We start from the raw sequence: 230,686 nt of genomic DNA on the forward strand, positions 1-230,686 counted from the left end.
TCGTGGACAAAAACTTCCTATTTTTTCTGGATCAGGAATGCCACACAATAAAATTGCCGCACAAATTGTAAGGCAAGCAAAATTAAAAACTGATGAGGATTTTTGTTTTGTTTTTGCTGCTATGGGAATCAAAAAAGATGAGGCCATGTTTTTTGAAGATGCTTTTACCAAAGCTGGTGTAAAAGATAAGGTAGTAATGTATGAAAATTTGGCAGATGATCCAATTATGGAAAGATTAATTACTCCAAAATGTGCACTTACAGCTGCTGAATATTTGGCTTTTGAAAAAAATAAACACGTTTTGGTAATAATTACAGATATAACTTCTTATTCTGAAGCTCTTCGTGAAGTTTCTTCAATAAGACAAGAAGTTCCTTCTCGTAAGGGATATCCTGGATATTTATATTCAGATCTTGCAAGTTTATATGAAAGAGCTGGTATGATTGAAGGAGTTAATGGATCAGTTACTTTGATTCCTATTTTAACAATGCCAAATGATGATATTACTCATCCAATTCCGGATTTAACTGGTTATATTACCGAAGGACAAATTGTAATTGACAGAAGTTTAGATCAAAAGGGAATTTATCCTCCAATAAATATTCTTCCTTCTCTTTCAAGACTTATGAAAGATGGAATTGGTGAAGGATATACCAGGAAAGATCATGAAGATTTGATGAACCAATTATATGAATCTTATTCAAAAGTTCAAGAAATTAGAAGTATTTCTCAAATTGTTGGGGAAGATGATTTATCTGATGTTGATAAATCTTATTTGAAATTTGGAAAAGATTTTGAAAATAGATTTTTAAGCCAAGATTCTTATGATAATAGAAGTCTTGAAGAATCTTTGGATTTAGGATGGGATATTTTGAAAATATTACCTATTGAAGAAATCCACAGGGTAAGCCCAGAAAATAAAGAAAAATTCTTGGGAGTTAAAAATGACTGAAACTAAATTTGCTCCAACTAAGGCAAATTTGATGAAGGCAAAAAATCAACTTGGTCTTATCAAAGAAGGTTATGATATTCTTGATAAGAAAAGAAAAGCCTTGATTGGTCAATATAACGCCAAAATAAATCAAAGAAATGAACTCAATAAAGTTGTAAATTCATATATAAAAGATGTTAAAAAGAATATAAAAAAAGCTATAGTAACAACTGGGGAAGATAGGCTTAAATCTATTGCCTTATCAGTTCCCTTGGATGAATCAATTACTCTTAAAGAAAAAAAGTTTATGCAAACTAAAATTTTTGAGATAAATTTTGATGAAAAAAAATTAGACTTATCATATTCATTAAATCTAACAAGTTCTTTGTTTGATGAAGCTTTACTTTCTTTAAATAATTTGAAAGAGAAAGTTTATAAATTAGCTGAACTTGATACCACTATAAAAAATTTGGATACTGAGATTAAAAAGACTTCTAAAAAAGTAAATTCGTTAGAAAAAGTTCAAATTCCAAATTACGAAGCAATAATAAAGTCAATTTCAGGTCAAATTGAAGAAAGAGAAAGAGAAGAATTTTCCAAGACAAAAATAATTAAAAACAAAAAAATTAATAAGTAAAAGGTAGATGATTATTTCATCTCAGAGCGTAGACAAAGTAAGCTTAATAATTCAATAATGATTTAAAAATAAAATTACGCTAAAACCCATCTCGACTAAGTGAGTGAAACGAACGCATGGAGAGATCTCATGAGATTTCTCGACTCACTAGGTTCGCTCGAAATGGGTGAAAATTCAGTTTGTCAACAGTCTGAGATGATTATGTCATCTATCTTTTTTTATGGGTATATTTCTAATATAAGGACTAGGAGGGCTTATGGAAGATATAAAAAATGAAGTTAAAAAAGCTTGTTTGGAAATTCTAGAAAAATCTAAGGCCAAAGAAGGGGATGTTTTTGTTCTTGGTGGATCTTCTTCTGAAATTTGTGGCTATAAAATCGGATCACATTCTAGTGAAGAAATTGGGGAAATTGTTGTAAAAACTTTGCTTGAAATTTTAAATGAGAAAAAAATCTATCTTGCTGTTGGTGGTTGTGAGCACATAAATAGGGCCATTGTTGTTGAGAAGGAACTTGCTTTAAGAGATAGGTATGAGATTGTTTCGGTTGTACCACAAATTCATGCTGGTGGATCTTTTGCGACTGCTGCATATAAAAATTTTAATGATCCTATCGTAATTGAGCACATAAGTGGAGATTTTGGTATGGATATTGGAGATGCAAATATCGGTATGCATATAAAATTTGTTCAAGTTCCACTTAGGTTGGAAATTAAAAATATTGGCTTTGCTCATTTAACTGCCCTAAAATCAAGACCAAAATTAATTGGTGGAATAAGGGCGAGATATGAATAAAAAAACCTTGCAAATTTATTTTTGCAAGGATTTTTTTATTTGTTTTTAGATAAATTTATTTTTCTATTTTTTGTATTATTAAATTTTATCGTTTCATAATCGCTTGTGTCTTCTATGTCATAAGATGACTTTTGCATTGATGCTGATAGGGCAAGTCCTATATTTATAAAACAGATTAGTAAAAATGTTCCTCCTGATGAGAAAAATGGGAGGGGAATTCCTGTTACAGGCATAAGTCCTATAGTCATTGCTACATTTTCAAAAATATGGACAAAAAACATAGCGCAAATTCCTGAAACCATTAGAGAGATGAAAGTATTTTTGGATTTTTTGCTTATAATTAAAAGCCTATAAATCATAATAACAAAGGCAATTAACATAAGAAGAGCTCCAATAAAACCCAACTCTTCTGCAAGAACTGAAAATATAAAATCACTTTCTTTTTCAGGAATGTATCCGTATTGGGCTTGGGTTCCTTTCATAAAACCTCTTCCTGAAAACATACCAGAACCAATTGCAATTAGTCCTTGTTGTTGTTGCCAACCACTTCCTGATGTATCTCTTGATGGATCTAAAAAGTCGTGAATCCTATCTGCCTTATATCCTTCTAAATTTAAAAACAAAATTAAGGCTCCAACAATAGCTACTGACAAAAGTCCAATAATCCATTTCCAAGAAAGTCCCGCCAAAAATAGCATTACAGCTATAAAGAAAATATAAACCATGGCTGTACCAAAATCTGGTTGCAACAAAATAAAAATTATTGGTGTGAAGGCAAAAACTAAAGTTTTTAATAATCTTGATGGATCATTTATGTCATTTTTGTATTTTTCTAAATAAGCTGCTAGGGCAAAAATAATTCCTACTTTTGTAATTTCAGAAGGTTGGACTTGAACAGGTCCAAGAATCAACCATGAATTTGATCCCCACCTTTCAGCTCCTTGGCCTAGAAAAATTGTTAATATCAAAAGTAATAAGGAAACTCCATAAATAGGATAGGCCGCTTTTTTTAAAACATCCATGTCCATGGTACATATTAAAATTATAAATAAAAAACCTAGAAGGCTTGCAAAAATTTGACTTCTAATTGCTAATAAATTGCCAGAAAAGGCTGAGTAAAGGACAAAAAGTCCAAATATGCTCAAAAAAGCTACACTTAAAAACAAAAGCCAGTCAAATTTTTTTAAATCTTTTTTCTTAATATTAAACATTAAATCACTCCAATTCAAAATTAATTATATAATAGACGGAAAATTTCTTCAATTATTATTTTTTATTAAGGGTATAATGATAAAACGATAAGAGGTGATATTATTTTAAATAAAATTCAAATAAAAGAAGTAATAAGTAGGCTTGATTATATGTATCCTAATTTGGACAAAAGTTTTTTGGATTTTACAACTCCTTTTGAACTTTTGGTTGCTACAATTTTATCAGCCCAATGCACTGATGTTAGGGTAAATAAAGTTACAGGTCATATGTTTAAATTTAAAAATAATCCAGAAGATTTTGCAAAAATGGATATAAAAGAAATCGAAGAGTATATAAAAACTTGCGGTTTATACAAAAATAAGGCAAAAAATATTAAAAACGCATCTATAATGTTAATAAGAGAATTTGATGGAAAAGTTCCAGATAATATGGAAGACTTATTAAAACTTCCAGGAGTTGGAAGAAAAACTGCAAATGTTGTAATGAGCAATGCTTTTGGAATTGATGCGATTGCAGTTGACACCCATGTTCAAAGGGTTTCTAATAGGGTTGGACTTGCAAAAAGCAAGGATGTTTTAAAAACAGAAAAAGATTTGAGAAAAAATTTGCCAAAGGAAAAATGGTCAAAGCTTCACCATCAAATAATTGCTCATGGAAGAAAAATTTGTAAGGCTAGAAATCCCCTTTGTGAGGAATGTGATTTAAAAGATTTGTGCGAATATTATAAGGAGAGAAAATGATTAAATTATTTGCCATGGACTTGGATGGGACAAGTCTTGATAGTAATTCAATTTTAAGAGATGAAACAATTAAAGCCTTAAAAAAATTGGATGAAAACGGAATAAAATTTGTTTTTACATCAGGAAGAGCTAAACCATCTGTTGGATATTTAATGGGCTTAACAGGCATTGATAATCCTTTAGTTACAAACAACGGGGCCTTGGCCTTTATTAATAAGGAAAAAATAATATATGAAAATCCACTAAAACATGAAGAAGTTGAAGAGTTAATTAAATTTAGTGAAGAAAATAAATTTTTTTATCAATTTTATGACCTAGACACATACTATTCAAATAGAATTTGGCCTGAAAGATTTGATCACTTAGAAAATAATTCTTCATACGGAATGAACTATCAAGTAAATTTTTCCTTTTCAACTAACCCATTAAAAGAATTAGATTTAAGAAAAAATTCTGCTTTTAAATTTCAAATATTTCCAGATATAAATAACCCAGAAGAAGAAAAAAAAATTTTGGGAAAAGTTGACCTTATGGATCTTTATCCAACCACATCATCATATGGAATGATTGAAATTATGCAAAAAAATGTAAATAAATTTAATGCTCTTAGTGAAATTGGTAAATTTTTGGGTATAAGTAAAGAAGAAATGGCAGCAATTGGTGATCAAGATAATGACATACCTATGCTTAAAAATGTAGGCCTATCTTTTGCTGTAGAAAATGCAATTGATGAGGTTAAAGAAATTGCTGATTATATAGTATCTACTAATGATAATTTTGGCCTTATTGATGCTATAAATATAGTTTTGGAGAAAAATTCCCATGTTTAATGTAGTATTAATTTCACCAGAACATCCAGGAAATGTAGGAAATATTTCTAGAACTTGCGTTCTTACAGAATCAAGACTTCATTTAATAAGACCCTTTAAATTTGATTTTTCTGATAAAAGTTTAAAAAAAGCAGGAATCGATTATTGGGATAAGCTTGATTTAGTAGTTCATGATTCTATGGAAGAATTTTTATCATATGTTAAGGATAAAAATATCTACCTAATTGAAACTGGAAGTGATAAAAATTATGCAGATATTTCATACAAAGATGGAGATTTTATAATTTTTGGTAGGGAAAAAGAAGGAATTGAAAAAGAAATTTTGGAAAAATTTAAGGATAGAATTTATACAATTCCCATGACTAATAAATTAAATAGGTCATTAAATTTAGCAAATTCTGTAGCCATAGTTTTATATGAAGGACTTAGACAAAATAATTTTTTAATAAATAGGAGTGATTAAATGTTAGATGTAATAATAATTGGTGCAGGTCCAGCTGGACTTACAGCAGGGCTTTATGCAGGAAGAGCAAAGTTAAAAACATTAATTTTAGAAAAAGATATAGCAGGTGGACAAATTGCAACAACTGAGCATGTGGAAAATTATCCTGGATCAATGAAAGATGCTGGTGGACTTGCCTTATCAGATAGGATGGAAGAGCAAGCAAAACAATTTTGTGATATAAAATATCAAGAAGTAACAAAGGTTGAGCTTTTGGGAGATATTAAAAAAGTTTATACAAAAGATGAAGTTTATGAGTCTAAAGTTGTAATTTTATCAACAGGAGCAAGTCACAGAAAATTAAATGTAAAAGGTGAAAAAGAATTTGCTAATCTTGGCGTTTCATATTGTTCAACTTGCGACGGCCCATTTTACCAAGGGCTAGATATTTATGTAGTTGGTGGAGGAGAAGCTGCCCTTGAAGAGGCCCTATATCTTACAAAATTTGGAAAAAGTGTAACTATAATTCACAGAAGAGAGGGACTTAGAGCAAGTCAAACTGTAATTGATAGGTGCAAAGCAAACGAAAAAATTTCATTTTTACTAAACTATACAGTTGAAGAAATTAAGGGTGATAGCGAAGTTAAAGAACTAATTTTAAAAAATACCCAAAATAATGAATTAAAATCAATAAAAAATGATGATAATAGTCCAATTGGGGTATTTATCTATATAGGAAATATTCCTCAAACAGATTTATTTAAAGATCAAATAAAACTTGAAAACGGATATATTCCTACTGATGAGGATATGAAAACAAATGTTAAGGGAGTATTTGCTGTAGGAGATACTAGGGTTAAAAAAATTAGACAAATGGTAACTGCTGCAAGTGACGGTTGTATAGCAAGCGAAATTGCAAATTCTTATATTGAAAATGCTAATTGGTAGAACTAACTTGACAAAAAATCGTCAATTAGTAAAATGATAATGTAAAACACATGAAAAGCACTTAGGAGGAAATAATGACAACAAAAGTAGCTATTAATGGATTTGGAAGAATAGGACGTCTAACACTAAGAAGAATTTCTGAAGTAGAAGAAAATATTGAAGTAGTAGCAATCAATGACCTTATTGATAAAAAAGGTTTATTGTATGCATTTAAATATGATACAGCTCAAGGAAGATTCAACGGCGATGCTGAATTAACAGATGATGGATTTAAAATAAATGGCAAAGATATAAAAGTATTTGCTGAAAGAAATCCAGAAGATCTCCCTTGGAAAGAATTAGGTGTTGATATAGTACTTGAATGTACAGGATTTTTTACAGAAAAAGAAAAAGCTGAAGCACACATCAAAGCTGGAGCTAAAAAAGTTCTAATTTCTGCACCTGGAAAAGGTGACTTAAAAACAATCGTATTTGGTGTAAACCACGAAATCCTTGATGGATCAGAAACAGTAGTTTCTGGAGCAAGCTGTACAACAAACTGCTTGGCACCAATGGTTAATGTATTGAAAAATGAATTTGGATTTGTTTCAGGACAAATGTCAACAATCCACGCTTATACAGCAACACAAGCTATCCAAGATACACCAGCTTCTAAAAAAGATTTAAGAGGCGGAAGAGCTGCAGCACAAAATACAATCCCAGCATCAACTGGAGCTGCAAAAGCAGTAGGAAAAGTACTTCCAGAAGTTGAAGGAAAAATCGATGGATCTGCATTAAGAGTTCCAACAATCACAGGATCAATTACAGAACTTTATTCAGTACTTGAAAAGAAAGTAACTGTAGAAGAAGTTAACGCAGCAATGAAAAAATACTCATCAGATGCATTTGCTTATACAGAAGACGATGTTGTATCAAGCGATATAATTGGATACCCAGCAGGATCAGTATTTGACTCACAACTTACAAAAATAGTTGAAGGAGCAAACGGAACACAAGTTGTTAAAACTGTTGCATGGTATGACAATGAAATGGGATATGTATCTAACCTAGTTAGAACACTTGATTACTTAGCAAATCTTTAAGAGTTGAACAGGCGAGATATTTTCTCGCCTTTTTTTAGAGGAGAATTATGAATAAAAAAACTGTAAAAGACTTAAATGTAGACGGAAAAAAAGTTTTAGTAAGAGTAGACTTTAACGTTCCTTTATCAAAAGATGGAAATAATACAATTTCTGATGATACAAGAATAAAGGCTGCCCTTCCAACAATTGACTACCTATTAGAAAATAATGCAAAAGTAATTTTGATGAGCCATTTGGGAAGACCAAAAGGAGAGCCAAATCCGGAATTTTCTTTAAAACCAGTAGCTAAATGGTTAGAAAATCATTATGGAGAAAAATTCCACTTTTTACCATCAGATACAGTGGTTGATGAAAAAGTAAAAGAAGAAGTAGAAAAACTTGAAAATGGAAATCTTGCCTTACTTGAAAATACAAGATATGTAAAAGGCGAAACAAAAAATGATCCAGAATTTGCAAAAGAATTATCATCACTAGCTGATTTATTTGTAAATGATGCATTTGGAACAAGCCATAGAGCTCACGCATCAAACGTTGGTGTAGCAAGTAATCTTGAAAGTGCCGTAGGATTTTTGATTGAAAAAGAAATTGAAATTATGGGCAAGGCTCTAGAAAATCCAGAAAAACCATTTGTTTCAATCCTAGGTGGTGCAAAAGTTTCAGATAAAATTGGTGTAATTGAAAACTTAATTTCAAAAGTTGATTATATTTTAATCGGTGGAGGAATGGCATATACTTTCCTTAAAGCTCAAGGAAAAGAAATAGGAAAATCTCTACTTGAAGAAGATAAGATGGATTTATCTTTAGAATTAATCAAAAAAGCTGAAGCTAACAATGTAAAAATTCTCTTACCAAAAGATGTAGTAATAGCAGATGACATTAAAGAAGATGCTGAAACTGAAATAGTAGATATTGATGATATTCCAAAAGATAAAGAAGCACTAGATATTGGACCAAAAACAGCAAAAGAATATGCAGATATTATTAAAGACGCTAAAACTGTTGTATGGAATGGACCTATGGGAGTATTTGAAATAAAAGTATTTGCTAATGGAACAAACGAAGTTGCAAAAGCTTTAGCAGAATCTTCAGCTACAACAATTGTAGGCGGAGGAGATAGTGCTCTTGCTATTGAAGAAGCAGGATATAAGGATAAAATAACTCATGTATCAACAGGTGGTGGAGCAAGTCTTGAATTTTTAGAAGGAAAAACTCTACCAGGAATTGATTGTATAGATGAAAAATAAGGAGTAGAAATGCGTACACCTGTAATACTAGGAAATTGGAAAATGAACATGACTCCTAGCGAAGCTAAATCTTTGCTAGAAGAATTAGTAGAACTTGACCTTGATAAGAGTGTAGAAAAAGGTGTTTGTGTACCAGCAATAGATCTTTTACTTGCAAGTGAAATTTTAAAAGATTCAGATATTAATTTTGGTGCTCAAAACATGTACTTTGAAGAAAGTGGAGCTTTTACTGGAGAAATTTCTCCAAAAATGTTAAATGACATAAAAGCTGATTATGTAATCTTGGGCCATTCTGAAAGACGTGAATATTTTAATGAAGATGATGAATTAATCAATAAAAAAGTTCTTTCAGCACTTGAGCATGATATAGTTCCAATTCTTTGTGTTGGTGAAACTTTAGAAGAAAGAGAAGCTAACAAACAAGAAGAAAAAGTAAAAGATCAACTTAAAAAAGATCTTAAGGGAATTGAAGGATCAGATATAACAAAAGTTATAATTGCTTATGAACCAATCTGGGCTATAGGAACAGGAAAAACAGCTTCAGCAGAAGATGCTGATGATATGTGTGCTTTTATTAGAAACTATATAAAAGAAGCTTTCTGTGAAAATTGTGCAGAAAAAATTAGAATTCAATATGGTGGATCAATGAAACCAGCTAATGTAAAAGAATTATTAGCAAAAGAAAATATTGACGGTGGACTAATAGGCGGAGCAAGCCTTAAAGCAAGTGACTTTGAACAATTAATTAATCACAAAAAATAAAAATATAAGGAGATTTTATGAGCTTAATAACAAGTGTATATGCTAGACAAATTTTAGATTCAAGAGGAAATCCAACAGTAGAAGTTGAAGTTGTAACAGAAGACGGTGGTTTTGGTAGAGCAAGTGTACCATCAGGTGCATCAACAGGTGAATGGGAAGCTGTTGAATTAAGAGATGGAGACAAAGATTATTATTTAGGAAAATCAGTTCTTAAAGCAGTTGATAATGTAAATGAAATTATAGCTGAAGAATTAGAATTCACCTATGATGTTTCAGATCAAGTTGGTATTGATAGAGCAATGATTGAACTTGATGGAACAGAAAATAAAGCAAAATTAGGTGCAAATGCAATTTTAGGTGTTTCTCTAGCAGTAGCAAAAGCTGCAGCTGATGAACAAGGCGTTTCACTATATAATTATATTGGAGGAACAAATGCAAAACTTCTTCCAACACCAATGATGAATATCTTAAATGGTGGAGAACATGCTGATAACTCTGTAGATATTCAAGAATTTATGATTTTCCCACTAGGTGCAGAAAGTTTTTCACACGCTCTACAAATGGGTGCAGAAGTATTCCACAGCCTTAAAAAAGTTCTTTCAAACAAAGGCTACAATACATCTGTAGGTGATGAAGGTGGATTTGCTCCAAACTTAAAATCAAATGAAGAAGCTCTAGAAATTATTTGTGAAGCAATAAAAGAAGCAGGATATGAACCAGGAAAAGACGTTTATATAGCTATGGACTGTGCATCAAGTGAATTTTACAACAAAGAAGATGGAAAATATCATTTAGATGGAGAAGGAACAGTTAAAACAGAAGATGAAATGATTGATTGGTTAGAAGAATTAGTAGGAAAATATCCAATTATTTCTATTGAAGACGGTCTTGATGAAAATGACTGGGAAGGATGGGCAAAACTTACACAAAGACTTGGTAAAAAAGTTCAATTAGTAGGTGATGATTTATTCGTAACAAATACTAAAAAACTTGAAAAAGGAATTAAAGAAGGAGTTGCTAACTCAATTCTTATAAAGGTAAATCAAATCGGTTCATTAACAGAAACATTAAACGCTATTGAAATGGCAAAAGAAGCAGGATATACTGCAGTTGTTTCTCACAGATCTGGTGAAACAGAAGATACAACAATTTCAGACTTAGTTGTAGCTGTAAATGCTGGACAAATCAAAACTGGTGCTCCATCAAGAACTGATAGGGTAGCTAAATACAATCAACTTCTAAGAATTGAAGATGAATTATTTGATACAGCTCAATTTAAAGGCCTAAAAGCATTCTATAATATTAAAAAATAATATTATAATTAACAATAGAGGGGTAAAATAATACAAAGCCCCTCTTTTTAATTGTAATATTTAATTTTTTGTGATATTATTAAATAGTATGAAAACGGAGGTGTCAGATGACAACAGTATTATCAGTATTATTGATGATAGCTTCTGTAGTTTTGGTTATAGCTGTAACCTTACAAGAACCAAAAACTGATGGACTTGGAACACTAGCTGGCCAAGAAACAAACGTATTTGGTAGAAGCGCTCATAGATCAAAAAATGAAATGTTAGATAAAGTTGTAATTTTTGCAGGAGTTGTCCTATTTTTATTAAGTACAATACTACTTGCAATAAGCTAAGGGGTTTAGTAAGGATTTTTAATTTGTAAATCAAATTAAGAAGGCTTTTACTAGCCTCTTTTTTAATAGGAGAAAAGATGAATTTTAATGATTTAATTTTAAATATTGTAAACGATGAAAATTACAAACCGATGACTATAAAAGAAATGCTAAAGTATTTGGATTGTGATAAGTATATAAAAAAAGATGTAAAAAAAATAATAAAGAATATGGCTAAGGATAATGAAATAAAAATTAGCTCAAAAAAGAAAATTCATCCCTTAAATATTGAAGATAAATCTTTAATTGGAGAAATTTCTCTTGCTCAAGGCGGTTATGGATTTTTTATTTCAGATAATAAAGACTACAAGGATGTTTTTATTTCTCAAAAAAATCTTAATTCTGCAAACAACAAAGATAGGGTTAAGATTAAAATTATAAAAAATAAGGAATATGGGAAAAATGCTGAGGGAAAAGTTGTAGAAATTATTGAAAGAAGTGCAAATAAAATTGTAGGTCTTTATCAAAAAAACAAGGGATTTGGCTTTGTAATAAGTGATAATGATAGCTTTTCCACAGATATATATGTGGATGAAAAATATTCTAAAAAAGCTAAAACCAATGATAAGGTCGTTGTAGAAATTATAAAATATCCAAAAAATGGATCGCCTGAAGGAAAAATTATTGAAGTTTTAGGAAACAAGAATGATTCGAATATAGATTTATATTCTATAATAAGATCTCATGGACTAAAAGATGTTTTTTCAAAAAAAACAAAAAAAGAAGCTGTTTTTATAGAAAAAAATGTGGATTTAGAAAAAGTTAAAGATAGAAAAGATTTAAGAGATTTATTCACTGTTACAATTGATGGTAGAGATTCCAAAGATTTTGATGACGCAATTTCAATAGAAAAAGACGACGAAAATTATATTTTATATGTTCATATAGCAGATGTAAGCCATTATGTAAAAGAAAAAAGTGCAATTGATAAGGAAGCTTACGAAAGAGGTAATTCGACTTATCTTTATAATCTAGTTTTACCTATGCTTCCAGAAGAGCTTTCAAACGGAATATGTTCTTTAAACCCAAATGAAAATAGGCTTGCCCTTAGTTTAAAAATGAAAATTAATGACTTGGGCAAGGTAGTTGATTATAAAATATATAAATCTATAATAAAATCAAACTATAGGCTAGTTTATGATGATGTCAATGACTATCTTGAAGGCAAAGAGAAATCATATGAAGATGAAATTTTATTAGAAAAATTGAACTTGTTTGATGAATTATATAAAATTTTGAAAATAAAAAGAGAAAAAAGAGGATCTATTGATTTTAATTTTACAGAAAGTCAGATTGATGTCAGTGATGATGGTGACGTCTTAAATATTTCAACTCTTGAAAGAGGTCCTGGAAATAAAATGATTGAGGAATTTATGCTTATTTCAAATGAAACTATAGCAAGTTTATTTGCCTTTATGGATTTTCCTTCACTTTATAGAATTCACGAAAAACCAAAAGATGAAAAGGTTGAATCTTTCAAAAATATTTTAAATACACTAGGTTATAATATAAGAGGAAAAGAACTTCATCCAAAAGATTTTCAAGAAATATTAAAAGAAGTTTCAGGAAAAGATGATGAAAGTATAGTAAATATGTTAATGCTAAGGACTATGACCAAGGCAAAATATGTAAATTATAGGGACATCCACTTTGGACTAGCAACTAAATATTACACCCATTTTACAGCTCCTATAAGAAGATATCCTGACCTAATAGTGCACAGGCTTGTAAAAGATTTTGTTGATAATAAGCTTGGAACTATTAACCAAGCATCAATGGAGAAAAAATTAGCAAAAAATGCTGAGCACTTATCTATAACAGAAAGAAATAGTGAAGAATGCGAAAGAGATGTGGAGGATTTATATAAGTGTAAATATATGAAAAAATTTATTGGTGAAAAATTTGAAGGTATAATTTCATCAATTACAGATTTTGGTATATTTGTTGAGCTTGAAAATACCGTTGAAGGGTGTTTTATGTATAAATTTTCTAATAATCATTTTGAATATATTGAAAATAAGCTGACTTGTGTAAATACTGACAATAATAAAAGATATAAGATAGGTCAAAAAGTTTTAATAGAAGTTAAAAATGTTGATCTTGAGAAAAGAAATATAGATTTTGATTTGATGGAGGGGTTATTTGAAAATACTGGCAAATAATAAAAAAGCAAGGCACGATTATTTTTTAGAAGAAAAATATGAGGCTGGAATTGAATTAAAGGGAAATGAAGTAAAAAGTATTAGGGAAGGTAAAGTTTCAATAAAAGAATCTCACGTTGGAGATTATAAGGGAGAATTATTTATTTATAACATGAATGTTACCCCTTATAAACAATCTTACGAAAAAAATATTGACCCAATTAGAACTAGGAAACTTTTACTCCATAAAAAAGAAATTGATAAATTAATTGGAAAAGTTTCTCAAGCAGGCTATACAATGATAGTAAATAAAATTTACCTAAAAGAAGGCTTGATAAAGGCGGAAATTGCTCTTGCAAAAGGTAAAAAAATCTATGATAAAAGAGAAACGATAAAGAAAAATGATGCAGACAGAAAAATAGAAAGAGCACTCAAAAATTATTGATATTATGGCATATATAGAATTAAAAAATGTTTATAAATATTTTACAGTTGGTAAAAACAAAATTATAGCTAATAAGGACATAAACCTATCAATCGACCAAGGTGAGCTTGTTATAATTGTTGGAGCAAGTGGTGCTGGTAAAACTACCCTTTTAAATTTGATTGGTGGAATGGACACCTTGAGTGATGGTGAAATTATTGTTGATAAAAAGAACCTATCAAAAATGAAGGAAAAAGACCTTACAAGGTATAGGAGAGATGATGTAGGTTTTGTTTTTCAATTTTATAATTTAATTCCGAATTTAACTAGTATTGAAAATGTAGAACTTGCTAGTGAAATTGCAAAAAATAATTTGGATGCAAATGTGGCACTTGATGAAGTTGGCCTTTCAAATAGAAAAGATTCCTTCCCATCTCAACTTTCAGGTGGAGAGCAACAAAGAGTTGCCATAGCTAGAGCTATAGCCAAAAATCCAAAACTTTTGTTGTGCGATGAGCCGACAGGAGCCCTAGATTATAAAACTGGAAAATCAATTTTGAAATTACTTCAAGATACTGCCAAAAACCTAAATACAACTGTAATTATAATAACTCACAATGGTGCAATAAAAGATATTGCGGATAAGGTTTTCGAATTAAAAGATGGAATGATTGTAAATTCTTATAAAAACGAAAATCCAGAAAATGTTGAAAATATAGAGTGGTAAAATGAAAAAAAATAATTATTATAAGTCGATATTTAGGGATATTAAAAATACTAAGGGCAAGATATTTTCGATTTTTGTTATGATTGGTCTTGCTTCTATGGTTGTTGTCGCCCTTTTTTTGACAGGGCCATCAATGAGAAAAACCCTAAATAAAACTTTAAATAAAAACAAGCACCCTGATATTATTGTTAGGGCAAGTTATGGGATAAAAAATGAAGATAGGCTAATAATTGAAAAAGATGAGGATATTGATAAAGTTTCCTATAAAAAAAATCTGGACCTTTTTGCCAAAGATAAATTAATTTCTGTTAAATCCTACGACGAAAATCTTAGAAAATTAAACATAAAAAAGGGAAGAACAATCAAAAATTCCAATGAAATAATCCTTGATGAGCTATTAAAAAAAGACTATAAAATTGGAGATTATATTAGTTTTAAGACTATTGATGATGAAAAAATAGGTGATTTATTAAAAAATAAAAAGTACAAGGTTGTTGGATTTGCAAATTCTTCTGAATATTTGATGGATGATTTAAGAGACGTTTCCATAAAAGGTAAGGAGATGGTTTTTGCCTTTGCTTACATAGATAAGGAAAATTTTAAAAGCGATGATTTTAGTCAAGTTGATATTTCTTATAAAAAAACAAGAAATATGGATAAACTTTCTAATGACTATAAGGCTTATGTAAAAGAAAAAAGAGAAAATTTAAGAAAAGATTTTAAAAATCGTCCAAGCCAAGTTTTGAAAAAAACAAGAGATGAGGCAAATGCTAAACTAGATGAAAAAGAAAAAAAATTATCAGATGGAGAAAAAGAATTAAAAGAAGAAAAAGATAAGCTTATTGATGCAAATGAAAAATTAATTAAGGGTCTTAATGATTATAATAAGGCTGAAAGTGATTTTAATATTAAAATTAGAGATGGAGAAAATAAATTAGTCCAATCAAAAAATCAAATTGATAATGGACTTAAAAAATTAAATGATGGAAAAAATCTTTATAGTAAAAATTTAGAAACATTTAATGAAAAAATCAATGAAAACGAAGGAAAATTAAAAGAATCTAAGACTAAACTTGACCAAGCCAATGATGAAATAAATAAAAATTATGAAAAAATCAATTCAAGCAAAGATTTAATTGATAAGTCCTTTGCTGATAAAAAAGCTATGGTAAAAGATTTAGAAGGAAAAACAAGTAAAGAAAATTCTAATCTATTAAGTAATAAAAATAAAGTAAAAGAAATTGATTCTAAAATTGAAAATTTAAATATTAAATTAGAAAGTTTATCAAATCAAAGCTCAAATAATGAAGATGAAATTCAAGCTTTAAAAAAACAACTAGAAAAGCTAGATAAAGAAAAAAAAGATTTACAAGAAAAAATCATAGAAAGTGAAAAATCGCTTGAAAGTTTAAATCAAGAATATTCTTTTACAAAAAACAAGATTGATAAGGCCTATGACCAAGCTATGGCGCCTATAAATGAAAATTTGGAAAAATTAAATAAGGCAAAAGCAAGTTTGGATGAAAAAAATGCAATTTATAAAGAATCTAAAAAGAAATTTGACCAAGAAAAAACCAATGGATCTAATAAGTTAGATGATGCAAAAAAAGATCTTGATCAAAACGAAAAAAAATTAAATGAAGGCTTAGTTTCTTATAATAATGGGATAAGAAAATTAAATGAAGAAAAAATAAATGGAAGAGAAAAACTTGACCAAGCTTTCAATAAACTTTTAGAAAATCAAAAAGAGTTAGATAAGGCAAATAAAGAATATGAAAAAAATGCAAGTAAAGCCAAAAAGGATATTGATGACGGATATGAAAAAATCAAAAAGGCACGTGAAAATTTGGTTAATCTTGTAGATCCAAGCTATGAAATCGAGACAATATTTTTAAATAAATCTATAGATACTTATTATAAAAATAGTTTAAATATGGATGAATTATCAAAAGTTTTTCCTACATTTTTCTATTTTATTGCCCTTTTAGTTTCTCTTACTACAATAAAAAGATATATTGAAGAGCAAAGGATTCAAAATGGAACCTTGAAAGCTTTAGGCTATAGTAATTTTGATATTGGAAGGAAATTTTTTATTTATGCTTTGATTCCTACAATTTTTGGCTCAATTATTGGTGCTATTTTAGGAAAATATATAATTTGTAAGGTTATTTTTAAGGCTTACTCTTCGGGATTTGATGTTTTATCACTTTCTTATATAAATTCAAGCATGATTATTTTATTTACAATTTTCTTATCAGTTTTTTTAATTTCAATTACTGTTTATTTAACAAGTATAAGCGAGGTTAAAGAGCAAACTGCAGATTTATTAAGGACAAAACCTCCAAAAAAAGGATCAAGAATATTTCTTGAAAAAATTAAATTTATATGGATCAGGCTTTCTTTTATGACAAAAATTACCTTTAGAAATTTGTTTAGGTATAAGTCAAGAATGCTTATGACAATATTTGGCATTGGTGGATGTACTGCACTTTTATTTTTTGGTTTTGCAATGACTGATTCTGTAAAAGATACATCAAAGCTTCAAAGACAAGATATAACCCAATACGATTTTATTTCTATTTTTGATAAAAATGCAGATAAAAAGGACAAAAATTCTTACGAAAGTATTTTAAAAAATTCGGAGTCTATGAAAATTCTTTATCAAAAGGCTGATGTAGATAGTGAAAATGGAAATATGAAAGTAAATTTAATGGTCTTTGAAAATCCTTCTAAAGTTGATAATTTTATTAAAATCAGGGATAAAAATAAGAAAAAAATTAAACTTGATGGAAAAAATATAATAATTAGTAAAAATTTAGCTAATAAAATAAATTTAGAAAATGACTTAAAATTTGAAACTGATAATGAAAATGTAAAAGTTGGTGTAAAGGGAGTTGCTGAAAATTATATAGATGATTATATTTATATGTCAAAAGATGCTTATGAAAAAATCTTTTCTAAAAAATTTATAGTAAATGCCGATCTTGTTAGGGCAAAGAATAAAACTAGGGATAAAATTTTAAATAATAAGGCAAGTCTTACTCTTGTTGAACCAAATAAATTTTATGAAACTATGGATGTTTTGATGGCGAATTTAAATTTGGTAATTGGAATAATTACCCTGGTATCGATGATTCTTGCTGTTGTAGTTTTATATAATTTGACAAATATAAATGTAAGCGAAAGAAAAAAAGAACTTGCAACGACAAAAGTTTTAGGATTTTTCCCTAGAGAAACTACAGCCTATATTTATAGGGAAACTTATATATTGACAATATTGGGGATAATTCTTGGATATATTTTAGGTTATCTTATGTTAGTATATGTTTTAAATGTTGTTGCTCCTGATGGAATTTATATTTCTCACAAGACTCATTTATCATCATATATAATTTCAGCCTTTATAACTTTATTTACATCATTTTTAATAATGATAATAGTTCATTTTAAATTGAAAAAAATAAATATGGCGGAAGCAATGAAAGCAGGCGAATAAAAAGCATTCGAGCCTGCTTTTTTTATATGTTATAATAAAATAGGTGATTATATGAAAATAATATTTTTAAGACATGGACTTACTGAATCAAACAAGGATTTTAGATTTTCTACTCCACAAACTAGAATTTCAAAAAATGCCTATATTGATTTAGACAAGAGTAAAAAAAATTTGGAAAAATATAAAATAGATAAAGTTTATACATCAAAACTTATAAGAAGCCAAGAAACCGCAAAATATTTGGGCTTTGATGAATTTATTGAAGATGAAAGAATTAATGAATTAGATTTTGGTGATTTTAAGGGGCAAAAAGTTTTAGAAACTAGAGAAATATATAAGGATTTTTATGAAAAATTAAAGAAAAATCCTTATTCAACTAAATATCCAAATGGAGAAAGTATAGAAGATTTGATAAAAAGAGTCAATGATTTTATGGAAGAAAAATCTTCATTTGATGGAAGTATTTTGTGTATAAGTCATGGAATTGCAATAAGGTCATCACTTTTTACAGTTTTAAAAGATTTAGGAAATTTTAAAAACTTTTGGATAGATAATGGATCTCTTACAGTTTTTGATCTAAGTGATGATAAAAAAATGATAGAGTGTGTGAATTTGATATGAATTTTATTCATATTTCTGATATTCATTTATCAGACAAGCTTGATTTTGACTCATCTAATAGTAAGCTTATTAGAAAAATAAAATGGGATAGTTTTGAAAAAATTTTAAAGGAAAATAAGGACAAGGATTTTTTGCTTATTTCTGGAGATCTTTTTGAAAGAGATTTTTTTACTTTAAAAGATTATCAAAAATTATTTGAAATAATAAAAGATTTTTCAAAAGATGTTTATTATCTTTGTGGAAATCATGATTTTATTGATGGAAAAAATGAAATATTTTTTTCTGATAAACCAAATAATCTCCATATTTTCCCAAGTGAAATAATTGAATTTTTCGAGCATAAAAATGTAAGAATTTATGGGATTTCTTATAAGGATAGGATATTTGATAAAAGATTTAACTATAATCTAAGCTTAAATCATGATTATTACAATATTTTTATAGGCCATGGAGTGTTTAACCAAAATAATACAAACTATATGAATCTTGATTTGGAAAAAATTTCGAATATGGGTTTTGATTATATTGGCCTTGGTCATATTCACAAAAAAGAAAAATTTTCTGATAAAATTTTTTATGTAGGAAGTATTGAGCCTATGAGTTTTAAAGATAAGGGGGATTTTGGTTATAATTTCATTGATGAAAATGGGGTTAAATTCATAAATTCATCTCAAATATCTTTTAATGCTTTTGATCTTGATTTAAATGATTTCAAAAATTTCGAAGATTTTAAAAAATATTTAGGAGAAAAATTAGTAAAAAAATATAATTTTTTAACTATTAATTTATCAAATTATGATAAATTTCCTTTAAATGAAAAAATATTAAAGGATAATCTAAATTTGTCTTATTTAAAGGTTAATCTTATAAAAAATCAAAATTATTACAAAAATTTAGCTTTTGTTTATGATTCTACCATACTTGGAGATTTTTATAAGCATTTTGATAATTTAGATATGGATGGTCCAATAAATAAAAGGGCTTTAGAGATTGGTTTTGATGCGATTTTAAGGAGTAAGGATGAATAATATTTTTATTAAAAAATTAAATATGACATCTTTTGGTAAATTTCAAAATAAATCAATTAGCTTTAAAGAAAAATTCAACCTTATTTATGGAGATAATGAAAGTGGTAAATCGACAATATCTGATTTTATTGAGGGAATTTTTTATGGTTTTGATGAGGGAGATAAAAAAATTAGATTTTCCTACAAAAAAGAAAAATACAAACCTATAGGTTCTTTCAAATATTCAGGAAGTATGATTTTATCTTTTGAAGGTTGTGATTTTAGGATAGATAGAAATTTTGATGATGGATCATATAAGATTTATAATTTAGAAAAAAATACTGAAATCTCATCAAAAAAATCTAATTTGAATTATCCAGGAGAGTATTTTTTAAAATTAAATTATAGCTTATACAAAAATATCTTATCCAACTACCAAGTTCAAAAACTTGATAGGGACTCAAAAAAAGTAATAATAGATTTTTTGAAAAATCCATCAAAGGATTTGGTTTTTTCGAAACTTAAGGCTATTTCAAATATAGAAAAAAATCTTGAAACAATCGGAAGTCCAAGAGCCTATACTAAACCTTATGCAAAAAATATAAAGCTTCTAGAAGAAAAAAGAAAAGAAGTAGAAAAAATAAAAGAAATAAGAAAAAAATATAATCTAGATATAATAAAATTAAAAGAGCAAAGAAAAAAAATAAATGAAATAAAGAAAAATTTAGAAAGTTTAAAAGAATCTAGGGATAATTTTAGAAAGTACAGGGCAAATTCAAATTATATAGAAGAAAAATCCAGAAAAGATTCTTTAAAAATTATTGAAAAAAAATTGGAAAAATATAAAAGTTTTGAGGATATTAATGATTTTTATTTTGACAAAGTTGATAAATTACTGGAAGAAAAAGCAAACTTTTATCAAAATAAGGATAAGAAAACTTATTTTTTTCCTATAATATTTTCAATTTTATTTCTTCTTTTAGGACTTTTAAGTAAAAGATATTATATGATTTTTTTAATAATTCCAATTTTATTATTTTTTTATTTTAATAATAAAAATAAAGACATCAATGAAAAAGAAAAAATAAATGACTTAAATATTAAAATAAATAATGAATTTTCTAAAATTTCTATTTATTCTAAAACATCTTATGATAGAGCAAAAGATGCATATAAAGATTATGAAAAGTTAAAAATTGAAAGAGATAAAACTTTAGAAATATTAAATATTTTATCTAGTCAAGAAAAATATGAGAAAACTATTGATTTAAAAGATAGTAATTTAGATATTGTAGATATAGAAAATAAAATAAAATTTCATGAATCAGCTTATGACAAACTAATAGACGAAAACTTAAATTTAGAAAGGAAACTCTCAAGTGTTGAAGATATTATTTCAAGTGAAATTGACCTTATTGATGATATAAAAATTCTAAAGGAAAAAATATTAGATTTAGAAATTGAAATTAGAGCTTCTAATATGGCAATTGATATAATAAATTCTAACAAAGATGACCTATCATATAATAAAAATCAAATGTCTTTATTGATAAGTCAAATTATTAGGCAAATTTCAAGGGGAAAATATAAAAAAATTGACTTTGATGATGAGCTTGAGCCAGTAATTATCACATCAGAAAATGAATTAATTGGAATGGATAAGGTGTCTATTGGATTTTTTGATCAAGTAAATTTTTCATTAAGATTCGCTCTTTCCAATAATTTCTTGGATAATTCATTTATGATTTTTGATGATGCTTTTATTAATTATGATAATAATAGGCTAAGAATGGCCTTACTAAATTTATTAGATTTATCTAGAAAATTTCAAATAATATATTTTACCTGCCACAATAGAGAAAAAACTGTTTTTGATGGAGAAGGTATTGAAATAAATTTTATAAATATGGAGCAAATATGATATATGCGATAGGAGATTTACATCTTGACTATACAGAAAAAAAATCCATGGAAGTATTCGGTGAAGCTTGGAAAAATTACCAAGAAAAAATATTTACTAATTGGAATAAAATTGTAAAAAATGAGGATACAGTTTTAATTGTCGGAGATATTTCTTGGGCTATGAATATTGAAGAAGCTTACATTGATCTTAAAAAAATTGATGATTTAAATGGTGAAAAAATTCTATTGAAGGGAAATCATGATTATTGGTGGTCATCCTTAAAAAAATTAAATGATTTAGATTTAAAAAGTATAAAATTTCTTCAAAATAATTCTTTTTTTGTAGAAGGATATGATATTTGTGGAACCAGAGGATGGATTAGTAGGGATAACAACGAATTTACAGATCACGATGAAAAAGTTTTTAAAAGAGAACTTCAAAGACTTAAAAATTCACTTGATTTTAACAAGGAAAATAATAAAAAAATAGTAATCCTACATTATCCACCTTTAAATAGTGATAAGTCATTAAATGAATTTTTTGGAATTTGTAAGGACTATCAAGTAGAATATTTATTGTATGGACATTTACACGGCCCGGGACATAAACAAATTTTTGAGGGTATAGTAGATGATATAGGAATCAAATGTGTGTCAGGAGATTATATTGGTTTTATACCAGAAAGGATAAGTTAATGGATAGAGAATTAGAAATCAAGGTATTAAATATTGATATTGAAGAAATGGAAGAAAAATTAAAAGATAAGGGCGCAGAATTTTTGGGAGTAGAAATCCAAACAAATCACACTTTTGCTCCAAAAAATGATAAAGAATTTCCTAATGGATATTTAAGAATTAGGGAAAAAACTTTAAATGATAAAAGATTAGCCACAGAGCTTACTTTTAAAGAATCAGTTGATAATAAGGAAAATATTAGAGTAAATAATGAGTACACCACAACAATAGATTCAACCTCAAATATGATAAAAATTTTGGAAGAAATTGGTTTAGTTGAAAGATATGTAGGAGATAAAAAAAGAATATCTTATTCTTATAAGGGTCAAAGGTTTGATATAGATATTTGGTCAAAAAATGTTTATCCAGATCCATATATGGAAATTGAATTTACAAATGTAAATTTATTGGAAGAAATTTTAGATGAATTTGAAATAGATAGAAAAAATGTTACAAGTGAATCAATTAACGAATTAATAGAAAAACGTAAATAATAATTGACGAGTCTAAATTCGTTTGGTATAATTAAAAAAACAAAAAAAGGAGTGTCAAATGCTAAAGATTAAAAATTTATTAAGTGCAGAAGATTTGTTTAAAGATGATTTACTTGAAATAATTGATTTAGCAGAAGACATAATGAAGAGTCCTGATAAGTTTTCCAATTATTGTAATGGAAAGCTATTAGGGACTCTTTTTTTTGAGCCTTCTACTAGAACAAGACTTTCTTTTGAATCAGCTATGTTAAGACTTGGAGGAAGTGTTGAAGGATTTTCAAATCCTAAAGCTTCAAGCCAATCTAAAGGTGAAAGCCTACAAGATACAATTAGAACAGTAAGTCAATATGTTGATGTAATTGCTATGCGTCATCCTCAAGAAGGAGCTGCAAAATTATCATCAGAAACTTCAGACTGTCCTATTATAAATGCTGGAGATGGTGGACACCAACATCCTACACAAACTCTAACAGATATCCTAACAATTTCTACATATAAAAAGAGATTAGAAGTACTTAAAATTGGTATTTGTGGAGATTTAAAATACGGAAGAACTGTTCATTCACTTTTAAAAGTAATGACCATGTTTGATAACAACGAATATGTTTTAATTTCTCCTGAGGAATTAAAATTACCAAACTACATCAAAAAAAGTGTTTTTGAAAAAAACAATATAGAATATGTTGAAAAAAGATCTTTAGATAATTCTCTTGACGATCTTGATATTTTATACATGACAAGAATTCAAAAAGAAAGATTTTTCTCAGATAACCAATACACAAGATTAAAAGATTCTTACGTATTGACAAGAGATAAATTAGCAAATGCTAAAAAAGATCTTGCAATCCTACATCCGCTTCCAAGAGTAAATGAAATTGACAAAGATGTGGATGCTGATCCAAGAGCTTTATATTTTAAACAAGTTAAATGTGGAATGTATGCAAGAATGGCACTTATTATAAAATTATTGGAGGCAAATAATGCTTGAGATTACATCACTAAAAAAAGGAATTGTAATAGACCATATAAAAAGAGGATTAGGAATTAAAATTTTTAATCTTTTACACTTAGATGAAATTGAGGATGAAGTTGCCTTAATATTAAATGCAAGTTCTCCTTCTCAAGGAAGAAAAGATATAGTTAAAATTGCAAATAATTTTGATATAAATCTTGATGCAGTTGCAATTATAGCACCTGAAGCAACAGTAAATTTCATAGAAGATGAAAAAGTTGTTGAGAAAAAACAATTAGAATTACCAGAAGTAAGCAAGGGAATTTTAAAATGTCAAAATCCAACTTGCGTATCTACAACTGAAAGAAATATTGAAAGCAAATTTATCTTAATTGATAGAGAAGAAAAAATGTACAAATGTGCATATTGCGATCACATTTATGATGTGGAGGAATAATGAAGAAATTTTTTACAAATCTTGTTGCTGTTGATGATGTAAATATATCAAGAAGGGACATCTTTGTAGAAAACGGATTAATAACAAAAGAATTTGAAAAAGATGAGGAAACTGAGATTATAGACTGTAATGGTCTTGTCTTGGTTCCTTCTTTTGTGGACATGCATACGCATTTTAGAGATCCTGGATTTACCTACAAGGAAGATTTGAAAACTGGATCAATGGCTGCCCTTAAGGGTGGATATACAACTGTAAATTTGATGCCAAACACAAATCCAATTGTATCAAGTAAAGATGTCTACCAAGATATTATACAAAGAGGACAAGATTTAGATTTAATTGATATTAAACAAGTTTATTCAATAACAAAAGACTTCAAAACTGATGATTTAAGTCATTTAAATGATTTGCCAGAAGGTCTTTTATTTTTGTCAAATGATGGTAAGGGAGTAGACGATGATTTTTCAATGTATCAAGCAATAAAAATTGCTAAGGAAAATAATTTAAAATTTACCCTACACGAAGAATGCAAAGAAATTTCAAAATATGATTATGAAATTGCAGAAGATTTGATGACTTTAAGAGATGCATATCTAGCATATAAAATGGATGTACCAATTCATTTTTCTCATGTTTCTACAAAAGGAGCAATTGAAGCAATAAGATTTTTTAAAGATTTGGGTGCAAATATTACTTGTGAAGTAACGCCACACCATATTTATTTTTCTGATAGGGATGATTTAAAAGTAAATCCTCCAATAAGAAAAGAAAAAGACAAAAATGCCTTGTTGGATATGATAAAAAAAGGATATGTTGATTGCATAGCAACTGATCATGCTCCTCATACAAAAAAAGAAAAAGAAGAAGGAAAACCAGGATTTATTGGACTTGAAACTGCTTTTTCAACTTCATATATGACTTTGGTAAAAACTGGAATTATATCATTAAATGATTTAATAAGATTAATGTCTACTAATCCTTCAAAACTTTTAGAAATTAAAAAAGGAAAAATAGAAGAAGGATATATGGCAGATTTTACCCTAATAGATTTGGATAAAATATATGAATATAAAGAAGAAGATATATTGTCAAAATCAAAAAATTCATTATTTTTAAATCAAAAACTTCAAGGTGAAATTGTTAGAGTTTATAAGAAAGGAATTTTAAAATATGACCTTAATGGAAAGACTTTATAAAAAAATTGAAGAAAATGGATTTGTGTGTGTAGGACTTGATACTTCACTTGATTATATACCAGAAAAAATGAAGGAAAATAAAAGTATAAGTAAAAGTTTGTATGACTTTAATAAGGAAATTATTGATAATACAAAAGATGTTTGTGCAATTTATAAAATTCAAATTGCCTACTACGAATCCTATGGCATAGAAGGCATGCTTGCTTACAAAAATACTTTAAAATATTTAAGAGATAATAATTTATTATCAATTGGCGATGTAAAAAGATCAGATATAGCTCAAAGTGCAAGCCAATATGCCAAAGCTCATTTTTCTGGAGATTTTGAAGCTGATTTTATGACTCTAAACCCTTATATGGGCATGGATTCAATTTCACCATATCTTGAATTTATTAAAAACAAGGATAAAGGTGTATTTGTTCTTTTAAGAACTTCAAATCCAGGAGCAAATGATTTTGAATGCCTAAAATTAAAAGATGATAGCGAATTATTTTATACAATCGGAGACAAATTAAAAGAAGTAAATGATGAATTGATTGATGATTCAGGCTACGGTCCAATTGGCCTTGTAGTTGGTGCAACTCACAAGGAAGAGGTTGAAAAAATAAGAAAAAGATATAAGAATATGTTTTTCTTGATTCCTGGCTTTGGTGCACAAAAAGCTGATTCTTTAAATGTTTATAAATTATTAAATTCATTAAATGGAGGAGTTGTAAATTCTTCTAGGTCAATTCTTAAAAATCATTTGAATTTTGAAGATGGAGATGACAAGGTAGGTTTTTATGCTAGAGAAAAATGTATAGAAACTAGAAAGGAAATCCAAGATAATGGAATCTTATAGAGAAGCTTCTGTAATTTTTAATAAAAAAATAAAAGATGATATTTATTTTTGTAAGTTAAAAACAAAATTAAATGCAAAACCTGGCCAATTTTTCATGCTTAGATGCGATAGCTTTAGAAATTCACCACTTCTTTCAAGGCCCTTTGGTGTATGTGATCAAGATGATGGATCTATGTCTTTTTTATACCAAGTAAAGGGTGTAGGAACAAAAATTTTAAGTGATTTAAAAGAAGGATCAAAAGTGAAATTACTTGGTCCTTTGGGAAATGGATTTGAAATTAAAGAAGGGAAGAAAGCTGCAATAGTAGCTGGAGGAATTGGGATTGCTCCTCTTTTATTCTTGGCAAAATCACTTGATTTAAAAGCTGATTTTTATGCTGGATTTAGCGATGAAGAATATTTTACAAATTATTTTAAAGATTATGTAAATTCTACAACTGTAACTATTGATAGAAAAGATAAAATATTTATAACTGATAAAATTGATACAGAAAAATATGATGTAATCTATGCTTGCGGTCCAAATCAAATGTTAAAAACTTTGGCAAATAAAAATGATAATGCAGAGATTCAAATTTCAATGGAAGCTCATATGGCTTGTGGAATTGGTGCATGTCTTGGTTGTACTGTAGAAAATGTTCATGGTGATTTTATTAGAGTTTGCAAAGATGGTCCAGTTTTTGATTCAAAGGAGATTTTCTAATGAGTTTAAAAGTTAATATTTGTGGAATTGAATTTAATAATCCAGTCATAGCTGCAAGTGGAACTTTTGGTTTTGGAAAAGAATTTGCAGATTATATCGATATAAATAAACTTGGAGGAATTTCTTCAAAAGGATTAACCCTACATAAAAATTTGGGAAACAAAGGAATAAGAATTTATGAAACTGCTGCAGGAATTATGAATTCTATTGGCCTTCAAAATCCAGGAATAGAATATTTTATAAAAGAAGAATTACCTTTTTTGGAAACAAAAGATGCAGTTACTATTGCAAATCTTGGCGGACATAGTGTCGAAGATTATGTAAAGGGCGCATCCATGCTCGATAAAACAAGTGTTCCAATAATTGAATTAAATATTTCATGCCCGAATGTAAAAGAAGGTGGTATGGCTTTTGGTACAGATCCAAAAAAAGCTTGCGAAGTTATAGAAAAGATAAGGGAAGTTACAAAAAAAGTTTTGATGGTAAAACTTTCTCCAAATGTTGGAGATATTAAAGAATTTGTAAAAATTTCTGAAAATTCAGGAGCTGATTGTATATCATTGGTAAATACTTTTAATGCTCTTGCAATTGATGTCGATAATAAAAAAGCTGTTTTTGAAAATAAAACAGCAGGTTTATCAGGTCCTTGTATTAAACCAATTGCTTTAAGAATGGTATATGAAGCAAGTAATGCTACAAATTTACCAATAATCGGTATGGGTGGAATTTCAAATTACAGGGATTGTTTGGAATTTATAATGGCAGGAGCAAGTGCAGTACAAGTTGGAACTAGCAATTTTGTAGATTTTAATACGATGATAAATATAGTTGATGATTTAGAAAAATACATGCAAAGAGAAAATTTAAATTCATTAGAAGAGATAAGAAAAATTATTTAGGAGAGGTTATGGATAGAACAATTGAATTATTAAAAAAATCAGATGCGCTTTTAGAAGGACATTTTTTATTATCAAGTGGTAGACATTCAAGAAAATATATACAATGTGCAAAATTAATTGAAAACCCAGTTTATTGTGAAGAAGTTGCAAAAATTATTGCAGAAAAAATAAAAGAAGCTGATATAAAAGTTGACTTATGTGTTGGCCCTGCAATGGGTGGAATTATAATCGCCTACGAGGTTGCAAGAGCTTTGGGAGTAAATGCAATATTTACTGAAAGAGTTGATAATATAATGACTCTAAGAAGAGGATTTGAAATTAAAGAAGGAATGAATGTTATTATTGTTGAAGATGTTGTAACAACAGGAAAATCTTCTTTTGAAACTGTTGATGTAATTGAAAGTTTTGGTGGGAAAGTTAAGGCTCTTACATCTATTGTTAATAGGTCTGGAAAAGATGAAATCAATGGTTTAAAATTAATTTCAGCTACACAAGTTCAAATCGATACATTTGATCCAGATAATTTACCTGATGACTTAAAAGATAGCCCAGCAGTAAAGCCTGGCTCTAGAAAATAATATTTGCATTCTAGCAAAAGAATGATATAATAGCTGTAACTGTTTTGTTACAATTATTTACATAAGGAGATTAAATGATAGGAAATAAAAGATTTAAAATATCATTTTTATCTTTTTTAGCTATTGTTCTTGTGCTAGTTATTGCAACAGGTTTAGATAAATCATCTCTAGCTGCAAAAAACAAAGATAAAAGAGATAGTTTGATTACTGGAGTAAATGAAATTAGCAACGAAACCCTTACTTTAAAACAATCCAGGATAGAAAGATTTGAAAAATTAGAAAAAGATTTAGAAGAACTAGAAAATAATGGATCAGATAAAATTAGCAAAACATCAATGCTTTATTTGACAAATAGAACAAATTTAACGGCTGAAGAACTTGAATTTGGACTTAAAAATACAAAATTACAAGGTCTTGGTGTTGAATTTAAAAAAGCAGAAGAAAAACATGGCGTCAATGCTATTTTGTTAATGGCTATGGCAAAACATGAAACAGGTAATGGTCATTCATATCTTGCTAAGGCAAAAAATAATCTTTTTGGATTTAATGCTATTGATCAAGATCCTATAAATGCAGCAAATAAGTTTAAAAGTAAGGGTGAATCAGTTAATCACGTTGCAAAATTTTTAAAAGAAAATTACTTAAGTGAAGACGGAAAATTTTATAATGGTATATCTACAAAATCTATAGGAAAATTGTACGCAAGTGATCCAGATTGGTCAGAAAAAGTGGACTATATGATGAAAGAAGTTTGTAAGAATATACTTGAAGAAAAATAGACTAAATAAAATTTTAGTCTATTTTTTTATGGATTTTTAAAAAATTTTTTAAGAGATTAAAATAATTTAATATCTCTATTTAAAATATTTTGAATAAAAATATTATAGACTTTTCACCCTTTAATCTGTTATAATTTTTTTATGAATATAAAAGATAAATTAATTATTAAAATTGCAAAGTTTAGTAAAATATTACTTAAAATGACAAATCATAAGGCTACAAGTTTGCCGGGAAAAATTGCTTATAATTTAGATAATGATATTTTGAGTGCCTTAAGTGAAAATACAAAATTTATTTTTGTGACTGGTACAAATGGAAAAACCATGACAACCCATTTTGTTACAAATATCTTAAGAAAGCATTATAAACATGTTTTTACTAATGATTCTGGTTCAAATATGATTCAAGGAATTATCACCGTTTTGTTAGATGTTCCAAAAAATGAAGATACAATTGCAGTCTTGGAGGTAGACGAGGCTAACCTAGTTAGAATAAGCAAGTTCTTAAAACCTGACTATGTTATTTTGACAAATATTTTTAGAGATCAAATGGATAGGTTTGGGGAAATTTATAATGTTTATAAAAAAATTATGGATGGACTTAAAAATTGCGAAGATGTAACAATAATAGCAAATGGAGACTTACCAATATTTTCTTATGAGGATTTAAAAGAATTTAATCCGATTTATTATGGAATTAGAGAAGAAAATAAAAATAATGATAAGTACGAAAAGGATGCTGAATTTAATAGTGATGGAATATTATGTCCAAAATGTAATTCAATTTTAAAATATAGATTGGTTAATTATTCTTCATTAGGTGATTTTTCATGTCCAAATTGTGATTTTCATTCTCCTGAACTTTCTTATAATATTAGCCAAATATTATCCATGGATGCTAATTTTTCAAAATTTATAGTAAATGGTGAAAAGTATGAAAGTCAAATTGGCGGATTTTATAATATATACAATGCCCTAAGTGCCATAGCTTTGGCAAAAGAATTAGAAATTCCATATGAAAAAATATTTGATGGTTTAAAATTTCAAGAGCACGTTTTTGGAAGGCAAGAAGTAATTAACATTGAAAATAAAGAATTAATTATAAATCTTGTTAAAAATCCAACAGGTTTAAATCAAATAATAAATCTTATGCTATTAGAAAACGAACCAATCAGTCTTTATTGTCTATTAAATGATAATTATGCTGATGGTACAGATGTATCTTGGATTTATGATTCTTATTATGAAAGATTAAAAAAATTAAATATAAAAAGCATAAAAGTTTCAGGTACAAGAAAGAAAGATATGAAAAGAAGGCTTGAAATTGCAGACATATTTGATGGAGAAATAAAAGAATTTGATTTTGAAAATGAAATTTTAGAAAATATAAAAAGTGAAGAAACTGAAAAAATTTATATACTTTCTACTTATACAGCTATGTTGAGGCTAAGGGAGGTTTTAAAACTTAAATGATTATAAACATATGCCATTTATATGGAAATTTGTTAAATACCTACGGTGATGTCGGAAATGTAATGGCCCTAAAATATTTTGCCGAAAAAAAAGGCCACCAAGTAAATCTTGATGTAATAAGTTTAGATGATAAATTTGATCCTGATAAATATGATTTTGTATTTTTTGGTGGCGGTCAAGATTATGAACAGTCTATTGTAGAAAAAGATTTGGAAAATAAAAAAGAAAGTATTAAAAAATATATTGAAAATAATGGACTTTTTCTTGCAATTTGTGGTGGTTTTCAACTTATGGGTCAATATTATTATGATGCTTATAATAAAAAAATAGAAGGCCTTAAAATTTTTGACTATTATACAAAAAATCAGGAAGATGGAAATAGGTTCGTTGGAAATATTGAAATAAAAGATTTGTCAAATGGTGAGATTTATCAGGGTTTTGAAAACCATGGGGGAGTTACTTATCTAAAAGATAAAAACCAAGCTTTTGCGAGTGTTATTTCAGGAAATGGAAATAATGGAGAGGATTTAACAGAAGGATTTAGATACAAAAATACTTTCGCTTCATATTTACACGGTCCCTTGCTTGCACGTAACGATAATTTGGCAAATACTTTCATAGAAATTATAGAAAATAAGAAAAGATAAATAAATATATTTTAATTCACTTTATTAAACTATTGCACTGAATGTGAAAAGTTGATATAATGTAAATGAAAAGCAAAACATATTGTAATTATAGGAGTTTAAATGAAAAAAGATATTGAGATTGCTAGAGAAGCTGAGATCAAAGATATTGACGAAATTGCCAATTATCTAAATATTACTGATTATGAAAAATATGGTAAATATAAGGCCAAGATTAATCCTGTATTTGACAAAAATAAGGATTCAAAACTTGTTTTAGTAACTGCAATTTCTCCTACACCATTTGGTGAAGGAAAAACTACAATGAACGTAGCCTTGTCAATGGGTTTGAATAAGCTTGGAAAAAAATCTATTTCTGTTTTAAGAGAGCCATCATTAGGACCATCTTTTGGTATAAAAGGGGGAGCATGTGGGGCAGGTTATTCCCAAGTTATTCCAATGGAAGATATAAATCTTCATTTAACTGGTGATTTTCATGCAATAACGAGCGCAGTTAATTTGGTTGCTGCTATGATTGATAATCATATCTATCAAGGAAATGAAAAAAACATAGATCTAAACAATATAGTTTGGAAAAGATGTGTGGATTTAAATGATAGAGCCCTAAGAGAAGTTGTTGTTGGTTTAGGTAAAAAGACAAACGGAATTGTAAGACAAGATGGTTTTGACATAACTGTTGCTACAGAAATGATGGCAGTATTTTGTCTAAGTAATGATTTATTTGATTTTAAGAAAAAAGTTTCAAAAATGATTGTTGCCTATGATATTGAAGGTAATGCTGTTACTGTAGATGATATAAAAGCAACAGGTCCTGTTTGTGTTTTGATGAAAGATGCGTTAAAACCAAATTTATGCCAAACATTAGAGAATACACCAGCAATAATTCACGGCGGACCATTTGCAAATATAGCCCATGGTTGTAACTCAATTATAGCCACAAAAACAGCCCTTTCTTTATCAGATTTTGCCGTAACAGAAGCAGGCTTCGGTGCAGATCTAGGTGCTGAAAAATTCTACGATATTAAATGTAGAAAAGCAGACTTAAAACCAAATATGACAGTAGTTGTTGCAACTATAAGGGCTTTGAAATATCATGGAGGTCAAGATTTAAAAAATATTGACCAAGAAAATGTTGAAAGTCTTAAAAAAGGATTTAAAAATTTAAAAATTCATTTAGAAAATTTAAAGAAATTTTCAAAAAATATTGTTGTGGCAATAAATAAATTTGACCAAGATACAGAAAAAGAATTAAAAACTTTGGAAAAACTTGTAGAAGACCTATCATTAAAAGCTTTTGAATGTGATGTATATCACAAAGGATCAGAAGGATGCCTTGATATTTGTAAATATATTATAGAAAAAAGCCAAGAAGAAAATAATTTCAAAGTTTTATATGATGAAAATCTTCATATAAAAGAGAAAATTGAAGTTATTGCCAAAGAAATTTATAGGGCAAGTGGAGTTAAATATTCTAAAAAGGCCTTAAATGAAATTAAAAGAATAAATGATTTAAATTCAAATAATTTACCAATATGTATTGCAAAAACTCAATATTCACTATCAGATGATCCGAAAAATTTAAATCCAGATAGCGAATATGAGATTACAATTAATGATATTAAACTAAATCAAGGTGCAGGCTTCATTGTAGCCCTAACTCAAAATATTTTAACTATGCCAGGACTTCCAAAAAGACCTGCAGCATATGATATAGATATTGACGAAAATGGAAATATCATTGGATTATTTTAGGAGAAGAAAATGACAGATTCAAAATTACAAAGCAAAGAATTAGATGAATTTTTTGACGCTATATTGATGTTAAAAGATAGAGACGAGTGTTACAATTTTTTTGAAGATGCTTGCACAGCAAGAGAGCTTCAATCAATTTCACAAAGATTGCAAGTTGCAAAATTATTAAAAATTAGAAAAACATATAGCGAAATTGAAGAGCAAACAGGAGCATCAACAGCAACTATTTCAAGAGTAAATAGGTCCTTGCATTACGGAAGCGATGGTTATGATTTAGTTCTTGAAAAATTAATTGCAAATAATCTAAAAGAAGAGAAAAATAAAAAATAAATTTAAAATTAAAACGAATTTATCTATTAAGATAGGTTCGTTTTTCTTTTTAAATTTTTTAAAAAAATATCGAAAGAAAAAATATAAATTCATTTCAAATCTTAGATTAGTCGAACTCTTATGGTATAATTATAAGGATGAAAGGATGTGAAGAATGGACTTATCTAATTTAAATGATAAACAAAAAGAGGCAGTGTTACATGACAAAGGTCCCCTTCTTGTTGTAGCGGGAGCTGGAAGTGGAAAAACCAGAGTCTTAACTACAAGTATTGCATATTTGATTAAGGAAAAAAATGTAAATCCTGTTAATATTTTGGCTATTACTTTTACTAATAAGGCTGCTAATGAAATGAAAGAAAGAATATCAGATCTTTTAGATGAAGATGTTTCTCACTTGTGGATTGGTACTTTTCACTCTATTTGTGCAAGAATTTTAAGAATGAATATTAATAAAATTGGATATGACAATAATTTCACTATTTATGATACAAATGATCAAAAAACTTTGGTAAAAGAAATTATAAACGATTTTAATTACAAAGATGATATAAGTCCAAAAGAGGCCTTAAATGTTATAAGTTTTTGTAAAAACAAATCAATAAGTCCTAAAGAATTTTTAAATATAAATACATTTTATGCTAAGCAAGAAGAATATTATAATATTTACAATAATTATGAGAAGAAAAAATTTGAATATAATTCTCTAGATTTTGATGATTTAATATTAAAAACCCTAGATTTGTTTGCGACAGATTCTTATACTTTGAAATATTATCAGAATAAATTTGAATATATTTATGTAGATGAGTATCAAGATATAAACAAAAGTCAGTATGAATTAATTAAATTTATTGGAAAAGCTCACAATAACGTGAGAGTAGTTGGTGATGCTGACCAATCAATTTATAGTTTTAGGGGTGCAGATATTAATAATATTTTGGATTTTGAAAAAGATTTTAAGGATGCAAAGACCATAAAACTTGAAGAAAATTATAGGTCAACTTCTAATATCATTAATGTTGCCAATAAATTGATTAAAAACAATACTGAAAGAAAAGATAAAAATCTTTGGACAACAAAAAATGATGGCTCAGAAGTTTTATATAAAAAGTCATCCGTTGAATCCGAAGAGGGGAAATTTGTAATAGATGAAATTAATTCTTTATTAAACGATGGCTATAAGCTAAAAGATATGGCGATTTTATATAGGATGAATGCTCAATCAAGAGTTTTTGAAGAATATCTTATGAAAAATCTTCTCGATTATAAGGTAGTAGGTGGACTTAAGTTTTATGATAGAAAAGAAATAAAAGATCTTGTCTCCTACCTAAAAGTTTTGGTAAATCCAAAAGATGATATTAGTTTGAAAAGAATTATTAATGAACCTAAAAAAGGAATTGGCAATAAAACAGTAGAAAACTTAGAAAAAGAAGCTAGTAAATTAGGATTTTCATTAACAGAGCTTGTTTGTGATCCGTCTTTATTTTCTACTCTTCCTACAAAATTAAAAAGTGCCTGCGAAAAATTTTATAATCCATTGGCAGAAATTTTTGATAATTACAGGGATTATGACATTGTGGAATTGATAGAAGAGATACTTGATAAGAGTGGATACATAAAATCCTTGGAAGAATCTTATTCTGTAGAAAACAGGTCAAGGATTGACAATTTAAATGAATTTATATCCTCAGCCTCAGAATACCAATCAAATAATCCAGAGGATAATATTCACGATTATTTAGAAAATTTATCACTCTTATCAGATTTGGATAAAACTGAAGATAGTGATGACTCAATTTCACTTATGACTATTCACTCTGCAAAGGGACTTGAATTTAAGGTATGTTTTGTTGTTGGTATGGATGATGGATTATTCCCCTCAAAAAGATCTATTGATGAAGGAAATATTGAAGAAGAAAGAAGACTTTGCTATGTTGCAATAACAAGGGCTATGGAGAAATTATATCTTTCTAGCGCAGAAATTAGAAGGCAATTTGGCCAAGCTGTCTATTATAAACCTTCAAGATTTTTAAATGAAATTGAATCTTCAATAAAAAAAATAGACCAAGACAAAACACCTGCTTACTCGCCTTATGTAAAAATGAAAAGCAATGAATCCTATATGAGAGAAAAAGCAAGAGAAAGTGTCTTAAAGAAAAATACTGTTAAAGAATCATCAAAAGAAGAATTTCAAATTGGTGATAAAATTATTCATACAAAATGGGGGCAAGGCATGATAGTTCAAATAAAAAAATCACATGATGGAAATGAACTTGTAGTAGCATTTGATAAAAAAGGTTTAAAAAAGCTAAACCAAGATTATGCCCCAATAAAAAGGATTTAAGATGGATAAGAAAGATAAGATTAAAATAGATGAACTGATTGATAAAATTAATGACTTAAATTATCATTATTACACTTTGGATGAGCCAATAGTTTCTGATGGTGAATATGATAAGTTATATGATGAGCTTAGAAATCTTGAAAATAAAACTGGATATATAAATGAATTTTCTCCAACCCAAAGGATCGGTGGAACAATTTTAGATAAGTTTGAAAAGCACTTCCATATTTCGAGATTATATTCTCAAGATAAGTCTCAAAATATTGATCAGCTTAGAGATTGGGTTATAAGGATAGAAAAACTTCGTGATCAATACAACGAAACACACGATGAAAAACTTGATAAATTAGAATTTATTACAGAATATAAGTTTGATGGTTTAACTATTAATTTGACCTATGATAATGGAATATTACAAACTGCATCAACAAGAGGAAATGGAATAGTTGGAGAAGATGTAACCAAACAAGTTTTAACAATTCCTACAATTCCTACAAAAATTAAAGAAAAGTCTTTAATTGAAATCCAAGGTGAGGCAGTAATGCCCTTATCAAGTTTAAAAAAATACAATGAAGAAAATGAAATTCCATTAAAAAACGCAAGAAACGCTGCAGCTGGAGCGATTAGAAATCTTGATACAAGTCAAACGAAAAAGAGAAATTTAAAGGCTTATTTTTATCAAATTTCAACCAACAGTCTTGATTTTAAAACTGAAGAAGAAAAGTTGGAATTTTTAAAAGATCAAAAATTACCAGTCTATCCATACAAAAAAGTAATAAGAAAATTTGACGATATAGTAAAAGAAATAGATTTTATAAAAGAAGAAAGACACCATATAGATGTTTTGACAGACGGTGTAGTTATAAAAGTAAATGATGTAAAAACTCAAGAAGTTTTAGGTTATACAAATAAATTTCCTAGATGGTCAATAGCTTATAAATATGAAGCAGAAGAATATACAACAAAGCTTTTAGATGTGAGTTGGAATGTTGGAAGAACAGGTAAAGTAACCCCATCTGCAATTCTTGAACCTGTAGATTTTTCTGGAGTAACTGTAAGAAGAGCTACTTTAAATAATTACGATGATATTTTAAGAAAAAAAGTAAGAATTGGGTCAAAAGTATTTATAAGAAGGTCAAATGATGTGATTCCTGAAATTCTTGGTGTTGTAGATGAAAACCAAGAAAATACTGTAGAAATTAAAAAGCCAACAAAGTGTCCTTATTGTCACAGCGAATTAATAGAGGGAAATGTTCATATATATTGTCCAAATTCAATATCTTGTACGCCCCAACTAATGGCTAGGATGGTTCATTTTGCATCAAGAGATGCTATGGATATAGAAGGTTTATCAGAAAAAACTGTGGAATTATTTATTAATAAGCTTGGTATTAAAGAAATTTATGATTTGTATGATTTAAAATATGAAGATTTAATAAATTTGGAGTCATTCAAGGATAAAAAAACCAACAATTTATTAAGTGCAATTGAAAATAGCAAAAATTGTGAACTAAATCATTTTATATATGCAATTGGAATTCCAAATGTTGGAGTAAAAACCGCAATAGATTTACAGGAAAAATTTAAAAGTTTGGAAAATTTAAGAAATGCAAAAGAAGACGACTTAATTGAAGTTGAAGATATTGGTGAAAAAACTTCTCATGACATAGTTGAATTTTTCCACGATCCTAATATAAAAGATTCTATTGATAAACTTTTAGAAAAGGGAATTATTATTAAAAAAACTGAAGAAAAAAATACAAGTAATTCTTTAGTTGGGATGAAGATTGTTATTACAGGAAGTATTGAAAATTATAAGAGAAATGATATAAAAAAATTGATTTTAGATCATAATGGAGATGTTACATCATCTGTTTCAAAAAATACTGACCTTGTTTTGTGCGGAGAAAAACCTGGAAGCAAAAAAGATAAGGCAGACCAATTAGGTATTAAAGTTTTAGAAAATGATGATTTATACGAATTTATAAAAAAATTAGAGGAGTAATTATGGATAAAAGTGAAGTTACAAGGATTTATCGACTAGCAAATCTTGATTTATCCAACCAAGATATAGACAAAATTTCCGATAAATACAATACAATTTTAGACTTTATAGACCACATATTTGATGTGGATTGCGAAAATGTTAAAATGACAGAAATGTTAGATAATCATGATGCGATTTTAAGAGACGATGTTGTTGGAAAATCTCTAGATAGAGTTGATGCTCTTAAAAATGCAAAAGATACTGAATATGGTTATTTTAGGTTGGATTGGAAACTTTAAGGAGTAAATATGGATATTCAAAATACTATAAATAAATTTAAAAATAAAGAAATTTCAGTCTACGAAAATACAAAAAATGTTTTAGATAAAATTAAAAATGATGAATTTAATGCTTATATTTCTTTTAATGAAGATGATAGTTTAGAAAGAGCAAAATATTTAGATGAAAAATTAAAAAACGGTGAAGAGTTAGGAAAATTATTTGGTATTCCTGTAAGTGTAAAAGATAATATTTCTTACAAAAGTATGAAATTAACATGTGCATCAAAAATGCTTGAGGATTTTGAACCTGTTTATAACGCTACAGTTATAGAAAATTTATTAAAAGAAGATGCAATTATAATTGCAAAAACTAATATGGATGAATTTGCTATGGGAGGATCTGGAGAAACTTCATATTTTGGACCAATTAAAAATCCTCTAGATCAAAATTTAATTCCAGGTGGATCTTCATCAGGTTCTGCAGTTAGTGTCGCAAAAGGTGATGTATTAGTTTCACTTGGAACAGATACTGGTGGATCTGTAAGACAACCTGCAAGCTATTGTAATATTATTGGTTACAAACCAACTTATTCTCTTATGAGTAGGTACGGCGTTGTTTCAATGGCAAATAGCCTTGATCAAGTTTCATTGTTTGCAAAAAATGTAAGTGATTTAAGAGAACTTGCCTCTGCCACTCAAAGCCCGGATAAATTTGATATGACAGCATCTCTTGATTATTATAATTATGAAAAAGAAAATTATGATTTTTCTGGTAAAAAAATTGCTGTTATTAAAAATGAAAATAATGTATATAATTTAGAAAAAGAAGTAGAAGACGATTATAAAAAAGCAATAGAAATTTTAAAATGTATGGGTGCTAAAATTTGTCCAATAGATTTAAAATATTCTAAATATGCAAATGAAGTTTATAATGTTGTAATGAGTTCAGAAGTTTCAAGCAATTTGTCAAGATTTGATGGAATTAGGTATGGTCATCAAACTGACGAATATAAAAATGTTGAAGAATTATTTATTAAAAATAGGTCAGAAGGATTCGGAGAAAATGTTCAAAGAAGAATAGCACTTGGAACTATGTATTTATCAAGTGAAGATGATCAAAGAATTTACAAGCAAGGACTAAAATTAAGAACATTAATAGTTGAAGAATTTAAAGAAATATTTAAAAATTATGATTTATTAATTACTCCAACAACAGTAGATCTTCCATCAAAATTAGGTATCTATACTGATGATCCTTTAAAGGATTTTACATCAGATATTTTTAATGTGTGTGTAAACTTAACAGGATCATGTGGAATATCTATTCCAGTTAGAAAAGGAATATCAGGAAGTATTCAAATTATTGGAGATAGATTTAAAGATAATGATATAATAAATGCTTGCGAAACTTTCGAAAGGAAAAGAAATGAAAACTAGAACTATTATAGGATTAGAAATTCACGTTGAATTATCTACAAAAACAAAAATGTTTTGTTCCTGTAAAAATGAATTTGGAGCTGTACCAAACACAAATACTTGTCCAATCTGTTTAGGTCATCCAGGAACTTTACCTTTAATAAACAAAGAAGCTGTAAGATATGCAATAAAAGCTGGTCTTGCTTTTGATTGTGATATAAGAGAATCTATGAAAATGGATAGGAAAAAATATTTTTATCCAGACCTTGTGAAGGGATACCAAATAACTCAACAAGACGAACCATATGCAGTGGGTGGTCATATTATATTAAGTGATGGGGACGAAATAAGATTGAATTCAATTCACATGGAAGAAGATACTGCAAAGTCAAACCACGATGAAAATAATAACACCCTTATGGATTACAATAGGGCAGGACTTCCTCTAATTGAAATTGTAACAGAACCAGATTTAAAATCTGCAAAACAAGCAAGAGAATTTGTTGAAAAATTAGCTCAAACTTTAAGATTTTTGGATGTTTCTGATTGTATAATGGCAGAAGGACAAATGCGTTGTGATGTAAATATAAATCTTGAAAATCTTGAAAATGGTGAAAGAACTGCAATTTCTGAAATTAAAAATCTAAATTCAATTAAGGCTATTGAAGATGCTCTTTTATTTGAAACTGATAGACACAAAAAAATGCTTGAAAACGGAGAAGAATCTGTAAAAGAAACTAGAAGATGGGATGATGATTCTCAAACTACAATTTCAATGAGAACAAAAGAAACTGCTAATGATTATAGGTTTTCGATTGAAGCAGATATACCAAGAATTGAATTAAGCAAAGAATTTATTAATGAAATAAAAGATAATTTACCAGAATTGCCTGAGGCAAAAGCAAAAAGGTATATGGATGAATACAAACTTTCAGATTATGATGCAGGACTTTTATCAAATGATAGAAAACTTGCAAATCTATTTGAAAAGACAAATGATATAGTAAAAAAACCTAAGGAAGTTTCAAATTGGATTTTAACAGAGCTTTCAAGACGTTTAAATGAAAGTGAAATTGAGGCTGATCAAATGAATTTGTCTGTAGAAAATTTTGCGAAATTAATAAATTTAGTTTCATCAAATAAAATTAATAACAATGTTGGTAAAAAACTTTTAAGAGAAATTTTTGAATCAAATGAAAATCCAGAAAAACTTGCTAAAGAAAGAAACCTTCTTCAAATTAACGATGAAAGTTTCTTAGAAGATGTAGTAAAAGAAGTTTTAAGTGAAAATTCCCAATCTGTTGAAGATATTAAAAATGGAAAAGACAGGGCCTTTGGATTTTTGGTTGGTCAATGTATGAAAAAAACCAAGGGTAAGGCTAATCCTCAACAAGTAAATGCCTTATTGAAAGAAAGAATAGGAGAGATGTAAGAGCTGGCTTTGGCCGCTCTTATTTGTTATGAATATACTTATAGAAAATGTAAAAATTTTAACCATGGCAGATGGTGAAGAAATTAAAAATGCAAATATTTATATTGAAAATGACAAGATAAGAAAGATTACAAAAGAAAAACTAGATTTTACTTATGATAAAAAAATAGATGGAAGAAACTTTCTGGCTTTGCCGGGCTTTGTAAATGCTCACACTCATGTGGGAATGAGTTTATTTAGAAATTTTAGTGATGATGTAGAATTAATGACCTGGCTCAATGAAAAAATTTGGCCTTTGGAAGATAAATTGACGGCAGAAGATGTTTTTTGGGCTTCACTTTTATCTCAAGCTGAAATGATTATGACAGGAACAACAACTTTTGCTGATATGTATTATTTCGAAGATCAAACAATAAAAGCCTTAGAAAAATCAAAAATGAGAGCACAAATTTCAAGAGGACTTACGCTTGAAGATAAAGAAAATGCAAAAATCAAAGAAAATATTGATCTTTTTAAAAAATACGAAAATAGTCAAGATGGAAGAATAAATATAGCCTTTGGACCTCACGCAGTTTATACAACAGATAAAAACTATTTAAAGGAAATAAATAAATACGCAAAAAAATATAAGATGCCAATCCATATTCATCTTTCAGAAACAAAAGTTGAAAATGACGATTGTATGAAAAGATTTAATCAAAGCCCTACGGAAGTTTTTGAAGAATGTGGAATTTTTGAAAATAAAACAATAGCTGCTCATGGAGTCCACCTATCAGAAAAAGATCTTGAAATCTTATTAAAATATGACGTTAGCATAGCTCATAATCCATCAAGCAACCTAAAATTATCTTCTGGTTTTCTTGATTGTACAAGAATAATTAATAAGGGAATAAACCTTTGTATGGGAACTGATTCATCAGCAAGTAATAACAATTTATCAATGTTAAAGGAAATTTCTTTAACTTCCGTAGTTTCAAAATTCAAAGATCCAAAAAATTTAAAAGCATATGAGATTTTAAAAATGGCAACTATAAATGGGGCAAAGGCTCTAGGCCTTGATGATAAAATTGGAACTTTAGAAGAAGGAAAATTAGCAGATATTATATTAATTGATTTAGATAATCCTAACCATACTCCACAAAATAATCTTATATCTTCCTTGTGCTATTCAACATTTGATACAGACGTATCCTATGTAATAATTAATGGTGATCTTGTTTATGAAAATAAAAAATTTACTTATCTCGATTTAGATGAAATATTAAAAAAATCAGAAAAATCATTTGAAAATTTAAGGAAAAGATAATGATTGGTATTGACATAGTAGATATTAAAAAATTTAAAAATAAATTAGAAAAAAAAGATTTTGCGAGTAAAATATTTACTGATAATGAATTTCATTATTCTAAGTCAAAAGCAAATTCCTTACAAACTTTTGCTGGCATTTTTGCTGGCAAAGAGGCTATAATTAAAGCTTACAACTTTAATTTAGCTTACATATTAAGAAAAAAAATTGAAATTAAACATATAGATAATAAGCCTATAGTTTTTATTAATGGAGAAAAAACTATGGCAGAACTTAGCATAAGTCATGATGGAAATTATGCTATAGCAGTTTGCGAAAAAAATAAAGCAAATTTAAAAATAAACAAGGATATTAAAAAATTAATAAAAAATAGGCCAAGTAATTCTCATAAAGGAGATTTTGGAAAAGTTGCAGTAATTGGTGGAAAAAAAGGAATGGCTGGATCTGTTTTTTTATCTTCAAGCGCATCTTTAAGATCTGGTGCAGGTCTTTCTTATGTAATTTGTCCATCATCTATTTCAAACATTTTACAAATAAAGTCTACGGAATGTATAATAGAGGAAATAGCTTGCGATTATTTTTATTATGAAAAAGAAATTGCAGAAAAAATTTTATCTTTAATAAAAAATAAGGATGCTCTAGCTATTGGTCCTGGTATGGGCAAGGGTGAAAATCTTGATAAATTAATAAAAATAATTTTAGATAATTTTGATAAAAACATTGTAATAGATGCAGATGGAATAAATGCATTAAAAGAAAATATTGATATAATTGATAAAAAAAATAATCTTGTACTTACTCCACACGAGATGGAATTTTCTAGAATTTCAAATTTACCTTTATATTTTATAAAAAATAATAGAGAAAAAGTATCAAAAGATTTTGCAAAAAAACACAATATTGTTTTGGTTTTAAAAGGTAAAAACACCATTGTTACTGATGGATATAAACTTTACATAAATAATTCTGGAAATAGTGGTATGGCGACAGCAGGTAGTGGCGATGTTTTAACCGGAATAATACTTGCTAATTTATCAAATATGAAAGCCTTTGATGCAGCTGTTTTATCAGTTTATATTCATGGACTTGCTGGAGATATTTATGCATCAAAAAATTGTGAGGATTCATTAATTGCAAGTGACATTATTAAAAATTTACCCAAGGCCTATAAATTAATTAGGAGTTAATATGGAAGAAAATTACTTATTAGTAGATTTAGAAAAAATCTTGAATAATATAAAATCAATAAAAAAGAGAGCTCAAAAATCAAAATTTTGTGCAGTATTAAAAGCAGATGCCTATGGACTTGGATCTTTAGAAGTAGCAAATTACATAAAAAATTATATAGATTATATAGCCGTTGCTCAATTTAAAGAAGCTAAATATTTAAGGGAAAATGGAATTAAAACACCTATCCTTATCTTAGGTTATTTGCCTTTGGATAAGTACAAAGAATGTTCAAAACTTGGAATAGATGTTGTAATTTATGATCTTGATTATGCAAAAAAAATTAATGAAAGCTTAAATGAAAAAATAAATTGCCATATAGGCCTTGATACAGGTCATACAAGAATTGGTTTTAGAGATTTTGAAATAGAAAAAATAAAAAAATTAAAAGATTTAGAAAATCTTAATTTTATTGGGGCTTTTTCTCATTTTGCTACAGCAGATGAGAAAGATTTAACTTATACAAAAGAACAATATAAAAAATTTACATATATAATAGATCAAATTAAAGATGATTTTGATTTAAATTTAGTTCACATAGCTAACTCAGCAGCATCAATGGAGTATGATTTTAAATCTGATTTGTTGAGAGTTGGAATTTCTTTGTATGGAATTTATCCATCTGACTATATTAAAGAAATTTCTAAAATTAAATTAGAACAAGCTTTTGAATTCAAAGCTCAAATATCTTTTGTAAAAAATGTGGAGAAAGGAACAAGTATTTCTTATGGAAGAACTTTTGTAGCTGAAAAGGAAATGAAAGTTGCAACAGTTGCTGTTGGATATGCTGATGGATTTAAAAGATCATTTTCAAATATTGGGGAAGTTTTGGTAAATGGAAAATTAGCGAGGGTTGTTGGAAGAGTTTGTATGGACCAAATGATGATAGATGTAAGTGATATTGACTGCGAAATTGGCGATTATGTTACTCTTTATCCTGATATTTATAAGGAAGCAAAAAAAATAAATACAATCCCTTATGAACTTATGACTTCTATTTCTAAAAGGGTTCCAAGAATATATAAATCTAAACTTTTAGGAGAAAATGATGAAGGTTAAAAGAGGGGATTTGTTTTACGCAGACCTTTCTCCAGTTGTTGGTAGCGAGCAGGGTGGAGTAAGACCTGTTATTGTTGTTCAAAATGATATGGGAAACAAATATTCTCCAACTATAATTGTTGTTCCGGTTACTAGTCAATTAAAAAAATCTAAACTTCCAACTCACGTTTCATTAAGTGCAAATGAATTTGGCCTACCAAAAAATAGCGTTGCTCTCCTTGAACAATTAAGAACAATTGATAAAAGAAGACTAAGAGATAAGTTGGGATCTTTTGACAAATCTGTTATGTTAAAAATTGATGCAGCAATAGCAATTTCTGTAGGTATTGATTATTGAAAATAAAATTTAAAAATTTATTAATCACAATATTATTTTCTATTTTGATTTTTTTACTTATAAATACAAAAGAAAGTACATATGAAAATTTAGATGAGTTAGAAATTAACTACATTGATGTAGGTCAGGGTAATGCAGTTTTTGTAAGAAATAAAGATAAAAGTTTACTTATTGATGGTGGAAATAGGTCAAGTAGTAGCTACTATTACAATTTTATAAAAAATAAAAATCTAAAAAAAATTGATTATATGATTGCAAGCCATTATGATGAAGATCATATTTCTGGATTGATTTCTATTCTTGAAAATTTTGAGGTTATAAATGTTTTAGCTCCAGCTTATAAAAAGGAAACTAAAATTTATAATTCTTTTAAAAGAAGTTTATCAAATTCAAATGCGAAGGTAATTAATCCCAAACAGGGAGATAAATTTTATTTAGGAGATGCAAAGGTAGAGATATTTTGGCCAAAAGCTTATAAAAATGGCGTAGATAATGATAATTCTATAGTGGTAAAAATTTCCTATGGTAATATGTCGTTTATGTTTCCAGCAGATGCTAGCAAAAATGTTGAAGACCAATTGATTTATTCAGGATATAATTTAAAAAGTGATGTTTTGATGTTAGGTCATCATGGTAGTAAATATTCAACTTCAAAAGAATTTTTAAAAGAAGTTAATCCAAAACTTGCCATTATTTCTGTTGGGAAAAACAATAGGTATAAGCACCCTTCAACTGAAGTTTTAAAATTATTAAATAAGGAAAATATAAAAATTTTAAGAACGGACCTTGATGGGAATATAACAATAAAATGTGATGGAAATAAAATAAAAATAAATACAAAAAAAAGCAAGTCTAGAAAATCTTATCGATTTTCAAAACTTGCTTTTTATTTTTACATAACTCCAGCAATCATTTTTGCTAAATTATCAGAATCTCCACTTCCTGTAACTATAACTTGATCATCTTTTTTGATATCTGTTAATATATATTCCTTTACCTTTTCAAAAGTTGGAATATATTTAGCATTTTTACCAGTTTTTACTAAAGCATCAACAACGTCTTTACTTGAAATACTAGGGTCAAAAGCTTCACGAGCTGCAAAAATATCTGTAATAATTACTTCATCTGCATCATCAAAACATTCAACAAATTCATTAAATAATCTTTTTGTTCTTGTGTAGGTGTGAGGTTGCCATACACAAATTAATCTACCTTTAGTATGCTCAGCTAAGGCATTTAAATTCACTTTAATTTCAGAAGGATGGTGACCATAATCTAAAATAATATTACAATCATTAACATTTCCAATTAATTGCATTCTTCTTTCAAGTCCAGTATAAGCTTGGATACATTTTTTTATTGTTTCAATATCAACTCCTGTTTCAAGTGTTGCAATAATTGCTGCACAAGCATTATTTATATTATGTCTTCCCAAAATTGATAATTCAAAATGTTCTGTTTGTCCATTTTTCATTAATAAATCAAATCTTGGTTTACCATCTTTGTCAAAACTTATATTTGTTGCATTGTAATCAGCTTCAGGGTTATTTTGACCATAGGTAATCAATTCACCTTGAACTGCATCAATAACCAATTTATTATTCTCTTCATTTAAGTTTAAAATTGTTTTAGAATCTTTGCTTTGATTTCTCAAATAAAATTTAAAAGTTTCAATTATATCATTTATGTCTTTGTAATAATCAAGATGATCTTCATCAATATTTAAAATAATTCCAATTGATGGGTAATAATACCTAATATTTCCCTTGTATTCACAAGCTTCTGTTACTAATATGTCCTTATCACCAACATGAACATTTCCCTCAATTTCATCAAGATCTCCGCCTAATAAAATAGTAGGATTTTTTGTAGAATTCATAAGAATTTTAGAAATCATACTTGTTGTGGTACTTTTTCCGTGAGAACCAGAAATTGCTATTGAATTTTTGTAATTTTTCATCAAACTTCCTAAGAAAACACCACGAGTAACTACAGGTACTCCCAATTTTCTTGCAGCAATTAATTCTTCATTATCATCAGAAATTGCATCTGTGTAGATAACTAAGTCTGGATTTTTTATATTTTCTTTTTTTTGTCCTATTACATATTTAATCCCATTTTTATCTAAATGTTTACTTGTTTCAGAAATTGAAAGGTCAGAACCTGTAACATTATAACCATTATTACTTAATAAAATGGCAATTCCACTCATTGATATGCCACCAATTCCTATCATATGTATATTTTTGTATTTATGATCATTTATATTAAATTCGAACATTTATGCTCCTTTGTTTTTATTTTTTCGCCTATACATTATACCATAAAAGTCGAAACTTAACCATTTTTAAAAATTTTCAAAAAAAGGACTAAATTGACAGTAAACTTATAAAATGATAATCTTTATTTAGAAGTAAATAGTTAGAGAGGTTATAATGAAGTATATAATAGGAAACGATCATGGTGGAATAGATTTAGTTGATAGTGTTGAAGAAAAATTATTGGAACTTGGTCATGAAGTTGAAAAAGTTGGAACTTTTACAAAAGATTCTTGCGATTATACAGATTTTGCAAAAATTGCATGCGAAAAAGTTTTAAATAAAGAAGCTGATTTTGCTATTTTAATTTGTGGAACAGGAATTGGTATGAGCCTTGCTGCAAATAAATTTAAAGGAATTAGAGCAGCTTGCCTATCTGATGTATATTCTGCAAAAATGTGTAGAGCTCACAACAACAGTAATGTTTTGTGTATAGGATCAAGAGTTATTGGTTCTGAAGTTGCAAAAATGATTGTTGAAGTTTTTTCAAAAACTGAATTTGAAGGTGGTCGCCATCTTAAAAGAATTAATAAATTAAAAGAAATTGAGGAGAATAATTAATGTTTGATCAAAGAGATTTAAAAGCTGTAAATGCAATAAGATGTTTATCAGTAGCACAAATTGAAAAAGCTAACAGTGGTCATCCTGGTCTTCCAATGGGAGCAAGTCCGATGGCCTATGTTTTATGGAATAAAATTTTAAATGTTAATCCAAAAAAAAGTAATTGGCACAATAGAGATAGGTTTGTTCTATCAGCAGGCCATGGTTCTGCTATGCTTTATTCATTATTACACCTATCAGGCTATGATTTAAGCATTGAAGATTTGAAAAATTTCAGACAAATCGGTTCAAAAACACCGGGCCATCCTGAAAGAAAACACACAGATGGAATAGAAGTAACAACTGGACCTTTGGGCCAAGGAATTGCAAATGCAGTTGGTTTTGCAATAGCAGAAAAACACCTTGCTGCAATGTATAATAAGGAGGATTTAAATATTGTTGATCATTATACTTATGCAATTTGTGGTGATGGAGATTTAATGGAAGGAATTTCCTATGAATCTATGTCACTAGCTGGTCATTTGAATTTGAATAAATTAATTATTTTGCACGATTCAAATGATATTTGTCTTGATGGTAATCTAAATACATCATTTTCTGAAAATATTGAACAAAGAGTAAAAGCTCAAAATTGGAATTACATTAAAGTTTCTGATGGAAATAATCTTGAAGAAATATATAAGGCAATAATAAAAGCTAAAGAAAACAAAAACGGACCAACTTTTATAGAAGTTAAAACAGTTATTGGCTTTGGATCAAAAAATCAAGGAACAAACAAGGTTCATGGTGCACCAATAGGAAAAGAAGATTTTGCAGCAGTAAAAAAAGCCTACAATTGGGAATATGAAGATTTTGAAATTTCTGATGATGTTTATGATGTATTTAATGAAAATATTGTAAAAAACGGACAAAAATCATATGAGAAATGGGAAAATATTCTAAATTCATACAAGGAAAAATATCCAGAAGATTATAAAGATTATGTTGATGGATTTGAAAGAAAATTGCCAGAAAATTGGATTGATCAAGTTAAAAAATATTCTTCAAATGATGAAGGCCTTGCAACTCGTGCATCAAGTGGAGAAATCATCCAAGATTTAGCAAAAATTACTAAGAATTTCTGGGGTGGAAGCGCAGATTTATTTTCTTCAAACAAAACCAATATAAAAGATAGTGAGAGATTTTCTGATGAAAATCCACAAGGTAGAAATGTTTGGTATGGAGTTAGAGAATTTGCTATGAGTGTAATTGCAAATGCAATTGTAGCACACGGGGGAACTTTCCACCACGTTTCAACATTTTTTGTATTTTCAGATTATCTAAAAGCAGGACTTAGAGTTTCAGCTCTTTCACAAATTCCAGTTACTTACGTATTTACTCATGATTCAGTAGCTGTAGGAGAAGATGGTCCAACTCACCAACCAATTGAACAATTGGCTATGATAAGATCAATTCCAAATGCAATTATGCTTAGACCTGCAGATGCAAATGAGGTAAGACTTTCTTGGAAAATAGCTTTGGAAAGCAAAGATTCTCCAGTTGTAATAGCTCTCACTCGACAAGGAGTAAAAAATCTTAAAGGAACTGAAAATTTATCAGATATTTCAAAAGGTGCTTATATAATTGAAGATTCTGATAAAAAAATCCCAGATGGTATATTAATCGCAACAGGAAGTGAAGTAGAACTTGCAATAGATACAAAGAATGAGTTAAAGAAATCTAATATTGATGTTAGAGTTGTATCAATGCCATCAATGGAATTATTTAGAAAACAAGATCAAGATTACAAAGAAAAAATCCTACCAGAAAATATTAAAAATAGAGTTTCAATTGAAATGGGAACATCTTTTGGATGGAGTGAATTTACTGGAAATAACGGAATAAATATTTCAATAGATAGGTTTGGAATTTCTGGAAACTTTAAAGATGTAAAAGAAGAATTAGGATTTACAAAAGAAGAAATTGCAAAAAAATATATAAAAAGATTTAATTAATTTTAAATGGCTATTGCAAATTTATTTAATAAATTTGTAACAGCCATTTTATTTTTAAAAAAAATTAAAAAGTGATATTATATTAGTAGAGATATTTAAAAAGGAGTGATTATGACTATACCAACACCGCATATTTCAGCAAAAAGTAAAGACGAAATAGCAAACACAGTTTTGATGCCAGGAGATCCATTGAGAGCTAAATATATAGCTGAAAATTTCCTTGAAGATGTAAAGCAATTTACAAATACAAGGGGAATGTTAGGATATACTGGTTTTTATAATGGAAAAAAAGTTTCAGTAATGGGAAGTGGAATGGGAATTCCATCATCAATGATTTATTTTAACGAACTATTTAATTTCTATGATGTTGATACAATCATAAGAATTGGTAGTGCTGGAAGCATGCAAGAAAATATAAAATTACATGATATTGTTCTTGCAACAAGTGCTTGTAGTGAATCATCAATTAATGATAATTTATTTGGAAATATAAATTTTTCACCAACACCAGATTTTAACTTGTTGCTTGAAGCTTATAAGAAAAGTCAAGAATTAGGTTATACAACTCATTGTGGACAAGTACATTCTTCAGATCAATTTTATAGCGAAATGGATCCAAAAGTTTTTGAAAATTTACAAAGATATGGAGTTTTGTGTGTTGAAATGGAATCTTATGGACTATTTACTCTAGCAAGAAAATATGGAAAAAAAGCCCTTGGAGTTTTTACAATTTCAGATTCTTTAGTTTCAAATGAAGCTGACAGTGCAGAAAATAGACAAACTGCATACACACAAATGATGAAGCTAGCACTTGAAGTTGCACCAGAATAAGGAGACTTGATGTTAAAAAATATTATACTTGCAGCAGGCGAAGGAACTAGGATGAAATCTAGTACTTCAAAAGTAATGACTAAAATTTTAAATAGAGAAATAATTTCCTATATTGTTGATGCATGTGATTTCAAAAATTCAAAAACTATAATTATTGGTGGTAAAAATAAGGATTTATTGAAGGAAAAATATCCTGAACTTGAAATAAAGGAACAAAAAATAGGAGATGATTTTCCTTACGGAACAGCTTATGCTGTTAGCATGGCTATAGATTTAATTGATGACAATGATGATTGTTTGATTTTAAATGGGGATATTCCACTAATTACAAAAAAATCACTTGAAGATTTTATAAATTTTCATAAAGAAAATAATAACAACCTAACAGTTATGTCAACTAAGATTGACAATCCTAAAGGCTATGGAAGAATAATTAGAGATAATGAAAATTTTCAAAAAATTGTTGAAGAAAAAGATGCAAGTGATGATGAAAAATTAGTTAATGAGATTAATGTAGGTATTTATGCTTTTAAAGGAGAAGATTTAAAAAATTCTTTAAAAAAAATAGATACTAACAACAAATCAAATGAATTTTATCTAACAGATTGCATTGAAATTTTAAATAAAGACGAAAAAAAAGTAGAAGCTTACATGGCTGAAAATCCAGATCAATTTTACGGAATTAATAATAAAAAAGAGCTAGCTTATGCGGCTAAATTATTAAGGGAAAGAATAAATGATTATCATATGCTTAATGGTGTAATAATTGAAAATCCTAGTATAGTAAATATTGAAATGGGCGTAAAAATTGGAAAAGATACTATAATCTCAGGACCATGCAAAATTTTGGGAAAAACAGAAATTGGAGAAAATTGTATAATAGAAGGTTCATCTAGAATTGAAGATTCTATTATTAAAAACAATGTAAAAATTGACAATTCCGTAATTGAAAAATCTTTTGTAGATGATAATACTGATATAGGACCATTTTCACATCTAAGACCAAAAGCTAAATTAGGAAAAAATGTTCACATAGGAAATTTTGTAGAAGTTAAAAATTCTAATGTTGATAATAATACAAAAGCTGGACATTTAGCCTATATAGGAGATAGTGATCTTGGAAAAGATATTAATGTTGGTTGCGGAGTAATTTTTGTAAATTACGACGGTAAATTTAAACATAGGTCAAAAATTGAAGATAGAGCCTTTATAGGATCAAATTCAAATATTGTAGCACCAGTTCATGTAAAAAAAGAAGGATATATTGCAGCAGGTTCAACAATTACAAAAGATGTTGAAGAGGGAGTGCTTTCAATAGAAAGAGCTGATCAAAAAAATATACCTGGTTATGTAGAAAAAAAGAAAAAAAGAGATTTAGAAAAGTTAAAGGAGCAAAATTAAAAATGAGCGGATGTTCAAGTTCATCACATATTACAAGAGGCGATTTAATAGTATTTGCAGGAAACTCAAATCCTGAATTGGCAGAAGCTGTAGCAAAGTCATTGGGAATAGAATTAGGAAAGGTTGAAGTTAAAAAATTTGCAGATAGTGAAATAAATGTAAAAATAAATGAAGCTGTAAGAGGAAAAGACGTTTATATAATTCAACCTACTTCTTATCCTACAAATGATAATTTGATGGAATTATTAATCATGACAGATGCTTGCAAAAGGGCTTCTGCAAGATATGTGAATGTTGTAGTTCCATATTATGGATATGCAAGACAAGACAGAAAAACAAGGGGAAGAGAGCCAATTAGTGCAAAACTTGTAGCGAATTTAATAACAGTTTCAGGTGCTGATAGGGTTATTACAATGGATCTTCATGCTGGACAAATTCAAGGTTATTTTGACATACCACTTGATCATTTCACTGCAATTAGATTACTATCATCTTATTTTAAAGAAAAGGCTTATAATAAACCAGATGAATATGTAGTTGTAAGCCCTGACTTGGGTGGAGTTACAAGAGCAAGGAGCTTTGCTGATTATTTAAAATTAACAATAGCGATTATTGAAAAAAGACGTCCAAAACCAAATGTATCTGAGGTTATGAATGTTATAGGTGATTTTGAAGGTAAACATTGTATCCTTGTTGACGATATGATTGACACTGCCGGAACAATTTGTAATGCAGCGAATTATCTAAAAGAACACGGAGCAAAAGAAGTTTCAATAGCAGCAACTCACGGTGTATTGAGTGCTAATGCTTGTCAAAACTTAGAAAATTCTTGTGTAAAAGAAGTAATAATAACAGATACAATAAAATTACCAGAAGAAAAGAAAATTGATAAAATAAAGCAAATATCAATAGCTCCTTTATTAGCAGAAGCCATCAATAGAATCAACACATATGAATCAATAAGTGGTTTATTTGAGGATGGTAAATAGATATGTATTATATTGTAGGCTTGGGTAATCCTGGTATACAGTATGAGAATACAAGACATAATGCTGGCTTTATAAGCATAGATTATTTAGCTAGAAAATATAGTATAGATGTAAGAAAAATTAAATTTAAATCTTTGATTGGCCAGGGAGTAATTTCTGGCCATAAAGTTATGCTTGTAAAACCTCAAACTTATATGAATAATTCAGGAGAAGCTATAAGAGAAATATACAAATATTTTGATTTTGAACACGATAAACTCATAGTTATCTATGATGATATAGATATTGATTTTGGAAGCATTAGAATTAGAAAAAAAGGCTCAGCTGGAACTCATAATGGAATGAAATCAATAATTTATAATTTAGAATTTGACGATTTTCCAAGAATAAAGGTTGCAGTTGGAAAAAAACCATCTTATATGGATCTAGCTAATTTTGTTTTGAGTGGATTTTCAAAAGATGAAGCAAAAATTATAGAAGAAGAAGTTATTCTTGTGGGAGAATCAATTGAAATGATTTTAGAAGAAGGAATCGATAAAGCCATGAGTGTGTATAATTCTAAAAGGTTAGTTGAAGATAATGAATAGTCTTATTAATGAAATTTATAATATTAGTCAAGTAAAAGAAATTATAGAAAATTATAAAAATTTATCTCCTATTTTTTTACATGGATTGACTGATGAAAGTAAATCTCATATTTATGAGACGATTTTTCATTATACTAAAAAATGTTTGGTCATAGTTTGTGAAAACGAAAAAAAAGCCAAGCTTATGTGTGATGATATTAATTCTTTTGTAGAAGATACATGCATGTATTTTCCATCAACTGAAATAAATTATTATAATATTAAAAATCTTGAAAAAAACAATGAAATAAAAAGATTAGAAGTTTTAATTAGACTTATTAATGGTGAAAAATTTATAATAACTACAAGTTTAGATGGACTTAGAAATAAATTAACACAAAAAAAAATATTTGAAAATAAATCTTTTAAAATTGATATAGATAGTGAAATTGATTTAAGAAAAATAAAAGAATCATTTATTGAATTAAATTATGATTTTTCAAAATTGGTTGAGTCTAAGGGAGAATTTTCAATTAGAGGTTCAATTATAGATTTCTGGCCAATTGAATATGATAATCCAATTAGGATAGAGTTATTTGATACAGAAATTGATTCTATTAGATTTTTTGATAAAGATACACAAAGATCATTAGAAAATATAGATGAAATCATAGTAAGACCTACAAAAGAATTAATTTATGATAAGAATGATTATGATAATGTAATTAAAGAAATTAAAAATGATTTATCTACAATATCTGATGATGGGAAACTTGTAAAAATAAAAGATAAATATAGGCAAATTATTTCTTATCTTAAAGATAGCTTATATATAGCAAATGATGATTTGATTACTCCTTATAGAAAAAACAATTTTGATAGTTTTTTTAATTATATTGATAAGGATTCATTATTTATTTTTCAAGATTTAAATAGGTCAATAGATAATTTCAAAGATTATAAGGAAAAATTAGATCTAGATCTAACTAGTCAGATGGAAAATGAGGAAGTTTTTTCATCGTTTAAAAATATAAAATTAGATATCAAAGAAATTTTTACAAATATAAAATCTTATCCAATTATAAATTCTTCATCTCTTTTAAAAAATAATAATCTAATTAAGGCAAGAAAAATCATAGAATTAAAATCTATTGAACAAGAAAATTTCAATAAAAATATAGAAAATTTTGTTTTAAATATAAAATCAATTATAAAAAACAATGAAAAAGCTCTTATTTTTGCATCTGATGAAAAATCACTTGCAAATATTAAGAATATATTTGATGAAAATAACATCAATAGCTATGCCCTTGGTCTTGATAGTGATTTAAATAAGAATAATATTATTTTGGCTGAAAATTCAATATCAAGAGGCTATATTTTTACAGATTTTAAAATAAATGTTTATTCTCACAGAGATATTTTTGGAAAAGAAAAATATAGAAATAGAAAAAAAACCAAGAAATCTGTTAGTGCTAAGGATATAATAAATTATTCTGATATTGAAATTGGTGATTATGTTGTTCATGAAAATAACGGAATAGGAATTTATAAGGGGATTTCCCAAATAGAAGTCAATAACACAAAAAAAGATTATTTTGTAATTGAGTATAAGGGAAATGATAAGGTATTTGTTCCGGTTGACCAAATGGATTTAGTAAGTAAATACATTGGTAACAAAGGGGATAAGCCAAAAATTTCATCTCTTGGAAGCAATCAATGGAAAAAAGCTAAGCAAAGAGCAAAAAAAGCAGTAGATGAAATAGCAGATGATTTGGTAGAACTTTATGCTAAAAGATCAAAAGCCAAAGGTCATGCTTTTAGTAAAGATACAACTTGGCAAAAAGAATTCGAAGATTCATTTGTTTACGAGGAAACTGACAGCCAAAATAGGTCGATTGATGAAATAAAAAACGATATGGAAGATATAAAACCTATGGATAGGCTTTTGTGTGGAGATGTTGGTTATGGAAAAACAGAAGTAGCCCTCAGAGCTGCTTTTAAAGCTATTATGGATGGGTATCAAGTTTGTTTTCTTGTGCCTACAACAATTCTTGCTAGTCAACATTATTCAACAATGAAAGAAAGATTTAAAGATTTTCCTGTAGATTGTGCTCTTTTATCTAGATTTGTCAGCAAAAAAGACCAAGAAAAAAATATAAAAAATCTAAAAAATGGTAAAGTAGATATTATTGTTGGAACTCATAGACTTTTATCTAAAGATATTAAATTTAAAAACTTAGGCCTATTAATAATTGATGAAGAGCAAAGATTTGGTGTTAGACACAAGGATAAACTTAAGAAATTAAAAGAAAATATTGATGTTCTTACCTTATCAGCAACTCCAATACCAAGAACTTTACAAATGTCTCTTACAGGAATCAGAGATATGTCAACTTTGGATGAACCACCTGAAAGAAGGCTTCCTGTAAATACTTACGTTTTGGAATATGATGAATCAATTATAAAAAGAGCTATTGAAAAAGAGCTCGATAGAGATGGACAAGTTTATTTTGTATATAATAGAGTTTATAATATTGAAAAAATTTATAATCATTTAAAAGATTTAATTCCTGATGCTAATATAGAAATTGCGCATGGTCAAATGTCTGCAAAGAGCTTAGAAAAAATTATGGAAGATTTTGTAAGTGGTAAAACTGATATTTTGCTTGCAACGACAATTATTGAAACTGGAATGGATATACAAAATGTAAACACAATTATAGTTTATGATTCTGACATGATGGGACTTAGCCAACTTTATCAGTTGAAAGGTAGAATTGGACGTTCATCTAGGTCTTCTTATGCTTATTTTACTTATGCAAAAGGAAAAGTATTAACTGAAATAGGTGAAAAAAGATTAAAATCTATTAAAGATTTTTCTGATTTTGGTAGTGGTTATAAGATAGCTATGAGAGATTTAGAGCTTAGGGGTGCAGGAAATATTTTAGGCGAAAGTCAAAGTGGTCAAGTAGAAGCCATTGGATACGATTTATACGTTAAATTCTTGCAACAAGCCGTAAATAAGGCGAGTGGAAAAGAAATCTATAAGAACGATTATAATGACGTATACATAGATTTAAAAGTCGATGCCTACATTCCAGATTCATACATTGAAGATTCTAGTCAAAAAATTGAAATTTATACTAGAATCTCAAGAATTGAAAATTTAGATGATTATAGTTTATTAGTTGAAGATTTGATTGATAGGTATGGAGATATTCCTTTGATGGTAGATAATCTAATGTATGTATCATTAGTAAAATCACTTGCTGATCAATTAGGTTTTGATGAAATTAGGGAAGTAAAAAATGAAATAAAAATTTCTTATGATGATAGAAATAAATTTACTTTTGAACAACTTTCTCAAATAAATGAAGATTATCACAATGATCTTTCTTTTGACTTATCTCAAAATCCATCTTTCAAATTACCAAATAAAAATACCAAATTGTTAGACTGTTACGAATTATTAAAAGTTATAGAAAATGTTAAGGAGAAAAAATGAATAAAAAATTAATAGCCCTAGTTTTAGCAACAAGTTTTGCTTTAAGTGCCTGTGGAAATAATGCAGATAAGGATAAAAAAGATACTGGTTCAAATCAAACTGAAAGTTCAGAAAGTGCTAAAGGTGAAAAATTACCTGATGATGCAGTAGCAATAGTTAGTGGAGAAAAAATTTCTAAAGATGCTTATAAAGATGAAATGAGTTTTTACTCTGCTATGCTTGCTAGCCAACAACAACTTAAACCTTCTATTGTTCAAATGTTAATTCAAGATAAACTTATTGCAGACGATATGAAGAAAAATAAGGTAAAAGTTGAAGATAAGGAACTTAACGATAAATTTTTACAATACATTCAACAATTTGGTGGTCAAGAAAAATTTGATAAAATGCTTGATGATTACAATATGAGCAGTGATAAATTTAAAGAAACAATAAAAAAAGATCAAATTTATCAAAAACACAGAGCTTGGTTTGAAGAAAAACACCCAGTGGATGAAAAAGAAATAAAAAAATATTATGAAGAAAACAAAGATACTTTAGCTCAAGTTAAAGCTAGTCATATTTTAGTAGCTGATGAAAATACTGCAAAAGAAGTAAAAGCAAAACTAGATAAGGGTGAAGATTTTGCGAAACTTGCTAAAGAATATTCAAAAGATACAGCTAATTCAAGCAAAGGTGGAGATTTAGGATACTTTACAAGAGATAAGATGGTTAAAGAATTTGCAGATAAGGCCTTTGCTATGAAAAAAGGAGAAATATCTGATCCTGTTAAGACTTCTTATGGATTCCATATTATAAAAGTTGAGGATAAAAAGGATTCTCCTGAAGCGTTGAAAGAAGAAATTTCTAAAAAATTAAACGACAAAAAATATGCTGATTATTTAACAAAATTATTTAATGAAGCAAAAGTTGTAACAGAAGATGGTCCTCAAAAGAAAGATACAGAAAAAGATAAGAAAGCAACTAATAATTCTAACAAAGATGAAAAACAAAAAGAAAATAGCAATTCTAATAATTAGTCTTTTTTGTATTTTTTCAACATCTTGTTCAAAGGAATTTGATAAAGATAAATATGTAGCTGTTGTAGATAATGAAGGAATTTCGAAAAAATTATTTGAAAAAGAATTAAGCTACTATCAAAAATATTATATAGAAAAATATGGGGATACTTTCTTGGAAAAAAAATCTAAAAAAGGGGATTCTAATTATAAAAAATTAGAATCTGATCTTTTAGATTCTCTCGTTATTGATCAAGTAATGGTTAATGATCTTAAGAAAAATAAGGTTAAAGTTACTAAAAATGATTCTAAAGAAACTATTGATAAGCTAAGTGAAAAAATCTCTTCAAAAGACTCTTTAATTGAGAATATAAAGACATTTGGTGTAAGTGAAGATGAGTTTGATGAAATCACTTACCAAGACTCAATTAGAAAAAAACATTATGATTATTTTTTAAATAAAAATAATATAAAAGATTCCGAAATTCTCAAATATTTTGAGGAGAACAAAAATCTCCAAAAAAAATACAAGTATGATTGTTTGATTTTTGATGATAAAAATGAAGCAATAAAAATAAGGGAATCTATTAAAAATTCTGAGGATTTCAAGAAAAAAATGAAAACAAAAATTAAAAATTATGATGTATATAGGTCAGATTTTGTATATATTGATGATCCTTTGCTTAAAAAATCATCAATAATTAAAGTTAATGAAATGAGTAATATCTTTAAATTTAAGGATTCTTACGTAATTTTGATGATTAACTCAGAAAATAAAAATGAAAAAAATTTATTAATTGATGCTAAAGAAATTTTTTTAGAAAATGAATATAATAAATATTTGGAAAAACTTATAAAAAATTCAAATATCAAGCTTTTTATTTGATAAATGCTTGAAATAAATAAAATATTTATGTATAATTTAATTTAGAGTTAAGCAGAATAAGATTAAGATTGATTTATAAGGAGGATATATGAATAAATCAGAATTATTAGTTAATATCTCAGAAAAAAGTGGACTTAAAAAAGTTGAAGCTGAAAGAGCATTAAATGCTTTTATTGAAACAGTAACAGAATCACTTCAAAAAGAAGAAAAAGTACAACTTGTAGGATTTGGAACATTTGAAACTAGAGACAGAAAAGCTAGAGAAGGAAGAAACCCAAGAAAACCTGACGAAGTTATTAAAATTCCAGCTTCAAAAGCACCAGTTTTCAAAGCAGGTAAAACTTTAAAAGAAGCAGTTAACAATAAATAATTATTTTATTATATACTAAAACCCAGAATTTTTTCTGGGTTTTTCTATATTTATTTTATTTTTTTATAAAGCTTACTTGGATTTTCGGTCATATCAACTGTAATAGTATTAAAATTTTCATAATAAACCATACCAAGTTTAGCTGCTTTTTCTTTTCTAACATTCTTTTTTTCAGTATAATCTACGTCAACCTTATTTGATTTAGCCTGAGATGAATTTTCTGCTGCAAGATAGGAGGCTATTTTCAAATCATTTTCTGTTAATGAGTTAGTTTTTAAAATAACATGACTTCCTGGTGCATTTCTTACATGGAAGAAATAGTCGTTTTTACCTGCAAGTTTTAGAGTTATATAGTCATTTTGTCTTGAATTTTTTCCGACAAATATAGTACTATCATCAACAGTTTTAAATTGCATAGGTTTTGATTTTGTCTTATTTTTTTTCTTATTTTTACTTGTATTTTTTATAATTTTATTTTCAATTAACTCATCTTTTATTTCATCTAAATCGGTGATACTTTCGCTTCTTTCAATGAAATCACCCAATTGATTTAAGTAGTTTAGTAAATCCTCTTCTTTTGGAAGGTCAACTTTTGCAAAATCTATAGAATTTTTAATCTTTTTATATCTTTTATAATATGAATCTACATTTTCCCATGGATTTTTCCTATCGTCTAGGATTATTTTTATTTCTTTATTTTCGTTATAAAAATCATTGAGGATAATTTCTTTATCTCCTTTTTTTAACATATTAACATTTGCTGCTAATAGGTCACCTTTCATTCTATAAGAATCCATATTAGATTCTTTTGCAATATTTTTATTTAAAATACTTATTTTTTTATTTACGGTTTTAATTTGACTGTTAATTTTTCTTATTAAATTATTTTTAATTTGCCTTAACCTATCATTGGATTTGTTGCTTTCATAGAAAGTTTCTATAGCATGACTCATTGTTTCATAATCAATTTTTTCAAATCCCAAAGATTTTAATTCTGTAAAATAGAATTCCTTATACTTTCTATTATCCTTGTATAAAACAGGACTATATAAATTTTCAATTAGACTATTTCTTAGCTTATAAAGATTTTCATTTAATAATTGTTTTTCATCTTCACTTACAAGTCCCCAGTTAATTCTTGGATCTATATTTGACCTATAAATTAATTCTTTTGCAATAGTAGGAGAAAAGCCTAGGTAAGTTTGATATAAAAATTTTTGTGGATTTTGACTATCTGGTAAATTTTTGTCTAATTTTAATATATCATCAGAAAAATCATTATCTAAAATATTTATTTTTTCACTTTCAATAAAATTATAAGAAAGTCCTGGTAGTATTTGTCTAACAGATGACATTTTTAAATTTACTCTTTTTATAGAATCAATTATCTTATAATTTTCATCGGTTAAAATTATGTTAGAGTATTTTCCCATTATTTCGACAATTAATTTATTTGAAATATCAAAGCCCATCTCATCAACTGATGAAATATGAAAAATTATAACCCTATCTAGTTTATATTGGTCAATATCAATAATCTTACTTTGATTTAAATGCTTTCTTAAAACCATACAAAAATTTGGAGGACTTATTGGATTTTCATATTTTTTGTTTGTAATATGAACTCTCGCCTCATTATTGTTAGCGCTTAGTAATAATTTGTAGCTTTTTCCTACAGAATATATATTAAAAATTATATCGTTTTTTGAAGGCTGGCTTATTTTTTGAATTTTACCGCCCAGCAATAATTTTTTTATTTCATAAGTTATGGATTTTGTTACTAAACCATCAAAACTCATTAAATCACCTCTTTATTTTTTATATCTATATTATATCAGATAATAAACTTGAACTAAATTTTTCCATAAAGTAAAATAGTACTAATAAGGAGGCGTGATGAAAAAAGGATTTTTATTAGTAATATCTGGACCTTCAGGTGTAGGAAAAGGAACAGTGTTGCATGACCTTATGAATACGCAAAAAAACTTAGTTTATTCAGTTTCTGTTACAACTAGGAAAAGTAGACCTGGCGAGATAGAAGGGGTAAGCTATTTTTTTAAGAGTCATGATGAATTTGAAAAAATGATTGAGGAAGATAAATTTTTAGAGTACGCAAAAGTTCATGATAATTATTATGGTACACCAAAAGATTTTGTTGAAGAAAAAATCAATGAAGGTAAGATAGTTATTTTAGAAATTGATGTTCAGGGAGCATTAAATGTTAAGGAAAATATAGATAATGGAGTATATATTTTTCTAGCGCCTCCTAGCCTTAGTGAACTAAAAAATAGGATAGTTAACAGAGGAACTGAAACAGAAAGTGACATCAATCTAAGGATGAATAATGCAAGAAAAGAATTATCTTACATTAAAAACTATGATTATTTAGTTGTAAACGATCATTTGAATTCTGCTATAAATTTAGTCAATGAAATAATAAATGCAGAAAAGCACAGAGTTTTTAGAGAAGATATAGATTTTGAAAAGGAGTAAATATGAATAATCCATCTTTTAAAGAATTATCAGAAATAAGTTCAAGTAGATATGAAATTTGCATGATGGCAGCAAAAAGAGCAAGAAGAATTGTAAATGGTTCAGATTTATTGACCAAAGACAGCGAAGATAAACCAGTTACCCAAGCTTTACATGAAATAATGGAAGGAAAAGTTAAGAAAAATGATTAGGGGTAAAAATATTCTCCTTGGTGTAAGTGGGGGAATAGCAGCCTATAAAACTTTAGAACTTTGCTCTAGATTAAAAAAAGAAGGGGCAAATTTAAAAATAATTATGACAAAGGCAGCTTGTGAATTTGTAAGTCCTTTGTCTTTTGAAACAATGGGAAAATGTATTGTTTATTCTGAAATGTTTGAAGGTCATCATGACAAAGTTTATCATATTGAACTTCCAAAATGGGCAGATGTTTTTTTACTTGCCCCTTTAAGTGCAAATACTCTTGCAAAAATGACCTATGGAATTGCAGATAATATGCTTACAGCATCTATTTTGGCATGCGACAAAGATATTATTGTTGCACCAACTATGAATACAAATATGCTTAATAACGAAGCAACCCAAAAAAATTTAAAAATAATAAAAGAAAGAGGAGTACATATAATTAATCCTAATTCTGGCCTTCTAGCATGTGACACTAGGGGTGATGGAAGAATGGAAGAGCCTGAAAATATAGTTAGATATCTTGATTATTATTTTACAAAGAAAGATTTAAAGGGTAAGAAAATTATTGTTTCTGCAGGTCCAACAGTAGAATCAATAGATTATGTGAGATTTATTACAAATAAATCAAGTGGTAAAATGGGCTATAATATCGCCATAGAAGCTTTTAAAAGAGGAGCTGATGTAAAATTAGTATCAGGTCCTGTAAATCCTATGGATACATTTGGAATTGATAAAATTAATATTAGAACCAATAAGGATTTAAAAGATGCAATCGAAAAAGATTTTGATGATTGCTATGCTTTAATCATGTCAGCTGCACCTACTGATTATAAAGTCAGAGAAGTTAGTGATAAGAAAATTAAAAAAAATGGCGATAATTTAAAATTAGAATTGATTGAAAATATAGATATTTTAAAATATTTTGGAAATAAAAAAGATAGGCAAATTTTAATTGGTTTTGCTGCAGAAACAGATGACCTTATTAAAAATGCAAAAATCAAATTAGAGTCAAAAAAGGCTGATTATATTATAGCAAATGATCTTAAAAAGAAAGGTGCTGGATTTGATGTAGATACTAATATCGCATCAATACTTTCAAAAGACAAAGTTGAAAAACTTGATATAATGACAAAAAAAGAGTTGGCTAATAAAATTTTAGATCTTTTAGTTTAGGTGATAAATTGTATTGTTATGTAATACTTGATAGTAAAAGCAGATTTTTGGATAAATCTTTTACTTATCACATACCTGATAAAATTAAAAATAAAATAAAAAAAGGGATGAGGGTTATTGTCCCATTTGGCAAAGGCAATAAGAATACTATTGCCTTTGTTTACGATATAGTTGAAAATATTGATGATGATTTTGAAACTAAAGATATAGTAGAAATTATAGATTCAAAAGCTTTAGTTGATGATGAGCTAATAAATTTGGCTTTTTTTATGAATAAAAGATATCTTTCACCACTAAGATCTTGTATTAGGCAAGTTCTACCTGCTGGAAATATAAAAGAGATAAAAGAATATTTTTATAAAACAGAAAACTTAGATAAAAATGATAATTTATATCACATTTTTGAAAGCAAAAAATCCTTGGATGATCTTTTAAATAAATATGATATAAATAAAGATATTTTAGATAAATATAAGGATAAGGGCCTTATAGATTCATATTTTGATATAAACTCAAATCAAAAAATAAATTATCAAATCTTTGTAAGTTTAAAAGAAAATTTTGATGATAGTAAAATATCAAAAAATGCTAAAAAACAAAAAGATATTATAAATTATTTAAGAGAAAATAAGGAAGTTGAGTACAAAAAACTTTTAAGCAAAACTAAATCTAGTAAAAATTCTTTTGATGCTTTAGTTAAAAAAAATATCTTAAATATTAGAAAAATTGAAGTAAACAAGGCCTTGGTTAAGGATAGTGAAAGATATGATAAATTTATTTTAAATGATGAACAAAATTTAGCTTTTAGAAAAATAATGGAAAATCCAGATTCTTCATATCTTTTAAAAGGTGTTACTGGGAGTGGAAAAACAGAAGTTTTTTTACAAGTTGTTGAAGAAAATTTAAAAAAAGGGAAGGATTCAATAATCCTTGTTCCAGAAATTTCTTTAACACCTCAAACCATAGAAAGATTTCAAGGAAGATTTAAGCAAAAAATTGCAATAATGCATTCAAGACTTAGTCAAAAAGAAAGATTTCAACAGTGGAGAATGATAAAAAACGGTGAGGTTAAAATCGTTGTTGGAGCAAGAAGTGCAATATTTGCTCCATTTAAAAATCTTGGTCTTATAATAATAGATGAAGAACATGATAAAAGTTATATATCTTCTCAAGATCCAAAATTTCACACAGACGAATTAGCTTTGTTTAGGAGAGCTTATAACAAGGCAACTTTGATTTTTGCATCAGCAACTCCATCGATAAAAACTATGACAAAAACTTTGGATGGCGAATATAATTTACTTGAGCTAAAAAATAGAGTAAATGGAAAACTTCCAAAGGTTCACATAGTAGATATGAGAGAAGAATTGAAAAATTCAAACTATTCAATGATAAGCTCGCTTTTGTATGAAAAAATAAATGAAAAACTAAAAAGAGATGAACAGGTTATTTTATTTTTAAATAAAATTGGTCACAATTCATTTACTTTTTGCAGGCACTGTGGCTATGTTATTAAATGTGAAGCTTGTGATGTTTCGATGACTTATCATAAAAATGTATCAAAGCTAGTTTGCCATTATTGTGGAAGAACTAAAAATCAACCAACAATTTGTCCTTCGTGTGGATCAAAAAAAATCAAAGAATTTGGAGCAGGAACTGAAAAATTGGAAGAGGAGATAAAAGAATTATTTCCAAAAGCTAAAGTTATTAGAATGGATTCTATGACTGCAAAAGATAAGTCGACTTATAACTCGATGTATAAAAATATGAAGGATAATAAAGTAGATATACTCATAGGAACTCAAATGATTGCGAAAGGGCTTGATTTTGATAATGTTACTTTAGTTGGAATAATCAGTGCAGACTTATCATTAAATATTGATGACTATACTGCTTATGAAACAAGTTTTGAGCTTTTAACTCAAGTTTCAGGAAGAGCTGGTAGGGCAGATAAAAAGGGAGAGGTTATAATACAAACTTATAGACCTGATAATTTTGTAATAAATGCTGCAAGTAAAAATGATTACCAAGGATTTTATAATTATGAAATTGAATCAAGAAAAGCATTTGAATATCCGCCTTTTGTAGATTTAATTACTATAAAAATATTAGACAAATCAAGAATAAAATGTATGGATATTTCAAAAAAAATAAAATATTATCTCGATCTAGAATACGAAAAAGACAGAGAAATAAAAATAATTGGACCAAATCCATGTAAAATATCTCGCATTAATAACAAATACAGATACAATATAATTATAAAATTAAAAGATGAAAAATTAGAAGAAATTTCAGATTTTCTTATTAGGCTTAAAAATTATTTTATAAATAAAAGCAAGGATACAAGTATACTTGTTGCATTAAATCCAAGTGATATAAATTAAGGAGTTAAAATGTTTGATTTTTTTAAGAAAAAAAACAAAGATGAAGAAATTGATAGTGAAAAATTAGAAAAAGATTCTCCTGAAAATGAGGAAACTTCTGATCAATTAGAAGAAAACAATGAGAATGATGTGGAAGTAAATTTTTTAGAAAACGAAAAAATATCTAGTAATAATTTTGAAGAAAAAAAAGACGAAGATGAGGACTTAGGCTTTTTTGCAAAACTATCTAAGGGTTTGTCAAAAACTAGAGAGCAATTTTCATCAAATCTTAAAAATTTATTTACTGCAAATGTAAAAATTGATGATGATTTGTATGATGAATTAGAAGAAATATTAATTTCAGCTGATATAGGTATGCAATCTACAATTGAAATTGTTGATCAATTAAAAGATGAAATAAAAGAAAGATCAATTAAAAATTCAGAAGAAATTTTTCCTTTATTAAAAGAAATAATGGAAGAAAAATTAGATGAAAAAAATTTAGAAAATAAACTAAATGTTTCAAATGATAAGCTAAGTGTTATTTTGGTTATTGGAGTAAATGGTGTAGGTAAAACCACAACTATTGGAAAGCTTGCTTATAATCTTAAAAAAGAAGGTCACAAGGTTACTTTGGCAGCAGCTGATACTTTTAGAGCAGCAGCAATTGATCAACTTGACTTGTGGGCAAAACAATCTAATACACAAATGATTGCTCATAAAGAAGGATCAGATCCATCAGCTGTAATTTTTGATGCTATACAAGCAGCAAAAGCAAATAGTTCAGATGTATTAATTTGTGATACAGCTGGAAGACTTCATAACAAAAAAAATCTTATGAATGAGCTAGAAAAAATTAATAGAACAATCTCAACTCATGCTAATAATGCAAATAGAGAAAATTTACTAGTATTAGATGCAACAACAGGACAAAACGCTATAAGCCAACTTAGAGAATTTAAAAATGTTTGTGATATAAGTGGATTAATTTTAACAAAACTTGATGGAACTGCAAAAGGTGGCGTAATTTTCCCTCTTCAAGTTGAACTTGAAGTACCAGTTAAGTATATTGGAGTAGGAGAAGGAATAAATAACTTAGAAAAATTTGATTCAAAATCATTTGTGGAAGCAATGTTTGAATAAACTTGTAATATATTAAAATTTATGGTATATTACATAAGTACTATACACATCTTTGGATAGGTTTGCGTTGCTAATTTAAATTAGTTTAGAATCTAGGCGATAAAGATGGAAGAAATTAAACGGAGGTAAGATATATGTCAATAGTATCAATGAAAAAATTATTAGAAGCTGGTGTACATTTTGGTCACCAAACAAGAAGATGGAATCCTAAAATGAGTAAATTCATCTTCACAGAAAGAAATGGAATCTATATAATTGATTTAGCAAAAACTGCAGGTCAAATTGAAAAAGCTTACGAAGCAATAAGAGATATTGCTAGCGAAGGCGGAAGTGTTTTATTTGTAGGTACAAAAAAACAAGCTCAAGATTCAATAGAACAAGAAGCTAAAAGATGTGGTCAATATTATGTATCTAACAGATGGTTAGGTGGAATGTTGACAAACTTCAACACAATTAGAAATTCTGTAAACAAACTTAAAAAATATGAAACAATGGAAGAAGATGGAACATTTGATCTTCTACCTAAAAAAGAAGTTTTACAATTAAATAAAGAAATGGATAAATTAGAAAAAAATCTTGGTGGTATCAAAGATATGGAAGAGCTACCAGATGTATTATTTGTAGTTGATCCATCAAATGAAGAAATTGCAGTTCACGAAGCAAAAATTTTAGGAATTCCAGTTATATCAATTGTTGATACAAACTGTGATCCTGATGTTGTAGATATAGCAATTCCTGGAAATGATGATGCTATAAGAGCTGTAAAACTTATAACTTCACTAATGGCAGATGCTGTTATAGAAGGAAACCAAGGTAGCGAATTTGCTGTAAGCGAGGAAGACTTCGAAGAAACTGAAGCTGATGAAGAAGAATCTGAACAATTAGCTGAAGAAGATGAAGAAGAATCAATTGAGGAATAATTAGGAGGACATTATGGCAGTAAGTGCAAAATTAGTAAAAGAATTAAGAGAAAAAACTGGCGCTGGAATGATGGATTGTAAAAAAGCTTTGACTGAAACTGATGGTAATATAGATGAAGCTATAAAACTATTAAAGGAAAAAGGACAAGCAACTCTAGATAAAAAAGCTGATAGAATAGCTGCTGAAGGAGTTATTGGTTCATACATTCATAATGATAAAATTGGTGTTATTGTTGAAATCAATACAGAAACAGATTTCTCAGCAAATACTGATTCAGTAAAAGAATTTGCTAGAAACATCGCTATGCATATAGCTGCTTTAAATCCACTTTACATCTCAGAAGAAGATGCTGATGAAAAAGATGTAGCAGAACAAAAAGAAATATTAATCAAACAAGCTATGAACGAAGCAAATGAAAATATGCCTGAAGACAAAAAAGAAATGATAGCTCACAAAAAAGTTGAAGGCAGACTTAAAAAATATTTCAAAGATGTATGCTTATTAGATCAACAATATATTAAAAATCCTGATCAAACAATTGAACAATATCTAAGAGATACTGCTAATAGTGTAGGTGAAAACATTAAAATTAGAAGATTTGCTAGATTTGAAGTTGGTGAAGGTTTAGAGAAAAAAGAAGAAGATTTCGCTAAAGAAGTTCAAAGCCAAATGAATATTTAATAATTAAATTAAAAAGAAAGCCTCTTGGCTTTCTTTTTTTTACAAAGAATTCATATCTTTTTACTATGAATTAATTGAAAGAATTATTTTTTCTAATATAATGTTTATTACAACCGATAAAATAAGATTAAATTTTAAAAGGAGTTAGAATGACAATCAATAAAAACGCAAAAGAATTAATAGGTAATACACCTCTTCTAAAATTAAATTCTCTTAAAAAAGAGGGAAGAGCTGATATATATGTTAAAGTTGAAAAAAATAATATTGCTGGATCAATTAAGGATAGAATAGCTTTATATATGATTGAAGAAGCTGAAAAATCTGGAAAATTAAAAAAAGGTGATACAATAGTTGAACCAACTAGTGGAAATACTGGTGTAGCTTTAGCTGCTCTTGCAGCTGCAAAAGGATACAAATGTATTTTAACAATGCCAAGTTCTATGAGTATAGAAAGATCAAAACTTGCTGAAGCATACGGTGCAGAAGTTATAAGAACTACAGAAAATGCATTACAAGGGGCTGTAGATAAAGCTGTTGAGCTTTCTAAAAAAGATGGATACTTTATGCCAGATCAATTTTCAAATCCTGCAAACATCAAAGCTCATTACGAAACAACTGGAGTTGAAATTTTAAACGAAATATCTCCAGATGCTTTCATTGCTGGAGTTGGTACAGGTGGAACTGTAACAGGTGTTGGTAAGAGATTAAAAGAAAATAATGAAAATGTAAAAGTTTATGCAATTGAACCTGCTGAAAGTCCATTACTTTCTGGTGGAAAAGCTTCGGGTCATAAAATCCAAGGAATTGGTGGAAATTTTATTCCAAAAAACTTAGATTTTGATATTGTTGATGGAATTGTCGATGTAAAAGGTGATGATGCTATTAAAATTTCTAGACAACTCGCAAAAAATGAAGCCTTAGCTGTAGGAATTTCATCAGGAGCTAATGTAGCAGGTGCTATTGAAATAGCTGATAAAATTGGTGAAGGAAAAGTAGTTGTTACTGTTTTACCAGATACTGGTGAAAGATATTTATCAACAGAATTGTACAATTTAGATTAATATGACTTTTGAAGAATATAAAGATGAATTAGTTAAGGCGGCCTTAGCCAAAGATCCTGCCTTAACTAAGGCTGAAGATGCAATTAGATTTTCTCCAGGTATAAGAGCCTTGTTAGCGCATTACAAGGCTCATAAATTATATCTTGAAGGTGAGTTTTCTAAGGCGAACGAAATAAGCCTAGAAGCTAGAAAAGAAACAGGAATAGAAATTCACCCTGGAGCAAAAATAGGAAGAAGATGTTACATAGATCACGGAATGGGTGTTGTAATTGGTGAAACAGCTGAGATAGGTGATGATGTATTAATGTACCATGGAGTTACCCTAGGTGGTTTAATCAATGAAAGAGTTAAAAGACACCCAAGTGTTGGAAATAATGTGTTGATTGGAGCTGGAGCAATTTTATTGGGAAATATTACAATTGGAAATGACTGTAAAATTGGAGCAAATTCTGTAGTTTTAGAAAATGTACCAGACGATTGTACTGCAGTAGGTGCTCCGGCAAAGATAATTAAACATAAGCATAATTAAAAAAGAGCTGTTAATTCTGAATTTAAAATTATTTAAATTAACAGCTCTTTAATTTTAGAGGTAAATATGTATAAGAAGTTCAAGTGGTTTATTAAATACTATAAAAAATCATATATAATTGGAATTATATTTTTATTATTAAGTGATATAGTTTCTTTATTTTTGCCATATATAATAGGTAAATTAATAGATTTAATCTACACCAATTCAATTAATCTAGAAAATTTTATTAAAATAATTTCATTTACTATTTTTGTTATTTTGTTAAAATATTTGCTTGCCATGGGCCGGTCTTATAATGTTTTTAAGGCAAGTGGAACTATTGAATACTTAACTAGAAATAAATTAATGAAGAAATTTTTAGGCCAATCTCAAGAATTTTTTGAAAATAATTCTACAGGATCTCTTATGGGAAAATCTACTAACGATATTTCACAAATTTCAATAATGGCAGGTTATGGAACATTATCTTTAATTGATGCTACAATCCTTCCTTTAAGTATTGTTTTAGTAATGATTTTTGCCATAGATTTTAAATTGACTCTACTTTCAATTTTACCCCTGCCTTTAATAGCCTTTATATATTTTAGAATAGGGGATAAAATTTATGATAAATCTAAGAAGGTAAACCAATCTTTTGATAAATTAAATGATAGTGTTCTTGAAGATGCTGAAGGGATTAGACTTATTAGAGTATTTAATATTGTGGGAAATAGAAGAAAAATATTTTACAATAATGCTGATAAACTAGCTGAGAATAATATTATTCTTGCTAAATATCAGGCTTTTCTTGCTCCTGTTGAAAGAATAATTACATCCCTTACATTTATCATTGCAATAGGTTTTGGATCTTATCTAATGAGCATTGGAAAAATTTCTATTGGTCAAATAGTTTCCTTTACTTATTATTTGAACATGTTAGTTTGGCCTATGTATGCCTTGGGAGATTTTATTAATGTGAAACAACAAGCAAGTGCTGCTATGGATAGAATAAGTGAAACACTTGATTATAAAGAAGAGATTAAAAACTCAGAGAAAAATAAAAAAGTAGAATTTCCTTTGGATATTGAATTTGACAATCACAGTTTTAAATATCCAAGCTCAAAGGAAAATATATTAAATGATATAAGCTTGAAAATCAAAAATTCTTCTTCTTTGGGAATATTAGGAAAAACTTCGTCAGGAAAAACTACACTTATTAAACAAATACTAGACTTATACAAGGTTGATAAATCGACTATATATTTTAATGAAGACATTTCTTCAGATACTTCTTTTAAAAGTTTGAAAGAAAATATTGGTTATGTACCTCAACAACATATGATATTTTCAGATACTTTGAGAAATAATATTTTATTTGCAAAAGAAGATGCAAGCGATGAAGAATTAAATCTAGCAATTGATATAGCAGATTTTAAAAAAGATATTGATGAGTTTCCTAAGGGTCTTGATACAATAACAGGAGAAAAGGGAGTTTCTTTGTCTGGTGGGCAAAAACAAAGGCTATCAATTGCAAGGGCAGTTTTAAAAAATCCTGAAATTTTAATTTTGGATGATGCTATGAGTGCTGTAGATGCTAATACAGAAAAAAATATACTTACTAAGCTTAAAGAATACAGGAAAAATAAGACTACAATAATTATAGCTCACAGAATTAGCCAAGTTCAAAATTGCGACAATATAATTGTGTTGGAAAATGGAAAAATTGTTGAAATGGGAAATCATTATGAGCTTATGAAAAATGGAAAGTGGTATAAAAGTCAATATGAAAATCAAATTTTAGGTGATAAAAATGATTAAGACGAAAAATAAAGAAAATTATAGAAAATTAAAAATATATACTCTTAGTGAAAAGAAATTTTTATTAATTGGTTTTATTTTTTCATTTTTAAGAACTATACTAGAAATAATTGGACCTATGATAATAGGATATATTATAAATAATGTCTTAAAATCTGATATGGATAGGGAAAATTTTAAAAAAATTGCCTTATTATTAGTCTTATATTTTATAGTTTTCGTCTTATCTGGAATTTTACTAAATAGGTCCAGAGTTTATTTTCAAATTTCAGCCAATAAAATTGCTGCAAAAGTGCAAAAGGATGTTTACGACAAGGTATCAACTTTTCCAATATCATATTTTGACACCCTTCCTTCAGGAAAAATTGCATCAAGAATAACAAATGATACAAATAAATTAAAAATTATGTTTCAGCTCTTATTTTCTGATATTATAAATGCAGTTATATTAATAGTTGGACTTTATATCACACTTTTGTTTACAGATACTATAGCAGCCCTTATGCTTTTAACACTAATTCCCCTTGTATTTATTATATTTAGAAGCTATCTAAATAAAACATATGCTTATACAAAAGATATAAAGATTCATACAGCTGATATTAATGCCAAAATAAATGAATATATTCAAAATATGGAAGTTATTCAAGTTTTTAATAGGGAAAATTTTATTTTTAAAAAGTTTGAGAATGTAAATAAAAAAATTTACGATTTAAATATTAAATTATCTAAATTAAGATCTTATTCAGGCTATAGGGCAATGGATATAATTCAATTTTTGGCAATAATAATTGTCTTAATTTATTTCGGTCTTGGTTCAATTACAAAAATTTATCTTGTAAGCATTGGATCTTTGTATATGGCCATTGATTATACAACCAAGATTTTTAATAATATGAATACAATAATAATGAGATTTGGTGATGTTGAAGATGCTCTTAGTTCAGCAAATCATATATTTGAATTATTAGAAATGAAATCTATGGATAAATTGGAAGATAGAAAAATAGATCTTAACAAAGATATATATTTTAAAGATATATATTTTTCATATGACGATAATGATGATGTTATAAAAGGTCTTAGCTTTAAAGTAGAAAATGGATCATCAATTGCCTTTGTTGGTCAAACAGGTTCTGGAAAATCAACACTTATAAATTTACTTTTAAATTTTTATTCTCCAAGAGATGGAAAAATTTTAATTGGGAATACAGATATAAATAAAATCAATAGAGATAATTTGAGAAAAGATATGGCTGTAGTTTTACAAGATGCATTTTTGTTTAAAGCAAGCATAAAGGAAAATATTTGTCTAGGAGAAGAATTTTCAGATAAAAAAGTTATAGATTCCTTAAAAAAAGTGGGAGGACAAAAACTCATTGATAGGGGAATAGATAGTGAAATTTTAGAAAATGGATCGAATTTAAGTCAAGGTGAGAAACAATTAATTTCATTTGCCAGAGCCTATATCAGAGATCCAAAAATTCTAATTTTAGATGAAGCAACTTCAAATATTGATACAGAAACTGAAAATATTATCCAAGAAGGGATTAATGAATTAAAAAAAGATAGGACAACTTTTATTGTTGCTCACAGACTATCTACCATTAAAAATGTTGATAAAATAATTGTTTTATCTCATGGGAAAATTCTAGAAAGTGGAAATCACAACTACTTAATGGGAATAAATGGCGAATATAAGAAAATGTATCTAAAACAAATGAAGGAGAAATAAATTAAGAAAAAGTTTTTCGTATAAATATAGATTTATGATATAATTATTTATAGGATGAAAATCCTAATTACAGGAGGTGATAAAATGAATTTTAATCAAATTATTCTATCTGTCGCCTTCATAATATTAGCTTTTTTTATAGGCTATCTTTGTAGAAAAAAAATAGGTGAATCAAAAATTTCTTCTGCAGAAGATTATTCTGCAAGAATTATTGAGGAAGCAAACAGGGATGCTGAATCCCTAAAAAAAGACGCATTGATAAGTGCAAAAGATGAGATTTCTAAACGCAAAATGGAAAGCGAGCAAGAAATTAGCAAAAAAAATAATGAACTTGCTACAAAAGAAGGTCATCTTTTAAAAAAAGAAGAGAGTCTAGACAAAAGATCCTTATTATTAGATAAGAAATCTGATGAAATCTCTAGTGACCAAAAAAAGTTAAAACAAAAAGAAGACAGAATTGAGAAACTTATCGAAGAACAAGAGTTGAAGTTACAAGATATTGCAGGTCTTACAACAAATGAGGCTAAAGATATTTTACTTCAAAGCTTAAAGAATGATGTTGTTCATGAGCAAGCTAAAATCATTAAAGAGTTTGAAGAAAAAACTAAAAATGAAAGTAAAAAATTAGCTTCAGAAATTATAGCAACAACAATTCAAAGATATGCGGCTGATGAAGTAGCTGAAAGTACAGTTACAGTTGTATCATTACCAAATGATGAAATGAAAGGTCGCATAATTGGTAGAGAAGGTAGAAATATCAGAGCTTTTGAGCAATTATCAGGAACAGATATGATAATTGATGATACACCAGAAGCTGTAGTGATTTCTGCATTTGAACCAATAAGAAGAGAAATTGCAAAAGTAGCATTGGAAAGATTAATCCTTGACGGAAGAATAAATCCTTCAAGAATTGAAGAAATGCTAATGAAAGCAGAAGATGAAGTTGAACAAAGAATAATTGAAGACGGACAAAGGGCAATCGAAGAAGTAGGCATACACAATCTTCACCCACAACTTGTAAGACTTGTAGGAAAGCTTAAATTTAGAACATCTTACGGACAAAATGTTTTAAAACATTCTATAGAAGTTGCAAAAATCGCTGGAATGCTAGCACAAGAATTGGGTCTTGATGATAAGGATGCCAAAAGAGGAGGTCTATTACATGATGTGGGCAAAGCCATAGATCATGAAGTAGAAGGAACTCATATTTCTATCGGAGTCGAAGCTGCAAAAAAATATGGTGAAAATAAAAATGTAATAAACTGCATAGAATCTCACCATGGGGATGTAGAAGCTAATTGTATAGCTTCAATTTTAGTACAAGCATCAGATGCCATATCAGCAGCAAGACCAGGAGCAAGAAGAGAAAGCCTAGAAAATTATATTAAAAGACTAGAAAATCTAGAAGAAATTGCGAATTCATTTGATGGAATTGAAAAAACATTTGCTGTACAAGCTGGAAGAGAATTAAGGGTTATGATAAAACCAGAAAAAATATCAGACGATCAAATGGTTGTGATTGCTAGAGAAATCGCAAAAAAAATTGAAAATGAACTAGAATATCCTGGTCAAATAAAAGTTAATGTAATAAGAGAATCAAAGGCAATTGAATATGCTAAATAATTTAGAGAGGTTTAGACCTCTCTTTTTTTGAAAATAAATATTACAAAAAAGTCATATTTATATATTTAAATTGACAATTATTACAAAAGATTATATCATTATAGTAATAAGAGTATAAGGAGTTGTAAATGAGACAAAATAGTAACATAAATCTAACAAAAATAACAAGTGGTGCTTTAGTTTTGCTTCTTGCAAGTGGTGGATTATTTTCTAATTCTTTAGCTAAAGATAATAATTCAAATAATATTGAAAAGGTTATAGTTGAAAAAAATGATAAATTAGAGGACAAAAACCTAGACAAAACTAAAATATCTGAAGAAGAAAAGAAAAAATTGGATAAGAAGTCAGAAGAAATCTGCCAACTTGACCAAGTTAATAAAGAAAACACTCTTGAGAAGTCAACTATTCAAGATATGATTAATGATCTAGATAAGGATGCTGATAAAAAGATAGAAGAAAATGAAGCTGAGTATAACTTGCCTTTAGAAGCATCTGCTCCAGAAGAAAATAAAGATTCCATTCAAGAAAAAAATGAAAGCTTAAGTTTAGAAAAAGAAAACGATATAGATGAAAATATTAGCCTAAATAATACTAATAACTCTATAAATAATAATTTAGAAAATGAAAATACAAAAAATCAAGAAGTAAGTTCAGAAAACTTGGATGATAATAATGAGCCTGCTACTAAATTAATAGAAGACGAATCAAATGAAAAACCAGCCTTATTAGAAGATGATAAGTCTGTTGAAGATGATAATGCTTTGGAAATATCAGAAGTTAGCGAAAAAGAAAATGTTCAAAGTTCTCAACAAGACAAAAAAATTTCTGTGTCTACTTATCAAAGCAATGTTCAAAAACCTAAATATATTAATGATTATAGTAATAATAAAGAATTTCTTGAAATGTTAGCAAGTCACTCAAGTCTTGCAAAAGAATATAATATTTTCCCGGAAGTCATGATGGGTCAAGCTATTCTTGAATCAGGCTGGGGACAATCTGCGCTCGCAAAATACAATAAAAATTTATTTGGTGTGAAAGTTCCTTACTCTGAACGTGGAAAAGGAAAAGGTGTAGTATATAAAACTAATGAAGAAATAAACGGAAAAACAATTAGAATAAGTGATGAATTTAGAAAGTTTGATACTTATGAACAAAGCATTAGACAATATTTAAATTTATTAACAGGTAATTATTATAGTAGGTTCGGTGTAAATACTGCAAAAAATTATAAAGAACAAATTCAAAGAATAAAAGCCGCAGGCTATGCTACTGATAGTAGATATGTTAATTCAGTTCTTAATGTAATTTCTAGTTCAAACTTATCTGAAGTTGCTAATAGATATTTAGGTACAATAGTAGAAAAACCAAAAACTATATTAGTTAAGAATAATAACTTAAGCTCAAATTTAAAAGCTTCTAAAAAAGCTAATAATGTAAGTAAGACTGTTAAAAGATCTAATCCTATAATAGCTAAAAAAGAAGTTAATAATGTTTATTCTGTTTCTGTAAAGAAGACACCTGTTCTTAAAAATACACTTTCAACAAAAATATACAAGGCAAAAAATCTTGAAAAAACAAAAGTAATTGAAAATGTAAATAAAGAAGTTGGAGATAAAATTGAAATATCAAACCCTATTTCAACTACTAAAGTAGGAAAATCTTTAAGTTCTAATAAATCTTTAAAAGATACAGTTTCAAAAAAAGAAAAAGCTACTAAGCCTATATTACAATCCAAGTCTGATGATTTAGTAGAAAAAAGTAAAATAAATAAAGATGAAAATAAAAATAAAAATTACAGAAAAAATCAACAAGTAACAGAAAATATAGTCAAAACTAATAATTCATATAATAATATTGAATCTAATAATGTACAAACAGGAGTTGGATCTTTAAGTTCAGTCCTATTAACTTTATCAGCTTCAAGTATAGGTTTATTTTCTAGTAAAAAAAGATAATAATTAATTTATCGGATAAGGGTAAAACTTTATCCGATTTTTTATTTTTTTGTTTTATAGATTAAATAAAAAGAGAAAAGTGATTTATTTAAAATCTCATTCGTATATTTTAAAAAATATATAAATTTTAGCTATAGAATAGTATTAGTAAAAATATAAAATCGCTTAAATCGCAAATTAGAGTTTCAAATTATTTATAATTACATTTCATATTTATATATCAATTAGTTGGATGAAGATTTTTGGATAAAAAAGATATTTAAATACAAAATATTTTATTATAAAAATTTAAGGTTTTATAAAAAATGAATCCAATATAATTCTAGTTGAGAAGGGGTATTCAAATTCAAATTATTGCACAAAATAATAATTTTGTGCAATAATTGATGTTTTTCTTTTTTTATGCTAAAATAAAGCTAGCTTAAGAAAATTAGGAGAATTTTATGAAAAAAATCCAAACCCCTTTGATATTAAAAGACTATTTATCTTATCTTAAATCTATTAGAGGTCTTTCTAAAAAAACTATTAGCGAATATAATTATGATCTTATTAACTTTATTTCTTTTCAAATTTTAAGGAAATTTTATTTTGATGACTTAGATAGGTTTAATCAAGATTTAGAAAAATCAATTATAGATTCTAATAAAATATTTACTAAATCCTTTATAAATGATATTAATATTCAAGATATGTACGCCTATATTTCATATCTTGATAATGAACTTAATGATAACACTTCTACTAGGTCTAGAAAATTATCTGCTTTAAGATCTTTTTATAAGTATTTACACCAAGAAATTGAAATGATTGATAATAATATCAGCGAAAAACTAAGAAATCCTAAAATTCAGAAACGTCAACCGGTTTATTTAACTTTAAGTGAAACCGAGCATCTACTTTCTACTATAGCTAATGAAAAAAATGAATTTTTGAGAAATCGTGACATGGCTATTGTATTCACTTTTCTTACAACTGGAATGCGCCTTTCTGAGCTTGTTAGTGTAAATTTATCCGATATTAAAGATGATCATTTTTCTATTATTGGAAAAGGCAATAAAGAAAGAACTATATATTTGACGAAAAATTGTCTTGATTTAATTGATAATTATATAATGATAAGAAAAAATTATTTGAAAGATAAAAAAACTGACGCTCTATTTATATCTACAAGGAAAAATAGGATTTCTAATAGGGCTGTTCAATCTACAGTAGAAAAATATTTAAAAAAAGCAGGTTTTGATACTAGCATCTACTCTACCCACAAATTAAGACATACTGCAGCAACATTGATGTACAAATACGGAAATGTTGATATAAGAGCCTTAAAAGATGTATTAGGACATGAAAGTGTTTCAACTACTCAAATTTACACCCATCTTGATAATGAAGATTTAAAAAATGCTGTAAATAAAAACCCTTTATCAAATTTAAAAATCTAATCTAACTTGCCATAGTCAGATTAGATTTTTATTTTATTATATTTAATTAAGAAAAATAATCTTTAAAATTAAACTATTGAATTAATATCAAGAAAATTATTATCTATAAATTTTTCCAAAACTTTCATTAAGGCAAGCTTACCGTGGTATTTATTTAAGCCTCCTTGCAAATAAACTGTGTAAGGTTCTCTTAAGGGTCCATCACATGATAATTCAGATGTTGCTCCTTCTACAAAGCCACCTGATGACATTATAACTGGATCTTCATATCCTGGCATTTCATCTGCAACAGGAGTTAAATTTGCATCAACACTGCAAGATTCTTGAACTGCCTTACAAAATAATTTTAATTTTTCACTAGAATGCAATTTTATAGCTTGAACAATATCGCTTCTTGGATCATTTATTTTTGGTATTATTTCATAATTTAAATCTTCAAAAACTTTTGCAAATAAAAGAGCAACTTTTATAGATTCTATAGTAGTTTTACTTGAAAAATATAAGCCTTGTAAAACACTTCTTGTAGTTCCAAAACTTAAGCCTTCATCTTTACCGATTCCTGGAGCTGTAAGAGTATTCGAGCAGTATTCAACTAAATCTTTTTTTCCGGAAATATATCCGCCTGTTATAGCTATTCCCCCACCAAGATTTTTAATAAGAGATCCTGCCATAATATCTGCCCCTATTTCGATAGGTTCTTTTGTCTCTGTAAATTCTCCATAACAATTGTCGACAAAAATAATTGCATTTTCATTTATTTTTCTAATTTCATTAATTGCTTTTTCAATCTCTTCAATGCTAAAGGCCCTTCTATTTGTATATCCGGTAGATCTTTGAATCATAACAAGTTTTGTTTTATCATCTAATACATCTTTTATTTTGTTATATTGGATTTCTTGCTCATTTTTTAAATCTAATTTTTCGTATTTTATTCCTTTGGATATAAGATTTCCTTTTTTATTTCCTTCAATTCCTATAACTTGTTGTAAGGTATCGTATGGATCTCCATTAATAGATAAAATTTTATCTCCGTAATTTAAAAGAGAAAATAAAACCAAAGAAATTGCATGGGTTCCTGAAACTATATTTGGCCTAACTAAAGAATCTTCTGCTCTAAAAATTGTAGAAAAAATATCTTCAACTACATCTCTTCCTATATCGGCATATCCATAACCTGTTGCTGAGTTAAAATGTATACTCGAAAGATTGTTATCGCTAAAGGCTTTTAAAACTTTTATTTGATTGTATTCGCTGATTTTATCAAGCTCTTTAAATCTATTTTCTAAATCTTGGTCTATTCTTTCTACATAATTTTCTATATTTTTATCAATTCCATATAATTTATTGTAAATCATAAGTCTCCTTTATTATTTTATCCATTTTAGATAAAATTTCTTCATTTGATTTTTCATCCCTATAAAGTAAATGTGAAAAATCATAATCTAGGTATTTTTTCATCCAAGTTATTTGCCTTTTGGCATAACGTCTGGTATTTTTTTTGATTTCAGAAACAAGAGTATCAAATGAAATTTCATTTTCTATATAAGGAAAAAACTCTTTATAACCAATCGCTTGGAGGGATTTTGATTTTGAATCTAATTTATATTTATTAAGTAGATTTTTAAATTCATCTTCTAAATCCATTTCAAACATTTGTTCAACTCTTTGATTTATTTTATCGTAAAGTTTTGACCTATCTTTATAGTTTATAAAAAATAAAATTGGATTTATATTTTCATTTAGTTTTTTAAAACCTCTTCTTAAATCACTTGGTTTTTCTCCAGTTAATTCAAAAGTTTCAATAGCTCTTATTATTCTTTGAACTTCATTTTGATGATATTTTTTTGCCTCTATTGGATCAATTTCAATAAGTTTTTGATAAATATATTCATTTCCTTTTATATTAGCTAAATCAGTAAGTTCTTTTCTTAGATTTTCATCTTTTTTACTTGTTCCATAATTCAAGTCAAATAAAATAGAATCTATATAAAATCCAGTTCCACCTGCAATTATAGGAAGTTTTTCTCTAGAATTTATTTCATCTATTAATGTTCTTGCCATATTTTTAAATTCTTGTACGGAATAATCCTCGTTTGGATATTTGATATCAAGTCCATAATGACAAATTCCATCCATTTCAAATTCAGTAATTTTATTAGTCCCAATATCCATATCTTTATAAATTTGTTGGCTATCAGCAGAAATAATTTCTCCATTAAATTTTTTGGCAAGTTTAATGGCAAAATCACTTTTTCCCGATGCGGTAGGACCTGTAATAATTATAACTTTATTTGTCAAAATATTTCTCCAATTCATTTTCTTCGATCATTATGATGGTATTTTTACCATCATAAGTTTTAAAGGGATTATGGCAAGAATTTAATTTTTCAATACTTGCAAGAGCTTCTGACTTATTTATAGTATCACCTTTTCTAAAGATATTTTTATTTATAAGTTTTCCTATTTTTTCTTTAAAATATTCTTCATCTTCTAAATCAATATCAAGTAGGTCGTAGAAAAAATCATTATTTTCTGGATTTTCAAATACAAGAGGAACTGACCTAATTATAAGCTTATCAAAGGAGAATTCTTCTATATCAAAGCCAAATTTTATAAATAAATCTTTTTTTTGCATGTATTTGTTGTATTCTTCGAGGCTAACCTTAACTATTTTTTGCTCTAATAATTGTTGAGAAGATATAGTATCACTTTTGAAATTTTTCATATATTGATCAAATTTTATCCTTTGATCAGCTCTCCTATGATCAAGTATTAAGATTTTTTCATTATAAGTAAATAAGGAGTACCTATTAAAAATCGAGCAAGTATATGATAAATTAGAAATATCAATCTTATTAGTCTTAGTTTTTTCAATACTTGTAGAATTTTTTGGGACTTTATCTTCTATAAAATTAAGTTCATGTCCACTAAAAAAGTCATGTTCTTTATTTTGAATTTCCTTATTTACAGTATCTTTATTTTCAATTTCGTAAGATATATCATAAGAATTTTTTTCTTCATTAATCTTATTATAGGTATTTAAAATCTCACTATAATCATCATAAAAATTTAACTCTTTTTTATTAATATCATTTACTTTAAGCTCTTTTATACTAGAATTTTCATATAACTTTTCGCTTATATTTTCTTTTAACAAATCAATTAATTCATTTTCATAGGTAAATTTGATTTCTTTTTTATTTGGATGGATATTTACATCAATATTACTTGCATTTGTTTCAATAAAAATAAAAAATCCTGGAAATCTTTGACTTGGTATTAAGGCTTTGTATTCACTTTCAATAGCCCTACTTATATTTTCATTTTCAATAAGCCTATTATTTACGAAAATATACTCCATAGACCTATTTCCCCTATAATAATTAAATTTTGAAATATAGCCTTTTACCTTATATAAAGAATTTTCAATATTTATTTCAATAAGATTATCCTTTAAATTTTCATCTAATAACTTATAAATTTTATTTTCTAAGTCTTCATCTATTAAGGTTTGAAAAACAAGTCTATTATCTTTTATAAATTTAAAAGATACCTTATCATAACCTAGAGCTAGAGCTAGGATTATTTTTGAAATTTTATTTGACTCATTTATATCTGATCCTAAAAATTTTCGCCTTACAGGAAGATTTAAAAATAAATCATAAACTTCTATACTAGTTCCTATATTTGTAGCTATAGAATTAAAAGATATCATATTTCCATTTTGAAAAATTATTTCTTTACCAATTTCTTGATCTTTTGTTTTAGAAATCGCCTTTACATTGGCACAAGCAAGAATTGATGAGAGGGCTTCGCCCCTAAACCCTAGGGTAAACAAATCATATAGGTCTGAAAAATCTTTTATCTTTGATGTGGCATGTCTTTTAAAAGCTTTTTTAAAATCATCTTCTTCTATTCCAATCCCATCATCAGTTACTCTAATATAAGATTTTCCACCATTTTTAATTTCTACAATTATATTTTTTGCTCCTGCATCTATTGAATTTTCAACCAATTCTTTTACTATAGAAACAGGAGATTCAATGACTTCTCCTGCTGCAATTTTTTCTATAGTACTTTTGTCTAGTTCTATGATTTTCATCATATCTCCTTAATTTTATCTAATAATTTATTTAAAATATTTATAGCCTCTAATGGCGTTAATTCATTTATATTAATAGAATCGCTAAAGTTTTTGATTTTTTCAATTTCAATATCTTTTATATCATCAATTGAAGATTTAACAATTTTGTGGCTATCTTTGAATATTTCATCACTTTGATCAAGCTTATTCATAAATATTTTTGCATTTTCAATTATTTCTTCAGGTAAGCCCGACATTCTTGCAACTTCAATTCCATAGGACCTATCCGTTTGGCCTCTTGAAATTTTTCTCAAAAAAACCAAATTATCATTTTCTTCAAGTATATCGATTTTTAAATTGATAACATTATCAAGCTTATTTTCAAGTATTGTAAGCTCATGAAAATGAGTTGCAAAAACAGTTTTTGCTCTTTTCTTTTTACTTAAATAATCAACCAGGCTCATTGCAATAGATAAACCATCATCAGAGCTTGTCCCCCTACCTACTTCATCTAAAATTATAAATGATTTGTCTGTAGAATTTTTTAAAATATTGCTAACTTCATTCATCTCTAGCATAAAAGTTGATTCACCTTTTGATATATTGTCACTTGCTCCAATTCTAGTAAAAACTTTATCACAAATTGAAATGCTAGCCTCTGTACAGGGAACAAAAGATCCCATTTGAGCAAGAATTATTATAAGGGCCATCTGCCTCATATAAGTGGATTTACCTGCCATATTTGGCCCTGTAATTATTTGAATTAAATTATCATCTTCTCCAATATCTGTATCATTTGAAATAAATTCATTTTCCTTAAGTTTTTTCTCAATTACAGGATGTCTTCCATCTTTTATTTTTATGATATTATCTTTTGTAATTTTAGGTTTTGTGTAATTATTTTCTCTTGCAAGCTTTGATAGGGAATTTATGGAATCTATAATGGCAATTAATTTTGACAAGTATTGGAGAGTTTTTACTTGACTTAAAATAAAATCTCTTATTTCCCCAAATATTTCATACTCAAGGCTATTGATCTTATCGCTTGAACCTAAAATTAGATTTGAAAGCTCTTCTAGCCTTTCAGTTGTGTATCTTTCTTGATTTTTTAAGGTTTGTTTTCGAATATAGTTTTCTGGAACCAAATGTAGGTTTGATTTTGTAATTTCAATGGAATATCCATTATTTTTGTTGTAATTTATTTTTAATTTATTTATGCCAGTTTTTTCTTTTTCTTCATTTTCATATAAAAGCAAATCATTTTCTGCAGATAAAGAAGATTTTTTTAACTTATCTAAGTCATCATTAAATCCTTCTTTTATAATTCCACCTTCAGTAATAAGAACTGGTGGATCATTTACAATCGCTTTATCGAGAATGTCGTAAATATTTGAAACATCAGGAATATTTTTTGAAAAAGATACTATATCTTTATTATCAAGACCTTGCAAAAATCTTTTAAATTCCGGGATATTTCTAAGAGAAGTTTTCAATGATATAAAATCTCTGGCATTTGCCCTTTGATAAGAAATTTTTCCAATTATTCTTTCAAGATCAAAGATATCATCCAGAAAATATGAAACTTTACTTGATAGGTCAGGATTTAAAAAGAAAAATTCAACCAAATCCAGGCGCTTATCAATTTTCTCTTTTTCTATTAGAGGTCTTTCAAGCCATTCATTTAAAAGTCTTGAGCCCATAACTGTATCAGCCTTGTCTATCAACTTAAATAAAGAATTTTCCTTGCCTTTTTTGTCGATATTTGTGTGAAGCTCCAAATTTCTTCTGGTATTGGCATCTAATTGCAAATATGAAGATATATCAAGAATTTCTATATCATTTAAATGGGCAAGTTTTTCTTTGTGATAGCTATAAATATAATCAAGTAAATTAGATATAGCAATCAAAGAAATTCTTAAATTTTCTACCTTCTTAAAGTTTTTCATCCCCAAATTTGTATAGACATTTTGGGATAAGTTTTCATAGTCTTTACTATCTTCAATTTTATTAATTAATATATTCTTGTTTAAATTTAGGTAATTTAAAACTTTTTTATTTGAAAAGTTTGAATTTATAATAATTTCTGATGGAGAAATTTTTTCTATTTCATCAATAAGTTTATTAGCACTTATACTTGGATTATTTTTTATTTCAAAAGCCATCAATTTTCCAGTAGAAATATCTGAAAAACAAGCACCAAGACCAAATTTATTTTCAAATATAGAAAGAAGAAAGTTATTTTCTTTTTTATCAAGAGATTCCAAATCAACAATAGTTCCAGGACTTATAACTCTAGTAATTGCTCTTTTTACTAGTCCTTTAGCTTTTTTGGGATCTTCAACTTGATCACACAAGGCAACTTTAAAACCATTTTGAACTAATTTATTTATATAGGTATCTATAACATGGTGAGGAACTCCACACATAGGAGCTCTTTTATCGTGACCACATTCTTTACCAGTAAGAGCAAGCTGGAGATTTTTACTTATAGTTATAGCATCATCAAAAAATGCTTCATAAAAATCCCCCACCCTATATAGAAGAAGGGAATCTTTAAAATCATTTTTAACATCAACATAGTGTCTTAACATTGGTGTTAATTTATCATATTTAAAATCTGAATTCATTAAATCACATCCTTTGATTATTATATCATACGTAAAAATTCAATAGAAATAAGATTAGTGCAAAAAAATTATTGCTCCAATAAAAATTAATCTTAAATTTAAAGATAATTTAATATGAAACAATAAATTAAAATCTTAAAAGCATTATTTAATATTTATTTCTTGAATATTTTTTATCCACTTACTAGAATCTTTTTCTTGTTTATCTATTATTATAAAAGACCCCAAATCTTTTCTGTAATCCATATTAGCTTTATTATCAATCTTATAAACCAGTAAAACCCTATTAACTTCCAAGGCAGTTTCCATGCTCATATTAGTTTTGTGTCCAAATTCATCAGAAAACTCAATAGTATTATTTAAATTTGGGTTGATGTTTTCTTTTGTCAAGATTTTTTCAATAGAAACACCAGCCACTTTAAATTCTTCACCCTTGTTTGTTACTATTTTCATTTCACTTTGACCCATTTTTCTTATATCTTTTAAGGTCAAAGCATCAATCTCGCTATCTTTATTCTTAATAGTAATAATTTCCGTATCATATTCCAAAAGAGACCTATTTGAAATGTAAGATACAAGTTTAGAAAATAAAAATAAAGAAATTATAAGTACAATTATTAAAATGATAAAATTATATTTATTTTTCTTAAAAAGTCTTGAAAAATTTGTATTTTTTTTATTTCTCATTATTTTCCGGTTGAACCGATTCCACCCTCTCCTCTTTCACTAATGCATAGATCATCTACTTTTTTAATTTGGACTTTTTCATAAGCTTGAATAACCATTTGTGCTAGCCTTTCATTTTTTTTGATTATTTGGTCTTTATTTCCAAAATTATAGAAAAATAATTTTATTTCTCCCCTATAATCGCTATCAATAATTCCTGTAGAATTAGCAAGCATCAAATTTCTTTTTACGCCTGTTGAAGATCTTGGATAAATTGCAGCAAAATATCCCTCAGGAATCTCAACTTTTAAATCTGTTTCTATTTTTCCAACCTCACCTGGTCTAATAATAATATCTTTTTCATTTGCAGAATATATATCCATACCGGCAGAATATTCTGTTTTATATTCTGGTAATATACTGTTAGTTTTTATTTTTAAAATTTTATTTGCCATAACATCTCCTATTTAATTATCGCTTCTATTTTATCATATAATTGTTTGAATTTAAATTGAAATCCTTTCTATATTTAAAATTTTTTAAGTAGTATAATTGTTTTGTAGGAGGATAAAATGGAAAATATTACAAAAAGATTTTTAAAATATATTGCAGTTGATACAAGAAGTGATGAGACCAAAAAAAATATAATTAAACCAACAAGTGAAGGTCAAATTGAATTAGGAAAAATTTTAAAAAATGAATTAAATAATTTAGGCCTAGATGCTTATATTAATAATGAAGGATTTGTTTTTTCTTCTTTAAAAGCAAATACAGATAAAAAACTTCCAAAAGTTGGCTTTATTGCACATATGGATACTTCACCAGAAATGCCTGGAGGAATAAAAAATCCTCAAATTATAAAATATGAAGGTGGAGATATTAAACTAAAGGAAAATATTTATATAAAAGAAAAAGATTTTCCATTTTTAAAAGATTTAAAAGGAAAAATTCTAATTACTACAAATGGCGAAATGCTTTTGGGTGCAGATGATAAGGCAGGTATTGCTGCTATAATGGATGCTGTTGAGTATTTAATAAAAAATCCAGAAATTGAACATGGTGATATTAAAATAGCCTTTACACCAGATGAGGAAATTGGAACTGGATGTGATAGTTTTGATGTAGATTTTTTTGATGCAGATTTTGCCTACACCCTAGATGGAGGTAAACTTGGAGAATTGGAATATGAATCCTTTAATGCAGCTGAAGCGATAATTTCTATAAAAGGGAAATCTGTTCATCCTGGAACAGCAAAAAACACCATGATTAACTCTATAACAGTAGCAAAAGAATTAGACGACCTATTAGGTCAAAATAAAAGACCAGAGCACACAGAAGGATATGAGGGTTTCTATCATATGATCTCAATTTCAGGAAGTATTGAAGATACAAATTTAGTTTATATAATAAGAGATTTTGATAGAAAAAATTTTGAAAATATGAAAAACTTCCTAAATGATTGTGTTTACTTTTTAAATAAAAAATATGGAAATATAATTTCAATTGATATGTCTGATACTTATTACAATATGGGAGATATCTTAAAAGATCACATGGACATAGTTAATTATGCTAAAAAAGCTATGGAGAATTTGGATATAAAAGTTATAAAACAACCCATTAGAGGCGGAACAGATGGTTCAAAATTATCTTTTATGGGTCTACCTTGCCCAAACTTATTTACAGGTGGCTATAATTTCCATGGTATATATGAACTAATTCCAATAGAAGATATGAAAAAGTCATCTGAGCTTATTGTAGAAATAATAAAGGAAATAAGTAGAAAATAAATTGGTTAAATTATAAACGAATGGGTATACTATAATTGAGATTCTAATTTTAAAATTAAAAGGAGAAAAAAATGACTGACGAAAACAAAGTAAGCAATGAAAATCAATACAGAGGAGACGCTGAACTAGATAAAAAAACAAGAGAAGCAAACAAATCTGAAGGAAGCGAATCTTTAGATAAAAAAACAAATGCTGATCAAGAAAATCTAAGAAGTATAAGCGATGAAGCCGATGAAAACTCAAACGTTGGAGTAGAAGCAAGAAGAACAAGATCAGATTTTTCAGAAAATCCTTCAAAAGATAAATAAATAAGTTAGAGGCTGTAAGTTACGGCCTCTTTTTAGTTTTTATAAAAATCATTTCTCTTTAATTGTAATTAATCCTGAGCATTCAGATATTTTTTTAAAATGCAAATTAGGAAAATAAGATGTTAACTCATCAATAACAAAATAAATTTCATCTTTATCCCACTCATTTCTAAATTCATTCATACACTTATTATGTAGAGCACGATTTTCAAAAGCTATATCCCCAATGTATATGCATCCACCATCATATAATTGTTTTAGTAAATTATTCAAAAATATGATTTTATTATTATCACTTAGATGATGAAGTGAGTATGTAGCAATTATTGCATCATATTTATAATTTAGCAATGGATTTACCAGTCCATTAGAAATATCACCATGAAAAAGCTTGGCATTGGGCATTTTAGCTTGTGAAATTTCTATCATTTTTTCAGAAAAATCTTGACCATATATTGTACACTCTTGATCATATAATTTTGAAATTAAAGTTCCTGTACCAAATCCAATATCTAGGATATTTTTATAAGATTTATTTAATATACTATTATATATTTCATTGAGTATTTTTTTATATCCTGCAAAAGGATATGAGCTTTCATCATCAGATAGTTCGACACTTTTATCGTATTCATCAGCCCATAAATCAAAGCCTTTACTGTTTAACAAATTATCCTCCATATTAATTAAATTATTTTTATCATTATACTGATTTTTATAAATAAGATAAAGTTAATGTCATATTTTGGAATAAAAAATCCTCCTGATTAGTTTTATTTATCATAATCAGAAGGTATATAAAAACATTTTATTTATAAATACTAAATATTTAATATTTAAAACTATTCTTCAATTTTACGTCTTACCATGTCACCTTTTTTAAGTTCATGGTCAATTTTTATATAAACTATTTGCTTTGCCTTGTTGGCAACTTCAATATCATTTCCTTTGGAATCTTTCATTCTATCAATTTTAAAATTAATAAAATCAGGTGTATTTCCAAAAATTTCAACCTCATCGCCTACAATAAATTTATTTCTTTCTTCAAGTTTTGCAATTTTATTTTCCTTATCATAGTCAAGAACAACAGCTATAAAATCGTAATTTCTGATGTAAGATGAATTTTCATAAATTTGAGAATTTGAATCTGCCTTATTGTAGAAAAATCCCTTTGTAAAATGCCTGTGGCTTGCTTTTTTTATTTCATCCATATATTTTTTTGAAACTTCTTTACTATAAGTTCCATTGTAATAAGCATCTATTGCTTGCCTATAGCTTCTAATTACTGTAGCAACATAAAATACAGTTTTCATCCTGCCTTCAATTTTAAATGAATCAATTCCAGCCTCAATTAACTTATCAATTTCATCAATTAGGCATAGGTCTTTGGAATTCATTATAAATGTTCCGTTTTCATCTTCACCTATTGGATAGTATTCCCCAGGTCTTTTTTCTTCTTGAAGGGCATATTTCCACCTACAAGCGTGGGCACAATCTCCCCTGTTCGCATCTCTTCCTGTCATATAATTACTTAGTAAGCATCTTCCTGAATATGAAATGCACATAGCTCCATGAATAAAACATTCTATTTCTAAATCTTTTGGAACATTTTTTCTAATTTCAATAATCTCGTCAAGAGATAATTCCCTTGCAAGTATAACTCTTTTTGCACCAAGTTTGTACCAAAAATTTATAGTATGAGAATTTGTTACAGATGCTTGAGTTGATATGTGTAGGTCTATATTAGAATTTTCTTTTGCTATATTAAAGATACCAGGGTCAGAAATTATAAGAGCATCAACTCCAATTTCTTCAAGATATTTTATATATTCAACAATTCCATCAAGATCATTATCATGAGGAACTATATTCATTGTGATGTGGCACCTTACGCCATGTTCATGAGCATAATCAACGGCTTTTTTTAGCTCATCCTTATCAAAGTTTTTAGAATTTTTTCTAAGGCCAAAATTATTTCCTGCCATATAAACAGCATTTGCTCCAAATTTTATAGCAGCTTCTAATTTTTCCATATCCCCAGCTGGTGCTAACAATTCTACTTTATCTTTCATCAATTCTCCTTGTACTTAAACTAATACCATCTCCTATAGGTATTATACTCGTAACATAATCGTCTAAATTTGTAATATAAGACAAAAATTTTCTTAAATTTTTGACCATAGTAATATGTCTTCTATTTACAATATCATCATTTGTGATTTCTCCTCTAAAAAGAATGTTATCACAAACAATTACGCCATTTTTATTTAATAATTCTAATGATTTATTAAAATAATATTCATACTGAGACTTATTTGCATCTATAAAAACAAAATCAAAGCCTTGATTAATATTACTCAAGGCTTTTTTTGCATCCATATTTATTAAATTTATTTCTTTATTATATTTTTTAAAATTAGCTTTAGCTATATAAGCCATCTTGCTACTTTTTTCTATAGTTGTTATTTTTGCATTAGAATATTTTGAAAAAAGTAAGGAAGAATAACCAATAGCTGTTCCAATTTCTAAAATTTTTGTTGGTTTTATTATAGAAATTATAGTTTTTAAAAATTCTTTACTTTCTTTTTTCATTATAGGAATATTATTTTCAATTCCATAATTTCTTATTTCAATAAAATCTTCATCAATATAAATATCATTCAAATAATCAACAATATGATTATAATTAATATTCATTGCTCTCTACTTCTGTTAATACCGGTAAGATCATAGGATCTCTACCTGTTTGATTGTATATATAAGATTTTAAAGCTTCTCTTATTTGATATTTTATTTGACTAATAGCATGGATATCATTTTTTTGACATTTCTTCATAGTTCTCAAAACAATATCTTTTGAATTTTCAATTAAATCTTGATTTTCTTTCACATAGATAAATCCTCTAGAAACAATCTCAGGATTTGATAAAACTTTTTGACTATGTTTTTCTATTGTTAAACTTACAACTAATAGACCATCTTCAGATAAGTGCTTTCTATCTTTAAGAACAATATTTCCAACATCACCTATTCCTGAACCATCTACAAGCACATTACCTGCTTGAACTTTTCCATTTATTCTAGCTGATTTTTTAGTAAATTCAAATACATCACCATTTTGTCCAACTAAAATATTTTCTTTGTTCATTCCCATATCCATCGCTATCTCTTTGTGTTTTTTTAGTTGACGAGGCTCACCATGGGCTGGAATAAAGTATTTTGGTGTGGTTAATTGGTGCATTAATTTAATTTCTTCTTGGCAAGCGTGACCTGAAGCATGAACTTTTGCCAATGAATTATAAATAATATTACAACCAATTTTAGTTAGGTTATTAATTGTATTATTAATAGACATTTCGTTTCCAGGTATAGCTGAAGATGATAAAATTACAGTATCTGATGAATTTAAATGAACTTGTTTATGTTCATTATTTGCCATTCTTGTTAGAGCAGACAAAGGTTCACCTTGAGTTCCTGTTGATAAGATTACAATTTGATCATCAGAATAATCTTTAATATTTTTAATATCAATTAAGGTATTGCTTCTTATTTTTAAATATCCAAGATTACTTGCAATTTTTACGTTATTTATCATGGATCTACCAGATAAAACAACTTTTTTATTATATTTTTCAGCTGCATATATAACTTGTTGTACCCTATGAAGATTTGATGCAAAAGTTGCAACAACAATTCTACCAGGAGCTTGTCCAAATAAATTTATGAATGTCTCTCCAACTTTCATCTCACTCATTGAGCTTCCTTCAATTTCCACATTTGTAGAATCAGAGAACAAACATAATAATCCCTTTTTGCCAAGTGAAGCAAGTTTTTGTATATCTGTAGGTTCACCGTCAATTGGTGTGAAATCCATTTTAAAATCACCAGTAAACAGTATTGTTCCTATTGGAGATTTTACAGCTATGGCGCATGAATCTGGAATAGAATGGCTAACTCTTATAAATTCTGCACTCAAATTTCCAACTTTTACAGTATTATTAACATTAACCATCTTAAGTCTATTTGGATTTAAACCATGCTCTTTGAATTTGTTTTCTAATAATCCTTTAGTTAGTTTTGAACAATAAACATTTGTATCTATTGTTTTTAAGAGATAAGCTATAGCTCCAATATGGTCCTCATGACCATGGGTTATAAAAATACCCTTAAATTTCTCTTTATTTTCTTCAATATAGGTAAAATCTGGTATTACAATGTCAACACCCAACATATCTTCATCTGGAAATGTTAGACCACAGTCTATCATAATCATTTCGTTTTTGTATTCAACAACTGTACAGTTTTTACCTATTTCGCCAAGTCCTCCCAATGGAATAACTTTTAGTTTATTTTGCATTTTCATTTTTACTCCTTAAATCATTATCACATTCGGAGCAAACACCATATATTCTTAAAGAATAATAGTCTAATTCAAAATTATATTTTTCTTTTAAACTTTCTGCTAATTTATCATTATCTAATATTTTTTCTTCGACAATTTTGCCACAATTTGTACAAATTAAATGGTCGTGGTGGGCATCTTTTTGACTAATAAGCTCATAAGTGTTAACAGAATCCGTAAATTCTTGCTTGTTAACAATTCCTAAGTCTTCAAAAATGTTTAGAGTTCTATAAACTGTTGCTATACCAACTTGTTTATTTTCTTGATGAACAATAGAAAATAACTCTTCTGGTGTCAAATGTTTTGAATTAGAATTTTTTAGAGCATTGAATATTATTTGTCTTTGCTTAGTAAATTTGTGACCATTTTTTTCGAATATTTTTTTTAACTGTTCAATGTTCATATTAATCTTCTTTCATATTTTCGTATATTCTTATTAACTCGTCCAATTCTTTATCATTATCTATAGTTTTAAAACTAATAGCATCATCATTTTTAATAATTTCATAAATAAGTAAAAAATCTTCGTCTATTGGCTCTAAAACAGCATAATCTTTATCGTCTACTCCGAATGTATCTATTATATTAAATTCAACTTCTTTATTATTTTCATCTGTTAAAATTATCTTATCCATTATTTCTCCCATCTAGGTAGGTTTGTAAAATAAAAGAGGCGGCAATCTTATCTATATATTTTTTCCTATTTTTTTTATCAACTTTCATATCATTTAAGACTTGATCCGATTGCATAGTTGTCATTCTCTCATCTTGATATTTAATTTCAGTATCAGTGGCTTTTTTCAATAAATCGACAAAAGAAATCACCTTCATGGCTTGAGGACCTAAGGTGTTATTCATATTTTTTGGAAGTCCAATAACTATTAAATTTACTTCTTTTTCATCAATTATTTCTGTAAGCTTTTTAATATCTAAACTTGTTTTTTTTCTATTAATTGTAACATAGGCTTGGGCGGTGATAAAAAATGGATCGCTTAAAGCCACACCAATTGTTTTATCACCCAAGTCTATTCCCATAATTCTACTCATTTATATAATATTTTAATATTTCTTCAAGGATAGTATCTCTATCAACTTGTCTTATAAGTTTTCTTGCATTTTTGTGAGCTGTTATATAAGTAGGATCTCCACTTACTAAATATCCTATAATTTGGTTTGTAGGCTTGTATCCTTTTTCTTCTAAAGCTTCATAAACTTTAGTAAGAGTTTCTCTTATATCAACTTTTTTTTCCTCTTGAGGATTAAAACGCATAGTTTCGTTTAAGTTTTTGTCTGACATAATTTCTCCTTATATTAAATCATAAACTTTTTCTAAAGCTTCATCTAGCTTAGAAATGTCTTTTCCTCCTGCTTGAGCAAAATTTTTCTTTCCGCCACCGTTTCCGCCTGTTATTTTACTTACTTCTTTTACTATATCACCAGCACTATATTTATCAGTTAATGAATCAGAAACAGAAGCTGTAAATATAATTTTATTATTTTTTACAGTTGCAAATACAATGATTAAATTTTTATATTTATCTTTAATTCTTTCTTCAAAATTTCTTAATGTATCAAGATCTTCATTTTCAAATTTATGAACTAGTAGTTTTATGCCATTAGCATCTTTTACTTCATTTTCAATATCTTTGTAAATATCTTTTTCATTAAATTCTTTTAATTTTTGAATATCAGATTTTAAATTCTTAATTTCATCATTTAATAATTCAGCTTTTGATAAAATATTGTTTGGGTTAGTTTTTAAAGTTTTTGAAATTACATTGATTAATCTAAGATTTTTGTTTAAATATTCGTAAACTTTTCTTCCTGTTATTGCTTCAATTCTTCTTATTCCAGAAGCAGCTGAAGATTCTTGAATTATTTTAAACATTAAAACTTCAGATGTATTGTTGACATGGCAACCACCACATAATTCTTTTGAGTAATCACCTACCAAAACAACTCTAACCATATCTTTGTACTTATCTTCAAATAAACCAATAGCACCAAGTTTTTCAGATTCTTTATAGGACATTACTTTTTTACTTACAGGTAATTGTTGTCTAATTTTTTCATTGATTTCATCTTCAACATTTTTTATCTGATCATCTGTTAAAGAATTTGGATAAGTAAAATCAAATCTTAATCTATTTTCATCAACTAAAGATCCTGCTTGTTTAACATCACTATTTAATACATTTCTAAGAGCTTGGTCTAAAAGATGAGTTGCAGTATGGTTTCTAGTTATGTCTAATCTTCTTTCCTTGTCTACTTTAAATAAAGCACAACTTTTAGATATTTCGCCTTGGATAACTTCTACATAATGAATAATTACATCTTTTTTCTTTTGAACATTATAAACTTTTGCTTTAGCTGAATCTGTAATTACATATCCAGTATCAGCAACTTGTCCACCGCCTTCAGCGTAAAAAGAAGTCTTATCACTAATAATTATACCCTTATGACCTTCTTTTATAAAGTTTACTTTCTCTTTATTATCAAATAGACCAATTATTTTTGCATTTACTTCTAAATTATCATAGCCAAGAAATTCTGTTTTATTAAATTCATCAACATTTATTGATTCAAGTGACCAGCCAGCATCAGATTTTCTAGCATTTCTTGCTAAATTTCTTTGATTTTCCATGTGCTCATCAAAAGCTTCCGTGTCAACTTTTAAATTATTTTCTGTAAGAATTTCTTTAGTAAGATCAAGTGGGAATCCATAAGTGTCATATAATTTAAAAGCATCTTCTCCATTTAAAGTATCTTTTTTATTATCTTTTAAATCTTTTATATATTCATTTAAAATATCCAATCCACTATCAATTGTTTTTTGGAAATTTTCTTCTTCTTTTTCTATGACACTAATGATTTTATCTTTATTTTTTACTAATTCGTCATATTCAACCTTATAAGAATCTATAACATATTCAATAACTGATGATAAAAATTCTCCTTTTATTCCTAAAAGTTTACCATGTCTATAAGCTCTTCTTATTAGTCTTCTAAGAACATAGCCTCTTTTTTCATTTGAAGGCCTAATTCCATCTGACACCATAAAAGTCATAGCCTTGGCATGATCTGCAATTACTCTTATAGAAATATCATCTTTTTTATCTTCTTTATATTTTTTATTTGCTAATTCTTCAATTTCTTTAATAATATTTTGATTTACGTCAATTTCAAAAATATTATCTTTATTTTGAAGGACCATTGCCATTCTCTCAAGTCCCATTCCAGTATCTATATTAGGATGAGCAAGAGGAGTGTATTCTTTGTTAATATTTTTATTAAATTGAGTGAAAACTAGGTTCCAAACTTCCATAAATCTATCAGAATCATCATTTCCAGGTCTATTATCATTTTCATCAACAGCTTTTTCAATTCCCCTATCAACAAAAATTTCTGAATCTGGACCGCAAGGACCAACTTCAAGTTCCCAGAAGTTATCTTCTTTTCCAAATCTTAAAATCCTATCTTTTGAAAGACCTATTTCCTCATTCCAGATTTTAAATGCTTCATCATCATTTTCGTAAACTGAAACCCATAAAAGTTCTTTATCAATTTCAAGATTCTCAGTTAAAAATTCATACGCCCAATGAATGGCTTCTCTTTTAAAATAATCTCCAAAAGAAAAGTTTCCAAGCATTTCAAAATAGGTTCCATGTCTTTCTGTAATACCAACTCTTTCAATATCACCAGTTCTTATACATCTTTGAGAAGATGTGGCTCTATTATTTTTCATTTTCTTTTCACCAGTAAAATATTTTTTAAGAGGTGCCATTCCAGCGTTTATTAATAGTAAAGAATCATCATCTTCAGGCACTAATGAAAATGATTTTAATACTGTATGATTTTTTTTAGATCCAAAAAAGTCTAAATATTCTTTTCTAAGTTCGTTCATTCCAAGTTTTCTCATAAATTTCTCCTATTTATAGTTTTTCATTAACCATATCTTTAATAGTTATTGAATTGACTGCTTTATTGATTGCATCATCTATTTTTGCAAAAACATAGTAAGCTTCGCAGTCTTCATTATTGCAATTGTTTCTATCAGCAACACACTCACTTGAAGTCATTTCACCTTCAAGAATTCTTAATACATCTCCAACTGTAATTTCACTAGATTTTCTAGAAAGTTTATATCCTCCCTTGGCTCCTCTTGCTGATATTACCAAATTATTTCTTTTGAGTATTCTAATTAATTGTTCTAAGTAATTTTCTGGCAACTTTAAGGCATTTGAAATATCAGAAACTGAAATATATCCATTATCTTCATTTTCTGCTAAATAATGTATAGCTCTTAGACCATACCTACCCCTTGTTGATAATTTCATATTAACTCCTCAATTTACTACAATCATATCTTTCATAGCATCAAAATATTTATCCCCAATTCCAGATACATTTTTTATATCTTCAATTTTATTAAATTTATTTTTTTGTCTATATTCAACAATAGCATCCGCTCTTTTTTCACCTATATTAGGTAGGGTCATAAGCTCACTTTTGTCAGCTGTATTTATGTCTACTTTTTTATTATCATTTTGATTGATTGGACTTATTAATTGACTTGTCATATTATTTTCATTATTATCCTTGTCATTTACATTGGGAATAATAATTCTCATTTGATCTTCAAGCTTCAATGCTAAATTAATTTTATTTAAATCAGCATTTTCTGTAAGACCACCTGCATCATTTACCAAGTCTTCTAACCTATAATCATCATTTATTTCATAAACTCCTGGTTTATTTATCTCTCCACTTATATGTATTTTTTTAATAGTGGCTTTTTCATTTTTTTCTTTATTATCATTATTATTTATAAGTTTTGTTTGTTTTTTATCATCAAGTGATGAACTTATATTTTCAAATACAAGATCATCACTTTTTTGACTACTTACAAAATTATGAGATAAAACAATAACAATTCCAATTATCAAAGCTATAATAAGCTTATCTTTTTTATCAGTTTCCATAAATACCTCAATTAACGATAATTTATGACTCCCATAAATCTTCTATATTATAAAATTCCCTTTGATTAGATGAAAATATATGAACTATTACATCACCACAGTCCATCAATATCCATTTTCCTTCTCTTAGGCCTTCTACAGATAAAACATCAAATCCTTCTTTTTTTAGATTTTCTTCGATATATTCTATTAAAGCCTTATTTTGATTTATTGAATTTCCAGTAGCAAGGACAAAATAATCTGCTACTGATGATTTATTCTCAAGATCAATAACTTTAATATCATAGGCTTGTTTATCTTCTAAAGTTTTTACTATAACATCTAATTTACCCATTTTTCTTCCTTAATAAATAATTTCTAGCCTTAATTGTTAAAGGAAAAATAATTATTTTTCGATCAACTAAAGACTTTATGGTCGCATCTAAACTAAATAAAACCGCTGCATCCAAATCTTTAAAAGCAAGTTTTCTTAACTTATCTACACCTTCATAATCTCTTTTTTCTTCGCAAGCATCCGCTAGAAAAATTATTTTTTCAAAATTTGTCATATTCTCTCTACCAGTTGTGTGATATTTAATTGCATTTAAAATTTCAATATCATCTACACCATATTCATATTTAGCAACAATTGGTCCTAAAAATGAATGTAAGATTAATTTATTATCAATGACTTCATCTGAAAATTCGCAATATTTTTTATATTTTTTTAAATAATATTTTTCATTATACTTTGCACAATCATGAAGTAATGCAGCGGTTTTAATTTTTTCTGTATCTATGTTTGTATTTAATTTTAAAGCCATGTCTTTAACTCTTAGAACATGGTTAAATCTTTTCTCACCAATATCTTTTTTTAACTTATCCTCATATTTTGAAAAATCAAACATATAAATTCTCCTCTTCAATGATTTTTATTACATTATCATCTACAAGATATCTTATACTTTTATTATTTTTCACCAAATTTCTTATTAGTGTTGATGAAATATCTAATGATAAATTATCGATCAGATATATATTTTTATTATACTTTTTTATCTTATTAATTTTAGATAAGAGTGAAGAATTTTTACCACTTTCTCTTTTAAAAATAATTAAATTTTCATCAAGAATTTCTTGGTAGTTTTTCCATTTTTCTAAATCCATAAATGAGTCCTCGCCCAAAATAAAGAAAAACTCGTCATTAGGATAAGTAATTTTAAAATGATTTATGGTTTTATAAGTATAATGAATTTTATTATCTTTAAAATCATAATCATTTATACATAATTTAGTGTTGTTTTTGATAGATTTTTCTATCATTTTTAACCTTAAATTTATATTAGTTTTTTTATTTTCCAACTTATGGGGTGGATTTGAATTTGGAAGAATATAAATCTTATCCAAATTCATAAAGTTAATTACATTTTCCATAATGATCATATGACCAATATGGATTGGATCGAATGTACCACCAAATAAACCTATTCTCATTATAAATCTATCTTTTTATTTTTTTTGCTTTCTCTGTATATGGTAAAAATATTACCCAAATGAGAAACAAATTCACAATTTAGTTTTTCAATAACCTCATCAACAATTTCATCATTGTCGTCCAAGTTATTATTTAATATTTTTATTTTAATCAATTCTCTTTTTTCTAAAGCTTCATCAATTGCTTCAATAACTTCATCAGTTAGTGAATTTTTTCCTATATTTATAATAGGTTTTAAATCATGAGCTAAAGATTTTAAATAAGATCTTTGTTTTCCTGATATCATATTTTCTCCTATTCATAATAGTCAAAGACTATATCTCCGATAGCTACAGAATCTCCTTCTTGGATTCCCATTTCAATAAATTTGTCGAAAACTCCCATTTCTCTAAGATTTCTTTCAAAATACATTCTGCTATCGTAATCATCTAAGTTTACTTTTTCTAAAAGCTTGTCAATTCTATAGCCACTGCAAACATAAATTCCATCTTCTATTTCAAAGTTTAGTTCATCACTTGCAAGAGACTTATCATAAAACTCATCAAGATAAGCTTCATCAACTTCTTCATCAAGATTGTATTTTTCATCTTCAAAATCATATAAAACTTTTGAAACTTCATCAATCAATTCTTTTATTCCACTTGTTGTTGCTGCTGAAATTCTAAATATTTTATATTTATCTGCGTATTTTTCTTCAAATTTTTTGTAATTTTCATTATAATCTAGGTCAGACTTATTGAGAGCGACAATTTGATATTTATTATATAGATTCTCATCAAATAATTTTAATTCATTATTTATAAGTTCGAAATCTTCTATAGGATCTCTTCCTTCAAATCCTGAAATATCTACCAAATGAACAAGAATTTTACATCTTTGAACATGTTTTAAAAAATCATGTCCTAGACCTAAGCCTTCATTTGCTCCTTCAATTAGGCCTGGTATATCTGCAACTATAAATGATCTTTCCTTATCAATTTTTACTACACCTAAATTTGGATCAAGGGTTGTAAAATGATAATTTGCAATTTTTGGTTTTGCTTTTGAAATCACGGATATTAATGTGGATTTTCCAACATTAGGTAGACCTACTAGACCTACATCAGCCAAAATTTTAAGTTCTAAACTTATTTCTATTTTTTGACCTTCTTTTCCTTTTTGAGCAAATCTTGGTGCTTGTCTTGTGGATGATTTGTAATGAACATTACCTTTTCCACCCTTTCCACCTTTTGCTATTAGAAATTCTTCACCGTTTTTTTTCAAATCTTTTATAATTTTTCCACTTGTACTTTCTCTAATAACAGTTCCAACTGGCACAAATAAAATTAAGTCTTCGCCTTTTTTGCCAAATCTTTTTTTACCCATTCCGTCTTCGCCGTTTTCGGCTTTATATTTAGTTTTATATCTATATTCTTCAAGAGTTGATAGGGAATTTGTTGCTTTTATATAAATACTTGCACCATCTCCGCCATCACCACCGGCAGGTCCACCTGTAGGTTCATATTTCTCTCTACGAAAAGCTACTGCACCATCTCCACCTTTTCCGGCTTGAAGTTCAATTTTTGCATAATCTATCATTGTAAATTTCCTTTTTACAAAAAAAGCTTGCCCGTGGGCAAGCTGGTTCTCTATTAAGCAATGTCTTGCTTTGGATATACAGAAACTTGTTTTCTATTTTTTCCTTTTCTTTCGAATTTAACAACACCGTTGCATGATGCAAAAAGTGTATCATCTCCACCCCTTTTTACGTTTTCACCTGGGTGAATTTTTGTTCCTCTTTGTCTAACGATAATGGTACCAGCATTTACTGTTTGTCCATCAGCTCTTTTAACGCCAAGTCTTTTAGCGTTAGAGTCTCTACCGTTTTTTGAAGAAGATACTCCTTTTTTACTAGAAAATCTTTGTAAGTTTATGTTTAAAAACATCCTAAACCTCCCTATAATTTAAATTAACATATTCATTATAATTTGTGAGTAAAGTTTTTATACCTATTTCAAAATTATTTAGAATAATTTCTGATTTTTCATTAGGATTTTTTAGTGAAATTTTCATTTCATTATTATCATCAAAAAAATCAAATTCTATTTCATAATAATCTAAGGTATTTACTGCCGTATATGATAAAATTGATACTGCAGCACAAACTATATCATATCCATGCTGATCAAAATTTGCATGTCCTTTTATTACAAATCCTAATCTTTCTTCGTTTTTTATAAATAAAGTAACATCAATCATTAACAAGAAATATTGTTAATTTCAACTAAAGTATATGGTTGTCTGTGACCTTTTTTAGTTTTTGAAGCTTTTTTAGGTCTATATTTAAACACAACTATTTTTTTATCTTTAGCTTGATCTTTTACAGTAGCTTCAACTTTTGCATTTTCAACTGTTGGAGTTCCAACTTTTAAATCACTATCGTTTTTAACTAATAGTACTTCATCAAAGCTTACACTATCTCCTATTTCTGCATTAAGTTTTTCTACTCTAACAAGATCGCCTTCTGATACTTTATATTGTTTTCCACCTGTCTTAATTATAGCGTACATAGTACACCTCCTATTTAGATTCTCGCCAGTCAAGGTGATCAGTACCCATACTGAGCGGTTTACCATAATATATTACCAATAAATACAAGATTTGTCAACTTATATATCAAATATTTCCATATTTTCTATAGCATTATTTTCAAGCTCTTCTATATTTAATTTGCTTTCACTTTCTTTTATATATTTTAGTTTTGGTTTTGTAATTGGATTTGATGGAGCAAAAATTGAACAGCAGTCATCAAATGGTTCTATGCTTTTTTCATATGAACCAATAAATAAAGCCCTATCTATTATTTCTGTTTTATCAAGTGCTACTAAAGGTTTAAATATTGGAAGATTTGTCGCATCTTCAATTACTGCCATAGACTCAACAGTTTGACTTGCAACTTGTCCCAAGCTTTCTCCTGTAATTAAAGCATTGTAATTATTCTTAGCTGAAATTTTTTCACCGATTCTCATCATAAATCTTCTAGATAAAATTGTAGTTTGATTTCTTCTACAATTTCTATTTATAGACTTATAAATTTCTGCCATATTGACAGAATAAATTCTCATTTTTCCAGTATATTGGGATAGGATTTTTCCTAGATCCAAAGCTTTTTGTAAGGCTCTTTTTGAAGTGAATGGATAAGAATGAAAATGTAGGCAATCTATTTTCATGCCTCTTTTTGCCATCATAAAACCTGCAACAGGAGAATCTATTCCTCCTGAAAGTAATAAAAGGCCATTTCCACTTGAGCCTATTGGTAGTCCACCTATTCCTTCGTGCCTATTAGCATAAACATATGCATATTTTTTTATATCGATAAAAACCTTAAAATCAGGATTGTGTACATCTACTTTTAAATTATTATCCTTTGCGTAATTTTTTAAAATAAATCCCCCCATCATTTGTGAAAATTCTGGAGATTTTATTTCAAAGGACTTGTCAACTCTGTTAGTTATAACTTTAAAAGTTTTGTTTTTTATATCCATATTATCTAAAATTTCTTTTAGAGCATTTTCTATGGATTCTTTATTTTTATCGCATCTTTTAATTTCTGAAATATAAATTATGCCAAAAACTTTTTTTATTTCTTTTATTAGATTATCAAAGTTATTTTTATCGGCTTTTATATATAATTTTGAACTTTCAAGATACATATCCTCATAGCCAATATTATCTATATTTCTTTTAATATTATCTATTGCTGCTTTGAAAAATTTATTTCTATTTTTTCCTTTCAAAAATAATTCTCCAAAACTTACTGATAGTAAATCTTCCATTAAAACACCTTTCTTATTTCTTCTACGTATTGGTTTAATTTCTCTACTACAAAATCCAAATCTTTTTTACTAATTTCATGTGAAAATGAAAATCTTATAGATCCATCCATATATTTTTCATCCAAATTTAAGGCAGATAAAATTCTACTATTATTTCCTTTTGAACAAGCTGATCCGCTTGCTACAAAAATATCATCTGACTCTAGCATATGAAGTAGAACCTCAGATTTTATGTTTTTAAAGGCAATATTTAAAATATAAGGACTAGACTTTTCATTTGCAGAGTTTACATGAATATCTGAAATTGTATTTTCAATTTTTTCTCTTAAATAAGTATTTAAGTCTTTTATATAGGAAAAATCTTCTTTTTTATTTGATAATTCTAGGGCTTTGGCAAAGCTATAAATTGCAGGGGCATTTGTAGTTCCAGATGAGAAAATTTCTTGTCTTCCTCCAAATAATACGGGCTTTATTTTACTTTTAAATGAATTTTTTATATATAAGCCACCTATTCCTTTTGGTCCATGGATTTTGTGAGATGAAAAACTCATGGCATCAACACCCAATTTTTTTACATCACAAGAAATTTTACCTAAAGCTTGAGTTGCATCTATGTGAAATAAAATTTCTTTATTTTTTCTTTTAATAATATCTGAAATTTTTCTTATATCTTGGATACTTCCAGTCTCATTTTGGACATAAATAATTGAAACAAGCTTGGTTTCATTATCGATTAAGTTTTCTAAAGAATCTAGATCTATGAAGCCTTGATCATCATTTGAAATTAGCTTAACTTCTTTAAAAGATGAATTATCAAAAGCATCAATTACAGATGAATGTTCCAATTTTGTGGTAATAGCAGTATTTTTTTCACTTGCAAGAGAATTTATTATTATATTATTTGATTCAGTTGCACCCTTTGTAAAATAAATTTCATTTTCATTGGAATTTATATAAGTTGCAATTATTTTTCTTGCTTCTTTTACTTTGTTTTCAACATCCATACCAAAGCTATGTAGGGCTGATGGATTTGCAAAATAGTTTTTTTCAAAATCTTTTTCTATATCTATAACTTCATCATACATTCTAGTAGTAGCTGCATTGTCTAAGTATATCATTTAATCACATCCTTTAACTTATTTATTATATTATTACAAAGAAAATAAAGCAAATATAAGGTATAGTAAAAATATGTTATGTGTTAGATACCCTTTTTATGGAAAAAATTTAAAAAAAGATGAATGTATTTTGGATATTGAAACTACAGGACTGGACCCAAAAAGAGATAAGCTTGTAGTTTTAGGACTAATATATTTTGATTATAAAAAAAATAAATTTTATATAGACCAATATTTTTCAAAAAATGACGAAGAAGAAATTAAATTACTTCAAATTTATAAAGAAAAAATTAATGATAAAAAATTAATTACCTATAATGGAGAAATCTTTGATCTTCCATTTTTAAATATTAGACTTATTGAAAATAAACTAGAGCCAGTTTGGCCAGAAAATGTAGACATATATAAATTTATTAAATCTAAAAGAAAATTAATAGAATTTGAATCAATGAAGCTTAGTGATATCGAAAAAATTGTTGGAATCGAAAGAAATGATCCGTCAAGATACAAGGTTATAAGTAAGCTAAATGATAAGATTGAAATCAGAAATAATCCCTGGCCAATCTTAATTCATAATAAAAATGATTTGATTGCAACAGAGGCTATTTCAAATCTTGATGAGATAATAAATGATAAACTTTCATTTAAAATAAAAAATTATAAAATTCACCTAGACAGTGCTTACATCGATAAAGATATTGGTTATTTCGAATTTTTGTCAGATAAAAGTTTAGAAAGTTCATTATTTCAAGGAGAAAATTATTCATTTTTAATAAGAGAAACTCTTATTAAACTTAAAATAATGGTTTTATATGGAAAATTATCAAAAAATTCTTCAGGATTTGTTACTGTCAATAATTTTAAGCTTAAAAATAAGGGTAAATATGATATAAATAAAAATCTTATTTCTATAATGGAAGATGGGATATATTCGTGTGAAAATATTTTAAATATTATGAAATTTTTAATAGAAAAAAACCTAGATCTATAAGTCTAGGTTTTCTATTTGCCAATCAATTGGGCTCATTTTATTTTTTATTAAAAAGTCATTAGTTTTTGAAAATGGTTTTGAACCAAAAAATCCTCTGTGAGCTGCAAATGGTGATGGGTGGGCACTTTTTATTATTAAATGTCTTTTATTTGTAATCAAACTTTCTTTTGATTGGGCAAATTTCCCCCAAAGAAGAAAAACAATAGGTTTTTCTCTCTCATTTAAAAGTTTAATAATATTGTCAGTTAAAAAAGACCAGCCAATATCCTTGTGAGAATTTGCTTGATGGGATCTAACTGTTAAAGTTGAATTTAATAATAAAACTCCTTGATCTGCCCATTTTATTAAATTTCCATTGTTTGGAATATATAAGCCTAAGTCATCGTGCAATTCCTTATAAATATTTAATAAGGACGGAGGAGTTTTTACCCCCTTTTGAACAGAAAAAGAAAAACCATGAGCTTGACCTTGACCGTGATAAGGATCTTGTCCCAAAATAACAACTTTTACATCTTTATAAGGGACTTTTTTTAAGGCATTAAAAATATCATACATGCTTGGATAAATTGTATGATTTTTATATTCATGGATTAGATTTTTTCTTAAATTTAAATAATAATCTTTTTTCCATTCCTCTTTTAAAATCTCATCCCAATCATTTCCTATTTGAACTGTCATTTTTTTCTCCATCCATTTTCCCAAATCCTATAAAAATAATCAATAGGATTGATCCAGTTGTAACTAATATATCAGCTATATTAAAAACTGGAAAATTAAAAAATGAAAATTCTATAAAGTCTACGACAAATCCATGAAATAATCTGTCATAGAAATTTCCCAATGCACCCGAAACTATTAGCGATAAGGCTATATTTAATAGTTTTGGGTTGCTTTTTAAATTTCTAATGAAATAATACAACAAATATAAAACTACTGCTAGGGTTAGGATTATAAAAAATATCCTTTTATTTTGTAAAATCCCAAAAGCAGCTCCCCTATTTTCTACATAAATTAAATTAATAAAGTTAGTAAAAATGGGGTTTTCTATAAAATGAGAAATTGCATAGGCTTTACTAAGTCTATCTAGTATTATTCCAACTATTATTAAAATCGTGTAAATCATTTATACTTCCTATATTCTATGTCATAATTATCTTTTTTGCTTTTTCCTATAACTTTGTCAAATATAAATCTTCCTTCTTTTCTTATTGATATGAGAGAATTTTCTTCAATAATTTTTGATGGATTATCTATTATTTGAAAATTCACCTTAACTAAACGTCTTTTGATTAAAGTTTTAGCCTTGGATCTTGAAAGATTTACAAATTCGCTAACTATATTGTCAAGTCTTAAAGAAGAAATAAAGCCTCTTTTTTCAATATATTCTATTTTATTTTTAGATAAAATATTATCTTTTTTAAAATCAAGACTTACTCTTTCATTTTTAATTTTGGTCAAATTAAATTTTACAAAATCCTTGTCTTTATTTAATATTACAAATTCACAAAGCCCATCTCCAATATAAATATCCCCTATATCATTTCTTTCAAGCCCCAAATTTAAAAGAGCTCCAAGAACGTCAGGATGAGTAATATTATTTTGTTGAAATTCTAAAACACTAATATAGTCTTTAGATTCAATTTCTTTTGAATATGGATTTGCTACGAATATATTTCTTTCGCATTCTTTATTGCATGACAAAAAAACTATCTCTATATTATTAATTTTTGCTATATCATTTAATACAGAAAGCTCATAAGGATTTAGAAAAAAACTTGAAACTTCCTTTTTTGTATAAAATGATTTTTCTAATAAAGAGATAGCTTTTTTTATATTTGCCTTTACAGACTTATCTTCAACAAAATCTATATTATATTCTAATTTCATAAAAGATTTTTAAATTTACAATTGGTTGTAATTTCCATTTGAAATTTTATCTTCTACATAATTATCGATATTTACTCCCTTAGGACAAATTACAAAAATACCCTTTGATACTTTTTCAACTGTTCCTTCTAGAGCATAAACAGCACCAGATACGAAGTCTAAGATTTGTCTTTTCTTGTCAACTTCTAACATTTCAAGATTTAATACTACAACTTTTTTATCTAAAATATCATCAACAATTTTTGGACCATCTTCATCATAGCTTAAAGGTTCTTGAATAGAAATTCTAAAAGAACTTGCTGAGCTTTGACCAAAACTTCTATTATTTGAATTCATACTTACTATATTGTCTCCTCCCCTAATTTTTCTACTTTTGTTATTAGAAGAATAATCGTTTGAAAATGATGAGTAAGTATTTGATCTTTCATCTTCCTTACTTACTGAGCTATTAAAATCATAGGTAGAACTAGGACTATAAGTTTTTTCTGTATTATCGCTAGTTTTTGCTATTTCTTTTTGATCATCAATTTCTTCATCATATTCATCGTAATCATCGTCAATTCCTATAAATTCTTTAAATTTATCTAACATTTTTGTACATCCTTTTACCAAATATTTTTGACCCAACTCTAATTATATTTGCTCCCTCTTCAAGGGCAATTTTATAATCATGTGTCATTCCCATTGAAAGATATTTCATTTCAATATTATTATAACTTAAATTGGATAAATTATCGAATATTTTTTTAAGCTCTTTAAAGCAGTTTCTAATAAGATTATCATCTTCTGTATTAGGTGCCATTGTCATAAGGCCTTTTATTTTTATATTTTCCAATTTGCTAGCTTCTTTTATTAAATTATCGATTTCATCAACATAAAAACCTGATTTGCTTTCTTCTTTTGATACATTAATTTGAATCAAGCAATCTTGAACAATTGACAAAGATTTTGCTCGGTTATTTATTTTTTTTAAAATTTTTAATGAATCAACCGAATGAATTAAAGAAACTTCTCCAACAATTTTATTTACCTTGTTTGTTTGTAAGTGTCCAATTAAATGCCAATTTATATCATCAGGCATCTTTTCTTTTTTTTCTATTAATTCTTGTACTTTATTTTCACCAAAATCTCTTAGGCCATAGTCATAAACTTCCATAATTTTATCTATGCCATGAGTTTTAGTTACAGCCAAAAGCATTGCATCATAATTTTCTAAATCTTTTTTTAAATCATCAATATTTTCTTTTATAGTCATAGCACATCCAATCAATATTCACTTTTTTTGTCCCTATTCATCAAAACTTCTACTGAATCATTGGGATTTTTGTCTTCAAAAATAACCTTATATATTTCATTTGTAATAGGTAGTTCAATATTTTCTTTTTTTGATAATTTATAAAGAGCCTCTGTGGTTGGAATTCCTTCTACAACAGTTTTCACTTCCTTACAAGCCTCTTCCAAAGAATAACCCTTACCAAACAATATCCCACACCTATTATTTCTAGAATGCATACTTGTTGCTGTAACAATTAAATCTCCTATTCCACAAAGACCACTTATAGTATTCCTATCAGCCCCTTCACTTATGGCAAATTTATTCATTTCATAAATTCCCCTAGTCATTATTGCAGCCTTGGTATTATCTCCAAAACCTAGACCTGTTACCATGCCTATTCCAAAAGCTAGAACATTTTTAACAGCTCCCCCAATTTCAGCTCCAATAACATCTGTTGAAGTATAGACTCTTAAATAATCTTTTGTAAATAGATCTTGAATTATTATAGCTGTTTTTTCATCCTTACAAGCACAAACTAATGCAGTTGGCATTTTTCTAATGACTTCTTCAGCATGGCTTGGTCCAGTTAAAATAGCATAAGTACAATTTGGATTAAGTTCATAAACTATCTCAGAAACTCTTTTTAAAGTTGAAATTTCTATACCCTTTGAAAGGTTTATTAAAATTTTTCCATCAAGTCCATCTTTAATTTTACTCAAAACTTCTCTAATATTTTGAGTTGGTATAGCATTAATAATAATTTTATTTTCTAACAACTTATTTATATCGTTTGTAGCTTTAATATTTTCCCTTAATTTAATATCCTCGAAATACTTTTTATTAATGTGTAAATTATTTATATTATTTACATCATCAATATTTCTAGCATACATTAAAACTTCATTTTCATTTGACAGAAAATCTGCAATAGCACTTGCCCAACTTCCTGCTCCTATTATTGAAATTTTCATATTACTCCTCTAAAACATCTTCTTTTCTTGGTGGTTTATAATCCTAACTATATTTGCCCTGTGCTCAAATATAATAGTAAGGGCAACTAGACTGATTATTATAGTGAAAGGAGTGAAACCTTGAAAATAATAAGAAATAAATGGAGCTAATATACTTGCAGTCAAGGATGCTTTTGAAACTGTTCTTGTTAGTAAAAATATAATTAAAAAAACTATAAGTAAGCACAAAAATATTCTTATATCATATGCAAATAAAGCTCCAGCTGAAGTTGCAACTCCTTTTCCACCTTTAAATTTTAAAAATATTGAAAATATATGACCCAATACTACAAACACTAGGGCAGTTAATCCAAATCTTTGACCTAATAAAAATGTAGAAAAATATACTGCAACAAGACCCTTTGCCATGTCTAAAAATAAGCAAAAACAACCTGCTAAAGCTCCGAAATTTCTAAAAACATTAGTAGTTCCTGGATTTCCGCTTCCCATACTTCTTATATCTTTTTTAAAAAAAGTTTTTGCTATTATATAGGAAAAAGGAATTGAGCCGAGTAGATATGAAAAAATTGCAACTAAAACAAATTTCATTTTTCTTTCCTTTCTCTAATTTCAAAAGTAAAAGGTACGCCTTGAAGGCTATAATTTTGTCTAATTTGGTTTTCTAAATATCTTTGATAAGAAAAGTGCATCAATTCTTTATCATTTACGTGAAGTAAAAACTTAGGTGGGGCTGTTTGAACTTGGGATATATAATATATTTTAAGTCTTTTACCCTTATCTTGAGGAGGCGCTGTCATCATTATCGCATCTTGCAAGATTGTATTTAATACACCTGTTTTTATTCTTGTATGATAGTTACTATTTACTATTTCAATTAAATTTAAAAGATCTGTAATCCTTTGGCCTTTTAAAACAGAAATAAAAATTATTGGAGCATATAGGGCAAAAGATAATTTATTTCTAATTTCTTTTTCCATATTTCTCATAGTATTTGTTTCTTTTTCAACCTTATCCCACTTATTTACGGCAATTATTATTGCTTTTTTCTTATTGTGAGCATAACCTGCAATTTTTGTATCTTGTTCTGTAACTCCTACAGTTGCATCTATCAAAAATAAGCAAATTTCGGAGCTGTCTACAGCATCAAAAGTTCTTTGATTAGCATAATATTCAATATTATCACTAACTTTATTTTTTCTTCTAAGACCTGCTGTATCAATTAATACATAATTATTTCCATTGTATTTCCAGTAAGAATCTATAGCATCTCTTGTAGTACCAGCAATATCTGTTACAATCATTCTTTCTTCGTTTAATAAATGATTTACCAAAGATGATTTTCCTGCATTTGGTTTTCCAATAATTGCGATTCTTGTAGCATCTAAATCTGTATCAAATTTTGAAAAATCTATTGAGTCAACAATCTTATCCAATAAATCTCCAAGATTTTTTGAACCTTCTGCAGAAATTGAAATTAAATCGTCAAAACCAAATTGATAAAAATCATAAATATGATCTGGAATTATTGATCCATCAATTTTATTTGCAACTATTATAACTTTTTTATTATATTTTCTAATTTCATTAGCTATTTCATAATCATGAGGATTAATTCCTTCTCTTCCATCAACTACAAATAAAATCAAATCACTTTCTAATAAGGCTTTTTCAACTTGTGATTTGATTTCTACATTCATTAAATCTTTGTTTGATATATCAAGACCACCTGTATCAGCTAGTATAAATTCATGATTCAACCATTCAACCTTGTCATAAACCCTATCTCTAGTAACTCCATTTATATCTTCAGTTATTGCTTTTCTTTTTCCTACTAGTCGATTGAACAAGGTAGATTTTCCTACATTTGTCCTTCCTACTAATGTAACTATTGGTGCGTTCATTTTTTTCTCCATTTAATTTAAGATAAATAAATAGATAAAGTTAGCAAGGCTAACCTTATCTATATTAAGCTTTTCTTATTGTAATTATATCTTTATTTTCATATCCCTTATCCATTATTCTTAATATAAATATAGATAGGGCCAAAAATATAAATATAAATAAAACAGTAAGCAAGTTATTATCTAGAAACATATCTTTAAAAACAGTATTTGCCAAAATAGCTCCTGTAATCATCATAAAAACTGGAAATAAATAAGTGAAGTATGAAAGTTTATTAACAGTTTTTATATCAGAATCTAGATATACAAAATCTCCAGGATTAAGATTCTCATTGGTAAATGTAGTGTAATATGATGGTTTAATTTCACAACCACCACATGATGAACAAGAACCACATCCTGATTCTTTTTGTATCATTACTTTTACATTTCCATTTAAATTTTCTATAACTATTCCTTTTTTGCTAATAGTTTGCATGAATCCTCCCTTATTCTTTCACCTCTATGCTTAATTCATTTAAGCTCTTTTGATCAACTATGCTTGGAGCTTGAGTTAATGGGCAAGTTGCTGATTGAGTTTTTGGAAATGCTATTATATCCTTAATATTATCAGTTTTTGCAAATAGCATTACCATTCTATCAAGTCCATATGCAAGTCCTGCGTGAGGAGGTGTTCCGTATTGTAAAGCTTCTATAAAGAAACCAAATTTTTGTTCTATATCTTCATCAGATAATTTTAAAGCCTTAAATACTTTTTCTTGAAGCTCTTGATTGTTTATTCTTACTGAACCTCCGCCCATTTCATCTCCATTAATAACAATATCGTAGGCTTGAGTTCTTACCTTTTCAGGTTCTGTTAATAACAAATCAATATCTTCTTCATTTGGCATTGTAAATGGATGGTGTTGAGAAACGTATCTATCTTCTTCTTCGCTATATTCAAACATAGGGAAGTTTACAACCCAACAAAAAGCATATTCTTTTTCGTAAAGATTTTGATCTTTTGCAACTTTTCTTCTTAAAGCTCCAAGACCTTCAAGAACTGTTTTATCCTTATCAGCTCCAATTAAAATTAAATCATTATCAGAAATATCTAATTTTTCAACTAAACTTTCGATAATTTCATCAGTTAAGAATTTTTTTATAGATGAGTTTATATCATCCTTGTTGTTATATTTAATGAAACTAATACCTTTAAGACCATAATCTTTTACAAAATCTGTTAGTTTATCTAATTGTTTTCTTGAATAATTTGATGCTTGTCCTTTAAAATTGATTGCTCTTACAGAATGACCTTCTTTGATATTATCAGTGAAAACTTTAAAGTCAGAATATTTAAATATTTCTGAAATATTATTAATCTTATAACCATATCTTAAATCTGGTTTATCAGACCCATATGAATTCATAGCTTCTGAATAATCCATTCTTTGGATTGGTAATTTTAAGTCATAATCAGTAAATTTATCAAAAAGTGTTTTTAATAGGCCTTCATTTACTTTTATTACATCATCTTGATTAGAAAAACTCATTTCAATATCAAGTTGGGTAAATTCTGGTTGTCTGTTTGCTCTTAAATCTTCATCTCTAAAGCATTTTACAATTTGAAAATATCTATCCAAAGAACCAATCATCAATAATTGTTTCATTAATTGTGGAGATTGTGGCAAAGCATAAAATTTACCTTGGTTTACTCTTGATGGAACCAAATAATCTCTTGCTCCTTCTGGAGTTGGCTTTGTTAAAAATGGTGTTTCAACTTCTGTAAATTTATTTTCATACATATACTCTCTCATGCTTCTAACAATATCAGATCTTAATTTTAGATTTTTTTGAACTGATTGTTTTCTCATATCAAGATATCTGTATTTTAATTTCAAATTTTCACTTACATCGTCATTTTCTTTTATATAAATAGGAGGTGTTTTTGCCTTATCTAAAACATTTATTTTTTCAGCTACTATTTCAATATTTCCTGTAGGTATGTCAGGATTTTTGGATTCTCTTTCCCTAACTTCACCTTTTACTTCAAGAACATATTCACCTGCTACATCTTTTACAGTTTTATAATTTTTTTCATCTTCTTCACGTGTTACGATTTGAGTTATACCAGTTTTATCTCTAAGATCTATAAAAACCAAAGATCCAAGATTTCTTTTTTTGGCAACCCAGCCCATAAGTACAACTTCTTCTCCAACATTTTCTTCTCTAAGCTCACCACACATGTGGCTTCTTTTAAATTCCATACTACCTCCTAAATTAAAAATGGATTATTTTCTTTTTCAAATGCAATACTTGTAGATTCCCCATGTCCTGGATGAATTTTTGTATCGTCATCGTATATAAAAATTTTATTTTTTATTGAATTTATTAATGTATTAAAATTCCCACCTGGAAAATCGCTTCTTCCTATTGATAAATTAAATAAGGTATCTCCAGAAAAAATATCATCTTCTACTTTATAGGACATTGAATCTAAACTGTGACCCGGAGTTTTTATAGCCTTTATCTTATACTCAGAAAAAACTTCTCCATCTTTTAAATAAAAATCAATTTTTAAATCTAAATCACAATATCCTCTTGATAAATTATAATCTGGATCATTTGCAATATCTTTGCTATCTTCACTTGCATAAACTTTTACATTTAATTTATTTTTAAAATAATCAAGTCCTAATACATGGTCAAAATGTGTATGAGTTAACAAAATAAATCCTATATTAATTTTATTCTTATCTATATAATTTTCAATTTTTCCACCTGGATAAACAGGATCAATTAAAAATCCATTTTTATTATCATCATAAACCACATAACAATTTGCCATCATTGGTCCTTCTGTTATTTTTCTTACATGCATTAATACAACCTCTCACTATCTAATTGGATTGTCACAGGTCCATCATTTATCAAAGAAACTTCCATATGAGTTTGGAATTTTCCAGTTTTTACATCAAATCCATCATCTTTTAATTTTTGTATTAATATTTCATAATATTCTTCTGCCTTTTCGGCACTAGAAGAATTTACAAAAGAAGGTCTATTTCCTTTTCTAGCATCTCCATACAAGGTAAATTGGCTTACAATTAGTAATTCTCCACCTTCATCTTCTACAGATAAGTTCATTTTCCCTTGGTCATCTTCAAAAATTCTTAGTTTTTCAATTTTCTTTTTGATATAATCAATATCTTTTTCAGTATCAGAATCTCTTACTGCCACAAAAACCAATAAACCTTGTCCAATTTCTGAAATCAACTCATCAGAAACTTTAACACTTGCTTGTTTTACTTTTTGTACTATTGCTCTCATTAACTTTTCACCCTATAAATACTCTCAATCATTTTTATTGTCTTTAATTTCATAATAAGTTCATTTAATTTTTCTGTATTTGGCACCAAAACTGTAATATCTATTATTCCTTCGTGATTTTCATTACTTCTTACATTCATAGCTTCTATGCTTACATTTTCAGCTGATATTAATTTTGTTATTTCAAAAATAATTCCTGTCTTATCTTTTGTAGTAATTTGAATTCTAACTGGGAACATATCATTAGAATCATTTTGCCAATAAACATCAATTAATCTTTCTGGAGATTTTAAATTTGTAATATTTGGACAATTTCTAACATGAACACTTATTCCATTGCCCTTAGTTATATATCCTACAATTTTATCTCCTGGAACTGGATTACAACATTTTGCAAATTTAACATCTACTTGATCATCAAGATCGCTCACCCTTACTTCATTTGAATAAGATTTTTTGCTGTTTGACCTTGTAATATCAATTTCTTCAATTTGTTTAGGTAGCTCATCTTTGTATTTTTTAATTAATTTTTGAACTATTTGATCAGTATTAGTTTTTCCAAATCCAATCGATGCAAACATTTCATCTTCTGTCGGATATCCTAAATCATTTGCAATTTCTTCAAGCCACTCATCTTTGATGTCTCTTTTGTAAATTTCCTTATTTTTTCTAAGCTCTCTAAATAAAGAATCTTTACCGATTTCAATATTTTCTTCTTTTCTGTATCTTTTGAAAAATTGTTTGATTTTATTTTTAGCTTGGTTGGATTGGACCATATTTAACCAGTCTCTTGATGGTCCTTGGGAATTTTTGCTTGTAAGAATTTCTACAACATCACCTGTGTTTAGTTTATGAGAAAATGGAACGATTTTTCCATTAACCTTTGCTCCAACACATTTATTTCCAACTTCAGTATGAACTCTATAGGCAAAATCTATGGCACAAGAATTTACTGGTAAGGAATATATTTCTCCTTTTGGTGAGTAGATATAAATTTCTTTTGAGAAAAAATCACCTTTTAAGGTGTCAAGAAATTCCTTACTATCAACGTCCTTACCTCCTTCCTTTTGCCATTCCATAATTTGTCTTATGAAGGTAAGTTTTTCATCAAATTCTGTTGATTTACTTCTATTTTCCTTGTATTTCCAATGAGCTGCTATTCCATATTCACATTCATAATGCATTTGCCTTGTTCTTATTTGAACTTCAAATGGTTTGGAATCTTCGCCAAATACAGTTGTATGCAATGACCTATAGCCATTTGGTTTAGGTTGACCAATATAATCCTTAATTCTATTTGGAATTGGTCTCCAAATCGAATGAACTTTTCCTAAAACTTCATAACAATCTGCAACTGTATCAACTAAAACTCTAACAGCTGTCAAATCATAAATTTCATTAAATTCAATTTTATTTCTACTCATTTTTTTATAAATTGAATATAAACCCTTAGGTCTTCCAGAAATTTCATAATTAATTTTTGAAGTTGAAAGAGCCTTATTTAAAGTATCGATTATTTCATTTATATAGGCTTCTCTTTCTCTTCTTTTATTGTGAACCATTTGGGCAAGCTCATAATATTCTTCAGGTTTTTGATACCTAAAACATAGATCTTCAAGCTCCCACTTCATAGTATAAATTCCAAGTCTATGAGCAAGAGGAACATATATTTCCAAGGTTTCACTTGCGGTTTGCTTTTGTTTTTTTTCAGTCTTATATTCCAAAGTCCTCATATTGTGCAAACGATCAGCAAGTTTTATTAAAATAACCCTTACATCATTGCTCATTGCCAAGACCATTTTTCTTATGTTTTCAGCTTGTTTTTCTTCTCTTGTTTTATAATTTAATTTTTTAAGCTTTGTTACTCCATCTACCAAAAAAGTAATCTCTTCTCCAAAAAGATCTTTCATTTGATCTTCTGTAACTGGAGTATCCTCCAAAACATCATGCATTAAACCTGAACAAATTGTTTGATCATCTAATTGCATATTTGACAAAGTTTCAGCAACTGCAATAGGATGGATAAAATAATCTTCTCCAGAGTTTCTTTTTTGACCCCTGTGATGATATTCAGCAAAATCATATGCTTTTTTTATTAAATTAAGATCTGCATTTTCATTATTTTTTAAGATTATTTTCTTAAAATTTAAAAATTCTTTTTGAAAGTCTTTTGCCATAATATCACCTACCTTATATCAATCAATCTTAATTGTAAATTCTTTTGACCTCTAAATTCATTTATGTCTGGATAAAAGACAGCATCAATTTTATTTCCCAAAATATTTGAATTAAATTTATCATTTAATAATTTATATTCTTTTTTGGCGTTAAACATTATAGCATCAATATCACGACCATTTTTATTTAGGGTCATTTTCATGGTATTATTGTTTTTTCCTATCATGTTTAGATTTTTAATAATAAGATTTTTGTCTGCAAATTTCGCCTTTGGATTATCCTTACCAAAAGGTTCTAATCTTTCTAAACTTTGGGCAAATTCAAGTGAAAGTTTTTCAACTGGAATTTGAGCATCTATATTTATTATATTTTCAAAATCTTCCTTCTTTAATTTAGATTTTTCATTTAATTTTTGTCTAAATTCATTAACCTTTTCTTTTTTTATTGAAAGACCACATGCCATAGGGTGACCACCAAAAGATTCAAGTAAATCCTTTATTTCAAAAACTTCCTTGTAAATATTATAAGCTTCAATACTTCTACCAGAACCTTTTAATATTTCCTTATCACTTGACTCAGTCATAATTATAGTTGGCTTATTGAATTTTTCTTTAATTCTTCCAGCAATAATTCCACAAACACTTTCTTCAATATTATCTACATCAACAATAATAATGTCGTCTTTATAATATTTTTTATTTTTTATAATTTCTAAAGTTTTTTCAAGACCGATATTTGTCAAATCTTTTCTTTCATTGTTTAAACTTACAAGTTTTTTTGCATAGGTGTGGATTTTTTCTATATCATCTTCCATTAGCATATCTATTGCAAGTTTTGCAGTAGAAAGTCTTCCAGTTGCATTCATGCAAGGACCAATAATAAAACCTAAGGTGTATGCATTTACTTCTTTATTCCAAGAATTTTCTTCAACCAAGGCTTTTATAGCTAATTTTTCTGTATTATTAATTCTTTTTAAACCCTCTATTACAAAAATCCTATTTTCATCAGTTAATGAAACAATATCACAAACTGTTCCCATAGCAACATATTCCAAAAGACCATAAAGATAATCTAAATCTCCCTCAAGTTTTTGGTATAGGGCTTGCATTAATTTAAAAGCAACTCCAGCCCCACACAAATCATCAAATGGATAAGTATTATCTAATCTTTTTGGATTAATAACACAATCAGCTTGGGGTAAAATTTGCTTTATCCACTCCCCTTCTTCAACTTTTGAAACTTGGTGGTGGTCAGTTACTATAACTTTTATATTATTTTCTTTTAATTTTTTAACTTTATCGATAGCTGTAATGCCATTATCACAGGTAATTACAAGGCTAACCCTATCTTCAATTGCCCTATCAATCATCCTATCGCTTATTCCATATCCATCTATAATTCTATCAGGAATGTCATAGCTTATATCATCATAAAAATACAATAAACCATCAAGAAGTGTCATAGTCGAGCTTATTCCATCTTGATCATAATCTCCAAATATTCTAATAGATTCACCGTTTTCCATTGTCTCAATAATTATGTCAATGGCTTTTTTCATATCCTTAAATAAATATGGATCGTGTAGTTTATCTAGGCTTGGATTTATGAAACTTTCTACTAAATCTGCCTCTACTATATCTCTATTTGCAAGTATTAACGCTTCTAATTTGCTAATATTTTTATTTTTTAAATTTGATAAATAATTATTTTTTTTATTATATATATACCATTTGGTCATAATTACCTCTCTTATGAATAAATTATACCATTTTTAGAATCAATATAAAGATATAGATATAATCATAAAAAAATTATTATAAAAATGTAAAATTTTGATAATTTATAAATTATTTTGAAATTTATAAAAATAGAAATAAAATAATAAAAAATAATTTTATGGAGAAAAGAATGATAGATTTATTAAAAAGTTTTGAAAATTTATTGTGGGGATTTCCTTTAATGGTTGGAATAGTTGGCACAGGAATTTACATAAGTATAAAAACAAAGGCTATACAATTTAGAAAATTACCCTATGCACTTAAAAATACACTTGGAAAAATTTTTGAAAAACCAAGTGAACATCATAAAGGTGACATAAGTCCTTTTGGAGCCCTGGCAACAGCCCTAGCAGCTACAGTTGGAACAGGAAATATTGTAGGAGTTTCACTTGCTATAATTTTAGGTGGACCCGGAGCAATTTTTTGGATGTGGATTGCTGCTTTGTTGGGCATGGCCACAAAGTTTTCTGAAGTTACCTTGGCACTTGCCTATAGAGAAAAGAAAAACGGCCAATTTGTTGGTGGACCTATGTATTATATAGAAAAAGGTTTAAATAATAAAAAATTAGCAAAAACTTTTGCAATTTTTGCTGGAATTGCCGTTTTTGGAATTGGAGATTCTACCCAAGCAAATGCAATTTCAGGTGTCTTACACGATTCTTTTGGAATAAATACAATAATTACTGGTTTGGTTTTATGTATTTTGGCTGGAACTGTAATAGTTGGTGGAATTAATTCTATAACAAAAGTTACCGAAAAATTAGTTCCTTTTATGTCATTTTTATACATAATCGGTTGTTTGTGGATTTTATTTTTAAATAAGGTAAATATTTTGCCAGCTTTTAGGTCCATTTTCGTTGGAGCTTTTAATCCAAAAAGTTTAGGAGGATCTTTTGCAGGACTTTCTGTAAAAGCGGTTGTCTCTGCTGGTGTTGCAAGGGGAGTTTTTACAAACGAAGCAGGTCTTGGTTCATCTCCAATGGCTCACGCTTGTGCATCAACTGATCACCCAGTTCGTCAAGGTCTTTGGGGAATTAGTGAGGTTTTCGTTGATACAATTATTATTTGTACAATGACAGCCCTTGTAATTCTTTCTACAAATGTGGATATTAATGATACAAAAAATGCAGCAAGCCTTGTTGCAAGAGCATTTGCAACAGGATCTAGCCTTGGAAATTTAATTGTTAGTGTTGGCTTGAGTCTTTTTGCATTCTCAACAATTTTAGGCTGGGCCTATTATGGAGAAACTGCCCTAAGATATTTATTTGGAGAAAAAATCATAATTCCTTATAGAATTATTTATGTTATTTTCGTTTTTCTTGGAGCAAATATGGATCTTGGTCTAGTTTGGATTATTGCAAATATATTAAATGGTTTTATGGCACTTCCTAACCTCTTTGCCCTAATTAACCTTGCTCCAATTGTTGTAAAATTAAGTAAAGACTTTTTTAAAGATCCTGAAAAAATTCGAAAAAGTCCAGATGAATATAATTTTTTACTTAAAAATAATTAAAATAAAAAGCTTTTTTAGACTGTATTAAACAATCTAGAAAAGCTTTTAAATTTCTAATATTTTTTCTATACTATCAGTTTCTATAAGAAAATAAGAATATTTTTCATCTTTACCACTAATAATTAGGCAATCTGTTGTGCTAAGTTCTATTACTTCTCCAATAATTTTACTTTCTGTTAAAATTTTTGAACCTACTTTGAGATTTTTTTTGATAAATTTTTTATTCTTTTTCTTATCCAAATCATCTTTTAAAGAATAAAAATAAAACATCAAGGCTAAAATTATTAAAATTATATATTCTAATTTAAGATTCATATCCATATTTTTTGTAAAATTCTTTTTTAAATTCCAAAAACCTATCTTCCATTATAGATTTTCTAATATTTTCACACAATTTAAGCAAGAAATATAAGTTATGGTAGGTTAGAAGCCTTGCTCCTAAAATTTCATTTACATTAACTAGGTGTCTTATATAGGCCCTTGAATAATTTCTACAAGTATAACAATCACAATCATGATCAAGAGGCGTGAAATCTTCCTTATATTTTGCATTTCTTACTACAAGTCTTCCTTCTGATGTTATTGCAGTTCCATTTCTGGCAATTCTTGTAGGAAGCACACAATCTGCCATATCAATTCCAGCTTCAAAAGATTCAAATAAATAATCAGGACTTCCAACTCCCATGTTATATCTTGGTTTATCTTCTGGCAAAAGTGGGGTTGTATATTCTAAAAGTCTTATCATTTCCTCTTTTGGTTCTCCTACTGATAAACCTCCCAATGAATATCCATCAAAATCCATAGCACAAGTTTCTTCGACTGATCTTTTTCTTAAATCTTCAAACATTCCACCTTGAATAATCCCAAATAAGGATTGGTCTTTGTGGGAATTAGCTTTGTGATAATCAAGACCTCTTTTTGCCCATCTTATTGTTCTTTCTACAGATTCTTCTACATATTTATAATCTGCAGGATATGGTATACATTCATCAAAACTCATCATTATATCTGAATGGATATCATTTTGAATTTCAATTGATTTTTCTGGTGTAAATAAATGTTTTGAACCATCAATATGAGATCTAAATACTACACCTTTTTCTGAAATATCTCTTGTATCTGACAAAGAAAATACTTGAAATCCACCGCTATCTGTAAGTATTGGCCCATTCCAATTCATAAATTTATGAAGACCACCAGCTTTTTTCATGATATCCATGCCTGGTCTTAAATATAAATGATAGGTATTGCCCAAAATTATTTTTGCATCAATTTCTTTTAATTCTTCAACACTCATAGTTTTTACTGTAGCCTTTGTTCCAACTGGCATAAAAATTGGTGTTGGTATATCTCCATGGTCTGTGTGAATTATTCCACACCTTGCATTGGAATATTTATCTTTTTTTATTAATTCGTATTTTATCGGCATTTTCTCTCCTATTTCAAAAACATAGCATCGCCAAAACTAAAGAACCTATATTTTTTATCAACAGCATCCTTATAGGCATCCAAAATTATTTCCTTACTTGCAAGAGCTGATACAAGCATAATCAAAGTTGATTTTGGAAGATGGAAATTTGTTATTTGACAATCAATAACTTTAAATTCAAATCCTGGATAAATAAAAATATCAGTCCAGCCAGAATCTTCTTTTATTTCACCATTTTTCTTGTAAACAGATTCAAGTGTTCTTGTTGTTGTAGTTCCTGTCGAAATAATTCTCTTATTATTTTTTTTAGTTTCATTTATTAAATCTGCAGTTTCTTTGCTTATTTGATAAAATTCAGAATGCATTTTGTGATTTTTTACATCATCAACTTTTACAGGTCTAAAAGTTCCAAGCCCTACATTTAAAGTAATATAGGCTAATTTTACACCCTTTTCCTCAATTTTTTTAAGTAATTCTTTTGTAAAATGAAGTCCCGCTGTTGGTGCTGCAACAGATCCTGGATTTTTGGAATAAACTGTCTGATATCTTTCCTTATCCTTTAATTTTTCTTTTATATAAGGTGGTAAGGGCATATTGCCAAGCCTATCTAAAATTTCTTGAAAAATTCCATCATAAGAAAATTCTACAATCCTATTTCCATCTTCTTTTATATCAACTACCTCAAGACTTAATTCATCAGAAAAAATACATTTTGTTCCAATTTTCATCTTCTTTCCAGGTCTAACTAGAACTTCCCACTTATCTTTTTCGATATTTTCAAGTAAAAATACTTCGATTTCTTCTTCTTTTCCTTCTCTATGTCCGAAAAGTCTTGCAGGGATAACTCTTGTATCATTCATTACAAGAAGATCTCCTTCATTTAAATAATCTATAATATCATAAAAGTGTTTATCTTCTCTTTGACCCGTTTTTCTATCTACAACCATTAACCTAGAAAAATCTCTTTTATCAGCCGGGTGTTGGGCTATTAATTCTTCTGGTAAATAGTAATCAAAATCTTCTGTTCTCATCTTAATCCTCAAATTTCAATCCATAATGTTCATAAGCTTTTTTTGTAAGAATTCTGCCCCTTGGAGTTCTTGTCAAAAACCCAATTTGTAACAAGTATGGCTCATAAACATCTTCTATAGTAACATTTTCTATTCCTGTTGAAGCTGCAATTGTATCAATTCCAACTGGACCTCCATCAAAATTTTCATACATGGTAAGTACAATTTTTTTATCCATATTATCAAGTCCCATGTGATCTACTTCAAGGAGCTCAAGACCTTCACAAGAAGTTTCATAATCAATGACTTCATCTTTTTTAACAATTGCATAGTCCCTTACTCTTTTTAAAAGTCTATTTGCAATTCTAGGAGTTCCCCTACTTCTTCTTGCAATTTCAAACGCTCCCTTATCTTCTATTGGAATATTTAAAATATCTGCTGATCTTTTTACAATTTTTGTCAAATCTTTTGTATCATATAAGTTTAATGATAACAAAACTCCAAACCTATCTCTCAAAGGAGCTGAAAGCATACCTGCCCTGGTTGTAGCTCCAACTAAAGTAAATTTTTCCAAATCAATCCTAATCGATTGGGCATTTGGTCCTTTTCCTACAATAATATCAAGGGCAAAATCTTCCATAGCAGGATATAATATTTCTTCAACTGATCTATTTATTCTGTGAATTTCATCAATAAATAATACATCGCCCTTATCAAGATTTGTAAGAATACTTGCAAGGTCTGATGGTCTTTCTATGGCAGGTCCACTTGTTATTCTAATATTTACACCAAGTTCATTGGCAACAATGTTTGAAAGAGTTGTTTTACCAAGTCCTGGAGGACCTTGTAATAAAACATGATCAAGGGGTTCTTGTCTTTTTTTTGAAGATTCTATAAAAATATTTAATTTTTCTTTTGCCTTATCTTGACCTATATAATCCTTTAACCACTTAGGCCTTATGGTCATTTCCTTGTATTTATCGTTTATTTGCTCATTAGAGCCAACTATTCTCTCATTTTGATCGTACATAAGTCCATCCTAAATCATTCGTTTTAAAGCCTCTTTAATTATCTCTTCAAGGCTTAGGTCAGAATCTTTAAGTGAAGATAAAACTTTATCAATACTATTTCTTTGGTATCCAAGATTTACTAAAGCTTCTCTTGCTACTTCTATTTCATTATTAGATCCTGTAATCTTTGTATCTGAAATTGTTAAGTCTTCGTTTATCGCCATCTTCTTGACCTTATCAACAAGCTCAAGAATAATTCTTGATGCAGTTTTTTTGCCAATTCCTTTAGCCTTGGTCAAGGTATCAATATCATTATTTACTATAGCAAGTTTTATCTTATCTACATTTAAAGTTGATAAAACTGCTATGGCATTTTTTGGACCAATAGTTGATACACTCGTTAAGAGCTCAAAAACTTCAAGTTCATCTTTTGATGAAAAACCAAAAAGAGAAATATCATCTTCCCTTACATTCATCTTGGTAAAGATTTTAAACTCATTGTTTATTTCTAAAGTCTTTATAGTATTAAATGAAGAATTAATCAAATAACCAATATTATTATTTTCAATAACAAAACTATCTTCACCAATATATTTAATTTCACCTATAATATAACTAATCATTAATTCATCCTAAATTGTTCTTTAAATCTTTGACTAAAGGCGTGAGTAAGAGAAACTGCCAAGGCATCAGCAGCATCATCTGGTTTTGGAACCTCACTTAAATTTAGTAAAGTTGTAACTGTTTCTTGCATTTGTTTTTTATTTGCCCTACCAAATCCTGTTATTGCTTGCTTTATTTGTAAAGGAGTATATTCGTAAATTGGTAAATCATTTACTTGGGCACACAAAACTTGAATTCCTCTTGCATGACCTACAGTAATTGCAGTTTTAACATTTTGATTAAAAAATAACTCCTCAATAGCAAACTCATTTGGTTTAAATTCTTTTATTATATCATTTAAATTATTATATAAAATTTCAAGTCTTTCAGGTGTTTTTGTTTTTGCTGATGTAGTTATAACACCATTTTCTAGAACTTTATACCTATTTCCATTTACTTCTAAAATCCCGTAGCCCATAATAGCAATACCAGGATCAATTCCTAAAATAATCATACTAACCTTTCTTAAACTTACAATTAAAAAAGGGCTAATCGCCCTTTTGTTTTAATGATACCTATTTACAACTTCAATACAAAGTCCCTTCCAATAATAATTAGCGTACACATCAATAGCTACGTTATAAAGTAGACTTACTAGTTTGTCGTTTATTTCTAAAGCCTGCTTTAATGTTATATCCTCAGTGTAAATCATATCAATATCAAAAGCTAATTGTTTATTAGTGTTTACATCAAGATTTAAAACTTTTGACTTTAAATATGTATCAGAATAATTTTTAACACTTTTTCTAATTTTAGAAATCAATTCTTTGTTGTTATATATTTTTTTAAGATAATTTTCTTTTTCATCTTTTACATAAGGATTGTCCTCAGTGAAAATTTCATTTTCCTCAAATAAAAAAGACACCCCATAATAGTTAATAGCGAGGTACTCTAAGTCATCAATTAATTCTTTATCCTTGAATGCCTTATACTCACTTTTTAAAGTTAATAGAAATTCAAATCTATCTAAATCTTTACCTATTGATTTATCTAAGCTTATTATTATTTGATCTATATCAGATAAATACCAAAAATTCTTTTTTAAATTTTTTAGTATATAAGGTTTTATAAAAAATTTATTTTTTTTATAATTTCTAAAATTTTTATTATCATAAAGTGACATCAATGTATTAAGTGAAGATATATCCTCATTAATTAAATAATCATATTCAAGTTTTTCAATTATTGGTTTTTTTTCCGCACTTGATGTCATATTTTTTATCCCTCTTCTTAGTCTGTAAATAAATTTTAACATAAAATCAAATAAATTTATTTATATTTATTTATAGAAAAATAAAAATAGCTAAAACAAATGTATAATTTATACAATATTTCCTAAATTTTGTATAAATTATTTACAATCTAGCTATTTAAAATATTTCAATTTAATTTTATTCATCAAAAATTTTTTTAAAATTGATTAAAATTTACCTTCAAATCTCTTAACAAAAAATTATAATTTACATCTTTTCTTTCAACGTGAATTTTTGTTTTTTCTCTTAAATTTTTATCAGCGAAAAGTCTATTTATTAGCTCAAAACTTGGATTAATGGCATGAGCATTTCCTACTTTTTCAAACATAGAAAAATCACCGTTTGTATCTCCGTAAGCATGGGATTTTTCTAAGTCTATATTATATTTTTTTGTCAAAAAATCAATTGATTTTTTCTTATTCTTACTATCCCACATTGGTAGGATTTTTCCAGTAAATTTCTTATTTTCATCAAAAATATATTTTGTTGCTATTGTATCATCAGCTCCATAAATTTTTGCAAAGTCTCTTACCAAAAAATCTGGAGATCCAGAAATAACAAATATTTTATATCCTTCATTTTTATGAAATTCCAAGGCATTTTTGGTTATCCTATAAATTTTGCTTTTATTAATTTCAATCACTTTTTTTGCATATATATTTATAGTGTCCTTGTCAATTCCTACCAGATTTTTTTGATAAAGTAATGAAGCCTTATCTAAATAATCCTCATAAGGACCTTTTCTATCCTGATATTTTTGATAAAGAGGCCATACATTTTTAATCCAATTTTCCTTATCAAGAATTCCATCTTCTGTCATAAGAAAATAATGCTCTATCAATAGTGAATTTCTAAATAAGGTTCCATCAATATCAAAAAAAGCAGCCTTATTTTTTCCCATTTCTTTTTACCTTTTCATTTTCTTTATAATAATCTCTTACATCATCAAAAAGACCGATAATTCCTGCAAAAAGTATCCCTATAAATGCATTTGAAAGTAAAATCACACTAATCCAAGCCAAGTTAAGTCCAATTGCACTTGTCAAACTAAAAAATGCAATTATTCCTATAGCAAGACCTACAATTCCTATTATAAAAGATGGGTAAAATTTCACGATTTTTTCATCATTGTGTCTACTTACAAAATAAGTTAATCCTATTATTATTATAGATAAAATTGGCAAAACTATTAGTTTTGCAATATTATCTGCTACTAAGCTTATTAAACCTGCCATATTTATTCCTTTGTTAAATCTATTTTTTTTACTTTGATTTTTTCATCAATTTCTAAAATTACAAAACCTGCTTTATTATCTCTTGGAAGTGATGGAGAACCTGGGTTTAATAAATACATATCAAAATCCTCAAAATATTCATAACAATACATGTGAGTGTGACCAAAAATTACAAAATTACAGTCATAGTCCATAGCCTTTTGAATTAGTTGATTTTTTGAAAAATATACTCCTTCTCTGTGACCATGAACTAATAAAATATTTATTTTTCCTAGGGGGATTATTTGCTCAAAAGAATTTTTATAATCCCCATAATCGTTATTTCCTTTGACTGTAACATAATTTATACCAGTGTATTTAGAAATATTTTCTGCATCTTCTGTGTAATCTCCAGCATGAATCATTAAATCTATAGGATTTTTTTCTATATAGTCTAAAACTGAATAAAAATCTCCGTGAGTATCGCTTGTTACCAATATCCTCATTTAATCTTCTTTCAACAAAAATTTTTTAAACTTTTCTAAAGCCAAAGACCTGTGACTGTATAAATTTTTTTCTTCATCACTCATTTGACCAAATGTTTTATCAACTTCTTTGACTTTAAAAATTTGATCATAGCCAAAATCCTTGTCTCCATATTCTTTATCGCTTATTTCTCCATCAATCTTACCATCAAAATAGTAATCTTTTCCATCTTTATCAATAAAGCAAACACTTGTTTTAAAATAAGCATCTCTATTATCAAATTCTTTCAATTCATTTAATAATTTATTTCTGTTGTCCTTATAAGTCGGATTTTCTCCAGCATATCTGTGAGAATGAACACCTGGTCTTAAATCTAAAGATTTTACAAATAAACCAGTATCATCAGCTAAAGTCGGCATTTTTAAAATATCATACAAAGATTTTGCTTTTTTATAGGCATTTTCTTTTAAGGTCTCGCCATCTTCTACAACTTCAAATTTTTCTATATCAAAATCATTTGTAGTATAAATATCTACGCTTTCTCCTAAAATTTCTTTAATTTCCCTAACCTTATCCTTGTTAGATGTTGCAAGTACTATTTTCATTTTCACCTCTTAAATAATATTATCAAAAATTTTAAAAATAAGTCAATTTTTATCTAATGAATTATTATATTATTATCATTAAAAGATTTTTCCCATTTTTCTGCATATGAGCCCAAGCCTTGTTCAAACATTATTATATCAGTCGAATTTGATAATTGGATAGAAAATTTTGGATTTGGGTCAATAAGACCGTTTTTTATTGAATAAAACAAAATTTCATCAGGAGTTTGAACAGCTACATATTGGCTATTTGCAAGTTCAAAATAATCTTTCGCTTGACTATTGATATTTTTCACCTTATCAATTGTAAGATCTTTGTTATCTTGATTAATAAGGTCTTCCTTTAAAGTTATGTCAATAGAAAATGATTTTTGTTCCAAATTATCATCTTTTTCCATTTGATAAGTTGATTGTAATTGCCATAAGCCTAAATTTCTTATAAAACCAAAATTTGTAAAATCATATGATATTTTATCTTTATCTACTGAACTTATATTTTTACTTATTTGATCAAAAATAATATCTTTAAAAGTTTGTTTACTGTTGTCATCTCCTGTGAATTCATTTATTGTTAAAAAAGAATCTTTAGATATTTCATCAGTTCTTAAAACAGCATATTTATTTACAGGAAGTTTATCGCTAACAAGAGTGTAATCAAAAGAAACATAATCTTCGTTGACATAATTTATTTTTAAATCAATATCATCATTTAAAAACTTATATTTTCCCTTGTGTTTGCTATCATTTATGTGATTTTCAAGTTTTACAGGATATGCCATAATGGTGTTATAAGTTCTAGTTTTATTGTTTGGCTCACACTTAAGTCTCCAAAATTCCTCTTTTAATGGGAAGAATATATGTTCAGCTTTTTCAATTCTTGCCATTTTACTTGGTTCAATTCTTATGCAGTAGGTGTAATAATAATAATTTGGGTGAGATGAATTATTATCTACCCTCTCTCTTACTCCAATTAAAACGCTTATATCTTTTTCGATTTTTTCACCAGTTTTTGTAGTGCTTCTTTCTTTAGAAGCTTTTTTTGCGTATTTTTTTATTACACTTCTATTTACTGATTTATCGATTTTTTTTAAAATTACTGCACATTCATTTTGTAGATAAGCTATTTTGTTTTTTTCTAAAATAATAAAATCTTTTGAATACAATTGACCTTGACTAGCTGATAAAATTTTTACGAATGAATTTTTTGAAAAATCATAATCAACTGATCTGCTTTCTAAATATGACTTTAAATTTACAAATTTTGAAGAAAATTTTGGTGGATATGCATAATCATCATTTAAAGCTACCAAATTTTTGTCTATATATAACTTATCACCAACAGAAACATTGATTGTTTCACCCTTATTTGTGGATTTTTTTATTTCACTAACCTGCCAGGTTCCTTTTAAAATTGGATCTTCAACTGCAGGTGGCTCGATTAATTCAGTAACATCTTCAGGTCTGCCAAAGCTACAAGATGTCAAAATAAAAAGAAATAATAATAAAGTTAATTTTTTTAATTTAATCATAGCTTAACCCTCGGCAATACTACAGTAACAGATGTTCCAACAGTATATTTACTCTTTATAATTAATTTCCCATCATGAGCTTTTACTATTTCTTCACAAATTGAAAGACCTAGTCCAGTTTGACTTTTTGAAGAAGAACCTTTGAAAAATTTACTAGATACAAAAGAAATTTCGTCTTCTTTTATTCCTTCTCCGTCATCTTTTACTTCTATATTTACAAAATCTTCATCCCTGCTAATCATGACATCAATATGTCCTTCTTTTGAAGTAAATTTCATAGCATTATCTATAATGTTTATAAAAACTTCTTTCATTTTGTTTTTATCACAATGAACTAAAATTTCTTCGTAGGCAGTTTTAAACTCAAAATTAATTTTTTCATTTAAACTTCTCGGATAAAGTTGATTGTAGACTTCTTTAACTATATCAACAATATTCAAATCATCTTTTTCATATTGGAAAGATGAAGAAGAAAGTCTTGAGAAATTCAATAAATCTTCCACCATCAAAGATAATCTTTCACCTTCATTTTCAATGATAGTTAAACCTTGGTTTAACATATCTTCATTTTTTTGAATATCTTTTGATTGTAAGGTAATTGCCCATCCTTTTATTGAAGTTAGAGGAGTTCTTAACTCATGAGAAACTGAAGAGATAAATTCATTTTTCATATCTTCTCTTTTTACAATACTCTCGCTCATATAATTAAGAGTTTGTCCAAGTTCAGAAATCTCGTTTTTACCATTTTCACTGGCTCTAACCTTAAAATCTCCCTGAGCTAGTTTTTCACCAACTCTAGTTAATTTTTTAATAGGAACAATCCACCTTTTTGATGCATAGTAGGATACTATCAAAGTTATAAAGAAAATTATCAGACCAAAAAACAAAAATATAATCATTTGATTATTTACATTTTCTTTGACCTTTTTTGTTGAAGATATTAGCCTAATAATACCTATTTGTTTTTGATTATCACTTAGAGGATATGATAAGGCTATTACTTCTTCACCAGTTTTATCATTAAAAAGTTTTTGATAAGAATACTCTCCCTTGTTTGCATTTAACACGTCAGAAGTTTTAATCTTTTTACCAATTTTTGTAGAACCAAGTGAATCAAACAAAACATTAGAAGAATTATCCAAAATTTGCACCTGGCTAACATTATTTCTATAAAAAGAATTTTTATCTCCAATAACTATTTCTGAAAGATCATACCTAGACAAATAATTTGAATATAAAACTTGATTATATTTTGCTTGATTTAGCATAGCTCCTACAAGAGCAGACTCATAATAATTAGTAATAGACCTAAAGGAAAAAATTTCAAACCCAATAATAACTACAGTTACAAAAATCATTATTATTTTCATAATACTAAAAGTTATACTATTAAAATTAATTCCTAATAATGATTTTTTTTTCTTTTTTATCTCCATCTGTAGCCTGTTCCCCAAACTGTTTCAATATACTCAGGTTTAGCTGGATTTTCTTCTATTTTTGCCCTTATTCTTCTTATATTTACATCTACAATTTTTGTGTCTGTACTATAATTATCACCCCAAGTATCTTTCATTATTTCCATCCTACTCATAGCCTTTCCCTTATTTAAAATAAAGTTTTTTAAGATAGTAAATTCTGTTGGAGTAACGTCAATCTCCACATTATTTTTATAGAAATTTCTTGAATAAAGGTCTAATTTAAAGGCACCATCTTCAAGAACATTATCATTTTTCTCTTCCTTTTCCTCATCGCTATAATTAACTCTTCTCATCAAGGATTTTACTCTTAAAATAAGCTCTTGAGGATTAAAAGGTTTAATAATATAATCATCACAGCCTCTTTCAAGTCCCAATATTTTATCAATATCTTGACTTTTAGCTGAAACCATAATTATTCCAACTTTAGGATAGTTTTTTCTTATGCTATCGCATACTTCATATCCACTTATTCCTGGAAGCATTATATCTAAAATAAAAACTGAAGGTTCTTCTTCATCAGCTATTTTTAATGCTTCTTCACCAGTACCTGCTTCAACAATATCAAATCCAGCATATTCTAGATTTATTTTCATAAATTGTCTGATGTGCTCTTCGTCATCACAAATTAAGATTTTATCACTCATTTTCAAGCCTTTCCATTGCAATTCTACCAGCGCCAATTACTCCAGCGTCATTTAAAAATTTGGCTGATTTTATTTCTATTTCTTCAGATAAGTGGCAATAAGAATTAAAATTTTCAATAACCTCATCCCACCAATAATCCTTAGAATTTATAACTCCTCCACCTATTATTATAAGCTCTGGATCAAAAACATTTCTTAAACTTGTCAAAAACCATGCTAAATCACTTGTAAATCTTTCTATTACTTTTTTAGCATTCTCATCCTTATCAGATATTTTAAATATTTCTGCTCCACTTAATCTATTTCTTGTCAATTCCTCGTAATGTCTTACAAGTGCTGTTCCAGAGCAATAACTTTCTGCACAACCACTTTGTCCACAAGTGCAATATTCACCATTGGGATGGAGGATAAGGTGACCTAATTCAGCTCCTTGGAAGTGGCTTCCTGATAGTAATCCCATTTTTTCATTATAAACAGCTCCTCCAAGTCCTGTCCCAATAGTAATCATAACTATGTCTTTAAAGCCTTGGCCTGCACCAAGCCATTTTTCACAAATCAATGCAATATTTGCATCATTTTCAATAAAAACTGGAAGATTAGAAATTTTTTCAATTTCTTTTTTTAAATTAAGTCCAGTCCAACCGTCAATGTTACCTGCAAAAGTTACAACTCCGTTTTCTGAATCAATAAAACCAGGAGTTCCAACACCAATAGCTTCAATTTCGTCAGTTTTTAAAAAATCAATGATCTTAGAAATATTTTCTAATACCTTATCTTTTCCTTCCCTAGCACAAGTTTCAAGCCTATAAGTTTTTAAAATCTCACCTTTTTCATCAATTACAGCACCTTGTATTTTTGTTCCGCCTATATCTAGTCCTATTGTTTTAGTCATTATCCTCTCCTATAAATTCTCTAAGTATTGAATGATCATCTATAATTTTTGTATCTTCCATATGCACAAAATATGATAAAATATTTTGTAACCTATCAACCATATAATAATATTTTGAATATTTTGAAACTTGTTTTAAACATTCTAGTGCATATTTTTTTAGGGCATTATATTCGTATATTAAAGATGAATCTACATAAAAGTCTGCTCTGTTTTGATATGGAAAAATATATTTTTCTTCACCTAGCTTTACATTGTCCCAAGATTTTAATGTATCTAAAGTTTTATAACCTCTGTATTTGTTATCCCTAACTATTCTTCTAATTAGTCTAGTTTCAGTTGATGAAATCCTATTTGTAGAATCAATATTTATACCAGTTAAAACTGAAACGTAAATCTTATACTTATTTTTTTCTGGAATATAATCCGTAAGTTTTGGATTTAGAGCATGAATACCCTCTATAATCAAAACTGTATTTTCACTCATTATTATCTTTTTATTCGATAAGGTTCTGATTCCTTTTATAAAATTAAATGAAGGTAAAATCACTTCTTTTCCCTCTAAAAGATTTAATAAATCTTCATTCAAAGAATATAAATCTATGGCATCTATGCTTTCATAATCTTTATTTCCATTTTTATCAAGGGGTGTTTTACTCCTATCTACAAAATAGTCATCAGTTGAAATTACAAAGGCATCCTTTCCTAAAACTGCAAGTTGAATAGCAAGTTTTTTTGCAGTAGTAGTTTTCCCAGAAGATGAAGGACCAGCAAGCATTACTATATTCATATTGTTATCTATGATATCCTTAGCACACTTACTTAATTGATTATTATAATATGTTTCGTTTATATTAATCAAACTTTCAATTTTATTATTTTTTACCAGATTATTTAAATCACTGGCATAATTTATTCCCAATAAATTTGTCCATCTTTTTGATCTTTCATAAATTTTTGGTATATTTATCTGTTCCTTAAAATTTAATAGTTTTGAATTATAATTTTTTTTGTAGTTAATTAAAAGACCAGGATAATAATAAATCAACTCAAAATCTTCAATCCAAGAAGATTTTGGACATAAAAAATTAGTAAAAGAAAAAAACCTACCATCAATTTCATAAATACCAATATTTTGGCAATCTATACTATTTAGTAAATCAACTTTATCCAATTGATTATTGTCTTTGAAAATTTTTAAAGCCTCATCTTTTGAATAAGATTTTCTAGAAAAAGAAATATCCTCTTTTATTATACTATCCATTTCATTTTTGATTTTTGATATGTCATTGTGTAAAATTTTAAAGTTATTAATAGACAAATATAGGCAATTATTTACAGAGTATTCTACTTTTACTTTAATATTATTATAAATTTTTTTAATTGCCAATATGCACACTAGGGCTATACTTGATTCATAAGTAAGATTTGCTATATGACTAAATTTATCTATTAAATAAATCTTATCATTAGGAAAAATCTCATAATTTAAATCTTCTATCTTTTCATTTACATTTGCAAGAATATAATTTTTATAATTTGTTGGATATATTTCTTGAATAATTTCATATAAAATTTTTTTATCTGTTTTTATAATTTCATCATTAATTAAAACTTGCATTAAAAACTTCCTCTTTTAGCTTATTAATTTTATCAACTTGCCTTGAGATAAAGATTTTGTTTTCTAAATATTCTAAATTTTCTATTTTACCGAATACTAACTTGTAAGCAAGTAAGGCTTGGTTATTAAGATTTATCTTTTTATAATTTATTTTTGATTTGCTATATTTTCTATCACCTATAATTGGTGTTGAATTTTTATTTAAGGAATATCTAATTTGGTGAGTTTTTCCTGTAATAAGCTCACATTCTAGTAGGGTAAAATTGTTTTTACTCTCAAGAGGATGGAATTTTGTTATTATCCTTTTTCCCTCTTTATTATCTTTTACCATATTTTTATTTTCAAATTTACTTATATTTGTATCAATAGCAAAATCTTTTTTTAATTCACCTTCAACTATGGTTAGGTAATATTTGTTTATTTTACCATTACGAATGGCTTCATTTAAACTTCTTAAAGTTTTTGAATTTTTCGCTCCAATTATAAGGCCTGCTGTGTTTCTATCAAGCCTATTTACAATGCTTGGTCTAAATGTTAGGTCTCTGCTATTAACTTTATTTGTTTTATACAAATATGAAGTCATTTGGTCAACCAAATTTTTTCCATAATCACTTGCATTTGCAGCATGGGATAAAACTCCAGATTTTTTATCAATAATAAGGATATTCTCATCTTCATAAATTATATCAAGATCAAAATCACTTGCTTCAAAATTATCCTTTCTAACCCACTTTTGATAATCTTCATCTGTTATATACATTCTGATAATATCGCCATATTTTACAAAATCATCTTTTTTTGCTCTTTTATCGTTTATTTTAAAGTTTTTCTTTCTTATATTTTTTTGAATAATTGATAAGGATGCATTTTTTAAATATTTTCTTAAAAATCTATCAAATCTTTGATTTGAGTCATTTTCATTTATTCTAACTTCTATCATATTAATAAGATTTATTTACGTAAGAATCAATCATAGAAGTTTTGGCCTCATCTAAAAAACATTTTTTTTCTTGTAGTTTTTTTAATAGATTTTTATTTTTAGAATGTAATATCAACTTATCATAATCTTTAAGATATATTTCAAAAATCTCTCCTGTAAGTCTTTTAGATTTTAATTTTATATAATAGGCTTCTATATCCTTGTATTCAATTAAATCTAATAATTTTTCAGTTGCTATATCTTTTAAATAATAATAATTTTCCCTATTATTTATTTCTTGTTGATATTTTTTCTTCTTTTTAGAAATTAAATTTAAAGCCATTTGATTAGACCTTTTAGCCATAATATTGTAGTACTGGTAATTATAAACAGCTTGCAAAATTGTGGATATATTTGAAAATGGTTTTAAATCTAATTTGACCAAATATTCATAATTAATTTCTAAAAATTCATTTTTTCCGATTTTTTTCTCAGTTAATAAATCTATACTTTCCTTTCTCCATTTATTGAAAGTTTCTAATTTTTTTTCTTCATCTAACATAATATCAAAAAACCGTCTCGAGGAGACGGCTTAAATTTAATCTAATAATTTTGTTTCGTGAATTTCTGCATCAAGAGATTCAGGTATATCACTTGACTTACAATCTAGGCCAAGGTAGATGTCCACATTGCATTCTTTTGAAAGTTTAGTTAAGTCATCTGAAAGTTTCTCAATATTTTCACTATTTATATCAACTATATCATAGATACCATCAATATATATTTTTCCAATATCATAATCTCTTGCTAATATTCCAGCAATAAAACCTCTAAAAGATTCTACAGAATCAATGAAAAAGTTTGAGGCATCTATTAATCTTACAGAGTGATCTAATGAATAAATTTGATCATTATCACTGTCTACAAATACAATATTTGAGTTTCCTTTTCCTTTTTCGTCGTTAGCTTGGTCAATTAGCCATTTTGTTTTTCCACTTCCTGAAGGTCCTAATACTAAATAAATCATTTCATCTCTCCCTTTAATTTTTTATATTCTTTCTGGCAAGTTAAATCGCCCTGAAAAATATTATTTTTGTTCATATACTCTACAATTTCATCCCTAATAATCCACCAAGACGAATTCCAGTTGCAAAAAACGGTATCCTCTTTTGGAGCTCTTCCTACAAGTCTTTGAATAGCAATATCCTTATTAATGTTTCTTAAAAATAAGATTACATTATTTTGATAATCCTTTTTTGATGGCATAATAAATTCATTATTTTCGTACATTTTTTCAAGTTTTGTATTTTTTATTACGAATAAAGAATGAATTTTCACCTCTTTAATTCCAAGTACATTAATAATTCTAGAAGTTTCAATAATATCTTCGTCATCATCCCACGGTAGAGATAAAATAACGTGAGTACATATTCTAAATCCATACTCATTAATCATGTTACAAGCTTTAATAAAATCAGCCAAATCCTCACATCTATTTAAGATTTTTAAGGATTTATAATTTGCTGTTTGCAAACCTAATTCTATAACTATATCTATTCCAGTGTGATTTGAAAATTCCTTTAAAAAATTTAATTTTTTATAAGTTATACAATCACTTCTTGTAGAAATTGATATAGCTACAATATAATCTTTATTGCAAGCATTAATAACATTTTTAAATTTATCAAATTCCATGTAGGTATTTGAAAAGTTTTGAAAGTAGGCTATGAACTTTTTTGCTTTATATCTACTACCTATATATTCTTTATTAATTTCCAATTGTTTATCAACAGTCATAAATGAAGGCAGATTCTCAAAACTTCCTCCGCTTTCAGAGCAAAATATACAACCTTCTGTACTTTTTTCTCCATCTCTGTTGGGACAAGTTAAAGATAATTTTATAGGTAGTTTATATACCTTTTCTCCATATTTGGATTTATAATATTTTGATATAGGAAAATAAGGTAAGTCCCTATTCATCTAAATCACTATCTTCTAAATCACTTTCATATTCACTTACAATTTCATCAATTGTATCGTAATCCCAATAATGTGAAAATAAATGATAAATTTCATCAAGTTTATCTTCATCTTCTAATGCATTTAATTTTATTTCACCAGTTTCATCATCAACAAGCTCATACAATAAAATTATTAATTCGCTATTTTCACTGTCAACCAATGCTATATAATCATCATTATCTACAGAAAAAATATCTATTAAATAACATTGTCTGGGATTTTCATCAAGTTGCAATTCTATAATTGCTTTTCCTTCATTTTTTTCAAATTCAATTTCATGATTGTGAATTTCTAATTTTTTTGTCATTTTCACTCCATATTTTTATCTAGCTTAAACAAAACATCTTTTAATAAAGAAAATGTTTTTAATATATCTTTAAAATCACTAGCAGATGTTTTCATATCTACTTGTTTATATTTTACCCCAATTGATATCATATTAACATCAAATTTATAAAAAATAACATTACAATCTAAAGAATATTGTGTTTTTATTATCTTTAACTTACTTTTAAATAGCTGATCATAGGCATCATTGAAAACTTTCACTAAAAAATCATTTTTATTTTGCCAAGAAGGAATTGATAATCTATTTTTTAATTCCCCACCATTAATATCTGCTGCAAGTTTCGTTTTTTCAAGCATTTGTTTTAAACTATCTTCAGATAAAGACCTAAAAATCATAACAGCATTTAATTTATAACTTGAAGTCCTAGCTTTGGTTAAAACCGAAGAAGCAATGGTTGTTTTTGTATTGCTATCAACTGAATAGGTTCCATTTAAAGATAACTCAACGAAAGATGATATGTGCTCATAAGATTCTTTAGTCATAGGATAAAATTTTAAAGAATCAATTTTATTAATATCAAATTTTAAATTTGGTTCAAGCCTTAAATTTTTAGAAAGATATTCGCTTACAAATAAATTGAAAATATTTAGCAAATCATTTTCAAAATCTTTTTTACATGCAAGATCTACAAAACTATATGAAGGCATTTTTTCATTTTTTCCATTTCCTTCAACATTTATTATATCAAGATCAACTTTTGATTTAATTTTTCTTATAAATGTAATCAACACCTTGATAGTATTTTTTAAAAAATTATTGATATCATTGGAATAATCGTTGCCTATAAGATTGCCGAGGCCTATTCTATAAATACAATTTTCTTGTAAATATTCTTCTTCATTTATTTCTATTCTTTTTATTGGAATTTCTGCTGTACTTATAGTGTGAGATGCAAAACTTTCTGCAATACAATCTGATTCATTTAAATTCAAATTAATAATATTTTTAGACCTTAGTACAGATCTTAAGATTGAAAAATCTCTATTGTAGTCACTCATATAATTATTTGTTAATAAAATATCAAAATCGCCTACACTTTCTTCTAAGAGCAAACAAATATTTAAAATCCCACTTATTTCAGTTGGATTTAAATTTGTTTCAAATGAAAAATCTTCATCTTCTTTTACATTTATGAAAGAAGATGAATTAATTTTATCACTTATATTTAAGTGTAAAACAACTTTTGGATTTTCATTTTTAATATAATAGCAATCATTTATTAAAAGTATAGTTAATCTTTTTTCCTTAGCTTTTGACAAGACAAATTTTATAAGCGACTTTTTATCATCAATCACCTTGATATATTCACCTAAATCTTTTGCTATTGTTTTTAACTTATAGGAATAATTTGAGTTTTCCATATAAATTCCTTAATAATATTTCTTGACTTCAACCTTCTCTTTTATTTCGTTTGTTTTTTCTAAATATTTTTCTTGTCGTTTTATCATTAGAAGAGTGTCATGAATTCTATCTTTAATTTCATTCAATTCTGGAAGATATTCATCGTGAGTATGGTCAAGTTTTATAATGTGATAACCAAATTGAGTCTTTACAGGTTTTGAAATTTCACCTTCTTTAAGCTTATCAAGTGCATATTCAAATTCTTTTACCATAGCTCCTTTTGGAAATTCGCCCAAATCTCCGCCTTTACTAGCCTTATCTGTAGAATATTTATCAGCAGCATCTGAAAAACTTAAACCATCTTGAATTTTCTCTAAAATATCATTAGCTTTTTTTTCATCTTCTACTAAAATATGGCTTGCTCTGTAAGATTTTGGTTTTTTTACAACTTCTTTATTATTTTCATAATATTCTTTTATTTCATCATCACTTACTTTTATGCTATCAAATAATAAGTGCATAGCATAATTTTTTAACATATTTTCTTTTGTTATTTCAAGTTGATCTTTAAATTCTTTATCTTGGTCAAGATTATGCTCTTTTGCATCTATATACATTAATTCTTGGTTTACTAATTCATCTGCAATTTGATGAATACCTTGTGGATTCATAAATTGTTGACCACCTTGCATTTGAGAAATAAAAGCAATTACATCACTTTGTTTGATTTCTTTTCCATTTACTTCTGCTAATACATCTTTATTTTTTTCTGTCATTTTACCTCTCCAATAATTCTATTTTTTTAGGATATATTTTTATATGTTTGTCCTTATAAAGTCTTCCTATTGCTCTTTTATAGGCAGCTTTTGAAAAACCAAAAACCTTAAAAATTTTATCAGGTGAAGACTTATCACCTAAATTCAATTTTCCATCATTTTCTTCTAAATAATCTAATATTTTTTGACAATCATCATCTATTTCAAGATAAGATCTTTTTCTATTAGATAATTCAATTTTTCCGTCTTCTCTTACTTCTTTAACCCTAAGTTTTAAAAGTTCACCTTCAATATGAACTCCTTTTAACTCATTAATTCTAATTAGTGAATCATATTGGTTATTTATAGCGATAAAAGCACCAATGTGCTTATTTATAGAATAAATTCTTCCTTCTACAATATCATTTTCTTTTAAATTATGATCTGTAGATAAGAAATTTCTTATCTTACTTGTAAGAATTGGCATATTTTGATCATCAAAAATTATACCAACTGGATATGTCATATCCTTAATTATCCTGTAAGATTTTTCACTGGCTGGCATTAATAATTTTATCTTATCATGGTAAATAAAATATGCGCCATTTTTCTTAACATCTATACACTTAAGAGAGTAAATCTTTTCATTTTCTAATTCTAAATTTCTACTTGCTCTCAAGGTATTATTTTTATCATAATAGATATAAACTTTTATCTGATCGTTTTGTTTATAATCACCCAGATCATTTTTATCTATTACAGCATCTCCAAACTTGGTTTGAATGTATGCCTTGTTCTTGCTAATTCTTTTTATTTTTAATTTTTTTATAAAAATCACTCCTATTATTCAAAAACCCCATAGGTAAATCCTTCACCCAAAACTTCAGAAATTGAGTGAGTGAAAACAAATGCGTTTTTATCAATTTTCAATATGTCATCCTTTATCGATATGTATTTTCTAAATGGGACCACCGTAAGTATTATATCTCTTTTTTTGTGAGAATATCCACCTTCAGCTTTATATAAGGTAACTCCTCTTTTATATTTACCCAAAATCATTTGATTAATTTCATTGCTAAAATCACTTATTACAGTAATAGCTATTTTTCTACCCAAACCTTGGATGAAATAATTAAATCCAAACGATTGGATCACCACGCATAATACTGCATACAAAGCTACTTCTATTCCAAATTCCTTTATAGCAAGCATTACAACTAAAAAATCTATAGCAAATAAAGATTTTGCTAAACTTATTCTAAAATATTTATTGAAAATAGCTGCAACTATATCTGTTCCTCCTGAAGATGCATCATTAAAAAATATGCAACTTAGTGCGTAGGATTCAATACCTGCTCCAAATACTATATTAATAATCATATCATTTGATAAAATAGTATTTGGAAAATATTTTTCAAAAAACATTATGGCCAAGGATATTATGGTTGCTGATAATACAGTTTTTTTCCCAAAGTCTTTGCCCATCAAAAAAAATGCAAGAATAAATAAAGTAATATTTAAAAGCAAAGACCATTGCCCGACTGTTAAAATAGTAAACAAATTTGCCATTATTAGTGAAATTCCTGTAACTCCACCTGGTGCTATTTTATGTTGTACTAGAAAAAAATATAATCCGAACGCTAATAATATAGAATTAAACCCTATATTAAAAGTTTTTTTAAATTTTTTAACCATAATGTCTTTTCCTTTTGTAAATATTTATTTAAATTTTATCATATTTTTTTATTTTCTACAATAAAGGAAAAAACAATTTTTTAGAAATAAAAAGAGGTTATTGCAAAAGAAGTCTATGCTTATAAATTAATATAAATTATAAGACATAATTGCAACAACCCCTATTAAATTTATTTTGCCCAAGAAGGAATTATTTCTGAAAAATTATCATACATTTTTAAAATTTCATCAATTTCTTCTTCTGTTAAATATGATTTTTTCTTATCTCTTATATCTACCAAAGATTCTAATATATAATAAGCTTGATAAAAACTTAAAAGCCTAAAAAATTTTCTAGAAATCACATCACTATCGTTATATGAGTTCAAAACTCCTTTTGAAAAATCAGGATATTTTATAGCTATTTTGTTAATATTAACAAAATCACTTACACCATCACCTATTTTTATTTCTTTAAGACCCCTAATATCAATTTCATTTTCATCAAATATCCTAATATTCTTATCATTTATATTTTGATAAAGAGAATTTGATGCTGTATTTTTACATATATATTTATTTGAAGATAAATAATCAATTAAAATATAGTCATTATCTTTGATCTTGTTTAAACCATGCCTATAAAGTAAGAAATTAACTTTTGTATCTATATCCTTATACCAATCAAAGCCTTTATCTTCTTCAATTTTTTTGTCATGGATATTTTTTAAAATTTTTCCAAATTTAAGTCCTATTTTATAACTTTTATCTTTACTTACTCTGTCAAGATATTCTCCCAAAGAAATCTCATTTCTATATTCAAATATCTTGTAAGATTTGTTAATATCAGGCATAATACCAATTTCATATAAATCTAAAGTATCTAGCATTTCAATATTTTTAAGATAATTATTAATAATTTCTTCTTTTTTTAATTTGTCAAATTCATTAATTGCATATAAACCTAGTACATAGGATTTATCGTCTAATATTATTCTTATTTTATTGGACGCTATTTCATCAATTAAAGATATTTGATTAATTTTATCTGCAAAAAATTTGCTTCTTTTAATAATATCAAGAGATTTACCATTCATATTTTTATCCATTAATATTGATTTTCTATTGACTTCTCTACCTCTTTTACATCTTCTAAATCTAAAATAGTTAAGGCGAATTTTTCTTCATCTTTAAAATTAGAATTTCTAATTATATCTTTTACCTTAGGTAATTTTGCAGCTGATCCTGAAAATTCATCTAATCCAAGACCTAATAACAATTTTGTTGCTTTAGTATCTGAGGCAAACTGACCGCACATTCCAGTCCACTTTCCAGCCTTATGACTTTCATCTATTACGTGTTTTATTGATCTAATTACAGCTGGGTTAAAGTTATCATAGATATCTGAAATATTTTCATTTCCCCTATCGCAAGCTAAAGTGTATTGGGTAAGATCGTTTGTTCCTATTGAAAAGAAGTCAGAATATTTTATCAATTTATCTGCCATAATTATTGAAGCTGAAGTTTCAACCATAATTCCAAGATCAATATCTTTATTATAAGAAATTCCTTCTTTATCAAGATCTTTTTTCAAATCTTCTAAAATTTCTCTTGTTTGTTTAATTTCATCAGTCGAAATTACAAAAGGAAGCATTATTTTTAAATTTCCATATGCAGATGCTCTTAATAAAGCTCTTAATTGATCTTTGAATATATCTTGGTGGTCTAGACAAAATCTTATTGCCCTATATCCCAAAAATGGATTTTCTTCTTTTGGAAAATCATAATAATCAAGTCCTTTATCTCCACCAATATCTAAAGTTCTTACTATTAAAGGTTTTTCTCCAAGCATTTGTGTAGCTTCTTTATAAACCTCATATTGCTCTTCTTCTGTTGGAAAATGGTCATTTTCCATGTAAAGAAATTCTGTTCTAAATAAGCCTACTCCATCACAACCATGCTCGATTGCAACTTTTAAATCTTCAATATTTCCAATATTTGCAGAAACCTCGCAAACTTTTCCATCCAAAGTTTTAGCTTCTAGATTTTTAACTTTATCTAGTCTTTGTCTTTCTTCTTTTTCTTTTTCTATAATTTCATTGTATGATTTAATTTCTTCTTCACTTGGGTTAACAAATAATAAACCTTGGTTTCCATCAATTATTGCAAGTTCATCACCATTAATTTTTATAGAAACATCTTGCATTCCTACAAGAGCAGGGATATCTAAATTTTGTGCAATTATTGAAACGTGAGAAGTTTTTCCACCTAAATCGGTAGCAAAACCTAAAACTTTTTCCTTATCCATATTAGAAGTATCAGAAGGAGTTAATTCTTTAGAAATAACAATACATTCTTCATCAAGTTTTGATAAGTCTTTTGGAATTATATTTTTTATTTTGCAAAGAACTTGAAAACCTATATCTTTATAATCATCTGCTCTTTCTTTTAGATATTCATCCTCAAGAGCTGACATAACCATAACCATTTGTTCTACAGTTTCACTTGTAGCAAGTTCAGCATTTTTATTTTCATTTTTAATTTTTTCTTTGATTGTATCTGAGAAATATGGATCTTGTAAAAGTTCCTTGTGAGCCCTGACTATATTTAAAACTTCTTCATTTTTTTCAGATTTTTCTTTATTGTCAAGGTCTGTAAAATAAGATTCAATTGCATCTTCTACTTTTTTTGTGTGTAAATCTACTTCTTCATCACTGATTGTTATCTTATCAATAACTAATTCTTCTTTGTTAAATAGAAAAAGTTTACCTATAGCAACTCCACTTGAAGCTATGATTCCTTTTAGTTTATCTGTCATATTTAAACTTCCTTTCAATTATAAAAATATAGGGGTACAAAAAAGTACCCCTTAATTAATTATTCTGATAAGTTATCTATAAAATCAGTTAATTTATCTGCAAATGCTTCTTCATCTTCACCTTCAACTATTATACCAATTTCAGTACCTTTTGAAATTCCAAGACTCATAACATTAAATATGCTCTTTGCGTTAGCTTCTTTTCCATCTTTAACTAATTTTACATCACCTGGGTAATTTTTTACAAATTGAACCAATGATGCTGCTGGTCTTGCGTGAAGACCTGTTTCGTTAGTTACAACAATTTTTCTTTCTGCCATAATTGCCTCCTAAATTATTATATTATTATTTTAACATTTAAATAAGTTACATTCAACTAATGCTTTTTTGTGCTATCTCTTTCAATTAATTGTGCATCTAATACCCAATCATTTTCAAGTATATCTTCTTCGCCTCTTATTCTTTTGATCAAAGCTCTTATTCCAATTGCTCCTATATCATAATTTGGTATAGAAACAGTAGTCAATTTTGGTCTATATACTCTGGATATTTCAAAATTACCAAAGCCTACGACTGAATAATCTTCAGGAATTTTTATATTATTATCTAAACAATATGATATAAATCCAACTGCTGTTTGATCATTATAAAAGCTTATAGCACTTACATTTTCACTTTTAGCTTGAGATATAACCTCTTCTCCTATATTATACCCATCATCACTAGTTTTTCCATCAGCTTCTATAATCATAGATTTTAAATTATTTTCATTAATAAATTTTTGATATCCAGCAATTTTTACATCTGTTAAATAATTATGTTCTTTTAAAGTTACGTAAGCAATATTTTCATGTCCTTGTTCAAATAAATGCTTAACTAATTCATATTCTTCTTTTTCATAATCGATTTTAACAGTATTTATTTTTTTGAAATCATGCAATTTGTCTAATAATAAAAATGGTATTTTATTATCTCTTAATTTTACCAAAATTTCTGCAGATATATCTTCACTTATTACTACAATTCCTTCAACTTGTTTTGTTGACAAAAAGTCTATAGCATTTTCTAGAGCATTATCATCTCCATAAGTACTTGAAAGAATTATATCGTATTTGTATAAATGACCGATTTCTTCAACACCTCTTATTAGTTGAGCCATATATTCTATTCCTATATCCTCAACTATTACTCCTATTAGGTTTGATTTTTTCATTACCAAACTTCTTGCTAATTCATTTGGTTTGAAATCTAGTTTATTTATTGCATCTAGTACTTTTTTTCTAGCTTCAGGACTAACAGGCTTTGAATCGTTCATTACTCTTGATACAGTTGAAATTGAAACGCCTGCAAGTTTTGCTACATCTTTTATTGTCGGTTGTGCCATATAATCTCCTTATTAAACAATAATAAAGGCCATCTTCCGATGGCCTATCTACCTGATATTACGCTTTTAACTATGTCAAAAACATCCATAATTAATGATGCATAATCATTTATTGAAGCAATTCCTTCTCCAAATGTATCAGTTGTATCAACTACGCTTTCTCCAAAATAATTTACTGTATCTTTTACATCTACAGTTATATCACTTACATTAGAAATAGCTAGATTTGCGTTGGATATAGCCATCTTTAAATTAGGATCGGAAACTAATCCGTTTACATTTTCTACTAAAATATTTGCTTGATCAACTAAATTTGGTAATTTTGTTATTATATCATCTAAATTGTCTTGATTTTTATCTACTATTTTTTGAATAGATTGAACTAAGCCTGAAGCTTTTTTCAAAAATAGAGCAAGAAATATAATAGCGATTATGCCTACTACAACTAAGATAATATCTCCTATTAATCTTAAATTTAATGTAACCATTATCTACCCCTTACTTATTTTTTCTATCTTCAGCTCTTTTTACTTCTCCAGCCTTCTTTTTAGTATCTTCAGCTACTTCTTTTACTTCATCTTTTCCTTCTTTAACATCTTCAGCTGCTTCTTTTGCTCCATCTTTTGCAGCATCTTTAACGTCTTTAGCATCATCTTTTAGTTTTTCAACTTCTTTTTTTACATCTTTTGCGTTGTCTTTTAAATTTTCTTTAGTTTTATCAACAGTTTTTTTAACAACTTCTTTTCCTTCTTCAAAACCTTCTTCTATTGGTTGAAGTTGAGTGTAAGCTCTATCTTTAAAATCTACATAAGAATCTCTAGCATTTTCAACAAAATCATTAGTTGTATCTTTTACTTGGTTTACTGTATTTTCAACTGAGTTTTTTATATCTTTTCTTAAATTTTTACCAGATTTTGGAGCAAGTAACAATCCAGCGGCTACTCCTGCTAAAGCACCAACTAAAGCTCCTTGAGCTCTCATTCTGCTATCATGATTTTTCACTTTCCAAATTTCGTATTTAATTTCTCTTTGTTTTCTTTGCGCTTTACTTTCAATATAATCTGCTATACTCATTTTAAACTCTCCTTATTATTGTAATATTTATTCTTAATAAATTATACCCATGTATCGGATAAAATAACAAAAAAATAAAAAAATCCAAGGTGGCCCTTATATTTAATACCTTCGCGTAAGTGAAGGTGGGCTTGCTGTTTGAAATCTCTGACTTCCACTCAAAGGAGGCTTGCCATCAAAGTCAAAACTCCGCAATCCCTTATAAATGTTGTAGGTTTAAATTTGGACCTTGCTCCTTGGAATATCTTTATTATATAACATGAAAAGCATAATTGCAAATTTCTAAAGACTAAGTTAGTTCTTAGAATTTAAGTATTTATCGAAACTAGGTCTTGAAAAAATCGTTATTTTTTTACCATCTCTAAATCTTTTAAATTCGACTTTAAAGGCATGAAGCAAAAACCTATTCATATCATAATTTGACCCATAAAGTTTATCACCTAAAATAGGATGATTTAAATTTGATGAAGATAATCTTATCTGATGAGTTTTTCCTGTAAAAATTTTACAATAAACTAAAGTAAAATTATCGTAGGTTTTTAAAGTTTTAAAATAAGTTTTTGATTTTTTACCCTCATTTGAAACTTTCATTTTTTTATTTTTATCATCATATTTAATATTTAGTAAAATATTTTCATCTATTTTTAAATCCCCTTCAACAAGTGCTAAATATTCTTTATCAAATTCCTTATTTTCTATTAGTTCTTGATAATAAGCTTGAGCAAAGGGATTTTTTGCTATTAGCATAATTCCTGACGTATTCATGTCAAGCCTATTTATAAGTCTTACTTGAGATTTTATATTATTATTTTTAAAATAATTTGCTATATAATTGGATAAATTTTCTTGTCCCTTTGAATTCACAGTTAAATTCGCATCTTTTTCTACAGCTAATATATCCTCATCTTCATATAAAATTTTTATTTCTTTATCGATTGGCACATAATTTAGATTTTCATCTTCTATAATAATTTTTAAAATGTCATTTACACTTAAATCTATATTATTTCTAATCTTTTTATCATTTAATAAAACAGAATCTTTTATAATTTTTCTATAGGCTCTATTCGAAATGTGTTTGCTTAATAAAAATTTTTTTAGCTTTACATTTTTATCTACTTTAAATTCTATACTTCTCATCTTTCCCTCAAATTATGTTTTTATGTTATAATAATTATATCTTAAGAAAGGTAAGTGACAATGAATAAAACAATTAATATTTTTAAAAATAAATCTAGGTATAGTAAAAATATTTATAATAAAACCAAGGCAATACTTAAAGATTTTGGCTATGAAGTTTCTCTAAACTACAATCCAAACGCTTGCTTAAATCTTGTTATTGGTGGAGATGGAACTTTTTTAAATGCTGTAAAATTATCAAAATTTTCCTCAATACCCTTTATAGGAATAAATACTGGACACTTAGGATTTTATCAAGAAGTAAGTCCTGATAATATTGAAGATTTTGTAAAAAAATTCTCAGAAGGGCAATATTTCATAGAAAATCTTCCTATTCTTGAATCAAATGTTGGAAAAAATCAAATTAACGCTGTTAATGAAGTTGTTGTAAAAAGTAATAGAAATCAAATAGTAAGGCTTAGACTATTTATAGATGGAAATTTTATTGAAAATTTTTCTGGTGATGGTCTTATCATATCAACACCTCACGGATCAACAGCCTATAACTTATCATCAAACGGTGCAATTTTACACCAATCCTTAGAAGGGTTTCAACTTACTCCTATAGCTCCTGTTTTCTCAAGCTTAAATAGGTCATTAAAAGCTCCTATAATCCTTCCTAAAAACGCAGAAATAGAAATAAATGTAAGCAAAAGAGATAATTATCACACGGTATTTTTATTTGACGGAAATGAATATAGGTCAAATAACTTTAAAATTACTACAAAAATTGCAAACAAAGAATTAAAAAAATTAATTTTAAATAAAAATCATTATTGGTCAAATATTAAAAATAAACTTTTATAAATTAAAAAACGGTTATTAGTTTTAAATCTAATAACCGTTTTATTTTTAGTTTAAATTGACATTATTTATAATACTATTTATCATTTCTCCACCGATTGGAACTGTTATTTCACCAGCAACTTCATCTGAGTCCTCAATTACAATTGCAAAGGCAAGTTTTGGATCGTAAGCTGGAGCAAAACCAACAAACCAAACATCAACTCCTCCACCTTTTTTATCTACAGTTCCAGATTTTCCAGCAATTTGAATTGATTGCAAATAAGCTTTATTTGCCGTTCCATAATTTACAACGTCAACCATGTAATCTCTTATTGTATTTGCAATATCCGAACTTGTTACGTCTGAAAGAACTTCGCTTTTACTTTCTTTTACAACTTTCCCGTCTTTGTTAACAACATTTTTCACAAGCTTTGGCTGCATCATTTTTCCATCATTCGCAATGGTTGAAGCAATCATAGCCATGTGAAGAGGAGTTACTCTAGTTTTTCCATAACCAAATCCAGTCATAGCCATATCTACTTGATTTAATTCATCAAAAGGAATTTTTGCATTTAATTTCTCAAGGTCAAATTTGTAATTTTTATTAAACATATATTTTTCAGCAACTTCTTTATATGGTTTTTTTCCAATTTCATTTACTTTTGCTGCAAAATAAGTATTAAGGGAATTAATCAAGGCTGTTCTCAAATTCACATTACCATATGAATAATCACCATAATTTTTTATTTCATAATTTTGAATTTTTACAGTTCCAGTATCATTGAAATTTGTATTAATTCCACTTCTTAAAATCACATCCGAGCTTACTATTTTCATAGTAGAAGCAGGTCTATAGGCTCCTTGACTTGACCTATTTAATAAAGGTGCATCATTATTTTGAATTAAAGTATTCCAATCTTGATCAAGAGTGTTTGGATCATATGATGGTTTTGAAACCATGGCCAAAACTTCACCATTTCTTGGATCCATTACAACAATCGAACCAATATGATCACCCAAACTATTGTATGCAATTTCTTGGATTGTTTGGTCAATTGTTAAATTCAAGTTATTTCCAACACCGGTTTTTTCTACCATATCCCTGATTTTTGACGTTGGCTGATCAGATATATTTAATAATTCATTATTATAGGTTTTTTCTAATCCACTTTTTCCATATTTAACTGAGTTATAACCTGTAAAGGCTGAATTAATTATTCCGTTATTATAAACTCTAATCCTATTTCCATTTTCATCTTTATCATTATAAACTAAGACCTTGCCATTCCTATCATAAATATTTCCTCTTTTTATTTCATTTTCATTAGCCCAATTTCTCTTATTATGATTATTTTCTGCAAGAGTTTGAGCCCTAAATAATTGAAAATATACTAAATATAAAACTATAAGCAAAAACATTACAATAAAAAGCATCATAACATAAATTAATCTCTTGTTCATGGTCGATTTTTTTAAAATATGTTTTTCATCCTCTTCATTTAGCCTTTGTTTTCTTTCCATATCTAAAATTTTTTGGATAAATGGTTTTTCTTTATCTTTCTTTTTTTTCATCTTCTTCACCATTTTCTATTTTTTGACCACAATATTGAAGGCAGGCTAGTAATATAAAACCTGAAACCATTGAAGATCCACCAGCCGAAATAAATGGAAGTGTAACTCCTGTTAATGGTATAAGTTTTAAAACTCCTCCCAAAATAATTAGGGTTTGTAGAGCAAATAATCCTCCTATGCCAAAAGCAAGGATTGAAAAAAATTTCTCTTCTTGTTGAAGGGCAATTTTTATTGCTCTATAAACTAAAATTAAAAATAATAAAACTACCGCAATTCCCATAAAAATTCCATATTCTTCACAAATTGCAGGGAAAATAAAATCACTTTCTGCAACTGGAATAAAATCAGGTCTTCCAAGTCCAATCCCTGTCCCAAATAATCCGCCACTTGCTAAAGCAAATAAGGATTGAGTTATTTGGTAACCTCTGTCATTTATAACAGACCAAGGATCAAGCCAGGTTTCTACTCTTACTCTAATGTGAGAGAATAGGAAATATGCAAGAATAGATCCTAAAACTATAAAAATTAAATTTAATAGAATTAATTTTCTATCTCTTTCATATACAAATTGTGTAAGTATCATTGTTCCAAAAAATATTAAAGCAGTTCCCAATTCTTTTTGAATAAAAAACATCATTATAAAAGCATATATTCCAAGGCTTAAATAATATTTTCCAAAAGCTTTTTTTCTAAATTTATTATAATGGGCATAAAAACATGCAACAAAAAATATAAAAGGAACTTTTATAAATTCTGAAGGCTGTAAGGTAAATGGTCCTATAACTATCCAATTTTTTGCTCCACCAGATGCAAATCCAAATACCAAAGTCGCCAAAAATAATACTATAGAAATTACAAAGTAAAAAATAATATGCTCATCCCAATTTTTATATTTTTGTAAGATAAAGTAGGTCAAAAAATATACCATTATTCCAACAAGATAAAATAAAAGTTGTTTTTTACCCAAAGCTGGGTCAAGCCTATAAATTATAGCTACACCTATAGAAAACAACATGTTTACAATTAATAGCAAGATGCTATCACTTCTGGTTAGTTTATTTGCTATAATTGTAGAAATCATTGTTGTTACAAGTATTGTAATATAAGCGTAAAAATCTCCACTTTGTAGATTATCTGCATTAAAAATCATCGACAAACTTAAAGTCAAAAATTCAAATAAAAATAAAAGAAACAAAGCGTTATTTTTATATTTTTTTTGGTTGATGATATTTATATTTTCATTTTTAATCATCTTCATCACCGTTTATAAATAAAAATTTTAATTCTCCAAATTTTATTATGTCTTTATTTTTTAATTCAATAGCTTCATTAATTCTTTCATCATTTAAGTAAGTTCCATTTGAAGAATTTAAATCTTCCAAGAAATATATTCCTTGGTCTAAAATAATTCTTGCATGAAAACTTGATAAAAATTTATCTTTTATACAAATAGTATTTTTATCATCTCTTCCTATTGTGTTATTTTCTCCAATATAGTAGTATTCTTGAATTTTAAACTTATTTTCTTGATTTTGGTTTATGAATTGTAAATATGTATCAGATATTTGTTCTTTTTTGATTGCATATCTAACATCATAATAAATTATTCTAATAATTGAATAGATAAAGTATAAAACTATAACAACAAAAACATATTTTAAAATTGTTGATAATAATTGATATAGCGTCATATTTCCAAATACTTGAATTGAAAATACTTTATCTATAAAGTTAAAAAATTGATCCATAATACCTCCTTATCTCTTATTTACCTATTTTATCAAAAATTTCCCATTCTTGAAAATATCCCTATTAAAAATATCTAATATAAAAACTCTGCTTAAAGCTAAAAAATACCTAGAAGATTTAATTTGTCTTCTAGGTAAAAATTATTAATCAATTTGACCAATTATATTATTTACTTCTGCTTTAATATTATCTCTTTTTTGATCAGAATCTTTTTTGTTCTTATCAATTGCATTTAAATATAATTTTATTTTTGGTTCTGTTCCTGATGGTCTTAAAACAAACCAAGAATCATCTTCCAAATAGTATTTTAAAACATTAGATTTTGAAAGACCTGTATCATCATTTAAATAATCAACAATTTTTTTAACTTTTAGTCCACAAACTTCTCTAATTGGATTGGTTCTAATAGTTTCCATAATTCTTTTAATTTTTTGAGCCCCGTCAAGTCCTTCAAGAACAATTGATTGAACTTCATTAGAATAAAATCCAAATTTTTGATAAATATCTTCTAAAACATCTAATAATGATTTTCCTTTATTTTTATAATAAGCAGTCATTTCGCTAATAAGCATAGCTGAGTTTACAGCATCCTTATCTCTTACAAAATCCTTATAATTATATCCTATGCTTTCTTCAAATCCAAAAATAAACTCGCCCTTACCAGCTCTTTCGAATCCATTTGCAACTTCATAGATATTTTTAAAGCCAGTTAAAACTTCATAAACTTCTATTCCAAAACTATTTGCAATTGGTTTAACTAAATCTGTTGAAACTATCGTTTTAACAACTGCTCCATCTTCTGGTAATTCATTATTTTCTTTTAGAGCTGTTAAAATATAATTTGTAAGGAGAGAACCTATTTGATTTCCTGTTAAAAATTGATATTTACCATTTTTATCCAAAACTTCCACAGCACACCTGTCAGAATCTGGATCTGTTGCAAGCAATAATTCTGCATTTTTTTCTTCTCCTAATTTTTCAGATAGTTTAAATGCTTTTGGATCTTCTGGATTTGGATAACCAACTGTTGTGAAATCAGGATCTGGATTTTCTTGCTCTTTTACTATATAAATATTTTCAAATCCTCTTTCATCAAGAATTCTTCTAACTAATTTATTTCCACAACCATTTAGTGGTGTATAAACAATTTTTACTTTTTTGTCTACATCATCATTAATTGTGCATGCCAAAACTTCTTTTACATAATCATCTATCAAAGAATCATCAACCCAAGAAATTAATCCTTCATCAACAGCCTTATCAAAATCAATTCTTTTTATTTTAGAATAATCTTCATATTCTTTCATATAATTTTGAATTTTAACTGCAATATCTTCAAGAATTTGACTTCCATCTGAACCATATGCTTTGTAGCCATTATATTCTCTTGGGTTGTGGCTTGCTGTAACCATTACCCCACCAATTGTTTTCAATTTTCTAATAGCATATGAGCAAACTGGTGTTGGTTGAATTTCTTTAAAAATATTTACTTTAATTCCATTTGCAGCAAAAACCTCAGAAGTTATTTTTGAAAATTCATCAGATTTATGTCTAACATCATAACAAATTACAACCCCTCTTTTTTTTGCATCTTCTCCCATATCAGAAATTGTATCAGCAAATGCTTGAGTTGCTTTGGCAACTGTGTATTGGTTCATTCTATTAGTACCAGCTCCAAGCTTACCTCTTAGACCTGCTGTACCAAAAGCTAATTCTTGGTAAAACCTATCTTCAATTTCATTTTCATCATTATCGATTTTTTTTAATTCATCTTTAGTTTCTTGATCAAAAAATTCATTGTTTAACCAAGTTTCATAAACTTTTTTATAATCCATAATTTTCTCCTCTTATATAAACATTTACAGAATGTTTACTGAAATTGTTTATTTCAAAAACATTTATTCTCTTATTAATTTTACCCCTTTTATCAAATATTTTAACGAGAGAAATTTCTTCTCCAAAAATTTTTTTCCTTTTAAAGTCGTCAACTGCTACATCGTCATTTAAGCCATTAAAAATTACATATATTTTCTTATTTTTGAAACGAATATTGTAAGCAATGAGGTTATCCTCTAAATCTTCTACAAAAGTCAGAGCTTTTCTGATATCATCTTTTTTTACAAGATTAAAAACCTCTAATTTTTTTCTAAGACAAATTAAATCTTTAACAAAAGTAAAAGTTTCAAAATTATCAATTTTATCTTGCCAATCAATTCCATTTATAGATAAAGGCAAATTGTATGAATTGCTGTTATTATTTTTTGAATTATTAAATTCCGTTCCTTCATAGATAAAAGGCTTTCCAAATGATAAAAATAAAATTGCAAAACCTAATCTTGATATATATTCCAAATCATCATGGTCTGTTAATGAAATTTTTAATTTATCTAAATAAATTAAATTATCATGACAGGCAATGTAATTAATAACTTCGCTTGCATCATCTGCAAATCCATTTCTTTTTTCATCAAAATCTATACTACCACTTATACCGATTTCTACTTGTTTTTTAAAAGTGAAATTTCCTTGAATAAAACCTTTTGCGTAGCCGTCGTTATCTCCTTTTATAGCATTTCTAAAACTATCATTAAAAACTGCAAATCCATTCGATCTTTGACTTCCTGTTAAAATTTGTTTTTCCCTTGGTAAAACAGATTCTCCACCCATCCAAGGCTCACCATAAATTATAAGATATGGTTTAATTTTTCTAAGCTCTTTGATGGCAATTTTTATTGTATCAATATCAATTAAAGCCATCAAATCGAACCTAAACCCGTCTATATCATATTCCAAAACCCAGTGTTTTAATGAATCAATTATTAATTTTCTAGCAAAAGGATTTTCACTTTTAAATTCATTTCCTACACCAGAACCATTTGAAAAACTTCCATCAGTATTTTTCCTGTGATAATAAGATGGCGCTAAAATTTCTAAATTTGAATCTATAGTTTTAAAAGTATGGTTATAAACAACATCCATAACCACATTCATACCATTTTCATGGATTTTATTTACCATTTTTTTAAATTCAAAAATTCTATTTTTGGGATTATAGGGGTTTGTTGCGAAAGATCCTTCAACATTAAAATATAATTCTGGATCATAGCCCCAATTGTAATTGTCTTCATCAAAAAATTTCTCATTTTCTTCGAAAATTGAAACAAAATCATAAACTGGTAATAGTTGAATATGTGTAACTCCCAATTCTTTTAGGTGTGATAAACCTGTTTTTTTCCCATCAAGTTCACTATCATCTTCAGCAAGTCCCAGAAATTTTCCCCTATACTTTACATTTGAATTTTTATTAGCCGTAAAATCTTTAACATTTAATTCATAAATTATTGCTTCATTTTCAATAATTTTTGGCGAAAACTTTTTGAAGTTTTTTGGATTTGTTATCTCAAAATCAACTACAGCTGACATTAGACTATTAATTGAAGATGCTTTAGAATATGGATCTGTCACTTCAAATTTATCTTCAACTAGATAGGAATAAAAAAATCCATCTAAATTTTTTTCAATTTTGCAGTAAAAAATATTAAATTCTTTTTTGACCATAGAAAATTTTTCTTTTCTAACTTTTCTATAATCATCAGTGATTAATAAGTCAATTTTTTCTCTTTCTGGAGCAAAAACCCTAAATTCTGTATAATTTTTTGTGTAAGTCGTTCCTAATTTTATGTCCTTTATATCATCGTATGTGTATGTCATATTTCCTATTTTAATTTTTCTAAATTTTCGTCAAGATTAAATTCATTAGCCCAAAGTATATTATCAATCTCCTTATCAATCCATTTTTCCTTGTCCAAATAATCAGTGGAAATTTTAAATCTAATGTCTAGTAAAGAATCATGATCTTTAAAAATAAAAAATGAATCATTAAAAGAAATTAAATAATCATAAATATTTTTGAAATTATAAGGCAAATTAGAATAATCTTCATTAATCAAATTATCAATCGTTCTTTTGAGTAAATGGTTTTTATAGTAAAATTCACGGGCATCGTAAGTATTCTCATTTCTATTTTTTTCAATTTCTTCATAAGTTTTTCCAAAAGTATAAATTTCATTTTTTTTATCAATATTTGAAATTATTCCACCCTTACTTGAAAGAACATTTGCCATATTAAAAATTGAATTTAGCATATGAAAACTTTGATTATCATATATAGGTAGGCTTAAATTACTATATACATCGCATGCAGGATAAATTTTTCTTAATTTTTCCACATTAGCATCTTCTATAAAAATTATCTTTAATTTCTCTTTAATTAGCTTGTCCTTGTCAATCATATGTTTTAGGGCAAGGATAAATTTTATAATTTCTTTTGCCATAAAATACCCATCATTGGCCTTGCCTGAAAAAATATAAGTTGTAGGAGAAATAAAAATATTTGCATTATCTTTTAAATTGTAATAAGTGCTAGCTATAGATATAGCATTTAAGAGTTGTCTTTTTGCCTCATGAAACATTGCAAGCTGCATGTCAAAAATAGAATAAGGATTTATCCTATCAAATTGATCTAAATTGAAATGTTTTATCAAATTAAGTTTATTTTTAAATTTAATATCTTCAACTTCATCATAAAAATTCTTACAATTTTTTAAATTTCCAATTTTTCTTAGGCTTTCTTTATTGGTAATATTTATTCCATATTTTTCCAAGCTTTTTTTCAACAATATATTGTTTGAATCAGCATACAAATGTCTGTCGACTCCAAAATTTAAAAAAGAAAAATTCGCACCATTTTCCATGTAATTATCAACAAAAGTTTTTGATAGGTAATAATAATCATGAACAAAACAATAAATAAGCCTATCATATCTCAATTGACCATTTTCAATTATCGATAAATTTAAATTTTCTTTTACAAAATCATCTAATTTTAAAATAATATCATAAAAAGACTTATCGATTGATTTTATCATTGAAATATCATAAGATTCTTTTGAATCTGGAGTTATCAAAAATCCTATATGAACAAAAATTTTTTTACTTATTTCAACACATTCTTTAATTTCAAGCTTATAACCCTGATTTAAAGTTCTTATAAATTCAATTATTGCAAGGCTTGGGTGGATATCTGCTAGAATTATTTTGATTTTATTTTTTATATTTTTTAAATCGTGATTTTTTTTAAAATATCTTCTGAAAATATCTTGAATTGTTGAAACAGAGTAAAAATATTCTTGTTTTAATCTAAAAAGCTTACCTTCATAAGTGGAATTATCTAAGTATAAAAATTGGGTTAAAGAATTGTTATTAATATAATCATCATAAGCACTTTTAAAATCGCCAATAGATAAATTCATGTAATCTACCTTATTAATCGATTCTGCCTTCCATAATCTAAGTGTATTTACAAACTTATTTTCATTATTAAAAATTGGCATATCATAAGCTACTGCCTTTGTTTTTTTTCCTTCAATATTTAATAAATAAGAAAAAGCTTTTTTATGCTCCCATTTACTCCCAATAGAAAGCCATTCGTTAGGATTTACAAATTGTCTTCCATCCCTAATGACTTGTTTCATTCCACCACTTTCATATCTTAGGGCGTAAGCTATGGATTTAATTTTATTTTTACTTAACTCTTTCATCAAATACCATGAGCCAATTCCAATGTCACTATTTCCAAGACTTGCCTCTTTTTCATAATTTAGCAAATCTTCCATAGAAATATCCAAGATTTTTAAACAATCGTCTACTTCTTTTTTATATCCTAAAGATTCAACTATATTTTCAATAAATTTTCTTGGACTATATTCAAAAGATAATAAATAAACTTCTTTATTTTCTAAAGATTTTTTTGATTTGGACCAATTTTTTCCTATATCTTGCATCAAGGCTTTCACAAGTCCATCATAAATTTCACCAAGCCTTGCATCTTCTATCTCTTTAGCATAAAAAGAATACAAAAAACTTTGTATTCTTTTTAAGATAAAATTATTATTTTTATTCATTTTATGCCTTTATATCTTCATATAATTTAATATATTTTTTAGAAGATTCTTCCCAGTCATTTTTTTCTTTCATAGCATTTTTAACAAGCTTATCAAAGGCTTTTTTGTTATTATTATATAAATCTATGGCATTTTTACTAGCAAAAAGTAATTCATGGGCATTTATATTTTCAAAAGAAAATCCTGTACCCTCACCAGTATATTTGTTGTAAGCTTTTACTGTATCTTTTAATCCGCCAGCTTCCCTTACTATAGGCAAAGATCCATATCTCATAGCAATCAATTGGCTAATTCCACAAGGCTCAGAAATAGATGGCATCATAAATAAATCACTTGCAGCATATAACTTGTGACTTTCTTTTCCATCATAATAAATTCTTGCAGCTACCTTGTCAGGATATTTCCACTCAAAATATTTAAACATTTCTTCGTAAGTGTAATCTCCAGTTCCAAGAACAACCAATTGAATATCTTCTTGTAATAGTTCATCTAAAATATATCTTACAAGGTCAAATCCCTTCATAGAAGTTAGTCTTGAACAAATAGCTATCATCGGAACATCTTTATTAACTGGTAAACCATATTCTTTTTGAAGATTAGTTTTGTTTTGAATTTTATTTTTTATAGATTTTAAATCGTAATTTTTGTAAATATTTTTGTCAGTTTTTGGATTCCAAACTTCATAATCAATTCCATTTACAATTCCAGAAAGTTTCTTTTCATATTCTCTAACAATTCCATCAAGGCCTTCTCCATAAAATGGATATTTAATTTCTTGAGCATAATTTTCACTGACTGTATTAAAAGCAGTTGAGTGAACAATTCCACCTTTCATGAAATTTATCGCATCAAAATATTTAAGATCATGTTCATTAAAATAATATCCATCAAGACCAGTTAAAGTTAGATATCCTGAATCAAAAACTCCTTGATATTTTAGGTTATGAATTGTAAACAAAGTCCTTATATCATCAAAAAAATGATCACCTTTTCTAAAATCATTTACATAAATATTTACCAAAGCAGTATGCCAGTCATTAGAATGAATTATGTCTGGCTTAAAATCTATTTCTTTTCCAAGAAGAGTTGCAGCTTTTGAGAAAAATATAAATCTTTCAGCATCATCGTCATAACCATAAGCATTTGGTCTATCAAAATATTCTAGATTATCTATAAAATAAAATGTAACATTGTCCCATTTCAAACTATAAATTCCGGCATATTGGTGCTTCCAATCAAGGTCTACATAAAATTCTTTAATTTTTTTCATCTTTTTTTTATAGATTTGATCAATACTTGTATACAAAGGCATAACTACTCTTATATCAATACCTTTTTTTACAAGTTCCTTTGGAAGAGAACCAGCAACATCAGCAAGCCCTCCAGTTTTTAAAAAGGGATCTGCTTCACTTGTTAAAAATAATACTTTCATTTAAATCTCCTTAATTTATATGCTCTCCCTTATCAGTCAAGTAAGGATGAGTTCTATTTCCAAACAATCTTACATCTTCATGAACCTTCGTGTCTTTATCAGTAATTACATGGTTTAGAATAGCTCCTTCATCAATTTCAGAATTTTGGAAGATAATAGAATTTTTAATTACTGCGCCTTTTTTAACTGTTACACCCCTAAAAATTATAGAATTTTCAATTTCACCTTCAATCAAAGCTCCATTTGCAACTAAAGAATTTCTAACCTTTGATCCTTTTAGATATTCTGTTGAAGGTTCGTCTTTGCTTTTTGTATAAACCATTCCTTGTTCGTAGAAAATTTCATTAAAATAATCCCTATCCAAAAGATTAAAACTTGCTTCAAAATAGGTTAAGGTATCCATAATAACATTTAATTTTTCTTTTGACCTGTACATACCCATTGTTTTTTTCTTAGGATATTTAAATAAGGCATCTAAAATATTAGTTGCATTATTTTTTTCAATTGAATATCTTAATAAGTCCATAAAAATGTCTTTTTTAATTAAAATTGATCCAGTAAATAAATTAATCTCATCTTCAAGACCAAGGTTAATTCCAAGACTTACAGGATTTTCATTTTCATCAGTATTAATAATTCTTCTATTTAAATAATAACCATAATCATCTTTAACTTTTTGAGTAAAAATCAAGGCATCAAGACCTTGCTCCTGCATTTGCTCATAAGCATCTGAAATATTTACCTTAGAAATATACATAGGATTGGTTATATAAACATATTCGCGTTTATTTTGCATGAAATGTTTCATGGTATTATAATAAGTTTCTATTTCATTTGCAAGTTTTGACCTGTTATAAACTGGTGGATTTATCATCAAACCACCGCTTCTTCTATTTAATTCCCAATTTCTACCATCACCAACATGATCAAGAGTTGATCTTAATGGTTCGCCACCATATAAAATTACACTTGAAATATTGTGATTTGTTATATTTGATAAGGTAAAATCTATAATCCTATACCTACAACCAAAAGGTAGCATATAATCAGGCCTATATTTACAAAGGGTATCGTAATTTTTCTCGTCAAATTCTGAACTATAAATTAAAGCAAGTATATTTTGCATACTAATCCTCCTCTATTCCATCTTTACTTACAAGGTAAACTGTTGTAGAATTTTTATCTCCAATATCTTCATTTATTTCCATGTTTTCAGTAATTACACAATTATATACTTTTACTCCCTCTTTTATAGTAACTCCAGATAATATTACGCAATTATTTACACAAGCATTCTCTTCAATTTTAACATTTGAAAACAATACAGAATTATTTACCTCTCCATCAATGATACAGCCCTCATTTATTAATGCATCATTCAAAACTCCATTTCTTCCAACTCTGTGAGGAGGTAGATTTAAAGCAGTTGTGTATATTTTCCAAGAATCATCTTGAATATTAAGTGGGTTTTCCGGATCAATCAAATCGAGATTTGCTTGCCAATAAGATTTAACTGTACCAACGTCTTTCCAATATCCATCAAATTTATAGACAAATAAATCCCTATTATTATTTAGTAAATAAGGAATTATATCATGACCAAAGTCATTTGTAGATTCAGGATTTTTGTGATCTTCAATTAAAGCTTCTCTTAAAACTTTCCAATTGAAAATATAAATTCCCATGGAAGCAAGATTTGATTTAGGATTTTCAGGTTTTTCTTCAAACTCTACAATTCTTCCCTCATCATCTGTATTCATAATTCCAAACCTTGAAGCTTCATCCCAATCTACTTCCATAACAGCAATTGTTGCATCAGCACCTTTTTCTATATGCTCTTCAAGAAGTTTCGTGTAATCCATTTTATATATATGATCGCCTGAAAGAATTAAAACATATTCTGGATCAATACTATCAAGATAATTAATATTTACAAAAATTGCTCCAGCAGTTCCTTCGAACCATTTTCCACCTTCTTCAGTATAATATGGAGTTAAAATTCTAAGACCGCCAAAATTTCTATCATAGTCCCATGCAGCACCAATTCCCAAGTGCTTATTAAGTAATTGTGGTTTGTATTGTGTAAGTACACCAATGTCTCTAATTTCTGAATTTGTTGCATTAGAAAGAGCGAAATCAATAATTTTATATTTTCCACCAAATGGAACAACAGGTTTTGCCATTTCCTTTGTTAAAGCTTTCAATCTAGATCCTTGACCGCCGGCAAGAAGCATTGCTGCAATTTTATTATTATTTCTCATGAGTCCTCCTATCTATTTTAGATTTTTTTAATCTGATAGACTTACTATAATAATACCCAAAAAACAAAAATTTAATTTAATTAAAATATTTTTCAAACTCTATTATTTTGACATAAAATTAAAACTTAGTATAATATTAATATTATCTATGGGGATGTTTTGGTTTCGACGTGCTTGTCAAGATTTAAGCTGCAAGTCGTTTATCAATTCGTAAAATTGAAAATTAAATATAAAAGCAAACAATAATAGCGAAAGACAATTCGCATTAGCTGCCTAATTTAGGCAAGCAACAAATAACGATTAAGCCACAGTAATTGTTATTTGTTTCATAATTTATGTGGCAACTGATGCACAAAGCTTTGAGTGTATTTAGTATTATGAAGCTAGTCTAGTAAGTTATTTGTAAGTAGATAAGTGCTAGATGAAAATTAAATACTTACTAAACTTGTAGATGCTTTTATTAAAACTTGTGCGGACACGGGTTCAAATCCCGTCATCTCCACCATATACGTTATAAGCCTTGATTTTTCAAGGTTTTATTTTTTTCTGGAAACATTTTAGTACTAAAAAAATAAAAAATGATTTTCATAATTTTATTTTATAATAAAAAAGGACACTTAAACATTTTTTCAGTTTTAAGTGTCCTTTTTAAATATTCTTATATTTTAAAAATAATTTTAATATATTCTATTTTATTTCTTTTAGTAATTCTTTTAGATAATCATATACTCTTTGTACTGATTCTATCTCAACTTTTTCTTCTGGTGAATGGGCTCCACTTATATTTGGTCCTATTGATATTATGTCCAAATTTGGATATTTTTCGTAAAATGCACCGCATTCTAATCCAGCATGAATTACTATTGTATCGAATTCTTTTCCTTCAAATTCTTTGTAAACTTTTTGAGCTAGTGGTCTTAATTTTGAATCTTCTTTGTATTCCCAACCAGGATAAATAGAATCTATTGTGTAATTTATGTTTAAATCTTCTAATGTTTTCTTTATCCTATCTGATAATTCATCTAGAACGTGATTTTCTGATGATCTTAAGGAAATTTCACTTTTTACAAATCCGTCTTCTTCTTTTATTAAGGCTAAGTTATCTGAAGATTCTACAGTTACTCCATCTTTCATCATTGTATTTGTTCCACAAGCTACATTTGCTATCATTTTAATTATTTTTTCTGATAATTCTTTTGAATAGCTTTTTCCACTTGCTTCACTTATTTCAATTTTTAATTCACCTTTTACATCTTTAAATTCATCTAAGGCTTTTTTCTTAGCTTCTTCTAATTCTTCGATTTTTGCTCCGTAAACTTTTACGCTTCCTGATGATGGAATAATATTATCAAGGCTTCCACTTGAAAATTCTCCAATTGTTATATCAGAATTTAAATTTTCCAAAATATGTGCGAAAACTTTTATAGCATTTCCTCTATTATCGTTGATATCCATTCCTGAATGACCACCAAGTAGACCTGAAACTTTTATTTCATATCCATCTTTATCTTCTTCTTTTCCGATTTTCTCAGAAATAAAAAATGTAATTCCTCCAGCTGATCCAACTGTTAGGACTCCTTCTTCTTCTGAGTCAATGTTTATTAAATATTCGCCTTCAAGTACGTCATCAGCTAAATTCAAAGCTCCTGCCATTGAAGTTTCTTCTTCTGTTGTTACCAATAATTCGATTTGTGGTCCAACATAATCTTCATCTTCAAGTAAGCTTAATCCCATAGCTACAGCTATTCCGTTATCAGCTCCAAGTGTTGTTTTATCTGCTGTTAAATATTTTCCATCAAGTATAGGTTTTATTGGATCTTTTAAGAAATCATGGTCTGAGTCGTCAGTTTTTGATGCAACCATGTCCATGTGACCTTGTAAAATTACCTTTGGTGCGTTTTCATAGCCTTTTGATGCTTTTCTTTTTAAGATTACATTTAAATTTTCATCTTTATAAGTTTCAAGATTTAGCTCTTTTCCAGTTTTTATTAAGAAGTCTGAAACCTCTTTTTCATGAAAACTTGGTCTAGGGATATCCATTAATTTTTTAAAGTAATAAAATACTCTTTGTGGTTGTAATTTTTCCATTATTTCCCCTCCTCTACATTTAATTGTACAATATTTTTCAAAACTTCAAAAGATTTTTCCATTATATCAACTGAAAGAAGTTCATATCTACCATGAAAATTATATCCTCCTGTAAAAAGATTTGGTGTTGGAAGTCCCTTATAAGAAAGGCTTGCTCCATCAGTACCACCTCTAATAGGTTTTACAATTGGATCCATACCAGCTTTTTTGATTGATTCTTTGGCAAGGTCAACAATTTCCATACATGGTTTAATTTTTTCTTTCATATTATAATAAGAATCTTTAATTTCCAATTCAATTCTTTGTCCGTATTTTTCATTTAGAAAATCTACTATATTTTGAAGATTTTTTTTCTTTTCATTAAAAGAATCTGTGAAAAAATCTCTAATTAAATATACTATATCAACTTCTGCAGATGTTCCATTTATTTCATCTAACATGAAAAAGCCTTCATATCCTTCTGAATATTCTGGTCTTTCATTTACTGGAAGCATAGAATTTAATTCTTGTCCAAGTAAAAGTGCATTGATTAAGACATTTTTTGCAGAACCTGGGTGAACAGATTTTCCTTCGATATGGATTTTTGCTGTTGCTGCATTGAAATTTTCATATTCTAATTCAGCAACAGGTCCACCGTCAATTGTATAGGCAAAGTCAGCTCCAAATTTTTCTACATCAAATAGATCTGCTCCTCTTCCAATTTCTTCATCTGGTGTAAAGCCTATTTTTATATCTCCAAATTTCAAATCTCTGTTTTCTATAAAGAATTTCGCAACTTCCATAATAATTGCAATTCCCGCCTTATCATCAGCACCAAGCAAAGTTGTTCCATCAGTTGTAACTAATTTATGGCCGATTAATTCTTTTAAAAATGGATATTCATCTTCTCTTAATTTATATTTATCATTTAAAATTATATCTCCACCCTCATATGATTCAATTATTTGTGGATTTACATTTTTTCCAGTTATTTCAAGAGCAGTGTCCATGTGAGAAATAAAACCTATTGTAGGAACATTTTTAACTGTTCCTTCTATAGAAGCATAAACATATCCGTTTTCATCTACATGAGCATTTTCTATTCCAAGATTTTTTAAATCTTCAACTATAACTTTTGCAAGTTCAATTTGTCCAGGTGTTGATGGACAAGCTTCGTTTTTATCATCACTTTGGGTATCGTATTTTACGTATTTTAAAAATTTATCTAACATTTCTCTCCCCTTATATTACAGTTTGAATACCTAACATAACTATAGCTAGAACTAATAATATTCCCATCAATGGCAATATAAATTTTACCCATTTATTATATGAAACATCTACCATCTCCAAGGTTGCCAAAATCAAACCAGTTGGTGCAATTATTGCCATCCAACCTTGACCGAAATTGTATGCTGAAACTACAACATCTCTTCCAAGAGAAACTGTATCTGCAAGTGGAGCTATAATTGGCATTGATAAGGTTGCAAGTCCTGATGATGATGGGATAAATATTCCAAGAAACGAAAATAGAATCATTTGTACTGATGAGAATAATACTCCATTAATTCCTTTAATAATGTTTGATGCATTATATAACATTGTATCAGAAATCATTCCATCGTCTAGTATTATATTTATTCCTCTTGCAACTCCAATAATTAAAGCAACTGAAACCAAGTCAGCAGCTCCATCTAAAAATGAACCAACGGCTTCTTGCTCTGGTAAGCCGGATAAAATTATAAGTAATATTCCTACAACCAAAAACAAGGTGGACATTTCTTCAAACCACCACTCAAGATTCATTACTCCATAAATCATAATTGGAAATGCAAACATAAATACCACAAGCATGGCTATTCTTCTAAAATTAAATGGTGCTACATTTTCAGGATCATATCCTTTTAAATATTGGTCTTTAATTCTTGGCATGTCTTCTGCCACTATAGATTTAGATGGATCTTCCTTTACTTTTTTTGAATATCTATAGATATACCAAAGTGTAATAGCTTGAGCTAAAATTAAACTTATTATCCTTATTCCCATACCTTCTTTAAAAGAAATTCCAGCAGCATTTGATGCAACAACTACTGAAAAAGCATTTGTTGTAGAAAACATTGTACCAATGGAAGAACCCATATAAATTGCAGCTATTGTAACAATAGCATCAAAACCAGAAGCTAAAAATATTGGCAACAAAATTGGATAAAAGGCTATAGTTTCTTCAGCCATACCAAATGTTGTTCCTCCAAGAGCAACGATACTAGATAAAATTGCTACCATCAAAAATTCTTTTCCCTTAGTAAGTTTAGATAAAGCAGCAATTCCTGCATCGAAAGTTCCTGTTTTATTTAAAATTCCTATACAACCACCAAGAATTAATACAAAAACAATAATTCCAATAGAATCTGCCACACCATCAATTGGTGCCCTAGCAACTTTCAAAAATCCTTGAGGATGTTGATCAAGTTTATGGTAAGAACCAGGAATAGCTACAGGCTTTTTGATATCTTCATTTACAAAACTTTTTAGTGGAACAGTAATTTTAAATTTGTCTAAAGTTTCTTGTTTTGCAGGAAGCTTTTCTTCTTCACCTTCAATTCCAGTTTTAAGGAATACATTTTCTTCCTTATTATATTCTAACCTATCGTATGATCCAGCTGGAACTATATAAGTTAAAATTGCAGCTAATACCAATACAATAAATAAAACAGTAAAAGCTGAAGGAAATTTAACTTTCTTTTTCTTTTTTTTATTAAATATATTATTCATATACTACCTCCAAAAATAAGGATACATTTTTTCGCTAAGATTGTCAATATTTTAGTAAATTAGTATATGTACGCTAAAAGTTTGCTCTAGTTTAGCAAGTAAATTTTATGTGTGATATTTTATCACTTTATATTATCTAATCTAAATTTTTATTAATATTCTTAAATAAAAATAATAAAAAAGGCTAAAATATTAGCATTTTATTTTTATACAAAATAAAAATACCAAATTATCATTTCTAAATTTGGTATTTATAAATTAATTTCAATTTTTATAATAATTTTCTAATTTTAAAATTTCACCAACAAGATACAAAGATCCACACCATAAAACTAAATCATTAGAACCTGCCTTTGATTTAGTGTATTCATATGCTTTTTTTATATCTTTAAAGCCTTTAACGTTTGAAAATTTTTCTTTTACTATTTTTTCAAGTTCATCAATCTCAAAAGTCCTAGGATTATCTACACTTGTTATAACAATTTCATATGAAAGGTCTGATAATTTTTCAATAATGTACTCATAATCCTTATCTTTTAAAACAGAAAATCCTACAATAAGTTTATCATAATGAAAATTTTTCAAAGAATTTATTAGGGCATCAATTGATTCTTTGTTGTGACTTCCATCAATCAAAACTTTTGGATTTTTAGAAATTATTTGGAAACGCCCTGGGTTTTTACTTTCAAATATGCCTTTTCTTATATCTTCTATACTAAGATTAAATTCATCCTTAAAATAATCCAATAAATTTATAGCATTACATGCATTATAAATTTGAACTTTTCCAATTAAAGAAGTCTTTATATTTTTATAGGATCTAAAATCAAATTCATTGAAAATTTCATTTTCATTTTTTATCCTAATTTCATCAAATTTAAAATCAAATATTTTTGCATTTTTTTCACTAGCTTCTTTTGTAATAACATCTAAAGCTGATTTTTCTTGAGGATAAATAAATACAGGAACATCCTCTTTTATTATCCCTGCCTTATTTTGAGCTATCTCTTCAATTGTATTTCCCAAAATATTTGTATGATCCATTGAAATTGTTGTAATCAGACACGCTATAGGTTTTTTTACAATATTTGTAGAATCCAACCTTCCTCCAAGTCCAGTTTCAACTACACATACATCGACTTTTTTATCATAAAAATACTTATACATCAATGCTGTCATAACTTCAAAATAAGTATTTTTTAAATTAATTTCATCAAGCTTTTCACAAATTGGCTTAATCATTTCTATATAAGAGAAAAAATCTTCATCACTTATAGGATATCCATTAATTTTAACTTCTTCATTAATTTCAACCATATAAGGAGAAGTAAAAAGTCCACACTTAACTTTTTGAGCCAAAGTACTTGCAATAAAATTTGCAGTAGACCCCTTGCCATTTGTCCCTGCAATATGAATAACCTTCATTTTATCTTGAGGATCTCCAAGTTCATCTAACAAAGCTTTTATAGCCGATAAATCCCTTCTTTTACCAGCAGAATTTCCTCTATCATATATCCAATCCAAATAATAATCTTTATCTTTAATCATCTTTACCTCTTTCTTAACACAAATATTATATAATATTAAAAAATAAAGTAAAATAATAATTAGAATAAATTAAAGGATTAAAAATGAAAAGAAATTATATTTTAGATAAATACAGAGGATTTACAATTATATCAATGGTTTTATTCCATCTTTTTTACGATATAAGTTTATATAAAAACCTTACTTGGTACAATAATTTTTACATAAACAAAATATGGCAACTATCAATTGCCATATCATTCTTCATAATATCTGGAATAAGCTCAAATTTTCTAGACTGGAAAAAAAATTTAAAAAGAGGAATAATAATTTCTTTATTAGGGATTTTGATTAGCTTAATAACTTATTTTTTTATACCAGATCAGCTGATAATATTTGGAGTTTTAAACGGACTTGGACTATCAATGATACTAATTGCTTTTGTTCAAAAATATTTGAAAATATCTAATAAATTGTTACCTTTATTTGTCCTATTATTTATCCTAACCTACAATCTTCCAAACAAAAAAATATTGGATCTAGGGATAAATTCACTTTTGTATGAAAAAAATTTATATATTTTAGGCTTTCCTTCAAATTCCTTTCACTCCACAGATTATTTTCCAATAATTCCTCGGTTTTTTGCCTATATTAGTGGATATATTATAGGAAATATATTAATTGAAAATAATTTTTACAATAAATATGGTAGAAATTCTTTTCTAGCCAAAATAGGACAAAATTCTCTTGAAATATATGTCCTTCATCAAGTTATAATATATGGATTTGTCTATTTTGTTTTTGAAATAATTTAAAATTCAAATAAAAAAGCAGTTGCAAAATAAATTTTACTTGCAACTGCTTTTACTTATTTCTCACAATTTGGACAAACTCCCCTAATTGTTAGATCCACGCTATTTATTTTATAGTTTTCTAATCCTTCTAATTTTAGATTATCGATATCAATATTTAAGTCAATAATATTTCCACAATTTTCACAAATAAAATGAGAATGGTGTTTTTGATAAAAATCATATCTTTTTCTGCTTTGATTAAAATCTAATTCGCTAGCGATATTATTTGCAACAAACAAGTTCAAAGTATTGTAAACTGTAGCTTGAGAAAGAATTGGATCTTTTGATTTTAAAGATTTGTAAATATCATCTGCTGTTGGATGGTTTCTATTATTTACTAAAAAATCTAAAATCATTAGTCTTTGGTGACTAACTCTTATACCATGTTTTTTTAAAATATGTTTTTCAATTTCATACTTTTCATTTTGATCGACATTTTCAAGAGAATCTATAATTTCTTTCATATTATCCTCTTTCCAAAATTAGAATCCTTCTATATTAATATACATTATATAATAATGTGTGTCAATTCTTCACAAAAAAAAAGGCTCAAATTGAGCCTTTTAAATATAGAAACTATGCTAATTCTACTTCTGCACCAGCTTCTTCTAATTTTGATTTTAATTCTTCAGCTTCGTCTTTAGCTACGCCTTCTTTAACTGCTTTTGGAGCACCGTCAACTAAAGCTTTTGCATCTTTAAGTCCAAGACCTGTAACTTCTTTAACTACTTTGATTACATTGATTTTTGAAGATCCTGCTGATTTTAATACAACATCAAATTCTGATTTTTCTGCTGCACCAGCGTCTGCTGCTGCTGCGCCTGCTGCTGGAGCTGCTGCAACTGTTGCTTGAGCTGTTACATCAAATTCTTCTTCTAATGCTTTTACTAATTCTGATAGTTCTAATACTGTAAGTTCTTTAATTTCTTCTAATAAGTTTGTTACTTTTTCTGACATTTTTAATCCTCCGATATTTTAATTAATTATTTTAATATTAAGCTATTAAGCTGCTTCGTTTTCTTTTTTTTCTCTAACTGCATCAAGTGCATAAACAAGTTTAGCATTGATTTGTGATAAATCACCAGCAAGTTTTCTAATTGGTGCTTGAAGTGTATTAACAAGCATAGATGCAAGTTCTTGTTGTCCTGGTAATTTAGCTATTGCTAGCATTTCATCTGGAGTTTGGTAATTTCCATCTACTACACCAGATTTGATTATAAGTTTTTCTTTGTTTGCTTCATCTTCATCAATATATTTTCTAGCTACTTTTGGTCCATCAATCATTTCTTCGTTTGAAAAAATAAGTGCGTTAGAACCTTTTAGCTCTTCAGTAAATTGATCAAATCCAAGTTGTTGGAATGCAAATCTCATCATAGTATTTTTGTATACTTTGTATTCAGTATTTGCATCTCTAAAATTGTTACGTAAATCAGTAATTTCTTTTACGTCCATTTTATCAAACTCAACAAGGGTAACTGATTTAGCATTTTCAATTTTTTTAACTATTTCATTAACAATTACTTGTTTTTGTTGTATAGCTTTTTCAGACATATTTCACCTCCTATGGCTTTTGGTAGGTATATAAAAATCCCCACAATTAGGCATAATTTTATGCCTACATCGGTGGGGATGTAGTTTCTTATTCCCACCTATACGGAATAATTAAACATTAAAGTCTCCGTAGTCTTTGGCAGCCTATTTATTTGACTATGATAGTATATCACTATAAAAATATCTTGTCAAATATTTTTTTATTTTTCAACCATATCCATTGCTCTAGCTGGAGATAATTTTACTCCAGGACCCATTGTAGATGCAATAGTAATTGATCTTAAATATTTTCCTTTTGCTGAAGCTGGTTTAGCTTTAACAATTGCTGTCATTAAAGCTTTTAAATTGTCTGACAATTTTTCTTTTCCGAATGATACTTTTCCTGTTGGTACGTGAACAAGGTTATTTTTATCTGTTCTGTATTCTACTTTACCTGCTTTTACTTCTTTAATTGCATTTGCTATATCATTTGTTACAGTACCTGATTTTGGGTTAGGCATTAATCCTTGTGGTCCTAAAACTCTACCAAGTCTTCCTACTTGTCCCATCATGTCAGGGCTTGTTACTATAACATCAAAATCCAACCAGTTTTCTTTTTGGATTTTGTCTGTATACTCTTCACTACCTGCGTAGTCTGCACCTGCGTTTAAAGCTTCTTCAACTTTATCATCTTTAACAATTGCAAGTACTTTAACATCTCTACCAGTTCCGTGTGGAAGTACTACTGTACCTCTAACTTGTTGGTCAGCATGTCTAGAATCTACACCTAATCTTACGTGTAATTCTACTGTTTCATCAAAGTTTGCTTTTGCAGTTTTTTCAACTATATCTAATGCTTCTGATAAATCATATTCTTTTTGAGTATCAAAAGCCTTTTTTGATTCTATATATTTTTTACCTTTTTTAGCCATGTTGCCTCCTTGTGGTATAACGAGTTTCCTCTTCCACTTATTCTTCTACAGTAATTCCCATGCTTCTGCATGTACCTTTTATCATGCTCATTGCAGCTTCTAGGCTTGCAGCATTTAAATCTTGCATCTTTGTTTGCGCAATTTCTTTGATTTGATCAAGTTTTATTGAACCAACTTTATTTTTATTTGGTTCTCCACTTGCTTTGTCAAGTCCAATTGCTTTTTTGATTAATACTGGTGCTGGTGGTGTTTTTGTGATAAAATCAAAAGATCTATCCTTATAAATTGTCATTTCAACCGGTATTATCATTCCAGCTTGATCTGCTGTTTTTGCGTTAAATGCTTGCACGAATTCCATAATATTAATTCCGTGTGGTCCTAGTGCTGTACCTACTGGAGGTGCTGGTGTAGCTTTTCCTGCTGGTACTTGTAATTTAACCTTTGCTTGTACTTCTTTTTCTTTTGCTGGCATATTAAATCCTCCTTTGTGGTTTTTGGCGGGTTACCCCTCCCACTTACATTACGTAAGCCAGTTTAAATTGTCTCAATATCCGCGAAACTTAAATCAATTATTGTATCTCTTCCAAACATATCAATTAAGGCTTTAATTGTTTGCTTTTCAGGATCAATTTCTTTTATTTCTGCTACTAAGTCTTGGAATGGTCCTTGGATTATATTTACATTGTCTCCAACATTTAGATCAATATTAAATACTGGTTTATCTTCTTTTATTCCAAATTTTCTAACTTCTCTTTTTGTAAGAGGAACCGGTTTGGAATCTGGTCCGACAAATCCTGTAACGCCTTGGGTATTTCTTATTATATACCAAGATCTATTTGTAATATTCATCTTTACCATTACATAACCTGGAAATAATTTTCTAGTTTTAAGTTTCTTTGATTCATTTTTTACTTCAACATACTCTTCTTCCGGCACTGTTACATCGATGATATCAGGATTTTGTTCGTTATCAATCATCATTTGGATTTTATCTTTAACCCTATTTTCGTAACCGGTATATGTGTGAACTACATACCATTTTGGTTGTTTTTCTGAATCTTTAGAATCAATTTCTTCATTAGTATCGTTTAATTCATTTGAATTATTGTTATTAGATAAATCTGTCATATCTTACCTACATCAAAAATCCAAGTATGTTTCCAAAGACTATATCTAATAACCAAATGAGAAGTCCTGTAATCACACTGACAATAATAACAAGTAATGAGTAATTTAAAGTTTCATTTTTTGTTGGCCATGTGATTTTCTTGAATTCTCTACTAACAGATTTTATAAATCCGTCTTTTTTCTTAGCCATTTAAAAACTCCTTACTATTTTGTTTCTTTATGAACAGTGTGTTTTTTACAGAAAGGACAATACTTTTTAAGCTCAAGTCTTTCTTGAGTGTTTTTTTTGTTTTTTGTAGTATCGTAATTTCTATTTTTGCAAACTGTGCATTCTAGTTTTACTTTATCTGCCATTAAAACACCTCCTAATTTATATGGATAGTCCCATACAAACATATATGTTACCATCAATTTTCTTTATTGTCAATATTTTTTATTGACTATTCTCTAGCATTTTATAAAGTTGTTTTCTTTTGTTCATTAAAAATTCTCGAAGGTCATCTAAGTCATGATTTGAAAAACATGTATCACTATAATCAAGAAGTATTTCTTCTATATCTTCTAATTCATATATACCTTCATCATACATTTTTCCTAGAAAATTTTGATTTTTATCATAAAAAACTTTTGGTGGATAGCCTTCCAATTTTCTTGTATCCATGCTTATATAAGAATTTTTTGAATAAATTTTATTTCCTACTACAAGTACAGCTTCTTTTATATTTATTTCTCTACCTGTAAGATAGTCTTTCATTTTTATAGTCCACTTTTTTCTATAGCTTCTACAATATCATCTACTTTTTCATTTGCTATTTCTTTTGTCTCAGCTTCTGCCATAACTCTAATCACTGGTTCTGTTCCACTTTCTCTAACCAAAATTCTTCCAGAATCTTTTAAGTCTTGGCTTTGTTTTTCAATAATATTTTTTATAGACTCATCTGATAAAACTGCACTTTTGTCTTTTACTCTTACATTTTTTAAAACTTGTGGATAAATTTTTAAATCTCTTTTTAATTCGGATAAACTAGCTTTATTGTCAATCATTGCTTCCATTAATCTAAGTGAAGTTAAAATTCCATCACCTGTGTTTGCATATTTTGAAAAAATAATATGGCCTGATTGTTCTCCACCTAACTCATAACCATTTTCGCTCATTTCTATATGAACATATTTGTCTCCAACTTGAGTCTTTGAATAATTAATTCCTAATTTATCCAAGGCTTTGTAAAGACCAATATTTGACATAATTGTTGTTACAATTGTATTTGATTCAAGATTTCCTTCTTCTTTCATGTGTTTTCCACATATATAAAGAATTGCATCTCCATCAACAACTTCTCCATTTTCATCAACTGCTATACACCTATCAGCATCTCCATCATAGGCAAAACCACAATCAAGTTTATTTTCTTTTACAAATTTTTGTAAAACTTCAATATGAGTTGATCCACAATCTACATTTATATTAAATCCATTTGGATTGTTGTTTATTACAAAAGTTTCAGCTCCAAGTGCATCATAAACGCTTTTAACTATTGATGAAGCTGCACCATTTGCACAGTCAAGTCCAACTTTTTTTCCTTTAAATGATTTACTTACAGTTTGGATAAGAAAAGCAATATATCTATTTCTACCACCTATAAAATCGTGAGTTCTTCCAATTTCTTCACCAATTTTTAAATCAATATCTTTTATATCTGAATCTATATATGCTTCTAATTTTTCCAAAAATTCATCATCCATTTTTTCCCCATCAGAATTAATAATTTTAATTCCATTATCATGATAAGGATTATGGCTTGCTGTAATCATTACTCCACAATCAAAATCTTCGCTTCTTACTACATATGATACTGAAGGTGTTGTTGTAACATGAAGTAAATAAGCATCTGATCCTGATGAAGTTATTCCAGCTGATAAAGCATCTTCAAACATATATGATGATCTTCTTGTATCTTTTCCTATTACTATCTTTCCAGTTCCGTTTTTATCTTTATTAAAATAATATCCTAAAAATCTTCCGATTTTAATTGCATGATAGAGCGTTAAGTCTTGGTTAGCTTCACCCCTAAATCCGTCTGTACCAAAATATTTCATAAATCCTCCTATTTTCTTATTTTATTATAAATTACTAAGCTTTTTGATTCAAGTTATTTATTTAAAAGAAGAAAATTAAATTATTTTGCTTAATTTTTTCATTAATATATAATTTAATTATGGAAAAGTTAGATTATATACCAAAAACAAATTTATATATGAAACACGTGGATAAATCCTACTCATTTGGAATTGATTCAATTCTTCTTGCAAATTTTGCAAAAATGAAAAAACATAAAACCTTAATTGATATTGGGGCTGGAAGTGGCATTTTATCTCTAGCATCTTTTTATTATTATAATTTAGACAAGGTTTATTCAATTGAAATTCAAAAAGAAAAAGCAAAACTTTTAAAAGAAAACTTAAAAATAAATTCTATTGATAAGATTGAAGTTATAAATGATGATTTGAATAATCTAAATTTTAAGGAAAATTTCATAGACTACATTATTACAAACCCTCCTTATTATAAAAAGGGAGCCAATATTAAAAACAAGGATGAGGAATTTTTAATTTCAAGACAAGAAATAAAAATGAATCTTTCTGATATTTTTAAATTTTCAAATAAAGTTTTGAAAGATAAGGGAAAATTATTTATGATTCATAAGCCAGAAAGACTTGTTGATATTATTAAAGAAAGTGGAAATTTAAAACTAAAAAGAATAAAGTTTGTTCAATCAAAAACTTTTGAAAAACCTGTATTTGTTCTTATGGAATTTGTTAAAAATGCAAATGATGGACTTAAATTTGAAAATCCCCTCGTAATTTATGATGAAAATAACAAATATACTAAGGAGGTCAATGATATAAATGGACTATAGTATTTATTTTGTACCAACTCCAATTGGAAATTTGGAAGATATGACAATTAGGGCAATAAATGTCTTGAAAAATGTGGATATTATCGCTTGTGAAGATACAAGAGAAAGCAAAAAGCTTTTAAATTATTTTGATATTAATAAAAAGCTAACTTCCTACCACAAATTTAATGAAAAACAAAAATCTGAGGAAATTATAAAAAATGTAAAAGAAGGCATGACTTATGCTGTCATTACTGACCAAGGAATGCCTGGGATTTCTGATCCAGGCCATATTTTGATTAAAGAATGTATTAAGGAAAATATTTCTTATACAATTTTACCTGGTCCATCTTCCATCCTTACAGCCTTAATTGCTAGTGGTTTTGATAATGATAAATTTTCTTTTTATGGTTTTATTCCGAAGAAAAATTCTGACAAGAAAAAATTATATGATGAGTTAGAAAAAGAAAATAAGACTTGTATTTTATTTGACACTCCCCATGATTTAGAAAATACCATAAATGATTTTAAAAAAATATTTCCTCAAAGAAAACTTGCCATTACAAGAGAGCTTAGCAAAAAATTTGAGCAATATCAGATTTTTAAAATTGAAGATATTGATATAGAAAATTTAACTTTGAAGGGAGAATTTGTTCTAATTTTAGAAAAAAATAATTTAGAAAAAAATTTAGATATTTCATCCTATAAAGATGAGGTTTTAAAAATGAAAAAAGAAGGTGAATCTACCAAAGATATTGTAAAATCTTTGAAAAAATCCACCCATTTTTCAAAAAATGAAATTTATGATTTTGTCATAAGTTTAGACTAAATTGTCCAATTTGTTTACTGGGTAAGTTTTTAAATAAGATGCTATTTCATCCAAACTTTGTCCTGCAGATGCGTTTACTGCTGTTTGAACACTTGTTTCAATTAAAGGTGTACCTGCAAGATAAACTTTGGATTTTTGTTCGTCATCAAGCATATCTATAGCCATTTGACAATTAAGCATAGATGAACCCAAGTCAAAAAATACAACAAGTCCTTCATCTTTCGCGTATTTTCCAATAAGCTCATTTATTTCATCAAAATTCGATCCAATATTACCATCATTGTCGCCACCACTTGTAATAATTTCTACTCCTGGTGCCATTTGAATAAGAATTTCTCTTAATCCTTCTGCTAATTTTTTGCTGTGACTTGCTAATAAAATATTAACCATCTATTTCTCCTATTGCACTTTTTATACATAAAAAAGATGAATAAGCACCCGGATCAATATGTCCTACTGATCTTTCTCCAAGATATGCAGCCCTACCTTTTCGAGCCTTAATATCTTTGGTTGCTTCCATTTTTTCTTCTGCAAGTTTTAAAATCTGATCAAAACTCAAATTATTTTTCAAAGCTTCTGACACTGGTGAGAGTACATCAACCATAGTTTTATCTCCAACTTGAGCCTTACCTCTCATAATTACTCCATCAACTCCATCAGAAAAAGCTTTTGAAAAAGTATCCTTATTCAAACTTATTTCTCCATCCAAAGATTGGGCAAATTTCATAAAAAATGTTCCATACAAAGGACCACTTGCTCCTCCAACATTTGAAATTAAAGTCATGGCAATTTTATTAAAGAGAGTTTTTAAATCCCTGTAATCTTCATTCATGGCATCTTTTACTTTTCTAAATCCTTTAGCCATATTATAACCATGATCACCATCACCAATTGCCCTGTCCAAATCTGTAAGATATTCTTCGTTTTCTATTATGGTGTTTGATAAATTTATTATCCTATTTTTTATTTTTTCTATATCCATCTTATCCCCTAACAATATCTACATCTTCTTCTAATAATTTAAAAATTTCCTCATCAACCTTAAATAAGGTCAAAGAAAATCCAGCCATATCCATACTAGTCATAAAATTACCTAGGAAGGTTTTTTTGATATTTATATTTTTTTCTTTCAAATAATCATGACAGAAATTATTTACAACAAATAATTCCATTTCGGTTGTCTGACCCATGCCATTAACCATCAATACAAAATCTCCATCAAGATTTTCAAAATCTTTTAAAATATAGTCTAAAAGTTCTTTTGAAATTTCATCAGCACTTTTTATTTTTTCTTGTTTTATACCAGGTTCACCATGAATTCCAATTCCAATTTCCATATCTTCTTCAGATAATTCAAAACTTTCTTTACCAGAAATTGGATTAATGCAAGGTTTAATAGCCATGCCCATAGATTTTATATTTTTTACAATTTTTTCTGCCATAGATTTCACTTCATCTAAGCTTTTTCCATCTCTTGCCATAGCGCCCAATACTTTGTGAACAAAAACAGTTCCAGCAATTCCTCTTCTTCCAGTTGTATAAGTAGAATCTTCAACTGCAACATCATCATTTACAATAATATAATCCACTTTGATACCTTCCATCTCTGCCATATCTTTTGCCATTTCAAAATTCATGACATCGCCCGTATAATTTTTTACAACCATAAAGACACCTTCACCTGAATCAGCAAGTTTTATAGCTTCTAAAACTTGGTCAGGAGTTGGAGATGTAAAAATTTCTCCACAAATTGCACAATCGAGCATACCATCGCCAACATAGCCTGCGTGAGCTGGTTCGTGACCACTTCCACCACCTGAAATAAGTCCTACCTTTCCTTTTATTGGCAAATCTTTTCTGTAAACGATTTTTAAGTCTTCGTTTATTTTTACCTTGTCATAATTTGCTTTTTGAAGGCCTTTTAACATTTGAGTTAAAATCTTGTCCTTATCATTAATTATTTTTTTCATAAATACCACCCTTTCTTAATAAAAATATACCCAAATAAAAAAATAATATTTGCTGTTTTTACAATAAGACTAGAATGAAAAATTTAATATAAGTCTAGAAAAAATAAAAATTTTTTTACAAACTTTTAATCTAAAAACAAAACATTAAATTTTAAAATTAATAGAAAATATTTTAAAAATCAGATTCAAAATATTTTTTTATTATTAGAAAATTTTAATAAATGAATTGATGAATTTATTTTGAAAATTATCTTTGTAAATATTAAAATCTCAATATTTTTTTATAATATTATAAAAATAAATAAAATATTACTTGACACAATAGGAAAAATAATTTATTATTTGATTAGGTATTGATATAGGTTATCAGTATCAAAGAAATATTTTAATTCTAAAGGAGAAAATTTAAATTTATGAAGAAAGTTGCAATCGTTTATTGGTCTGGCACTGGAAACACAGAAGCTATGGCTAATGAAATTTTTGAAGAACTTAAAAAAAATGATCTAGAAGTTGAAATGCTTGATTCAAATTCTTTTACAAAAGATTCAATTGATGATTTTGATGGATTTGCTTTTGGATGTCCTGCTATGGGAAGCGAAGAATTAGAAGAAACAGAATTTGAACCAATGTTTGAAAGTGTTGAAAATTTTCTTTCAAATAAACCTGTTTTAATTTTTGGTTCTTACCAATGGGCTGACGGTGAATGGATGGATATTTGGCAAGATAGATGTAAAAATGATGGAATAAATTTAGTTCGTGACGGACTTATTGCCTACGATACTCCTGACGATGAAGCTTTGGAAGAATGTAGAAAGGCTGCAATAGATTTGTCAAAAGCTTTAGGTTAATATTATGAACGAAGAATTGTTAATTGATTATGCATCGCAAACTTTGGCTAACAAGAAGCTAGCCAGTTTGTTTACTTTTAAAAATACTAAAAATATAGATATAGAAAAAATGGTTTTCGAGTGGAACGAAGTACTTAATGAAAAAAATGTCTACGTGGAAATACTTAATAACAATAAATCTTCTGCTCAAATTTATGCATACAGACCTCACAAGCTAAAATACGTATTAAATGAAACAAAAACAAAATCTCTCTTGGAGTCATTTGGTTACAAAACTAATGACCTCAACCAATGCATAAATCATTTGAAATTTAGATACAAAATCGAAGATTTTCCACACGAAATCGGAATTTTTCTTGGATATCCATTAGAAGATGTAATTGGTTTTATTGAAAATAAAGGAAATAAATTTCTTATAAATGGATATTGGAAAGTCTATGCCAACGAAGATCAAAAAATTAAAATTTTTAATAATTACAATAACATAAAAAAATCTTATAAAATCCTGTTTAAACGTTACAAAGATATAAGTAAGCTTTGCCTTAGTTAACAATTCGTATCAAAAAAGGCTTTGAGTTTTAACTCAAAGCCTTTACTTTTAATAAATCACTTATTTTTTCAATCTTTATATCTGCAAGCTCTCCCTCTTTTTCTTCTCCGTAGCCGTATTTTGCAAAAATGGATATATTATTATTCAAAAAACCTGCTTTAACATCGGAGAGCCTATCGCCTACTATGACAAAATTATCAATTTTTTCTATTTTTATAATTTCAGCTTTTGATTTATAAGAGTAGTCTTCACCTACCAGATATTTTTCAAAATAAGAATCTAAATTATATATTTTTCTTGCACTATCTATATATTTTTTTGAGCAAGATGATAAAATTATCAGTTCGTGTTTATTTTTTAGGATATTTAATACTTTTTTTGTTTCATCATACAAACTACCAAATTCTTTCATATTTTCTATCATAAAATTTCCTGTTGTTTCAATCAATTTTTCTTTGTCATAGGAATCATCTAGAAAATCATCCCAAATTTTTCTTGGTGGATAACCAAGATATGATTTTGGATTAAGATTTGGTTTTTTTATTTTAAATTTTTTTAGGCAATCATAAAATGCTTTTTCATAAATTTCGTCACTTTTATGGATAGTTCCATCAAAGTCAAAAATTAATTTCATATAAGATCCATTAGATTTGCCATTTCAATTGCAGATATAGCTGCATCACTTCCCTTATTTCCTGCTTTTGTACCTGCTCTTTGAACAGCTTGCTCGATTGTATCTGTTGTAACAACTCCAAAAATAATTGGCTTGCCACTTTCAAGAGAAACATTTGCTATTCCTTTTGAAACTTCAGAGCAAACATAATCATAATGAGAAGTGTCCCCTCTTATAACTGCTCCCAAACAAATTACAGCATCATAATCCTTGTGGGCCAATTTTTTTGCAGCAAGAGGAATTTCAAAAGCACCTGGAACTCTTACAAGTTCTATTTCTTCATCTTTTACTTCATGTCTTTTTAGTGTATCAAGACATCCTTCTACGAGTCTATCTGTTATAAAATGATTAAATCTTGCAACTACAATTGCATATTTTTTTCCATTTGATACTAAATTTGCGCTATATTCTTTCATTTATCTCTCCTTAAATTCTTTTAAATCGTGACCCATTCTAATGGCCTTTGTTTTTAAATAAACCCTATCAACATGGTTTGAGTGAATTTCTATTGGTACTCTTTTGTTAACTTTTATATTATATTTTTCAACTTGTTTAATTTTATCAGGATTATTTGTCATTAAATCAATTGATTTTACTCCCAATTCTTTTAACATTAAACATGCTATTTTATAATTTCTTAAATCTGGAGCAAAACCTAGTTTTAAATTTGCATCAACGGTATCGTAACCTTCTTCTTGTAGATGATAAGCTTTGATTTTATTAAATAAACCAATTCCTCTTCCCTCTTGTCTTAGGTAAAGAATTATTCCTGATCCATTTTTATCAATCATTTCCATGGACTTGTGAAGTTGGTTTCCACAATCACACCTATTAGATGAAAAAACATCTCCAGTCAAACATTCAGAATGAATTCTTGTTAAAATATTTTCTCCATCAACTTTTCCCTTTATCAAAGCCAAGTGTTCTTTATTTTCAATTTTGTCATAAAAACTTATAGCCTTAAATTTTCCGTGGTCTGTTGGAAGATTGATAATATTTGTTTTTTCTAAAAAATCTTCTTCATTTTTTGAAAAATCTATCTTATTTTCTTTGATATATTTTTTTATCTCAGCAACGCTTGTCATTTTCATTCCAAGTTTTTCAGCAAGTTCAACTACAGCTTTACCTCTTAACATATGACCATCATCGGCCATAATTTCACAACATAAGCCTATTTCTTTTAGATTTGAGATTTTCATCAAATCTATTGTAGCTTCAGTGTGACCATCCCTTTCTAAAACTCCCCCATCTTTTGCAACAAGAGGAAATACATGACCAGGTCTTCTAAAATCACTTGCTTTTGTATTATCATCTGCAATGCCTCTTATTGTTTCAGCTCTTTCAAAAGCAGAAATTCCAGTTTTTGTGTTGACATGGTCAATTGAAACTGTGAAAGCTGTTTGGTGATTATCAGTGTTATTTTTAACCATCATATTAAGGTCAAATTGTTTAGCAATATTTTTTCCTATTGGAGTACAAATTAAACCTCTAGCATATTTTGCCATAATATTTATCATTTCACCAGTTACATTTTCACCAGCACAAATCATATCAGCTTCATTTTCCCTATCTTCATCGTCAGTTACTATAATTATTTCGTTATTTTGTAATGCTTTAATAATATCTTCCATAATTTTTAAAAACCATTTTCCAACAAAAAGTTTTTATCCAACCTTTCTTCTTTTTTATTTGCCATAGATTTTTGGATAAATCTATTTATAATATCAGTTTCAATATTTATTTCATCACCAATTTTTTTATATTTAAAATTAGTCCTTTCAAGTGTTTCAGGAATAAGTGATACCTCAAAACTTGTGTTCTTATCATCTGAAACAGTAAGAGAAATTCCATCAAGAGCAACAGAACCTTTTTTTAGAATTAAAGAGCAAATTTCATGGCTTGCTGAAATTGTAAAAACATTATCTCTTATATTTTTAATTTTCCCAACTCCATCAACGTGACCTTGAACTATATGACCATCGAGCCTATCAGAAAGTCTTAGGGCTCTTTCAAGATTAACTTTTTTATTTACATAAGAATTATCAAATTTGGTCATTCTTAAACTTTCATTCATAAGATCTGCCTTGTAAGTTTTATCATTAATTTCTGTTACAGTAAGACAAACCCCATCAGTCATTATTGAGTCCCCAAGTTTTGTACCTTCTAAAACAATATTTGCTTCAACTTCTATTTGAACATGGTCACTTACCTTTTTAAAAGATAAAATTTTACCAATTTCTTCAGATATTCCAGTGAACATTTTTTGCCTCAATCATAATATTATCGTCAAATCTTTTTACATCTTCTATTTCAAACTCATAGGAATCTTTGAACTTTTCAACTCCCTTTCCATAAAAAGGTGATTTTGAATTAAATCCTCCTATGACTTTTGGTGAAATAAATTCATAAATTTTATCAACCAAACCCTCTTCTAAAAATCCATAATTTAGCTTTGATCCACCTTCAACTAGAATTGATCCAATGTTCATTTCATAAAGCTTATTTACCAAATCCTCAAGGTCAACATGATTATTTTTCATCTTGCATTTAATCAAATTTAAATCAGGATTATTACTATCTTTGCATGTAGCTATATAAGTTTTTTTATCACTATCCAAACTAAAAATCTTGTAATCCTTGTAATTTTTTTCAATCTCTAGATTTGTATCAAGGATAATTCTTACAGGATCAACTCCTTCTTCAATCCTTGAATTTAAGGAAGGATTATCGTGGATTAAGGTATTTTTTCCTACAATTATTGCATCATAATCATTTCTTAATTTATGAACATATTCTCTAGAAAATTCATTTGAAATCCATTTTGAATCATTTGTACTTGAAGAAATTTTCCCGTCCAAAGTTTGGGCATATTTAAGCGCAATTAGCGGTCTATTGTATTTGATATTAAAGAAAAATTTCTCATTCAATTTTTTTCCTTCTTCTTCAAGTAAACCAGTTTGAACTTCAATACCATTTTCTCTTAAAACTTTTAAGCCATCAACTTTTGGATTTGTATCAATGTTTGAAATTATAACCTTTTTAATGTTTCTTTTTATAATTTCTAAAGTACAAGGTCCTTGCTTTCCATAATGAGAACATGGCTCTAAATTTACATACAAGAAAGCTCCATCTGGATTTTCTTTTAAATTATTAAAACAGTCAACTTCAGCATGGACTTTCCCATATTCATGGTGAAAGCCTGTTGATATAATTTTTTCATTTTTTACAAGAACTGCACCTACGAGTGGATTTCTTAAAGTTTTTCCACTTGCTTTTTTTGCAAGTTCAAAACATTTTCTCATATAATATTTATCATTCATCTTGCCTCCTTCACAATTCTAGGCAAAAGAAAAGATCCCTTCCAGGGATCTTGATTATTTCAAAAGAAAAATTAATAAATCTTCTCTCATCCAGACTATACTGTCGGTATAGGAATTTAACCTATTCAGCAAAAAGCTCGCGGACTTTACCGCCGGTGGGGAATCACACCCCGCCCTGAAGAATTGTGTTATTTTATTTACACTTTTATTATAATACAAATTTTAATTTTGTCAATCGTTTACATAGAATAAAATTATTTAAAGCTCATTCAAACCATTTAAATTTTCCAATAAAAAAAGACCCAAACGGGCCTTAAATTACTATTTTCTTCTTTTTTTTCTTTTTGCTGCCTCAGATTTCTTTTTTCTCTTTAGGCTTGGCTTTTCGTAGTGTTCTCTTTTTCTGTATTCTGTAAGAACACCGGATCTTGCGCATTGTCTTTTGAATCTTTTAATTGCACTATCAATTGATTCGTTTTCTCCAACTCTGATCTCTGTCATCTCTATCCCCCCTCTCGTACACACAATAAGTTTGAAATCAACCTGGTGGCCATTGTAAGGACCTTTTTGCTAGAACATGAAAATGCATGTGCTTAACAGTTTGTCCTCCATCCTCGCCTGTATTGTTGACTATTCTGTAGCCGTCTTCTGCCACATTTAGATCTTCAGTTATTTTTTTAATAACCATAAAGATATGAGAAACTATATCTTTATCTTCTTCGTTTAATTTAGCCAAACTTTCTATGTGTTTTTTTGGTATAACAAGAAAATGGATAGGTGCTTGTGGATCTAGATCATTAAATGCAATTACTTTTTGATCTTCATAGATTATATCTGATGGTATCTCTCCATCAGCAATCTTGCAAAATACACAGTCCATACTTCACCCCCATTGATAAATATAATATCATATTTTAATAAAAAGGTAAAATTTTTTTATAATTTTTACAAATTTGTTTCTTTTACCTTTTCTTTTTTTATAAATATTATTATTAAAGCTAAAATAAATCCTACTACAGCTGGAACAAACCAACCAAACCCTAATTTAAAAGCTGGTAGATAATCTTTTGCAAAAGCAAGAATTCTACTTATGGAATCTGTTTTTGAAATATTTTCTGGCAAAGCCTTTAAAAAATCAAATATAGAAAATATTGCTGTAAATAAAATTGTTAAGTTAAATATTTTTTTATTTTTTCCAATTATTGGATATGTCAAGGACAAAAATATCAAAACAATAGCAAGTGGATACAAGTACATCAAAACTGGTATTGATAAGCTGATTATTTTTTGAAGGCCTAAGTTTGCTATTAAAAAAGATATAACGGTAAAAATTATTGCGTAAGTTTTATATGAAAGTGAATTTGGATACATTTCCATAAAAATTTGAGAACAAGCAATAATTAAACCGATTGCTGTTTTTAAACATGCTACTATTACAATAGCTGCAAGCAAAATTTTACCAAAATTTCCTAAATAATAAGAAGAAATATGAGATAAAATTCTTCCACCGTTATTGCCTAAATCCATAATATTTACAGATGATGAGGCCATAAAGGCGAGAGAAACATAAACCGTACTCATAGCTATTAGACAAATAAGTCCGCTTTTTAAAGTTTCCTTGGCAACTTGATTTGAATCTGTTACTCCAAGATTTCTAATACTTGAAATTATAATTATTGCAAAAGCAAGACTTGCAAGAGCATCCATAGTGTTATAACCATCAAGAATTCCTTTAAACAATGGATTATTTTGATAAATTTTTATCGGTTCATTTTGACCAAGAGCTCCCATTGGTTTAAAAATTGAAAATAAAACCAAAATTGATAAGAGAATCAAAAATGTAGGAGTCAAAATTTTTCCAATATTGTCCATAATTTTTCCTGGCTTTAAAGCAAAGGCCAAAACTATAAGAAAAAATATCAATGAAAAAATAAATAAAAATAATTTTATTTTTTCTTCTGAAATATTTGATGCAATACCTACTTCAAAGGCTACTGTTGATGTTCTTGGTATAGCAAAAAATGGCCCAATTGTTAAATACAAGGCAGTTGTAAAGAAATATGCAAATTTATTTCCTACAGTCTTTCCCATTTCAAATAAGCTGTCATTTTTCGAAATAGCACTTGCTACAACTCCCAAAAGTGGAAGTCCTACCCCACTTATTATAAATCCTAAAACAACTTTATATAAGTTGAATCCTGAATTTTGTCCCAATTCGATTGGAAAAATTAAATTTCCTGCCCCAAAATAAAGACCAAATAATAAAGATCCAACCAATAAAGTCTGGTTGAAATTAAGTTTCTTTTTCATATCATTCCCCTAAATAAAATTTATATTTATATAATTATTCCTAATTTTATACAAAATATATTTAAAAAAATTATAACACAAGTCCATCAAATTTAAAAATATATATATTAGAAAAATTTTACAGAATTTCATAAAAAAAAGACTAATTAAATTAGAATAAAATTTAATCAGTCTCAAATTTTTATTAAGAATTATTTTTAACCATTATATCAAGTAAAGATTCATATATTGGTTCATTATGAAAATTTTCTGTAACAAGATAGGACACAAGACAAACTATTATTATAGGTAGGAAAAAATCAATTCTTCCTCCCGTCATCTCTATTATTAAAAACATACCAGTAAGTGGAGCCCTAACAATTGATGCAAAATGAGCAGCCATGGCAAGCATCGAAAAAATTATAATTTCATTTTGTCCAATTAAGTTTAAATCAAATAAAATCGACCCATAAAAATTTCCTAATAAAGATCCCATAGCAAGCAAGGGAAAAAATATTCCTCCAGGAATTCCAGAGCAAAATGCAATTAATAAAAGCAATAATTTCATAAAATAAAAATAAAATAATGTAGCTAAGCCTACATTTTCTCCTTGGGCAAGGGCTATGAAATTTTCCCCACTTCCTAAAAGTCTAGAATCAAAAAGTAAAAATAAACTTGTAATAAAAAATGGTAATATTGATTTTACTCTTTGTGAAATTGGTAATTTTTTATAAATTTTTTTCCCATACAAAATTCCCTTATTAAATAAAAGTGAAGAAAATCCAACTAAAATTCCAAGTAAAATTAGGTGAATCCAAAACTTCATTGGTAAATTTATATGACTATTTATTTTTATTACTGGATTATTTCCAATTACAAGGCTTGTTACTATGCTTGATGAAATTATAGTTGATGTTATATAAATAAAATTTATTCTTGAAGTTTTTTTCATCAATTCTTCAAGAGCGAAGGCCATGGAAGAAATTGGTGCTGTAAAGGCACTTGTAATACCAGATGCAGATGATCCAATTATCATTATTTTTGTATCTTCTTCATCCAATTTAAAAATATTAGCCATGACCTCTCCCAAAGATCCTCCAATTTGAACTGAAGGGCCTTCTCTACCCAAAGTTAGACCAGAACCAATTGCAAGAATTCCTCCAAAAATTTTATTTATAAGGCAAGAAAGAGCACTATAATCCAATTTATTTAAAAGTTTTCCAGAAATTTGAGGAATCCCACTTCCTCCAATCATTGGCTCCTTTTCTACGGAAATTGAAACCAAAAAACCAATAAAAATAAAAACACAGACAAAAATAAGAGAATTAATAAGATTTTTTTGACCAAATTTTATTATAGTTAAAATTAAAGCCATTATTTTTGGAATTAAAATCCTAAATAAACTTACAACAAGACCTGCATAAAGACCTATTATAATTGAAATTAACAATAATTTATAAGATATTCTTTTTTTCATCCTAACCTCTTTAATACACCAACCAAATATTTGCTATTTGATCTTCTAAAGTTCCGTACGACCAAGTTTTTTTTGAATTTTTTATAGAATTTGGATCATTTATTACAAATCTTCCAAATTTATAAGAATCAATAACCAAAATATGACCAAATAAAGTAAAATTTCCTTTATTAACAGAAACAATAAGACTTCCCCTATCAAGAGCGTCTACTATATCTTTTTTATTATTAGAAATTCTTTCAATATTGTGCCCATATTTGTGAGCTTCATCTTCAAAAAATTTCCATTCAATTCCATCTGGTCCCATATAAGAATTTGCATCTTGAGCAATATTTATGGGACTAATATCAGAATCTGGATTTAATCTTTTTAAAACCATGGCCATAGAAGTAGGACCACAACCAGCAAAACCTATATTTGAATCTCCCAAAATATTATAAGCCCACCTATTATCCCATTGGAGAAAATATGGAGTTTTTCTATTAAAATTTTCACTTTCTCCAGGATAATATTCGAAATCCCAAATTTTATTTTCTAAATTATAAACAAATTCACTAGTATCTATATCATTACCAACAAGATAAATTTCCTTATCTGAAAGATTATCAAAATTTTCATATATCCAATTAGTTTTTTCGTTATCATTTTTATGTTTTTCTATATTTTTATATAACTTATCCATGTCATCAGTTTTTTCCTGGCTAAAAACAATACCAAGCAAATCATCAACTCCTCCCCCAGTTGAAAGTGATTTTACTGAAAGAAAAATTATAAAAAGAAAAATTAAAGTAAAAATAGTTTTCAAAAGTTTTTTCATAATAATATAATATCATAAATGCAAAAAATAAAAAAAGCCGCGTTAATCACGACTTTTCTTGTTTAAATTTGTTAAAATTATTTTTCTATAAATATATTATTGCATGTTCTTATTATTTGGTAGGTATATTTCAATATGTTTTTCTAAAATTTCAATATCACATGGAAGCTTTTCTTTTACTTCACCGTCCATATCAAGGTCAATTTCTTTTTCCTCTAAATTTTTAATAGAAAGTTTTTTACAAGTAAAAGTTTTTACATTTTCATTTTCATCAACTTTTCCAAACAACATATCTTTTGCAGCATTTACTTTTGATATAAGTCCCTCTTCAGTCATTATAAATACATTCAAATCACCATCGCTTAAACTTCCATCATCTTGAGAAAATTCCAAATTTCCAATTTTATTTACTGTCATTACATAAAGTAGAGAAGCATCGCACTCAAAAAACTTATCTTCATATTCAATTTCTATTTTTACTGTTTCATCATTTGGGATAGTTTTTAATATATTTTTGACATAGGCAAAACCACCCAATTTTTCTTTCTCTTCAGATTTTGTTGAAGTGGTTGCCTCAATTAATTTTCCAAAACATACATAATAAGAAAAATATGTTTCATTACATTTTCCTATATCAACTTTTTTTGTTTTATCAAATGATAAATTTTCAATTGCTTCTTTTAAATCATTTGATCCACCAATTAACTGCATATAGGTGTTATTAGTTCCTCCTGGTAAAAGGCCGATTTTTGGTCTATACTCCATTTTTGAAACACCATTGATAACTTCATTGAATGTTCCATCTCCTCCTACGACAAATATTGAATCAAATTTATCATCACAAGCTTTAATAGCAAAATTTTCACCGTCATCTTCTTTTTCAGTCTTTTTATCTACAACTTGGTCAAATTCTTTTTCTAATTTTTTCTTTAAAACTTCCATAAATTCATCATTCTTACCATCTCCAGAATTTGGATTTTCAATTAACATACATTTTTTCATAATATCTCCTTATATACTTATTAAATTTTTTATTCCTTATTTTAAAAATATACCCAATTTAAAATTCATATAAAAAAAATAGAATATCTTTATTAAAATTTTAAAGATATTCTGTAAAAATTTTTATATGTCTATTTTTAAATAAATTGGAGTATGGTCTTGCCTATCTCCTGAATCTATCATATTAGATTCTTTTACTTTTTCCTTTATCCTATCTGAAACAATAAAATAATCTATTCTCCAGCCTGAATTGTTAATTTTGCTTGTCTTTACCCTTTGAGCCCACCAGGTATATTTTCCTTCAATATCACCATGTACATGTCTAAAGGTATCAACAAAACCTTTATTTAATAAATTTGTAAATCCTCGTCTTTCTTCATCAGTAAATCCTGCTGATTCATGATTATTTTCTGGATGCTTTAGGTCAATTTCTTTATGAGCAACATTAAAATCTCCACAAGCTATTACCGGCTTTTCTTTGTCTAAATTTTCTAAATAATTTGCATATTTTTCATCCCAAACTTCTCTTAAAGCAAGTCTACTTAATCCGCTCCCAGCATTAGGTGTATATACTTGGCTTAGGTAAAAATCTTCAAATTCTAAAGTAACAATTCTTGCTTCTTGATCCATTGTATCTGGTGCATCTAAAATTGGAAAAGAAATTTCAGTCTTGTAATTTTTTTTGTAAAGAGTCATACAGCCCGCATAAGATTTCCTTGCAGGTTCTTGGGAGCTTACCCATGCGTAATCATAATCTGGAAAATACTCTTCTAAAATTTCCTTGTGTTTTTTACTTGGACCTTTTCTTGGTAATTTTGTTTCTTGCAAACAAATTACATCAGCATTTTCTTTAATAATTGTTTCTAAAACTTCTCTTGACATTTTAGCCCTATTTGAATCGCTCGTAAGAGCTGCATTTAGGGAATCTATATTCCACGAAATAAACTTCATTTATTCTCCTTTTATATCTCATTATTACAAACATTTTACCAATACTTTAAAATATTACAATTTATAAATATCAAAACATATTTAGGGTATCATTTTATTAGAGAAAAAATTGGAGGTTAATATGAAATGGAAAAATAGAAGAAAAAGTTCCAATGTAAATAGAGGTTCTGGTGCACCGGTTGTTTTTGGAGGTGGAATTGGAGGATTAATTTTAGTTTTAGTTCTTTATTTTTTGGGTGCAGATCCATCTGTTATAAATAATCAAAATATAAATCAAGGACAAAATAGCAGGTATGAAGAAAAAATTTCTGAAGGACAAAAAGAATTAGAAGATTTTCTTTCAGTTGTTCTTGCTGATACGGAAGATATGTGGCATGAAAAATTTCAAGAATATAATTTGACTTATCATGAACCAAGTATGACTTTATACACTGGTTCTACAAAATCAGCTTGTGGGATAGCTCAATCTGGTATGGGACCATTTTATTGTCCTCTTGATCAGGCTGTATATATTGATGTATCTTTTTATGATGAATTAAAAAATACTTTTGGAGCTGGAGGCGATTTTGCTTTTGCTTATGTGCTTGCCCACGAAGTTGGCCACCATGTTCAAAATGAATTGGGAATCTTAAATCAAACCCAACAACTTCAAAAGAAATTATCAGAAAGAGAATACAACAAATATTCTGTTGCTCAAGAATTGCAAGCAGATTATTTTGCAGGAGTATATGCTTACTATTCAAAAGAGAAAGGATATTTGGAAGCAGGAGATATAGAAGAAGCTATGAGAGCAGCCTCATCAATTGGTGATGATAAAATCCAAAAAATGTCAGGATCAAATATAAATCCAGATAAATTTACCCATGGTTCAAGTAAAGATAGAAAAAATGCTTTTGATATGGGATATAAATATCATGATATTGAACACTCAATGGACTTTTTTAAAAATTTAGATCATCAAATCCAAATAAATATAAGGTAAATAAAAAAGAGTCTTTTAAAATTATGAAATATTTCATAATTTTAGAGGCTCTTTTTTTTTAAAGATTTTTACTTTTTAAAATAATATTATACAAAAATTCACTCACCTTATTATCTTCTGCTTTATAAAACATTTCTTTACCTTCTCTTTTTGCTGAAATTAAACCTGCAAGTTTTAAAATTCTTAAATGATGGCTTACAGCAGGTGAAGACATATCCATAATTGCCGCAATATTTATTACACATTCTTTTCTGTGACACAAAAGCCAAAATATTTGAAGTCTTTTTGGATCTCCCAAATGTTTGAAAGCTCTCGAAATATTTTCTGTCATATCTTCTTCTAATAAAAAATCTATTTTATCGTCATCTTTATAATGTTTATGTGGTAATTTCATTTTTCTCTCCTTATTTATATTTTACCATAAAATTAAAACAATTAAATATTTGCTTAATATTTGACTTTATATAAAAAATATTGTATCATTATCTTAGAAACGATTAAGCGATTGTTTAATCGAAATTATTTTAAAAGGAGATTATTATGAAAAAAACTTATAAAATTGAAGTAGACTGCCCTGCATGTGCAAATAAAATGGAAGTAGAAGCAAAAAATACTGACGGAGTAAAAGATTGCTCTATAAATTTTATGATGCTTAAGATGAAAGTTACTTTTGAAGATGGTGCCGACCAAAATGAAGTTATGGAAAATGTTTTAAAAAATTGCAAAAAAATAGAAAAAGATTGTGAGATTTATTTTTAAGGATTATTTATGAGTAAAAAACAAAAGAAAAACTTAATTAGAATAATTTTATCTGCTTTGATTATGATTATTCTACATTTTGTTAATTCTAATAATTTTTATACAATTGCTTTATATCTATTAGCCTATCTTTTAGTTGGCTATGATGTTTTATTAAATGCTTTTAATGGTATAAAAAACAAGCAAGCCTTTGATGAATCTTTGCTTATGGCCATTGCAACAATAGGCGCAATAATTCTTGCATTTTATACAAAAAGTGGAGATTTTGTTGAAGCTGTTGCTGTTATGCTTTTTTATCAAATTGGAGAATTTTTCCAATCTTATGCTGTTGGAAAAAGCAGAAAATCTATAGCAGATCTTATGGATATAGCTCCAGATTATGCAAATATAGAAGGTGAAAATGGAAATATAGAAGAAGTTGATCCAGATGATGTAGAAATTGGATCAACCATAATAATAAAACCAGGAGAAAAAGTTCCTTTAGATGGAATTGTAATTGATGGAGTATCATCTCTTGATACAAAAGCTTTAACTGGCGAATCTGTTCCAAAAGATGTTAAAAAAGGCTCAAATATTTATTCTGGTTCAATAAATTTGAATGGATTATTAAAAGTTAAAACTACAAAAGAATTTGGTGAATCTACAGTAACAAAAGTTTTGGAATTAATTGAAGATGCATCTGAAAGAAAATCAAAATCTGAAGATTTTATTACAAAATTTGCAAGAGTTTATACACCAGTAGTTGTATATCTTGCCCTTGCCTTAGCATTTTTACCAGGAATATTTTCATATTTTATGGGAGAAAGCCCAAATTTTTCATCTTGGATTTATAGGGCTTTGATATTTTTAATTATATCTTGTCCTTGTGCTTTGGTTATTTCAATTCCACTTTCATTTTTTGCAGGAATTGGATCAGCAAGTAAAAATGGAATCCTTGTAAAAGGATCAAATTATATGGAAGTTTTATCAAATGTTGACCAAGTTATTTTCGATAAAACTGGAACTTTAACCAAGGGAACTTTTGAAGTTACAGCGGTTCATCCAGAAAATTTATCAGAAACACAACTTCTTCATATAGCAAGCCATGTCGAAAGATATTCAACCCACCCAATTGCAGATTCTTTAAGAAAAGCCTATCCAAATGAAAAAGATAGTTGCGAAGTTAAGGATATAGAAGAAATTTCAGGCTATGGAGTAAGTGCAAAAGTAAATGGTGATTTGGTTTATCTTGGAAATTCAAAATTAATGGATAAATTTAATATTAAATGGAAAGCTTGTGAGAAAACTGGAACCATAATTCATCTTGCAATAAATAATGTTTACCAAGGTCACATTGTAATATCTGATACTATAAAAGAAAATTCCAAAAAAGCTATATCTGATTTGAAAAAAAATAATATAAGTAAAACAATAATGCTTACTGGAGATTCTAAAAGTGTTGGAGAAAATGTTGCAAAAGATTTATCTTTGGATGAATTTTATAGCGAACTTCTTCCCCAAGATAAGGTTAAAATTCTTGAAGAAATTTTAAGTAAAAATAATGATGAAAATAAAAAAATTGCCTTTGTTGGTGATGGAATAAATGATGCCCCTGCCCTAACAAGAGCAGATATAGGAATTGCCATGGGAGCTATGGGATCAGATGCAGCAATTGAGGCTGCCGATGTAATTTTAATGGATGATGATCCAGCAAAAATTCCTACAGCAATTAAAATTTCAAAAAAATGTCTAAGAATTGTAAAAGAAAATATATATTTTTCAATAGGAGTAAAAATATTAGTTTTAATTCTTGGCGCTTTTGGCCTTGCATCTATGTGGGCTGCAATTTTTGCTGATGTAGGCGTTACAGTTATAGCAGTTTTAAATGCTATGAGATGTATGTATTTGAAGTAAATTATTTAACTTAAAAATTTTTAAAAAAGTACAAAGTTTTTCTTTGTACTTTTTTTGTGTAATTTGACATAATTTTTTTTACGCTTTATACTTTACTAGATTATACAAATGAAAGGATTTCAAGTTATTAATATGATTAAAGCAGTTTTAATAGATATTGATGATACAATTTTTGATTTTGTAAAATGTTCTAAAAATGCCTTTAAAAAAACTTTAAAAAAACTAGATTTATCCTATGAAGAAAAAGATTTTTCATATTTCAATAAGGTAAATGATATTTTGTGGAGTAAGCAAAAATTGGGAGAGATAAATATTGAGAAAGTTTTTGAACATAGATCAATTATGATGAGTAAATATTTTGAACTTGATATAGAAAAAGAGATTTTTAACGATTTATTTGTAGAATTTCTATATGATGAAGTCGAGATGGTAGATGGAATTGAAGATTTATTATCTTACTTATCGAATAAATATCAAATTTATGCTGCAAGTAATGGAGTATACGATATGCAGGTAAATAGGATAAAAAAATCAAATCTATCTAAATATTTCAAAGATATTTTTGTATCAGATAAAATCAGTTATGAAAAACCTGATAAAAGATTTTTTAAAAAAATAATGGATATTACAAAATATTCAAATGATGATTTAATAATGATTGGAGATAGCATAAAATCTGATATAATTGGTGCAAAAAATTCAAATATTAAATCTATTTATTTTAATAAAGAAAATAAAAAAATTTCAGATAAAAGTTTCACTTACCAAGTAAAAAATTTATCTGAAATTAAAAAAATATTGTAAAAAGTGCGAAAATCAACTCGCACTTTTTTAAAAATTCTATAATTTTATATCTTTTCCTTCAAGAATTAAATTCATATTTCTAGCTGAGCACATTGCCCCACACATGGTACATGTTTCCTCTTCTTCCGGATTTGAAGAAGCTCTGTACTCTCTACATTTTTCAGGATCTATTGCAAGTTCAAACATTCCTTCCCAATCAAGTTTTTGTCTTCTCTTACTCATTTCAAGATCCCATTTTCTTGCATCTTTTAATTTTGCAATATCTCCTGCATGAGCAGCAATTTTTGCTGCAACAATTCCTTCTTTAACATCATTCACATCTGGAAGTTTTAAATGTTCTGCTGGAGTTACATAGCAAAGAAAATCTGCCCCATAACTTGCAGCAATCGCACCTCCTATTGCACTTGTAATGTGGTCATAACCTGGAGCAATATCACAAACCAAAGGTCCCAAAACATAAAATGGTGCGTTGTGGCACAATTTTTTTTCAAGTTTCATATTCATTTCGATATCATTTATTGGAACGTGACCTGGTCCTTCAATAATAACTTGAACATCTTTCTCCCAAGCTCTTTTTGTAAGCTCTCCAAGCGTAATCAATTCTGCAATTTGAGCAGGATCTGTTGCATCGTGAATTCCACCTGGTCTTAAAGAATCTCCAAGTGATAAGGTAACATCATATTCTCTTAAAATATCTAATAGTTCATCATAATATTCGTAGAATGGATTTTCCCTATCATTCATCTTCATCCAACCAAATAAAAGTGAACCACCACGAGATACAATTTCATTTACTCTTCTATTTCTCATGAAAATTTCTGCATTTGCCCTATTAATTCCACAGTGAATTGTAACAAAATCAACTCCATTTTCAGCGTGATTTCTTACTACATCCAAAAATTCATGGGCTTTTATAAAACTTAGACCCTTATCCAAAAATCCAACAGCATCATACATAGGAACAGTCCCAATCATTGCAGTAGATTTTTCAATCAACCTTTTTCTAAATTCTTGAGTTTTGCCATAATTTGATAAATCCATAATTGATTCAGCTCCCATTTTTAGTGCCATATCAACTTTTTGCATCTCAAGATCAAGATCATTTAAGTCTTTTGAAATTCCTAAATTTACATTAATTTTTGTCTTTAATCCTGTTCCTATTCCTTCTGGAGAAATAGAATTGTGATTTTTGTTTCTAGGAATTACAATTTCACCTTTTGCAATTTTTTCTAAAAGAAATTCTTCACTAACATTTTCTTTTTTTGCAACAATTTTCATCTCTTCAGTTACAAAACCATGTTTTGCAGCTTCCATCTGTGTCTTATACTTCATAAATTAAAAAAACCTCCTAAAATTACTTATAGGAGAATAAATATGCTTCATCCCTTGCAGGCATTATCCTGTCCGGTTTGATGGTCGAAGTCGAACTTCCTCTCAGCACATAGCTCCCATAGATCATTAATTTACAATTATAATTATAGTAAAAAAAAGAGATTAAGTAAAATAAAGCTTAAATTTCAAAAAAAAAAAAAAAATAGAGCCACAATAATATGGCCCTATCCTAATTATTTATTTAAATAATTTTCTAAATTTTTTATAGCTTTATTTATATTTTCTGCTTTAAATCCCTTATTTTCATTTCCAAGAAGAATTTTTATATCATCTTCATCCATTTTGCAAATATCTAATAATTCTTTGAAATTTAAATTTGAATTTTTTGCTAAAGTCTTAAACCTATTTATACTTTTGTAAAAAGATTTTTCATAAATTGCCTTAGACATATTAGATAAAAATAATCCAAAAAGTCCAGCATAAATATTTATAGTTTTGTAAAGAAAAAAACAAATAATTATATCGCAAATTCCATAAAGAAAATACTTATAATATAATTTATTCATCCAAAACTTCCTTAGCTAGTTTATAATTTTCTTCAAGAGCTTTACATGATTTATCAAACATTTCTTGTTCTTTGTCAGAAATTTCCATTTCAAGAATTTTCTCGCAGCCATTTGCCCCAATAACTGCAGGAACTCCAGTATAAAGGCCCTTATTATTATATTCTCCATCAAGATAAGCTGAAGTCATAATAATTCTTTTTTCATCAAGTAAAATTGCTCTTGTAAAATCAACCAAGCAGTTTGCAATTCCAAAATGAGTTGCACCTTTTCCCTTAATAATTTGAAAAGCCTTGTCCCTAATATTTTCAGAAACTTCTTCTTTAAATTTATCTTCATCTTCAATATCATCTAAAAATTTATCAATAGAAATTCCCTTAATCCTTGCATTTGACCACAAAGCTACTGAAGAATTTCCGTGTTCACCTATTACATAAGCCTCAACATCTTTTGGATTACAAGTTACTTCTTTTGCTAAATATTGAATAAATCTTGCAGTATCAAGATTTGTTCCACTTCCAACAATTTTATTATGAGGAAGACCAGAAACTTTTTGTACTACTTTTGAAATAACATCAACAGGATTTGTTGCAAGCAAAATTATTCCATCATAACCATTTTCCATTACTTTTGGAATTGTATCAAGAACCATCCTAGTTGCAATTTTTATATCATCAAGTCTATTTGTAAGATTTTTTTGGCTATTTCCGTAGCATAAAACCACCAAATCAGCATCTTTACAATCTTCATAAACTCCTTCTTTAACCAAAGTTGGAGACCCAGTTTTGCAACTTGCATCCATCAAATCATTTACATCTGCAATTGCCTTCTCTTTTTCAATATCAATAATTGAAAGACTTGTAGCAAGGCCAGAATTTACCAAAGCATAAGCATAAGATGATCCTACATATCCACTTCCAATTAAAACAACTTTTCTACCTAACTTATTCATAAATACCTCCATGTATTATTTCTAAGCTTATTATACTTTTATTGTAGATAAATAAAAATAATAAATTATTTTAAGACTTTTCATATAAAAAAGCCCTAGATAAACTAGGACTAAATTATATTTTAAAATTTTTATATTCACCCTCATCAAAATAAAGATCATTATCTTCTTTATTCCAAATAGGTTTTTTTCCTTCTTGTTTTTGTTCTTCGTAATCATCAAGAACTATCTTTACAGATTTAAATAAAAATATTAAGGTGATTACGTTAATAAATACTAAAATTCCCACAAATACATCTATAAGTCCCCAAACAATTTCAAGAGACATTTTTGTAGAAACTATAAACATTACTGCTGCAAAAAGTCTATAAATCCAAAGTGGTATTTTGTATTTATCTTTAAAAATGTGAATTATATTTGCTTCACCATAAAATAAATCAGCAATTAAAGTTGTAAATCCAAAAAATGCCATAGCTAATGCAACAACCCATCTTCCTATATAACCAATTTCATTTGAAAAAGCATCTTGAACAAGATTTATTCCATCAGATCCATTTCCCAAAACTCCAGTTAATAAAATTGCAAAAGCTGTAAGGCTACAAATTATACAAGTTGTAACAAATGTTCCAAACATTCCCAAAAATCCTTGTTCTGCAGGGTGATCGACATCAGCTGATGAATGCATAATTCCTGCAATACCATTACCAGCATCATTTGAGAACAAACCTCTTGCAACACCATTTCTAAAAGCATCCATTACACTATGACCAATTATTCCACCAACTGCTGCTTGTGGACTAAAGGCAGATTTAAAAATCAAAGCAAAAACTATAGGAATTTTTGTAATATTTGTTATTATAATAATAAAAACAACTATAACATAAAAAGCTGCCATTATTGGAACTAAAAATCCAGTAACTTTAGTAAGTCTTTTTACTCCACCAATTGTTATAATTCCAGCTAAAATTGTAACTATAACTCCTACAATTATTGGATTAAATTCAATTACTCCTTGAAAGCCTTTGGCGATTGAATTAGTTTGCATAAAAGCTATACAAAGCCCAACGCCAATTATGTACAAAAACGCAGTTATAATTCCTAAAACTTTTTTTCCTAAACCATTTCTAATATAATAAGCAGGTCCACCTCTGTAGGTTCCGTCAGATAATTTCACCCTATAAACTTGACCCAAAACTGTTTCAGCAAAAGTAATTACCATTCCTAAAATTGAAGTTACCCACATCCAAAAAATTGCACCTGGTCCACCGGCTACAAGAGCAGATGCTACTCCAACTAATGATCCTGTTCCAACTTGTCCACCAACAGCAGCTGCCAAGGCACCAAATCCTGAAACATTATCATCACTTTTCAAATTTTTCTTCAAAACATCTTTTATATCTTTTGCATATTTAATTTGTGGAAAACCTAATCTAATTGTATAATACAGCCCAACTCCCAACAAAACATAGCCGATAATATTACTCCATAAAAAATCAGCAATTCCAATTATGTTATCTAATAAAAACATAAATCCTCTCTTTCATACAAATGTCTATTTTTTATCAATATTTTTTTAACAAGAACTTATTATACTAGATTAATTAAAATTGTAAATATTTTATTAATTAAAAAACCTCTTACAAAATTATTAATTTAAATTTGGTAAGAGGTTTATAAATATTTTTTATTTATTTTTCAAATAAATCATGAAGATTATTACTGCTGCAAATCCAAAAGCTAAAGAAATTAAAGCTGAATGAGTATAGCCTGCTATTATAAATGAAATTGTTGCAATGCTCGCAACTGTTATTCCATATGGTAATTGGGTTCTGACATGATCAACATGAAGACATCCTGCTCCAGCTGATGACATAATTGTTGTATCAGAAATTGGAGAAATATGATCTCCACAAACTGCACCTGAAAGGCAAGCAGAAATTCCTATAAAAAATATCGGATCAGTTGGATCAAACATTGATGCTACAATCGGAATTAAAATTCCAAAAGTTCCCCAACTTGTACCAGTTGCAAAAGCCAATAAAATTGCTACAACAAAAATTACTGCTGGTAAAAATGTACTTAATCCACTTGCAGCATTTGTCATTAGATTCCCAACAAATTTAGTTGAACCCAACAAATCATTTGAGATATTTTTAAGACTTGTTGCCATTGTTAAAATTAAAATTGCAGGAACCATCGATTGAAATCCTTCTGGAATTGCATCCATTGATTTTTCAAAACTTATTACTTTTCTTACAAGAAAATAAATAATGGTTATAATCAAAGCAATAATAGCTCCCATTGGAAGAGCAACTGTTGAATCAGTATTTGCAAATGAATTTACAAAATCCATATAAAATTCACTAGATTTATCAAAAAATCCACCAATGTGAATCAAGCATAGAACTGAAATAATAATTAGACTTAAAATTGGAAAAACTAAGTCCAAAACTTTTCCATCTGGATGTCCATCTTCAGCACTTACATTTGAGTCTACTATGTGACCTAAATCTCCATCATTTATTGCCTTATCTTCAAATTCTTTCATTGGACCATAATCATTTCCAAATAAAATTAAAGATATAACAAAACACAAAGTCAAAAGTGAATAAAAATTATAAGGAATCGCCCTTATAAATAATTCTATTCCTGAAAGACCAGTTCCTTGAGCATAACCAGAAACTGCCGCAGCCCATGATGAAATTGGTGCAATCATACAAATTGGTGCTGCTGTTGCATCAATAAGATAAGCTAGCTTTGCCCTAGAAATTTTGTGTGAATCTGTAATTGGTTTCATAACAGAACCAGATGTTAGGCAATTAAAATAATCATCAATAAAAAGCATTATACATAAAAAATATGTTGCAAGTTGTGATTGCTTTCTAGATTTTATTTTTTTTCCAGCCCACTGTCCAAAAGCTCTAGATCCTCCTGATTGATTTATTAAAACTACGAGAATTCCTAAAACAATTAAGAAAATAAAAATTCCTGAAGTTTGAGAAATTGATTCTGTTAATCCTTTTACTACTACATTGTCTAAAAATATAGCAAAAGAATTTTTTGATCCTAAAATCGCTCCAATTATTATCCCCAAAAAAAGTGAAGAATATACTTCCTTTGTTATAAGAGCCATAACTATAGCTACAACTGGCGGAAGCAAAGCCCAAAAACTTGCATATGTTTCAATACCACTTCCTACAACAAATATCGAAACAATTATCGGTACTAAAGAAATTACCAAAAGCTGTGGTAATTTTCTTTCATTGTTCATTTTAAAACTCCTCTCGATTCAAATTGCAAAAAAAGTCATGACAAATGCCATGACTTAAATATAAAATATAAATATATAATAATTATAAACCACGACAGCTCACCAAAAATTTGGCAGTCCGACAGATATTCTCCAATCGTCCCGGTAACCTTAAGCCTTGGGCAGACTTAAAATCCCTTGGTGAATCACCCTTTCAAATATTTCCAATTCCCTCAAAAAATATTTTACTAATGTTTTCCGCACCTCTATCAAGCTTTTCAATTGCAATAAAAATCCTACCATTATTCGCTTTTTTTGTCAAATTGCAACAAACTTTAATAAATTAGTGATTAAAAATTATTTATTTTTTTGTAATTAATTCCAATAATCAAGTTTTTCATTCATTCCAATATTTTTTGATTTAAATACTGGATTTTTTCCTTGAGCTTTTTGTTTTTCGTAATCTTTTAAACAATTTATCGCCTTTTTAGATAATAATAAAATTGAAGGTAAGTTTATTAATGCCATAAGTCCCATTAATAAATCTGATACATCCCAAGCAAGTTTAACCTCGCTCATTGCTCCCAACATTATTACAACAACTGCAAATATTCTAAAAATTGTCATAAAAGTCTTTGATGGTGTTTTTTTGTTAATATAAGATAGATTACTATCTACATAAAATAAATTTCCAATTAAAGTAGTAAAAGTAAACAAGGCAAGAGAGAACGAAATAAAATAATTTCCGAACCCACCTAATAATGTTGAAAGGCTTTCTTGAACATATGGTGCCCCACTTAAAGCTTCGCTTGGTTCAATTCCTGAAGAAAGACACATGAAAGCTGTAGCTGAGCAAATCAAAAGTGTATCAATAAATACAGAAAGCATTTGAACAAGTCCTTGTTTGACTGGGTGAGAAATATGAGCACTTGCAGCAGCGTTTGGTGCAGAACCAATACCAGCTTCGTTTGAATAAAGTCCTCTTTTAATACCATACATCATAGATGATGAAGCAAGTCCTGCAAAAATAGCTTTAAAATTAAAAGCATCTTTAAAAATATTTAAAAAAACACTTGGTAAATATGAAAAATTTACAACAATCATTGCAAGAGCAACTAGAATATAAACAATACCCATAAAAGGTACAAGTGTGGATGTAAATTTAATTATCCTATCTCCTCCACCAAAAATACAAATTGCTGTAATTATTGCAAGAATTAATCCTATAATAAACGGAGTTTTGTTTGGATCATAAAATTCATAAGTCATGAAAGATGTTTGAAGATTAAAAGATGCAAGCATATTAAAACCAATTGCATAAGTTAAAATTAAACTTATAGCAAAAACAATTCCTAATACTCTAGATTTTAAACCTTGTTCAATATAATAAGCAGGTCCACCATAAGATTTATTATTTTCATCTCTTTTTTTATAAATTTGTGCAAGAGTTGATTCAACAAAAGCACTAGCTCCCCCAATTATAGCAACAACCCACATCCAAAAAACAGCTCCATATCCTCCAAGACAAATCGCTGTAGAAATTCCTACAATATTTCCAGAACCAACCCTAGATGCAGTTGAAACCATCAAAGCTTGAAAAGATGAAACCGATCCTTCTTCTTCAGGTTTTTCCATAACAACATTAATTGATTCTTTTAATAATCTAACTTGCAAGAATTTAGTTCTAAATGTAAAATAAATCCCAATTGCAAGAAGCAAAATTATTAAAATTGGATAATAAAGAACACTATTAATAGGTCCAATAAAATTACTAATTTTTTCTAACATATTCTCTCCTTTTAATTTAATACGATAATACAAAGTTGTATTAAAGTTTCGATAATTTAGTAAAATTATATCATAAATTAAATTTTAAGTAAATTTTCTTTCAAAATTAAAAATATATATAAAAATAATCGAGTTTCCCCGACTATTTTTTAATATCTTTCTTTAACTTTTGCATCTTCATGAAATGTTTCTAAATATTTGAAAACTGCTGTGCTTATAACTAGGACTAATAAACTTGGTAATAACCATGAAAGTCCTTCTTTATATAATGGTAAAGATTCTACTAAATTTGTTACAAACCATAATTTTATTCCAAATGAGTTATTTAATACTTCTACAAATGGAAGGAAAACTGATAGACTTGCTGTAAATAGATAGGATTCTTTTGAATAATTTACAAAAACATGGCTTATTCCCATTAATATTAATACCAAGGCAACTGGATATATTATTGTCAAAAGTGGAACTGAGAAAGCTAATAATTTATTTAATCCAAAATTTGCCATCAAAAATGAAAATAATGTCCAAACTAAAACCCATTTTCTGTATGATAATTTGTAATTAAATAATGATTCAAAATATTCTCCACCACTTGTTATTAGTCCTATGCAAGTTGTAAGACATGCAAGAGTAAATATTGCTGCAAGTAAAACTAATCCAAAATTTCCAAAAACATTTTTAACTGCATAGGTTAATATTACAGCACCATTTTCTGCCCCAACAAGTTTTGATGATCCTATCATTCCTACACTTGCAAGCATTGTGTAAACTAAAAATAAAACTGCTCCTGCTACAAGTCCTGCTTTTATTGTATAATTTGTAACTTCATTTTTATCTTTTATTCCAAATCTTTTTATGGATTGGGCTATTACAAAACCAAAATTTAAGGCAGCAACAGCATCCATGGTGTTATATCCTTCCAAAAATCCCTTAACTAAAGGAGCATTTTTATATTCTCCAACAGGAGCTGCTATATTTTTTTCCATTGTTATAACTTTTAAAAACATAAAAACTATCATGACTAAAAGTGTAGGTGTTAAATATTTTCCAACTCTTTTTACTAATTTATTTGGTTTTAAACATACAAACAAGGCTATTGAGAAAAATACCAAAGTGTATAAAAATCTAGCAAGATTCATATTAAATTCTTGTGGTATATAAGGCGCTATTGCCATTTCAAAAGGAACTGATCCAGCTCTTGGTATTCCAAGTCCAGGTCCTATTGATAAATATATAGCTGTAGTAAAGACTACAGAAAACAAAGGAGAAACTCTGTTTGATAGATTTGTTAATCCTTCAGTTTTCCCAACAACTATTGCGCCCATAACAGGAAATATAATTGCAGTAACGCAAAATGCTAATAAAGAAATAAATGTTAAAGATCCTGCTTGGTTTCCTAAAAGTGGAGGGAAAATTAAATTTCCAGCTCCAAAAAATAAACCAAATAGCATTACACTAACTTGTAAAAATTGACTTCTTGATAATTTTTTCATTCTATCCTCCAAAAATTTATTACAATATTTATTCATTAAAAAAGTCCCTTGTCTAAAATTTAGACAAAGGACGAAAATTCCGCGTTACCACCTTTATTCTTATATAAAAATAAGCACTTCAAGCATCAAACAATGCCGGGTTTTGATAACGCCAACCATGGCGACATATCTTACTATAATTCAGACATGCAAAAGAAAAATGATTTTCGAACTTATTTCAAAGGATGGATCTCACCAAACTCCAACTCTCTGTGCTTTTCCACAAGTCTACTCTTTTTTTCATAAATTTTTATAAATAAATTATTGTTGTGTTTATTATAAGACCTGTTTTTTATATTGTCAAATATTTTTTTATAAATTACCATTTTTTAGGATAAACATTATTTAATTGCCTTGTCAAACAATACTTTTTACATAGATTTGGCAAGGATTATCTTTCGACCAAATCTCTTCAATCACTTCAAATTTTCTAAATCCTAAAGCTTGATAAAATTTATTTGTTTTATCATAGCCCTCATCTATTCCCTCTTTTAAAGTTTTTACTTGGACAAATTCATAATTATATTTTTTTAAAATTTCAATAGAATTTTCAAATAAATTTCTTCCTATATTTTTTCTATGGTAATTTTTCAAAACTCCCATTACAAATATTTCAATAGTATAATCCGAAGTTTTTTTATAAACTATAAAGCCAAGATTTTTTGTTTTTTCACTTGCTTTGAAAAAATAATAATCTTTAGATTTTTCTATGTAATTTTTTACAGCATCCTCATCTTCAAACCATGATTTTAGATCATTTAATATGTAGGATGAAATTTTTTCTTTTTCTAATTTATTTTCAACTAAAGTAACTTTCATAAATTCCCCTTATTAATTATATAATATTTTAAATTTATTTAACATGGAAAATCTGATAAAATTAGTAAGAAAGGATGTCTTATGTATATTATTAGAAATATTAAAATTCCATACGAAGTGGACAATAAAGATAATTTGAAGAAAGCTATTGAAGAAAAAATTAATAGAAAAATTGATTCTTTTAAAATTTATAAAAAATCAATTGATGCAAGGCGTGGTATTTTTTATGTTTATCAAGTTTTGCTTGATTGTGAAATTGATAAAAAAACCATAAAAAAATTAAAAAATGATATTGGTGAATTTGTTGAAGAAGATTTAAATTTAACAAATAAAAATAAAATAAAATCTGCTATAATTGTTGGTTCTGGACCAGCTGGACTTTTTTGTGCCTATGCTCTTTGTAAAAATGGTGTTAAAGTTACTCTTATTGAAAGAGGAGAAAAAATTGAAGATAGGGTAAAAACTATCGATAATTTTATTAAAAATTTAAAATTAAATCCTGAGTCAAATATTCAATTTGGTGAAGGAGGCGCCGGTACTTTTTCTGATGGTAAACTTACTTCAAGGTCAAAGGATAAAAGGTCTAGAGAAGTTTTTAGAATTTTGGTTGAAAATGGTGCCCCAGAAGATATTTTATATACCCAAATGCCCCATGTTGGGACAGATCTTTTAAGAAAAGTCATAATAAATATTAGGAAAAAAATTATTGAAATGGGCGGAAATTTTCATTTTAATGAAATTTTTACGGATTTAAATATTGAAAATGGAGAAATAAAATCTCTTATGACGAATAAAAATGAATACCAAGCAGATGAATATGTTCTTGCCTTGGGTAATTCTTCTCGTGATACTCTTATAATGCTAGATAAGTATGTTGATATAAGTCAAAAGAATTTTGCAGTTGGTTTTAGGATTGAACATTTGCAAAAAGATATTAATTTTAGCCAATATAAAATCAATGACGATAGGCTTCCTCAAGCTTCCTATGCCCTTAAATATTTTGATAAAAGTAAAAATATTTCTGTTTATACTTTTTGTATGTGTCCTGGCGGCTATGTTGTTCCTGCATCAAGTGAAGAAAATCGTCTTTGTGTAAATGGAATGAGCTATCATGATAGGGGTAATTATAATTCAAATTCTGCCATTGTTTGTGCTATTGGACCAGAAATTTTGGGAGATGATAATCTTGCTGGTATAAAATTTCAAAGAGAAATAGAAGAAAAAGCATACATTCTTGGTGGAGGAAATTATACAGCTCCTGTTCAAAAAGTTAGCGATTATATTAATGGTCTAGTATCAAAAGATTTGGGAGAAATTGAGCCAACTTATAAACCTTCTTATAAATTTGCAAATTTAAATGAGATTTATCCAGAAAAAATCAACAAAGCCATAAAACTTGCCCTAATTGATTTTTCCAAAAAATTGAAAGCTTTCTCTGATGACGATGCAATTTTAACAGGAGTTGAAACAAGAACTTCTTGTCCAATTAGAATTGAAAGAAATAAAAATTATTCTACATTAAAATTTAAAAATTTAAGACCGATTGGAGAAGGTGCAGGATATGCCGGTGGAATAATTTCATCAGCCCTTGATGGTTTAAAATGTGCTATTGAAATATTAGAAAATTAAGATGGTTCTTACCATCTTTTTTTGACTTCAATAAATTAAATTGCTAATATTAAATTAGCTTTAAAGAAAGGAGAAGAAAAATGAACAATAATATTAAGAATAAAGAGGAAATTAGTAACTTGTAAGTGAGGAAAAGCTCCTTGACTTACTACAACAAGGAGGATGCCGTTTAGGCTTTTTATGAAAGAATTAAAATATATTTTTAAATCAATGGCTAAGTATGAGCCAAGCATGTACTTATTAATCATACTTTACTCCATATTTATAGGCTTAAAACCATTTATATGGATTATTTCGCCTGCCTACATATTGAAAAATTATCAAAATGGACTTGATTTTATGCTAGGCTTTTTTATTTTATTATTAGTCCTATCAACGATTATAAGTTTTTTTGAATCTTATATCATGGGTAATTACCGTATGAAAATGAATAATATTAGGTATAAATATATGAATATGGTAACAAAATACGCCCTCTATCTTCCCTATGAAGCAAAAATGAAAAAATCTGAATCCGAAAAAATAAATAGTGCCAATAAGGCTGTCGACAGTCCATTTTTAGGAGCAGGTGCTGTAATGATGACTTTGCCAGAATTTTTAGCATCCCTAACTTCTATTGCAGGATTTTTGTGGATTTTTTTAAAAATTGGTGGAATTTTTTTGGCTTTGATAATAATTTTGACAATTATTTCAACCTTTATTGCAAATAAAATACCTAGAGAATTTTCTAAATTTTGGAATGACCAAAACGAAAACTACAATAAATTTACAAAATTAAACAATGAGCTAAGGTCTCCCTTATCAAAACAAGATATACTTATTTTTGATTTTATAAATGTCTTTAAAAGTTTTTATAAAAAAACCAACCAAGATAGGATAGCATACCTAGTTAGAACAGATAAAAAAACATATAAAATTTATAGCCTTGTAAGACTTATAAATTTTATTAGAGATGCTCTTATTATGTATTGGCTTATTACAAATTTGATGAGTGAAAAGCTTGACATTGGCGATTTTTATGTTTATTTTACTGCAATTTTAGCCTTTGTAAATTTTAACAATTTGTTTATGTGGATTTTTAATGATTTTTTTGATAATCTTACAAGATTTAAACCGTTTTTTAAAATCATAAATCCTTATCAAAAATCTTTTGAAAATAAAGATTTACCAAAAAATTTAAAAATCGATTTAGTAAATTTATCATTTAAATATCCAAACTCTGATAAATATGTCCTAAAAAATATAAATCTAACCATAAACAATAATGAATCAATAGCCTTAGTAGGAGAAAATGGAGCTGGAAAATCTACTCTCGCTCTTATTCTTGCAGGTTTTTATAAGTCATATGAAGGGGAAATTTTTATTAATGGTAAAAATTTCAAAAATCTGAATTATGATTATAATAGTTTGATTTCAGCTGTCTTCCAAGATTCTCAAATTCTTCCATTTTCTATTAAAGAGAATATTTTGTTAAACGATTCTAATAAAAATCTAGAAAAAACTTATGAGCTTACTCATTTGAGTAAAATTATAGAATCTTTTGACAAAAAAGATAATCAAACTTTGCTTAGAATTTTAGATGATGATGGAGTTGATCTTTCTGGTGGACAAAAGCAAAAATTATATTTGGCAAGAAGTATTGAAAAAAATTCTTCAAAACTTTTAATTTTAGACGAACCCACCGCCCAACTTGACGCTCTTGCAGAAAGAGAATTATATACCTTGTATAATGATTTAACCAAGAACAAATCTTCAATTTTTATCTCTCATCGACTTGCATCGACAAAATTTTGCAACAGGATAGTCTATCTAAAAGATGGGGAAATAAAATCTACAGGAAGCCATGAAGAACTTATGAGAAATGATTCTGATTACAAAGATTTATACAATCTTCAAGCAAAAAATTATAAGGAGGAAGTATGAAAAATATTTTAAAATTATTAAAAAAAATAAATGAAATACACAAAAATTTCATCAAAAAATTTGTAGTATTTTCCCTTATTATGGGAATACTTCCTCTTTTTTCTATTATTGCACCAAAATTAATAATTGATGAAATATACGGACAAAAAAGATTAAAAATAATTTTTATAATTGCTTTTTTAGTTTTAATTTTTGATTTAATAAGAGGATTAGTTAATAGGTTAAATGCTAATTTAATTACTGAAGCTTTTGAGTCATTTATTGAAATTTATACTTTTAAGTTAAGTGAAAAAGCAATTAAGCTTCCAATAGAAAAATCTGATAGCAAAAAAATTCAAGATGAAATGGAAAAATCTCATTTTGCAATTTTCGAAATTTATAAGGTAGTTGACACCTTTACACTATCTTTGAATCTTGCTATAACCGGAATCTTTTCTTTAATAATTCTAATGAAATTATCAGTTTTGGTTGTACTTGTGGTACTTATTTTAATACTTTTAAATAAAAAAATTGTAAAATTAATAAAGAAAAATGAATTAGACTATCAAAAAAATGATATACCAAAACTAAGGGCTTATAGATTTTTTGTAAATTTTTCTCAAGATCACAGGTATTTTAAAGATATAAAAATTTATAATGGAGAAGATTTTATTTTGAAAAAGTCTGAAATGTTCCATAAAAAATTAGTAAAAAATTCTAGTGCATATTATACAAAAAATGGAATTTATGTTGGGCTTATGAATGTATTTTCTAATTTTTCTATACTTGGATCTTTGTTTTTTCTTATAGTTAAGCTTATAGAAAAAGCCATAAGCCTTGCTGATTTTACTTTATATTTTAACTCATTAATAAGTTTAATAAATGCAAGCAAGGAAATACAAAAAAATTATGCCCAAGTAATTGCCTTTAATTCTCAACTTCAAAGCTTATTTGATTTTTTAAATCAAAAAGAAGAAAATTTTGATGAGGGAAAAATCAAAAAAATAAACACAGAAAACATCACTATTAAATTTGATAATGTTAGCTTTAAATATCCAAAATCAAAGGAAAATATTTTGGAAAATTGCTCTTTTGAAATTAAAAATGGAGAAACCGTAGCTCTTGTAGGGAAAAATGGTGCTGGAAAATCTACAATTGTAAAACTTTTGTGCAAATTTTATAAACCCACAAAAGGAAATATTTATTTGAATGGGATTAATATAAATGATATTGATACAAAAACATATTACAAAATCCTATCCCCAACCTTTCAAGATTTTAGATTATTTCCTTTTAGAATTTCTGAAAATATTTCAGCAAATTTGTTGGGTGAGATTACAAATTATCAGAGAGAAAAAATGGAAGAATCTTTTTATCTTTTGAATTTGAAATCTTGGATAGACAAGCTAGTAAATAAAGAAGATACATTCTTAACTTTCCTTTTTTCAAAAAATTCTGTCGAACCTTCTGGTGGAATTGGACAAAAACTAGCCCTATCAAGATCAATGGTCCATGAAGGGAAATTTTTTATAATGGATGAGCCAACAAGTGCTCTTGATCCAAGAAGTGAACAAGAAATTTTTGAAAAAATGCTGGATATTTCAAAAGGACAAACTTCGCTTTTTATTTCTCACAGGCTTTCATCAACAAAATATGCTGATAGGATTATTGTTTGTGATAATAAAAAAATTACAGAAAATGGAAATCACGAAGAGCTCATGAAAGATGGTAGACTTTACAAAAAAATGTATTTAAGCCAAGCAAAACTTTATGATTAATATAATTTATTACAATAAAAGATTATTATAGTATTGTAATTTTGTTAATTTAATGTAGAATATTATTAAATTGAATGAAAGAGGTATAAAAAATGAAAAAGAAAAGCTTTTTCAATTCATTAGTTTTCAAACTAGTGATGGGAATTGTTGTTGGTATTTTTATTGGACAGATTGCAAATGAATCTGCGATTTTAGTTGTTAGTTCAATAAAAACTATTCTTGGCGATATGATAGGCTATATTGTTCCTTTAATTATTCTTGGTTTTGTAACGCCTGCAATTGTTTCACTTAAAGAAAATGCAGGAAAAATACTTACAGTAACCCTATTAATTTGCTATTTATCATCAATAGGTGCAGGAACTTTTAGTTTTTTGGCAGGAAAAGCTATAATTCCACACTTAAATATTGCATCAAATGTTACAGGAGCTAAGGAAATTCCAGAATCAATTTTTAAATTATCAATTGATCCAATTATGCCAGTAATGACTGCCCTTGTTACATCAATAATTTTTGGAATTGCCGTAATTCTTACAAAATCACAAACTTGGGAAAATTTATTATTAGAGCTTAATAATATTGTTTTAAAAATTGTAGATGTTATTGTTATTAATATGCTTCCTTTTTATATAGCTTCAACTTTTGCAGTTTTAGCTTATGAAGGAGTAGTTTTACAAGAATTGCCAGTTTTTATAAAAATAATTTTAATTGTTATTGTAGGACACTTTGTTTGGATGACACTTTTATATTCTTTGGGAGGACTTTTCTCAAAAACAAATCCAAAAGAAGTTTTCCGCCATTATTTGCCAGCTTATCTTACAGCTTTAGGAACAATGTCCTCAGCAGCAACCCTTTCAGTTGCCCTTAAATGTGCTAGGAAATCAAAAACTTTAGATCCAAAAATCAGAGATTTTGTAATTCCACTTTGTTCAAACACCCACCTATGTGGTTCAGTCCTAACAGAAGTATTTTTTGTAATGACAGTTTCACAAATTCTAACAGGACAATTGCCAACAACTGCTAATATGATTGTATTTATTGCTCTTCTTGGAATTTTCGCAATAGCAGCTCCAGGAGTTCCAGGAGGAACTGTAGTTGCAAGTTTAGGATTAATTATTTCAGTCTTAGGCTTTAATGATACAGGAACAGCCCTAATGCTTTCTATATTTGCCCTTCAAGATTCATTTGGAACAGCTTGTAACGTTACAGGTGATGGAGCAATCGCTCTTATGGTTACAGGAATTTTTGATAAGGTTCCAAAGGAAGCTAAAAAAATTAAAGAATAAAAAATAATGCTATACTTTTTTGTATAGCATTATTTTTTTGAAAGAAAATCTCCTTTTTTTATTGGAGGATTTTATAATGAAATTTCAGGAGCTTTTCCTTCTTTTCTTAATTTATTTAATTGATTAATTGCATATTCTTCTACTTCTTTTGGAGCGTGCGCCCTCTTTTTCATTTTTGTTTTTCCAAAAACATTTGTGTAAGATCCATCTGCCCAGAATATATTTCTTTTTAAATATGCTGTTGTAAGAGCATAAATAGGGCTTAATAAGTTTACAAAAGCAAATGGGAAATAATAAAGTGGATTTACTCCTAAAGTTTTCATTTGATATGCCCCACAAGCTGTCCACGGAAACATTACTGCCCACAAGGTTCCTGCATCTTCCAAAGTTCTTGATAGGAAATTTCTTGAAAGACCCATCTCGTCATATTTATCTTCATATAAAGGAGCTGGAACACCAATTCCTAAAAATTGATCACACATGGTAGCATCGCAGAAAATTGAAGTTGCCATTGTAGTAAATACTAATCCGCCCACTGAATTTATTTTCTCTTTTAAGTGAGCAAATAATTTTTCAACAACTCCAGATTTTTCCAAAGCTCCACCAAAAGATACTGCAAGTAAAATTAAATTTACAGTCCACATTTGATTGCCCATACCACCCTTTACCAAAGCTGCATCAACAAAAGTATTTCCAGTTTCTATCTCCGGTCCATAGTGTAAAATCTCAAAAATTTCAGCCAAGGATTTAGTTTCTTGAAATATTTGTGAAAAAATAATTCCAACAACAACAGAAATCATTACTCCTGCAAGTCCCTCGATCCTTAATACACAGACTAAAACAATAATAAGAATTGGTAATAAAACCAAAGGATTTAAATTAAAATTACTTGCGAGGGAAGTTTTTATTCCTTCAGCAATTGTAGGGTCATAATTTACAACATTTGCCCTAAGTCCCAAAATTGTGTATAAAATTAATGAAATTAAAAATACAGGACCAGTAGTAGAAATCATTGCTGTTACGTGATCAAATAAACCTGTTTTTGAAACTCCAGCAGCAAGATTTGTTGTATCAGACAAGGGAGAAAATTTATCTCCAATATAGGCTCCAGAAATTACCATACCAGCAGTTATTGCAGGATTAATTCCAAGTCCTTGTCCAATCGTCATAAAAGCAATACCAATCGTTGCAGTTGCAGTCCAAGATGACCCACAAGCAAGCCCTACAATAGCTGTAATAATACAACCTATCGGCAAAAATAATTTTGGATTTAATAATTCTAGACCATAATAAATTAAAGCAGGAATTGTTCCACTCATCATAAATGAAGAAATTAATAAACCTACAGTAAGTAAAATTAAAATTGCGTCCAAAGTTGTATTAATCCTATCAATCATTCCTGCTAGCATTTCTTTAAATGTATGTCCACAAATAATTCCTACAATGCATGCTACAATTATTCCACAAATAAGCGGCATATGAGCTCCGTCATAAATTGCTTCCATTTCCCCATCAACTTTTTCTTTCGCGAAAACAAAAACATAAATCATCAATGAAACCATGGTAATAATTGGTAGAATTGCTTCAAAAAAGCTAGGTAATCGAACCGATTTTTTCTTTTCCATATTATCCTCCTTTTTCTTGTTATCTAATTAAAATTAAATGTTAATTTTTAATATAAGCTTATACTACAATATAAAAATTTCTTTGTCAATTTTAAATTCAATAATTTTATTTTACTACTAATGTAAAGTAAATTTATTTTAAAAAACCATTTACAATTTTTCTTTGTAAATGGTTTTTGATTTATTATTAATAATCACAAGTGAACCTACATTTTGGGAAATTTGTGCAAGCATAAAATTTTCCATACTTGCCTTCTCTTAAAATAAGATTCCCACCGCATTTTGGACAGATTTTTTTATTTATCAGATCTTTTTCCGATTCTTTTCGCTCTTTAATATTTTTTACATGTTCTTTTATTGACCTATCCTTTAATTTTTCTTCCATTATCAAATTATATATTTTATTCACTTGATCATCATTTAAAACTTCTTCTTGAGATAAATCTTTAATTGTATCTACTATGTATGGAATTTTTATTATATTTGCTTTTTTAGCTTTTATATTTAATTTTGCTTCCTTTTCAAAAGCAATAATTGAAAATATTGGAATTTCACTAAAAGAATTTTCCACAAGCAAATTCTCTATAACTTTAATATGCCCATAATTTTGAAAAATTGGATTCATAAATTTATATTTTTTACCATAAATATTTTGAGTCCATTGTCTGGAATTTTCACCACCATAAATTAATCCCTTATAATTTTTTGTTTCTATACAAAAAATTCCATATTTAGAAACCACTAAATGGTCTATTTGAGAACTTTTGTTATTTTCAAACTTATTTTCAAAAATTACATCATTAATAACTTTATATTTTTCTTTATCTAATTTATTTAATAGAATCTTTACAGCAGTCTCTCCCATTTTGCCTTTGAGTTGAGGGATTTTTTTGTTTAGATAAATAAAGAAAATTAATAAAAAAATTATAATTATATAAAACTTGTTCATAAAACACCTCTTGTAATTGATTTATTAATAAATAATTACCCAATTTTTTGCTAATTTTCAAATAAAAACCAACCCTAAAATTTAAAACTTAGAGTTGGTAAATTCTTACATATTATCTTTTACTTTAACAGCAATCATTTTCGCCTTAGCCCTTACTTCTCCTTTTACTTTCATTTCCATTTCAATTATTGCTTTTCTTTCTCCAAGTTCAATTAGTTTTGCTGAAACTAAAATTTCTTCATTCATTGGAGTTGGCTTTTTAAAATCAACTTCAAGCCTTGCAGTGATAAATCTTTCTATTACTGTATTTTTATTAAGGACCAAGCCTTTATTTTTATGTGAAAAATAAGCTGCAGAAGCTGTGCCATGGCAATCAAAAATCATTGCAATCATGCCACCAAATAAATTTTGAGGAACTCCCCCTGTATACATTTTATCTGGAATAATTTTTGCTATAACACTTTTTCCATCTTCACTTGGATATGATTTTAAATGGAGTCCCATATCATTTTTCGGACCACAACCCCAACAATACTGAAATCTTTCTCCGTAGGTATCTTGAATACAAATATATTTTTCCATACATTTCTCCTAATTTACAATAAAATTTTTCTTGTAAATTTTATACCCAATCTATAATAATTTATAAAAAATCACCTATTCTCCTAGGTGTAAATTTATAATTCTACAAGATTTATATCATATCCTATATTTTCAAGATATTTAAACAAATCTTTTGTTTTAATAAATAGAGTTTTTTCATTTGTATTTGGGTGGAAGGTCATTATTTCCTCATCAACAATTTCCTTATCCATAAAAAATTTAACATCGTGATCTTCATTATTTAATAAACCAAATGGAGAAACAACTCCTGCTGGAAGCTTCATTTTTTCCATCAAAGACTTTTCTGATGCCATTTTTACTTTTTTCTCACCAACTAAGTCCTTAAAAAAATCCATATCTAATCTTTTACTTTCATCAAGAATAACAAGATAAAAATTTCTTTTTTTCCTATCTGTTAAGAACATAGACTTTGTACGAACTCCCTCATGCCCTTCGATAAATTTGTCAGCTAGCTCTGTTGTGAAAGCAGGTGGATGATTAACTATTTTAAAATTAAGCCCTAATTTATTTAATTTATCTACAACCATTTCATATTGATTCATAAAATCCCCCTTATAATTCTTAGAAATACTATACCCATAAGAAAATAAGCTAAACTTTTCCAAATAACTAAATTGAAAAAATTAAATAAAATTTATACAATGTAGATAAATATTTAAGATTAATTAAAATTAATATGGTCAAACAAATTCCTAAAATAAGAGCTCTTTTACTTTTCTTTTTTGGATATTTACTTAGGAAATTCTTAAATTCATTAAAATTTCCAACTATAAATCCATTCTTTTTAAATGTAACTAAAATATCACCAGTAAAAATAAGAAAATAATAATTTTTACTTTCAAAATGATAATCAAGAAAAGATAATAATATTTCATGACTCCTATCTTTAATGTTATTAGTAGTTATACAAAGATTGTCGTGAATTTCATTTTTAACTTCTCTAATATTTTTTCCTAAAATTTCAATTCTTGACTTCATTGTATTAGTATATTTTTTTATATTAATTAGATAGCTTATTGATAACATAAGACTAACTATAATATCAGAAATTCCAATAAATATTAAGTCAGGACCAATTGAGTATTTTATAGGAACGATAATTAAGATTAGACCAAATATTATCAATAAAACACACAAAATCCTATTATAAAGATTAAAAATTTTACGATTTAGCCAAGCTACTGCGTATTCTTTTATAAATTCATCACTAATTTCAAAAATATTTACAAAATCTTTCATATCGACTCCTTATAATTATTTTTAATTATAAACTTTTAAAATTAATTAATCAATTAAATAATATTTGAAGTCCCATGATAATCATCCAAATATAGGCGCAAGTTTTTGGAATCATTAGCATGCCAATTTTCGGATATTTCTTACTAAATAAAGTTACTGGTAAATAACAAGCAAATGAGATAATAATTGCCCAGACCATCCTTGTCATATCATAATTGTAGGTATTTCCAGAAAATTTATACAAAATTATTATTCCAATTCCTGTAATTGTAAAAACTGAATTTCTAATTATAGATAATTTCATATTTCCTTCATTTGTAATCCAATTATTTTGTGGTAAAAAGCAAACGAAAATTCTAACAAGACCACTTATCCAAACAGTAATTTCAATTATAAGTGGAGCCTTTAATTCAGCAAAAGTTAATTTCCAAATATAAAGAAGTAAAATATAAAAAATAGTCATGGTAATTGATGAAACTTGAAGACCAATTCCTAGTTCTCTACTTATTTTTTCATTACTCCCATAAAGTGCCCTTTTCACTCTTGGGATTAAGTGAAAAGCATCTCCAAAACACAAGGTCAAAGTTAAAATTCCATACAAAATAAACAAGATATTTCCTTTTGAAGAAACATAAAATAAAATTCCTGCAATCAAATCAAAGATTAAATATCCAATATCAAAAACAACTTCAAACAAATCAAAAATTTTTGGACTATAAGTATCACTTTTCATTACAAACTCTCCTTTTTTAATAATTTATTATATTTAAGAAAATTATATATAAAAATTAAACCAGAATAAGTCAAGGCTAATCCCAAACCAGTATAGAAAAATCCTATAAAAATATTAGGAAAAATTTTCATAGCCCTAAATCCTATACCTCCACCCATCATAAAAATCATTATTAGATAAGCTTTTTTATCAAAAAAATTCCAAACAGCCTTATATTCTTCATATCCTAATATTCTTTTTGTGTGTTTTGTAGTCATTTTATAAAACATACTTACAAAAATCAGAAAAATAATAAGAGAAAATAAGTACATGTACCACTTTCTATCAATAATTTTATAAGAAATAATTCCAAGCCTTGTTACATTAAAACCTGCAATTATCCATACAATTCCAGCAATAAGTAAAAGCTTTCGTTTTTTAACTTTAAACATTTTTTTCATTATCACTTTCTTTTAAAAAATTGTCAGCATTTTTACAAATTTTATCAAATACATCCTTAAAAATTTTCATCTCATTTTCTGAAATTCCTTCAAATATATCCCACATAAATTTTTTTTGTATGTCGATTCCGTCTTCTATAATTTCGTCAGATTTTTTTAGAAGATAAATTTCAATACACTTTTTATCTTTAGTGTTTTGTTTTTTTTCGATAAGGCCTTTTTGTTCAAGAACTTTTAAGGATGTAGATACGTGAGATTTTGTAGATTTTCTTACTTTTACAATATCAGCGGCTGTATTAAATTGAGGATAAAAATGTAAAAACATCAAAATATCATATTCCAACTGTTTCAAATCGTATTTATCACAAATTGATTTTGTTAATGCTTCATAATATAAGGTAATATTTTTATGTTGATCCCAAAAATGCATAAGCCCTCCTTTAGTTCTATTTAGAACTGTTCTATTTAGAATTATTCTACTTTCAAAAAATATTTTTGTCAAAAAAATAGCGAAAGATTTCTCTTCCGCCTTAATTAATATTTTTAATTTTTTAAACTTATTGTATCTTCCAAACTATAGCCACTGTATCAGATAAATCTATATCATCAGCTTCTATATCAATATCTATTTTACTTTCAAAACTTTGAGATCCATTAATAGCAAAATCATCTATAGGATTTGAATAAATTTCTATTTCACCCCAAGAATAATCAATTGAAATTATTTCTCCAAGCAAAACCCCACTCGCTTTTGCAAGAATCTCTGCTTTTGTTTTTGAATCATCAACTGCTTTTGCAAGTAATTTATTTTTTGCTGATTCTGTATCTTTTACAGTATAATTAATTGAAAATTCATAATCAGTTTTATTTTTTGAAAGCTCATATAAAACTTTTCCCAACAAATCATTATCATTTGGAAAATTTATATATAAGTTATGAATATATTTGTAACCTTGAAATTCACGCTTATAAATATCGTTTTCATAGTAGGATTTATATTCTGTATCGACAGAAAATTCAGTAGTTTTTAAATCCTTAGGATTAAGTCCAGAGTTTTCTATAATTTTTCTTAGTTCCTTAATACTTTTTGAAGACTTATTTATACAATCTTCATATTTTTTTAAAACATCAGAAGCTTTAATATTTAATCTTATTAGGTCAGGTTTAATGCTTATCTTACCCTTTCCAGTAACTCTGATTTTTCTTTCCATAATTTTATCTCCATTAATTAATTTGGTTTTTATTGTAGAAATTTATTTTATATTATGTTTTTCCATTTTTTCACGGAAAATGTCAGTAATAATTTTTCTTAATTCTTCACGCTCTTTTTCTGGTAGTTCTCCTTCTTTTTTTGTGAGAGCAAAAAGTTCAGGATAATCATTGGCAATTCTTTCTATTGTTTTTGTTGTTGAATGTTTTCTAACAAAAAATGGAATTTTTTTAATCCATCCATCAGGAACAAGAGCTAAAATTTTATCCCCAGCTTCCTTGTCACTAATTTCTGCAGTAGAAAGTCCATCATTAATTTCTTTTTGTTCTTTATCTGTAAAATCTTCTAGTTTCATATTTTTCCTCCTTAAATTCTAATATATTTAACTATTTTCACTTAATTACTGTCTTTTTTATTAAATAATAACAATATTTTACAGCTTTTCTTTATAAAAACATCTATAAGCAATCTCATTTAAAATTATGATATCAAATACTAATTTATAATTTTTTATACCTTGATTTTTCTAAAATAAATAATCCATCTTCATTTAAATTATCACTTGAATATTTCTCTTATAGCCCAATTTTAAATAAAAAGATTTGCAGTTATAGAATATGGAACTATAATTTTTTTCGACTTCTTAGTATATTCATCATATTCAAGAGTTCTAACAATCTTATTTCCAACTACCCTATCTTGATATTCTGGTAAAACAAAAATAGTATAAAAACAAGATACTTCTTTATCTTCATCATATCCAATAGATCCACAACCAATAATTTTCTCATCATTACATACCACATAAAAATGTATAAATTGAGATTTCTCTACTATATTTTCAGAATTTTATATTCTTACTCAATTTTCAATATAAGCGTTTGAATAATCTTTTATATTAGTTGTTCTTAAAATTTTTTTAATAAGATTAGAAACTTTTTTAGCAACTTTTTAGTTATTAACCTTTTAAATAATGGTAACTTATCCAAATATGCATCCTGATTTTTCAAAAATATTGATGCCATTCCTTGACCCATCATAGGCATATTTTTATCTTCTTAACTGCGTCCCAACTTATTAAAGAATTTTTCATAGACAATATGCTTGAATTTTCATAAAATCCATCGTTTTCTAAAATCAAAACAGGTTTGATTATAAAAATATTTCTAATGTAAAACAATGTTGCCGCTCCAAAAAAAATGTTCCAAACAGTCCAATAAAAATTGTGAATATATTATATAAAATACTGCCTCCACAAAGTCCAGCTAATAGCATAAATGCTGAAATTATTGTCATAAGGATACACAATAAACTCAAATTTATATTTTTTAATCTACTACTACATATTTCTAATCTGCTATCTATTGTTCCTCTAACGCATTTCAATGCTAAATATTATTAAATTTTTCTACAAGCAAATCTTTTTACTTCTTTACATTATTATATCATCTTTATTGTTTGTAATAAGAACAAGCTAAGATTAAATTAATTTATTGTTATTTAAAAATACTATATGACACAATTTTATATTGATCTAATCCCTTTGTTTTTTCCTATTATATTATTTAAAACATTATTAAAAGTAAATTCAACCAAACCAAATTTTATTTATCCTCAAGTTTCAACAAATATTTGCAATAAAAAAATGCAATTATAATTGTCGCACCTATATAAATACTCTGAGAAAATGAACCTTCTACGCCAAATTTAGAAAAAGCATCTATCAATCCATGTGCAATAATGCATGGAATTAAACTCTTACTTTTATAAAAAATAACTACCATTATAAAACCCCAAGCTATGGCGAAAAATACTTGAGCTAGCGTTTCTAGACTCGCTTGGCCAGCAAATAGATTAACAATATGACCAATGCCAAAAGTTATAGCTACAATTATGATAGACTTTTTTGCCCCATCTTTTTCTAGAATAGCCTTAAATAAAAAACCACGAAAAATTATCTCTTCTATGTATCCAATTAAAAGCATTGAAATAATAGACCATACCTGGGAAATCCCAGAATAAACAAGATTAAGCCCACCCCATAAATTGCCAGTTACAAGAATCCATACTGGAATAAAGTACAAATATCTCTTGGAATTTTCTGGATACTTATCAAGACCATATTTTTCTTTAAGCTTATGATTATTTATAAAAAAAGTAATAGAAAAAGCAATAAAGATTAGTCCGATGAGCATAAAGAAACTTTCATCCCCAAAATTTCCCCTAATAGAAGTAGTAATCAAACAGTAAATTACAATCCAAAAAATTGCAAAATTAAGTTCATTTTTTTGATAAAGTCGATACATTTCTAACCCCTTTTAATTTTTCATTAATTTATACAATAAAATTTCTGATTTTTTCTATATATTTACTATAATAAGATCAAATTTAAAAGCAAGTTTGTAAAAAAAATTTTACTTTATCTATCTACTTACAAAATATCTTAAGAAATATCCTATCAAAAACACCAAAGAAAAACACTGAAGAATTTAGAACTGATATCAAGGCACTATTTAAAATCCATGATATGGGCTTAGCAAGAAAAATGAAAGATGAGATCTTCTTAAAATACGAAACCGAAAATAAATATCAAAACTCTTTAAAAACCTTAGATGAAGGATTTGAAGATGCCTTTGTCTATTTAGCTAATGATATAATTCATAGCAAACTTAGGACAACTAATTGCTTAGAAAGACTAAACGAAGAAGTAAGAAGACGTGAAAAAGTAATTAGAATCTTTCCTAATGAAGATTCAGCTATCAGTATAATAGGACCAATCCTCATTGATATCAATGAGGATTGGATAACATCTTCTAAATTATATATTAAAATGAAATAGTAAATATTGAGCTAGTAAATTTTATACAATATTATGGACTTGACTTAATTTTTTAAAGGATTAAATAAAACTATTCTATAAAAATAAGAGCTTAGCGATTACTAAGCTCTTATCTATAAATGTTTAAATTGAACCTTCTCTGTTCCAAAATCTTTGTTTACCTAGATTTTCTATAAACTTACTTATATCTTTAGCATCTTTTGTAACCATAACTCCATCTTCTTTTTCTTGTTTTTTATCAAGAATATCAGAAGCATCTCCAATAATCCACAAAGGTTTGTAGTGGTTGAAAGTTTCATTTACAAATTCATTTACATTTTTACTAAATTCTTTGGATGATTTTTTTGGAACAACTACAATCATTGCATATTCTAATACAGGATGAATAGTAGCATATCTGTGGCTAACCATTAGACCATCTTTTGTCTCACTTAAATTAGCTTGGATAATTTCAGCTTTTGCTTTTTTATCTTCTATTTTTTTAACCAAAGATTTAAAATTAAAATCATCATCGTCATCTAAATATATTCTAAATTTTAAAGTATCAACCTTAAATTTTGTAAATGCATTTTTCTTATTGTCAATTATATTTCTTTCTAAATCTTTAATCTTATCATTATCCTTAACAGGGTCAATCTTTTTAACTCCCTTTGTAGTCAATGGAGCCTTAAAGAAACTTTATTTGCTTTTATTTTTTTATTTACCATCTTTACCTCTTAATAATTTTCTGTTTCATTCTATTACTACTCTTTTTAAAATAATTCAAATATTTTTAGATTTTTCTAATATAAATAAGCCATCTTCATTTGGAATATCACTTGGATATTTTCTCTTATAGCCCAACTTTAAATAAAAAGATTTTGCAGTAATAGAAGAAGGAACGATAATTTTTTTTGACTTTATAGCATATTCATCCCTTTCAAGACTTTCCAAAATTAACCTTCCTATTCCACTTCCTTGATATTCAGGCAAAACAAAAATAGTATAAAAACAAGACTCTTCCTTTTCTTCATCGTATCCTATAGATCCACAGCCAATAATTTTTTCATCAAGACAGACCACATAAAAATGTCTAGTTAGAGATTTTTCTATTATATTTTTAGCATTTAAAATCCTTACACCTTTTTCAATATAGGCTTTTGAATAATCTTTTATATTTGTTGTTCTTAAAGTTTTTATAATAAGTTTGGAAACCTCTTTAGCATCCTTTTTTTCAAATCTTCTAACAAGCATACTTACTCCGTTTCTAGTTTATATTTTCATTATATAACTTAGCTAATTATATTAACAATATAAAATTACTAGAAAAGGATATTATTCTAAATTGTCCTAATCAAATCAATAGTTGGTCTATCTAATATTCTCTTTAAGGAGAAGTGATAGATGACTAGATTAATACCATAGACGACTAGTGAGAATCCTAGGAAGCTTTTGTAGTCATAATATTTTATTAAAGTACTCATTCTTAAATCAGGAGCAATTATCGATATTATAAAAATAACACCTAAACTCACCATAATAGAAATTGTAAAGGACTTTATCTGTTCTCCAATAAATTCTTTTTGATAGATGTTCTTTAACTCATCTACATCCATTCCACAAGAGTAAAGACTTCCGATTTCTTTTTTTCTACTCATGAGACTTAAATTAATGGATGAGTAACCATTGGTGATATTTAGTACAAAGATGATTGATGCAATTCCTATTACAATTTTTATTAGACTTTTCAAATCATTATATTCATTTTTTGCGGTCTCCTCACCTGTTGTGATATTAAAGCGATCTTCTGGTGAGATTTTACTTCTAATCATGGCCTCTACATATTCTTTTACATCTTTGGTATCCGAATCTTTTATCTTCATATTTAATGTATAGGCATAATTTTTGTATTTCTCATCGCCTGCTTCTTCCATAAGTTTAAAATAAGTGTCAAAATCTGTATAAACTTTTACATCAAATGGTCTTGTTTTCGACTTATATTTTCCCAAATCTGTAATTGTCTTTGAAATTTCAATCGTCTTCTTATGATCATTTAAGTTAATATCTAAAGTCTGTGGGTTTTCAAAATATGGAATTCTCTTTGCCTTAGCTATTGGAATAGAAGAATCTTCTTGAATTGTATTGTAGAGGACAAATTCACCCTTCTTTCCTCCAAGTTCTTTTAAATCTTTTTCTTCCAAGGCGATGATAAATCCATCCATACCTTCTGACTTATATTTTTCTATATTCTTTCTAGCTTCCTCGTCTAATCCAGCTGACTTTGCTTCTTTTGAGAATTCGTTATTGTTTTCTACTTTAACATACTTATCTTTTGAAATATATGACTTCTCGTTAGGAATTTTATCTACAATTTCTTTTAATATTTTTGGGACTTGGTTGTTTTCACTAAAATAATCAACAGAGAAATTATAGCCATCATCGTAAAACGAAAAATCTCTGTAGTAACTTGAGATGCCTATGATGATTATAAACACTGAAATAATTATTATCCCTATGGCAGAAATATATCTCTGTGATTTTATTGAAGCTAAGTTATTGAGTTTTAATTCCTTCCAAAAATCTTTTGCTCTTTTCTTCTTTGATTTGGAAAAATCTATATTCCCTCTTATACCGTCTATAATATCTATTTTAGAAATCCTTTTCGCAGGGGATTTAATGGCTAGTGCCACAATAATAAAAGAAACTAAAACTATTGCTAAACTTAATAAGGGATTAAAGTTTACTAGATTAAATTCACTTAATTGTTTGTCTATTTGAATGTTTTTGTACAGATAATATATAGAGAAAAAGCCTACAAGATGTCCTAAAAGTATTGGAATTCCAGATGTAAGAAGTCCTTCCTTTAGGAGCAAGAGATATATTTGTCCATTGGTAGATCCTATAGACTTGTAAATGGAAAGCTCTCGAATCTTCCTTAGCCCCCAAACCCAAAAGATGTTTTTTATAAAAAACACAAAGACCAATAGACATCCAAGAACTGATAGAACAAGAACAGCTGTGCTCATTATATTTTGTAAGGGTTCGTTTTCTACTCCGTAATAGTTTATGAGACTTTCAGAAAATTCTAAAGTAACTCTTTTGCCCAAGGTCTGATTGATTTCTGCTTGAATTTTATCTCTATCTCTATATGCTTCTTCGAAAGAATGAAATTTTACAAAAGTCCTGAAGATGGTCATTTTATCTTGTAACCCTAAAGCAAAACTTTGTTTACTGTACTTGTTGTAGACATCTCCATAAACACCAACTAAAGTAAAACTCTTAGAACCTTGGCTCTCAAATTTTTCTCTGCCAGTATTTGCACTTGTGGCACCTATCTCTTCGCCATTTAGAAACCTTTTGCCTAAATCAAGTTCTACACGATCGCCTATTTTAAGTTTATTTTTCTCTACTAAGCTTTCAGATAGTACAATTTCGTCTTCCTTTTCAGCAAATCTGCCGCGGGTAAGTCTTGAATACTCCCTCATCTTATTGATTTCTTGGTCTTGGTAGTTTATAACTACTAAATCGTCAGCAAGTTTTCCGTTGTCAGGATTAAGGGACATTTTCCCGACCAAATCTATATCTTCAATGGACTTTAACTTTTTAACATCTTCACTTGAGAGTTCTTCTTTAATCTCCCCATGATAAAAGCTTGAAGCCATATAATTACCATATTTGGATGTCAAGCTTCTATATCCAAAATAAAAAATAATGGTGAAAAATAGACTTACAATAAATAAGGAAATAAAAATGGGAAAATTCTTCTTATTCATTTCTTTCATCTCCTACGATTTTTCCATCGACTATTGTAATAATACGATTTGTTTGTAAGGCTATTTCTTCGTCATGGGTAATTAGGATAATCGTCTGTTTTAAGCTTCTATTGAAATATTTGAAGATTTCTATAATTTCCTTAGAATTTTTCCTATCCAAATTACCTGTTGGTTCATCTGCTAGTATGATAGATGGATTGTAGATAAGACTTCTGGCTATGGCAACTCTTTGTTGCTGACCTCCTGAAAGTTCACTAGGAAAAGAGTCAAGTTTACTTTCTATACCCAGTTTTTTTACTATATCCGAGAATTCATCTTGATTGATTTTCCTTTTATCAAGTTTTAATGGAAGTTCTATATTGTGACGAACTGTTAAGTTGGGAATCAAATTATAAAATTGATAAATTAGTCCGACTTTCCTTCTCCTAAAAAGTGCTAATTCTTTTGATGTATATTTTGAAATGTCATTGCCGTCTATAAATATTTTTCCAGAACTTGGATTGTCAACTCCACCCAACAAGTGAAGTAGAGTTGACTTGCCTGATCCACTTGGTCCAACAATTGCAATAAATTCTCCTTTTTCTATTTTTAAATTAACATCATCAATTGCCCTTACAACATTTTCTCCACTTCCATAAGTTTTTGATAAGTTTTCAGTTCTAACAATTTCCATATGTACCTCCCTCTTTTTGTCTCAATAATAAAGGGTTAAAATGACTTTTAAGTGACATTGTAAAATTTAATTTTAAAAATCGCACCATCTTTTCCATTTTTTACAGATATATCTCCATTGTTTGCCTCAACAATTGATTTTGCCATGGCAAGTCCTATGCCAAAGCCCTTGAAGTCAGGACTTTTGTAAAATCTTACTAATATTCTTACTCATAAGTCCCTCCTAGTCAAATCCTCTTATCAAATCAATGGGATCGATCTTTAAAATATTTTGTAAAGTTGTCTTGTAAATTAAAATATTTATACCATAAATCAAAATTCCAAAAGCAAGGAAATATTTATATTCAAAATAAGGCAACAAAATTTTCATATCCAATGTTGGAGATATTTTTGCAATTACAAATAAAGCAGCAAAACTTACTATTAAAACTATTGCCAGTGATTTAATTTCTTCTAATATAAAATCTCTTGTATATATATGTTTTAGTTCTTCCTCATCTATTCCACAAGAAATTAAAGATCCAATTTCTTTTTTCCTTGCCATTAAACTCAAATTAATGGAAGAATATCCATTAGTTATATTTAAAATGAAAATTATACTTGCAATAGAAATTATCATAAGGCCAAAAGTTTTTACATCTTTCATGCGATTTGCCTCTACATCTTTGCTTGTAGTTAAATTATAAGTTTCATTGTAGGCAATGGAAGAATCTAATCTCTCTTTAACTTCATTCTTTATATCGTCTAACTTATTTTCATCAACTTGCATTGATAGTTCATAGGTGTTTCTTCTCAATTCATTGTTGTTTTTTAAATAATATTTATTCCATTCATCTAATAATTTAAAATATGTTTCAAAATCAACGTATAAATCCACATAAAAAGGTAGTCTTCTTTGCCTAAAGTCCTTTGTGTCATCGATTAATTTATCTACTTTGATTGAATAATTGTAATCTTTTTTCTCTTCTGTTATAGAGTAATTTAAACTATTTATGTTTTTAAAATATTTTGTTGTTTCTGATCCATCAATAGGTGCATTTGGATTGACTTGGACCCTATTTAATAGCAAAGCCTCTCCCTTTTTGCCACCTATTTTTTCAAAAGTTTGATCATCTAAGGCCGTAATAATTCCATCGAGATAAAAATCTTCGCCATTATCATAATATTTGCGGATTGTTTCATCTAAATCAAGAGACCTAAACTCATCTGAATAATTTTGATCCTTACTAAGGGAAATATATTTTTCAGTTGAAAGGAAGGCTCTGTGATTTTCTGTAGTCTTCATTATATCCTTTAAGACATTTGGAACTTCAGCTTCATTTGAATCAATTAGTATATTAATATTCGTATTGTAAGTGTAAGTATTCTTCACCCTATTGTACTTTGCCATAGAGAAAACTATCAAAAAAATTGATACAATTATCATTCCAATTGCAGAAATATATCTCTGAGAAGAAATAGTTTTTAAATTATTTATCTTTAATTCCTTCCAAATATCTTTATTCCTTTTTAGTTTTATATTTTTGTCACTAAAGTTGCCCTTTATACCATCAATTATATTTATCTTTGCGATTTTTTTAGCTGGAGCAAATATTGATATGAAAATTATAAAAAAGCAAATTAATAGAACTACAAGTGAAAGGCTTGGCGAAAATTCTATATACTTGTACTTTTCCTCTACCTCTACAATCCTTTGAATTCCAAGATTGAGGAGGTTGATTCCTCCATATCCGAAAATATGTCCCAAAACTATTGGTAAAAATGAAATTTTTAATCCATCTTTTAAAAGCAATTTATAAATTTGATAATCTGTTGAACCAATTGATTTGTACATTGAAATTTCTCTTATCTTTCTTAGACCCCAAACTGTAAAAATATTTTTTACAAAAAATATAAAAATGAGGATTGTAGCAAATATTAAAATAGAGTCTACAATCACCTGCCTATTTTGTTGTAAAAGACTTCCATCAACATTATAGTAATCTTTCATTATCTCGCTAAATGCAAGTTCTACTTTATCTTTATTCAAGGCAGATGCTATTTCTTTTTCTAAATTATCTTTATTACTATAGGCTTTTCTAAAATTATCAAATCTTACAAAGCTATTGGTTTTTTGACCCTTTCCTATGACAGTAGAAGCATAAAAAACCTTCATATTTTCATTGTAAAGATTTCTTGTGAGACCACTTATTACATATTCTTTGCTATCTTTTCTTATAAATTCTTCATCCTTAGTAACACTTGAAACTGCTTTTATTTGTTTTCCATCAACCAATCTATTTCCAAATTCTACTTTTATCTTATCGCCAATTTTTAAATTTTCTTTTTTTGCAAGACTTTTTGGTATGGTAATTTCATTATCTTTTGTAGCAAAACTCCCCTCTTTTAACATACTATCTTCTAACATCTTGTTAAAACCCTGGTCTATGTAATTTACCACTAAGACATTTTGAGATAGCTTGGCAGAATTATTTTCTACTGCAACTTCTCCTACTTCTTTAATATTATTTATTTCTTTTAATTTACTTGATTCACCAAAAACTGTATCAGAAATAATTTTAGCATCATAAATTGATCTATTCCTAAAATGTTCATAATCAAACTTATTATTTACATATCCAAAGTAAACACAAAATGTAAAGAAAATTGCAGTTATAAAAAGTGAAAGTGAGATTGAGAGATTCTTCTTATTCATTATTCTCATCTCCCACTATTTTCCCATCGACAATTGTTATTACCCTTTCTGCCTCTAGGGCTATAGACTCATCATGGGTGATTACTATAATTGTCTGTTTTAAAGTCCTGTTAAAATATTTTAAAATTTCAATTATTTCTCTTGAATTCTCCCTGTCTAGGTTTCCCGTTGGTTCATCAGCGAGTACAAGAGACGGAGAATAGATAAGACTCCTTGCTATGGCAACCCTTTGTTGCTGGCCTCCTGATAGTTCACTTGGAAAAGAGTTAAGTTTACTTTCTATACCCAATTTTTTAACTATATCTGAAAATTCATCTTGATTTGTTTTTCCTTTATCTAGTTTTAGTGGAAGTTCTATATTATGACGAACTGTTAAATTTGGAATCAAATTATAAAACTGGTAAATTAGTCCAACTTTTCTTCTTCTAAAGTAGGCTAATTCCTTGGAAGAATACTTTGATATGTCGTTACCATCTATATAAACCTTGCCATCATCTGGACTATCCACTCCTCCTATGATATGTAAAAGTGTTGATTTGCCAGACCCACTTGGTCCAACAATGGCGACAAATTCACCTCTTTCAATTTCAAGGTTGACACCGTCTAAGGCAATAACCTTAGAATTGCCCTCACCGTATTCTTTTCTTAAATTTTCAACTTTTAATATTTCCATACTTGCCTCCTTTTTCTTATGTCAAGGTAAGCATATAAAAGTAAAGTGATTTTTAGGTGACATTGTAAAATTTAATTTCAAATCTTGCACCCTCTTTAGTATTTGAAACAGAAATTTCTCCCTTGTTTTTTTCGACAATTGTCTTAGCCATAGCAAGGCCAATTCCAAAACCATTTGAATCAGGGGTTTTATAAAATCGTTTAAAGATTTTTTTCATATTCTCTTTTTCTATTCCTCCGCCATTATCTTCAATGATTAAGCTTGTATAGAGGGGATTTTTGTATGATGAAACCACGATTTTATCACAAATTGGTCTATTATCAGCATTCTTTATAATATTGATAAAAGCTTCTGCTATCCAATAAAAATCTCCACAAATACTATTTTCCTTTAAACTCTCTTCTATTTCTACATTGGTAAATTTTTTAAAATTCAAACTATCCAAAGAATAATCTACTAACTCACCTAAATTAACTTGTTCTTTTTTCATAAGATTTTTGTTAGCATCAAGGCTTGATAGTTTAAGTAAAATATCTGATAGAGAATTTAATCTGATAGTTTGCCTTTTTAAAATTCCTATATCTTCAATATCTGGAAAATCTGGCTCCAAATTTTCTATGGAAAAAAGCATAGATGTAATGGGAGTTTTTATTTGATGAGCGATGTCTTCTAGGTATTCTATTTGCTTTTCACTATTTTTTGTGCTTATCTCTTTGGCTTCTACTATTTCTATAAAAAGTTTGTAAATCTTATCTTCTAAAATCGAAAAATCATCTTGCTTCATTGGGATTTTATAGTCCTGATTTTTCATATTTTCTATCAGATCTATAAGCTCATTTATCCTATTTTTCTTTCTTTTTTCTAAAAAATAATAAAGAAGTCCCAGACTTATTATCCAAAATACATATATCATTAGTCCATCCTATAGCCAATTCCTCTAACAGTAGTGATAACTTCCCTATCAAGTTTTTCTCTAATTCTCTTAATAGTTGATGTGAGAGTATTGTCATTTACAAACCTATCCCTATCTTCCCAGAACATTTCTAAAAGTTGACATCTGGTATAAACTCTATGGGGATTTTTTATAAATAAGACTAGGATTTCATATTCTAGCGAAGTTAAATCTACTAGATTTCCCTTAAAATAAACTTTTGACTGATTTAAATCTATTTTTATATCCTTATAAGATATACTTTTATCTTGTGATATAGGTATTGTCCTTAAAACCGCATCAATTCTTGCCCTTAATATTGCAAGGGAAAATGGTTTAGTTAAATAGTCGTCTGCTCCTTGATCTAGAGATTCAATTATAAAATCTTCATCATTTTTTACTGTTGTTACAATAACTCTTATGTCCTTATCTTTTAATTTTTCTATCAAATGTTGACCTTCTTTATCTGGTAGATTTATATCAAGTAGTGCCACATCTATATCTACATTCATCTTATAGCTTGCTTCATAAAAAGATGATGCAATCTCTACCTCATAACCATTATTAAGCAAATACTTTTCCATTTGTAAAGCTATTTCTTTATTATCTTCTATGATCAAAATATTTTTCATTTCTAATCCCTTCATTTTTAATTTTCAAAAATAACATTACTTTAAGTATAGCATTATATTCTAAATTAAAAGAAATATTTTGGGATTAGTAAATTCGCTAATAAATTCAAATGATTTTATGAAATTTATTAACTGACGGCAATTTTCTTATATTTTCATTTAATGCCCAAAATATATCAACTATAAGTATAATTAAGCTTCCAATAAATATGGCTTTTGAACTCGATAAATATTCTCCAAGATAACCTCCTAATAAGGCACCTATCGGAGCCATAAAAGTAGAAATACCTACCATAGCTCCCATAGCAGAACCGATTTTTTCACTTGGAACTATTATTTGAACCATAGTTTGAGCATAAACATTTACAAGACCAACAACAAACCGTCCAATCCCATACAAAGATACTGCTATTTTTATATTATTTTCAAAATTAGAAAAAAGGATCCAAGCAAAAGCTACAATCATCATTCCATAAATATATAATTTTCCTAAAGATATTTCTTTTAATTTTGGAAATCCAGCAAACAAAGACCCAAGTAAAAGACCTGCTCCCATTCCTGCAAGCATTAAACTATAAAATATTTCATTTTGTGCAAAAGCAGGTAAAACTGCACTTATTGATGTAGCTGAAAAGTTAATGAAAACAATTCCAAAAACTAGGGCAAAAATTCTTGAATCTTTAAATAAATTAAGTCCATCTTTGAGAGATTTGAAGTGATTTTTTATTATATTTCCTTCAAATTTATCTTCTATTTTATTGGAATGGCTAAGTTTTTTTGATAAAAAACAAAATAAAATCCCTGTCAAAATAAAACTTATGGAATCAGCATAAAAAGCTGACATAAAACCAAATATTGATATAATAAAACCTGCAAAGGTATCAAAAATTGCATTTGATCCTTGATAAGCCATAGTCATCAAAGAATTTCCTGTAACAAGTTCTTTTTCAGAAAAAATTTTTGGAAGTAGAGATATTTGACCTGGATAAACAAGTTGATTAATCAATGAAATTATTGGCATTATAATCATTATGTGATAGACACTTAATTTCCCAAATTTATATAAAAATGGAATAATTAAAATTAAAACTGCTTGAAAAAATTGAGATAAAATCAAAAATTTTTTCATATTAATTTTATCCAAAATTGGACTTAATAATAATTGAACTATTGCTGTTGATGAGGTAAGAAAAAGAGTAATACCCGAATAAATTGTAGATCCACTCATTTTATAAACTAGAAGAGTCGATGCAATAGCATAAAGGCTATCTCCAAAATTTGTTATTAGTCGTCCTAAAAGCAGGACATAAAAATCTTTGTTTTTAATCATTTTTAACATTCTCCTTATATTTAACGTTTTAATTAATTTGACAGTTGTGTATTTTTTTACCAGTAAGGATTAACTTACTGGTTTTA

The 230,686-nt window shown here is 27.7% G+C and carries 230 protein-coding genes, 2 other RNA genes, 2 pseudogenes, 2 riboswitches and 1 other annotated feature (2 of these 237 only partly in view); of the genes and pseudogenes, 87 read left to right on the forward strand and 147 right to left on the reverse strand.

All coding sequences use genetic code 11. The annotated features are described in order from the left end of the window. The 3 genes from BN2087_RS06095 to BN2087_RS06105 form a co-directional block, all read left to right on the forward strand. Positions 1-952 carry the 3' portion of a V-type ATP synthase subunit B gene (locus BN2087_RS06095; protein ID WP_049690939.1) on the forward strand. 422 nt of this gene lie to the left of the window's left edge, so 952 of the gene's 1,374 nt are visible here — the last part of the coding sequence; its start codon lies beyond the left edge, outside the window; its stop codon occupies positions 950-952. After that, positions 945-1,568 carry a V-type ATP synthase subunit D gene (locus BN2087_RS06100; RefSeq protein ID WP_049690940.1) on the forward strand — a complete coding sequence of 208 codons (624 nt, stop codon included), beginning with the start codon at positions 945-947 and terminating at the stop codon, positions 1,566-1,568. Before BN2087_RS06095 ends, BN2087_RS06100 begins: the two co-directional genes overlap by 8 nt. Positions 1,569-1,824: 256 nt before the next feature. Beyond that, positions 1,825-2,361, forward strand: a complete 537-nt coding sequence (locus tag BN2087_RS06105) for a TIGR01440 family protein (protein ID WP_049690941.1) — start codon at positions 1,825-1,827, stop codon at positions 2,359-2,361. Positions 2,362-2,396: 35 nt separating this feature from the next. Here the strand turns inward: BN2087_RS06105 and rodA are convergent, their stop codons facing one another. After that, positions 2,397-3,572, reverse strand: coding sequence for a rod shape-determining protein RodA (gene rodA, locus BN2087_RS06110; protein WP_049690942.1), 1,176 nt, complete (start codon positions 3,570-3,572; stop codon positions 2,397-2,399). A gap of 150 nt (positions 3,573-3,722) precedes the next feature. Between rodA and nth the strand changes: the two genes are divergently transcribed. The 40 genes from nth (at position 3,723) to BN2087_RS06310 (ending at position 45,810) form a co-directional block, all read left to right on the forward strand. Then, positions 3,723-4,313 (forward strand): endonuclease III, encoded by a 591-nt coding sequence (gene nth / locus BN2087_RS06115; protein ID WP_049690943.1) that lies wholly within the window; start codon positions 3,723-3,725, stop codon positions 4,311-4,313. Beyond that, positions 4,310-5,143: a Cof-type HAD-IIB family hydrolase gene (locus BN2087_RS06120; protein WP_049690944.1), complete on the forward strand. Its 834-nt coding sequence runs from the start codon at positions 4,310-4,312 to the stop codon at positions 5,141-5,143. Before nth ends, BN2087_RS06120 begins: the two co-directional genes overlap by 4 nt. Continuing rightward, positions 5,136-5,606 carry a tRNA (cytidine(34)-2'-O)-methyltransferase gene (locus BN2087_RS06125; protein ID WP_049690945.1) on the forward strand — a complete coding sequence of 157 codons (471 nt, stop codon included), beginning with the start codon at positions 5,136-5,138 and terminating at the stop codon, positions 5,604-5,606. Before BN2087_RS06120 ends, BN2087_RS06125 begins: the two co-directional genes overlap by 8 nt. Beyond that, positions 5,607-6,533, forward strand: a complete 927-nt coding sequence (gene trxB, locus BN2087_RS06130) for a thioredoxin-disulfide reductase (RefSeq protein WP_049690946.1) — start codon at positions 5,607-5,609, stop codon at positions 6,531-6,533. A 74-nt stretch (positions 6,534-6,607) separates the two neighbouring features. Next, a complete protein-coding gene (gene gap / locus BN2087_RS06135; protein ID WP_049690947.1) occupies positions 6,608-7,615 on the forward strand; it encodes a type I glyceraldehyde-3-phosphate dehydrogenase in 1,008 nt (335 codons plus the stop codon). A gap of 47 nt (positions 7,616-7,662) precedes the next feature. Further along, positions 7,663-8,859: a phosphoglycerate kinase gene (locus tag BN2087_RS06140; RefSeq protein ID WP_049690948.1), complete on the forward strand. Its 1,197-nt coding sequence runs from the start codon at positions 7,663-7,665 to the stop codon at positions 8,857-8,859. Positions 8,860-8,868: 9 nt separating this feature from the next. Then, positions 8,869-9,621, forward strand: coding sequence for a triose-phosphate isomerase (gene tpiA, locus BN2087_RS06145; protein ID WP_049690949.1), 753 nt, complete (start codon positions 8,869-8,871; stop codon positions 9,619-9,621). A 17-nt stretch (positions 9,622-9,638) separates the two neighbouring features. Next, positions 9,639-10,934, forward strand: coding sequence for a phosphopyruvate hydratase (gene eno, locus BN2087_RS06150; protein ID WP_049690950.1), 1,296 nt, complete (start codon positions 9,639-9,641; stop codon positions 10,932-10,934). Positions 10,935-11,041: 107 nt separating this feature from the next. Beyond that, positions 11,042-11,269 carry a preprotein translocase subunit SecG gene (secG, locus tag BN2087_RS06155; RefSeq protein WP_004816836.1) on the forward strand — a complete coding sequence of 76 codons (228 nt, stop codon included), beginning with the start codon at positions 11,042-11,044 and terminating at the stop codon, positions 11,267-11,269. A gap of 77 nt (positions 11,270-11,346) precedes the next feature. Further along, entirely contained in the window at positions 11,347-13,470 is a 2,124-nt protein-coding gene (gene rnr, locus BN2087_RS06160; protein WP_049690951.1) for a ribonuclease R, read from the forward strand. Beyond that, positions 13,451-13,894, forward strand: coding sequence for an SsrA-binding protein SmpB (gene smpB / locus BN2087_RS06165; RefSeq protein WP_049690952.1), 444 nt, complete (start codon positions 13,451-13,453; stop codon positions 13,892-13,894). The genes rnr and smpB overlap by 20 nt, the downstream gene beginning before the upstream one ends. A gap of 4 nt (positions 13,895-13,898) precedes the next feature. Continuing rightward, complete coding sequence (locus BN2087_RS06170) at positions 13,899-14,600, forward strand: ABC transporter ATP-binding protein (RefSeq protein WP_049690953.1); 702 nt, start codon at positions 13,899-13,901, stop codon at positions 14,598-14,600. Between the two features lies 1 nt (position 14,601). After that, positions 14,602-18,096 (forward strand): FtsX-like permease family protein, encoded by a 3,495-nt coding sequence (locus BN2087_RS06175; RefSeq protein WP_049690954.1) that lies wholly within the window; start codon positions 14,602-14,604, stop codon positions 18,094-18,096. Positions 18,097-18,147: 51 nt separating this feature from the next. Then, the gene (locus BN2087_RS06180; protein ID WP_049690955.1) at positions 18,148-18,717 is read left to right on the forward strand and encodes a histidine phosphatase family protein; all 570 of its coding nucleotides are present in this window, start codon (positions 18,148-18,150) and stop codon (positions 18,715-18,717) included. Then, the gene (locus BN2087_RS06185) at positions 18,714-19,745 is read left to right on the forward strand and encodes a metallophosphoesterase family protein (protein ID WP_049690956.1); all 1,032 of its coding nucleotides are present in this window, start codon (positions 18,714-18,716) and stop codon (positions 19,743-19,745) included. Before BN2087_RS06180 ends, BN2087_RS06185 begins: the two co-directional genes overlap by 4 nt. Next, the gene (locus BN2087_RS06190) at positions 19,738-21,645 is read left to right on the forward strand and encodes an ATP-binding protein (protein WP_049690957.1); all 1,908 of its coding nucleotides are present in this window, start codon (positions 19,738-19,740) and stop codon (positions 21,643-21,645) included. The genes BN2087_RS06185 and BN2087_RS06190 overlap by 8 nt, the downstream gene beginning before the upstream one ends. After that, positions 21,642-22,322 carry a metallophosphoesterase gene (locus BN2087_RS06195; protein ID WP_049690958.1) on the forward strand — a complete coding sequence of 227 codons (681 nt, stop codon included), beginning with the start codon at positions 21,642-21,644 and terminating at the stop codon, positions 22,320-22,322. Before BN2087_RS06190 ends, BN2087_RS06195 begins: the two co-directional genes overlap by 4 nt. Then, a complete protein-coding gene (locus BN2087_RS06200; RefSeq protein WP_049690959.1) occupies positions 22,322-22,855 on the forward strand; it encodes a class IV adenylate cyclase in 534 nt (177 codons plus the stop codon). The genes BN2087_RS06195 and BN2087_RS06200 overlap by 1 nt, the downstream gene beginning before the upstream one ends. Positions 22,856-22,913: 58 nt before the next feature. After that, positions 22,914-23,843, forward strand: a complete 930-nt coding sequence (pyrB, locus tag BN2087_RS06205; protein ID WP_049690960.1) for an aspartate carbamoyltransferase — start codon at positions 22,914-22,916, stop codon at positions 23,841-23,843. Next, entirely contained in the window at positions 23,836-24,264 is a 429-nt protein-coding gene (locus BN2087_RS06210; protein WP_049690961.1) for an aspartate carbamoyltransferase regulatory subunit, read from the forward strand. The genes pyrB and BN2087_RS06210 overlap by 8 nt, the downstream gene beginning before the upstream one ends. Then, positions 24,264-25,460 (forward strand): dihydroorotase, encoded by a 1,197-nt coding sequence (locus BN2087_RS06215; protein ID WP_049690962.1) that lies wholly within the window; start codon positions 24,264-24,266, stop codon positions 25,458-25,460. The genes BN2087_RS06210 and BN2087_RS06215 overlap by 1 nt, the downstream gene beginning before the upstream one ends. Continuing rightward, positions 25,435-26,301 carry an orotidine-5'-phosphate decarboxylase gene (gene pyrF, locus BN2087_RS06220; protein ID WP_049690963.1) on the forward strand — a complete coding sequence of 289 codons (867 nt, stop codon included), beginning with the start codon at positions 25,435-25,437 and terminating at the stop codon, positions 26,299-26,301. Before BN2087_RS06215 ends, pyrF begins: the two co-directional genes overlap by 26 nt. Beyond that, positions 26,288-27,004 carry a dihydroorotate dehydrogenase electron transfer subunit gene (locus BN2087_RS06225; RefSeq protein WP_049690964.1) on the forward strand — a complete coding sequence of 239 codons (717 nt, stop codon included), beginning with the start codon at positions 26,288-26,290 and terminating at the stop codon, positions 27,002-27,004. The genes pyrF and BN2087_RS06225 overlap by 14 nt, the downstream gene beginning before the upstream one ends. Further along, complete coding sequence (locus tag BN2087_RS06230) at positions 27,004-27,903, forward strand: dihydroorotate dehydrogenase (protein ID WP_049690965.1); 900 nt, start codon at positions 27,004-27,006, stop codon at positions 27,901-27,903. Before BN2087_RS06225 ends, BN2087_RS06230 begins: the two co-directional genes overlap by 1 nt. Before the next feature lie 8 nt (positions 27,904-27,911). Then, positions 27,912-28,481 (forward strand): orotate phosphoribosyltransferase, encoded by a 570-nt coding sequence (pyrE, locus tag BN2087_RS06235; RefSeq protein ID WP_049690966.1) that lies wholly within the window; start codon positions 27,912-27,914, stop codon positions 28,479-28,481. Between the two features lie 74 nt (positions 28,482-28,555). After that, positions 28,556-29,260, forward strand: a complete 705-nt coding sequence (locus BN2087_RS06240) for a glucosaminidase domain-containing protein (RefSeq protein ID WP_049690967.1) — start codon at positions 28,556-28,558, stop codon at positions 29,258-29,260. Between the two features lie 141 nt (positions 29,261-29,401). Then, positions 29,402-30,733, forward strand: a complete 1,332-nt coding sequence (locus BN2087_RS06245; RefSeq protein WP_049690968.1) for a Mur ligase family protein — start codon at positions 29,402-29,404, stop codon at positions 30,731-30,733. Then, positions 30,730-31,380, forward strand: a complete 651-nt coding sequence (locus tag BN2087_RS06250; protein WP_049690969.1) for a type 1 glutamine amidotransferase — start codon at positions 30,730-30,732, stop codon at positions 31,378-31,380. The genes BN2087_RS06245 and BN2087_RS06250 overlap by 4 nt, the downstream gene beginning before the upstream one ends. Positions 31,381-31,482: 102 nt before the next feature. Next, positions 31,483-33,132 carry a formate--tetrahydrofolate ligase gene (locus BN2087_RS06255; RefSeq protein WP_049690970.1) on the forward strand — a complete coding sequence of 550 codons (1,650 nt, stop codon included), beginning with the start codon at positions 31,483-31,485 and terminating at the stop codon, positions 33,130-33,132. Between the two features lie 9 nt (positions 33,133-33,141). After that, the gene (locus BN2087_RS06260; protein WP_049690971.1) at positions 33,142-33,462 is read left to right on the forward strand and encodes a YerC/YecD family TrpR-related protein; all 321 of its coding nucleotides are present in this window, start codon (positions 33,142-33,144) and stop codon (positions 33,460-33,462) included. Between the two features lie 154 nt (positions 33,463-33,616). Next, positions 33,617-35,806 carry an ATP-dependent helicase gene (locus BN2087_RS06265; protein ID WP_049690972.1) on the forward strand — a complete coding sequence of 730 codons (2,190 nt, stop codon included), beginning with the start codon at positions 33,617-33,619 and terminating at the stop codon, positions 35,804-35,806. Between the two features lies 1 nt (position 35,807). Next, positions 35,808-37,811, forward strand: coding sequence for an NAD-dependent DNA ligase LigA (gene ligA / locus BN2087_RS06270; protein WP_049690973.1), 2,004 nt, complete (start codon positions 35,808-35,810; stop codon positions 37,809-37,811). Between the two features lie 2 nt (positions 37,812-37,813). Further along, positions 37,814-38,092 carry an Asp-tRNA(Asn)/Glu-tRNA(Gln) amidotransferase subunit GatC gene (gene gatC / locus BN2087_RS06275; RefSeq protein WP_049690974.1) on the forward strand — a complete coding sequence of 93 codons (279 nt, stop codon included), beginning with the start codon at positions 37,814-37,816 and terminating at the stop codon, positions 38,090-38,092. Positions 38,093-38,101: 9 nt separating this feature from the next. Then, on the forward strand, positions 38,102-39,511 hold the full coding sequence (gatA, locus tag BN2087_RS06280; protein ID WP_049690975.1) for an Asp-tRNA(Asn)/Glu-tRNA(Gln) amidotransferase subunit GatA: 1,410 nt from the start codon (positions 38,102-38,104) through the stop codon (positions 39,509-39,511). After that, positions 39,501-40,922, forward strand: a complete 1,422-nt coding sequence (gatB, locus tag BN2087_RS06285; RefSeq protein ID WP_049690976.1) for an Asp-tRNA(Asn)/Glu-tRNA(Gln) amidotransferase subunit GatB — start codon at positions 39,501-39,503, stop codon at positions 40,920-40,922. The genes gatA and gatB overlap by 11 nt, the downstream gene beginning before the upstream one ends. Before the next feature lie 28 nt (positions 40,923-40,950). Continuing rightward, a complete protein-coding gene (locus tag BN2087_RS06290) occupies positions 40,951-42,228 on the forward strand; it encodes an amidohydrolase (protein WP_049690977.1) in 1,278 nt (425 codons plus the stop codon). After that, on the forward strand, positions 42,228-43,415 hold the full coding sequence (locus tag BN2087_RS06295; protein ID WP_049690978.1) for an NAD(P)H-hydrate dehydratase: 1,188 nt from the start codon (positions 42,228-42,230) through the stop codon (positions 43,413-43,415). Before BN2087_RS06290 ends, BN2087_RS06295 begins: the two co-directional genes overlap by 1 nt. Before the next feature lies 1 nt (position 43,416). Then, the gene (alr, locus tag BN2087_RS06300; protein WP_049690979.1) at positions 43,417-44,514 is read left to right on the forward strand and encodes an alanine racemase; all 1,098 of its coding nucleotides are present in this window, start codon (positions 43,417-43,419) and stop codon (positions 44,512-44,514) included. Next, on the forward strand, positions 44,504-44,851 hold the full coding sequence (locus BN2087_RS06305; protein WP_049690980.1) for a type II toxin-antitoxin system PemK/MazF family toxin: 348 nt from the start codon (positions 44,504-44,506) through the stop codon (positions 44,849-44,851). The genes alr and BN2087_RS06305 overlap by 11 nt, the downstream gene beginning before the upstream one ends. Positions 44,852-44,895: 44 nt before the next feature. After that, the gene (locus BN2087_RS06310; RefSeq protein ID WP_245190860.1) at positions 44,896-45,810 is read left to right on the forward strand and encodes a ComEC/Rec2 family competence protein; all 915 of its coding nucleotides are present in this window, start codon (positions 44,896-44,898) and stop codon (positions 45,808-45,810) included. On the opposite strand, the gene murC is transcribed toward BN2087_RS06310, so the two are convergent. Then, positions 45,744-47,132, reverse strand: a complete 1,389-nt coding sequence (gene murC, locus BN2087_RS06315; protein WP_049690981.1) for a UDP-N-acetylmuramate--L-alanine ligase — start codon at positions 47,130-47,132, stop codon at positions 45,744-45,746. The genes BN2087_RS06310 and murC overlap by 67 nt on opposite strands. 154 nt (positions 47,133-47,286) lie before the next feature. On the opposite strand from murC, the gene rpiB reads away from it, so the two are divergent. The 10 genes from rpiB to BN2087_RS06365 all read left to right on the forward strand — a co-directional run bounded on the left by rpiB (position 47,287) and on the right by BN2087_RS06365 (position 59,273). Next, positions 47,287-47,730: a ribose 5-phosphate isomerase B gene (rpiB, locus tag BN2087_RS06320; RefSeq protein ID WP_049690982.1), complete on the forward strand. Its 444-nt coding sequence runs from the start codon at positions 47,287-47,289 to the stop codon at positions 47,728-47,730. Further along, entirely contained in the window at positions 47,730-49,724 is a 1,995-nt protein-coding gene (tkt, locus tag BN2087_RS06325) for a transketolase (protein ID WP_049690983.1), read from the forward strand. Before rpiB ends, tkt begins: the two co-directional genes overlap by 1 nt. A 111-nt stretch (positions 49,725-49,835) precedes the next feature. After that, positions 49,836-50,555, forward strand: coding sequence for a purine-nucleoside phosphorylase (deoD, locus tag BN2087_RS06330; RefSeq protein ID WP_049690984.1), 720 nt, complete (start codon positions 49,836-49,838; stop codon positions 50,553-50,555). A gap of 9 nt (positions 50,556-50,564) precedes the next feature. Next, complete coding sequence (glmU, locus tag BN2087_RS06335; protein WP_049690985.1) at positions 50,565-51,956, forward strand: bifunctional UDP-N-acetylglucosamine diphosphorylase/glucosamine-1-phosphate N-acetyltransferase GlmU; 1,392 nt, start codon at positions 50,565-50,567, stop codon at positions 51,954-51,956. A gap of 2 nt (positions 51,957-51,958) precedes the next feature. Next, entirely contained in the window at positions 51,959-52,945 is a 987-nt protein-coding gene (locus BN2087_RS06340; RefSeq protein WP_049690986.1) for a ribose-phosphate diphosphokinase, read from the forward strand. 2 nt (positions 52,946-52,947) lie between these two features. Beyond that, the gene (gene pth, locus BN2087_RS06345; RefSeq protein WP_049690987.1) at positions 52,948-53,532 is read left to right on the forward strand and encodes an aminoacyl-tRNA hydrolase; all 585 of its coding nucleotides are present in this window, start codon (positions 52,948-52,950) and stop codon (positions 53,530-53,532) included. Beyond that, entirely contained in the window at positions 53,525-57,019 is a 3,495-nt protein-coding gene (mfd, locus tag BN2087_RS06350) for a transcription-repair coupling factor (protein WP_049690988.1), read from the forward strand. Before pth ends, mfd begins: the two co-directional genes overlap by 8 nt. Then, complete coding sequence (locus BN2087_RS06355) at positions 57,016-58,038, forward strand: peptidylprolyl isomerase (protein ID WP_049690989.1); 1,023 nt, start codon at positions 57,016-57,018, stop codon at positions 58,036-58,038. Before mfd ends, BN2087_RS06355 begins: the two co-directional genes overlap by 4 nt. Beyond that, positions 58,001-58,903, forward strand: a complete 903-nt coding sequence (locus BN2087_RS06360; RefSeq protein ID WP_049690990.1) for a SurA N-terminal domain-containing protein — start codon at positions 58,001-58,003, stop codon at positions 58,901-58,903. Before BN2087_RS06355 ends, BN2087_RS06360 begins: the two co-directional genes overlap by 38 nt. Before the next feature lie 88 nt (positions 58,904-58,991). Continuing rightward, on the forward strand, positions 58,992-59,273 hold the full coding sequence (locus BN2087_RS06365; RefSeq protein WP_004813313.1) for an HU family DNA-binding protein: 282 nt from the start codon (positions 58,992-58,994) through the stop codon (positions 59,271-59,273). 50 nt (positions 59,274-59,323) lie between these two features. On the opposite strand, the gene BN2087_RS06370 is transcribed toward BN2087_RS06365, so the two are convergent. After that, on the reverse strand, positions 59,324-61,072 hold the full coding sequence (locus BN2087_RS06370; RefSeq protein ID WP_049690991.1) for an Rqc2 family fibronectin-binding protein: 1,749 nt from the start codon (positions 61,070-61,072) through the stop codon (positions 59,324-59,326). Positions 61,073-61,169: 97 nt separating this feature from the next. On the opposite strand from BN2087_RS06370, the gene gmk reads away from it, so the two are divergent. The 14 genes from gmk (at position 61,170) to BN2087_RS06440 (ending at position 78,375) form a co-directional block, all read left to right on the forward strand. After that, positions 61,170-61,766, forward strand: a complete 597-nt coding sequence (gene gmk / locus BN2087_RS06375) for a guanylate kinase (protein ID WP_049690992.1) — start codon at positions 61,170-61,172, stop codon at positions 61,764-61,766. 2 nt (positions 61,767-61,768) lie between these two features. After that, the gene (gene rpoZ, locus BN2087_RS06380) at positions 61,769-61,957 is read left to right on the forward strand and encodes a DNA-directed RNA polymerase subunit omega (protein WP_049690993.1); all 189 of its coding nucleotides are present in this window, start codon (positions 61,769-61,771) and stop codon (positions 61,955-61,957) included. Continuing rightward, positions 61,950-63,122 carry a bifunctional phosphopantothenoylcysteine decarboxylase/phosphopantothenate--cysteine ligase CoaBC gene (gene coaBC, locus BN2087_RS06385; protein ID WP_049690994.1) on the forward strand — a complete coding sequence of 391 codons (1,173 nt, stop codon included), beginning with the start codon at positions 61,950-61,952 and terminating at the stop codon, positions 63,120-63,122. The genes rpoZ and coaBC overlap by 8 nt, the downstream gene beginning before the upstream one ends. 8 nt (positions 63,123-63,130) lie before the next feature. Continuing rightward, entirely contained in the window at positions 63,131-65,509 is a 2,379-nt protein-coding gene (priA, locus tag BN2087_RS06390) for a primosomal protein N' (protein ID WP_049690995.1), read from the forward strand. 9 nt (positions 65,510-65,518) lie between these two features. Further along, positions 65,519-66,631: a signal recognition particle-docking protein FtsY gene (gene ftsY / locus BN2087_RS06395; RefSeq protein WP_049690996.1), complete on the forward strand. Its 1,113-nt coding sequence runs from the start codon at positions 65,519-65,521 to the stop codon at positions 66,629-66,631. 134 nt (positions 66,632-66,765) lie between these two features. Further along, the gene (gene rpsB, locus BN2087_RS06400) at positions 66,766-67,551 is read left to right on the forward strand and encodes a 30S ribosomal protein S2 (protein ID WP_049690997.1); all 786 of its coding nucleotides are present in this window, start codon (positions 66,766-66,768) and stop codon (positions 67,549-67,551) included. 13 nt (positions 67,552-67,564) lie between these two features. Continuing rightward, entirely contained in the window at positions 67,565-68,233 is a 669-nt protein-coding gene (tsf, locus tag BN2087_RS06405; RefSeq protein WP_049690998.1) for a translation elongation factor Ts, read from the forward strand. Positions 68,234-68,382: 149 nt separating this feature from the next. Further along, positions 68,383-69,294 carry a cysteine synthase A gene (gene cysK, locus BN2087_RS06410; protein WP_049690999.1) on the forward strand — a complete coding sequence of 304 codons (912 nt, stop codon included), beginning with the start codon at positions 68,383-68,385 and terminating at the stop codon, positions 69,292-69,294. A gap of 1 nt (position 69,295) precedes the next feature. Then, a complete protein-coding gene (epsC, locus tag BN2087_RS06415; protein ID WP_049691000.1) occupies positions 69,296-69,823 on the forward strand; it encodes a serine O-acetyltransferase EpsC in 528 nt (175 codons plus the stop codon). Positions 69,824-69,889: 66 nt separating this feature from the next. After that, positions 69,890-71,623, forward strand: a complete 1,734-nt coding sequence (locus BN2087_RS06420; protein ID WP_049691001.1) for an ABC transporter ATP-binding protein — start codon at positions 69,890-69,892, stop codon at positions 71,621-71,623. Next, positions 71,616-73,358: an ABC transporter ATP-binding protein gene (locus BN2087_RS06425; RefSeq protein WP_049691002.1), complete on the forward strand. Its 1,743-nt coding sequence runs from the start codon at positions 71,616-71,618 to the stop codon at positions 73,356-73,358. Before BN2087_RS06420 ends, BN2087_RS06425 begins: the two co-directional genes overlap by 8 nt. A gap of 84 nt (positions 73,359-73,442) precedes the next feature. Beyond that, the gene (gene rny, locus BN2087_RS06430; RefSeq protein WP_049691003.1) at positions 73,443-74,981 is read left to right on the forward strand and encodes a ribonuclease Y; all 1,539 of its coding nucleotides are present in this window, start codon (positions 73,443-73,445) and stop codon (positions 74,979-74,981) included. 128 nt (positions 74,982-75,109) lie between these two features. Then, positions 75,110-76,936, forward strand: coding sequence for a glycoside hydrolase family 73 protein (locus BN2087_RS06435; RefSeq protein WP_049691004.1), 1,827 nt, complete (start codon positions 75,110-75,112; stop codon positions 76,934-76,936). Between the two features lie 443 nt (positions 76,937-77,379). After that, positions 77,380-78,375, forward strand: coding sequence for a tyrosine recombinase XerC (locus tag BN2087_RS06440; protein WP_049691005.1), 996 nt, complete (start codon positions 77,380-77,382; stop codon positions 78,373-78,375). Between the two features lie 68 nt (positions 78,376-78,443). Here BN2087_RS06440 and BN2087_RS06445 read toward each other — a convergent pair whose 3' ends face one another. From BN2087_RS06445 to dut, 6 genes are all read right to left on the reverse strand, one after another. Next, positions 78,444-79,730: a methionine gamma-lyase family protein gene (locus tag BN2087_RS06445; RefSeq protein ID WP_049691006.1), complete on the reverse strand. Its 1,287-nt coding sequence runs from the start codon at positions 79,728-79,730 to the stop codon at positions 78,444-78,446. Then, the gene (gene miaA, locus BN2087_RS06450) at positions 79,717-80,673 is read right to left on the reverse strand and encodes a tRNA (adenosine(37)-N6)-dimethylallyltransferase MiaA (protein ID WP_049691007.1); all 957 of its coding nucleotides are present in this window, start codon (positions 80,671-80,673) and stop codon (positions 79,717-79,719) included. The genes BN2087_RS06445 and miaA overlap by 14 nt, the downstream gene beginning before the upstream one ends. Next, a complete protein-coding gene (mutL, locus tag BN2087_RS06455; protein ID WP_049691008.1) occupies positions 80,663-82,480 on the reverse strand; it encodes a DNA mismatch repair endonuclease MutL in 1,818 nt (605 codons plus the stop codon). Before mutL ends, miaA begins: the two co-directional genes overlap by 11 nt. Further along, positions 82,477-85,086 (reverse strand): DNA mismatch repair protein MutS, encoded by a 2,610-nt coding sequence (mutS, locus tag BN2087_RS06460; RefSeq protein WP_049691009.1) that lies wholly within the window; start codon positions 85,084-85,086, stop codon positions 82,477-82,479. The genes mutL and mutS overlap by 4 nt, the downstream gene beginning before the upstream one ends. A 144-nt stretch (positions 85,087-85,230) precedes the next feature. Further along, entirely contained in the window at positions 85,231-85,773 is a 543-nt protein-coding gene (locus BN2087_RS06465) for a hypothetical protein (protein ID WP_049691010.1), read from the reverse strand. After that, positions 85,773-86,207, reverse strand: coding sequence for a dUTP diphosphatase (gene dut, locus BN2087_RS06470; RefSeq protein WP_049691011.1), 435 nt, complete (start codon positions 86,205-86,207; stop codon positions 85,773-85,775). Before dut ends, BN2087_RS06465 begins: the two co-directional genes overlap by 1 nt. A gap of 117 nt (positions 86,208-86,324) precedes the next feature. Here dut and pepT (BN2087_RS06475) point away from each other — a divergent pair, with 117 nt between their 5' ends. Together pepT (BN2087_RS06475) and BN2087_RS06480 are read left to right on the forward strand one after the other, a co-directional pair. After that, the gene (gene pepT, locus BN2087_RS06475) at positions 86,325-87,542 is read left to right on the forward strand and encodes a peptidase T (RefSeq protein ID WP_049691012.1); all 1,218 of its coding nucleotides are present in this window, start codon (positions 86,325-86,327) and stop codon (positions 87,540-87,542) included. Positions 87,543-87,613: 71 nt separating this feature from the next. Beyond that, positions 87,614-87,850, forward strand: a complete 237-nt coding sequence (locus BN2087_RS06480; protein WP_049691013.1) for a hypothetical protein — start codon at positions 87,614-87,616, stop codon at positions 87,848-87,850. A gap of 48 nt (positions 87,851-87,898) precedes the next feature. On the opposite strand, the gene BN2087_RS06485 is transcribed toward BN2087_RS06480, so the two are convergent. From BN2087_RS06485 to BN2087_RS06585, 21 genes are all read right to left on the reverse strand, one after another. Beyond that, positions 87,899-88,519, reverse strand: a complete 621-nt coding sequence (locus BN2087_RS06485; protein ID WP_049691014.1) for a class I SAM-dependent DNA methyltransferase — start codon at positions 88,517-88,519, stop codon at positions 87,899-87,901. Positions 88,520-88,692: 173 nt separating this feature from the next. Further along, positions 88,693-89,922, reverse strand: a complete 1,230-nt coding sequence (locus BN2087_RS06490) for a peptidase U32 family protein (protein WP_049691015.1) — start codon at positions 89,920-89,922, stop codon at positions 88,693-88,695. Continuing rightward, positions 89,912-90,547, reverse strand: a complete 636-nt coding sequence (locus tag BN2087_RS06495) for an O-methyltransferase (RefSeq protein WP_049691016.1) — start codon at positions 90,545-90,547, stop codon at positions 89,912-89,914. Before BN2087_RS06495 ends, BN2087_RS06490 begins: the two co-directional genes overlap by 11 nt. Further along, positions 90,537-92,213 (reverse strand): ribonuclease J, encoded by a 1,677-nt coding sequence (locus BN2087_RS06500; protein ID WP_049691017.1) that lies wholly within the window; start codon positions 92,211-92,213, stop codon positions 90,537-90,539. The genes BN2087_RS06495 and BN2087_RS06500 overlap by 11 nt, the downstream gene beginning before the upstream one ends. Then, complete coding sequence (locus BN2087_RS06505) at positions 92,197-92,655, reverse strand: Fur family transcriptional regulator (RefSeq protein ID WP_049691018.1); 459 nt, start codon at positions 92,653-92,655, stop codon at positions 92,197-92,199. The genes BN2087_RS06500 and BN2087_RS06505 overlap by 17 nt, the downstream gene beginning before the upstream one ends. Position 92,656: 1 nt before the next feature. Then, positions 92,657-92,887, reverse strand: a complete 231-nt coding sequence (locus BN2087_RS06510) for a DUF1292 domain-containing protein (protein WP_049691019.1) — start codon at positions 92,885-92,887, stop codon at positions 92,657-92,659. Further along, entirely contained in the window at positions 92,880-93,299 is a 420-nt protein-coding gene (ruvX, locus tag BN2087_RS06515) for a Holliday junction resolvase RuvX (protein ID WP_049691020.1), read from the reverse strand. The genes BN2087_RS06510 and ruvX overlap by 8 nt, the downstream gene beginning before the upstream one ends. Continuing rightward, positions 93,292-93,549, reverse strand: a complete 258-nt coding sequence (locus BN2087_RS06520) for an IreB family regulatory phosphoprotein (protein ID WP_049691021.1) — start codon at positions 93,547-93,549, stop codon at positions 93,292-93,294. The genes ruvX and BN2087_RS06520 overlap by 8 nt, the downstream gene beginning before the upstream one ends. 9 nt (positions 93,550-93,558) lie before the next feature. Then, on the reverse strand, positions 93,559-96,171 hold the full coding sequence (gene alaS, locus BN2087_RS06525) for an alanine--tRNA ligase (protein ID WP_049691022.1): 2,613 nt from the start codon (positions 96,169-96,171) through the stop codon (positions 93,559-93,561). A 13-nt stretch (positions 96,172-96,184) separates the two neighbouring features. After that, entirely contained in the window at positions 96,185-96,589 is a 405-nt protein-coding gene (locus tag BN2087_RS06530; RefSeq protein WP_049691023.1) for an RrF2 family transcriptional regulator, read from the reverse strand. 9 nt (positions 96,590-96,598) lie between these two features. Continuing rightward, positions 96,599-97,234, reverse strand: a complete 636-nt coding sequence (locus tag BN2087_RS06535; RefSeq protein WP_049691024.1) for a ComEA family DNA-binding protein — start codon at positions 97,232-97,234, stop codon at positions 96,599-96,601. 22 nt (positions 97,235-97,256) lie between these two features. Further along, positions 97,257-97,568, reverse strand: a complete 312-nt coding sequence (rsfS, locus tag BN2087_RS06540) for a ribosome silencing factor (RefSeq protein WP_049691025.1) — start codon at positions 97,566-97,568, stop codon at positions 97,257-97,259. After that, positions 97,561-98,121 (reverse strand): bis(5'-nucleosyl)-tetraphosphatase (symmetrical) YqeK, encoded by a 561-nt coding sequence (gene yqeK / locus BN2087_RS06545; RefSeq protein ID WP_049691026.1) that lies wholly within the window; start codon positions 98,119-98,121, stop codon positions 97,561-97,563. The genes rsfS and yqeK overlap by 8 nt, the downstream gene beginning before the upstream one ends. After that, positions 98,114-98,707, reverse strand: a complete 594-nt coding sequence (gene nadD / locus BN2087_RS06550; protein WP_049691027.1) for a nicotinate (nicotinamide) nucleotide adenylyltransferase — start codon at positions 98,705-98,707, stop codon at positions 98,114-98,116. The genes yqeK and nadD overlap by 8 nt, the downstream gene beginning before the upstream one ends. Continuing rightward, positions 98,707-98,994: a ribosome assembly RNA-binding protein YhbY gene (yhbY, locus tag BN2087_RS06555; RefSeq protein ID WP_049691028.1), complete on the reverse strand. Its 288-nt coding sequence runs from the start codon at positions 98,992-98,994 to the stop codon at positions 98,707-98,709. Before yhbY ends, nadD begins: the two co-directional genes overlap by 1 nt. Positions 98,995-99,002: 8 nt before the next feature. Next, on the reverse strand, positions 99,003-100,286 hold the full coding sequence (gene obgE, locus BN2087_RS06560) for a GTPase ObgE (RefSeq protein ID WP_049691029.1): 1,284 nt from the start codon (positions 100,284-100,286) through the stop codon (positions 99,003-99,005). 53 nt (positions 100,287-100,339) lie between these two features. Next, positions 100,340-100,633: a 50S ribosomal protein L27 gene (gene rpmA / locus BN2087_RS06565; RefSeq protein WP_004816704.1), complete on the reverse strand. Its 294-nt coding sequence runs from the start codon at positions 100,631-100,633 to the stop codon at positions 100,340-100,342. Position 100,634: 1 nt separating this feature from the next. Next, positions 100,635-100,946, reverse strand: a complete 312-nt coding sequence (locus tag BN2087_RS06570; protein ID WP_049691030.1) for a ribosomal-processing cysteine protease Prp — start codon at positions 100,944-100,946, stop codon at positions 100,635-100,637. Further along, positions 100,946-101,257: a 50S ribosomal protein L21 gene (rplU, locus tag BN2087_RS06575; RefSeq protein ID WP_049691031.1), complete on the reverse strand. Its 312-nt coding sequence runs from the start codon at positions 101,255-101,257 to the stop codon at positions 100,946-100,948. The genes BN2087_RS06570 and rplU overlap by 1 nt, the downstream gene beginning before the upstream one ends. 99 nt (positions 101,258-101,356) lie before the next feature. Then, positions 101,357-102,523 carry a tRNA uracil 4-sulfurtransferase ThiI gene (gene thiI, locus BN2087_RS06580; RefSeq protein ID WP_049691032.1) on the reverse strand — a complete coding sequence of 389 codons (1,167 nt, stop codon included), beginning with the start codon at positions 102,521-102,523 and terminating at the stop codon, positions 101,357-101,359. After that, positions 102,523-103,641 (reverse strand): cysteine desulfurase family protein, encoded by a 1,119-nt coding sequence (locus tag BN2087_RS06585; protein WP_049691033.1) that lies wholly within the window; start codon positions 103,639-103,641, stop codon positions 102,523-102,525. Before BN2087_RS06585 ends, thiI begins: the two co-directional genes overlap by 1 nt. Before the next feature lie 73 nt (positions 103,642-103,714). Between BN2087_RS06585 and BN2087_RS06590 the strand changes: the two genes are divergently transcribed. Beyond that, the gene (locus tag BN2087_RS06590; RefSeq protein WP_049691034.1) at positions 103,715-104,632 is read left to right on the forward strand and encodes a ribonuclease H-like domain-containing protein; all 918 of its coding nucleotides are present in this window, start codon (positions 103,715-103,717) and stop codon (positions 104,630-104,632) included. Here the strand turns inward: BN2087_RS06590 and BN2087_RS06595 are convergent. From BN2087_RS06595 to recJ, 14 genes are all read right to left on the reverse strand, one after another. Next, positions 104,627-105,310, reverse strand: coding sequence for a uracil-DNA glycosylase (locus tag BN2087_RS06595; protein ID WP_049691035.1), 684 nt, complete (start codon positions 105,308-105,310; stop codon positions 104,627-104,629). The two genes, BN2087_RS06590 and BN2087_RS06595, sit on opposite strands and share 6 nt — an antisense overlap. Beyond that, the gene (gene lspA / locus BN2087_RS06600) at positions 105,288-105,755 is read right to left on the reverse strand and encodes a signal peptidase II (RefSeq protein ID WP_049691036.1); all 468 of its coding nucleotides are present in this window, start codon (positions 105,753-105,755) and stop codon (positions 105,288-105,290) included. Before lspA ends, BN2087_RS06595 begins: the two co-directional genes overlap by 23 nt. Further along, complete coding sequence (locus BN2087_RS06605; protein ID WP_049691037.1) at positions 105,752-106,519, reverse strand: YlmH/Sll1252 family protein; 768 nt, start codon at positions 106,517-106,519, stop codon at positions 105,752-105,754. The genes lspA and BN2087_RS06605 overlap by 4 nt, the downstream gene beginning before the upstream one ends. Positions 106,520-106,534: 15 nt before the next feature. Beyond that, positions 106,535-107,110, reverse strand: a complete 576-nt coding sequence (locus BN2087_RS06610; RefSeq protein WP_049691038.1) for a cell division protein SepF — start codon at positions 107,108-107,110, stop codon at positions 106,535-106,537. After that, positions 107,100-107,774, reverse strand: coding sequence for a YggS family pyridoxal phosphate-dependent enzyme (locus BN2087_RS06615; RefSeq protein ID WP_049691039.1), 675 nt, complete (start codon positions 107,772-107,774; stop codon positions 107,100-107,102). Before BN2087_RS06615 ends, BN2087_RS06610 begins: the two co-directional genes overlap by 11 nt. Before the next feature lie 11 nt (positions 107,775-107,785). Then, positions 107,786-108,766: an NAD(P)H-dependent glycerol-3-phosphate dehydrogenase gene (locus BN2087_RS06620; protein ID WP_049691040.1), complete on the reverse strand. Its 981-nt coding sequence runs from the start codon at positions 108,764-108,766 to the stop codon at positions 107,786-107,788. A 9-nt stretch (positions 108,767-108,775) separates the two neighbouring features. Continuing rightward, complete coding sequence (plsY, locus tag BN2087_RS06625) at positions 108,776-109,354, reverse strand: glycerol-3-phosphate 1-O-acyltransferase PlsY (protein ID WP_049691041.1); 579 nt, start codon at positions 109,352-109,354, stop codon at positions 108,776-108,778. Continuing rightward, positions 109,351-110,667 carry a ribosome biogenesis GTPase Der gene (der, locus tag BN2087_RS06630; protein ID WP_049691042.1) on the reverse strand — a complete coding sequence of 439 codons (1,317 nt, stop codon included), beginning with the start codon at positions 110,665-110,667 and terminating at the stop codon, positions 109,351-109,353. Before der ends, plsY begins: the two co-directional genes overlap by 4 nt. Positions 110,668-110,731: 64 nt before the next feature. After that, positions 110,732-111,145 carry a SoxR reducing system RseC family protein gene (locus tag BN2087_RS06635; protein WP_049691043.1) on the reverse strand — a complete coding sequence of 138 codons (414 nt, stop codon included), beginning with the start codon at positions 111,143-111,145 and terminating at the stop codon, positions 110,732-110,734. A gap of 10 nt (positions 111,146-111,155) precedes the next feature. Further along, positions 111,156-112,913, reverse strand: a complete 1,758-nt coding sequence (gene aspS, locus BN2087_RS06640) for an aspartate--tRNA ligase (RefSeq protein ID WP_049691044.1) — start codon at positions 112,911-112,913, stop codon at positions 111,156-111,158. Positions 112,914-112,921: 8 nt separating this feature from the next. After that, the gene (locus BN2087_RS06645) at positions 112,922-113,527 is read right to left on the reverse strand and encodes an MBL fold metallo-hydrolase (RefSeq protein ID WP_049691045.1); all 606 of its coding nucleotides are present in this window, start codon (positions 113,525-113,527) and stop codon (positions 112,922-112,924) included. Further along, positions 113,527-113,976 (reverse strand): D-aminoacyl-tRNA deacylase, encoded by a 450-nt coding sequence (gene dtd, locus BN2087_RS06650; RefSeq protein ID WP_049691046.1) that lies wholly within the window; start codon positions 113,974-113,976, stop codon positions 113,527-113,529. The genes BN2087_RS06645 and dtd overlap by 1 nt, the downstream gene beginning before the upstream one ends. Continuing rightward, positions 113,976-116,153 (reverse strand): RelA/SpoT family protein, encoded by a 2,178-nt coding sequence (locus BN2087_RS06655; RefSeq protein WP_049691047.1) that lies wholly within the window; start codon positions 116,151-116,153, stop codon positions 113,976-113,978. The genes dtd and BN2087_RS06655 overlap by 1 nt, the downstream gene beginning before the upstream one ends. Before the next feature lie 8 nt (positions 116,154-116,161). Continuing rightward, the gene (gene recJ, locus BN2087_RS06660) at positions 116,162-117,892 is read right to left on the reverse strand and encodes a single-stranded-DNA-specific exonuclease RecJ (RefSeq protein WP_049691048.1); all 1,731 of its coding nucleotides are present in this window, start codon (positions 117,890-117,892) and stop codon (positions 116,162-116,164) included. 170 nt (positions 117,893-118,062) lie between these two features. On the opposite strand from recJ, the gene BN2087_RS06665 reads away from it, so the two are divergent. Further along, positions 118,063-119,445, forward strand: coding sequence for an alanine/glycine:cation symporter family protein (locus BN2087_RS06665; RefSeq protein ID WP_049691049.1), 1,383 nt, complete (start codon positions 118,063-118,065; stop codon positions 119,443-119,445). Positions 119,446-119,490: 45 nt separating this feature from the next. Here the strand turns inward: BN2087_RS06665 and BN2087_RS06670 are convergent, their stop codons facing one another. The 33 genes from BN2087_RS06670 to BN2087_RS06825 all read right to left on the reverse strand — a co-directional run bounded on the left by BN2087_RS06670 (position 119,491) and on the right by BN2087_RS06825 (position 146,755). Then, positions 119,491-119,760, reverse strand: coding sequence for a preprotein translocase subunit YajC (locus BN2087_RS06670; RefSeq protein ID WP_245190862.1), 270 nt, complete (start codon positions 119,758-119,760; stop codon positions 119,491-119,493). Beyond that, the gene (tgt, locus tag BN2087_RS06675; RefSeq protein WP_049691051.1) at positions 119,750-120,874 is read right to left on the reverse strand and encodes a tRNA guanosine(34) transglycosylase Tgt; all 1,125 of its coding nucleotides are present in this window, start codon (positions 120,872-120,874) and stop codon (positions 119,750-119,752) included. The genes BN2087_RS06670 and tgt overlap by 11 nt, the downstream gene beginning before the upstream one ends. A gap of 8 nt (positions 120,875-120,882) precedes the next feature. Next, on the reverse strand, positions 120,883-121,905 hold the full coding sequence (gene queA / locus BN2087_RS06680) for a tRNA preQ1(34) S-adenosylmethionine ribosyltransferase-isomerase QueA (protein WP_049691052.1): 1,023 nt from the start codon (positions 121,903-121,905) through the stop codon (positions 120,883-120,885). A 1-nt stretch (position 121,906) separates the two neighbouring features. After that, on the reverse strand, positions 121,907-122,914 hold the full coding sequence (ruvB, locus tag BN2087_RS06685; protein ID WP_049691053.1) for a Holliday junction branch migration DNA helicase RuvB: 1,008 nt from the start codon (positions 122,912-122,914) through the stop codon (positions 121,907-121,909). A gap of 9 nt (positions 122,915-122,923) precedes the next feature. After that, positions 122,924-123,517 (reverse strand): Holliday junction branch migration protein RuvA, encoded by a 594-nt coding sequence (gene ruvA, locus BN2087_RS06690; RefSeq protein ID WP_049691054.1) that lies wholly within the window; start codon positions 123,515-123,517, stop codon positions 122,924-122,926. Beyond that, complete coding sequence (ruvC, locus tag BN2087_RS06695) at positions 123,517-124,011, reverse strand: crossover junction endodeoxyribonuclease RuvC (RefSeq protein WP_049691055.1); 495 nt, start codon at positions 124,009-124,011, stop codon at positions 123,517-123,519. The genes ruvA and ruvC overlap by 1 nt, the downstream gene beginning before the upstream one ends. Before the next feature lie 51 nt (positions 124,012-124,062). Continuing rightward, positions 124,063-124,812 (reverse strand): hypothetical protein, encoded by a 750-nt coding sequence (locus BN2087_RS06700; RefSeq protein WP_245190864.1) that lies wholly within the window; start codon positions 124,810-124,812, stop codon positions 124,063-124,065. A gap of 155 nt (positions 124,813-124,967) precedes the next feature. Next, the gene (locus BN2087_RS06705; RefSeq protein WP_049691057.1) at positions 124,968-125,711 is read right to left on the reverse strand and encodes an HAD family hydrolase; all 744 of its coding nucleotides are present in this window, start codon (positions 125,709-125,711) and stop codon (positions 124,968-124,970) included. Beyond that, positions 125,698-126,045: a hypothetical protein gene (locus tag BN2087_RS06710; protein ID WP_049691058.1), complete on the reverse strand. Its 348-nt coding sequence runs from the start codon at positions 126,043-126,045 to the stop codon at positions 125,698-125,700. Before BN2087_RS06710 ends, BN2087_RS06705 begins: the two co-directional genes overlap by 14 nt. A gap of 2 nt (positions 126,046-126,047) precedes the next feature. Next, positions 126,048-126,530, reverse strand: coding sequence for a YfcE family phosphodiesterase (locus BN2087_RS06715; protein WP_049691059.1), 483 nt, complete (start codon positions 126,528-126,530; stop codon positions 126,048-126,050). Beyond that, entirely contained in the window at positions 126,531-127,115 is a 585-nt protein-coding gene (gene rdgB / locus BN2087_RS06720; RefSeq protein ID WP_049691060.1) for an RdgB/HAM1 family non-canonical purine NTP pyrophosphatase, read from the reverse strand. A gap of 53 nt (positions 127,116-127,168) precedes the next feature. Continuing rightward, entirely contained in the window at positions 127,169-128,644 is a 1,476-nt protein-coding gene (locus BN2087_RS06725) for a hypothetical protein (RefSeq protein WP_049691061.1), read from the reverse strand. After that, a complete protein-coding gene (locus tag BN2087_RS06730; RefSeq protein WP_342399198.1) occupies positions 128,641-130,014 on the reverse strand; it encodes a sensor histidine kinase in 1,374 nt (457 codons plus the stop codon). Before BN2087_RS06730 ends, BN2087_RS06725 begins: the two co-directional genes overlap by 4 nt. Positions 130,015-130,070: 56 nt before the next feature. Continuing rightward, entirely contained in the window at positions 130,071-130,766 is a 696-nt protein-coding gene (locus BN2087_RS06735) for a response regulator transcription factor (protein ID WP_049691063.1), read from the reverse strand. Next, entirely contained in the window at positions 130,759-131,658 is a 900-nt protein-coding gene (locus BN2087_RS06740) for an ROK family protein (RefSeq protein WP_049691064.1), read from the reverse strand. Before BN2087_RS06740 ends, BN2087_RS06735 begins: the two co-directional genes overlap by 8 nt. Continuing rightward, positions 131,651-133,279, reverse strand: coding sequence for a nucleoside kinase (locus tag BN2087_RS06745; protein WP_049691065.1), 1,629 nt, complete (start codon positions 133,277-133,279; stop codon positions 131,651-131,653). The genes BN2087_RS06740 and BN2087_RS06745 overlap by 8 nt, the downstream gene beginning before the upstream one ends. Then, entirely contained in the window at positions 133,263-134,219 is a 957-nt protein-coding gene (locus BN2087_RS06750; protein WP_049691066.1) for an RluA family pseudouridine synthase, read from the reverse strand. The genes BN2087_RS06745 and BN2087_RS06750 overlap by 17 nt, the downstream gene beginning before the upstream one ends. 1 nt (position 134,220) lies before the next feature. Continuing rightward, positions 134,221-134,760, reverse strand: coding sequence for a DUF6648 family protein (locus tag BN2087_RS06755; RefSeq protein WP_049691067.1), 540 nt, complete (start codon positions 134,758-134,760; stop codon positions 134,221-134,223). A 36-nt stretch (positions 134,761-134,796) separates the two neighbouring features. After that, positions 134,797-135,225, reverse strand: coding sequence for an ATP-binding protein (locus BN2087_RS06760; RefSeq protein ID WP_049691068.1), 429 nt, complete (start codon positions 135,223-135,225; stop codon positions 134,797-134,799). Then, complete coding sequence (gene mnmL, locus BN2087_RS06765; protein ID WP_049691069.1) at positions 135,222-136,178, reverse strand: tRNA modification radical SAM protein MnmL/YtqA; 957 nt, start codon at positions 136,176-136,178, stop codon at positions 135,222-135,224. The genes BN2087_RS06760 and mnmL overlap by 4 nt, the downstream gene beginning before the upstream one ends. Continuing rightward, positions 136,171-136,527 (reverse strand): DUF1292 domain-containing protein, encoded by a 357-nt coding sequence (locus BN2087_RS06770; RefSeq protein WP_049691070.1) that lies wholly within the window; start codon positions 136,525-136,527, stop codon positions 136,171-136,173. Before BN2087_RS06770 ends, mnmL begins: the two co-directional genes overlap by 8 nt. A 2-nt stretch (positions 136,528-136,529) precedes the next feature. Continuing rightward, a complete protein-coding gene (locus tag BN2087_RS06775; protein WP_049691071.1) occupies positions 136,530-137,930 on the reverse strand; it encodes a zinc-binding metallopeptidase family protein in 1,401 nt (466 codons plus the stop codon). A 9-nt stretch (positions 137,931-137,939) separates the two neighbouring features. Further along, on the reverse strand, positions 137,940-138,686 hold the full coding sequence (locus BN2087_RS06780; protein ID WP_049691072.1) for a peptidylprolyl isomerase: 747 nt from the start codon (positions 138,684-138,686) through the stop codon (positions 137,940-137,942). Between the two features lies 1 nt (position 138,687). Next, a complete protein-coding gene (locus BN2087_RS06785) occupies positions 138,688-139,503 on the reverse strand; it encodes a S1-like domain-containing RNA-binding protein (protein ID WP_245190866.1) in 816 nt (271 codons plus the stop codon). Positions 139,504-139,508: 5 nt separating this feature from the next. Beyond that, the gene (locus BN2087_RS06790) at positions 139,509-140,360 is read right to left on the reverse strand and encodes a YitT family protein (protein ID WP_049691073.1); all 852 of its coding nucleotides are present in this window, start codon (positions 140,358-140,360) and stop codon (positions 139,509-139,511) included. Positions 140,361-140,530: 170 nt separating this feature from the next. Next, positions 140,531-141,448 (reverse strand): kanamycin kinase, encoded by a 918-nt coding sequence (locus tag BN2087_RS06795; RefSeq protein WP_049691074.1) that lies wholly within the window; start codon positions 141,446-141,448, stop codon positions 140,531-140,533. Next, a complete protein-coding gene (gene ptsP / locus BN2087_RS06800; RefSeq protein WP_049691075.1) occupies positions 141,448-143,157 on the reverse strand; it encodes a phosphoenolpyruvate--protein phosphotransferase in 1,710 nt (569 codons plus the stop codon). The genes BN2087_RS06795 and ptsP overlap by 1 nt, the downstream gene beginning before the upstream one ends. Positions 143,158-143,216: 59 nt before the next feature. After that, positions 143,217-143,477, reverse strand: a complete 261-nt coding sequence (locus BN2087_RS06805) for an HPr family phosphocarrier protein (RefSeq protein WP_004838740.1) — start codon at positions 143,475-143,477, stop codon at positions 143,217-143,219. 56 nt (positions 143,478-143,533) lie between these two features. Continuing rightward, entirely contained in the window at positions 143,534-144,541 is a 1,008-nt protein-coding gene (locus tag BN2087_RS06810; RefSeq protein WP_049691076.1) for a LacI family DNA-binding transcriptional regulator, read from the reverse strand. 44 nt (positions 144,542-144,585) lie between these two features. Continuing rightward, entirely contained in the window at positions 144,586-145,029 is a 444-nt protein-coding gene (locus BN2087_RS06815; RefSeq protein WP_049691077.1) for a hypothetical protein, read from the reverse strand. 10 nt (positions 145,030-145,039) lie between these two features. After that, on the reverse strand, positions 145,040-145,615 hold the full coding sequence (locus BN2087_RS06820) for a YtxH domain-containing protein (protein WP_049691078.1): 576 nt from the start codon (positions 145,613-145,615) through the stop codon (positions 145,040-145,042). Between the two features lie 77 nt (positions 145,616-145,692). Further along, positions 145,693-145,861, reverse strand: a non-coding RNA gene (gene ssrS / locus BN2087_RS09135) — 6S RNA. Positions 145,862-145,909: 48 nt separating this feature from the next. Next, on the reverse strand, positions 145,910-146,755 hold the full coding sequence (locus BN2087_RS06825; RefSeq protein ID WP_049691079.1) for an RluA family pseudouridine synthase: 846 nt from the start codon (positions 146,753-146,755) through the stop codon (positions 145,910-145,912). Positions 146,756-146,815: 60 nt separating this feature from the next. Here BN2087_RS06825 and BN2087_RS06830 point away from each other — a divergent pair, with 60 nt between their 5' ends. After that, positions 146,816-147,601: an NAD(+)/NADH kinase gene (locus BN2087_RS06830; protein WP_049691080.1), complete on the forward strand. Its 786-nt coding sequence runs from the start codon at positions 146,816-146,818 to the stop codon at positions 147,599-147,601. Between the two features lie 45 nt (positions 147,602-147,646). On the opposite strand, the gene BN2087_RS06835 is transcribed toward BN2087_RS06830, so the two are convergent. From BN2087_RS06835 to BN2087_RS06875, 9 genes are all read right to left on the reverse strand, one after another. Continuing rightward, positions 147,647-149,152, reverse strand: coding sequence for a peptidoglycan D,D-transpeptidase FtsI family protein (locus BN2087_RS06835; RefSeq protein WP_049691081.1), 1,506 nt, complete (start codon positions 149,150-149,152; stop codon positions 147,647-147,649). Further along, a complete protein-coding gene (locus tag BN2087_RS06840) occupies positions 149,133-150,410 on the reverse strand; it encodes an FtsW/RodA/SpoVE family cell cycle protein (RefSeq protein WP_049691082.1) in 1,278 nt (425 codons plus the stop codon). Before BN2087_RS06840 ends, BN2087_RS06835 begins: the two co-directional genes overlap by 20 nt. Further along, positions 150,397-150,900: an FHA domain-containing protein gene (locus tag BN2087_RS06845; RefSeq protein WP_049691083.1), complete on the reverse strand. Its 504-nt coding sequence runs from the start codon at positions 150,898-150,900 to the stop codon at positions 150,397-150,399. Before BN2087_RS06845 ends, BN2087_RS06840 begins: the two co-directional genes overlap by 14 nt. Positions 150,901-151,044: 144 nt before the next feature. Further along, positions 151,045-152,736, reverse strand: a complete 1,692-nt coding sequence (locus tag BN2087_RS06850; RefSeq protein WP_049691084.1) for a phospho-sugar mutase — start codon at positions 152,734-152,736, stop codon at positions 151,045-151,047. Then, a complete protein-coding gene (gene pulA, locus BN2087_RS06855; RefSeq protein WP_049691085.1) occupies positions 152,726-154,612 on the reverse strand; it encodes a type I pullulanase in 1,887 nt (628 codons plus the stop codon). The genes BN2087_RS06850 and pulA overlap by 11 nt, the downstream gene beginning before the upstream one ends. 5 nt (positions 154,613-154,617) lie before the next feature. After that, the gene (locus tag BN2087_RS06860) at positions 154,618-156,864 is read right to left on the reverse strand and encodes a glycogen/starch/alpha-glucan phosphorylase (protein WP_049691086.1); all 2,247 of its coding nucleotides are present in this window, start codon (positions 156,862-156,864) and stop codon (positions 154,618-154,620) included. 1 nt (position 156,865) lies between these two features. Beyond that, positions 156,866-158,296 (reverse strand): glycogen synthase GlgA, encoded by a 1,431-nt coding sequence (glgA, locus tag BN2087_RS06865; protein ID WP_049691087.1) that lies wholly within the window; start codon positions 158,294-158,296, stop codon positions 156,866-156,868. Between the two features lie 10 nt (positions 158,297-158,306). Further along, positions 158,307-159,422, reverse strand: a complete 1,116-nt coding sequence (gene glgD / locus BN2087_RS06870; protein WP_049691088.1) for a glucose-1-phosphate adenylyltransferase subunit GlgD — start codon at positions 159,420-159,422, stop codon at positions 158,307-158,309. 1 nt (position 159,423) lies between these two features. Further along, positions 159,424-160,557, reverse strand: a complete 1,134-nt coding sequence (locus BN2087_RS06875) for a glucose-1-phosphate adenylyltransferase (protein WP_049691089.1) — start codon at positions 160,555-160,557, stop codon at positions 159,424-159,426. A 150-nt stretch (positions 160,558-160,707) separates the two neighbouring features. On the opposite strand from BN2087_RS06875, the gene ssrA reads away from it, so the two are divergent. Continuing rightward, positions 160,708-161,062, forward strand: a transfer-messenger RNA (tmRNA) gene (ssrA, locus tag BN2087_RS09140). 182 nt (positions 161,063-161,244) lie between these two features. Here ssrA and pepD read toward each other — a convergent pair. The 4 genes from pepD to BN2087_RS06895 all read right to left on the reverse strand — a co-directional run bounded on the left by pepD (position 161,245) and on the right by BN2087_RS06895 (position 166,944). After that, a complete protein-coding gene (gene pepD, locus BN2087_RS06880; RefSeq protein ID WP_049691090.1) occupies positions 161,245-162,645 on the reverse strand; it encodes a beta-Ala-His dipeptidase in 1,401 nt (466 codons plus the stop codon). Then, entirely contained in the window at positions 162,645-163,856 is a 1,212-nt protein-coding gene (gene pepT / locus BN2087_RS06885) for a peptidase T (RefSeq protein WP_049691091.1), read from the reverse strand. The genes pepD and pepT (BN2087_RS06885) overlap by 1 nt, the downstream gene beginning before the upstream one ends. Positions 163,857-163,866: 10 nt before the next feature. Then, complete coding sequence (locus BN2087_RS06890) at positions 163,867-165,396, reverse strand: YfcC family protein (protein ID WP_049691092.1); 1,530 nt, start codon at positions 165,394-165,396, stop codon at positions 163,867-163,869. Positions 165,397-165,660: 264 nt separating this feature from the next. Beyond that, on the reverse strand, positions 165,661-166,944 hold the full coding sequence (locus tag BN2087_RS06895; protein WP_049691093.1) for a bifunctional folylpolyglutamate synthase/dihydrofolate synthase: 1,284 nt from the start codon (positions 166,942-166,944) through the stop codon (positions 165,661-165,663). 83 nt (positions 166,945-167,027) lie between these two features. Between BN2087_RS06895 and BN2087_RS06900 the strand changes: the two genes are divergently transcribed. Beyond that, entirely contained in the window at positions 167,028-167,738 is a 711-nt protein-coding gene (locus tag BN2087_RS06900; RefSeq protein WP_049691094.1) for a heparan-alpha-glucosaminide N-acetyltransferase domain-containing protein, read from the forward strand. 53 nt (positions 167,739-167,791) lie between these two features. Here BN2087_RS06900 and BN2087_RS06905 read toward each other — a convergent pair whose 3' ends face one another. The 10 genes from BN2087_RS06905 to glmM all read right to left on the reverse strand — a co-directional run bounded on the left by BN2087_RS06905 (position 167,792) and on the right by glmM (position 173,464). Further along, on the reverse strand, positions 167,792-168,241 hold the full coding sequence (locus BN2087_RS06905; RefSeq protein ID WP_049691095.1) for a Fur family transcriptional regulator: 450 nt from the start codon (positions 168,239-168,241) through the stop codon (positions 167,792-167,794). Positions 168,242-168,353: 112 nt separating this feature from the next. Continuing rightward, positions 168,354-168,734 (reverse strand): 50S ribosomal protein L7/L12, encoded by a 381-nt coding sequence (gene rplL, locus BN2087_RS06910; protein WP_049691096.1) that lies wholly within the window; start codon positions 168,732-168,734, stop codon positions 168,354-168,356. A gap of 45 nt (positions 168,735-168,779) precedes the next feature. Beyond that, on the reverse strand, positions 168,780-169,328 hold the full coding sequence (gene rplJ / locus BN2087_RS06915) for a 50S ribosomal protein L10 (protein WP_049691097.1): 549 nt from the start codon (positions 169,326-169,328) through the stop codon (positions 168,780-168,782). A 200-nt stretch (positions 169,329-169,528) separates the two neighbouring features. Continuing rightward, positions 169,529-170,239 (reverse strand): 50S ribosomal protein L1, encoded by a 711-nt coding sequence (gene rplA / locus BN2087_RS06920; protein WP_049691098.1) that lies wholly within the window; start codon positions 170,237-170,239, stop codon positions 169,529-169,531. Between the two features lie 37 nt (positions 170,240-170,276). Further along, the gene (gene rplK, locus BN2087_RS06925; RefSeq protein ID WP_049691099.1) at positions 170,277-170,711 is read right to left on the reverse strand and encodes a 50S ribosomal protein L11; all 435 of its coding nucleotides are present in this window, start codon (positions 170,709-170,711) and stop codon (positions 170,277-170,279) included. A gap of 62 nt (positions 170,712-170,773) precedes the next feature. Then, complete coding sequence (gene nusG, locus BN2087_RS06930; protein WP_049691100.1) at positions 170,774-171,367, reverse strand: transcription termination/antitermination protein NusG; 594 nt, start codon at positions 171,365-171,367, stop codon at positions 170,774-170,776. A gap of 7 nt (positions 171,368-171,374) precedes the next feature. Next, positions 171,375-171,557 carry a preprotein translocase subunit SecE gene (secE, locus tag BN2087_RS06935; RefSeq protein ID WP_049691101.1) on the reverse strand — a complete coding sequence of 61 codons (183 nt, stop codon included), beginning with the start codon at positions 171,555-171,557 and terminating at the stop codon, positions 171,375-171,377. 14 nt (positions 171,558-171,571) lie between these two features. Continuing rightward, a complete protein-coding gene (rpmG, locus tag BN2087_RS06940) occupies positions 171,572-171,721 on the reverse strand; it encodes a 50S ribosomal protein L33 (protein ID WP_004816546.1) in 150 nt (49 codons plus the stop codon). A gap of 79 nt (positions 171,722-171,800) precedes the next feature. Continuing rightward, the gene (locus tag BN2087_RS06945) at positions 171,801-172,121 is read right to left on the reverse strand and encodes a hypothetical protein (protein ID WP_049691102.1); all 321 of its coding nucleotides are present in this window, start codon (positions 172,119-172,121) and stop codon (positions 171,801-171,803) included. A 2-nt stretch (positions 172,122-172,123) separates the two neighbouring features. Further along, complete coding sequence (glmM, locus tag BN2087_RS06950; protein ID WP_049691103.1) at positions 172,124-173,464, reverse strand: phosphoglucosamine mutase; 1,341 nt, start codon at positions 173,462-173,464, stop codon at positions 172,124-172,126. 119 nt (positions 173,465-173,583) lie between these two features. On the opposite strand from glmM, the gene BN2087_RS06955 reads away from it, so the two are divergent. Further along, entirely contained in the window at positions 173,584-174,285 is a 702-nt protein-coding gene (locus tag BN2087_RS06955) for a tRNA1(Val) (adenine(37)-N6)-methyltransferase (RefSeq protein ID WP_049691104.1), read from the forward strand. After that, positions 174,275-175,093, forward strand: a complete 819-nt coding sequence (rsmI, locus tag BN2087_RS06960) for a 16S rRNA (cytidine(1402)-2'-O)-methyltransferase (RefSeq protein WP_049691105.1) — start codon at positions 174,275-174,277, stop codon at positions 175,091-175,093. The genes BN2087_RS06955 and rsmI overlap by 11 nt, the downstream gene beginning before the upstream one ends. Here rsmI and dhaM read toward each other — a convergent pair. From dhaM to dhaK, 3 genes are read right to left on the reverse strand one after another with little or no spacing between them, the layout of a single operon-like run. Continuing rightward, complete coding sequence (gene dhaM / locus BN2087_RS06965) at positions 175,085-175,483, reverse strand: dihydroxyacetone kinase phosphoryl donor subunit DhaM (RefSeq protein ID WP_049691106.1); 399 nt, start codon at positions 175,481-175,483, stop codon at positions 175,085-175,087. The genes rsmI and dhaM overlap by 9 nt on opposite strands. Beyond that, on the reverse strand, positions 175,476-176,075 hold the full coding sequence (gene dhaL, locus BN2087_RS06970) for a dihydroxyacetone kinase subunit DhaL (protein WP_049691107.1): 600 nt from the start codon (positions 176,073-176,075) through the stop codon (positions 175,476-175,478). Before dhaL ends, dhaM begins: the two co-directional genes overlap by 8 nt. Position 176,076: 1 nt before the next feature. After that, positions 176,077-177,063, reverse strand: a complete 987-nt coding sequence (gene dhaK / locus BN2087_RS06975) for a dihydroxyacetone kinase subunit DhaK (RefSeq protein WP_049691108.1) — start codon at positions 177,061-177,063, stop codon at positions 176,077-176,079. A gap of 413 nt (positions 177,064-177,476) precedes the next feature. On the opposite strand from dhaK, the gene BN2087_RS06980 reads away from it, so the two are divergent. Both BN2087_RS06980 and BN2087_RS06985 read left to right on the forward strand, forming a co-directional pair. Then, positions 177,477-177,911, forward strand: coding sequence for a flavodoxin (locus BN2087_RS06980; RefSeq protein WP_049691109.1), 435 nt, complete (start codon positions 177,477-177,479; stop codon positions 177,909-177,911). Positions 177,912-177,915: 4 nt separating this feature from the next. Next, entirely contained in the window at positions 177,916-178,461 is a 546-nt protein-coding gene (locus BN2087_RS06985; RefSeq protein ID WP_049691110.1) for a DUF3793 family protein, read from the forward strand. Between the two features lie 28 nt (positions 178,462-178,489). Here the strand turns inward: BN2087_RS06985 and BN2087_RS06990 are convergent, their stop codons facing one another. The 12 genes from BN2087_RS06990 to BN2087_RS07045 form a co-directional block, all read right to left on the reverse strand. Continuing rightward, positions 178,490-179,095, reverse strand: coding sequence for an HAD family hydrolase (locus BN2087_RS06990; RefSeq protein ID WP_049691111.1), 606 nt, complete (start codon positions 179,093-179,095; stop codon positions 178,490-178,492). After that, positions 179,092-179,550 carry a 6,7-dimethyl-8-ribityllumazine synthase gene (ribH, locus tag BN2087_RS06995; RefSeq protein ID WP_004838691.1) on the reverse strand — a complete coding sequence of 153 codons (459 nt, stop codon included), beginning with the start codon at positions 179,548-179,550 and terminating at the stop codon, positions 179,092-179,094. Before ribH ends, BN2087_RS06990 begins: the two co-directional genes overlap by 4 nt. Continuing rightward, entirely contained in the window at positions 179,551-180,765 is a 1,215-nt protein-coding gene (locus BN2087_RS07000; RefSeq protein ID WP_049691112.1) for a bifunctional 3,4-dihydroxy-2-butanone-4-phosphate synthase/GTP cyclohydrolase II, read from the reverse strand. A 5-nt stretch (positions 180,766-180,770) separates the two neighbouring features. Next, on the reverse strand, positions 180,771-181,394 hold the full coding sequence (locus BN2087_RS07005; protein ID WP_049691113.1) for a riboflavin synthase: 624 nt from the start codon (positions 181,392-181,394) through the stop codon (positions 180,771-180,773). After that, positions 181,375-182,454 carry a bifunctional diaminohydroxyphosphoribosylaminopyrimidine deaminase/5-amino-6-(5-phosphoribosylamino)uracil reductase RibD gene (ribD, locus tag BN2087_RS07010; protein WP_049691114.1) on the reverse strand — a complete coding sequence of 360 codons (1,080 nt, stop codon included), beginning with the start codon at positions 182,452-182,454 and terminating at the stop codon, positions 181,375-181,377. Before ribD ends, BN2087_RS07005 begins: the two co-directional genes overlap by 20 nt. 74 nt (positions 182,455-182,528) lie before the next feature. After that, positions 182,529-182,641: riboswitch (FMN riboswitch) on the reverse strand. Between the two features lie 134 nt (positions 182,642-182,775). Beyond that, on the reverse strand, positions 182,776-182,955 hold the full coding sequence (gene rpsU, locus BN2087_RS07015) for a 30S ribosomal protein S21 (RefSeq protein WP_040397353.1): 180 nt from the start codon (positions 182,953-182,955) through the stop codon (positions 182,776-182,778). A gap of 37 nt (positions 182,956-182,992) precedes the next feature. Beyond that, positions 182,993-183,334 (reverse strand): histidine triad nucleotide-binding protein, encoded by a 342-nt coding sequence (locus tag BN2087_RS07020; protein ID WP_049691115.1) that lies wholly within the window; start codon positions 183,332-183,334, stop codon positions 182,993-182,995. A gap of 65 nt (positions 183,335-183,399) precedes the next feature. After that, the gene (gene brnQ, locus BN2087_RS07025) at positions 183,400-184,764 is read right to left on the reverse strand and encodes a branched-chain amino acid transport system II carrier protein (RefSeq protein ID WP_049691116.1); all 1,365 of its coding nucleotides are present in this window, start codon (positions 184,762-184,764) and stop codon (positions 183,400-183,402) included. A gap of 184 nt (positions 184,765-184,948) precedes the next feature. Further along, a complete protein-coding gene (locus BN2087_RS07030) occupies positions 184,949-186,220 on the reverse strand; it encodes a ClC family H(+)/Cl(-) exchange transporter (protein ID WP_049691117.1) in 1,272 nt (423 codons plus the stop codon). Between the two features lie 10 nt (positions 186,221-186,230). Next, positions 186,231-187,037 carry a C39 family peptidase gene (locus BN2087_RS07035; RefSeq protein WP_049691118.1) on the reverse strand — a complete coding sequence of 269 codons (807 nt, stop codon included), beginning with the start codon at positions 187,035-187,037 and terminating at the stop codon, positions 186,231-186,233. Positions 187,038-187,133: 96 nt separating this feature from the next. Then, positions 187,134-188,039, reverse strand: coding sequence for a diacylglycerol/lipid kinase family protein (locus BN2087_RS07040; protein WP_049691119.1), 906 nt, complete (start codon positions 188,037-188,039; stop codon positions 187,134-187,136). 123 nt (positions 188,040-188,162) lie between these two features. Next, a complete protein-coding gene (locus BN2087_RS07045; protein WP_049691120.1) occupies positions 188,163-188,990 on the reverse strand; it encodes an exodeoxyribonuclease III in 828 nt (275 codons plus the stop codon). Positions 188,991-189,111: 121 nt separating this feature from the next. On the opposite strand from BN2087_RS07045, the gene ypfJ reads away from it, so the two are divergent. After that, positions 189,112-189,972: a KPN_02809 family neutral zinc metallopeptidase gene (gene ypfJ, locus BN2087_RS07050; protein ID WP_049691121.1), complete on the forward strand. Its 861-nt coding sequence runs from the start codon at positions 189,112-189,114 to the stop codon at positions 189,970-189,972. 58 nt (positions 189,973-190,030) lie between these two features. On the opposite strand, the gene BN2087_RS07055 is transcribed toward ypfJ, so the two are convergent. Further along, positions 190,031-190,366 carry an ArsR/SmtB family transcription factor gene (locus BN2087_RS07055; protein ID WP_049691122.1) on the reverse strand — a complete coding sequence of 112 codons (336 nt, stop codon included), beginning with the start codon at positions 190,364-190,366 and terminating at the stop codon, positions 190,031-190,033. Positions 190,367-190,512: 146 nt separating this feature from the next. Between BN2087_RS07055 and BN2087_RS07060 the strand changes: the two genes are divergently transcribed. The 3 genes from BN2087_RS07060 to BN2087_RS07070 all read left to right on the forward strand — a co-directional run bounded on the left by BN2087_RS07060 (position 190,513) and on the right by BN2087_RS07070 (position 193,428). Further along, the gene (locus BN2087_RS07060) at positions 190,513-190,731 is read left to right on the forward strand and encodes a cadmium ABC transporter ATPase (protein WP_049691123.1); all 219 of its coding nucleotides are present in this window, start codon (positions 190,513-190,515) and stop codon (positions 190,729-190,731) included. A 9-nt stretch (positions 190,732-190,740) separates the two neighbouring features. After that, positions 190,741-192,624, forward strand: coding sequence for a heavy metal translocating P-type ATPase (locus BN2087_RS07065; protein WP_049691124.1), 1,884 nt, complete (start codon positions 190,741-190,743; stop codon positions 192,622-192,624). A gap of 132 nt (positions 192,625-192,756) precedes the next feature. After that, the gene (locus BN2087_RS07070; RefSeq protein ID WP_049691125.1) at positions 192,757-193,428 is read left to right on the forward strand and encodes an HAD family hydrolase; all 672 of its coding nucleotides are present in this window, start codon (positions 192,757-192,759) and stop codon (positions 193,426-193,428) included. Positions 193,429-193,464: 36 nt separating this feature from the next. Here BN2087_RS07070 and thiC read toward each other — a convergent pair whose 3' ends face one another. The 8 genes from thiC to BN2087_RS07110 form a co-directional block, all read right to left on the reverse strand. Then, positions 193,465-194,760: a phosphomethylpyrimidine synthase ThiC gene (thiC, locus tag BN2087_RS07075; RefSeq protein WP_049691126.1), complete on the reverse strand. Its 1,296-nt coding sequence runs from the start codon at positions 194,758-194,760 to the stop codon at positions 193,465-193,467. Positions 194,761-194,993: 233 nt separating this feature from the next. Beyond that, a complete protein-coding gene (locus BN2087_RS07080; RefSeq protein ID WP_049691127.1) occupies positions 194,994-195,326 on the reverse strand; it encodes a hypothetical protein in 333 nt (110 codons plus the stop codon). Next, the gene (locus BN2087_RS07085; protein ID WP_049691128.1) at positions 195,319-196,275 is read right to left on the reverse strand and encodes an L-lactate dehydrogenase; all 957 of its coding nucleotides are present in this window, start codon (positions 196,273-196,275) and stop codon (positions 195,319-195,321) included. The genes BN2087_RS07080 and BN2087_RS07085 overlap by 8 nt, the downstream gene beginning before the upstream one ends. Positions 196,276-196,390: 115 nt before the next feature. Further along, the gene (locus tag BN2087_RS07090) at positions 196,391-197,803 is read right to left on the reverse strand and encodes an alanine/glycine:cation symporter family protein (RefSeq protein ID WP_049691129.1); all 1,413 of its coding nucleotides are present in this window, start codon (positions 197,801-197,803) and stop codon (positions 196,391-196,393) included. 156 nt (positions 197,804-197,959) lie between these two features. Beyond that, complete coding sequence (locus BN2087_RS07095; protein WP_049691130.1) at positions 197,960-199,546, reverse strand: Na+/H+ antiporter NhaC family protein; 1,587 nt, start codon at positions 199,544-199,546, stop codon at positions 197,960-197,962. An 87-nt stretch (positions 199,547-199,633) separates the two neighbouring features. Further along, positions 199,634-199,802, reverse strand: a riboswitch (Lysine riboswitch). A gap of 98 nt (positions 199,803-199,900) precedes the next feature. Then, on the reverse strand, positions 199,901-201,313 hold the full coding sequence (locus BN2087_RS07100; RefSeq protein ID WP_049691131.1) for an alanine/glycine:cation symporter family protein: 1,413 nt from the start codon (positions 201,311-201,313) through the stop codon (positions 199,901-199,903). A 149-nt stretch (positions 201,314-201,462) separates the two neighbouring features. Beyond that, on the reverse strand, positions 201,463-202,806 hold the full coding sequence (brnQ, locus tag BN2087_RS07105) for a branched-chain amino acid transport system II carrier protein (protein WP_049691132.1): 1,344 nt from the start codon (positions 202,804-202,806) through the stop codon (positions 201,463-201,465). A gap of 63 nt (positions 202,807-202,869) precedes the next feature. After that, positions 202,870-203,093 (reverse strand) — a binding site (T-box leader). A 109-nt stretch (positions 203,094-203,202) separates the two neighbouring features. After that, positions 203,203-203,664 (reverse strand): GNAT family N-acetyltransferase, encoded by a 462-nt coding sequence (locus tag BN2087_RS07110; protein ID WP_049691133.1) that lies wholly within the window; start codon positions 203,662-203,664, stop codon positions 203,203-203,205. A gap of 81 nt (positions 203,665-203,745) precedes the next feature. Between BN2087_RS07110 and BN2087_RS07115 the strand changes: the two genes are divergently transcribed. The 4 genes from BN2087_RS07115 to BN2087_RS07130 all read left to right on the forward strand — a co-directional run bounded on the left by BN2087_RS07115 (position 203,746) and on the right by BN2087_RS07130 (position 210,256). Next, a complete protein-coding gene (locus BN2087_RS07115; RefSeq protein ID WP_049691134.1) occupies positions 203,746-205,293 on the forward strand; it encodes an NAD(P)/FAD-dependent oxidoreductase in 1,548 nt (515 codons plus the stop codon). A gap of 162 nt (positions 205,294-205,455) precedes the next feature. Next, on the forward strand, positions 205,456-207,216 hold the full coding sequence (locus tag BN2087_RS07120) for an ATP-binding cassette domain-containing protein (protein ID WP_082144187.1): 1,761 nt from the start codon (positions 205,456-205,458) through the stop codon (positions 207,214-207,216). Further along, on the forward strand, positions 207,213-208,973 hold the full coding sequence (locus BN2087_RS07125) for an ABC transporter ATP-binding protein (protein ID WP_049691136.1): 1,761 nt from the start codon (positions 207,213-207,215) through the stop codon (positions 208,971-208,973). Before BN2087_RS07120 ends, BN2087_RS07125 begins: the two co-directional genes overlap by 4 nt. A 92-nt stretch (positions 208,974-209,065) precedes the next feature. Further along, complete coding sequence (locus BN2087_RS07130; RefSeq protein ID WP_049691137.1) at positions 209,066-210,256, forward strand: dicarboxylate/amino acid:cation symporter; 1,191 nt, start codon at positions 209,066-209,068, stop codon at positions 210,254-210,256. Between the two features lie 71 nt (positions 210,257-210,327). Here the strand turns inward: BN2087_RS07130 and nhaC are convergent, their stop codons facing one another. The 12 genes from nhaC to BN2087_RS07190 all read right to left on the reverse strand — a co-directional run bounded on the left by nhaC (position 210,328) and on the right by BN2087_RS07190 (position 219,382). Further along, complete coding sequence (gene nhaC, locus BN2087_RS07135) at positions 210,328-211,881, reverse strand: Na+/H+ antiporter NhaC (RefSeq protein ID WP_049691138.1); 1,554 nt, start codon at positions 211,879-211,881, stop codon at positions 210,328-210,330. A gap of 187 nt (positions 211,882-212,068) precedes the next feature. Next, a complete protein-coding gene (locus BN2087_RS07140; RefSeq protein WP_082144197.1) occupies positions 212,069-212,830 on the reverse strand; it encodes an NERD domain-containing protein in 762 nt (253 codons plus the stop codon). Positions 212,831-212,935: 105 nt separating this feature from the next. Further along, entirely contained in the window at positions 212,936-213,412 is a 477-nt protein-coding gene (locus tag BN2087_RS07145) for a hotdog fold domain-containing protein (RefSeq protein WP_049691139.1), read from the reverse strand. A gap of 95 nt (positions 213,413-213,507) precedes the next feature. After that, positions 213,508-213,996 carry a prolyl-tRNA synthetase associated domain-containing protein gene (locus tag BN2087_RS07150; RefSeq protein ID WP_049691140.1) on the reverse strand — a complete coding sequence of 163 codons (489 nt, stop codon included), beginning with the start codon at positions 213,994-213,996 and terminating at the stop codon, positions 213,508-213,510. Positions 213,997-214,063: 67 nt separating this feature from the next. Further along, entirely contained in the window at positions 214,064-214,693 is a 630-nt protein-coding gene (locus BN2087_RS07155) for a hypothetical protein (protein ID WP_049691141.1), read from the reverse strand. Between the two features lie 49 nt (positions 214,694-214,742). Then, positions 214,743-215,426, reverse strand: coding sequence for a hypothetical protein (locus tag BN2087_RS07160; protein WP_049691142.1), 684 nt, complete (start codon positions 215,424-215,426; stop codon positions 214,743-214,745). Then, complete coding sequence (locus tag BN2087_RS07165) at positions 215,426-215,857, reverse strand: hypothetical protein (RefSeq protein ID WP_049691442.1); 432 nt, start codon at positions 215,855-215,857, stop codon at positions 215,426-215,428. The genes BN2087_RS07160 and BN2087_RS07165 overlap by 1 nt, the downstream gene beginning before the upstream one ends. After that, positions 215,850-216,296 (reverse strand): MarR family transcriptional regulator, encoded by a 447-nt coding sequence (locus BN2087_RS07170; RefSeq protein ID WP_049691143.1) that lies wholly within the window; start codon positions 216,294-216,296, stop codon positions 215,850-215,852. The genes BN2087_RS07165 and BN2087_RS07170 overlap by 8 nt, the downstream gene beginning before the upstream one ends. A gap of 127 nt (positions 216,297-216,423) precedes the next feature. Further along, entirely contained in the window at positions 216,424-217,077 is a 654-nt protein-coding gene (locus BN2087_RS07175; protein WP_049691144.1) for an SIMPL domain-containing protein, read from the reverse strand. Between the two features lie 42 nt (positions 217,078-217,119). After that, positions 217,120-217,431 carry a hypothetical protein gene (locus BN2087_RS07180; protein WP_049691145.1) on the reverse strand — a complete coding sequence of 104 codons (312 nt, stop codon included), beginning with the start codon at positions 217,429-217,431 and terminating at the stop codon, positions 217,120-217,122. A gap of 233 nt (positions 217,432-217,664) precedes the next feature. Then, complete coding sequence (locus BN2087_RS09480; protein ID WP_245190867.1) at positions 217,665-217,880, reverse strand: GNAT family N-acetyltransferase; 216 nt, start codon at positions 217,878-217,880, stop codon at positions 217,665-217,667. 800 nt (positions 217,881-218,680) lie between these two features. Continuing rightward, positions 218,681-219,382 (reverse strand): CPBP family intramembrane glutamic endopeptidase, encoded by a 702-nt coding sequence (locus BN2087_RS07190; protein ID WP_049691146.1) that lies wholly within the window; start codon positions 219,380-219,382, stop codon positions 218,681-218,683. A gap of 131 nt (positions 219,383-219,513) precedes the next feature. Here BN2087_RS07190 and BN2087_RS07195 point away from each other — a divergent pair. After that, positions 219,514-219,915 (forward strand): annotated as a pseudogene (locus BN2087_RS07195) (transposase); the annotation flags it as partial. A gap of 123 nt (positions 219,916-220,038) precedes the next feature. Here BN2087_RS07195 and BN2087_RS07200 read toward each other — a convergent pair. From BN2087_RS07200 to BN2087_RS07245, 11 genes and pseudogenes are all read right to left on the reverse strand, one after another. After that, positions 220,039-220,575: a type 1 glutamine amidotransferase family protein gene (locus BN2087_RS07200; protein ID WP_049691148.1), complete on the reverse strand. Its 537-nt coding sequence runs from the start codon at positions 220,573-220,575 to the stop codon at positions 220,039-220,041. Between the two features lie 102 nt (positions 220,576-220,677). After that, positions 220,678-221,148 (reverse strand): GNAT family N-acetyltransferase, encoded by a 471-nt coding sequence (locus BN2087_RS07205; protein ID WP_049691149.1) that lies wholly within the window; start codon positions 221,146-221,148, stop codon positions 220,678-220,680. An 86-nt stretch (positions 221,149-221,234) separates the two neighbouring features. Next, complete coding sequence (locus tag BN2087_RS07210) at positions 221,235-223,667, reverse strand: ABC transporter permease (protein WP_049691150.1); 2,433 nt, start codon at positions 223,665-223,667, stop codon at positions 221,235-221,237. Then, positions 223,660-224,340, reverse strand: coding sequence for an ABC transporter ATP-binding protein (locus BN2087_RS07215; protein WP_049691151.1), 681 nt, complete (start codon positions 224,338-224,340; stop codon positions 223,660-223,662). The genes BN2087_RS07210 and BN2087_RS07215 overlap by 8 nt, the downstream gene beginning before the upstream one ends. A gap of 47 nt (positions 224,341-224,387) precedes the next feature. After that, positions 224,388-224,546, reverse strand: a pseudogene (locus BN2087_RS09195) (sensor histidine kinase); the annotation flags it as partial. 16 nt (positions 224,547-224,562) lie between these two features. Next, entirely contained in the window at positions 224,563-227,034 is a 2,472-nt protein-coding gene (locus BN2087_RS07220; protein ID WP_049691152.1) for an ABC transporter permease, read from the reverse strand. Continuing rightward, on the reverse strand, positions 227,027-227,707 hold the full coding sequence (locus BN2087_RS07225) for an ABC transporter ATP-binding protein (RefSeq protein ID WP_049691153.1): 681 nt from the start codon (positions 227,705-227,707) through the stop codon (positions 227,027-227,029). The genes BN2087_RS07220 and BN2087_RS07225 overlap by 8 nt, the downstream gene beginning before the upstream one ends. Positions 227,708-227,759: 52 nt before the next feature. Next, on the reverse strand, positions 227,760-228,620 hold the full coding sequence (locus BN2087_RS07230) for a sensor histidine kinase (protein WP_049691154.1): 861 nt from the start codon (positions 228,618-228,620) through the stop codon (positions 227,760-227,762). Then, entirely contained in the window at positions 228,620-229,270 is a 651-nt protein-coding gene (locus tag BN2087_RS07235) for a response regulator transcription factor (protein WP_049691155.1), read from the reverse strand. The genes BN2087_RS07230 and BN2087_RS07235 overlap by 1 nt, the downstream gene beginning before the upstream one ends. Positions 229,271-229,376: 106 nt before the next feature. Then, positions 229,377-230,609: an MFS transporter gene (locus tag BN2087_RS07240; protein WP_049691156.1), complete on the reverse strand. Its 1,233-nt coding sequence runs from the start codon at positions 230,607-230,609 to the stop codon at positions 229,377-229,379. 74 nt (positions 230,610-230,683) lie between these two features. Beyond that, on the reverse strand, positions 230,684-230,686 hold the final stretch of the coding sequence (locus BN2087_RS07245) for an ArsR/SmtB family transcription factor (RefSeq protein WP_049691157.1). It continues 426 nt past the right edge of the window; only the last 3 of its 429 coding nucleotides appear in the window; the start codon falls outside the window, past its right edge — the gene reads right to left on this strand; it ends in the stop codon at positions 230,684-230,686.

This window comes from Anaerococcus jeddahensis, from assembly GCF_001182725.1.
Taxonomy (GTDB): domain Bacteria; phylum Bacillota; class Clostridia; order Tissierellales; family Peptoniphilaceae; genus Anaerococcus; species Anaerococcus jeddahensis.

What these genes read in the sequence shown, in the direction of transcription:
- BN2087_RS06100 (WP_049690940.1), top strand. Translation starts at nt 945, where the DNA reads ATGACTGAAACTAAATTTGCTCCAACTAAGGCAAATTTGATGAAGGCA.
- BN2087_RS06105 (WP_049690941.1), top strand. Translation starts at nt 1,825, where the DNA reads ATGGAAGATATAAAAAATGAAGTTAAAAAAGCTTGTTTGGAAATTCTA.
- rodA (WP_049690942.1), bottom strand. Translation starts at nt 3,572, where the DNA reads ATGTTTAATATTAAGAAAAAAGATTTAAAAAAATTTGACTGGCTTTTG.
- nth (WP_049690943.1), top strand. Translation starts at nt 3,723, where the DNA reads ATGTATCCTAATTTGGACAAAAGTTTTTTGGATTTTACAACTCCTTTT.
- BN2087_RS06120 (WP_049690944.1), top strand. Translation starts at nt 4,310, where the DNA reads ATGATTAAATTATTTGCCATGGACTTGGATGGGACAAGTCTTGATAGT.
- BN2087_RS06125 (WP_049690945.1), top strand. Translation starts at nt 5,136, where the DNA reads ATGTTTAATGTAGTATTAATTTCACCAGAACATCCAGGAAATGTAGGA.
- trxB (WP_049690946.1), top strand. Translation starts at nt 5,607, where the DNA reads ATGTTAGATGTAATAATAATTGGTGCAGGTCCAGCTGGACTTACAGCA.
- gap (WP_049690947.1), top strand. Translation starts at nt 6,608, where the DNA reads ATGACAACAAAAGTAGCTATTAATGGATTTGGAAGAATAGGACGTCTA.
- BN2087_RS06140 (WP_049690948.1), top strand. Translation starts at nt 7,663, where the DNA reads ATGAATAAAAAAACTGTAAAAGACTTAAATGTAGACGGAAAAAAAGTT.
- tpiA (WP_049690949.1), top strand. Translation starts at nt 8,869, where the DNA reads ATGCGTACACCTGTAATACTAGGAAATTGGAAAATGAACATGACTCCT.
- eno (WP_049690950.1), top strand. Translation starts at nt 9,639, where the DNA reads ATGAGCTTAATAACAAGTGTATATGCTAGACAAATTTTAGATTCAAGA.
- secG (WP_004816836.1), top strand. Translation starts at nt 11,042, where the DNA reads ATGACAACAGTATTATCAGTATTATTGATGATAGCTTCTGTAGTTTTG.
- rnr (WP_049690951.1), top strand. Translation starts at nt 11,347, where the DNA reads ATGAATTTTAATGATTTAATTTTAAATATTGTAAACGATGAAAATTAC.
- BN2087_RS06170 (WP_049690953.1), top strand. Translation starts at nt 13,899, where the DNA reads ATGGCATATATAGAATTAAAAAATGTTTATAAATATTTTACAGTTGGT.
- BN2087_RS06175 (WP_049690954.1), top strand. Translation starts at nt 14,602, where the DNA reads ATGAAAAAAAATAATTATTATAAGTCGATATTTAGGGATATTAAAAAT.
- BN2087_RS06180 (WP_049690955.1), top strand. Translation starts at nt 18,148, where the DNA reads ATGAAAATAATATTTTTAAGACATGGACTTACTGAATCAAACAAGGAT.
- BN2087_RS06185 (WP_049690956.1), top strand. Translation starts at nt 18,714, where the DNA reads ATGAATTTTATTCATATTTCTGATATTCATTTATCAGACAAGCTTGAT.
- BN2087_RS06190 (WP_049690957.1), top strand. Translation starts at nt 19,738, where the DNA reads ATGAATAATATTTTTATTAAAAAATTAAATATGACATCTTTTGGTAAA.
- BN2087_RS06195 (WP_049690958.1), top strand. Translation starts at nt 21,642, where the DNA reads ATGATATATGCGATAGGAGATTTACATCTTGACTATACAGAAAAAAAA.
- BN2087_RS06200 (WP_049690959.1), top strand. Translation starts at nt 22,322, where the DNA reads ATGGATAGAGAATTAGAAATCAAGGTATTAAATATTGATATTGAAGAA.
- pyrB (WP_049690960.1), top strand. Translation starts at nt 22,914, where the DNA reads ATGCTAAAGATTAAAAATTTATTAAGTGCAGAAGATTTGTTTAAAGAT.
- BN2087_RS06210 (WP_049690961.1), top strand. Translation starts at nt 23,836, where the DNA reads ATGCTTGAGATTACATCACTAAAAAAAGGAATTGTAATAGACCATATA.
- BN2087_RS06215 (WP_049690962.1), top strand. Translation starts at nt 24,264, where the DNA reads ATGAAGAAATTTTTTACAAATCTTGTTGCTGTTGATGATGTAAATATA.
- pyrF (WP_049690963.1), top strand. Translation starts at nt 25,435, where the DNA reads ATGACCTTAATGGAAAGACTTTATAAAAAAATTGAAGAAAATGGATTT.
- BN2087_RS06225 (WP_049690964.1), top strand. Translation starts at nt 26,288, where the DNA reads ATGGAATCTTATAGAGAAGCTTCTGTAATTTTTAATAAAAAAATAAAA.
- BN2087_RS06230 (WP_049690965.1), top strand. Translation starts at nt 27,004, where the DNA reads ATGAGTTTAAAAGTTAATATTTGTGGAATTGAATTTAATAATCCAGTC.
- pyrE (WP_049690966.1), top strand. Translation starts at nt 27,912, where the DNA reads ATGGATAGAACAATTGAATTATTAAAAAAATCAGATGCGCTTTTAGAA.
- BN2087_RS06240 (WP_049690967.1), top strand. Translation starts at nt 28,556, where the DNA reads ATGATAGGAAATAAAAGATTTAAAATATCATTTTTATCTTTTTTAGCT.
- BN2087_RS06245 (WP_049690968.1), top strand. Translation starts at nt 29,402, where the DNA reads ATGAATATAAAAGATAAATTAATTATTAAAATTGCAAAGTTTAGTAAA.
- BN2087_RS06250 (WP_049690969.1), top strand. Translation starts at nt 30,730, where the DNA reads ATGATTATAAACATATGCCATTTATATGGAAATTTGTTAAATACCTAC.
- BN2087_RS06255 (WP_049690970.1), top strand. Translation starts at nt 31,483, where the DNA reads ATGAAAAAAGATATTGAGATTGCTAGAGAAGCTGAGATCAAAGATATT.
- BN2087_RS06260 (WP_049690971.1), top strand. Translation starts at nt 33,142, where the DNA reads ATGACAGATTCAAAATTACAAAGCAAAGAATTAGATGAATTTTTTGAC.
- BN2087_RS06265 (WP_049690972.1), top strand. Translation starts at nt 33,617, where the DNA reads ATGGACTTATCTAATTTAAATGATAAACAAAAAGAGGCAGTGTTACAT.
- ligA (WP_049690973.1), top strand. Translation starts at nt 35,808, where the DNA reads ATGGATAAGAAAGATAAGATTAAAATAGATGAACTGATTGATAAAATT.
- gatC (WP_049690974.1), top strand. Translation starts at nt 37,814, where the DNA reads ATGGATAAAAGTGAAGTTACAAGGATTTATCGACTAGCAAATCTTGAT.
- gatA (WP_049690975.1), top strand. Translation starts at nt 38,102, where the DNA reads ATGGATATTCAAAATACTATAAATAAATTTAAAAATAAAGAAATTTCA.
- gatB (WP_049690976.1), top strand. Translation starts at nt 39,501, where the DNA reads ATGAAAACTAGAACTATTATAGGATTAGAAATTCACGTTGAATTATCT.
- BN2087_RS06290 (WP_049690977.1), top strand. Translation starts at nt 40,951, where the DNA reads ATGAATATACTTATAGAAAATGTAAAAATTTTAACCATGGCAGATGGT.
- BN2087_RS06295 (WP_049690978.1), top strand. Translation starts at nt 42,228, where the DNA reads ATGATTGGTATTGACATAGTAGATATTAAAAAATTTAAAAATAAATTA.
- alr (WP_049690979.1), top strand. Translation starts at nt 43,417, where the DNA reads ATGGAAGAAAATTACTTATTAGTAGATTTAGAAAAAATCTTGAATAAT.
- BN2087_RS06305 (WP_049690980.1), top strand. Translation starts at nt 44,504, where the DNA reads ATGAAGGTTAAAAGAGGGGATTTGTTTTACGCAGACCTTTCTCCAGTT.
- murC (WP_049690981.1), bottom strand. Translation starts at nt 47,132, where the DNA reads ATGTTCGAATTTAATATAAATGATCATAAATACAAAAATATACATATG.
- rpiB (WP_049690982.1), top strand. Translation starts at nt 47,287, where the DNA reads ATGAAGTATATAATAGGAAACGATCATGGTGGAATAGATTTAGTTGAT.
- tkt (WP_049690983.1), top strand. Translation starts at nt 47,730, where the DNA reads ATGTTTGATCAAAGAGATTTAAAAGCTGTAAATGCAATAAGATGTTTA.
- deoD (WP_049690984.1), top strand. Translation starts at nt 49,836, where the DNA reads ATGACTATACCAACACCGCATATTTCAGCAAAAAGTAAAGACGAAATA.
- glmU (WP_049690985.1), top strand. Translation starts at nt 50,565, where the DNA reads ATGTTAAAAAATATTATACTTGCAGCAGGCGAAGGAACTAGGATGAAA.
- BN2087_RS06340 (WP_049690986.1), top strand. Translation starts at nt 51,959, where the DNA reads ATGAGCGGATGTTCAAGTTCATCACATATTACAAGAGGCGATTTAATA.
- pth (WP_049690987.1), top strand. Translation starts at nt 52,948, where the DNA reads ATGTATTATATTGTAGGCTTGGGTAATCCTGGTATACAGTATGAGAAT.
- mfd (WP_049690988.1), top strand. Translation starts at nt 53,525, where the DNA reads ATGAATAGTCTTATTAATGAAATTTATAATATTAGTCAAGTAAAAGAA.
- BN2087_RS06355 (WP_049690989.1), top strand. Translation starts at nt 57,016, where the DNA reads ATGAATAAAAAATTAATAGCCCTAGTTTTAGCAACAAGTTTTGCTTTA.
- BN2087_RS06360 (WP_049690990.1), top strand. Translation starts at nt 58,001, where the DNA reads ATGAAAAACAAAAAGAAAATAGCAATTCTAATAATTAGTCTTTTTTGT.
- BN2087_RS06365 (WP_004813313.1), top strand. Translation starts at nt 58,992, where the DNA reads ATGAATAAATCAGAATTATTAGTTAATATCTCAGAAAAAAGTGGACTT.
- BN2087_RS06370 (WP_049690991.1), bottom strand. Translation starts at nt 61,072, where the DNA reads ATGAGTTTTGATGGTTTAGTAACAAAATCCATAACTTATGAAATAAAA.
- gmk (WP_049690992.1), top strand. Translation starts at nt 61,170, where the DNA reads ATGAAAAAAGGATTTTTATTAGTAATATCTGGACCTTCAGGTGTAGGA.
- rpoZ (WP_049690993.1), top strand. Translation starts at nt 61,769, where the DNA reads ATGAATAATCCATCTTTTAAAGAATTATCAGAAATAAGTTCAAGTAGA.
- coaBC (WP_049690994.1), top strand. Translation starts at nt 61,950, where the DNA reads ATGATTAGGGGTAAAAATATTCTCCTTGGTGTAAGTGGGGGAATAGCA.
- ftsY (WP_049690996.1), top strand. Translation starts at nt 65,519, where the DNA reads ATGTTTGATTTTTTTAAGAAAAAAAACAAAGATGAAGAAATTGATAGT.
- rpsB (WP_049690997.1), top strand. Translation starts at nt 66,766, where the DNA reads ATGTCAATAGTATCAATGAAAAAATTATTAGAAGCTGGTGTACATTTT.
- tsf (WP_049690998.1), top strand. Translation starts at nt 67,565, where the DNA reads ATGGCAGTAAGTGCAAAATTAGTAAAAGAATTAAGAGAAAAAACTGGC.
- cysK (WP_049690999.1), top strand. Translation starts at nt 68,383, where the DNA reads ATGACAATCAATAAAAACGCAAAAGAATTAATAGGTAATACACCTCTT.
- epsC (WP_049691000.1), top strand. Translation starts at nt 69,296, where the DNA reads ATGACTTTTGAAGAATATAAAGATGAATTAGTTAAGGCGGCCTTAGCC.
- BN2087_RS06420 (WP_049691001.1), top strand. Translation starts at nt 69,890, where the DNA reads ATGTATAAGAAGTTCAAGTGGTTTATTAAATACTATAAAAAATCATAT.
- BN2087_RS06425 (WP_049691002.1), top strand. Translation starts at nt 71,616, where the DNA reads ATGATTAAGACGAAAAATAAAGAAAATTATAGAAAATTAAAAATATAT.
- rny (WP_049691003.1), top strand. Translation starts at nt 73,443, where the DNA reads ATGAATTTTAATCAAATTATTCTATCTGTCGCCTTCATAATATTAGCT.
- BN2087_RS06435 (WP_049691004.1), top strand. Translation starts at nt 75,110, where the DNA reads ATGAGACAAAATAGTAACATAAATCTAACAAAAATAACAAGTGGTGCT.
- BN2087_RS06440 (WP_049691005.1), top strand. Translation starts at nt 77,380, where the DNA reads ATGAAAAAAATCCAAACCCCTTTGATATTAAAAGACTATTTATCTTAT.
- BN2087_RS06445 (WP_049691006.1), bottom strand. Translation starts at nt 79,730, where the DNA reads ATGATTTACAATAAATTATATGGAATTGATAAAAATATAGAAAATTAT.
- mutL (WP_049691008.1), bottom strand. Translation starts at nt 82,480, where the DNA reads ATGATGAAAATCATAGAACTAGACAAAAGTACTATAGAAAAAATTGCA.
- mutS (WP_049691009.1), bottom strand. Translation starts at nt 85,086, where the DNA reads ATGAATTCAGATTTTAAATATGATAAATTAACACCAATGTTAAGACAC.
- BN2087_RS06465 (WP_049691010.1), bottom strand. Translation starts at nt 85,773, where the DNA reads ATGAGAAATAAAAAAAATACAAATTTTTCAAGACTTTTTAAGAAAAAT.
- dut (WP_049691011.1), bottom strand. Translation starts at nt 86,207, where the DNA reads ATGGCAAATAAAATTTTAAAAATAAAAACTAACAGTATATTACCAGAA.
- pepT (WP_049691012.1), top strand. Translation starts at nt 86,325, where the DNA reads ATGGAAAATATTACAAAAAGATTTTTAAAATATATTGCAGTTGATACA.
- BN2087_RS06480 (WP_049691013.1), top strand. Translation starts at nt 87,614, where the DNA reads ATGACTGACGAAAACAAAGTAAGCAATGAAAATCAATACAGAGGAGAC.
- BN2087_RS06490 (WP_049691015.1), bottom strand. Translation starts at nt 89,922, where the DNA reads ATGAAAGATAAAGTAGAATTGTTAGCACCAGCTGGGGATATGGAAAAA.
- BN2087_RS06495 (WP_049691016.1), bottom strand. Translation starts at nt 90,547, where the DNA reads ATGAATATTAATTATAATCATATTGTTGATTATTTGAATGATATTTAT.
- BN2087_RS06500 (WP_049691017.1), bottom strand. Translation starts at nt 92,213, where the DNA reads ATGAAAATGCAAAATAAACTAAAAGTTATTCCATTGGGAGGACTTGGC.
- BN2087_RS06505 (WP_049691018.1), bottom strand. Translation starts at nt 92,655, where the DNA reads ATGAACATTGAACAGTTAAAAAAAATATTCGAAAAAAATGGTCACAAA.
- BN2087_RS06510 (WP_049691019.1), bottom strand. Translation starts at nt 92,887, where the DNA reads ATGGATAAGATAATTTTAACAGATGAAAATAATAAAGAAGTTGAATTT.
- ruvX (WP_049691020.1), bottom strand. Translation starts at nt 93,299, where the DNA reads ATGAGTAGAATTATGGGAATAGACTTGGGTGATAAAACAATTGGTGTG.
- BN2087_RS06520 (WP_049691021.1), bottom strand. Translation starts at nt 93,549, where the DNA reads ATGTCAGACAAAAACTTAAACGAAACTATGCGTTTTAATCCTCAAGAG.
- alaS (WP_049691022.1), bottom strand. Translation starts at nt 96,171, where the DNA reads ATGAGAAAACTTGGAATGAACGAACTTAGAAAAGAATATTTAGACTTT.
- BN2087_RS06530 (WP_049691023.1), bottom strand. Translation starts at nt 96,589, where the DNA reads ATGAAATTATCAACAAGGGGTAGGTATGGTCTAAGAGCTATACATTAT.
- BN2087_RS06535 (WP_049691024.1), bottom strand. Translation starts at nt 97,234, where the DNA reads ATGGAAACTGATAAAAAAGATAAGCTTATTATAGCTTTGATAATTGGA.
- rsfS (WP_049691025.1), bottom strand. Translation starts at nt 97,568, where the DNA reads ATGGGTAAATTAGATGTTATAGTAAAAACTTTAGAAGATAAACAAGCC.
- yqeK (WP_049691026.1), bottom strand. Translation starts at nt 98,121, where the DNA reads ATGTTTGATTTTTCAAAATATGAGGATAAGTTAAAAAAAGATATTGGT.
- nadD (WP_049691027.1), bottom strand. Translation starts at nt 98,707, where the DNA reads ATGAGAATAGGTTTATTTGGTGGTACATTCGATCCAATCCATATTGGT.
- yhbY (WP_049691028.1), bottom strand. Translation starts at nt 98,994, where the DNA reads ATGATATCAGGAAAACAAAGATCTTATTTAAAATCTTTAGCTCATGAT.
- obgE (WP_049691029.1), bottom strand. Translation starts at nt 100,286, where the DNA reads ATGATAGATTATGCAAAAATTGAACTTCAAGCCGGAAAAGGTGGAGAT.
- rpmA (WP_004816704.1), bottom strand. Translation starts at nt 100,633, where the DNA reads ATGTTTTTAAACATAAACTTACAAAGATTTTCTAGTAAAAAAGGAGTA.
- BN2087_RS06570 (WP_049691030.1), bottom strand. Translation starts at nt 100,946, where the DNA reads ATGATTGATGTTACTTTATTTATAAAAAACGAAGAAAGATTAGGATTT.
- rplU (WP_049691031.1), bottom strand. Translation starts at nt 101,257, where the DNA reads ATGTACGCTATAATTAAGACAGGTGGAAAACAATATAAAGTATCAGAA.
- thiI (WP_049691032.1), bottom strand. Translation starts at nt 102,523, where the DNA reads ATGGAAGATTTACTATCAGTAAGTTTTGGAGAATTATTTTTGAAAGGA.
- BN2087_RS06585 (WP_049691033.1), bottom strand. Translation starts at nt 103,641, where the DNA reads ATGATATACTTAGACAATGCAGCTACTACTAGAATGTATGATGAAGTT.
- BN2087_RS06590 (WP_049691034.1), top strand. Translation starts at nt 103,715, where the DNA reads ATGTTATGTGTTAGATACCCTTTTTATGGAAAAAATTTAAAAAAAGAT.
- BN2087_RS06595 (WP_049691035.1), bottom strand. Translation starts at nt 105,310, where the DNA reads ATGACAGTTCAAATAGGAAATGATTGGGATGAGATTTTAAAAGAGGAA.
- lspA (WP_049691036.1), bottom strand. Translation starts at nt 105,755, where the DNA reads ATGATTTACACGATTTTAATAATAGTTGGAATAATACTAGATAGACTT.
- BN2087_RS06605 (WP_049691037.1), bottom strand. Translation starts at nt 106,519, where the DNA reads ATGAAATTAGAATATAATATAGATTTTGTTGAAGATAAGTCTGTAAAG.
- BN2087_RS06610 (WP_049691038.1), bottom strand. Translation starts at nt 107,110, where the DNA reads ATGTTAGATAAATTTAAAGAATTTATAGGAATTGACGATGATTACGAT.
- BN2087_RS06615 (WP_049691039.1), bottom strand. Translation starts at nt 107,774, where the DNA reads ATGACTATAAAAGAAAATATTGATGATTTAAAAAAAGATTTAGAAAAT.
- BN2087_RS06620 (WP_049691040.1), bottom strand. Translation starts at nt 108,766, where the DNA reads ATGAAAATTTCAATAATAGGAGCAGGAAGTTGGGCAAGTGCTATTGCA.
- plsY (WP_049691041.1), bottom strand. Translation starts at nt 109,354, where the DNA reads ATGAAATTTGTTTTAGTTGCAATTTTTTCATATCTACTCGGCTCAATT.
- der (WP_049691042.1), bottom strand. Translation starts at nt 110,667, where the DNA reads ATGAACGCACCAATAGTTACATTAGTAGGAAGGACAAATGTAGGAAAA.
- BN2087_RS06635 (WP_049691043.1), bottom strand. Translation starts at nt 111,145, where the DNA reads ATGCAAACTATTAGCAAAAAAGGAATAGTTATAGAAAATTTAAATGGA.
- aspS (WP_049691044.1), bottom strand. Translation starts at nt 112,913, where the DNA reads ATGGAATTTAAAAGAAGCCACATGTGTGGTGAGCTTAGAGAAGAAAAT.
- BN2087_RS06645 (WP_049691045.1), bottom strand. Translation starts at nt 113,527, where the DNA reads ATGCATGTAAGAAAAATAACAGAAGGACCAATGATGGCAAATTGTTAT.
- dtd (WP_049691046.1), bottom strand. Translation starts at nt 113,976, where the DNA reads ATGAGAGCAATAGTACAAAAAGTAAAACAAGCAAGTGTTAAAGTTTCT.
- BN2087_RS06655 (WP_049691047.1), bottom strand. Translation starts at nt 116,153, where the DNA reads ATGGCAAAAGACTTTCAAAAAGAATTTTTAAATTTTAAGAAAATAATC.
- recJ (WP_049691048.1), bottom strand. Translation starts at nt 117,892, where the DNA reads ATGACCAAATGGTATATATATAATAAAAAAAATAATTATTTATCAAAT.
- BN2087_RS06665 (WP_049691049.1), top strand. Translation starts at nt 118,063, where the DNA reads ATGATAGATTTATTAAAAAGTTTTGAAAATTTATTGTGGGGATTTCCT.
- BN2087_RS06670 (WP_245190862.1), bottom strand. Translation starts at nt 119,760, where the DNA reads ATGAATCTTAAATTAGAATATATAATTTTAATAATTTTAGCCTTGATG.
- tgt (WP_049691051.1), bottom strand. Translation starts at nt 120,874, where the DNA reads ATGCCGATAAAATACGAATTAATAAAAAAAGATAAATATTCCAATGCA.
- queA (WP_049691052.1), bottom strand. Translation starts at nt 121,905, where the DNA reads ATGAGAACAGAAGATTTTGATTACTATTTACCAGAAGAATTAATAGCC.
- ruvB (WP_049691053.1), bottom strand. Translation starts at nt 122,914, where the DNA reads ATGTACGATCAAAATGAGAGAATAGTTGGCTCTAATGAGCAAATAAAC.
- ruvA (WP_049691054.1), bottom strand. Translation starts at nt 123,517, where the DNA reads ATGATTAGTTATATTATAGGTGAAATTAAATATATTGGTGAAGATAGT.
- ruvC (WP_049691055.1), bottom strand. Translation starts at nt 124,011, where the DNA reads ATGATTATTTTAGGAATTGATCCTGGTATTGCTATTATGGGCTACGGG.
- BN2087_RS06700 (WP_245190864.1), bottom strand. Translation starts at nt 124,812, where the DNA reads ATGTTAAAATTTATTTACAGACTAAGAAGAGGGATAAAAAATATGACA.
- BN2087_RS06705 (WP_049691057.1), bottom strand. Translation starts at nt 125,711, where the DNA reads ATGGGAAAAAATAAGGCTGCTTTTTTTGATATTGATGGAACCTTATTT.
- BN2087_RS06710 (WP_049691058.1), bottom strand. Translation starts at nt 126,045, where the DNA reads ATGGCAGGTTTAATAAGCTTAGTAGCAGATAATATTGCAAAACTAATA.
- BN2087_RS06715 (WP_049691059.1), bottom strand. Translation starts at nt 126,530, where the DNA reads ATGAGGATATTGGTAACAAGCGATACTCACGGAGATTTTTATTCAGTT.
- rdgB (WP_049691060.1), bottom strand. Translation starts at nt 127,115, where the DNA reads ATGAAAATAGTACTTGCAACATCTAACAAGGATAAGGTTAGGGAAATT.
- BN2087_RS06725 (WP_049691061.1), bottom strand. Translation starts at nt 128,644, where the DNA reads ATGATTAAATTAAAAAAATTAACTTTATTATTATTTCTTTTTATTTTG.
- BN2087_RS06730 (WP_342399198.1), bottom strand. Translation starts at nt 130,014, where the DNA reads ATGAAAATAATAATGATTTTTGTAACTGTAGTTATTATTGGGTTTGAA.
- BN2087_RS06735 (WP_049691063.1), bottom strand. Translation starts at nt 130,766, where the DNA reads ATGAGTGATAAAATCTTAATTTGTGATGACGAAGAGCACATCAGACAA.
- BN2087_RS06740 (WP_049691064.1), bottom strand. Translation starts at nt 131,658, where the DNA reads ATGACTAAAACAATAGGACTAGATATAGGCGGAACAAAAATACAAGGT.
- BN2087_RS06745 (WP_049691065.1), bottom strand. Translation starts at nt 133,279, where the DNA reads ATGCAAGTTTTAATTAATGATGAAATTATAAAAACAGATAAAAAAATT.
- BN2087_RS06750 (WP_049691066.1), bottom strand. Translation starts at nt 134,219, where the DNA reads ATGATAGAAGTTAGAATAAATGAAAATGACTCAAATCAAAGATTTGAT.
- BN2087_RS06755 (WP_049691067.1), bottom strand. Translation starts at nt 134,760, where the DNA reads ATGTTAGATGAAGAAAAAAAATTAGAAACTTTCAATAAATGGAGAAAG.
- BN2087_RS06760 (WP_049691068.1), bottom strand. Translation starts at nt 135,225, where the DNA reads ATGATTTATTTAGTATTAGGACCTTCAGGAAGTGGAAAAACAAAATGG.
- mnmL (WP_049691069.1), bottom strand. Translation starts at nt 136,178, where the DNA reads ATGAATAGGGACTTACCTTATTTTCCTATATCAAAATATTATAAATCC.
- BN2087_RS06770 (WP_049691070.1), bottom strand. Translation starts at nt 136,527, where the DNA reads ATGACAAAAAAATTAGAAATTCACAATCATGAAATTGAATTTGAAAAA.
- BN2087_RS06775 (WP_049691071.1), bottom strand. Translation starts at nt 137,930, where the DNA reads ATGGAAAACTCAAATTATTCCTATAAGTTAAAAACAATAGCAAAAGAT.
- BN2087_RS06780 (WP_049691072.1), bottom strand. Translation starts at nt 138,686, where the DNA reads ATGACAGAAAAAAATAAAGATGTATTAGCAGAAGTAAATGGAAAAGAA.
- BN2087_RS06790 (WP_049691073.1), bottom strand. Translation starts at nt 140,360, where the DNA reads ATGGTTAAAAAATTTAAAAAAACTTTTAATATAGGGTTTAATTCTATA.
- BN2087_RS06795 (WP_049691074.1), bottom strand. Translation starts at nt 141,448, where the DNA reads ATGGATAAAAATATGAATGGTAAATCTCTTGATATTATTAAAAGAAGC.
- ptsP (WP_049691075.1), bottom strand. Translation starts at nt 143,157, where the DNA reads ATGACAGATAAACTAAAAGGAATCATAGCTTCAAGTGGAGTTGCTATA.
- BN2087_RS06805 (WP_004838740.1), bottom strand. Translation starts at nt 143,477, where the DNA reads ATGGCAGAAAGAAAAATTGTTGTAACTAACGAAACAGGTCTTCACGCA.
- BN2087_RS06810 (WP_049691076.1), bottom strand. Translation starts at nt 144,541, where the DNA reads ATGGCACAACCGACAATAAAAGATGTAGCAAAACTTGCAGGCGTTTCA.
- BN2087_RS06815 (WP_049691077.1), bottom strand. Translation starts at nt 145,029, where the DNA reads ATGGTTACATTAAATTTAAGATTAATAGGAGATATTATCTTAGTTGTA.
- BN2087_RS06820 (WP_049691078.1), bottom strand. Translation starts at nt 145,615, where the DNA reads ATGAGTATAGCAGATTATATTGAAAGTAAAGCGCAAAGAAAACAAAGA.
- BN2087_RS06825 (WP_049691079.1), bottom strand. Translation starts at nt 146,755, where the DNA reads ATGAGAAGTATAGAATTTAAAGTAGATAAAAATGTAAAGCTAAAAAAA.
- BN2087_RS06830 (WP_049691080.1), top strand. Translation starts at nt 146,816, where the DNA reads ATGAATAAAACAATTAATATTTTTAAAAATAAATCTAGGTATAGTAAA.
- BN2087_RS06835 (WP_049691081.1), bottom strand. Translation starts at nt 149,152, where the DNA reads ATGAAAAAAAAGAAAGATAAAGAAAAACCATTTATCCAAAAAATTTTA.
- BN2087_RS06840 (WP_049691082.1), bottom strand. Translation starts at nt 150,410, where the DNA reads ATGAAGATGATTAAAAATGAAAATATAAATATCATCAACCAAAAAAAA.
- BN2087_RS06845 (WP_049691083.1), bottom strand. Translation starts at nt 150,900, where the DNA reads ATGGATCAATTTTTTAACTTTATAGATAAAGTATTTTCAATTCAAGTA.
- BN2087_RS06850 (WP_049691084.1), bottom strand. Translation starts at nt 152,736, where the DNA reads ATGGATTATAAAAAAGTTTATGAAACTTGGTTAAACAATGAATTTTTT.
- pulA (WP_049691085.1), bottom strand. Translation starts at nt 154,612, where the DNA reads ATGACATACACATACGATGATATAAAGGACATAAAATTAGGAACGACT.
- BN2087_RS06860 (WP_049691086.1), bottom strand. Translation starts at nt 156,864, where the DNA reads ATGAATAAAAATAATAATTTTATCTTAAAAAGAATACAAAGTTTTTTG.
- glgA (WP_049691087.1), bottom strand. Translation starts at nt 158,296, where the DNA reads ATGAAAGTATTATTTTTAACAAGTGAAGCAGATCCCTTTTTAAAAACT.
- glgD (WP_049691088.1), bottom strand. Translation starts at nt 159,422, where the DNA reads ATGCAAAATATACTTGCTTTAATTTATAGTTCAGAATTTGACGAGAAA.
- BN2087_RS06875 (WP_049691089.1), bottom strand. Translation starts at nt 160,557, where the DNA reads ATGAGAAATAATAATAAAATTGCAGCAATGCTTCTTGCCGGCGGTCAA.
- pepD (WP_049691090.1), bottom strand. Translation starts at nt 162,645, where the DNA reads ATGGAAAAATTACAACCACAAAGAGTATTTTATTACTTTAAAAAATTA.
- pepT (WP_049691091.1), bottom strand. Translation starts at nt 163,856, where the DNA reads ATGTTAGATAAATTTTTAAAATACGTAAAATACGATACCCAAAGTGAT.
- BN2087_RS06890 (WP_049691092.1), bottom strand. Translation starts at nt 165,396, where the DNA reads ATGAATAATATATTTAATAAAAAAAAGAAAAAGAAAGTTAAATTTCCT.
- BN2087_RS06895 (WP_049691093.1), bottom strand. Translation starts at nt 166,944, where the DNA reads ATGATTAAAGATAAAGATTATTATTTGGATTGGATATATGATAGAGGA.
- BN2087_RS06900 (WP_049691094.1), top strand. Translation starts at nt 167,028, where the DNA reads ATGAAAAGAAATTATATTTTAGATAAATACAGAGGATTTACAATTATA.
- BN2087_RS06905 (WP_049691095.1), bottom strand. Translation starts at nt 168,241, where the DNA reads ATGAAAGAAATTATAGATTCTCTTGAAAATGTCGATCAAAATGAAAAG.
- rplL (WP_049691096.1), bottom strand. Translation starts at nt 168,734, where the DNA reads ATGTCAGAAAAAGTAACAAACTTATTAGAAGAAATTAAAGAACTTACA.
- rplJ (WP_049691097.1), bottom strand. Translation starts at nt 169,328, where the DNA reads ATGTCTGAAAAAGCTATACAACAAAAACAAGTAATTGTTAATGAAATA.
- rplA (WP_049691098.1), bottom strand. Translation starts at nt 170,239, where the DNA reads ATGGCTAAAAAAGGTAAAAAATATATAGAATCAAAAAAGGCTTTTGAT.
- rplK (WP_049691099.1), bottom strand. Translation starts at nt 170,711, where the DNA reads ATGCCAGCAAAAGAAAAAGAAGTACAAGCAAAGGTTAAATTACAAGTA.
- nusG (WP_049691100.1), bottom strand. Translation starts at nt 171,367, where the DNA reads ATGACAGATTTATCTAATAACAATAATTCAAATGAATTAAACGATACT.
- secE (WP_049691101.1), bottom strand. Translation starts at nt 171,557, where the DNA reads ATGGCTAAGAAAAAAGACGGATTTATAAAATCTGTTAGTAGAGAATTC.
- rpmG (WP_004816546.1), bottom strand. Translation starts at nt 171,721, where the DNA reads ATGGCAGATAAAGTAAAACTAGAATGCACAGTTTGCAAAAATAGAAAT.
- BN2087_RS06945 (WP_049691102.1), bottom strand. Translation starts at nt 172,121, where the DNA reads ATGAAAGACTATCTTACAGGTAGAGAAATAAATATAAAAGAAGCTGTA.
- glmM (WP_049691103.1), bottom strand. Translation starts at nt 173,464, where the DNA reads ATGAAATATTTTGGTACAGACGGATTTAGGGGTGAAGCTAACCAAGAC.
- BN2087_RS06955 (WP_049691104.1), top strand. Translation starts at nt 173,584, where the DNA reads ATGGAAAAGTTAGATTATATACCAAAAACAAATTTATATATGAAACAC.
- rsmI (WP_049691105.1), top strand. Translation starts at nt 174,275, where the DNA reads ATGGACTATAGTATTTATTTTGTACCAACTCCAATTGGAAATTTGGAA.
- dhaM (WP_049691106.1), bottom strand. Translation starts at nt 175,483, where the DNA reads ATGGTTAATATTTTATTAGCAAGTCACAGCAAAAAATTAGCAGAAGGA.
- dhaL (WP_049691107.1), bottom strand. Translation starts at nt 176,075, where the DNA reads ATGGATATAGAAAAAATAAAAAATAGGATAATAAATTTATCAAACACC.
- dhaK (WP_049691108.1), bottom strand. Translation starts at nt 177,063, where the DNA reads ATGAAAAAAATAATTAATGATAAGGACAAGATTTTAACTCAAATGTTA.
- BN2087_RS06980 (WP_049691109.1), top strand. Translation starts at nt 177,477, where the DNA reads ATGAAGAAAGTTGCAATCGTTTATTGGTCTGGCACTGGAAACACAGAA.
- BN2087_RS06985 (WP_049691110.1), top strand. Translation starts at nt 177,916, where the DNA reads ATGAACGAAGAATTGTTAATTGATTATGCATCGCAAACTTTGGCTAAC.
- BN2087_RS06990 (WP_049691111.1), bottom strand. Translation starts at nt 179,095, where the DNA reads ATGAAATTAATTTTTGACTTTGATGGAACTATCCATAAAAGTGACGAA.
- ribH (WP_004838691.1), bottom strand. Translation starts at nt 179,550, where the DNA reads ATGAAAGAATATAGCGCAAATTTAGTATCAAATGGAAAAAAATATGCA.
- BN2087_RS07000 (WP_049691112.1), bottom strand. Translation starts at nt 180,765, where the DNA reads ATGGAAGATATTATTAAAGCATTACAAAATAACGAAATAATTATAGTA.
- BN2087_RS07005 (WP_049691113.1), bottom strand. Translation starts at nt 181,394, where the DNA reads ATGTTCACTGGAATATCTGAAGAAATTGGTAAAATTTTATCTTTTAAA.
- ribD (WP_049691114.1), bottom strand. Translation starts at nt 182,454, where the DNA reads ATGAATGATAAATATTATATGAGAAAATGTTTTGAACTTGCAAAAAAA.
- rpsU (WP_040397353.1), bottom strand. Translation starts at nt 182,955, where the DNA reads ATGACAGAGATCAGAGTTGGAGAAAACGAATCAATTGATAGTGCAATT.
- BN2087_RS07020 (WP_049691115.1), bottom strand. Translation starts at nt 183,334, where the DNA reads ATGGACTGTGTATTTTGCAAGATTGCTGATGGAGAGATACCATCAGAT.
- brnQ (WP_049691116.1), bottom strand. Translation starts at nt 184,764, where the DNA reads ATGAAAAAGAAACTTAATTTCAACCAGACTTTATTGGTTGGATCTTTA.
- BN2087_RS07030 (WP_049691117.1), bottom strand. Translation starts at nt 186,220, where the DNA reads ATGAAAAAAAGAATATCTTATAAATTATTGTTAATTTCAATTATAATA.
- BN2087_RS07035 (WP_049691118.1), bottom strand. Translation starts at nt 187,037, where the DNA reads ATGAAAAAACTTTTGAAAACTATTTTTACTTTAATTTTTCTTTTTATA.
- BN2087_RS07040 (WP_049691119.1), bottom strand. Translation starts at nt 188,039, where the DNA reads ATGAAAAAATGTATGTTAATTGAAAATCCAAATTCTGGAGATGGTAAG.
- BN2087_RS07045 (WP_049691120.1), bottom strand. Translation starts at nt 188,990, where the DNA reads ATGAAGTTTATTTCGTGGAATATAGATTCCCTAAATGCAGCTCTTACG.
- ypfJ (WP_049691121.1), top strand. Translation starts at nt 189,112, where the DNA reads ATGAAATGGAAAAATAGAAGAAAAAGTTCCAATGTAAATAGAGGTTCT.
- BN2087_RS07055 (WP_049691122.1), bottom strand. Translation starts at nt 190,366, where the DNA reads ATGAAATTACCACATAAACATTATAAAGATGACGATAAAATAGATTTT.
- BN2087_RS07060 (WP_049691123.1), top strand. Translation starts at nt 190,513, where the DNA reads ATGAAAAAAACTTATAAAATTGAAGTAGACTGCCCTGCATGTGCAAAT.
- BN2087_RS07065 (WP_049691124.1), top strand. Translation starts at nt 190,741, where the DNA reads ATGAGTAAAAAACAAAAGAAAAACTTAATTAGAATAATTTTATCTGCT.
- BN2087_RS07070 (WP_049691125.1), top strand. Translation starts at nt 192,757, where the DNA reads ATGATTAAAGCAGTTTTAATAGATATTGATGATACAATTTTTGATTTT.
- thiC (WP_049691126.1), bottom strand. Translation starts at nt 194,760, where the DNA reads ATGAAGTATAAGACACAGATGGAAGCTGCAAAACATGGTTTTGTAACT.
- BN2087_RS07080 (WP_049691127.1), bottom strand. Translation starts at nt 195,326, where the DNA reads ATGAATAAATTATATTATAAGTATTTTCTTTATGGAATTTGCGATATA.
- BN2087_RS07085 (WP_049691128.1), bottom strand. Translation starts at nt 196,275, where the DNA reads ATGAATAAGTTAGGTAGAAAAGTTGTTTTAATTGGAAGTGGATATGTA.
- BN2087_RS07090 (WP_049691129.1), bottom strand. Translation starts at nt 197,803, where the DNA reads ATGTTTTTATTAGATAACATAATTGGAATTGCTGATTTTTTATGGAGT.
- BN2087_RS07095 (WP_049691130.1), bottom strand. Translation starts at nt 199,546, where the DNA reads ATGAACAATGAAAGAAAATTACCACAGCTTTTGGTAATTTCTTTAGTA.
- BN2087_RS07100 (WP_049691131.1), bottom strand. Translation starts at nt 201,313, where the DNA reads ATGTTAGAAAAAATTAGTAATTTTATTGGACCTATTAATAGTGTTCTT.
- brnQ (WP_049691132.1), bottom strand. Translation starts at nt 202,806, where the DNA reads ATGAAAAAATTATCAAGAAGTCAATTTTTACAAGTTAGTGTAATGCTA.
- BN2087_RS07110 (WP_049691133.1), bottom strand. Translation starts at nt 203,664, where the DNA reads ATGAAAGTTACTTTAGTTGAAAATAAATTAGAAAAAGAAAAAATTTCA.
- BN2087_RS07115 (WP_049691134.1), top strand. Translation starts at nt 203,746, where the DNA reads ATGTATATTATTAGAAATATTAAAATTCCATACGAAGTGGACAATAAA.
- BN2087_RS07120 (WP_082144187.1), top strand. Translation starts at nt 205,456, where the DNA reads ATGCCGTTTAGGCTTTTTATGAAAGAATTAAAATATATTTTTAAATCA.
- BN2087_RS07125 (WP_049691136.1), top strand. Translation starts at nt 207,213, where the DNA reads ATGAAAAATATTTTAAAATTATTAAAAAAAATAAATGAAATACACAAA.
- BN2087_RS07130 (WP_049691137.1), top strand. Translation starts at nt 209,066, where the DNA reads ATGAAAAAGAAAAGCTTTTTCAATTCATTAGTTTTCAAACTAGTGATG.
- nhaC (WP_049691138.1), bottom strand. Translation starts at nt 211,881, where the DNA reads ATGGAAAAGAAAAAATCGGTTCGATTACCTAGCTTTTTTGAAGCAATT.
- BN2087_RS07140 (WP_082144197.1), bottom strand. Translation starts at nt 212,830, where the DNA reads ATGAACAAGTTTTATATAATTATAATTTTTTTATTAATTTTCTTTATT.
- BN2087_RS07145 (WP_049691139.1), bottom strand. Translation starts at nt 213,412, where the DNA reads ATGGAAAAATATATTTGTATTCAAGATACCTACGGAGAAAGATTTCAG.
- BN2087_RS07150 (WP_049691140.1), bottom strand. Translation starts at nt 213,996, where the DNA reads ATGAATCAATATGAAATGGTTGTAGATAAATTAAATAAATTAGGGCTT.
- BN2087_RS07155 (WP_049691141.1), bottom strand. Translation starts at nt 214,693, where the DNA reads ATGAAAGATTTTGTAAATATTTTTGAAATTAGTGATGAATTTATAAAA.
- BN2087_RS07160 (WP_049691142.1), bottom strand. Translation starts at nt 215,426, where the DNA reads ATGAAAAGTGATACTTATAGTCCAAAAATTTTTGATTTGTTTGAAGTT.
- BN2087_RS07165 (WP_049691442.1), bottom strand. Translation starts at nt 215,857, where the DNA reads ATGTTTAAAGTTAAAAAACGAAAGCTTTTACTTATTGCTGGAATTGTA.
- BN2087_RS07170 (WP_049691143.1), bottom strand. Translation starts at nt 216,296, where the DNA reads ATGCATTTTTGGGATCAACATAAAAATATTACCTTATATTATGAAGCA.
- BN2087_RS07175 (WP_049691144.1), bottom strand. Translation starts at nt 217,077, where the DNA reads ATGGAAAGAAAAATCAGAGTTACTGGAAAGGGTAAGATAAGCATTAAA.
- BN2087_RS07180 (WP_049691145.1), bottom strand. Translation starts at nt 217,431, where the DNA reads ATGAAACTAGAAGATTTTACAGATAAAGAACAAAAAGAAATTAATGAT.
- BN2087_RS07190 (WP_049691146.1), bottom strand. Translation starts at nt 219,382, where the DNA reads ATGTATCGACTTTATCAAAAAAATGAACTTAATTTTGCAATTTTTTGG.
- BN2087_RS07205 (WP_049691149.1), bottom strand. Translation starts at nt 221,148, where the DNA reads ATGCTTGTTAGAAGATTTGAAAAAAAGGATGCTAAAGAGGTTTCCAAA.
- BN2087_RS07210 (WP_049691150.1), bottom strand. Translation starts at nt 223,667, where the DNA reads ATGAATAAGAAGAATTTTCCCATTTTTATTTCCTTATTTATTGTAAGT.
- BN2087_RS07215 (WP_049691151.1), bottom strand. Translation starts at nt 224,340, where the DNA reads ATGGAAATTGTTAGAACTGAAAACTTATCAAAAACTTATGGAAGTGGA.
- BN2087_RS07220 (WP_049691152.1), bottom strand. Translation starts at nt 227,034, where the DNA reads ATGAATAAGAAGAATCTCTCAATCTCACTTTCACTTTTTATAACTGCA.
- BN2087_RS07225 (WP_049691153.1), bottom strand. Translation starts at nt 227,707, where the DNA reads ATGGAAATATTAAAAGTTGAAAATTTAAGAAAAGAATACGGTGAGGGC.
- BN2087_RS07230 (WP_049691154.1), bottom strand. Translation starts at nt 228,620, where the DNA reads ATGATATATGTATTTTGGATAATAAGTCTGGGACTTCTTTATTATTTT.
- BN2087_RS07235 (WP_049691155.1), bottom strand. Translation starts at nt 229,270, where the DNA reads ATGAAAAATATTTTGATCATAGAAGATAATAAAGAAATAGCTTTACAA.
- BN2087_RS07240 (WP_049691156.1), bottom strand. Translation starts at nt 230,609, where the DNA reads ATGTTAAAAATGATTAAAAACAAAGATTTTTATGTCCTGCTTTTAGGA.